The organism is Candidatus Palauibacter sp. (assembly GCF_965213655.1).
Classification (GTDB): domain Bacteria; phylum Gemmatimonadota; class Gemmatimonadetes; order Palauibacterales; family Palauibacteraceae; genus Palauibacter.
Genome location: NZ_CBDBZT010000003.1, coordinates 2,509,664 through 2,740,349 on the forward strand (window position 1 = coordinate 2,509,664; position 230,686 = coordinate 2,740,349).

Genomic DNA, 230,686 nt, shown 5'->3' on the forward strand with positions numbered 1-230,686 from the left:
TGCTCATCGCTCGTCGTCAGATACCCGGCCTCCGCGGGCGGGTCACGGTCGCCGGGGGCCTCTGCGGCCGCGGCCGCCGCCAGCCTGATCTCGGCCTCCGGTACGGGTTCGCTTCGCCGGAGATCGAAGATGCGGCCGGCGACGTGGCCGTGACGAGAGATGGGAACCACCAGATCCCGCGTCACGGGGGCCGTGTCGGCCGTCACGGGGGCTGTCTCGGGCGCCACGGGCGCCAGGTCGCCGCTGAGGCCGGCGAACCCGGCCCAGATGCTCACGTCCGTCCGCGGATCGAGGTCACAGAACCGGAACCGACCGTTGTCGTCGGCGGTCGTCTCCTTCTCGCGCCGCCGGCCGCCCGGTTCCGTGATCCAAGCCGTCACGGTCGCCCGGGGCAGGAGAATGCCGGTCAGCGCATCTGTAACCGTCCCCTCGACCACGAACGGAGCCCGTTCCGTTGCGGGGCCGGGCTCGCAGAGAACGATCCGCCGCTCTTCAAGCTCGGCCGCGGTCAGCCACTGTCGTGTCCAGACGAGGACCGTGGGACAGAACGGATCCTCGCCCCCCGCGCGTATCAGAGGCTCGAGGCCCGGCACCTTGTGCGGCTCGCCGTGGACTTCGACGCCTCCGATTCGGTGATAGGCGAGCCCGGTCATGAAGCCAACGCGGTCCCGGCGGCCATCGATGAGGATCTGTCGAGCGCACCCCAGGATGTTGGACCGCTTCGTGTTGAAAATGGCCTCGCTCATGTTTCGCCAGCCGACGATCAGGCCGTCGCCCCCGCGGCGGATGTCCTCGGGATCGTAGAATCTGCCGCTGCCGTGCGCCCGGCGCTCGTAGAAACCGACCTGCTCCAGGTACGACGGTCTCCATTCGATGTTGACCTCGAGCGGGGCGACTTCGACCGCGGCCGGTTCAATGCGGATCTCCAGCGAGAGTGTGCCGTCGGGCGCCTCGACCTCGGTCGTCCGCGTACCGTAGCCGATGTGCCGGATCTCGAACGTGTGGGAGCCGGCGGGGACGACCAGATGGAACGCTCCGTCCGTGCTGGTGAGCGTCGAGATGTCCAGCGCGAGGATGGAGACGAGCGCCGCCGAGATGGGTGCTCCGGTGCCGGCGTCGAGGAGGCGTCCCGCGATCTCTACCGGCTGCTGCGTCACGGCGCTCCGGGGGAGAGCCAATACCGCCAGCGCGAGCGCCGCGAGCACGCCAACGGCCGGGCGTCGGGAATCGGCCGGGCGTCGGGAATCGAGCGCATCGCCCGTCTCGGCGCCGACGCGGAGTCTCACCACGGGCTCCCTAGGGCATGAGCGTGCCGGTACGATCGAATACCACATCACCGTTGAAGACGGTCAGTTCGCACACCAGGTCACGGAGTTCGATCGTCGGGACGGTGAGCGGGTCGCGGTCCCACACCGCGAGGTCGGCGTACTTGCCGGCTTCGATCGTGCCCACCTTCTCCTCGAGGAACATCTGGTGGGCGACCCAGATCGTGAACGAGCGCAGCGCCGTCTCGACATCGACGGACTCGGCGGTACCGTACGGCTCGCTCCCGTACACGCCCAGCAGCGGCTGGCGGGCGACGGAGGCCCAGACACCGTAGCGCGCCGGGTAGGGCGTGACGAAGAAGTCGGAGCCGCTGGCCCAGATCATGCCCCGCTCCTGATAGGACCGGAACGGGTTCAAACGCAGGGTTCGCTCGGGTCCGAAGTTCCCGGCGTAGGTATCGCCGATCCACCACGTGAAGGTGGGCGAGGGTTCTGGGTACCCCGTCTCCCACTCGCGCTGGAGTTCGGCCATCGCGTCGAGGGCGCGGTCGGTGGGGATGTTGGAGTGGATGATCCCGTGCCGGAGCCCGCGTGTGGGCGTGGCCTCGAGCGCCTCCGTGAAGCTGTCGACGGTCCAGTCGATGGCGCGGTCCCCAATGGAATGGATGGAGACGTGGAGCCCCGCGTCGTGGTAGGCGCGGAAGCGCCGGCGCAGTTCGTCGGGGTCCATCGTGGGATAGCCGCGGTTGCCGGCATCGGTGCCGGTGTGGTCGCGGTTCCAGTCTTCGTACAGCCAGGCGGTGCGGGCGCCGCCGCTGCCATCGATGTAGAGCTTGACGCCGCCGGGGATGAGCCGGTCGTCCCCCGTGGATTCGTACGGACGGGTGAAGGTGGCGAGGCTGTCGGCGTAGGCGCGGACCTCGTCCAGCGTCCCGTTCCGGCTGTCCCAGAGAGCGAAGATCCGGACGGTGAGGTCGCCGTCGGCGAGCACGTCGCTGTAGGCCTCCCAGGTGCCGCGGCCGATCCCGGGGTCCTTGCCGCCCGTCATGCATTCGGCGTTGAAGGCGTCGGCGAGCGAGCGGATCCCTTCGCGTCGCTCGTCGGGGCCGAGCCGCGGGATGAGGCGCGTGACGAGCCCCATGGCGGATTCCTTGAGGACTCCGGTGGGCTGTCCCGCCGCGTCGCGGTCGATGGTGCCGCCCGGCGGGTCGGGCGTGTCCGCCGTGATGCCCGCCATGTCGAGGGCGAGCGAGTTGGCCACGCCGTAGTGGCCCATGGTGTGGGCGAGCCACACGGGCTGCCCCGCGGCCACGGCGTCGAGGTCCGAGGCCTGGATGTAGCGCAGTTCCTCGAGCTTCCCCTCGTCCCAGCCGCCGCCGCGGACCCACTCGCCCTCGGCCAGCCGCCCGGCCTGCTCCGCGACCATGCCCTGCACATCCGCGATGTTCTCCACGTTCGGATAGCTGAGGTCGAGGCGGTACAGCCGGTTCGCGCCCCCGTTCGCGAAGTGGACGTGCGCGTCCATGAGGCCCGGCGTCACGGCGCGGCCCGCGAGGTCGACGCGGCGGGTCTCCGGGCCCGCGAGCGCCTCGATCTCCGTGACCGAGCCGACCGCCACGACCCGCTCGCCCCGCACGGCCACCGCCTCGGCGACGCGGCTCTCGGCGTCCAGCGTGATCACGGGCCCGCCCGCGAGGATCAGGTCGGCCGGGTCGGCCGGCGGCGACCCTCCGCAGGCGGCCAGAACGGCGCCCGCCCACGCGGCGGCGCCCGGAACGGCACCGGCCCGGATGGCACGAAGCCGGGCGGCACGAAGCCGGGCGGCGCGAGTCGAAGTGGCGGGGAACGGGGCGGATTGGTTCGGTCGGTTCATCATCGGGCTCTGCAGTAGGGGCGAAGCGAAGGCTGCAACGCGAAGAGCGCGCCGAGCAACAGGAGCGGCATCGACCAGGCGGTCGCGACGACGGGCCCGAACGCGTCCGCGAACCCGCCGACGACCGGAATGATCAGCGTCCCCACGGCCCACGCGAGCCCCATCACGATGCCCGAACCCACCGCCGTCCCGGAGGGAAGGATCTCCTGCGCCATCACGACGATCGGTGGTAGCAGCGCCATGTTGAGGAAGCCCGCGCATACGGCCATCACGATCGCGGCCGGGCTCGCCGGCGCCAGCGTGACGGCGAGGACGTGCGTCGGCACCGCGAGCACGCTGATCACGGCCAGCAGGTGCTGTCGGTTGAACCGGTCCGTGAGGACACCGGAGGCGAGCGTCCCCAGCCCCTGGGCACCGAGATAGATGCTCAGCACCACGGCGCCCGCCGTCTCGCTCTCGCCCGCGCGGTGGGCGATGATCGGGATGAAGGTGAGGATCGCCTTCTGTGCGAAGGAGCCGACGACCGAGATCCCGAACACGAGACCGAGCGGCCCCTTCAGCTTCCGGATCACCTCCATCGGGGGCGGCGGCGGGGACCCCGACCCCACGCGGGTCCGGCCCTTCGCGCCGAACCAGAGCGCGATCCCGAGCAGGATGCCGGGGATCATCGCGATCCAAAGGCCGGGAAGGCCGAAGAGGCCGACGATCGCGACCGCGCTGATCGGCCCCAGCGCGAACCCGATCGCCCCCCCGAAGGAGAAGACGGACATGCGGACGCCACTTCCCCGACCCTCTCCGGCGCGAGCCACGAGCGACGCCCCCGGCGGGTGGAAGGCGGCCGACCCAAGGCCTCCCACCATGAGAAGCAGGAGCAGTACGGAATAACTGGGCGCGATCCCGAGGAGGGAGATGAACACGCCTCCCACGATCGGGCCCGCGGCGAGGAAAGCGCGTCGCCCGAACCGGTCGGCGAGGTAGCCGAAGGCCGGCTGCGGGAGCGCGGTCGAGATGGAGAGCACCGTCGAGAGCGTCGCGGCGAGCGTGATCGAGAGGCCGAGGTTGTCCATGATCCGCGGCAGGAGCGGCGGCAGGAAGGCGGTGTACGCGTCGATCGTCGTGTGCGAGGCGACGATCAGTGCCACGACCCCTGCGGGCCGCATCGAAGTGCGTCCCGAGACGCCGCCGGGGGGATTCACGAGCGCCGCGCTCGGTTCGTGCAGTGTCGAACTCCGATCCGGTTCGGATGGCAGCCGCTTGATGACGGCTCACAGTAACAGAATCGAGTCCGTCGTGGCGGATCCCACTCTCGTTTATGTTGGACTTCCCGGTGCCCGCGCGGTTCGGGCGAGCGGGACGGCACGCAAGGAGGGCGAGGGACAAATGATGGCTCCAAGACACCGGCTGCAGCGACGACGGATCCTCCTCATCCTCGGACTGGGCGGCTTGATTCCGATGGTGGCGGGGTGCGGAGACCTCGGGGACCTGCGCGACCTCGTCGAGGGCGAGGCGACCTACGTCGTCACCGGCGGACGCTGGCTCGATGTGCACACCGGGACCCTCGTGGAGAACGAAGGCATCACCATCCACGACGGGCGGATCATCTCCATCGGCCCGCCGCCGGATACGGCCGACTTCACGGTTACCATCAACGTCGAGCAGGAAGACACGATCCTGCCGGGGTTCTTCGACCTCCACGCCCATTACGCGGTCGACCTGTTCGGCGAGGGCCGCGTGGACGAGACGGCCGCCTATCCCGAACTCTTCCTCGCCAACGGCGTGACGACGACGTTCCCGGCGGGCGAGATGGATCCGGTCCGCATGCGGGAGCTGCGGCTCTCCATCGAGAGCGGCGATCGCAGAGGTCCGCGAATCCTCAACTCCGGTCCCTACTTCGGGTCGTGGCGGCGAGGCTGGGACGACGATGCGATGACCGCCGACTCGATCCGGCGCGAAGTGGACCACTGGGCGTCGCTCGGCGCGGCCGGCTTCAAGGCCAAGGGGGCCCGGCCGGAGCACCTCTCCCCTCTCATCGAACAGGCGCACGAGCACGGACTTACGGTCACCGCCCACCTCGACTCCGGCTTCGGGAATACGGTGAATCCCCGCGACGCGATCCTCATGGGCATCGACCGCGTCGAACACTTCCTGGGCGGCGATATGATGCCGGCCGACCGTACGGCCTACGCCTCGCTGCAGGAGTTCGACGATTTCGAAGGGGACGCCCTCCGCGACATCATCGACCTCTACGTGAGCCACGGGGTGAACTTCGACGCCACGCTTTCCATTTACGGATACTGGGGTCCGCACGACCCGGAGATGACGGAGTACTGGACGGATGAACTCCGATTCCTGACGCCCTACATGCGGGAGATCGTCGAGGCCCGTCCGCCCCGGCCCGTGAATGAGTCGTTCGCGAAGATGTCGCCGATCAAGCGTCGGACGCTGAAGGCGTTCTACGACAACGGGGGACGCGACCTGATCACGCTCGGCACGGATCACCCGAGTTGGGGGCAGTACTGGTCTCCGTTCGCCGTCCACCGCGAACTCCTCGCCATCGCCCGGGCCGGGGTACCGCCCGCGGACGTGTTCCGCATCGCGACGCTCAATTCGGCGCGAGCGATGGGTCTGGAGGACGAACTCGGCAGCATCGAGGAAGGAAAGATCGCCGATCTCGTGGTCGTGCGAGGGGATGCGCTGGAGGATGTCCGAACCGCCCGGGATGTCCGGTTCGTCTTCGCGCAGGGACACCCCCATTGGCCGGACGAACTGCTCGCGAGAGCAGAGGGAAAGATCGGGCCGGCGGATGCGTCGGAGGAATCCGCCTGGAGGCCCGGTCGTTGAGTGGGTCCGTTTCGGCGCACGCCTTGCTCCGACGCCCGATCAGACCCGAGCTTGCGCATGTACCCGCGTCCCCACGGAGGAGACACGCGTCGACCCGAGCCGAGGCCTGACATGATGAGCCAGCGAAACCCGATTCCCCGACGACAAGTGCTGATCCAGGGCGGCGCCGCGGCGGCCGGTCTTGCGATCCTGCCGACGGACATCTTCCGCGGCTGGCTCGCCGGCTTCGAGCAGGAGGCCGTCATCCCGTGGGTCGAGCGTCCGCATCCCGGCACGAGGGAGCGCGTCAACGTCCTGGACTGGGAGGAAGTGGACTCCTGGATCACGCCGACCGATCAGATGTTCCGCGTCGGGCATTACGGATCGCCGGTCATCGCCGAGAGCGACTGGAATCTCGAGATCGGCGGGCTCGTGGACCGGCCGGGGACGTTCAGTCTCTCCGAACTGAGGGCGCGACCCCGCCAGGAGGTCGTGTTCACGCTCGAGTGCTCCGGTAACCGTGGCCGCCCCTCCTTCATCGGCGCCGTTCACAACGCGCGCTGGGCGGGGGTCCGGCTTGCCGATGTGCTCACGGAGGCGGGCGTTCAGGAGGAAGGGATCGAGGTCGTCTTCTTCGGCGCCGACGAGGGCGAGGAGGAGATTCGGGGCAACACGGTGACACAGAACTTCGCGCGGAGCCTGTCGCTCGAGGACGCGATGGACCCCGGCGTCATCCTCGCGTGGGAGGTCAACGGCGAGCCGCTGCCGAACGCGCACGGCTTCCCGCTGCGCATCATCGCGCCCGGCTGGTACGGCATCGCGAACGTGAAGTGGCTGACGCGGATCGAACTCCGCGACCGGCGCTTCATGGGCAAGTTCATGGCCCGCGACTACGTCACGCTGCGGGCGGAGGAGCGCGACGGCGCGACCGTGTGGACGGAGACCTCGGTGGGGCGCGCGAACATCAACTCCGTCCCCGCGAAGGTGGTCAGGAACGGCGACGGCCATGCGATCCACGGAGCCGCGTGGGGCGCGGACATCGCCGCCGTCGAGGTCCGCGTGGACGAGGGGCCCTGGCGGGCGGCGACGCTCGGCGAAGGGCAGGGGGATCCCCACACGTGGGCGTTCTGGCACATCGACTGGGACGCCACACCCGGGAGACACAGGATCGTCTCGAGGGCGATCGACGCGGACGGGAACGTCCAGCCGGCAGCGGACGACCCGATGCTCGTGAACAAGCGGACCTACTGGGAGAGCAACGGACAGCTGACCCGGTCGATTCTGATCGACTGACCCCCAAAGCCCCCTCGCTCGCTCCCCCGCCTCGGGGGGCGGGCGAAGGTGGGTGTCAGCGACCGCTCCGGGCGCGCCGGCGCAGCCGTCGGACGAGCCACGCGTACGCCAGCACGTTCAGCGCGAGGACCGACACGCCGAGCCAGATCTGGATCTCCCGGGTCAACGCGCCGGGATAGATGACCGGGAGCAGGTAGCGCTCGATGAACCCTCCGGAGTAGCCCGCCTGGCCGCTCGCGATCCGGAGCCTGACCTCCAGGGGCGTGAGCGGGCAGATCCAGCCCGCGAACTCGATCAGCGCCCCCCACACGAAGCAGGGGACGTGCGCCCACGCGAGCTTCGGCCAGCGGAGCGCCGCGAACCCGCCGGCCACGACGAAGGCGATGAAGACGAAGTGGGTGACGAGGACGAGGTCCGCGAGCACCCGGTACAGCACGCGGGTCTACTCCACCTGCACGGGGTGCGGGAGCGGAACGTTCAGCAGGTAGCCCTTGTCGTTCATCAGAGGCTCATCCGGCTGTGTGTTCCCCGCCGCATCGGTGGCGCGCGTGACGAGCGTGTGCCCTCCCGGCGTCGCATCCCACTCGAACTCGAAGCGCTGCCAGGCCAGCGGCAGAACCGGGTCCACGATCTCGGCCTCGAGCCAGGTCGCTCCTCCGTCCGGACTCCACTCGACGGCAGACACGGGTCCCGCCGGGGCGTGTGCGAAGCCATGAAGGCGGTGTGATCCGGAGGCCACTTGCGCGGGCCTCGGCAGGGCGAGCGCGCTCTTCACCACGAGTTCGTTAATCGCCCCCCCCTGAGCGGGCGCGTAGTCCGCCTCCGGCCAATCGTCGCCGATGAGGACGTAGGACGACGTGTTGTTCCGGTTCCACACCTTCTCGGTGGAGATCTGGATGCTCCCCAGCCACTTGATGCTGTTGGACCCCGACCACCCCGGGACGACGGATCGTGCCGGGAATCCGTGATCGGCCGGGAGCGGCTCGCCGTTCATGCGCAGCGCGATGATGGTGTCGGGATCCCGCGCCTTCGCCAGCGGCATGGCGCGCTCGAATCCGGAGCCGTCCAGCCCCACGAGGTTCACGTCGACTGTTTCCGGCCGCACGCCGGCCAGATCGAGGATCGTGCCCAGCGACGGGCCCGACCACTCCGCGCACCCGACCGCCCCGGTGGTCCACTGCCCACCGCTCGCGCGTGTCCCCGTGAGTTCCGGATACAGACCCCGCCAGTTGCCGGCGCATTCGAGATAAGCGGTGATCGTGTGCTGGGGCAGAGACTCGAGGGTGGACAGATCGAGCCGCAACTCGGTCTCGGCGCCGTCCCCCTCGACTCGAAGCGAGTAGCTGGCCGGATCGATCATAGGCGTGGGGGAGTGGTTGCGGACGAAGAACAGCTCATTCGGCGTGATGAATCCGTCGAGAAGTTCGAGTCGGGTCTCCAGGTTCGTGACGCGCTGGATGAAGGGCGCGGGGTCCTTCGCCCACCTTGGCGGCTCAGCCTCCGTACCGGCGGCCACCGCCGCTCCCGCTTCGGCCGATGATCCGGCGTCTCCCGCGCGGTCGCAGGCGGCGAGCCAAGCGGCGGCGGGTCCCACACTTGCGGCCCGTACAAAGTCTCGACGAGTGAGGCGGGCGGTCTCGAGTCTCTTCTTCATGAGTGACACCTCTAGGGTCTCGACGCTTGGCATATTGCCCCAAGTCGACAAGTTTAGGTGCATGCGACCGAGGAGCAACGCACCCGGGACGCCCTTGCGTCCGCGGACAGCGGACGGCGTCCACCGGAAGCACCTCCCGATCCCGGCGTTACTGTCCGCTACGCTGGCGATGGGGTGGACCGCGTGCAATCCCGAACCCGATTCCGAGTCCGGCACGGCCTTCGAGGTCGTGGAGGCGACGATCGACGGGGTGCAGGCGGCGATCCGCGACGGGACAACGACCTGCCGCGAGGTCGTGGAGCGGCATCTCGCCCGCATCGCGGCCTACGAAGACGCGATCAACGCGATCACGGTGCTCAACCCGCGGGCGCTGGAGCGGGGGGACGAGCTCGACGCGTCGCTGGGCGCCGGCGAGGAGACGGGACCGCTGTTCTGCGTCCCGATGCTCGTCAAGGACAACTTCGACACGCACGACATGGTCACGACCGGGGGGTCGATCGCGCTCGCGGACAACCTCCCACCCGACGACGCCTTCATGGTGCGCAGGATCCGCGAGGCCGGCGCGATCGTCATCGCCAAGACCAACATGGCGGAATGGGCCTTCAGCCCGCGTCAGTCCGTCAGTTCCTCCTTCGACACCACGCGCAACGCCTACGCGCTGGACCGTGTCCCGGCCGGATCCAGCGGTGGAACGGCCTCGGGGGTCGCGGCGTCGTTCGGCCTCATCGGGCTGGGCAGCGACACCGGCAACTCGATCCGTGGACCCAGCTCCCACCTCGCCCTGGTCGGGATCCGCTCGACCATCGGTTTGACCAGCCGCGACGGCGTCATCCCCCTCTCCTTCGACCGCGATATCGCGGGGCCCATGGGGCGGACGGTTGAGGATGTCGCGCGGGTGTTCAACGTCGTCGCCGGCTACGATCCGGCGGATCCCTACACGGAAGCGGGACGTGGCCGCGCGGAAGACGATTACACGGCCTTCCTGGACGCCGATGGAGTGCGGGGCGCGAGGATCGGCGTGCTGCGCTCCCTCGTGGATCCGGAGGAGACCGACGGGGAGATTCTCGCGCTCTTCGAGGCGGCGATCGACGACCTGACAACGCTCGGGGCCGAGATCGTCGACCCCTTCGAGTTCGATGTCGAGGCGGAACTCCAGCGGGAGGGGATGTTCTGCCGCCGGTTCCGTTACGACATGTGGGTCTACCTGCGGTCGCTGGGCCCGGCGGCGCCGATGACCGACGTCCTGGAGGTGCTCGAGGACGGACGGTATTCGGACTACGCCCAGGGATCGTTGCGCCGGAACGAGGGCGCACCGCTCGACGTTCACCCCTCCGGCTGGGACGAACCCTGCCCGGACGGACTACGCGAAGAACGAAGGTCGTCAGGCCTACCTGGCCAACCTCGTGGCGGCGATGGACATCGAAGGGGTGGACGCGGTCATCTATCCCTCGTGGCTCTGCGTGCCCGCGCATATCGACAGGGGAGACGAGGAATACTGCGGCGACAACAGCCAGCGCGTGGCACCCGCAACCGGGATGCCGGCGATCACGATACCGATGGGGTTCACGTACGGGGCGCTCCCGGCAGGACTGCAGATTCTCGCGCGCCCCTACGACGAAGGGCTTCTCTTTCGACTCGCGTACGGATACGAGCGGGCGACCCAACACCGCCGTCCCCCGGACGGCTTTCCGGAGACCTCATGACCAACGGTGCGACCATGCTTAGAACATCAAGTGCGCGCTTCATCGCGCTGCTCGCCCTCGCGTGGCCGTCCGCGGCCCTCGCGCAGGATGGGGCAATCAGCGGCACCATCACCGGCGAGGCTGGCCTCGCCCTGCCGACGGTGAGCGTGACGGCGACGGGTCCGGCACTCGGCGATGAGTCACGTACGGCACTCAGTTCGCAGCAGGGCGTCTACTCGCTGACCGGACTGCCGGCGGGGACGTACTCGCTGCGGTTCGTTTACCCTGGCTTCGCGATCGAGACGCGGGCGGGTGTCGCGGTTACGGCCGGCGACCGGACCTTGCTCGACGTAGAACTCGTCTCCCTGCGGACGGTGACGCTCGAGGAGTTGACGGCGGTCGTGACGGGAACACACTTCGCGGCCCCGTCGATCAGTCTTCCCTACGCAGTGGACGTCTCGACCCGGGAGTCGCTTCAGGAGGAAGGGTCGCCGCTGGTGGTCGACTTCTTCAAGCGACTGGGGGCGAACCACGGGTCGCTGGGGGAACGGAGCAGCTGGTACAACCGCAGCGGGACGCTCGTCCCCGAGACGGTGGCCAGCGTCAACCTGCGGGGGCTGGGAGCTTCGCGAACGCTCGTGCTGCTCAACGGACGCCGACAGGTGTACACACCGTCCCGGCTCCCCGGCGGCCGCTTCGTGGACGTGAACGCGTTTCCGAGCATCGCACTCGACCGCATTGAGGTACTGAAGGAGGGGGCGTCGGCGATCTACGGATCCGACGCCGTGGCCGGCGTGGCGAACTTCGTTACCCGGCAGGACTTCGAGGGCTTCGAGGTCACCGCCGCGCACGATTACTTCAGCGGGGCCGGGGACTCGAACGCGGGCGCGATCTGGGGAGGGCGCCTGGGTTCCGCCAACGTGGTCCTCGCCGCAGAGTGGGCGGCGCGGCAGGAACTCATGCCCGAGGAGCGAGACTGGGGGCTGCGACCGTACCCGGGGCCCGGCGGCGGGGGCTGGTCATACTACGGGAACCCCGGGGCCTTCCTCATGCCGAGCCTGACCGGGAACGAGACGCCCGGTGAGTTCGTGAGCGCGCTCATCGGCTCGCAGTTCGGCGCCAACCCCAATCTGTTCGTGGATCCCGAGTGCGAGAACTTCGGCGGAGTGAACGAGGGCGTCACGTGCCGGTTCCGCTACCAGCCGTACGACAACCTGATCGACAAACAGAATCACGTTCGGGCCTTCGGCGAGATCAACGGCGAACTGGGCGCAAGCACGACGTTCCACCTCGAGGGCCTGTGGTCCGAGGCCACGATCCCGGACTGGCGGACCACGCCCTCGTTCCCCCCGATCTCCCTTTACGACGGTCTTCAGCTCGTCGTACCGGAAAACCCGGGCCGGCAGGCGTTTTGCGCGGCCAACGCGGGGCACGCCGGGTTCGCTTCCGCCGCCGACTGCCTGCAGGACGACTGGTACTTCTACGGACGGATGGTGGGCAACAGCGGGCCGGGGCGTACGCTGCACCGGTCGTCGCGCACCCAGAGGATCGCGGCATCGATCGACCGGCACTTCGAGGAGACGGAGGGCCACCTGGACATCTCCGTCAGCTACTCGCGTGCCTCCGGCAACGTGAACCAGCCGGCGGAGTACGCCTACCGCAAATACCTCGCCTACCGCGGCTTCGGAGGCCCGAACTGCGGCGTCGATGTGGTCGTTGACCCGACTTCGCCGGCAGGCATGTCGCTCGGTTCCACCGGCGGCGCCGTGGCCGGGCAGGGCGACTGCATGTTCTACAACCCGTTCAGCAACGCGATCCAGCGCGCCGAGCAGCCGGGGACGCAGTACACCAACGCCAACAACCCCGGATACGTGGCCGGTGCGGCCAACTCCCCCGAGTTGCTCGGCTGGATCAACGAGGAAGTCGATCTCTTCAACACCGCCGACCTGTTCGTGGCGGAGGCCACCTTCACGGGCCAGTTCACGGAGGCGCTCGGCTACGCGCTCGGGTATCAGTTCCGCCGCTTCGACGTGACGGGAACGCCCAACGACGCCGGCAACCAGGCGCTCAACCCTTGCCAGGTGCCGGGGGATCGCACCTGCCTCGAGCAGGCGGGGCCGTTCACGTTCACGACCGGGTACTTCCCGTACGAGGACGGGCAGACCGTGCATCGCTTCTACGGCGAGATCCCGCTCAATCTCGGGGACCGGCTCGATCTGCAGTTCGCCGCCAACTACGAGTTCCACGACGTGGCGAGCAGCTTCGACCCAAAGGTCTCACTTCGGCTGAACCTGACCGACTCGGACAATCACGAGCTTTCTCTTCGCGGCTCGCTCCAGTCGACGTTCCGCGTCCCGTCCGTGGATGACGTGAACACGGACCAGATCACGGCGCTCGAGTACGTGCAGGAAGTGGATGTCTACAAGGCGGTGGACACCTTCGGAAGCACCGATCTGGACCCGGAACGGGCGGTGACCGGCAACGTGGGGCTCATCTTCTTTCACTATCCGAGCCGCCTGCAGGCGACTTTCGATTACTGGAGCTACGACTTCAAGGACGTGATCAACGTGATCCCCCATTCGAGCATCACGCGGCTCTATCACGAGGGGGGCGCCAGCCGCGCCGCGGTTCAGGGGTTCGTGAAGTGCCCGGACGGATGGGGGACGGGGACCTGTGACGCGGCCCTCATTGAGCGCATCCGGATCGATCTGATCAACTGGCCGGGCATGCAGACGTCGGGCTTCGACTGGAGCCTGTCGACCCGGCGCACGCTCGGGAGCGGGGAGCTTGCACTCGGGATCGACGGCACCTACACACGCACCTACGACATCAAGGCGCTCGAGGTCGGCGGCGTGGAGCTGGTGGGCGCGACGGAGGGCGTCGGGACGCTGAATCGCAACAACCCGCTCGCCTGGCCCCTGCCACAGTGGAAGTGGTCCGCGTCGGCGGGATACCACGCGGATCGCTATTCGATCATCGGCAACGTCAACTACATCTCATCCTACGAGGACGACCTCAACGCGGGCGACCCGACGTATCCTCACCGCGTCATCGACGCCTTCGGCACCTTCGACGCCACGGTGATGATGAAGCTGACGGACAGCATCGACGCCTTCGTGACGGGCTTCAACCTGTTCGATACGGCGCCGCCGCTGGTCAATCAGGAAGGGTCCTACGACGGCCTCACGCACGACCCCAAGGGGCAGCGCCTCAAGGCCGGCATGACCTACACGATCAACTAGCCGCCACCCGCAGTCCGCCCGCGAGCTGCCGTGTCTACGGGCGCGGCGGCTCGACGGGGCGGGCGACCATGATGCCGTCCTGGGAGCCGATGGAGAGGATCCGCTCGGCAAGTGGGCGCTCCGAGATCTCCACGGAGCTGCCGACCAGGGGGGCGTGAAGGAGGTGCAGGGCGCCGTCCCGCCACACGGCGAGACCGGTGTGGGCGACATCCAGCCCTTCGACGGTCGAGGTGGCCGCGATGACGTCGCCGTCTCGGATCCCGCCGGCCACCTCCGCGATCCGGTCCTGCGGCACGTACTCCCGGCCGGTGTCTCCCCCGAGCCGCGCCTCCATGGCAACGATGGCTTCGCGCACGCCGGCGTCGGCCATCTGCCAGTACGCGTCAGGATGCTCGGACATGAAGCGCACCGGCTCCGGATCGACGGCGGGCTCCAGTTCGCCGGTCGTGATGCGAACCAGTCCCTTGGCTTCGTTGTCCGACAGCCACTCCGAGAAGTAGTGGAGCCGGCTCGCGTACCCGTCGAGCCGGCCTCCCCGATACCGGAGCGCCGTCAGGTGTGACTCGTAGGCGGCCCGCGCCGCAGGCGGATCGGCGAGCGACTCGACGCCCTGCTCGCGGACGAACCGCGTCAGGGCGAGGACCGTCTCGACCAGGGTCACGCAATCCAGTTCGCGGAAGTTGATCACCAGACGCTCGGGTCCCATGACTTCGAGCGTGGCGGGTTCGTACGTCGTGCCGACGAACGTCTCGGCGAGCTGCACGATGGCCTCGCCCAGTTCCACGTCGGCGAGTCCGCGCTCGGCCGCGAAGCGGACCTTCTCCTCGAAGAGCGTCCAGTCCTCCGGGGTCCAGTCGGCCCGGGCACCCGATGCCGTGCCGACGCCCTCCGCCTCGTCAATCACGGTCGAGGTCGATGGCTGGACCTGCCACCAGGCGAGGGCCGCAATGACCCCGACGGTCCCGAGGATGCAGACGACTACCTTCGCCAGCGTGACGACGCTGCGCCTTCTCATGTCGTGCTGAAGTTGAGCACCGGGGGTTCCTCCCCTTCCACAAGTTGTCCCGGATGTCAGGATCCATCGAGGCCGCCCCGTGGGCAAGTCGGAGTGCCCTGATCGCTCGCCGGCCTCCCGAGTGTCGGCTATCTTTCCCGCTTCCGCTGGATGCCGTCCCATCTGCCGAGAGTAACCGATGAAGACGTTCCGCCCGCCGAAACTCGCCCTCTTCCCCACGGCCGTCCTGTTTCTCTGCGCCACGGATGTGGCCGGGCAGGCCCCGAATCCGACGGATCCGATTCCTCCGGACCCGGCCGTGGTCACGGGGACGCTCGACAACGGCCTCCGCTACTTCGTACACGAAAACAGCGAGCCGGAGAATCGCGCGGAGTTGCGCCTCGTCGTCAATGCGGGCTCGATCCTCGAGGACGAGGACCAGCTCGGCCTGGCGCATTTCGTCGAGCACATGGCCTTCAACGGGACGGAAAACTTCGAGAAGCAGGCGCTCGTCGACTACCTGGAGTCGATCGGCATGCAGTTCGGCCCGGACATCAACGCGTACACGAGCTTTGACGAGACGGTGTACATGCTCCAGGTGCCGATGGATGACCCGGAGATGCTGGCCACCGCGTTCCAGATCCTCCAGGACTGGGCGCAGGGCGTGCTCTTCGATCCGGAAGAGGTGGACAAGGAGCGGGGCGTCGTGATCGAGGAGTGGCGCGGCCGGCGCGGGGCGCAGGCGCGCATACAGGATCAGCAGTTCCCGGTCATCTTCCAGGGATCGCTCTACGCCGAGCGCCTCCCGATCGGGAAGCCGGAGATCCTCGAGACGGCCCCCGCCGAGCTACTGCGCAGCTTCTACGAGGACTGGTACCGGCCGGATCTGATGGCGATCGTCGCGGTAGGGGATTTCGACGGCAGCGAGATCGAGGCGACGATCCGCGAGCAGTTCGGGGGGTTGGCCGGACCCGACGAGCCGCGAACCCGCTTCTCGGCGGAAATCCCCATCGACCACCCGCCGCTCGTTACGATCGCGACGGATCCCGAGGCGCAGGGAAGCCAGGTCGGCGTGTTGTACAAGCAGCCGCCCGCCCCGCGCGGCACCATCGCCGACTTCCGCCGCGGGCTCATCGAAGGACTCTACTCGGGCATGCTCAACGCCCGGCTCGACGAACTCCGGCTCCAGGCCGACCCGCCGTTCATGTTCGGATTTTCGGGCCAAGGCCAGTTCGCACGCGGAGTGGACGCGTACCAGCTCGTCGCTCTCGTCGCGGAGGACGGGATCGAGCGCGGGCTCGAGACTCTGCTCACCGAGGCCGAGCGCGTGGTGCAGAACGGGTTCACGGAGACCGAACTGGAGCGCGAAAAGACCAACACGAGACGGGGATACGAACGCCGTCTGGCCGAGCGGGAGAATCAGGAGTCGGCGGCGCTCGCGAACCGCTACATACAGGTATTTCTTCAGGGGAGCGCCTACCCGAGTCTCGAGACGCAGATGGAACTCGTGGACGCGTTTCTGCCCGGGATCACGCTCGAAGAAACAAACGGCATCGCCCAGGGCTGGCTCGCCGAGCAGGGACGCGTCGTCCTCGTCAGCGCGCCCGAGAAGGAGGGCCTCGAAACTCCGGCCGAGGAGGACCTGCTTGGCACGTTCGCGGCGGTCGGCGGGCGGGAGATCGAGGCCTACGAGGACGAGGCGGCCGACGCTCCGCTCCTGCCCATCGTCCCCGAGGGTTCCCCGGTCGCAACCGAGGAGGCGCTCGACGAAGTGGGCGTCGCGATCTGGACTCTGGAGAACGGCGTGCGGGTCGTCCTCAAGCCCACCGACTTCAAGGACGACGAGATCCTCTTCTCCGCTACCAGCCCCGGGGGCACGTCACTCGTGCCTGATGACCTGTACCGGAAGACCTCGTTCGCCCTGAGCGTGGTGAGCCAGTCCGGCGTCGGCGAGTTCGATCAGACCGCGCTGGGGAAGAAGCTGGCCGGCAAGGCGGTTCGCGTCGTTCCTTCGGTGGGTTCGCTTTCGGAGGGGATGAGCGGATCGGCGTCGCCGCAGGACGTGGAAACGGCGTTCCAGCTCATCTACCTCTATTTCTCCGCGCCGCGCCGGGACGAAACGATGTTCGAGGCGCTGAAGGCGCAGCAGATGGCGATGCTCGCGAACGTGGGGGCCAATCCGAACTTCGTGTTGTCCGACACGATCTCGACCACCATGTCGCAGGGACATCCGCGAGTTCTGCGGCTGTCGCAACTCGATAGCATGCTCGAGGAAGCCGACCTCGACGCGGCCTACGACCTCTACCGCGACCGGTTCGCGGACGCGAGCGACTTCACCTTCTACTTCACGGGTGCCTTCGATCTCGCGACGATCCGACCGCTCGTGGAACAGTATCTCGGCGCGCTGCCGAACCTCGGGCGCGTGGAGAACTGGCGGGATCTCGGAATCGATCCGCCGGCGGGAACGATCGAAACGACGGTCTACAAGGGTCTGGAGCCGCAGAGCAGGACGCAGATCATCTTCGCGGGCGACGCCGAGTACTCTCTCGAGGAAGCGAACGCGATCTCGGCCATGGCGGATGTCCTCGACATCGAGCTGCGGGAAGTGCTGCGGGAGGACCTCGGCGGGACCTACGGCGTGGGCGTGAGCGGGTCCCTGAGCTACCGGCCGGATGAGGAGTATCGCTTCACCATCTCCTTCGGATCCGATCCGGAACGGGCGGAGGAATTGTCCGCCGCCGTGTTCGGGGAGATCGAGCGCCTGAAGGCGGAGGGGCCGGACGCGGAGACCGTGGACAAGGTCCGCGAGACGCAGCGGCGCACGAAGGAGACGAACCTGCTGGAAAACCGGTACTGGCTGTCGCAGCTGGCTTCCTTCGAGCGCGCCGGACGGGACCTGAACGGGATCCCGAGCTACGAGTGGATCGAGGGCTGGACTGCGGAGCAGGTGCAGCAGGCCGCGATCCGCTACCTGCGCGTCGACCAGTATGCCCACTTCGTCCTCCTGCCCGAGCAGCCGGTTCCCTAGCAGCGAGATGAGCGAAGCGGCCCACGCGCGAAGGGAGCGACTCCCGGTCCGGATCATGCCGGACCACGACAGCATCGCGTCCGAGGTCGCCGAGCGCATCGCAAGCCTCCTCCGGGAGCGGGCCGGGAACGGGCGCCACGCGGTTCTCGGTCTCGCCACAGGGTCCACGCCCGTGGGCGTGTACCGCGAACTCATCCGGCTGCACCGGGATGAAGGGCTCGATTTTTCCAACGCGGTCACCTTCAACCTCGACGAGTACTTCCCGATGCGGCCCGGCAGCTTCCACAGCTACCACCGCTACATGCGCGAGCACCTGTTCGACCATGTGAACGTTCCGCCCGAACACCGGCACATTCCCCGCGGAGATATGCCCGAGGAAGAGGTCGAAGCGCACTGCGTCGACTTCGAGCGCCGCATCCGCGAGGCGGGGGGGATCGACTTCCAGATCCTGGGGATCGGACGCAGCGGCCACATCGGCTTCAACGAGCCGGGGTCCGAACGCGACTCACGCACCCGGCGGCTCTATCTCGACACCGTCACGCGGGGGGATGCCGCTTCCGATTTCTTCGGCGAGGAGAACGTGCCGCCCCAGGCCATCACTATGGGGGTGGCCACGATCCTCGAGGCGCGGGAGGTCGTCCTGCTCGCGACCGGAGAACACAAGGCCGGAATCGTACGCCGGGCTGTGGAGGGAGATGTCCACGCTGATGTCGCCGCCACCTTCCTCCAGCAGCACCCCGCCTCGACAGTCTACCTCGATCCGGCCGCGGCCTCCGATCTCACGCGCGTTCGCACACCCTGGCTGGTGGGCGATGTGGAATGGACCGCGGACCGGGAAACCGCGGCCGTCATCTGGCTCAGTGAGCGCACCGAGAAGTCGATCCTTCACCTTGCGACCGACGACTACCGGGCGAACCACCTCGCCCCGCTCACCTCTCGGCATGGCTCCGCGGAACCGCTCAACGGACAGGTGTTCAACGCGCTCATCTCCAAGATTCGGGGAAAGAGCCGACTGCCGCGCGGCCAGAACATCGTCGTCTTTTCGCCCCATCCGGATGACGACGTGATCTCGATGGGAGGGCTGCTGCGGAAGCTGGTCGAGAACGGAAACCATGTGACCGTCGCCTACCAGACGTCCGGGAACATCGCCGTCTTCGACCACGAAGTACGCCGGTATCTGGACTTCCTGCGGCGGGCGGCGAGAGTGGTCGATCTGGGTGCGGCCGACGCCCTCGAGGATGTGCTGCGCGGCGTCGAGGACGGACTGGCGCGCAAGGCGCCGGGGGACGTCGATCCGGACGTGGTCCAGCAACTGAAGCGGATCATCCGTGAGACCGAGGCCACGGCCGCGATCGAGACGCTCGGGATGTCCGCCGACAGTGCCCGCTTTCTGAACCAGCCGTTCTATCAGACGGGGAAGGTGAGGAAGAACCCGATTTCCGATGCGGACGTGGAGATCGTCACGCGACTGCTCGACGAGTTGCGGCCGACGATCGTGTTCGCCGCCGGCGACCTTTCCGATCCGCACGGCACGCACCGCATGTGCCTCGAGACGGTCGAAGCGGCCCTCTCCCGTTACGGGGGCGACCCGCCCTGGCTCTGGCTGTACCGCGGAGCGTGGCAGGAGTGGAGTCTGGACGAGGCCACGGTCCTCGTGCCGCTCTCCGAGGGTGAGGTGCGGGGCAAGGTACAGGCGATCTTCCGGCACGAGTCGCAGAAGGACTCCGCCCCCTTCCCCGGACCCGATCCGCGCGAATTCTGGCAGCGAGTCGTCGAACGAAACCGGGGTACCGCGGACCGGTTGGCCACACTGGGTCTCCCGGCCTACTACGGGATGGAGGCGTACGTCACGCTGCGGGAGGGACGGCGCGTCGAGGGACCGGAAATCCCCACCTCGTCGCTCGCGGACCCGGAGGCCTGAGCCGGTGCCGCACCCGGGTGATACGAAGCGGGTGACGGGCTGACATGGGCCCGTTCTTCGGGACGGAGCGGGTGCCGTTCGATCTCTTCGGCCCGATCCATCTTGCGACGATCGGCGTCGTGCTGGTGGCGGGCCTCTGTCTGATCCGCGCCGGCATGGCGGCCGATGAGCGGGGTCGCCGTCGCCTTCGCCTGGCGCTGGGCCTCGCGATTCTTCTCCTCCTCGTTTCGAGACACTTCTGGAAGGCGGCGACGGGGCTTTGGGCGGTGCAGAACGACCTGCCGTTGCACCTTTGCAGCGCCATGGCGTGGGTGACGATTTACGGGCTGTGGACCCGGCACCCCCGCGCTCTCCGCCTCATGTACTTCCTGGGGGTGGCGGGGGCGGTGCAGGCGCTCCTGACCCCGGATGCCGAGTTCGGCGTCGTGCACTTCACGTTCTTCGAGTCGGTGGGATCGCACGGGACGGTCGTCATCGCCGGCGTGTGGGCAGTGATGGTGGAAGGCTATCGGCCGACGGCGCGCGATCCGTGGATCGCCTTCGGACTCCTGAACCTTTACGCCGTCGTCATCTATCCGGTAAACCTGCTCCTTGCATCGAACTATCTGTACGTGATCGGGAAGCCGTTGGTGCCTACGATCCTCGATGTCTTTCCGGGATGGCCCTGGTATATCCTCCTCCTCGAACCCGTGGCGATCGCGCTCTTCCTGGCCCTGTGGCTTCCCTTCCGCAAGCGTCGGGCCGGTGGGAGCCGCGCCGGCTGAACCCGGCTGAGCGTCAGCGGTTCGGGGCGAGGCGGATGGTGGCTGCGGAGCGGCCGTCATCGTCGGCAAACTCGACCCGCAGACCGCCGTTTCCGCGATCCACCACCTGCGCGGTGCCTCGCGTGACGGATGGGGCCACCGGCGTCCCGAAGAGATCGATATCGTAGGTGCGACTCGCCGTCCCCTCGACGGAGAGGATCCACCCGTCCGCGTCGGCCGCAAAGTCCAGGATCCGCAGGCCGGAGCTTCGCTGGCCGGGTTGCAGGTCGATCCGCGGCGGCGCGACCGCGAGTCCGCCCTCCCACGTTACGACGATCTCCGCGTGGCTCCCCTCCGGCGCCCCCTCGCCGAGGGCTACCTCCAGACTCCCGTCCCCTTCAAGATTTGTCTGGACATCGTTCAGTAAAATGGACACACCTTCCGCGCCCGCCGGCACGTCGGGCACGAACTCGAACGTCAGCGACGGCCCCGTAGTCCTGAGCGTCGTCCGCCGCTCCCCGCCCTCGGCCGTCCAGCGCTGACGGATCTCTACATCCGTCGTCGTCGCACCCGCCCGCAGCCGTCGGACGGTCACCTCGGGCCAGTCCGGTGGAAGCTGGGGTGCGAGCCGGGCACGGCCGAGGGGCGCATCGGGCTCCCAGCCGATGACGCCGCGCAGGAGCGGGGTCACCAGCGCCGAGGTCGCGAAAAACTGGTGCGGGACCGTCTGGTCGAGGGGCTGGTAGAAGGTCCCCGACAGCAGTTCGGGGTGGCGTCCCAGGCTCCAGTCGAAGGTCATCCGCTTCACCGCGTCGATGAGGTGGAATCCGGCCCATGGGCGCCGATACCGGTATTGCCCCCACGAGACGTACGCCGTCACGAAGGGCCAGACGGTACCCATGTTGTACTGGAGCGGATGGTAGAGCGGGCTGTCCGTGGAGAGCATGTGGGCCCCCCAGTCCGACGAGATGCGGTCGCTCGCGAGTCGGGTCAGGGTCGATCGGGCCCGCGCATCGTCGAACAACCCGAAGGCGGCCGCGGTGGCGGGCCATACGGTCAGGTTGTCGTTCGTGCTGCCATCGGCGAGGATCCCGAACGCATGATGTCCCGCGTCTTCGAGCCAGTACGCGTTGTTCAATGTCGCCCGGGCGCGGGGAGCGATCTCCCGCGCCCGATCCGCCATCTCGGCATCCCCCACGCGCTCGGCCAGCGCCACGGTCCCCTCGAGCGCCGCGACCCAAATCCCTGCCAGGTAGATATCCTGGTGGAGCGCTGCCCCCAGGCCACCGACCTCGACCGCGGCCAGGCCGCCGACCGAGTTCTCCAGCAGACCATCGCCGTCCGTCTCGGCGGTGAGGCACCATTCCCACGCGCGCCGGTACGCCGGCCACAGCTCTCGCAGCAGTTCATCGTCGCCGCTCGCCCGCCAGTATTCGTAGAGCGCGACCATCCAGTAGGGCGTCGTGTCGGCATGGTAGTACGCGTACGGGTAGACGTCGAACCACGGGATCCGCCCGGCCGCCTGCGAGATCTCGTGCGTGATCTTGCCATCCTCACGCTGGTACCTCGCGAGGAAGGCGAGTTCTTCCGCGACCAGCTCCCACTGGCCGAGGGCCTCCATGGCGAACATGGTCTGCGCCGCGTCTCCGCCGAAGAACCAGCCAAAGCCGGGACGGGTGCCGTTGCGCGACAGGCCCCAACCCGCGACGAACCCGCAGCCCAGGTCCGGGTTGCAGACGCGCTGCTCTTCCAGGTTGACCTTCGCCCATTCGAGGGCCAGGTCGAGCCGCGGGTCCGGCGACTCGATGGAGACCGTGGACGCGAGCACCGAGTCGGCCCAGGCCCGCTTCTCCTCGTACAGCGAGCGCGCCTCGGAGATCAGCCGCTCGTAGCTCTCGAACACCTCCTCCCTCGGCGCGGTGCCGCCGGCCACGGCGATCGGGATGAACTCGCGCCGTGCGCGCTCCGGGTCGACCGGAATGACCATCGTGCGCGGCGCTTCGCCCAACTGGTGGGCCGGGTGTTCGACGGAATTCGCCGCCCACGGAGACCCCACCACGGCATTCTGCGCCTGCAGGCTCTCGGACAGCACGAAGACTCGTCGCTCGGCATCCCAGTAGGCGTACTGCCCCCCGATCGACCCCGGCCACATGTAGTTCAGCACGGGCTCGAACTCCGCGACGATCTCCAGCCGCTCCGGGCTGTCCACTTCGAGCAGGAGCAGGAGGCCGGGGACGTCGGCGGGAGCGAGGATGTGCTGGCGCACCTGAAAGGCCGCATGGCTGTAGGTGATAGTCGTGATCTCGGGCCGGACCCGCACGGTGCGCGCGACCGCGCTTCCCGGTATCGGCGCGCCGTAGGCCGGGGTCGAGAAGCCGAGCCGGAAGTGGTTCCCGACCTTGAGGGGATGGATCCACAGTTCCGCCTCGCCGGTCTCCACGCCGAGCCATGCGGACCGAGGCCCCGTCACGCCCAGATATTCGCCGGGACGCACGGGACCCGAGAGCTCGATCGGCGACGGTGCGATCTCGAAGCGGGGAACGGAGAGGGGGGCAGAGTCCGGCAGTTCGGGAGGCCCCGCCTGAGCCGAGAGCGCTCCCGCCCCTGTGGCCGAAGCCACGACGACCATCACGAGGAGCACGGTCCTTTGGCGGGCACGCCGAATCTTCATGACCTGGCTTCCTGTCCGAGTGGATATGCAGCGAGATCGAGTCGACTAATTCATGCCGCGAGGGCAAGGCGTTGGAAACCCCGGCGGAGAACGCGCTGGTCAGACCGCGGCCATTGGCGGCCCGGAGCGCTCCCGCTGCGTGGCGTCGTTCGGATTCAAGGTGCGGGTCTCACCTCGAGGAGCCGCTCGCTGTCTGGACGCGCATCCCTTCGGTGGCGAACTGAAGTCCGCCGGTGATCACGGCCTGGCCACCTCGAAGGGCGCCGGTGACGAATGCCTCGTCGTTGGCGCGTTGCAGCACCTGTACCGGGACGATGCTCACGACACCCTCGTTCTCCACCGTCCAGACTTCGTTGCCGGGCTGCAGCGCCGCTCGCGGGATCTGGAAGTAGTCCTGCGGTGACAGGCCCTCGATCTCCACGTCCACGAACTTGCCGACCAGCAGCGGAGGGGCACCCCCGACGGCACCGGACTGCGCTTCCTGGCTTGCTTCGAACGGACCCGGCACGCGCACGATCACATCGATGGTGCGCGTCTGCGCGTCGACGGAACTCTCGCCCCGATCCACGTAGCCATCCCAGGCGTACGTCGCCTCGCCGTACTGGGCGATCACGCGAGCCGTCACGTCCCGTGCCCCGTCACCCGCCTCGAGTCCCCACAAACCGGGGACCAGGGCGGCGTCGGCATCGGAGAGGGGAACGACGACTTCCACCGCCGCCGACGCGAAGAGGCGTCCGACGGGCTGCCCGGGGTTCACGATCTGACCTGGATCGACGGATTCCTCGCGCACGAAGCCATCGAAGGGCGCGGTTACCTGAGTCCTCGAGAGTGCAAGCTTCGCCTCCTCAAGCCGGGCCTCGTCACGGCTCAGTGCGGCGCTGGCCGCTTCCAGCTGGGGCTCCCTCAGCGTGAGCGGACTCGCCTCGGACGGCGGGTCCCCCGCCCCCCGCCGCTCTGCGTACAGTTCGTACTGGGCGCTGGCGATCGATGCCTGTTCCTGTTCCTGGAGGAAGACGACGCGGCTGGCGGCGACGTTGGCTTCCGCTTCCTGTGCGCGGTACAGGTAATCCGCTTCTTCGATGCGGAAGAGCGCCTGGCCGGCCTCCACGCGCCCTCCACTCTGGAACCGCGGACTCACCCAGACGACCTTGCCGCCCACCTGCGGCGCGACATCGATCTCTTCGCTTGGACGCACGGTGCCGGATCCGAAGACCGGTATCGCGCCCGACCCGGCCGTAACACGGGCGGTTTGCGCAAACGGGATCTGGGGAGGCGGTTCCTGGCTCTCCGGCTCGGGGGCCAGCGACAGCATGAGTGCCGCGACCGCAACCGTACCGACGATGATCACGGCGATGATCCTGAGACTGGATCCGAACAGCAATCTACGCAGCATGTGCTTGCTCCATGGAGGTCGATGGGCTCGACCGGACGGGTGCTGCCGTGGCTCGCCGGTTTGAGCATAGGAATCTACGCTTTGTCCGGTCAACGGACGGAATCTACCGCGGCTAACGCCTGTCGAGCACCCGCACGACGCGGCCGTCCGCATCGACGACCTCTACCGGGCCCGTGAGAATGTCGTCCCCCAGGTCGACCACGCGACCGGGTTTCTCGTCCGCGGCGCCGACGCCGGGGAGCGTGTACGGCTCCGCCAGGCTCACGTCGACCATGTACCCCAGATCGGCCAGCGACTGGATCGTGATCGCGCTGAACGTCTCCGGCGATCCGATCCGGTTGAGCGGCCTCATGAGTTCCCCGTCGAGGACGGATCCCCGCCAATGGAGGTTCGCCGATCCGCCGCCGCCGAGGTTCTCGACGGGGACCTTCGCCCCACCCGTGTAGTCCGCACCGCCCGCCGCGTCAAAGGCGGCGATGGCCAGGGGACCGACGAAATGGGCGTCGATCGCCCCCACCCCGAAGGCAGGATTCCGAAGGAGACCGAGAGGGCGCCACAGGAGGCCGAATCCCAACGCGTGCGCGATCTCGTGCGCGGCGAGCTCCGTCGCGTCGCCGGAATCGATCAGGTCGTCAAAGTCAGACACGTCGAAGAACGCCACGCTGGCGACCGGCAGCATCGAACCGTCACGCAGACGGCACGTGCCGGCCTGGGCGAGCGTACGTCCCGGCCCGTCGATGTCCCGGAACTCGACAAGAATCAACAGATCATCGATGGTACCCAACGGCTCGGTCGTGCGCGCGCCGTGACATTCGATGTGGTCGTCGACCGGAACGTCGGGCAGTTCCGTGTCGGCCAGCACCGACATCCAGAGCTCCGCCGCCTCGAGGACCGCGGCGCGCCGAGGCTCGGTGGCCATCGCGTCGAAGCGAATCTCGATGTCGAAGCTTCGGTCCGGCCGGACCTCCACGTCGAACGACAGTTCGGTACCGAGCCCGCCGGGGTCCCACGCCGTGACGGTCACCGTCGAAGTACCCGTCGCGAAGGCGGTTACCGTGACGGTGTCCGCCGAGATGTCGACGGTGGCCACGTCCGGATGCGAAGACGTTGCTTCATAGCGTAGCACGTCGCCATCGGGATCGGCGAAGAACTCCGACACGGCCAGCAAATCCGAACCGTCGACGGGCAGTTCGAGATCGGGGATCGCCCCGACGGTAACGGGTGCCTTGTTCGGGACGGTGACCTCGAACCGGAGGGCGGCGGCCCGGCCTTCGGGATCTCGCGCCGTGACGGTCACGGTAGCCGTGCCGCGCGCGACGGCGACAACCTGCACGGTGTGGCCCGACACCTCGACCGCGACCACGTCGGGGGCCGAAGACCTGACCTCGAAGGAGAGGACATCCCCGTCCGCATCGCTGAACAGGCCCGACACCTCCACCATCGCCGTCTCCCCGGCGGCAAGCTCGAAGTCGGGAATCGCCCCGATGACCCTCGGGGAATGCGTCTGCGTGGGTTCCGTGCCCCCATCGCCGCACCCCGCGGCCCAGGTGGCGGCGAGCACCACGAACGTCCGGAAGCCGGGCCTGCGCGCGATCCGTCCCGTTCTACGCATCTATTCGCCGAGGGCGTGCAGCACGACCGTCCGCCGGTGGGGGCGGCTCCGGTGCTCGAAGAGGAAGATCCCCTGCCAGGTCCCCAGAGCCGGCGCTCCGTCAAGCACCGGGATGGCCAGGTGCGTCTGGGTCAGCGCCGACCGGATGTGCGCAGGCATGTCATCCGGCCCTTCCATGGTGTGCCGGTAGCGGGGATCGTTCTCGGGGACCAGCCGGGCGAAGAACGTCTCCAGGTCGTGAAGGACGTCGGGGTCGGCGTTCTCCTGGATCGTGAGCGATGCCGAGGTGTGGCGGATGTAAACGGTGAGCATGCCCGTCTCGATCTCGAGGCCGGCCGCCCACTCGAGGACCGGGCGCGTGATCTCGTAAAGGCCCTTCCCCCGCGTCGCGACATCCAGTTGTCGGACGGACTGCCTCATTCCGGTGGGATGCACGAGGGGTTCAGGCCACGTCCTCGCGGCTCGCGGCGGCGGCGTGCGCGCGCAGGGCCCGCCACACGCGCTGGGGCGTGAAGGGGAGCGCGTCGATGCGCACGCCGACCGCGTCATGGATCGCGTTCGCGATCGCGGGAAGCGATGGGTGGAGCGGTCCCTCTCCCGCCTCCTTGGCGCCGTACGGGCCCTCCGGGTCGACCGACTCGACGATGAGCGCCTCGAACTCCGGACAGTCCATGGAAGTGGGGATCCGGTAGTCGAGGAGCGAGGGGGCCGTGTGCAGACCACCCTCCACCGGTCCCTCGCGGAAGAGCTGCTCCTCGAAGATCGCCTCCGCGAAGCCCATGTACGCGGAGCCCTCGATCTGGCCTTCAACGAGCGCCGGGTTGAGCGCCCGGCCGCAATCGTGCGCGACCCAGATTTTCTTCACGTCGACGACCCCGGTGTCCTGCTCCACATCGACTTCGGCCACGTGCGCGGTGAAGGAATACGCGGGGGAGGAGCCGATCGTCCCGCCCCGATACTCGCCGTGGACATCCTTTGGGGTGTCGTAGGAGCCGACGGCGCCGAGCAGGCCGAACTTCGCCTCGGCGATGTTGAAGGCCTCCGAGATCGGGAGGCGGCGGTCGGCGTCCTCCGGGGCCTCCACGTCGAAGGCCCAGCCGCGCGCCAGGCGCACCCGCGCGGCCGGCACGCCCCACTGTTCCGCGACCGCCTCCGCGACCTGTCGGCGGAGCGTGCGGCAGGCTTCGAGGCAGGCGTTCCCCACCATGACCGTCTCGCGCGACGAGTACGCGCCCAGGTCAACCGGCGTGAGGTCGGTGTCGGCGGAGAAGACGCGCACGTATTCGAGCGGGACGCCGAGTTCCTCGCACGCGATGTAGGCCATCGTGGAATCGGAACCCTGCCCGATCTCCGAGGCGCCGTGCAGGATCGCCACCCGGCCGGAGCGCTCGATCTGAACCTGCACCGCGGCCTGGGGCATCTCGTTCGGGTAGATCGGGTAGTTCGTGCCGGAGATGTAGGAGGACGCGGCCATCCCCAGCCCGCGTCCATTCGGCAGCCTCCGGTAGCGCTTCTTCCAGTCGCTGGCCCGCTCCACAGCCTCCAGACACTCGAGGAAGCCGTTCGACTGGACCTTGAACTCGTTCACCGTCCGTCCCGTGCCCATGAAGTTGCGGCGGCGGAGTTCGAACGGATCGATACCGAGCCTCTCGGCCATCTTGTCGAGCGAGATCTCGTAGGCGAAGCGGGGCTGTACCGAGCCGTGGCCGCGCTTGGGGCCGCATGGGGACACGTTCGTGTAGACCCGAGTCGAGTCGAAGCGGTAGGACTCGATATGGCAGGGCGAGGTGAGAAGCTGTCCCGAGTAGTACGTCGTCACGAGACCGAACGAAGCGTAAGCGCCGCCGTCGAGGATCGTGTGCGCGTCGAGCGCTCTCAGCTTCCCGTCGCGCGAGGCGCCGAGCCGGTACTTCATGTGCATCGGGTGGCGGCCACGGTGCGAGTAGAACAGTTCCTCGCGCGTGTAGAGGATCTTCACCGGCCGGCCGGTCCGCATCGCGAGGAGCGCCACGCAGAATTCGAGGTCGAAGGGCTCGGACTTGCCGCCGAAGGCCCCGCCCACGGCCGGCTGCACGACCCGCAGCTTCGCCACGTCGTGCTCGAGCACCCGTGCGAGTTCGCGCTGCAGGTAGTGCGGGACCTGCGTCGAGGACCACACCTCGAGAACGCCATCCGGGTTGAGTCGCGAGATCGCGCAGTGGGGCTCGATCGGCGTGTGCGTCGTCCCGTGGAAGAAGTACTCCCCCTCGACGGTGACGTCCGCTTCCGCCATCCGCGCGTCCACGTCCCCGAACTCGAGGTGGACGTGCTTCAGGATGTTGCCGTTCGCCCCCGGCTTGCGCGCCGCGTGGATGGGCTCGGCGGCGGCCTCGGGCGCCAGCGATTCCTCCGGTGCGAGGTAGACGGGGAGGGGCTCGTACTCGACGTGAATCCGCTCGAGCGCCGCGTTCGCCGTATCCTCGTCGACCGCCGCCACCGCCGCCACGGCATCGCCGATGAAGCGCACCTTGTCGACGCAGAGCGCGTGCTCGTCGCGGGTCCAGGGGATGATCCCGTACGGCAGGGGCATGTCCCGTCCGGTGATGACGCCGTGCACGCCTTCGAGAGCCTCGGCCTCGGAGGTGTCGATCGAGACGATGCGCGCGTGCGCTTCGGTGGAGCGGAGGATCTTCCCGTGCAGCATCCCCGGCAGGACGATGTCGTCCGTGTAGATCTCGCGTCCGGTCGACTTGCGCAGCCCCTCGACCCGGCGCGCGCGACGGCCCAGCGCCGTGAACTCGGCGTCGGCCAATTCGGGAAGCCTGTCCGGGACTTCCGCGGCCTCAAGCTGCCGGGGCGTCAATTCGTGCGGGTGCATGCGTCCAATCTACGTCCCGGCCCCGGGCGGAGCATCAAGTGCCCACGAGATCCGGGTTCATCGCCCTCGGCTTACCGTTCCCCCTCCGGGGCCCGTGCCATCGCGCGAAGGAGGTCGTAGTAGTCGATCCAGGCAACGGATCTCATGGACAGGGCGCTGAGCCGGGCGTTCCGGAAGGCGTTCGCCGCGTCGAGCAGTTCCAGGAGCGACATCTCGTCTTCCCCGTAGGCCGCCGTCGCGGAGGCGAGCAGCGCATCGCCATCGGCCAGGAGGCCGTCCGCCGCGGTCTCGAGACGGGCGCGACTGGAGGCGTACCGGTCCGAGGCCATCAGGAGATCGTTCTCCGCCAGCCGTCTCCGCAGGTTGAGGCGATGGGCGGCCGCGGCACTCCGGGCGTCGGCTTCCTGACGGGCGCCCCCTCCCCGGTCGAAGAAGGGCAGGGGGAGATCGACCCCCAGGCTGACCCCCTCGAATCCATCCAACTGACTTCGGTATCCGATACCGACGGTGGGGTTGGGTATCCAACGTGAGTTGGCAACGGAGAGCTCCGACTGCGCGGCATCCAGATCCCGTAGCGCAGCCTCCAGATCCGGCCGCTCGGGCAGGGCGCCGAGGGCGTCTTCCCGAGTCACCGGGGGCGGCACTCCTTCCAGCCCCGCCGACGGTCCGATTTCCGCGTGGTCGGCCCCGGGAAGGACCAGCGCGGCCAGGCGCCGGCGGGCGTCGCGCGCCCGGAGTTCCGCGTCGGCCACATCCTGCTCGGCCTGCACTCGTTCCAGTCGCAGGCGTCGGGCCTCGTAGGCGGAAATATCTCCCTCTTCCAGACGGATCTCCGCGTCCTCGGCCACCTCCCGGATCACCGACGCGGCCCGCCGAACCGTGACTTCCGCCGCCTCCGCAAACCACGCCAGCGCCCAGGCCTCGCGAACCTCGAACGCGAGCTGAATCGAGTCCGCGCGGAAACGGGCCGCGCTCGCACCGATCGTGTGAGCGGCCGCGCGGTAACGGGCGGCCGTCCGGCCGGGCCACTCCAGGGGTTGAGAGAGGACGAGGTTGTCTTCCCGGTACTCGTCCGCGCCGCGGTCGAGAGCGTCGCGCCGGACCGAGAGCGACGGGTTGAACCACGCACGAGACTGGCGCGCCGCTCCCGCGATCCCGGCAGCCTCGGAGCGCGCGATCCGGAGCGCCAGGCTGTTCTCGGCGAACGCCTCGATGGCCTCCGCCAGCGAGACCCGGCGTACGGCCTCCTGGCCGAGGGCTGCCTGCGGAAGCAGGAGGAGGGCGCCAAGCCCCAGGAGCGCGATGTGGCGGATATTCAGTTCCTCGTTCTGGAAGGCTCGGGTCCGGTTCAACCGAAGTTCGCCGCGGGCGAGCGGCGCTACGCGGATCTCACGGCTAACATCACCAACCTCCTCGCCGCGCAGCAAGTGCGCGCCCGCGGAACAAGTGAGGCCAAGCGGAGGAGTCGCGGTTCAAACACTTGGAATGACCTCCAGCACATCGGTTAGGAGCCACCAGGCGCCGACGGCGAGGATCGCGGCGGGGATGACGAAACGGAGCCAGTAGTAGAGCCAGATCGGCGGCACGCCCCGCTTCGCCCGTCGATCCTCGCCCGCCGCGAGCTGCCGCAGCACTTCGGAGCGGTCGACCGCCCACCCTACCGCGACGACGGAGAGCAGCGCTCCGAGCGTCTGGAATCCGGAACCGAAGGTCAGGTCCCAAGGCGTGAACACGCTCATGTTGATCATGGGCGGGAGCGCGAACACGAACACCACACCGATCGTGAGGGTCACGGCGCGCGAGCGGTCGAGGCGCGTGTTGTCGGTGACGCCGGCCACGAGCACCTCGAGCGCCGCCACGTCCGAAAGGTAGGCGCCGCCGAACAGCGCCATGAAGAAGAGCGTTCCGAACACGGCGCCTGCGGGGATCCGGCCGAACACCTCGGGCAGGGTGGCGAAAAGAAGGCCGGGACCGCTCGCCGGTTCGAGTCCGAAGGCGAACACGGCGGGGAAGATGACGAGGCCGGCGAGGAGTCCGGCGCACAGGTCGCCGCCCGCGGTGAAGACGGCGTTGCCGCGCAGGGGGTCGTCCCGGTTCAGGTAGGAGCCGTACACGACCATGAACGTGCCGCCCAGCGAGAGGCTGAAGATGGCCTGGCCCAGCGCCCCCAGCATGACCGGCGGCGTGAGCGCCACGGGGTCGAATGCGCCGAGGTACCACCGGAGTCCCTCCCCGGCGCCGGGGAGCGTCAGCGAGCGGACGATGAGGGTCACCAGCCCCGCGAGCAGCGCCGGGACGATGAAGCGGCTCGCCTTCTCGATCCCGCCCCGGAGGCCGCGGCGCAGCACGGCGGCGCAGGTGAGGAGGACCGCGCTGGTGCAGGCGCACTGCAGGAGGAAGGAGCGCAGCGAGAACCCCTCGTCCGGGGGCAGGATCGCGGCGGCGTCGATCTCGATGCCGACCCCGGCGAGCAGCCCGGCCAGGGCGTGGTAGAGCACCCAGCCGAGCGCGTTCGAGTAGTAGCCGGTGGCCGCGGTCACGCCGACGAAGAAGATCCAGCCGAGCGCGCGGCCGAAGGGGAGACCGGCCGACTCGAACGCGCCGACCGGGCCGCGGCGGGTGTGCCGGCCCAGCGTCCATTCGGCCATGAGCGCGGGAACGCCGATCAGCACCACGGCCAGGACGTAGAAGGCCACGAAGGGCGCCCCTCCGAACTCGCCGACCATGTACGGGAAGCGCCACACGTTCCCGAGCCCCACGGCGACTCCGATCATCGTGGCCACGAGCCCGAAGCGGGAGCCGAACGTCTCGCGTCTGTCTCGTTCCATCCCCGCTCTCTAGCTTTCCGTTCGCCTGTGGCAGCCGGACCCCGGCCCGGAACCCCGTGAACGCGCCGACGAGCGCAACCTTGCGGGGCGGGCAGGCCGAGAGAAAGGGACGTGCGTGTGAAAGCCCCCTGGTTCCGCCGCTATCTGCTCCCTGGTCTCGTCTTCCAGTCGGCGGTCATCGCCGGCGGATACGGCACGGGGCGGGAGAACGTCGAGTTCTTCCTCTCCATCGGTCCGACGCCGGGACTCGCGGCCATGGCGCTCTCGGTCGTCATCTGGAGCGCGGTGTGCGCGGTGACGTTCGAACTGGCGCGGCGGTTCCGAAGCTACGAGTACCGGAACTTCTTCAAGCGTCTCCTCGGTCCCGCCTGGGGGCTGTTCGAGCTGACGTACGTCCTGCTCACGCTCCTCGTGCTCGCCGTCATCGGGGCGGCGGCGGGCTCGATCGCGGACGAGACGTTCGGGATCCCGTACGCGGTCGGCGTCATCGTCGCCCTGGGGTCCGTCGCGCTCCTCCTCTTCTACGGCAGCACCACGATCGAGCGCTTCTTCGCCGGGTGGTCGGTCGCGCTCTATGCCGTCTACGCGGCGATGGTCGTGTGGTCGCTGACGCGCTTCGGGTCGAGTCTGGGAGAGAGTTTCGCCGCGAGTCCCCTCGAAGGAAGCTGGATCGTGAACGGGATCCAGTACGGAGGCTACAACCTCTCCGCCGCCGTGGTGGCGCTCTTCACCGTGAGGCACATCCAGACCCGGAAGGAGGCCGTGTCCGCCGGACTTCTCGCCGGCGTCATCGGGATGGTGCCCGCTTTTCTCTTCTACCTGGCGATGGTCCCGCACTATCCCCAGATCGTGGCCGAGACCGTCCCCTCGAATTTCATCCTCGAGGCGCTCGGGTCACGGACCTTCCAGATCGCCTTCCAGGTCATCCTCTTCGGCACCCTCATCGAGACGGGGACGGGAATGATCCACGCCGTGAACGAGCGCGCGGCCGCGACCTGGCGCGAGAAGGGCGTCGTCATGCCCAGCTGGGCCCGACCCGCGGTGGCCGCGGTATTCCTCGGCGTCGCGCTCTCCCTGACCCCGCTGGGTCTGATCGGACTCATCCGGCAGGGATACGGGACGATCACGTGGGGGTTCATCCTCTTCTACGTCCTGCCCGTCCTCACCTTCGGCGTCTGGCTCGCCTTCCGGAAACCGGGAGGCCCCGGACCATCGGGCGCGCCCCAACCGCCTGCAATGCCGGGAGGGGGTGACGGGTCGTGAACACGCGCGCCATTCTCATCGGCCTCGCCCTCGGACTGGGACTCGGGGTCGCCGCCTCCGTCACCGGATCTCCGGCGCTCCTGCAGGCGGCCGCAGCCGTGGAACCGCTCGGACAGGTCTTCCTGCGAGCGATCCAGATGGTCGTGATTCCGCTCGTGGCCGCGGTCGTGTTCGTAGGCGTGGGGCGGATCGGAAGCCTCCGCAAGCTGGGGCGGATCGGCGGCCTCTCCGTCGGCTTCTTCTGGATCACGACGCTGCCGGCGATCCTCATCGGGATGGGCGTGATGGGTTTCGCGCTCACCTTCACGGCGCCGGTGCCGCCTCCGACCCCGACGACGGAATTGAACACGGCGACACCGGGCGTGATCGACTTCCTCGTGAACCTCGTGCCGAGAAACCCGGTCCAGGCGGCGGCGGACGGATCGCTACTCTCGATCCTCATCTTCATCGTCCTCCTCGCCGCGGCCACGACGACGCTGCCGCGGCAGAAGCGGGAGTTGCTCACTTCCTTCGCGGAGACGGCGGGCGACGCGCTCATCAAGCTCATGACCTGGGTTCTGTGGACGGCTCCGGTGGGTGTGTTCGGTCTCGCCGCGCCGGTGACGGCGCGCACGGGGATGGCGATGCTGCAGAACCTCGCCGTCTTCATCCTCGCCGTGGTGGTGGGCCTCTTCATCCTGAAGGGTCTCGTCCTCCTGCCCATGGTCCGCTTCGTCGGCGGCATGCGGGCGGGGCGTTTCATCCGCGGCACCGTGGGTACGTACACGGTGGGCTTCAGCACGACCACCTCGGTGGGCACGCTGCCGATGATGCTGCAGGAGGCGGAGAAGCTGGGGCTGCGCAGGGACAGCTACACGCTGATTCTTCCGCTCGGCGCCTCGATCAACCGGCCGGGGAGCGCCCTCTTCCAGAGCGCTTCTCTGGTGTTCCTCGCCGCGATGTACGGGGTCCCGCTCGACGCGGGGCTGATCGCCGCGGCGGTCCTCGCGATCTTCCTCGCCGCGATGACGGTGGCGCCGGTGCCGAGCGCGAGCATCGTGTCGATGGTGCCCGCGCTCGATGTGGTGGGTGTGCCGCTGGCCGGACTCGGGATCCTGCTCGGGATCGACCGCGTGCCCGATGTCTTCCGCTCGGCGACGAACGTCATCGGCCACATGGCCGCCGCCACGACCGTCGATGCGATGACGCGAAACGATGATTGAGCGGAGGAAGAAGCGGATAGGGAGATGAACGAAGGGACGGAGGACGGATGACGAGACTCCCCGCGTCCGGTCCCCTGCCGCGGCCCCGGGACCCGGAGGAGGGACGCGCGACGCTGCGCGCGGAGGCGATCCCGGCGGCCGACGTCCAGCGCGTCCGCCTGCGGGCGCTGGAGTTCACCTCGCTGTGCCCGAAGACGGGACAGCCGGACTTCGGGCGGGTGACGATCGACTACGAGCCTGGCGACCGCTGCCTGGAGTCGAAGGCGCTCAAGTTCTACCTGTGGTCCTTCCGCGACGAGGGGGAGTTCTGCGAGACGCTCGCGGCCCGGATCGCGGATGACGTCGTTTACGCCGTGTCGCCCCGCTGGGTGCGCGTGCACGTCGAACAGAATGTCCGCGGCGGCATCGAGATCGTCGCGACCGCGGAGCGGGGAGAGTCCGGGGCGGACTGAAGCCCATTTCCTCCCCGCGAGCCTGACTGCGCGCCGAGTCGGACGGTCAGGTCAGGGCGCGTGCCGGATGCCGCGGCCGGGTCGGGCGCCGGTCGGCTGCCCGGCCGACCAGGTCTCAACGCCGCCGAGCCACACGCTCTCGATGCCCTCCGCCTGCCGGGTCCCGTTGTCGAAGGTCGACCGGTCCACCACGCGCTCCGGGTCGAAGATCACGAGGTCCGCCCGGGCCCCGGCCCGCAGCACCCCCCGGTCGTTCAGCCCGAGCCGCCGCGCCGGCATCGACGTCGCGCGCGCGACCGCCCTCTCCAGGGTCAGGATTCCGCGCTCTCGCACGTAGTGGCCCAGCACTCTCGGGAAGGTCCCGGCCCCGCGCGGATGCGCGCTCCGCACTCCGCCGTCGCTCGCCGTCATCACCCACTCCGAAGCCATGAAGGTGTCGACATCCTCCTCGTTCATCGTGTGGCCGATGAGGCCCGAGCCCCCGTTCTCCATGATCCACATGTACGCTTCGACCTCGCTCATCTCCTTGCGGCGGGCGATCTCATCCAGCCGCAGCCCGTTCAACTCCGGCTCGGGCTCGAAGGCGACGATCTGGAGCCGACTGCCACCCCCGGCCGCGTCGATCCCTTTCGCCACGGAGTCCGGGTTCGAGAACATCCGCGAGCGGACGACGATCGCGAGCCCCGACTGCCAGGCCGCGTACGGGTACTGGTCCGCCGTCACGTCCAGCCCCGCTTCATTGGCGACTCGAATCCGTTCGAGCACATCCGGCGCTCGCCCCCACACGGAGGCGTTGCCGGCCTTGATGTGTGAGATCTGCACGGGGAGATCCGCCTCGCGCCCGATGCGGATCGCCTCGTCCACGGCCTCGAGGAGCCCCTCCTCCTCGTCCCTCATGTGCGACATGTAGAAGCCGCGGTAACCGGAGGCGGCCCGCGCCACCGCGATCAATTCGCCGGTGGAGGAATAGAAGCCGGGGTCGTACTCGAGCCCGCTGGAGAGGCCGAAGGCGCCCTCCGTCATTCCCTGCTCGACGCGCACGGTCATGTCCGCGATCTCGGCGTCGGTCGCGGTCCGTCGGTAGTCGTCGCCCAACACGAGCCTGCGCACCGTTCCGTGTCCGACGAGCGTCGCCACGTCCACGGTCGGACGGAGTTCGTCGATACGCGCGAGGTAGTCGGAGATCGGCCACGGCGAGGATCCGTCGGCTCCCACCACGATCGTCGTGATGCCCTGCGCGAGCTGGGTCGTGGCCAGCGGCGAGTCGAACAGGCGGTTGGTGGAGTGGTTGTGGATGTCGATGAAGCCCGGGGCCAGGACGAGACCCGTCACGTCGCGCCGCTCGGCAGCGGGCGGAGCCTCCACCGTACCCGGCGCGCCGAGGGCCGTGATCCTGCCTCCCTCGATGAGCAGCTCGCCCACGTAGCCGGGCGCGCCCGTTCCGTCGACGAGCGTCGCGTTCTCGAACAGGACCGTGGCCGCCTGCGCCGCACCGCTCTCCGGAGCGCCGAGCCCGCCTGCGGCTCCCACGATCAGCGCCGGCAGGAGGCGGAGGCCTTGTCCGCGCTGGCGCGCGCGTTTCGTTCGATCGGACATATCGCGTTACCTTCGTGTTTCCGTGACGATGAAACCGGTTGGGTCCCCCCCAGGGTAGACCCGCCTCGGCAGGTCCAATAGAGGAGAACGATGGAAAGGTACGCACGCCTTCTGCTTTCGTCCGCCGCGCTGCTCCTGACGCTGGCGCCCGCGACGCTTGTTGGCCAGGCCGAGAGCCCGGCCGCTGAGGCGCCGCTCAAGATCGGCGTCATCGACCTGGACGCCGCCGCGTTCGGGTCGCCGGCTGGTCAGGAACTGGCGCAGCAACTGACGGACTTCCAGCAGGAGCTCGCAGCCCAGCTGGAGATCCGTCAGGAAGCAGTGCGCGTGATCGAGCAGCGGGTCGCCGAAGCGGACAGCCTGACGGTCGATGAGCGCCGGGTACTCGAGCGCGAGTATCAGGACGCGCTCACGGACTTCCAGCGCTACCAGCAGGACAAGCAGGAGGAAGCGACCGCGCTCCAGACCGAGGGAGTCGAGCGGATCCGGGCGGAACTCGGCCCCGTGATCGAAGCGATTCAGGTGGAACTCGGGTACGACCTGATCCTGAACGGGACGAGCCCCATCATCATCCTGTTCAGCGAGCGCGCCGACATCACCCAACTCGTCATCGACCGCCTGGCTGCGAGCGACTCCCCCGGCTCGTAAGAAGGCCTCCTCGAAGGCTACACCGCCCGTTCGAGGGAGGCGGGCTGAGCAGGCTCGCTCGTCAACGGTGAGGGCGCAGCAGGACCATCACATCGGCCCGCGCGGGCACGTCGTCGCTCTCCAGAAACGGGCGCGTGTCGGCTTCGACCTCCTTCCACTCCGCGCCCGTGATTCGCGCCGCGACCGTCTCGCGCCAGGTGTCATCCGTGAGCGTCGGCGCGGTCGGTTCCGTCTGGCGACGCGACGCGTTCAGGAACTCCAGATTCGGGGGCGGCCACGCGGGATCGCTCAGATACCAGGCGAGATCGTAGATGTCCCTCCCCTTCATCCAGGGCCGGTGGAGCACCGCATGCAGTTTGCCGGCCAACAGCGACGCCCGGTCGTGGTGGTGGATCCGCAGTGACACGTGCCGCCGCACGAGGCGCGTCTCGGTCACCGCACCTGCGGGCGGCCGGGTGTCCACCTCGAGCTTGATCCGGAGTGTCTCGTCGCGGTGGCTCGACAGACCGAACTCGTGGGGGAGTCCCCGGAAACGGAACCATCCGGCGTGGACGGCATCCGCATCGCGCAGCGAAGCCATCGCGTCGTAGCCCTCCCGCCGGAACTGCGCGGTGATGGACGCCAGCCAGCGCCGCGGATCGTAGCTCTCGCCGGGCCCTTCGAGGGCAAAGTCGAGATCCTCGGAATACCTCGGCAGCCTGTACAGGAAACGCAGTGCCGTGCCGCCCTGGAACGCCAGCGGCGACATGGCCCCGACCCTCTGCAGACCCTCCAGGATTCGCGCCTGCAGGTATTCTCGCATCACGTTGCGCCCGGCGTGGGGATCGAGATCCCGGACCAACTCCCGGAGATGGTCCTTCACATGACGGGCAGGGGTTCGTAGGCCGGCGTCGGATCGCTCGCACGGCGGATGACGTGGGCCGCGGCGCGGGCCAGCTTCGGACTCCCCGTGGCGGCCGCCATGGCTCGCAGGCGCCCCGGCGAGAGTTCCTCGAAATCGAGACGCAACGCGTCGATCCAGGCCGGGGCATCGCCGCCCGGCTGCAGGTGCGCCAAGTCGAGGAAAGCCTTCTCCGGGCGGGCGACGAACGCGCCCTGCCCGTCGATCAGACCCACGAGTCGATAGCCGGTACGCAGCGACGGCTTCACGTAGCGGAAGGAGAACCGCCCCAGCGGCGTCTCTCTCACATGGGGACGCGCGGGACCGCAACTGGTGACCTCCGGGACGTATTCCGGAATCGCGTTCGCGAAGGCGAGCGCCGACAGCCCGCTCACGTACGACCCGGGCGAGAGGCGGTTGGCGACGAGGAAGGGATGCGGAATCACCTTCCGATACGGCGGCGCCAGCGCGAACAACCCACGCCGTAGCCGCAGCACCTTGCCGGCTGCGCACCATCGGCTGAGTTGCGCCTCCAGACCCGGCTCCGAGGCTCTCCCGCTTCGGAGGAAGCCTGTCTCGAACACCGGCTCGTCCGCGACGATTTCAAGCAACTCTGCGAATGTCATGCGGAAAACGTGCCGTGTTCCGCAAGTAACCGCAATGAGTTTCTTGTGTGCAGCCTGTATGGGAGCGGAAAGGCGCCGAGTCCCTACCCGGGAAGCGGTTGCGTCAGCTTGATGAAGAGCAGGTTCCGGACCCGGCCTCCCCCCACGCGCATCGCCGAGACGGAGCCGCCCGGTGCGCGCTCGAAGCGCACCTCGCGCATGAACCAGCGGTCCGTGGCGAATTCGTCGGGGGCCCGCGGCTCGAGGGTGATCTCGCCGTGGCGAATGTGGCGCGCGACGAGCCCGTCCTCGGTCGCCTCGAGGTGGTAGAGGGCGTCGACTTCCTCGCTGTAGTAGCTGCCGACGTATCCGACCAGCGTGGCCCGGTCGGGCGCTGGGGGCGGCACTGAATCGGCCGCCGGAGACGGCGCATCTTCTTCCTCCTCCTGCGGCGCGGCCTCGGGGAATACCTCGGCGAGGACGATCTCCGCCACCTGCCGGGCCCGCCCGCCCGGATTGCCGTTCGCGACGTTCGTGAGGACCACGACACCGACGTTCGCCTCGGGATACCAGATCGCCTGCGTCCGGAACCCCGCGTCGGCGCCTCCGTGCCCGATCGTGCGCAACCCGCGGTGCTCGCCCATGCTCAGGCCGTGCGCGTAGGGGATCGTGTCACCGCCGTTCAGGACCCCGCGCGTCGTCATCATCTCCATCACGCGCGGGCCGCCGACCGTCTCGTGCCGGAAGTTGTCGAGCCAGCGGGCGAGGTCGTCGGCCGTCGTGAACAGGCTCGTCGCCCCCGCGTTCGCGTAGCTGAGGACCGCCTTCGTGAACTCCGCTCCGCTGTCGTCGTCCGCCGGGACCGGACGGTAGGAATAGGCGCGGTCGGGGACTATGTGCTCGTGGTCATCGTGGAAGTGCGTTCGGTCCATCCCGAGCGGCCCGAAGATCCTCGCGGCGGTGAACTCCGGGAAGGACATGCCGCCGACCGCCGCCGCCGTCTGCGCGAGGAGGGTGTAGCCCATGTTGGAGTAGAGGTACTCCGAGCCGGGCACAAAGTTGAGTTCCCGCTGGCGTGACATGAGGCCGAGGATCTGTTCGGTCGTGATCACGTCGTCGAGGCGCCAGCCGGAGATACCGAGAAGCTGCCACTGGTCCCGGATCCCGCTCGTGTGGTGGATCATCTGGCGGACGGTGACCGGATGCTCGAACCGGGGGACGAACTCGAGGTGCGCCTGCACGGGGTCGTCCAGCGAGAGCGCCCCCTCGGCCGCGAGCATGGTCACCGCCATGGCCGTGAACTGCTTCGACACCGAGGCAACGTGGAAGACGGTGCGCGGGGTGACGGGGACGCCATGCTCGATCTGGGCGTAGCCGTAGCCGCGCGAGTGAATGATCTCGCCGTCCCGGATCACCGACACGGCGGCGCCCGGCGAGCCCGGGCGGTCCAGGTCGGCGAATACGGCGTCGATCCCCCGCGCAAGATCGGAGGAGGGGGACGGACCTCCGGCGCCGCCGCACCCGCCGAGCACGGCGGCGGCGAGCGGTAGGAGGACGGCGACGGCTACGGGACGCATTGCGGGCGCGATCAGGGATCGTGGAGTTCGACCAGCATCTCGATCTCGACCGACTGGTCCCGCGGGAGCGACGCCATGCCCACGGCCGCCCGGGCGTGCTTCGAGATCGCGGGGCCGAACACCTGCTCCATGAGGTCGGAGCAGCCGTTGATGACCTGCGAGTGCTGCGTGAACTCGGGGGGCGTGTTGACCATCCCGAACACGCGCACGATCCGCTTCACGCGGGAAAGGTCGCCGATTTCGCGGGCGAGGGAGGCGAGCAGGCAGACGCCGACCCAGCGCGCGATCTCGTAGCCTTCCTCGACGGTGTGATCGAGGCCGACCTTCCCGGTGTTGCTCTCGTCGAGGCCGCCGCAGGGACCGTGGCCGGCGAGGAAGACGAGATTCCCCGTCGTCACCGCCTTCACGAAGTTTGCGGTCGGGGCGTCCGGGGTGGGCAGTTCGATCCCGAGTTCGGCGAGACGCTCTTCCGGAGTCTGGGCGGAGGCTCCGGGAGCTAGGGGCAGGAGGAGGAAGAATCCCGTGAGCGCGCCCGCGATCTTCATGCGGCCCCCTCCGGATTGCGCCGTCGGGAGGCGATATCCTCGGGGGTCTCGCCCGTGCGGATCGCTTCGGCCGCGATATCCACGGCCTCGAAGATCTTCGTGTAGCCCGTGCAGCGGCAGAGATTGCCGGAGAGCGCCCGCGCGATCTCCTCGCGCGCCGGGTCCGGATCGCGGGTCAGCAGTCCATGAGCCGAGCACAGGATGCCCGGTGTGCAGAAGCCGCATTGCGCCCCTCCCGTCAGATCGAAGGCGTCCTGGAGCGGGTGCGGTCCCGAGGCGTCCCCGAGACCCTCGACCGTCGTGATTTCGTGCCCCGTCGCCTCGTGCACCGGCATGATGCACGAGAGCACGGCCTCGCCATCGCGGAGGACCGTGCACGCCCCGCAGTCCCCCTTGTCGCATCCCTGCTTCGATCCCGTGAGGCCGAGTCCGTAGCGGAGGGTCTCGAGCAGGGTGTAGTGCGACGGCACCCCGACCCGGCGTCGGTCTCCGTTCACCCGCAGTTCCACCACCGTATGCATGATGATCAAGTTGTCCGGGGGCCTCGCGGGCGGCAACCGAACCGCGTTCCGGGTGCGGTGCGGCTGAGGGCCGCGTGCGTATTGTGTGACGAAAGCCCCATGTTCAGCCGTCTGGATGGAGTCCGCCTGTGGATGACGCCCATTTGAGGGAAGACACGATGCATCGCCTGGTTCGACGAACTTTGCTCTCGTTCCTGCTCTCCGCGGCGGGCGTGGGCGCGCTCGCCCCCGAAGCCGCGTGGGCCCAGGGGCAGCCGCTCGACCGCTGGCTGGTCACGAGCTTGGAGCATGCGGCGGGTGACCACCCGCTTCCCATGGCGGGGCCGGACCGATTCCCGGACCGGAACCTGGAGACGGACGCGGGCGCGTGGACCCTGTTTCGCCGCGACGGAGAGGCGGCCCTGGACTTCTCGGAGTTCGCGGAAGCAGGGCAGGCGACGCTCGCCCACGTGTACCTGAAGTCGGCCGCCGACGCGAGTGTGCGGCTCGAACTGGGCTCTGAGCCCTGCGTGCGGCTCGAGGCGTGGCTGAACGCGCAGTACATCGCGGACCCCGGAAGCGCACACGAAGTACGGCTGGCGGCGGGCTGGAACACACTGCTCGTCGTGCTCGACGGCGAACCCGCGTGTGAGCGGTCGCTCTCGGCGCGGCTCTCCCCGGACACGGGCCCTAATGTGCGCCCCGAGCGCGACGACCGCTCCGGCGACGGGTTGACCGTACAGGCCTCCCGCCCTCCGGGCGTGGGCCCCACTTGGCCCGAGGGTGTCGTGACGGTGTCGGCCCCCCGCGTCACGGGTCTCGTCTGGCACCCGGACGAGGACGACCTGCAGGCCACCCTCAGCTATGACCTCGCGAGTTGGGGTCGCGCGTTCGGGTCCGGCGCGGAAGGCGCCGATGCCCTGGGGATCCAGCGCCCCGAAGCCCCGTTCCGAAACCCGTTCGACCTTCCCCGCCGGAGCGGCGCTACTTCGGACGAGGCAGACGATGCGGAAGGGGACGAGGAGGAGACCGGGCCCACCGACCCGGACGGACTGCGTGCGCGGATGGTCGCGCAGTTGCTGGGCCGGCCGGAAGCCCGTGTCCCGGCGCCGCGAGGGGGCTCCGTCGAGTTGCGCCTCGCGGGCGAATCGCTCGTCGCCGCGTCCAACGAACTCGAGCCGGGCGTGCCCATCACCTTCGAGGGCGTCATCCCGTTCCGGAAGCTCCGTGAGGCGGCGCTGCGGAACGACGGGATGAAGGCCGAGTTCCGCTGGGACCGGGGAGACGGGGACGGGGAGGGACGCATGCCGGCGGCACCTGTACTGCGGGCGCTTCACGGAGCGCTGCAGTTGGCGCTCGCTGCCGGGACCGACGGTGTGTGGCGGGGCAGGTTGCGCGTTCCCGACGCCCTGGCCGGTTTCACGCTCCGGGGCGCGGAAGGGTCGTGGACCGTCGACGGAGCCGCAGTGGAAGACGGCGTCCTGTGCAGCCCCTGCGAGCGCGGCCGGCGGCTGGACGTCGAGTTCCGCGGAACCCCCGGGACCGACGGAGAGGGGCCGCGTGCGCGCATCGCGGACCGCGGTTTTCAGGATCTCCCCGAGACGGGCGCGCCGCCCGCGGTCGAGTTGCTGAGGGCGCTGGAAGGGGATAACCAGCGCTACCGTGCTCTGATCGGCGGCGGGTAGGGGATAGCTCCATCGCCGCCGGTTGCCCGGCGGCTCAGTCGTTCGCCGGATCCTCCTCTTCGGACGGCTCCGGCGGCGCAGGCGATGTCGTGGGCGGAGCGATCACGGGCTCCGCGGACGACTTCGGGCCGAACGTCGGACGCGAGGAGTCCGTCGACCAGGGATCGATGAACTCCTGCGCCGGATCCACCTCATCGCGCGGCGTGGGCGGCTCCTGTTCCTCCAGGACCGGCCCCGCGGCCTCTTCGGAGTCCCCCTCGTCCTCCGTCTCGTCGGCATCGTCGTCGGACGTCTCGGCTGCCGTCGCGGTCCCGGCTGCCGCGGCGGTCCCGGCGATCGTCGCGCTGCTCGCGGCCGCCGGCTTCGAGGGAGTGGACGGAGACTTCCACTGTGTCTCCCGACCCGCCGCCTCGAGTTCGCGCTGGATCTCGTTCATCCCTTTGCGGAACTCGCGGATCCCCTTGCCGACCGTACGCGTGATCTCCGGGAGGCGGCGGGGCCCGAACACGATGAGCACGAGCATCGCGATGAGGAGCATCTCGCCGATTCCGAATCCGGTATTCATGACGGGGCGCTCAGCCGGCCGGCGGGGGCGAAGTCAGGGCGTCAGCGCTCGCAGCACGTCCTCGCCGTAGAACATGCCGATGTACCGGGCCTGCACCGGGGTGACGCGGCGTACAGCCCAGATCAGTTCGACGTGGTTGGGTTCCCGCGGCTCCACCTGGAGCGAGAACCCGCACTCGCCCAGGAGGCGGTCCGCCTTCCTCAGGTTGCACTTGCTGCAGGCCGTGACCACGTTCGACCATCCGTTGTCTCCGCCACGCGAGATGGGAGTCACATGGTCCCGGGTCAGCGACTCGCGATACCCCAGCTCCCGCCGGTGACGGCCACAGTACTGGCAGCAATAGGCGTCCCGCGCGAACAGGAAGGTGTTCGTGACCTGGCGGCGGAAACGGCGGGGGATCTGGATGAACCGGGCGAGACGGATGACGACCGGCGTGTCCATCCGTACGCGCTCGGATCGGATGGGACGCTCGGAATCCACCTCCAGCGCGTCGGCCTTCCGGTCGATGATCAAGCGGACGGCGCGCCGGACCGGAATAATCGTCAACGGCTCGTATGAAGCGTTCAGGGCCAGACAGCCCATGAGCGACCCCCCATTGGTTCGGTGGCGGAAAACAAGCAACCCGGCCGCAACGTGTCAAGCGAAGAATCCGTGAGTTCCGGCGGCGTGTGCGAAGTGGCGGTGGCGCGGACCTTCCTCGGAACGCTCGCGTATTCGATCCCCGCTTCGCTCGTCGGCGCCGTGGAACCGGGCGTGCGTGTCCGCGTCCCGCTCGGCGGAGGGACGGTGGTCGGGGTCGTGGACCGCCTCGGGCTGAGGACGGACCGGGCACGCAAACCCCGGTTGCGGGAGCTGCGCGGCGTGCTCGACGAAGAGCCGGTGATCGACGGCGTTCTGCTCGATCTCTGCCGCTGGATTGCGGACTACTACGTGGCGCCTCTCGGCGTGGTGCTTAGAACTGCCCTCCCGCCGGGCGCCCTCGGGGCCCGGGCCGCCCGCGGGGGGAGCCCCGGACCCCGCACCGAGCGCGTCCTCCGGCTGGTGCGCGAGCTGCGAACGCTGAGCGAACGGGACCGCGCCTTCGGGCGGGCGAAGCGGCAGCGCGAGTTGTACGAGACGCTCGAGTCGGTCGGGGGACAGGCAGGCGTCGGACACCTGGTGAAGCAACTCGGCTTCAGCCGCGCCGTGCTCAATGGGCTCGTGGAGCGAAGCCTGGCGGAGATCGTGGAGCGGGAAGTGGAGCGGGATCCGTTCGCCGGCCCGGTCGAGGCGGAGGCCCGGTTCACGCTGACGCCGGACCAGCTGCGGGTCGTGGGCGACCTCGAGCGCCTCGACGCCCCGGGATGGGTCGCGCTCCTGCGCGGCGTGACGGGCTCGGGAAAGACCGCGGTCTACCTGGAGGTGCTGGAGCGTCAACTGAGGTTGGGCCGGTCGGGAATCGTGCTCGTGCCGGAGATCGCGCTCACGCCCCAGACCGTGCAGCGCTTCCGGGCGCGCTTCGGCAACGAGGTGACCGTGTTGCATTCGGGGCTCTCGGATGGGGAACGCTTCGATGCGTGGCGCAGCCTGCGCGAGGGAAGGAAGCGGATCGCGATCGGCCCGCGCTCGGCGGTGTTCGCGCCGGTTCGAAATCTGGGCGCGATCATCGTCGACGAAGAGCACGAGAGCAGCTACAAGCAGTCCGATGTGCCGCGCTACCACGCCCGCTCCGTCGCGATCATGCGCGCGCGGCTGGAAGGAGCTCTGTGTGTGCTGGGGTCGGCGACGCCCGCCCTCGAGAGCTGGGAGAACGCGCGCACGGGCCGTTACCACCTCCTCGAACTCGAAGAACGTGTGACGGGCCACGGACTCCCGTCGGTGGAACTCGTCGACCTGCGCGCCGACGTCGGCGAGGACGGGGGAAGAGACGCGGGGGACCCGCCCCGGGACGCGGGGCCGCGGGTCTTTTCGACGCGGCTGCGGAAGGCGATTTCCCGGCGGCTGGACCGGGGTGAACAGACGATCCTCTTTCTCAACCGCCGCGGTTACGCCTCCTTCGCGGAGTGCGCGGCCTGCGGTCACGTGTGGAGCTGTGGCGCCTGCTCCGTGACTCTCACGTATCACCGCCGGCGCAGCCAACTCGTGTGTCATCACTGCGGCTCGACGAGCCCGCCCCCCTCGGACTGCGGTGAGTGCGGGGGCCCCGCGCCGCGCTATACCGGGGTCGGCACCGAACAGGTCGAGCGCCGCGTGGGCGAGCTCTTCCCCCGGGCCGCTATCGCCCGCATGGACCTCGACACCACGGGCTCCAAGTGGGCGCACGTCGAGATCCTGGAGGCGTTCCGAAGACGGGAGGTGGACATCCTGCTCGGGACGCAGATGATCGCCAAGGGCCTCGACTTCCCGCAGGTCACGCTCGTAGGCGTGATCAACGCTGACGTGGGTCTCCATCTGCCGGACTTCCGCGCCAGCGAACGCACCTTCCAGCTCCTGGAGCAGGTCGCGGGCCGGGCCGGGCGGGGCGACGAACCGGGGGAGGTGCTGGTCCAGACCTCGCGGCCGGGGCACTACGCCCTCGCCGCCGCCGCCGGGCACGACTACGTCGGCTTCGCCGAGCGCGAACTCGGGGACCGGGAGGAACCCGGCTACCCGCCGCACCATCGGCTCGCGAACCTCGTCGTGTCCGGCAAGGCCGAGTCCCGGGTGATCGATGTCGCCGAGGAACTCTCCGAGTGGACGCGCCGGCTGATCGGCGACCGACGGCTCGCCGGCATCGAGGTTATCGGCCCGGCCCCATGCCCCATCGATCGGCTCCGGGAGCGCTGGAGGTGGCATTTCCTCGTCAAGGCGGATCGCGCCGCAACGCTCGGTGGCGTCCTCCGGTTCCTGGGCGAGCAGCGGGGACAGCCCGGGTCGGGCCTGCGGCTCGAGATCGATCGGGATCCCGAGGCACTCCTGTGAGCGGGGCGCGCGGGGCGACGGGTACCGCGTTTCGGTTGTTGGGAGGGCCAGGATCCTTCAAGTTGTGCGACCGGTTCTACCCCCTTTGAGTCCGTAGAAAATGAGGAGAGGGAATTGAGGGATATTCGGTATCTCGCGCTGGTCATGGCGATCGGGATCGCGTCGGCAACCTGCGGGGGACCGTCGCTCCCACCCGGGGCCTCGGCCGCCTCCGCGGCCGCGTACGAGGCCTGCGATGGGTTGGCGTGGGAGGAGAGGGGGGGATGCTATGAGACCCGCATCCTCGACGAACTCGACCAGGCCGGGATTGGCGCGGCGCTCGAGATGCTCGAGACGCTGGCTGCCGCCGACGTGACCGTGCGAGCGCAGTCCCATGTCTACACCCACGCGATCGGCATCAGTGCCTACTCGCCGGAGCGACCCTTCGCGGATGTGTTCTCGGAGTGCACGGAGCTCTTCCAGTCGGGATGCTACCACGGCGTCGTCCAGGCCTACTTCATTGCCACGGGTGAACCGAGCGCGGAAAGGGTTGTCGGGCTCTGCGAGCCATACGAAGCGGACCCCGGCGACCGCTGGCTGCTCTTCCAGTGTCTGCACGGCCTCGGACACGGGCTGACGATGTACTACGGCCACCATCTGCTCATGGCGCTCGAGGGCTGCGACCAGCTGACGACCAGATGGAACCGGGATTCCTGCTACGGCGGGGCGTTCATGGAGAACGTGGTCAACGCGATCGACCCCCATCATCCGGCGTCCGACCTCGTTTCCGACGGGACAGCCATGGGGGACGAGTCCGGGGAAACTGCGGAAGCGCCGGACCACGCGGAGAGCGCGCACAACCACGGGGCGATGGCGATGGCCGAAGGCATCGAGCCCTTCGAGCCGCTGCGTGCCGACGACCCGCACTATCCCTGTTCGATCCTGGACGAGAGGTACCTGACCTCCTGTTACCTGATGCAGACGTCCGCCATGCTCTGGCACAACGACGGGGACATCGCCGACGCGGCCTCGTCCTGTCTCGAGGCGCCCGACAGCTGGCGCGACGACTGTTTCGTGAGCCTGGGTCGTGACATCAGCGGTCGCACGCTGATGGATGAGCGTGCCGCCCGGAGTGAGTGCCAGAAATCGCCCGAGGATTACCGGGATTGGTGCTACGTGGGCATCGTCAAGAACTTCGTGGACGTCACCGCAAGAACCGAAGCCGGATTCGCCTTCTGCCGCGACGTGGAGGACTGGGCCAAGCCCCGGTGTCACCATGCCATGGGAGAGGAACTGTACTCGCTCTACGCGGATGAAGCCGGGCGGCGGGAGGCGTGCGAGGCGTCGGAGACGGAGGAACTCGCGGCCGAGTGCCGGCGGGGAGCCCTCGTGTCGTCGGACTAGCCGTACGACCTCAGCCGGCTGGCCCCTCTCCCCTGCCTCTCGCTTCACGCATAAAGCGTTGGAGGAGCGCTTCGTCGAGTAGCCCGTCCGTTCGCACCCCCGAGCAAACATCCACGCCGAAGGGACGGACCGCGTCCAGGGCCGCGGCCACGTTGGTCGGTCGGAGGCCGCCCGCCAGGTAGACCGGGCAGTCGGCCCGTTCGACGATAGTCCGGCTGTGATTCCAGTCGTGAACGCGCCCGGTACCCCCAAGCTGCCGCACGGGCAGGTCCGGGTTCCCCGAGTCGAGGAGGAGCGCGTCGACCAGCGGGGCCACCGCGACCGCCTCGTCGACCGAATGCTCTCCCCGGACGTTGAACGACCTGGACGAGCGAGACACCCGGCAGGCGGCGGCGCAGCCGGCGGAGGGCGCCGGGCGTCAGCCGATCCACCAGCTGCAGCGTGTCCGCCCCGGCGTGGCGTTCCTGGGCTGCGATTTCGGCGGGGTCCGTCCGCGACGTGAGCAGGAAGGTCGAGACGCCGCGCGGGCCCCCGGCCACAATGCGACGGATCGTCGCCTCGTCGATGATCCCCGGACCGCTCGGCATCGCCGAGACGAGCCCGATGGCGGTCGCCCCGTAGCGGGCGGCGAGCGCAGCCTCCTCGGGGCTCGCGATGCAGCAGATCTTGACCGCGGGCTCCCGGTGACTCAGGAGGGCGCCCCCGCGGCGGCGCGCTCGACACCGAGCCCCGGCCCGTCGGACAGGACGATCCGTCCCGCCTCGAGGTGCGGACCGCTGAACGGATCGGAGCGCAGGAGCGCGGCGCCATCCAGGTCCGCGTAGTCCACGAACGAGGCCAGGTGCGCCGCGGGTGCGATCCCGAGGCTCGTCTCCAGCATGCACCCGAGCATGACCGACAGGCCGCAGGCGCGGGCGGTGTGCACCATGCGCAGCGCTTCTCTGGGGCCGCCGCACTTGGCGAGCTTGATGTTGATGCCGTCGACCAGGCCGTCCAGCCGCGGGATGTCGCTCGCCACGATGCTCGATTCGTCCACGACGATGGGCAGAACCGCGCGCGAGCGGACGAAGGCCAACTCGTCGTTCTCCGTCGGCGGGAGGGGCTGCTCCACGAACTCAACGCCGTATTCGGCGCACATCGCAATCCCCTCCACGGCCTCTCGCGGCGTCCACGCCGCGTTTGCATCCACGCGCAGCACCTTGTCGGGGGCCGCGCCCCTGACCGCGCTCAGCCGCGCCTCGTCATCGGCACTCCCGAGCTTGATCTTGAGTATGGGCCAGACCTCCGCTTCGCGCGTCTTTCGGGCCATGACATCGGGTTCGTCCATGCCGATCGTGAACGAACTGAGCGGCGCATCGGCGGGCTCCAGACCCCAGAGCTTCCAGAGCGGAAGCCCGACGCGCTTTCCAACCCAGTCGTGCAGCGCCGCCGAGATCGCGGAGTGCGCCGACCCGTTGCGATGCAGGACGTGCACGAGGTCGCGCTCGATGTTCTCGAGCTGGAACGGGTCCTCCACCTCCTCGAGGCGAGGCGCCAGCTTGCGGAGCGCGGCCTCCACCGTCTCCGCCGTCTCCCCGTAGTACGCGGACGGAGGGGCCTCGCCCCAGCCTTCGATCCCCTCGTGCTCCAGTCGCACCCACACCAGATCGTCGCCCGTCTTCACGCCGCGGCTGATGCCGAACGGATGCGCCGTCTCAACGTGGAACTGCTCCCAGGAGATTTTCATCGGGTTATCATCGGCTGCTGTTCGGGTTTCCTTCGCAAGATCCTCAACCCTCGGTCGTCCGCCAGAGATTGTACTGGATGCGGGACGGGGTGACTTCGGGCCCATCCTCGCGCATGTAGACGTCGATCTCAGTCCGGTGGCCAAACCGTCCCTCCAGATAGACGCCGGGCTCGACGGAGAAACCGACGCCCGCCACGAGCCGCCGGTCGTCCCGCATCTCGATGCTGTCCAGCGTGGGGCCGACGCCGTGGAGTTCGCGGTCGATCCCGTGCCCCGTGCGATGGAAGATGGCGTCCTCGTAGCCGCGCGCGATGAGCGTGTCGCGGGCCGCCCGATCCGCGTCCGCGCCGGTGGCGCCCGGGTCCTCCCGGATGACTTCGACCGCCGCGTCGCGCGCCGCGACGACCGCCTGCCAGCTCGACACCACGTCCGGCGGCGGGGCCGGTCCGAGGAACCCCATCCATGTCTGGTCGGCGAAGACCGCGTCCGGTTCCCCCGCCACGCGCCCCCAAAGATCCACCATGAACACCTGGTTCGCCGTCAGAGTCGACGATCCCTCGGCCCGGGGTTCGTAGTGCGGCTTGGCGGCGTTGGGGCCCACGGCAACGATCGTGTCCGTTTCCGTCAGGCCCTCGGCGCGCAGGCGCGTCCGGATCCACTCGGCAAGGTCGTGCTCCGTGACGGGGACCGGCTCGCCGGACGTATCGAAGGCGGCGGCCGTCCCGGGATCCACCTCGGGCGTCAGCCCCACCGCCCGCACGGCAAGCTCGAATGCCGTTCGCGCGGTCCGCGCCAGGAGCTCGGCCGCCCCGTGGTGCAGTGCATGCCCGTGCGCGCCCCACTGGGCCGCGGTCCCGGAAATCAGGTCCACCGAACTGACCACCCGGGGCCCGAGCGACTCGACCAGTTCGACGACACCGGCGGGGACGTGGTCCACGTACGGGATCGAATCCCGGGGACTCACCTCCATCGCGACCGCTTCCGTGCCGTCGAGCATCCCGCGCAGCGCCGTCTCCATCTCGTCCCAGCCGACGTAGCTCGTAAGCCGGTGCGGCCATCCCTCCCAGCCGGACACCTCGATCTTCTGGACGAGCGCGTGCGGCGTCCGCCCCGGCTCGATGAGGACGAAGTACCGGCGCTTCTGGCCCTCGGGCAGCCCGACGAGGTGCGCCGCCAGCGGATTGAGGGCCCGGAAATCGTACAGCAGCCAGGCGTCGATCTTCTGTCGTTCGAGCTCGCGCGAAGCGGTCTCCAGGAAGGTGGCATCGAGGTCGGGCAAGGCCGGGCTCCTGTTGTGCGGAGCGCGTTGCGGGGGCGGTCAGCCCGTCGCGTCGCGCAGGGCCGTCAGGTGTGAGACGACGTTGCGTCCCAGTTCGTCGGGATTGTAACCGCCCTCGAGGAAGGAGACCACGCGGTTTCGGGCCGTGGCCCGCGTGCGCCCGACGACCTCGTGCGTCAGGGTGTCGAAGTCCGCCGGAGTGAGAGTGAAGCCGCCCAGAGGATCCTCCGCTCCCGCGTCGAACCCGGCGGAGATGAGCGTGATGTCGGGCTCGAAGCGGGCTATCGCCCGATCCACACCGTCGAGCAGCGTTTCCACGTAGCGCTCGGACACGAGGCCCGGGGGCATGGGCAGATTCAGCGTCGTCCCCTCCCCCGCCCCCCGTCCCCGTTCATCGGCGGACCCGGTACCGGGAAATAGCGGGTGCTGGTGCATCGAGAGGAAGAAGACGGAGGGATCCTCGTAGAAGATGTCCTGGGTCCCGTTCCCGTGGTGTACGTCCCAGTCCACGATCAGGACCCGCTCGACTTCCGGCCGGGCCAGCGCGTGACGGGCAGCCACGGCGATGTGGTTGAAGAGGCAGAAGCCCATGGCCCGCTCGCGCGTCGCGTGATGGCCCGGTGGCCGAACGGCGCAGAAGGCGGCGCGGCACGTTCCGTCGAGGACCGCGTCCACCGCTGCGACCCCGCACCCGGACGCGGCGACGGCGGCGTCCCAGCTTCCGGGGGAGACCGGCGTATCGGGATCGATCCGCACGAGCTGTCCGCTGTCGATGGACCGGTCGCAGATCGCTCGCACTCGTTCCACGTGTCCCGCCGTGTGGGCCCGCTCCAGGGCAGCGACCTCCGCCGGAGACGGCATGACGGGAAGGATATCCTCGTGAAGTTCGGGCAGCGCTCGCTCGAGCGCGCTCATCACGGCGCGCAGCCGACCCTGATGCTCGGGGTGGCCCCAGCCCGTGTCGTGCCGGCTGCAGTCGGGGTGCTGAAACAGGCCGACCGGCTTCAGCGCCGCCGCCTCGGGCCAGTGTTGTAGCTAGGTGGCAAAGGTCGCGAGGCTCTGCCCCTCGGAGCCTTCCCGCAACTCCCGCAGGGCCCGGTCACGGAGCTGCCGGACCCTTTCGCGCGTCACGCCCAGCAGGCGACCGATCTGCTCCAGCGTATGCGGGTCTTCGCCCTGCAATCCGTAGTACAGGCGGACTACGCGGGCGTCCCGCGGCCGCAGGCCCCGCAGGCCCTCGGCGATGTGCCGCTTCAGCAGGCGCCGTTCGACGATTTCCTCGACATCCGTCTCGTCCGCGAGGAACCGCTCCGCGAGGTCGCTGTCGTCGGCGGCCCCGATCCGCGCATCGAGCCGAACCTCCCGCGCGTTCAGTCTCCGCAGCAGCGCGACCGTAGGCACCCTCAACCCCGCCTCGTCCGCGATCTCCCGATCACTCGGTTCACGGTCGAGGGTCTGACGCAGTGCGCCCCGCACGCGGAGCATGCGCGCCAACTCGGTCGCCCGGTTGAGCGGCACCCGTACCGGCCTGCCCTGCTTCGCGATGGCGGACAGGATCGCCTGCCGGATCCACCACACCGCGTAGCTGATGAACTTCACGCCATGGTCCGGGTCGAACTTCCGCGCGGCGATGATCAGACCGACGTTCCCCTCCTGGATGAGATCCAGGAAGCTCAGTCCCTTGTTGCGGTAGCGTCGGGCAACGGAAATGACGAAGCGCAGATTCGCACGGACGAGGCGGTCGAGGGCGGACGCGTCGCCGCCACGAGCCGAGCGGGCGGTCTCACGCTCCTCGCCGGGGCTCAGGAGAGGATAACGACCCAGTTCCTCGAGGTAGCGGTCGAGGATGTTGGGCGACAAACCCTCGCGATCCATCGCAACTTCCTCTCTTTATTGGGCGTCGGCCCGGTCAGGCTGGTCAGGCCGATCTGCCGATTCGGGCTCCGTCGCGCACGGACCATCCGACGCTGCAACGAAAGCTAATGTGGTTCGGCCACCCCGCAAATCGGGTGCGGTAGAGCGCCGGGTGAGGTCAGAACCGGCCGCGAGCGCGTTCGCGAGCGGGGAGCACTTCGAGGCAGGTCGTCCACCAGCCTGTGAGGATCGTGTCTACGAACTCCTCCGGCAGCTCCTCGTCGCGCATCTCGCGTGCGAGCCGCTCATGGTCGTAGTCCACGGGGACGAACTCGAGGGCCGGCGGCGCCCCCGGAGCTGTCTCGAAGTCGAGAAGCGCGTACCAGACCTCCGTCCGCCCGTCGTTCGCGGGGCGGCCCAGCACCCCGACGTTCGCGAACAGCCGCCCGCCGGGGAGCGGGCGCTGCCACGGGATCCCCGTGTGGGTCGCGAGCACGATGTCCGCCTCGTACTCGCGGGAGAGCCAGGTCAGGAACTGCGTCGAGGTCGCGGATTCCCAGAGAAACTCGTTCATGCGCCGCGGGCTGCCGTGGCACATGAGCACGCGCGTGCCGTTCACGTCGAAGCGGATCTCGCCGGGCAGACGGCCCATCCAGCCGCGCCAGCGCTCGTGCGTGTTACGGAAAGTGTAGCGGTACGAGAGACGCGCGAAGTAGTTGTCGCGCGGATCGGTGTAGCCGCACTGGCAGTCGTCGAGGCCCCTCGCGACCGAGTCGTCGTAGTTCCCGCGCAGGACACGGACATCGTGGTCGATGAGGAGCGGAAAGATCCGGTCCGGATGGGGTCCGAACGCGCCCAGATCGCCGAGGCAGTAGAGGGCGTCCGCCCCGCGCGCGGTGGCATCTTCGATCGCGGCCGCAAGCGCCAGGTGATTGCTGTAGATCCCCCCGAAGACGGCGATCCGGCGTGGCTCAGGAGACATCCTGCCCGATGCCCCCGTAGTTGGAGCAGATCGCGCCGTGCAGCCAGCACGTGTGACACGCGGATTCGGCGAGCCGAACCGGCCCGGACGCCTCCTCCAGCGTCGAACCCATGCGCGCCGCCGGCGTCTCGATGAGGATGGGACAGGCGTAGATGCCGCGGTTCGTCACCACACGGCTCGAAGCGCACAGCAACTGGTTCGTCTCGTATCCCTCCATCATCGCCTCCGTCACCCGCTCCTCATCCCGGTAGGGGCGCACGCGCTCCGCCTCGCGTCCGATGCGAAGCGACGGGAGGATCTTCAACCGCGGGTTCTCGTATCCGAGCGCCCGCAGCCGGGCGACGAAGGCCTGCCGCACCTCTTCGTCCCGCTCCGGTTCCCACACCTGCGTGGCGGTGATGATCGGGAGGAAGCCCTCCTCGAGCAGCTTGCGGACGCCGTCCATGGCGCGGTCGAAGGTGCCCTCGCCCCGGATCGGGTCGTTTGTCTCGGGTGAAGGCCCATCGAGTGAGACGCGCATTTCGAGCGAGTAGCGGGCCGCGCGGGCGATCCGGGCGATGGGCTTCAGAGCCCGTGCCGGGAGCAGTGTCCCGTTCGTCAGCACGGAAGCGGGGCCGCGCTCCAGCGTCCGCTCGAGCATGGCCGGCAGATCGGGGTGCATGAAGGGCTCGCCGCCCGTGAAGTAGTACTCCTTGACGCCCCACGGCTCGGAGCGCTCCAGCCAGTCCTCGACCTCGGCCAAGGTGAGGTACTCGAAGCTGTGGTTGTCGGGGGCGCAGCTGATGAAGCAGTGGGTGCAGCGCAGGTTGCAGATCGTCCCGGTGACCTGGAACCACAGCGTATCCAGATGGTCTAGTTGCACGAGGGGCGCCTCGACGGCCGACCCGACAGCGGCCGACCCGGCACCGTTCGATGCGGCGCCGTTCGATGCGGCGCCGTTCGATGCGGCGCCGTTCGACGCGGGCGATGACGAGTGGATCCGGCGCGCTCGCGCGAGGTCTCGCTGTGTATCGATCGGCAGCGCCGATCCGGACATGGAATGCACCTTTTCGGGTGGTCTGGCGCGCTTGTCGCCCCTCTTATCGCCCACTGTTAAACCCCTCACCGCAGCCTGTTGATCCTACCGCGTGTGCGGCGGCGCGCGCGACCGGGCGGCGCGCTTGCTCCTTCAGGTCAGGAGCGCCGTTCCCGAGTCGAGCCGGGCCTCCACTTCTTCTTCCGAGGCCTCGATCAGCGCCAGCACGGGCTTCGGATCGCGGGGGGCGCAGGGCTCGAAGGAGAAGATGCGCAGCACGCGCGCGGAGTGGTGCAGGGAACGTCCGAGCCGCGGGATGTCGATGAGGCCCCGCTCGCCCAGCGTCGTCAGTCGGCGGACTTCGCCGTCGTTCCGCACGAGGAGCAGGTTGAGCTCGAGCATGCCCGGATAGCTCGGATAGTCGAGCATCACGGACCCCTCGGACAGACCCCACTCACGGGCCATGCGCCGCTCAAGCGCCGCCACGAGGTCCGCGCGACGTGACGGCCATGACGACAACGCGTTCGGGAGCTGGTCGCCGGTCAACTCCACCAGACGTTTCGGGAGACGCCGATCCACGAGCGTGCGGAGCAGTCGGGCGGCGCGACCGAGACTGGATGCGGGATCGAGGCCCGCGCCCGCCGACGAACGATCGATCCGCTGGTCGATGAGCGAGAGCAGTTCCTCGTCGCTGGGGCCCGCCAGGTCCTCCGGGGAGAGCAGGCCGCCATCGAGCGCCGTCTGTACGAGGCGCACGAACGTCAGCGTCGCGGCGCGGACGGCGTGGTGCCAGTAGACGTTGCGGAACATCTGATACTTCGAAAAGAGGAGCGTCTCCAGCGCGCTGAGTCCCTTCTCGCTGACCGCCAGTTCGAGCGGGTCCCCGGCCCCCTGGCGCGCCACTGTGAGGGCCGGGAGCAGCCGGTCCACATCCACGGCACCGTATGGCACGCCGCAGAAGAGGGAGTCGCGCCGCAGGTAGTCGATCTTGTCGAGGTCCAGCGATCCCGAGATCAGCCCCTGCAACGGGTGGCCCGACTGCCCGCGGATGAGGGCGCTGATTCGGCCCGCCGCGTCCGGGCCGTGCCGCTCGAGGACGCGCCGGATGGGGTCCGCCGCCATGAAGCGCGCCGCGATCTCCTCGTGGTCGCCCGGGATCGCCCGCGGGCCGAGTTCCTCCACCGCGTGCGAGAAAGCGTAGTGGCCGACGTCGTGCAGGAGCGCCCCGAGCCGAACGATCGGGAGTTCGGCGATATCCTCCGCGGTGAGCGCCTCGAGGTGTCCGTCCCGCTCGAGGAAGGAGATCGCCCGCGACACGAGATGGTAGACGCCGAGAGCGTGCAGGAAACGGTTGTGGACACCGCCGGGATACACGAGGTGCGCGAAGCCGAGTTGCTTGACCCGCCGCAGACGCTGGAACTGGGGCGCGTCGAGAATCTCCGCCGCGTCCTCGTCCACGCGGACGTTCCCCCACAGGGGATCACGGATCGTGCGAATTCTGGCCATGGGCGTCGCTGAACATGCTCCGGCGCGCGGTCAACGGGCAATCAAGGGACGCCGCCGTTATGCCGCCAGTTGGCGCGGGCGGCGGTGTTGCGGCACGGATGGGGCCCTTGCGAGCTTGCAGTCCTCAAGTGTCGCAAGCTGAACGGGAGGCGGCGTGGAGATCAAACGCGACCGGATGGTCCACCTCGGGTACGCGAAGTACTGGCGCTCCGACCAGATCGTCGGGCTGCTCCCCATCGAGGAAGATCGGGGACCCGGCAGGCGGACGGAGGTCTTCGTCGCCAGCAGGCCCGAGCCCGTCACGGCGTCTCGATCCGAGGCTTCGATCCTCCGGGACATGGCCTCGCTCCCGGACGAAGCCCGCGTCGCCGAGGCCGGCTCCATCGCCGAGGACCTCGTGGGAGCGCTGCGCGAACTGTCGCCGGTCCTCAAGCGTATGCTGAAGAATGAGCAGGGGTTCGACGTCGAGTACTGGGCCGGCAGACTCCGGCGGGTCATGGAGTCGGACGATGAGGGGCAGGAGGATCTCTTCGGCTGAGCCGCGGGCCGCAGCAGCGATTGCAGTGGCCTCCGCGGCGGCACTCTGGTTCGCCACCGCCGCCGGAGCTCAGCAACCCCCCGCGCCGGCGTCCTCGGATCCGCGGGTCGAGGCCGGTGATGGCTGGAACTCCGAGTCGGCCCTTCTCCTCATCGAGCGCGCGATCGATGCGCGGCGGCACGCCTGGGCCGACAGTGCGCTGGAGCGATTCCGCGCCGAGACCCGGAGTCACGTCTACTACCTCGGGGACTTTCTGGGGGAGCGGCACGTCATCCGGGCGGACCAGATCGCGCTCGATGTCCGCTGGCAGGCCCCGGACCGCACGATGCAGACGATCGTGGGGCGCCGTCACGAACGTCGGCTCCCGACGACCGTCGAGTACCACCTCGATCACCTCCTTCTCATCCTCGACAACTTCGGGGACCGGATCCGGCTGGGGGACGGCCACGAGATCGAGAACGTGCGGCATCCCGCCGGGGAGCGTGCTCTCGAACTCTACGAGTACCGGCTCGCCGACTCGCTCGAGATCCGGCTCCGCGACCGCACTGCCCGGGTTTTCGAACTGGAGGTCCGTCCCCGGGAGGCGACGGCGGCGGCCGCCGTCGGGTCGCTCTTCGTCGACCGTGAAACGGGAGCCATCGCGCGGATGCGGCTCACGTTCACACCCGCCGCCTATCGCGATCCCCAGATCGTCCGAGTCGTCCTGGACCTGCGCTCCGCCCTGTGGGAAGGCCGCTACTGGCTGCCCGACGAGCAGGATGTCGAGATCACGCGCTCGCTTCCCTGGTTCGACTTCCCTCTCCAGACGCTGGTCCGCACGCGCCTGCGTGTACTCGACTACCACTTCGACGAAGAACCCGCCTTCAGCCTCGCCCCCGGGCAGGTCGTGTACAGCTATCCCGAGGAGGACCTTGCCCGTTTCGACGCGTGGGAGACCTCGCTCTATGCGGGCCCACACGAGGCGGAAACGGCCGATGGCGACCTGGAAGAGGCCGTGGCCGACGCCCGCCGACTCCTGCTCCGTGAGCGGCTGTTCGGTGGAGGACGGTGGCAGCTCGCGCTCCCGAACGCGTCCGCGGGCCTCCGCGCGCGGCGCTCCGAGGGCCTGCTCGCGGGGGCTGGAGGCGCCTACCGGGCCGATGACCTCACCCGGGTGTCGTTCTGGGGCGGCTATCCGATGGGCGAGGCGCGACCCCAGGCGAGCCTTGGAGTCCGGCGGCGCCGGGGCCCGCTCGACGTGGAGGTGAACGGCTGGCTGCGGGTGAACCGGGACGCGGGTCCGGCGGCGGCGGCGGGCGTGCTGCGGACGGTCGCCCTGCTCGCGGAAGGAGAAGACTACGAGGACCCCTACTTCGCCACCGGCGGCCGGATGGGAATCGCCCGGACGACGGGCACGGTCCGCTGGCGCGTGGGTGCGTCTTTCGAGAGGCACGAGCGGGCGGAACTCGTCGTCGGGACCGAGCTGTTCGGAGACCAGCCGCTTCGCCCCGTACGGCCGGTCGACGAGGGGAAGCTGGCGCGTCTCGACGCGGGACTGACGGTGGAACTCGGGAGCGGTCCGGGCGCGCGCTGGGGACTGGAACTCGCCGGCGAAGCGGCGGCGAGCGGCGTCGGGGACTTCGGCTACACCCGGGCCACCGTCGCGTTGCGGGGAGCCCGGGGGAGCCCGGACGGTGCGTGGAACTGGGCGAGTGACGTGGAGTTCGGCCTTGCCGGCGGGGAGTTGCCGGTGCAGCGGCTCTTTCTGCTCGGCGGCCGCGGGTCGCTCCCCGGGTACGGATTCCGCGTCTGGGGCGGCGATCGCATGGCCCTGTGGCGGGCCGAGGTGTCCCGCGCCATGGCGTCGCCGTGGGTGCGGCTGCGCGCCATCGCGGCGGTCGGCTGGGCCGGCCTCGGGAGCGTCGGGGAGGATGCCGCGCGCCGCTTCGGAGTGAGCGGTAGCGAGGGCATGCGCGCCTCGGTCGGGCTGGGCCTCGGACTCTTCTGGGACATTCTTCGCGTCGATGTCGTACGCGGCCTCCGCGACGCTTCGTCGCCTGCGGAGCGCGCAGGAAACTGGATTCTCCTCCTTTCCGTGGACCCCCGGTTCCGCGGGATCCTCTGACGCCCCCGCCGGGAGGGTGGCCGGCAGTCTTGTTTCCCCGGGCGGGGGATGTAAGGATTTACCGTGGATTGTCGCGTCTCCCCGGTGGAGACGGGGCGCGCGCGACGCAAACGCGACGCGAAGCGTAATAAGGTCTCCCGTTTGAGGTTCGCCCATGAGTGACGTCGAGATCACGACCGAGACCCCGACCGGTCATTCCCGCAGGACGTTCATTAAGGGGGTCATCGCGACCGGCGCGGTGGTCTCCTCCTCCAGCCATCTCTTCCGGGCCCGGAGCCTGTCGGCCAGCGCGGCGGTGCGGGCGTCGATGCCCCGCATGATCTCGTTGAACGTGAACGGCGTGTCGCGTTCGGTGGACGTCATGCCGCAGGAGACGCTGGCGATGACGCTGCGCTACAAGCTCGGGCTCACCGGCACGAAGCTCGGGTGCGACCGCGCGGAGTGCGGCGCCTGCACGGTGCTCATCGACGGGGTCTCGCACTACGCGTGCTCGATGCTGACGAACGTGGTGCGCGACCGGTCGGTGACGACGATCGAGGGGCTCGAGGGCGCGGACGGGACGCTGCACCCGGTGCAGCAGGCCGTGATCGACGAGGGCGGATTCCAGTGCGCCTTCTGCGCGCCCGGCTTCATCATGAGCATGGTCGCGCTCACCAACGAGAATCCCGAGCCTACGCGCCAGGAGACGGCGGAGGCCCTCTCCGGCAATCTCTGCCGCTGCGGGGACTACAACAAAATCCTGAACTCCGCCATGCGTGCCGCCGAGTACGCGCGGCGCATGGTGTGAGGGGAGGACGATCATGGCACTAATCGGACAAGACATTTCGCCGCCGGATCTGCGCGCGAAAGTCACGGGACGAGCGAAGTACGCGGAGGACTTCCGGGCGGAGGGGATGGTGTTCGCCAAGCTCCTCTTGAGCCCCATGCCGCATGCCCGCGTGCGCAGCGTTGACGCGAGCCGCGCGCTGGCCATGCCCGGCGTACTCGGGATCCTGCGGGCGAGCGAGGTCAACCAGCCCGAGGCCCCCGGCGAGGCGTCGCTCACGGATGAGCCGAAGTACGTGGGCGAGCCGATCCTTGCGCTGGCGGCGGTCGACGAGACGACGGCGGCGGACGCGATCGAGGCGATCGACATCGACTTCGAGCCGCTCCCGTTCGCGATCGATCCGCTCGACAGCCTGCGGCCCGGCGGCCCGGACGCCCGTCTCGAAGGCAACGTCATGCGCTTCGGGGAGAACGGGCGCGAACTCGTGTCCCTGAAGTGGCCGCAGGCGGAGTTCGACGCGGCCGAGGCGGAGGGCCGGCTGCCGATGGGCGAGCCGACCGACGAGTGGGAACACGGCGACCTCGACGCGGCGTTCGCCGACGCGGACTACGTCCTCGAGGACACGATCGTACACCAGTCGCTGACCCACCATCCGATGGAGCCGCGAAGCTCCATGGCGTACTGGGAGGACGGCCGCTGCTACCTGTACGGGTCGACCCAGAGCACGCAGCGCGCTCACCAGGCGATCGCGGCCCAGCTCGATCTGGAGCCCGAGGAGCTCGTCTTCGTGGGCCAGTATTGCGGCGGTGGATTCGGCTCGAAGATCGCCGGCGTCCCCATCTACCAGGCCACGGCGCTCCTCGCGAGGAAGATCCAGCGGCCGGTGATGATGCGGATCAACCGCTACGAGGAGAACTACATCGGCCGGGCTCGCCCCGGTTTCCAGGCGTGGACGAAGATGGGCTTCCGGAACGACGGGAAGATCACCGGCATCGACCTCTACATCGTCCAGGACCACGGGCCGTACGGGCGGTCGGGGGACTACAACACCGCCGGCGCCGTCACGGACCTCATGTATCAGCCCGATGCGATGCGCTTCCGCGGCCTCACGCTCTACACGAACACCCCGCCCCGGGCGGCGCAGCGGGGGCCGGGCGGCGCGCAGATCGTCGCCATGCTCGAGCCGCTCGTCGACAAGGCGGCGCGCGAACTGGGGATCGACCGGGTGGAGATACGGAAGATCAACGCCCCCACGCACGACTCGGAGTTCGGGCCGCAGCGAGCGACGACGACGAGCGCCTTCGTGCGCGAGGCGATCGACGCGGGCGCCGAGCGGTTCGACTGGGCCGGCAAGCAGGCGCTCAGCGGACAGCGAAACGGCACGAAAGTCACGGGCGTCGGCGTCGGCCTGAGCCCGTACGTCGGCGGCTCGTCGGGTTTCGACGGGCTGCTCCTAATCCGCCCCGACGGGACGCTGTACATCCACCAGGGGATCGGAAACCTCGGGACGCATTCGATGGCGGACACAGCCCGGGCCGCGGCGGATGAACTCGGTCTCGAGTGGGACGACTGCGCGGTCATCTGGGGCGACAGCTCGCAGCACCATCCCTACAGCTCGGTGCAGGCGGGGAGCCAAACGATCCACGCGCACACGCGAGCCAACTACGCCGCCGCGCTCGACATGAAGCGGAAGCTGCAGGAGGTCGCGGCCGCCGCGCTGGGCGGCTCGGCAAGCGGCTACCGGGTCGGGGGCGCGCGCGTGACCGGGCCGGGGGGCTCCCTGAGCTTTGCGCAGGCCGCCGAGCGCGCCATCGCCATGGGCGGCGAGTACTCCGGCCAGGAGTTGCCGGAGGACATCAACGACTACACTCGGGCTTCAGCCACGCAACTCGCGGGCCAGGGCCTGATGGGCGTGGCCCGGGACAACTTCTCGCACGAGGGTTCGACCTGGTCGTGGGTCGTGGGCTTCGCGGTGGTCGAACTCGACACCGAGACGGGCGACGTGCGACTCGTCGACTACACCGGTTCGGCCGACTGCGGGGTCGTCGTGCACCCGCGCAGCCTCGCGGCGCAGATCCACGGCGGCAGCGTGCAGGGCTTCGGCCAGGCGCGCAGCCAGAAGTGGGTGTTCGATCCGAAGTGGGGCGTGCCCTTCGCCCACCGGCTCTATACGGCGAGACCGCCCGGCATCCTCGATGTGCCGCTCAGCATGGACTGGGCGGCGGCCGGCGAGCCGGACCCGCAGACGCCCATCGGCGCCAAGGGGATCGGAGAGCCCCCGGTCGGAGCCGGGTCGGCGGCGGTCACCTCCGCGATCGCGGACGCGCTCGGCGGGCGCTGCCTGTGCCGGATCCCGCTGACGACCGACGTGATCCTGGCCGAACTCGAGGGCCGGGCCCAGCCGCACGCACTCACCGAGATCCACAGCTAGGGGAGATAGAACGATGGCCGTGATTCGCGACATGATGCCCGCGTTCGAGCTCTTCCAGCCGACGAGCGTGGACGAGGCGCTGGACGTACTCGAGCGCCACGATAACACCTGGGTCCTGGCCGGCGGCCTAGACTCGATGGACTGGTTCAAGGACCGCATCAAGCGGCCCGACGTCATCGTCGAGCTGGGCTCCGTGAGCGAGCTGACAGGGATCCGCGCGAGCGGGGACGGGCTCGAGATCGGCGCCATGACCTCGCTCCGCGATGTGGCGGCGAGCGAGGAGGTGCGATCCCGGTTCGGAGTCCTCGCCGAGGCCGCGGCCGAGGTGGCGACGCCGCAGATCCGGAACCAGGGGACGCTGGGCGGCAACCTCATCCAGGACACGCGCTGCTGGTACTACCGCGGCGGGTGGCCGTGCTACCGCGCGGGCGGGAACATCTGCTACGCGGGGACGCCCCGGTCGATGAACCGTGAGCACGCCGTGACCGGGCAGAGCCGCTGCGTGGCCGTCAACGGGGCGGACACGGCCGGGGCGCTCGTCGCCCTCGGCGCGCAGATGATGGTGCGGAGCTCGAGCGGCGAGCGCGTCTACGAGGCCGAGGACTTCTTCGTCGGCCCGGAGATCGATATTCAGCGCATGACCGTGCTGGAGCCGGGAGATCTCCTGACGCACGTGCGCATCCCCGGCGACTGGGCGGGCGCGCGCTTCTACTGGGAGAAGGTCCGCGACCGGAAATCGTGGGACTGGGCGCTGGCCAGCGTCGCCGCCGCGATCGTGGAGTCGAACGGCACGATCGAGCGCGCCCGGATCGCGATCAACGGCGTGGCCCCGACGCCGGTCAGGCTGACCGACGTCGAGGATCTGATCCAGGGGATGGCGGCGAGCGACGCCACGGGCATGGCAGCCGGAGAACTCGCCACGCGCGGCTTCAAGCCGCTGCGCCACAACGACTACAAGGTACCGCTTGCGCGGAATCTCGTCCGGCGCGCGGTGCGAGGAGACATGGCCTAAATGGAGATCCTCAGAACGGCGCCGAATCCCTGGGGCCAGGAGGTACTCGTCGGCGTCGCCTGGGATCTGCTCTGGGCCGCTGCCATCGCCGGCTTCGTGTTTGTGGTCGGACACCATTTGTACGTCTGGATCATGGCGCCCAAGGCGCCCAAGAGCGCGCCGGAGGCGGCTCCCGAGGTGCCCGAGCGCGTGGAGCGCCACTCACAGGCGTCCCGGACGTTCCACTGGCTGATGGCGGCGACCATGCTCACGCTGCTGGTCACGGCCTTCTTCCCCGTGATCGGCGTCCAGTTCGCCTGGGTCACCATTCACTGGATCGCCGGCGTCGTCCTCACCCTCCTCATCATTTACCACATCATCCACGCGACGACGAAACAGGACTTCTGGTCCGTGTGGACCGGGACGAAAGAACTCGGGCAGGCGTTCCGGGCGGTCGGAAAGTTCCTGCGTCGCCAGCCCGCCAAGGAGGAGCGGTCCGGGAAGTATCCGCTCGACCAGCGCGCCTACCACAACGCTGTGACGCTCGTCTCGATCGGCGTGATCGTCACGGGGATCCTCATGATGGTGGGGGTCGACACGTGGTTCTGGGCGAGCAATCCGTACTTCCTCTCCGACTCCACATGGGGGCTCGTGTTCGTGATGCACGGGCTGTGCGGGGTCGGGCTCGTCACGATGGTCATCGCCCACGTCTACTTCGCCATCCGGCCCGAGAAGCGCTGGATGACCCGCTCCATGATCAAGGGCTGGATCACGCGCGAGGAGTACCTCGAGCACTACGATCCCGCCATGTGGGCGCTGGGGACGGAGGGCGCGGGGGCCGATGCCGGCGGAGAGGCGTCGTCTGCGGATCCCGACGGGGTCGTGCCCGCTTGAGCCGCGACGAGCTGAAGGCTCACATCGAGGTCCTCGAAAAGGCGTACGAGTTCTTCCTCTCCTACGCCGCGCTCGGCGCCGAGCAGGAGGAAGCCTCGAAGGTCGGCGGCCAGTTGCGGGAATACCTGGGCCGCGCGGATGCCGCGCTCCAGGCGTTGGCGAACCACCTCGGCGGCCTCGTCGCGGCGGAGGGACTCGAACCGGCCGGCGCCTACGAAGAGATGATCGGCGTCACGTCCGCGGACGCCGCCCGCGCCGGGGCGGCCGTGCGGATCGTCCTCGCCCAGGAGACGATCAGTTCACAGTTGATCGACAACCTCAACGCCTCGTCCCACCTGCGAGCGCTCCTCACCGACCTCTTCCTCCTCGACGACGTCGTCTGACCCGGGCCCGAGCGCCCCTCTACCCATCCGTGCGGGTGAAGGTAAAGGTGCCGATGGGTTCGTCGGAGAAGGGATTCACGCCCCGCAGGCTGTGGATCGGTTCCCTGGGCTGCGTATCGTCGTTGGCCGAATTGTAGGCAGTGCCGCTGTCCGTCCCCGCGTCGTAGGGGTAGAGGACGACCTCGAGTTCGCCGATCCAGTCTCCCGCAGCGTCCCGTAGCGACAGGCCCGACACACCCACGAACCAGTCCGGGCTCGGGGCGATCATCGTGACCACCGTGACGAGCGGGAAGTCCTCGCGAAGCGTGACCGCTTGAATCGTCGTGCTTCCGGGGCTGCGGATCCCGGACCCGTTAATGACCGCCAGCGCGTCCCCCGGGATTTCGGCGCGGATTTCCGCGGTGAGAGTGCTGGTGCCACCGGTCTCCGCCATGCTCTCGATCCCCGGCGTAGCAGTGCCGTCCGGTGCCCAGAAGGTCACGTCTTCGTCGTGCACTACGCCGATCAGCGGAGAGAAATGCGCCCCTCCCGGGAAGTTCGTCGGATGAGTGGAGGCGCTCCACGTCGCCTCGAAGACCACGCGGTACGTCGCAGTGGTCGCCGCGGCCGGGGGCGGCTCGGGCTCCGGGTCCGGCCTCGGCCCCGGGTCGGTCGCGGAACCGCCGCACGCGAGCGTGGCTGCGAGGACGGTCGCGAGCGCGGGCCGCCGGATCGGGGCGTTCAGGAGCTTCGAGATGGGTGTCATGAGGGCTCAGACCGCCGCAGTCCGAAAAAAGTTCCGAGCGGCGGCCAGCGCCCCGAGGGCTCGATTCCCGCGGTTCACGGCGTCTTCAGGCCCTGGCGTGCCAGGCGGCGAGGACCTCGGCTTCCAGCTCGGCGGGGAGGCCGGCCACGGGGGCGGCGCGGCGCGCCTCGGATAGCGAGTTCCACCATTCGACCGTGTCGCGGGCGGTGTCGGCGAGGGGACGGAAGGTGAGCCCGGCCTGCGTGGCGGCCGCCACCGAGACCTGGTTCATCCCGACCGTCTGCCCCTCGGGCGGCGTCCAGTTCGTCATGTGCATCCACGGCGCCACCTCGTGCTCGGCCATGAACGCGGTCGGCACCCAGGTGAAGGTGGCGTCGGAACCGAAAGCCCCGCGGATCTCCTCCAGCATGTCGCCGAACTGCTGCACCTCGCCCGTCGCGTTGTACGTCCCCCCGTGTCCGGGCGTCTCGACGAGGCGCACGATCCACTCGGAGAGGTCGCGGGCGTCGACGTTCTGCACCGGATCGGCGGGGGTATTGGGCGCCATGACCTCACCGCCGCGGGCGACGCGCACCGGCCAGTACGTCCAGCGGTCGGTGTTGTCCCCGGGCCCGATGATGAGACCGGGACGGACGATGATCGCGTTCTCCCCGAACGCCTCGCGCGCGTAGGCCTCGCAGCGCGCCTTCCTCGGTCCGTACTGGCCGTCGTCCTCCGCCTCGTCCGGCGACAGCTGCCCGACGTGGTAGTCCTCGTCGATCCCGACCTGTGCGAAGTCCGCTTAGGCGGAGATGGAGGAGACGAAGAGGTAGCGGTCGACCTGGTCGCGGAGGAGTGCAGCCGTCGACGCGACCCAGCTCGGGTAGGAGGCCGAGTTGTCGATCACCGCGTCCCACTCGCGGCCCTCGAGCGCGGACAGGTCGCTCGTCCGGTCGCCGATCAGGTGCTCGACGCGGTCGAAGTAGTCGTGGTAGAACGGGGGTTCGGTCTGCCCGCGCGTGAAGATCGAGATCTCGTGGCCGCGATCGAGCGCGTACTTCACCTGGTGGGGGCCTATGAAGCGCGTCCCGCCGAGGATGAGGATGCGGAGAGGATCCCCGCCTCCGCCGGCGCAGGCGGCCGAGCCGAAGGCGCCGAGTACGCCGAGCGCGCCACCGGCGCGGGCGGATGTCTGCACGAACTCTCGTCGGGTTTGCTTCCACGCCATCGTGATCTCCCCTTTTCCTGTCTTCCCTGCGTTGCTGGCTAGCGGCGGATGGCGACGATGCTGCCCACCCTGACCGTCATCTCGTCTCCGTCGAGGCTGAAGTGGGCCTCGCGCCCAGTATCGGGATCGAAGAAGGACGCGTCGCTCAACGGCCACAGCACGGCCCGGCTCGGGCCCTGGCGCAGCGTGAGCCCCCGTTCGTCCGGCTCGAAGCGGAACTCGGCGCCCAGTTCGGGCGCGACATAGGTGCCGAGGTACCGATCGCGCACTTCGGTCGGAACCTCCACCGCCACCTTCTCTTCGGAAAGGGGGCCGGACCAGCCGTACGCGTGGGCGACCGTGATCGCGATCTCGGATGCGAGTTGGCTCCCCGAGTCGGAGTTCGTCATCACGAAGATGCCGTCATCCCCGTCGATGTAGGCCGCGAACGTAGAGCGGAAGCCCTGGTTGGAGCCGCCGTGCTGAAAGCGTTCGCCGTCAGGGGAGATGGCCGGGCCCAGGCCCCAGTCGTCCGCGTCCGGCGTCAGCATCTCGCGGGCGAGCGCTTCGCCCAGCAGGAGGTCCGACTCGCCCCTCCGCGCGCGCTGCATCTCCCGGGCGTAGAGCGCGAGTTCGCTCGGCGTCGTCCACAGGCCGGCGGCCGCCTGTTCGGGATAGGTGTGCCACCCGCCGGGGACGCGCTCGCCGTTCGGCCGGTAGCCGGTCGCGATGTCGTCCTGGCGCTCAGGCGGGATCGGCTGCTCGTACGTCGAGCGTGACATGCCGATCGGACCGAGGACTCCCTCTCGCATGACGGTGGCGAACGGCTTGCCGTGGACGTCCGCCACGAGCTGCTGCATCACGGTGTATCCACCGCCCGAGTAGCGCCAGCTCTCGTCGGGCGCCTTGTACGGACGCACGGGGTCGGTGTTGCCGCGGCCGTCGAGGACACCCGGCCCGTCCGGCACCTCCTCGCCCGGGCCGTACCCGGGGAAGCCCCACACGGTGAGGCCGGCCCGGTGCGTGAGGAGCCCGCGCAGGGTGACGGGCGCCTGCTCCGTGAACTCGTTCCCCGGCACCTGCCAGCTCGTAAGGTGCGCGTTCACGTCCCCATCGAGTTCGACCTGGCCCGACTCGACGAGCCTGAGTGCGCCGAGCGCGGCCACGGGCTTCGAGATCGACGCGGCCTGGAACAGCGTGTTCGGCGTCACGGGCCGACCCGACTCGACGTCGGCGAGCCCGTAGCCCCGGGCCCAGGCGATCTCGCCGTCGACGAGGACGGCAACGCTGACGCCGGGCACGCCCAGTTCGGCCATGCGGTCGAGGAGCGAGGGCCGCGCGACGGGCTCGCCGCGGATCGTGAAGGTCGGCATCAACGCCGATTCGACGAGCGCCTCGGGGGACCCCTCCGCCGCCCCGTCCGGCGGCGACCCATCGGGCGAGGGGGCCTGCGCGCACGCGAGGGCGGACGAGGTCCAGGCGATGAGGGCGATACGGGCTGTGTTCACGGTCCCTTCCCGAACTTGCAGTCGTACCAGCTGCGGCCGATACCGAGATCTACGCGCAGGGGAACCGCCAGCTCGATGGCCCCCTCCATCTCTTCGCGCACGACCCGGCCGATGGCTTCAACGTCGGACTCCGGGGCTTCGATGAGCAACTCGTCGTGTACCTGCAGCAGCATGCGCGCGTCGGTCCCCGCGAGCCGCTCGTGCAGCCGGATCATCGACACCTTGATGAGGTCCGCCGCGGACCCCTGGATGGGGGAGTTCGTCGCGGTGCGTTCGCCGTAGCCGCGAATCCCGGGGTTCCTGGACCGGATTTCGGGGATGTACCGCCGACGTCCGAACAGCGTCTCGACGTAGTTCTGCTCCCGGGCCAGTTCCTTCATCTCCTCGAGGTAGGCCGCGACGCCCGCGAACCGTTCGAAGTATCCGGCGATGAATTCGCTCGCCTGCGTCCGTGAGATACCGAGCTGCCGGGCGAGCGCGAACGGGCCCTGTCCGTAGATGGTCGCGAAGTTGATCGTCTTCGCCTGCTCGCGCATGGTCGGCGTCACGCCATCCGGCTCGACCCCGAAGATCCGGGCCGCCGTCTCCCGGTGGATGTCGCGCTCCGCGCGGAACGCCGCCACGAAGGCGTCATCCTGCGAGAGGTGCGCCATCACGCGAAGCTCGATCTGGGAGTAGTCCGCCCCCACGAAGGCGTGGCCGGGCGCGGCGACGAACCCCTTCCGGATCTCGCGCCCCAGCGCGCGCCGGATCGGGATGTTCTGGAGGTTGGGGTCCGAGGAGGAGAGGCGACCCGTCGCGGCGACGGTCTGGTTGAAGCGGGTGTGGATACGCCCGCAGGCGTCGATGAGCCTCGGGAGTACGCTCACGTACGTGCCGTCGAGCTTGTCGAGTTCCCTGTGTTCGAGGATCAGACGCGGGAGTTCGTGGCCCATGGTGGCGAGTTGTTCGAGCACGGACTCGTCCGTCGAGGGGCCGGTCTTCGTCTTCTTGAGGATGGGCAACGCGAGCTGGTCGAAGAGAAGCGCTCGCATCTGCGGCACGGAGCGGAGGTTGACCTCGGTGCCGGCGATCTTGTGGATCTCCTCGCGCACGGCGTCGAGGTCGCGGCGCAGTCGGGCGCGCAGATCGCCGAAGAAGTCGAGGTCGATCGCGATGCCGGCCCGCTCCATGCCGGCGAGGACGGTGACGAGCGGCATCTCGACCTCGCGGAAGAGGCGGCCCATCCCGGTACGCACGAGATCGGCTTCGTCGACCTTCGCGAGGCGGTGAAGGAGGGCGGCGCGGGGGCCGGCCCATTCGGCGGCGCGCGCGGGCTCGACCGTTGCCAGAGGGAGACGGTTCCGTCCGGTGCCCGTGACGGCGTCGCGCGTCTCGAGCGCGACGCTCAGGCGGTCGGGACCGAGGGTGGAGAGGGCGCGGTCGCGGCGGGCCGGATCCAGGCAGTAGGAGGAGATCTGCGTGTCGAACGAACCGTCGTCGTCGAGCCCCCCCAACTCGACTCCGTGCCGACGCAGAAGCTGGGCGGCGTACTTCAGATCGTGCCCGAGCTTCGGCGTGTCCGAGGCGAGCAGTGCGCGCAGGCCTCGCATGCCGGACGACGTCAGCTCCGGCAGGCCGACGGTCTCGCCCGCGTCGAAGGCGAGGGTGGGATTCCCCGCCGCATCGTGCTGCACCTCCGGGGCCCGGTGCCCGAGAGGCAGGTAGAAGGCGCGGTCTTCGGCAGCGGCGAGGGCGAGACCGACGAGATCGGCGCCGAGCGGGTCATCGGAACTGCCGGTCACGAAAAGCCCGATCCGCGGCGCGCCGGCGAATTCGGCCAGCACGTCGCTCAGCCCGTCCGTATCGGTCACGACATCTACCCGCGGCGCGAAGCGCTCCGCCTCGGCGGCCGGAGCCTCCAGTTCCCTGAGCAGGTTGTGGAACTCGAGGTCGCGGAAGACGGTCGCCGCCTTCCCGGCATCGAGTGAACGTGACCGGAGGCCCTCGAGATCCAGGCTCACAGGCGCATCGGTGCGGATCGTCACCAGCTCCCTGGAGCGTCGGGCGTCGTCCGCATGCTTCAGGAGCGCGTTGCGGGCCCTCGCGGTCGTGATCTCTTCCGCCCGCGTCAGGATCGACTCGAGGTCTCCGAACTGCCGGATGAGAGCGGGCGCGGTCTTCTTCCCGATGCCCGGCACGCCGGGGACGTTGTCGGACGAGTCGCCGAGGAGCGCCAGGAAGTCGGTCACGCGCTCCGGGGGCACGCCGAACCGCTCCTCGGCGTTGTCCGTCGTTACCCACATCTGTTCCACGCCGGCAGGTCCGCCGCGGCCCGGATTGAGCAGCACGGTATGGTCGTCGACGAGTTGGTGGAAATCCTTGTCTCCGGAGACGATGACCGTGCGTAGCCCGTGGTCCGCGGCCTCCTGCGCAAGGGTCCCTATGACGTCGTCCGCCTCCCACCCTTCCGCTTCGATCACGGGCACGCGGAAGGCGTCGAACACTTCCCGGCACCTGGGGAGCGACGCCCGGAGTTCGTCGGGCATCTTCTCTCGCGTGGCCTTGTACTCCGGGTAGACCTCGGTGCGAAAGCTGTCACCGGCATCAAAGGCGACGCCGAGATAGTCGGGTGCCTGATCGGCGATCAGCCGCATGAGGAAGCGAGCGATTCCGTACGGGGCGGACGTGTTCTCGCCGCTCGATGTGGTCAGCGGCCGGTTGATCATGGCGAAGAACGCGCGGTAAATGAGCGCGTAGCCGTCGAGGAGGAAGAGCGACGGACGAGCCGCCCGGGAGGTCTTCACCGCGCCTGGCGCTGACACGCGGCGTTCACGGGCCGTCGGGGAGGATCAACATGGCACCCATGTATCGCGGCGGGGCTGCCGCGTGGAAAGCCCGGCGAGAAAAAAAGCGCCCCGCCGAGCGGGGCGGGGCGCGCAAAGTTCCGGCTGCGGTCTCCGGTCAGGCGCTGCGCACCACCCGGGTCGCGTGCAGGCCCTTGTCGCCCTGCGTGAACTCGTAGTCCACTTCCATCCCTTCGGCGAGCGTCTTGTACCCGTCCATATCGATGGACGAATAGTGGACGAAGACATCGTCGCCGCCGTCGGGCTGCTCGATGAAACCGTACCCCTTGGAGTCGTTGAACCACTTTACCGTACCTGATGGCATCCTGCCTCCTGCGAACATCGGTGATGGGTATTGCGGGCGCGTCGCGCGGCTGGCCGTGCATCGTTTTCGCTCCGCCGGACTCGAAGACGAACCTATGCTATTGGAGCGATTTCAACCCGTCAACACGCCGCCGGAGACCACCGTCTCAAGGCTGCGATGCGCCCAGATCCGGGTACAGGAAGCGGTAGATTTCGGCCAGTTCCGTGACCGCCCGAACGTACTCGCGCGTCTCCCTGTAGGGGATTCGCTCTACCAGTTGCTCCTCGTCCGAGAACTCGGGAAAGTCGCGCCAGCGTGTGTAGCGATGAGGGCCCGCGTTGTAGGAGATCATGCCCGCGATGTCGAAGCCGTCGAAGCGGCCCAGGACGTCCGACAGATACCGGGTTCCGAGCATCAGGTTGACCTGCGGGACCGTGAGCTGGTGTCGGCGATAGCCGGTGAGTCCGGCGCGAGAGGAAACGTCGCGGGCTGTCTCCGGGAGGAGTTGCATGAGGCCGATGGCGTTGGCTACGGAACGGATTTCGGGGTCGAACATGGACTCGCGACGTGAGAGGCCGGCCACGAAATGGGGCGGGAGTCCGTAGCGCCCGGCCGCCTCGATGAGCGCTTCGCGGAAGGGCAGCGGATAGATCGCCTCGAGGAGCGGCCGGGTCCAGCGGCCGCGGATGGCGTGCGCCCGCCACCCCTCGCGAATCCCCTCCCGCGTCCATTCCGCCGCATTCAGGGCGTGCGCGAACGCGAGGATCGCCCCGTAGGTCGACGGTCCGCGCTCTCTGGCCCGGCGGTATTCGCGGCGTGCCCGCTCAGGCCACCCGAGCTCCCGCAGTGTGTTCATGCGCCGGAGCGCGGTCGCATGGATGGGATCGAGGTCGGGCAACGGCTCCGCTTTCCCAAGCCCGACCGTGGCCAGACGGTCGGTGCCGGTGCGGGGCTCGGCGAGGATGGCGTAGTAGTCGAGCGGGTTGTACCGGAGGGCGCGGGCGTAGAACGCGCTCGCGGCCTGGGTATCGCCCAGCGCTTCCGCCACCTTGCCGCTCCAGTAAATGGCTCCCTGAGTCCACCCGTCCTCCGGGTAGCGCTCGCGGTATTCGGCGAGGAGCGTGCGCGCCTCCGGGTAACGACCCTCGTGATACGCGAGGAGAGCGAGCCGTTCCAGCGACCGCGATCCGTAGCTCGCTTCCGGGAACGCGCGGTAGGAGCGTTCGAAGCCCGCCGCCGCGATGTCGGGGCGGCCGGCATCGTGCTCCAGGTCCGCGATCAGGTAGGCGGCCCGCGCGGCGATGTCTCCGGTGCCGCGGGCAGCCGTCTCGTGGGCCTCCGCGGCATCGCCCTGGCGGCCGAGCGCCCGGTAGATGCTGGAGGCGAGCATCCACAGCGACGCCCGGGGTGCGGTGACGGAAGCGGGATCCCCTGTCCACGGGGCCAGCGCCTCCGCCGCCCGACCCGGCGAGCCCAGCGCCACGTACGTGGAAGCTAGCGACTCCGCGATGCCGGGGCGTTCGGCCGCCGGGGCGAGTTCGAGCGCCTCGGCGAGATAGCCCGCGCCGCGCGAGTGGCGGCCGGCGCGGGTGTCGGAGCGCCCGACATCCCGCAGCGTCCGCCAGGATCGCGAGAGCTCCAGCAGTGCCGGTCCCGTCTCAGGCGTCTGAAGGCCCCTCGCGATCGCCGCCTCGAACGCCGACGTGGCCGCCGCGGTATCTCCGGTCGCCAGGTAGTGCGGTCCGAGGTGCCGGGCGGCGAGAATGTTCCGGACGCCTCTGCCGGCTCGGTTCGCCAGCGCGGCCCCGCGTTCGGGGTCCCCGAGCTTGAAGGCCAGACGCGCGGCCGGGAGGAGCGCGGAATCCGCGGGTACGCGCGCCCCGCGCACGATGGAGTCGGCGAGGGCGAAAGCATCCCGATCCTCGGCTTCCGCCAGGGCGTAGAGGCGGGAGAGCCGCAGCCACGGCGCGAGCTCCGGGTGTTCGCGCTCGGCGAGGGCGAGCTGGTCCCGCGCCTCGAACCACTCGTACCGCCGGTAGGACACGCGGGCGAACTCCACTCGCGCGGCGAGCGGAGGCGTCCCGTCGACCGCAGCCAGATAGGCGCGGTAGTGCGCGGCCGACCGGGTCACGCTGTCGAGCCCGGCGTACGCCCGCGCCAGGAGGAGCGTGGCCCGGGCTCGCGCGACCGGGGTCGAGCTGTCGCGTTCGGCAAGGAGACCCCGCACGGAACCCCACGCCCGCTGAGCCGCGAAGGCCTCCGCGGCAAGCAGCACCACCTCATCGCCGTGTTCCTCGCCCGCGGCCAGTTCGCGCGCCAGCAGTGCCGATGCGGAGACCGGCATCTGTGCATCGAGGAACCGCCGCGCCCCCTCGAGCACCTCGGGGTTCACTGTCTGCGCGCCTAGGGCAGACGCCGGGACAAGCGTCAGAAGCAGCCCCAGCCAGGGACCGCGCGCCCAGTTGCGTCTTATGCGCCGGATGCGCCGCTCAACATGCACAGGAAGGCCTCCTTCCACGTCGTCCCCACCCCAATTCCGATCGGCCCCGGCCAGCGGCCCGACCCCAAACTTCGATCTTCCGGTGGTCTCCGTGCAAGCGGAGGCCCCCTCGGGGCCCTACGCAAAACGGCCCGCCGGGGTGGCGGGCCGTCTGTTCGAATCCCTCGGCGCGCCGGGACCCCCCGGCGACCGGCTTCGCTCCTTCTAGCCGGCCGCGCGCTCGTGCACGGCGTCGATCAGGCGCTGTGCGCTCTCTTCCATGTCGATGACGAGGCGGTCGACCTTCGTCACGAAGTAGTTGTGGAAGATGTTGATCGGGATCGCGATCGTGAGACCCGTGGCCGTCGTGATGAGCGCGACCTTGATCCCGCCGGCCACCAGCGTGGCCTCGACCTCGCCCGCGATCTCGATGGCGGCAAAGGCCTCGATCATCCCGATCACCGTCCCGAGGAAGCCGAGGAGCGGCGCAACGTTGGCCAGCGTCGCGAGCCAGACGAGTCCTTTTTCGAGGCCCGCCACTTGAATGGCGCCAGCGTTCTCCACGGCCTGCGTTACGCGGTCGGTGCCTTCGTGATACCTGGACAGCCCGGCGTGGAGGACGTTGCCCGCTGGAGCGTCGGACTCGGAGCAGACTTCGAGCGCCGCGTCAAGATCGCCTGCGGCAATTTGCTCATCGGCTTCTCCGAGAACGCTCTTGTTCTTGCTGCCCTTCAGCTGCAGGTCGACCAGCTTCCAGAGGATGATCAGGATACCGAACCCGAGAGCCGCACCGAGCGGCCACATCATAAAGCCTCCGGCTTCCCAGATCTCCCCGAGATTGAGTTGCTGGTCTGCACCCAGCTGCAGCGTCTGCTGAAACCAGAGTATCGACGCGATCAAGGTGGTCCTCCCGGCAAGGTTCATCGACTGGCCGAATTCGCGGCGTCCGGCACACGGGTGCGCTGGAGTGCGAGCGGAACCAAGCTAGATGGGGTCTGCGGGGCCGTCAAGCGTGCCGGGAGGGCCGTTCCCGGAGCCAGAGCCAGGCGCCGGAGCGGTGGACACTCTCGTAGCCGGTTGCAAGGTCGGTCAGGGCCGGCGTGGCCGCGTAACTCGCGGCGGCTGTGCGCGCTCCGAAGGCCCGGGCGACGGTGTCCGCGAGGCGCTCGACGATGAGGCGAGTGTCCGGCACCGGGTCGAGCAGATCGGTCAGACCGATCGCCGGCCCCTCATCGGCGACCGCCGCCGCGGAGCCCTCATCCGGCCTTGCCTTTCGGTCCAGATCACCCAGCGTCTGCCGATCCTCGAGCAGGATGGACCCGTGCTGGAGCACGCCCCCGTGGCGGCAGCACTGGGCGCTTCCCACGAGCTTGCGACCTCGCACCGTGAGTTCTCCCGGGGCGGGATCCCGAAAGCAACTCTCTCCGGAGATCCGTGAAACCTCCAGGGAGCCGGAGTCCGGCGGGTCGCCCTCCATCGCCTCGTCGAGGGGGACCCCCAGGGAACGCAGCCCTTCGCCCAGCGCGCGGTGCACCGTCTGCAGGACGACCCGCGGCCGGCCCCACGCACGGGCGGGACACGCGAAGGCATAGGTGATCTCGGGCCCGTGGAAAACGGAGCGCCCGCCGGTGGGCCGCCGAACGGCATCCACGCCGGGCCGAAGGTCCTCGGGCGAGCGGCCGAGCAGCCGGTCCGGAGGCTCCTGGTGCCGTCCAAGCGAGAGGCACCATGGCTCCCAGCCATAGAAGCGAAGGAGCGTCGCCCCCCCCGCGGCCAGCTCCAGCATGGCTTCGTCCATGGCCATGTTGCGGGCCCCGTCCGCCACTCCGTAGGGGAGGACGACGCACGGCGACCCCGCCGGCCGGGGCCGGGTGCGCCGCCCGGTCACAACTCCAGGGCCTCTCCGGGCTCGAGGATCACGACTTTCGCGACATCGCCAACCCCGTCCACGAAGCGTGCCGGATCGACATCGATCAGTTCCCAGGTGCCGTAGTGGTTGGGAACGGCAATGCGGGGTTCGATCATCCCGATCGCGCGCGCCGCGTCCTCCGGCCCCATCGTGAAGTTGTCGCCGATCGGCACCAGGGCCACATCCACTTCGCCGTTGAGGAGTTCCATGTCCCGCGTGAGCGCCGTGTCTCCGGCATGGTACACGCGCGTGCCGTCCACGGTGAGGAGGATCCCGGCGGGCGTCGTCGTATACGCCTCGGCGCCCGGAGCGTCGATCTTCCCGCCGTGGATGGCCACGGTGAGCTTCACGCGGCCGAAGGGGAACTCGTGGGCGCCGCCGATGTGCATCGGGTGCGCATTCGCGTGGCCCTGCACCTCCCCGGCGTACGACACGATCTCATAGGTGGCGATCAGCATCGCGTTCGTCGCCTCGAGGATGTCCCACGTGTCGGCGATGTGGTCGCCGTGCCCGTGCGTGAGGAGCAGATAGTCCAGGCGGTCGGTGAAGTGCTCCGGTCCGACATCCGCCACCGGGTTTCCGGTGAGGAAGGGATCGATGAGGATCCGCGTTCCGTCGGCGGTCTCGATTTCGTAGCAGCTCTGCCCGTGAAAGGTGAGGCGTGCCATCTGGTCTTCCTCCCGGTCCTACGCGTTCACGGTTTCGTAGCTGTCGATCGGCGGGCAGGCGCAGATGAGATTTCGGTCACCGTGCGCATTGTTCACGCGGCGCACGGGCGGCCAGAACTTCCACTCCCGGGTCGAAGGCGCCGGCCAGGCCGCTTCCCGCCGCGTGTAGGCGTGATCCCACTCATCGGCGGTAACCATCTCCGCCGTGTGAGGAGCGTTCTTCAGCGGGTTGTCTTTCGGATCCAGAATGCCCAGCCCGACGCGCCGGATCTCGTCGCGGATCGAGATCAGCGCGTCGACGAGCCGGTCCAGTTCCCGCCTGGACTCGCTCTCGGTGGGCTCGATCATGATCGTGCCCACCACCGGGAAGGACATCGTGGGCGCGTGGAATCCGTAGTCCATGAGCCGCTTCGCCACGTCCTCGTCCGTCACGCCCGTCCCGCGCCTGAGCGGCCGCAGGTCGAGGATGAACTCGTGCGCCACCCTTCCCTGCTCGCCCCGGTAGAGGACATCGAAGTGTTCGCTGAGGCGGCTGGCCATGTAGTTGGCGTTGAGGACGGCCGCCTCGGTCGCCGCGCGCACGCCGTCGCGGCCGAGCATGGCAATGTACGCCCACGAGATGAGCAGAATCGAAGCGCTCCCCCACGGCGCCGCGGAGACGGGCGGGATCGCCGACTCGCCGCCGACGTCGACGAGCGGGTGGCCCGGCAGGTAGGGCGCGAGCTCGTCGGTTACGCAGATGGGACCCATCCCCGGGCCCCCGCCTCCGTGCGGAATCGCGAACGTCTTGTGGAGGTTGATGTGGATGACGTCGGCGCCGTAGTCGCCCGGCCGGCAGAGGCCGACCTGGGCGTTGAGATTGGCGCCATCGAGGTATACGAGCCCTCCGTGCTCGTGGACGATGTCCGTGACTTCCCGGATCGCTGACTCGAATACGCCGTGCGTCGATGGATACGTGATCATCGTCGCGGCGAGCCGGTCGGAGTGTTTCTCCGCTTTCGCGCGTAGATCGTCGACGTCGATGTTTCCGTCTTCGTCACAGCGAACGACGACGACCTTCATCCCCGCCATCACCGCGCTCGCGGGGTTCGTCCCGTGGGCCGAGGACGGGATGAGGCATACGTCCCGGTGCCCTTCGCCCCGGCCCTCGTGGCGGGCCGCGATCACGAGCAATCCGGTGTACTCGCCCTGCGCCCCCGAGTTCGGCTGCAGCGAGCAGGCGGGAAGTCCGCTCATCTCGCAGAGCCACTTCTCCAGTTCGTCGAACAGGCGCCGATAGCCCTCGGCCTGGTCCACGGGGGCGAAGGGATGCAGGGACCCGAACTCCGGCCAGGTGACCGGGATCATCTCGGATGTCGCGTTGAGCTTCATCGTGCACGACCCGAGCGGAATCATGCTCGTGTTCAGCGACAGGTCACGGGTTTCGAGCCTGTGGATGTACCGCAGCATCTCGGTCTCGGAGTGGTACCGGTTGAAGACCGGGTGCTCGAGATAGCCCGATGTGCGCGAGAGCTCCGGCGGATACACTGGCTCCGGCGCGTCCGCGACGACGGCCTCGGCGTCTGCTTCCAGCCCGTCCTCGCCCTGGAAGACCGCGAGCAGGTCGTCGAGATCCTCACCCCGCACGGTTTCGTCGAGCGCGATCCCGACGGTCCCATCTTCGAAGTCCCTCAGGTTGATCCCGCGCTCGCGCGCTCTGGCGAGCACATCGGCGGAAGTGAAGCCCGAGGGGATGACCTGCAGGGTGTCGAAGAACTGCTCGTGAACGATCGTATGGCCGAGCCGCTCGAGTCCGCGGGCGAGGGCCCACGTCAGCTTGCGAACGCGGGTCGCGATGGCGCGGATCCCCTCTGGGCCGTGATACACGGCGTACATCCCGGCCATGATCGCCAGCAACACCTGCGCGGTGCAGATGTTGGAGGTCGCCTTCTCGCGCCGAATGTGCTGCTCGCGCGTCTGCAGCGCCATCCGGAGCGCCGGGTTCCCGTCCGCGTCGATCGAAACGCCGATGATCCGTCCCGGCAGCTTGCGCTTGAACGCGTCGGTGGCCGCGAGGTAGGCGGCGTGCGGGCCCCCGTAGCCCATGGGGACGCCGAACCGCTGAGAGTTTCCGACGGCGATGTCCGCCCCGAACTCGCCCGGCGGCACGAGCAGCGCGAGCGAGAGGAGATCGGCCGCGACCACGACCCCGGCCCCGTGCTCGTGAAGGGCGTCGCAAAGCCCGCGATAATCGAGGACCGCCCCTTCCGTGGTCGGGTACTGGAGGAGGGCGCCGAAGGCGTCGTCCGGATCATGGCCGGCGATGTCGCCGTGCTGGAAGAGCCGGACCTGGATGCCGAGCGGCCGGGCGCGGCCGCGTACCACGGCGACGGTCTGGGGGTGGCACGCCTCCGATACGAGGAAGACGTTGCGCTCGTCGCTCCCCTTGCTGCCCCAGAGCATGAGCATGGCTTCCGCCGCGGCGGTTCCCTCGTCGAGCAGCGAGGCGTTCGCGATCGGAAGCCCCGTGAGGTCGATGACCATCGTCTGGAAGTTGAGCAGCGCCTCGAGGCGCCCCTGCGCGATCTCGGCCTGGTAGGGTGTATACTGTGTATACCAGCCGGGGTTCTCAAGGATGTTCCGGAGGATGACGCCGGGTGTCAGCGTTCCGTGATACCCCAGGCCCAGATACGAGCGGAAGGGCCGGTTGAGACCGGCCAGCTCCGCCGCGCGATCGAGGAGTCTCCTCTCGGTGACCGCTTCGGGCAGGTCTAGGTCACGATCGAGGCGGATCGGCTCGGGAACGGTCTCGTCGACGAGTTCGCCGAGACTCGCCGCACCGACGACCTCCAGCATTTCCTCGATGTCCGAGGGCGCCACTCCTATGTGGCGCCCGGCGAACTCGTCGAAAGGCTCCATCTCCAACTTCATGGTCTGGAGCGGGCCGTCAGATCTCGTCCGCGTCGGCGACGAGGTCGGCGTACTGCTCGGCGGAGAGAAGGTCGTCGATGTCGTCGGCCGATTCCAGCTCGAGCCGGATCATCCATCCTTCACCGTAGGGATCGCTGTTGACGAGACCGGGGTCGGCCTCCAGCGCGTCGTTCACCGCCACGATCGCCCCGGCGGCGGGGCAGAAGAGTTCGGATACCGTCTTCACGGCTTCGACGGTCCCGAACGCTTCCATCTGCCCGAAGTCTTCGCCGGGCGCGGGAAGTTCGACGTAGACCACATCGCCCAGTTCACCCTGGGCGTAGTCCGTGATCCCGATCAAGACCTCACCTTCGACATCGGTTTCCCGCACGTACTCGTGTTCAGGTGTGTATCTGAGGTCTTCCGGTATGTCCGACATGCGTACCTTTACCTTGCTTCGGATCGAGCGTCTCTGGGCTGGCGGCGTGGGGACTATACCCGAGCCGCGAGCCGGGCGTCAAGCAATTGCGTGCCGGGGACGAGGACCGGCCCCGGCTGGTGCCGAGGCTAGTCGCCCGAAGCGAGTCGTCGCCGGGCTTTGCGGTCCCTTCTGACCCGCTTTCGCGCCTCCCTCGCGCTCTCCCCGGGAAGCCGCTCCACCACGTCGACGCCTCCCATGCAAACGAGCCCGCTGATGCGGATGACGGGGGCGTCCGGAGCCGGCGGCGTGTCAGGTTCCGGCATGCCCACGCCTCCCATGAGCGCAATGCCGCCCCACTCGACGCGGACCCCGGGGGGGACCACAATGTCGACGCCTCCCATCAGCGCGAACAGCTGCACCGACACCTCCCGCGTCGCGAACGTCGCCTGCCGAAAATCGAGATCCGTGCCGCCCATCACGGTCACGGCAGTCAGCTTTCGCGGCGGGACCCAGCTGCCTCTGCGCTCCGTCGCACCCCAGATGGAGACGAGGAAGTCGCTCTTCTGGGCGGGTCGGGACGGGTCTACCGGCAGGGACGGGGACGGCGGACGAGCGGGGACGGTGGCGCTGGCCTCGCTCCCGAGCGCGGGGAGATCCTGCTCCAGCGCAACGAGTTCGGCACGGGTGCGCGCGGCGTACGCGATGTCCAGGCGGCGTTCGAATTCCGTCGTGTCCATGGCGTCGCTCGCGAAGTGCGCGCAGAGACGATCCACCGTCGCCTGGCGCTCCTCCGGCGACAACGCCCTTGATTGGCTGTCTATCATCTCCCCCTCGCCGTCCGACCGGCCTGATTCTCACGCAGGGTGACAGGGTGGGCAAGGCGAAAAAACTTGCAGCGCGGGCGCGCGGGCGGCATCATGCGCACCAGCGGTACTGTTGGTGCCCTATCGGTAAACCCCTTGAAAGGAGGTGATCTAGTGTCTGCAGGATGTAGAACCGGGTCTGACTCGGCACGGGCAAGCGATCGCCTCGAGGCTGCGTAACCGGTCTTGAACCGGTGGCGCTCGAGACATGCGCCGACCTGAAAGCTGCGGTGCCTCGCCGGCGTCGCGTCGAGTCAGGTTGCGGTTGAGACAAGAGCCGGCCGCGGGCTTCACGCTCGCGGCCGGTTTCCTTTTCGCCCCACCTCCCCTCTGACATGTCGTTATTCAGCAAGTACACCGGAGCCGGCAACGACTTCGTGATCGTGCGCGGCGAGCCGCTCGGCCTCCGGGACGCGGGGGCCCTGGCCGCGACACTGTGCCCGCGCGCGACGGGTGTCGGCGTGGACGGGCTGATCACGGTGCGAAGCCTCAGCGAGGAAGTAGTGCGCCTGCGGTTCTTCAACCCCGACGGCGCGGAGTTCTCCACCTGCGGGAACGGTTCGCGCTGTGCGGCGCGTTATGCCGTGGACCGGGGGCTCGTGCCTCCCGATCACATCCTCGTGACGGACGACGGTGAGATCCTGGCCCGGGTGCGGGAGGACGACGTGGCGCTCGAATACGCGCTCGATGCCCGCGTGGAACGCGAGTTGCGCGCGCGGGTCGGACCCGTGGAGCGGGACGCCTGGCTGGTGCGGATGGGGACGGCGCACCTCGTGATCCCGGTGCCTTCGGTGGAAGTGGAGAACTTCGACGATCTCTGCCGGCCCCTGCGCTGGCGGGAGGACGTCGGTCCCGAAGGCGCGAACGTGCACCTGGTCGCCCGCGAGGGCGGGATGGTGTTCATCCGCTCATTCGAGCGGGGGGTGGAGGGGGAGACGCTCGCCTGCGGCAGCGGCTGCATGGCGGTGGCATTCGCGCTCCGCACCGCGGGTGAGGCCGGGGACCGGGTCGAGTTCGTGGCTCGGTCCGGCAGCCCGCTGATCGTGGAGTTTCTCGAAGCGGGGCGCATCCGCCTCGCCGGACCCGCCGTGTTCATCTTTGATGGCGTCTTTCCCGAAGCCACGCCCTGACGTGGACCCGTCCCCCGGGGCGGGGCCGCTGCTGTGCTGGTTCGACGCGCGGCAGCGGGACGACATCGCCTGGCGGGGAGAGCGGGACCCCTACGCGATTCTCGTAGCCGAGGTCATGGCGCAGCAGACGCGCGCAGGGACCGTCGCGCCGTACCATCGGCGATTCATGGCCCGCTTCCCCAACGTGCAGACCCTCGCGGAAGCGGAGGAAGACGAGGTCCTCGGTTACTGGGAGGGGCTGGGGTACTACGCGCGGGCTCGCAACCTGAGGCGGGCCGCGCGTCGAGTCGTGTCGGAGTACGGCGGCCGAATGCCGAGCGTGGTGTCGGAGTTGCGGACCCTCCCGGGGGTGGGCCCGTACACGGCGGGTGCCGTTGCCAGCCTGGCATTCGGCCTGCCGGAACCCGCGGTCGATGGGAACGCGCGGCGGGTTCTCTCGCGCCTGTACGATCTCGAGACGGCCTCTCCCTCCGCGCTCGAACGGGCGGCCCGGACTCTCCTCGACGAGGCCTCGGGGCGGCCGGGTGATGTGAACCAGGCGCTGATGGATCTCGGGAGCCGGGTCTGCACGCCGCGCCGCCCGCGGTGCGAAGAGTGCCCGCTCTCGAGTCGATGCGTGGCACTGCGACGGGGCACCATCGGGCAGCGCCCCCCGAGGAAAAGGCGGCCTCGATCCCCCGAGCGGGTCGAGGCGGCGGCCGTGGTCCGCCGCGACGACCGGCTGCTCGTGCTCCGGCGGCCCTCAGATGGCCTGCTGGGTGGTCTGTGGGATTTCCCCTCCGTGGCGCTCTCCGAGTCGGCTTCTGCCGGAGCGGCGCTCAGGGCCGCCCTCCGGGAGGGTCTTGGCCTCGATTGTCGGGTGGGTGAGGAGATGCGAGTACTACGTCATGCATTCAGCCACTTCCGCCTGCGGCTCGGCGTGCATGGGGCTTCGTGGCGATCCGGCGAGGTCACGGGGCAGCGGGTACACCGCTGGGCGCGCCTCGCGGAGCTCGGCGATCTCGCTTTCCCCGCCTATCTCCGGCGACTGATCGACGAGGAGCTGTCCCCCAGGAAGGCGAGGTAGGCGCGGATCGTCAGGTCGGCCGCCGCGCAGTGAGAGGCGGGGAGGTCGCCGTACACGGCAACCCGGATTTCTTCCGTGTTTCGGGCGCCCGACTCGAGGGCCCGCCGGACGGACGCCACCCGATCCAGCCGGTGGGTGCGGCTCTGTTCGAGACGTGCGAGCGCGTCCTCGACGGGCGGCCCGTGTCCGGGTAGCAGCCGCGACGGACGGAGGGCCGCGAGGCGCGCGAGACTCGCAAGGTAGGACTCCACGGAACCCTCCGGGTGGACGATCATCGTGCTCCCTTCGCCGAGCACAAGATCCCCCGTAAAGAGGATGCGCCGAGGCTCGAGCAGGTAGCAAAGGTGGTCCGCAGAATGGCCGGGCGTGGCGATTGCCCGCAGACGCAGCCCCTCTCCCGGTTCGATGACCTCGTCATCCCCGAGCGGACGTCCCGCTCCGACCACCCGGTCCAAAGTGGCTGCGGAAGCACGAAGTTCTCCCCAGCGGCCAGCGGCCTGCCCCGCCGACGCGGCGTGGTCGGGGTGCGCGTGCGTCAGACAGACTGCCGCCACGGGTCTTCCGGCGACCACCTCATGCACACGATCCAGGTGGGCTTCGTCGGCAGGTCCGGGATCCAGCACGACCAGCGGTCCGGTCCCGATGACGTAGGTCTGCGTTCCGGTCAACGTGAGGGGGCCCGGGTTGTCGGCGCGGACCGCCGTGATGGCGAATCCCTGCCGGACCACGCGCGACGGGGGCACGCCTCGCGTCACCGGCCCTCGTCGTATCCGGGGTCTCCCGGGGCGAGCGGCGTCACGCCACGGGCGCCGACTCCGAGTCTGACCAGCGCCGGCTCCACCGGCACGTCGCGGAGCGCCCTCAGGGCGGCGGCGAGGGACGGGAAACCCGCGAGGCGATCGAGCGTCCTTGCGGTCGGGAACATCATGGGCAACTCGCCGGCGCCTCGGCGCTCGAGCGCCGAGGCGGGCGTTGTCCAGAGGGCCGCATCGTGTTCCGGGGTCAGGCTCACGCCAGCCGGCCGGGTCTCCAGCGCCAGGAAGAAGAAGCGGGTATCGAACCGCAGCGCCGCACCGCGCGGAGTGATCCAGCGCGCGAAGTACACGACGCGTGTGGACGAGAAGTCGAGCTCCAGAAGCTCCGCGACGCGCGAGAAGGGCGTTCGTCCGGCGAGCAACCCTCTGCGTACCTCGGCGACCTTCTGCGGCTCGATACCGCACAGCGGCGCCGGCAGGATCCCCGTCTCCTCGAACAATTCCCGCAGCGCGGCCACGCAGGCCGCCGCCTCGCCCACTCCGGGCAGCCGGCCCGTCCAGGTACCATGAGCGTCGTCCGCATCGATAGCACCGCCCGGAAAAGCCCACGCGCCCGCTCCGAATCTCGCGTCGCGGGGGCGCTGCAGCAGGAGGACCTCAAGCCCGGAAGGCGCCGGCGTGGCGACAATGACCGTGGCGGCGGGTCGAGGCGTGACGGCGTCTGACCGGGGGTTCGCTCCGTCGGAACGGAGGTTCAAGCTCCGCTTGCCACGCCGACGATGAGGAGCACCACTCCAAGCATCAGGAATGCCAGCGGCAGGGCGACCGAGAGGAGCCATACCGCGAACGCTCTCCCTGTCGTCGTCCGGTGCGCTTCACGCAAACCGATCACCGTCAGCACAACTCCCCAGATTCCTGCCACCAAGCCTCCCACGAAGGGGATGATGGCGAACAGTCCCGGTCCGGATGCATAGCAGATGGTGCGAACCGTGGCCGTGAGACTTCGCCGCCGGGGGACCAGCACCAGCACGAACACATGGAGGAGCAGGCTTGCGACGATGAGGTACAGCACCGCCCAGAAGGGCGTGAGGAAGAAGTCCGCCAGTCTGCTCGTGGTGCCGGTGGCGGCCGCCGCATCAGGAAGCGGGGCGTTCATGAACTCGGTCAGAGTCTCCATGAGGCCCGGCTGCGTCGTCGGCAACACGGCGCCCCAGGTCAGCGAGAGTACCGCTCCGAGGACCGTTATCAGCAGATAGTAGAGGATCGGGCGTACCGCAGGGCGATCAAAGGGTCCGTTCGCGAAGAAGGCGCCAGGCTCCAACACGCTCCGGCGCCATGTCTCGACCAGATTCATCGGGAAGGGGGTAGCAGGATCCTCCCATGCGGGGAGGTTGATATCCCCTTCACCCTCTGCCTCGCCTGCGGATGCTCCCCCGGGCATGGAGGGCTCCCCACAGAACGGGCAGCGGTCGAACACCGCGCTCTCATGCCCGCACTTCGGGCACACGACCATGCGTTCGGGCCTCAGTCCAGGATGCGTAGCGGCATGACGAGGCAGAGGTAGTCCGGTTCGCCGGTTGCGGGAGAGAAGGTTGCCGCCCGTTCTGGCGCCTTGAACGTCATTCGGACATCCTCGTCGGGCATGTGCCGCAAGACCTCGAGGAGGTACGTCGCATTGAATCCGATCTCGATGTCTTCACCCTCGTAGTCCAACGACACCGCGTCCTCCGCCTCGCCGAGATCCGGCGTCTGAACCTTGAAGCCGAGGTCACCGGCCTGGAAGGACAGCCGGACGCGGCGCGTGGAGTCATCGGCCATCACAGCAACCCGCCGTACAGCAGTCTCGAGGGCGACCCGGTTCACCGTTGCAGTCTTATCGTTGTCTTTCGGAATTACCTGTTCGTAGTTCGGGTACGGACCCTCGATCAGCGAGGTGAAGACCTCCCGGTCCTTGGAACGGAACGCCAGATGGTTCTCCGAACGCGCGATCTGAAGCACTGTCTCGGCCGGATACAGCTTCTGCACCTGGTTCAGAGCCTTCGGCGGGATGATGAGATCCGTCTCGGCCGGCGATCCGGTGCCGTCCAGTTCGCGCGAGATCTTCGCGAGTCGGTGGCCGTTCGTCGCGACCATGACAGTTTCCGCACCGCGCAACTGCCACAGAATCCCGTTCAGGATCGGTCGGCTGTCCTCCGTCGAGACGGCGAAACTCGTGCGCTCGATCAGCGTCTGCAGCTCGCCGGCAGCCATCTCCCAACCGCTCGAAGAATCGATCTCCGGGAAGTCCGGGAACTCGTCGGGGGCCTGGCCATACAGGCGGAACCTGCTCCGGCCGCACTCGATGTCCACCCGGCTTCCATCCGCCTCGAGACCCCCGTCCGCCGCGGCGAACTTCACAGGCGCATCGTCGAGCACACGCGATATCTCGAGCAGCTGCCTCGCCGGAAGCGCGACGACACCCGCCTCGGACACTTCGGCCGGCACGGACAACGAAACAAAGATGGACATGTCCGTGCCGCTCAGACGCACGGAATCGTCCTGCGCCTGGATCAGGATGTTCGAGAGTACCGGGAGGGCGGCTCGGGTCGGGACGGCGGCGGCAGTCGCCCCCAGACCCTTCTGGAGTGCTTCCCGGGTGATCGAGAATCTCATTTCAACTCCGGCGGTGTCGGTTCGGGTTTTCCACCGTGGGTTCTACGGTTGCGTATGATATATCTCTCAACGGAGTAGTAGTAGAGCCTGTTGGAGTGTTCAAAACTCCGGGTTCCCTGTGAGCCTCAACGCCTCCGGCGCTTCCCCTCGATGTTGACAGCCGGACACGGTTGTGGAAGCTGCGCCGAAACCTCGGTACCGGTTGCGAAGACCCGGCCGCCGACGGTACGCGACGGTGTGGATGAAACGCGGTGCTGCCCTGTTTTTCGACACTCCGGTGGACAGCTTTCCGCATCAGGTTCGGAATAGCTCCTGCTGCAGCTGGCCAACGCGACCGCGCAGGGCAGGGTCGGACGCCATGTCCGCCTCGACCTTGTTGACGGAGTGGATGACTGTGGAGTGATTCCTGCCGCCGAAGAGGTGACCGATATCAGAGTAGGGCAGGTCGAGATGGGTCTTGATGAGGTACATCGCGACCTGTCGCGGAACCGTCACGGTCCGATTCCGACGTTTCGAAATGAGAGCTTCGACCGAGACGCCCCAGGAAGCGGCGATGCGGGCGCGGACTTCCTCCGCCGACACCTCGATCACCTGCTCGTCGGCGTCGTTGCCCTCGGGCCCCAGCGCGTCCCGCGCCATGTCGAGTGAAATCTCGCGTCGCGTGAGTGAGCTGAAAGCGAGCAGCTTGATCAGGGCTCCCTCGAGTTGCCGGACGGACGTCCGCCGGCTCCGAGCCACATACTCGATGACGTCATCGTCGATTTCGATTCCATCCTCGTCGGCCTTCTTGCGCAGGATCGCGGAGCGCGTCTCGAGGTCGGGAGGCTGGATGTCGGTGACCAGACCCCACTCGAACCGGGAAACGAGGCGCTCCTGAAGCCCCGGGATGTCCTGGGGGGGCCGGTCGCTTGTGATGACGATCTGCTTCTTGGCGTCGTAGAGCGCGTTGAACGTGTGGAAGAACTCTTCCTGCGTCCCTTCCTTGTTGGCGATGAAGTGGACGTCGTCGATGAGCAGCACATCGATACGGCGGTAGCGTTCGCGGAAGAGCGCCGTCTGCCCGGTCCTGATCGCGTCGATCATCTCGTTCGTGAACTGCTCCGAGGGGACGTAGGCGACCTGGCAATCGGGGAGTCGGCCGAGAATCGTGTTGCCGATCGCATGCATGAGGTGTGTCTTGCCGAGACCGGTGCCGCCCCAGATGAAGAGCGGGTTGTACGTCGTGGCCGGAGCCGCGGCCACGCGGTCGGACGCTGCCGCAGCGAGTTCGTTGCTGCCGCCGATAACGAAGCGGGCAAAGGTATAGCGTTCGTTCAGCGCCGCCGCCGCCGGCAGGCCTCCGCGATTCGGTGTTCGCGAAGCCAGAGCGTGTCCCGGATCGCCGGGGTACGGCTCCGTGATATCCGGGAAGTCGAGACGCTCCTCGGCGCCCTTGTGCTCGAACCGGAGTCGAAGTCTCGCGCCCAGTTCTCTCTCGGAGATATCCCGCAGGAGAGTCCCGTACTTATCCTCGACCCATTCGACCGCGAAGCGGGTGGGGGCGGAGACGACAAGCGTGTGGTCGGAAAGCGAGACCGCTTCGGTCGATCCCAGCCAGGTGCGATAGGTCTGCTCCGGGAGCACGAGCTTCGCGGATGCGCGAATCCTGGTCCAGGCCTCGTGTGCAGTCAGCTCCATCCGTGACGCGCCGGCATGAGAAAGATGGTGGGATAGGGGCCCTGATCTTAGGCGAAACTGCGGCCGAGTGTCAACGAAGGGAAACGGCCCGCGAGAGAGCGTGCGGATGGAGGGCGAGGGTGGGGGCTCGACCCGTCTCCGAGGGCACGAATTGACACTATCCCGCGTCACGTCTAGACTTCCGGGCTCAGCAAAAAAAGAACCGACAGATGACCGGACAACCTCGGGTGATGTGAGATGGGGAAGCCCACATACAGCAAGCCGACCAACAGGAAGCGCGTTCGCGACCACGGATTCCGGGCCCGCATGAAGACGAAAGCGGGCCGCCGCACGCTGTCGCGCCGCAGAAGGAAGGGTCGACGTAAACTCACCGTCAGTGACGCGTTCCGTCGCAAGCGACGAAGCCGCTAGCGGGTCTCCGCGCCGGGGTCGTCGTCGGCCTCGCGCGGCGCGGCTGCGGACAGCACGGCAGATTCGCCGAACCATGCGTTCGGGCCGACGGCGCCGGGGTCGTCTGGTGGACGTGTTCATCGCTCCGTCGCCCTCCGGGCGCTCGAGAATCTGTGTTGTGACGCCTCGCCACGGGCACAGCGCAGTCGCGCGAAACCGGGTGCGGCGCCGCCTCGCGGAGATCGCTCGAATTCAGGTGTTGCCCGCGCTTGAAGCCCGACGGCTCGATCTCGATCTGATCGTGAGAGCGAAACCGGCGGCCTACGACGCCTCGTACCAGAGGCTTCGAGCCAGAGTGATGGATTCGCTGGAGACCCTATGCGCAGACTGATCATCGGAGCGATTCGCGCCTACCAGCTCGTGGTATCGCCCTGGTTGCCGGCCGCCTGCAGGTACGAGCCCAGCTGCTCGGCATACGCCATGGCCGCGGTACGGCGATTCGGTGCCGTGCGAGGGTCCTGGCTGGGCGTCCGCCGCCTGCTTCGCTGCCAGCCTCTCGGATCGCACGGCTACGACCCTGTGCCCACGCGGGAGCACTGATGGAACGCCGCCTCCTTCTGGCCATAGCGCTGATGGTCGGCGTGCTGATCCTCTCCAACGTGTTCTTTCCACCGATCGAGAGGCCGCTGGAACCGGTGTCGTCGGATAGCGTGGAGGCGCTTGGGACCACGGACGCGGCGGACGAACCGAGCGGTCTTTCCGCGGAGGAAAGAGCGGCGCAGGAGGTCGCGGAGGTCCTGGCCGAGGCCGAGGAGTTGCCGGCGGTCGTGGAGGAGGCGGAGGACATCCCTCCCGTCGCCGGCGAGAGCTCGATCGTCACCGTTCGCTCGGAGATGTACGAGTACCGGTTCGACACGCGGGGCGCGCGCCTCGTGGGCGCGACCATGCTCGCGTACGAGAACTTCGCCGAGGGTGGACATGGCGGCGTGAACGTCGAGTTGGTGCGTCCCGACGATTCGATCCTGACGTATGCCCTGACGCTTCGTGGCGACACCGTGCCCCTCGCCTCGATTCCCTTCACGCCGTCGGCGCCCATGCTCGAGGTGAGAGATGGGCCGGCGGAACTACGTTTCGAGGCCGCGCTCGGCGAGGCCACGCGCGGCGAGGTCACGTTCGATGTGACATATCGCTTCCACCCGGACGATTACGGGATCGATGTGAGCGGCGGGCTCCGCGGGTTGGGGGACGTGGGACACGTCGTTCTCGTGGGTCTCGGCCGGGGCATCGAGCGCAACGAGGCCGTGCCCAGGGAGGACAGGACGGCGATGGCGCTCGTCACGCGGAGCCGCTCCGGTCAGATCTCGGCCGAGCGACTGGAGCGTGTGGACGACGGCGAAACGACTCCGGTCGCCGGCGCCCCCTTCAGCTGGGTTGCCTCGAAGTCGAAGTATTGGCTCACCGCCGTCGTGACGCCGCCGGAAGGCCCGGGGATCGGGGGCGTCGTGCTGCGGGGCGTGCCCGAGGAGGAAGCAGCGGAAATGCAAGCGGCGCTGCCGGTTCCCGCGGGCACCGCCGGCTTCGAGTACACGGCGTACATCGGGCCACAGGACTTCGCGCGGCTGCAGGCCGTGGGGCAGGAACTTCACAACGTGAACCCCTACGGCTGGAGCTGGCTCCGCTGGTTCATCCGGCCGTTCGGGAACCTGATCGTCGCCGTCCTGATCTGGATGCACGAGTCGTTCGCGATGGCGTACGGCTGGGTACTGATCCTGTTCGGCGTCGCATCGCGGATCATCCTGGCGCCGTTGTTCCAGATCTCGGGACGCGCGCAGATGAAACAGATGGCGCTGCAGCCGGAGATCAAGAAGCTGCAGGAACGCTACAAGGGCGACCAGCAGCGCCTGCAGCAGGAGCAGATGAAGCTGTTCCGCGAACACGGGGTCAACCCGCTGGGCGGGTGTCTGCCCATGTTCCTGCCTCTCCCGATCCTGATCACGCTCTTCTTCGTGTTCCAGAACACGATCGAGTTCCGCGGGGTGCCCTTCATGTGGTTGCCGGACCTGTCGCTGAGGGATCCGTTCTTCATCGTCCCGGTCCTGATGGGCGGCTCGATGCTCGGGCTGAACTGGATCACGCAACGGGGCATTCAGTCGAACGCGCAGATGAAGATGTTCTCCTACGCGCTGCCTGTCGTCTTCACCTTCTTCTTCGCGAACTTTGCGGCCGGGCTGAACCTGTACTACACGGCTTCGAATATCATGTCCCTGCCGCAGCAGCTGTACCTCTCGCGCGAGCGCAGGAAGGCCCGGCCGCCACCCTCCCGGAAGAAGGAGTAGCGTCGGGAAGACGCGCAAACAGGCCTCGGGCCCGCCGCGTCACCGCACGTGGGAGACGGAGACCCCGATCAGGCGCTCGGACTGGCGCAGGAACTGCTCCGCCCGCGAAGGACCGAACCCCAGGAGCAGCCCCAGCCGCGTCCCACGGCCCAGCCCGGCCCCGAATTCCGCCGCAATGGCGGGCTCCCACTCGAGTTCCGCCCAGCTGAAGACGTCGACCGAGGCATGGAGGCGCGCGGACGAGCCCGGCGACGATTCCCAGCCCGCTCCCGCGCGCAGCGAGAGAGGCTCGAAGTCGCGGGTCGCGCGCAGCAGGGCCCCCGGTCCTCCGTAGACGGTTAGGCCCGGTATCGGAGACCCCTGGAGCATGAGTTCGAGCCCCTCGCGACTCGTGCTGATGGGTCGGGTGCCGCTGTCGAGGAAGAATTCATCGCCGAGATGCGAACTGACATGATAGAGTTCGGCGCGCGCGGCGAACTCCCCGAACCGCGCGCGCAGGAGAACGCCGACCCGGTAGTGTACCTCGATGAGGGCCTGGTCCGGACCTCCGAGGTCGAAGCGCGAGAACGCGCCGCCGTGAAGGGCTCCTGCGTATTCCACCTCCCCGTCCGGGTCGTGCCGGATCCAGAACCCGAGGCGGTCGCCGACGTGGGCGAGAGCGATGCTGTCCCGGAGGGAGTCCCGCGTCGCGCTCACGAGCGCGAGACGGTGGACGGGCTCGAGCGGAGAGCCGACGGGGGTGCGGAAGGGGTAGCCATTCCGGTCCCGGATTTCGACGGCGACGCCGTCGCTCTGGGCGGCGAGGGGGCGCACCGGACCGACCGCCACTACCAGGAGGAGGGCGCAAGCCGGGAGGGCGTACGCGTGAACGATCCGGACGCAAAGGGTCCAGACGCAGCTGACGACGCGCTGAACCTTCAGGCGGCGCGCTGACACCTCGGGCAGAGCACGGTTTTCCGGCCTGTCACGCGGAGGGACGTCAACTCATGTCGGCACCGCGGACAGAATCCGCCCGACGCGCGTGAGTTGATCAGCCACCCCGGATCGGAATGGGCGGCGCTCCAATGAAGCGTGGCCCGCCTCAGGACCCGCCTGAGGTAGCGGTGAAGCCGGTCGAGCTGCTCGGGCTCCAGCAGACCGACCCGGTGGTCGGGGCGTACGCCGGCCTGGAAGCAGATCTCGTCGGCGTAGTCGTTGCCGATTCCGGCGATCGCCTTCTGGTTCAGGAGAAAGCCCTTGATGGTGGAGCGGGCGTTCCCCTCCGCAAGCGCCTCGAAACGCTCAAGAGTCAGATCGTCGCTCAGCGGGTCTACGCCGAGGCGGTCCAGCGATCCGTTCTCGTTGAACTCGCTTCCCGCGACGGCCTGGACCGTGCCCTGGGAGCCGGACGAAGAGAAACGGAGCTCTCTGCCCGCGGCAAACTGGAACCGCATCCGCGTCCGGTCGGTCGGTGGCGCGGTCTGGGACTCGAGGCGCAAGAGACCGTCATCCCCCATGTCGAACATGAGGCTGTAGTCGGAACGGAAACGGAGGACGACGTAGCGGCCGTGGCGTTCGACGGAATCTATCGCGTGGTGCTCAAGATGATCCTCGACGATACCGTTCTCGATCGACACGACATCCGGATCGTCAATCCGGATCAGTGAGATCGTCTTGCCGGTGGCGTATCCGGCAATCCGCTCGATCATTCGCTCAACGTCGGGCAGCTCTATCATGGAATCACAGCTCCGGTGGGCAAGACTGTGTGCGAGTAATGCATACCCCCATACGAAGAAAAGGTGCCCGGTGCTTCATGGAAGGCCGAGCGACGGTGCGGCGGCTGGCGAGACACCTGCCGACACGCACGGCTTCACCTCCGGCCAATCGAAGGTCGCGCCCGGCTCTCAACGAAACATCAAGAGCCCGACAGGATGTTCGAAGGCGGAGTATCTCGAAATCTTCACAACCCTATGTCACCCAATAGGTTATGGCACTATTCTCTTTGGTCACGGCTAGCTTGCGCGTCGAAACCAAGCGGCTATTCTCGCTTGAATGTCCGCCGCCGCCGCCGCGGGATCCGGGGCGTTTCGGAGGGGTCGACCCATGACGATGTAGTCGGCTCCGGCCCCGAACGCGGTCTCGACATCGACCGTCCGCTTCTGGTCATCGGTGCCGGCCTCCACGGCCGCACGGATGCCGGGGACGACGATCCGAAAGCGGCGAGACACCTCGGAGCGAACCCGAGCGGCCTCGTGCCCGGAACTGATGACGCCAGCACACCCGATCCTCTCCGCCCGGCGGGCCCGCGAGAGGACCACGGCCCCGATGTCGGTCCGGAAACCGAGATCCTCCATGTCGGCCCGGTCGAGGCTCGTGAGGACGGTCACCGCCAGGATCCCGAGACTGCCCTCGGCGGCGTCACACGCCGCACGGAGGATCGCATCGTTGCCGTGTACGGTGACGAAATCCACGTCCCGGGTTCGTAGTTGTCGGACAGCCGAACGGACGGTCTGCGGGACATCAAAAAGCTTCAGGTCGGCGAACACCCTCTTGTCCCTGGCGCGAAGCCAGTCGGCAAGCTCGAAGTACCCCCCGGAAAGGAAGAGCTCCAAGCCGATCTTGTAAAAGGAAACGGTGTCCCCCAGCGTCTCCACGATATCCCGTGCCTGGGGGGCGGAGGGAACGTCCAGAGCCAGGATCAGACGGTCGGTCGTGGGGATTGTGTTGGAGATGTCGGCCTCCGGAAGCAGTTGGTTAGGAGCCGGCTCGCGGCAGGTGCGGCACGAAGCTCTTCGCCGTGGAGCCTGACTGCAAGGGGCGAAGGGGGATATTGGGACACAGTTTCACGTGAAACATCTGTTTCGTTCGCTGCCCTCTCGAACGCCCTGAGATGTGTTTCACGTGAAACAACCGATGCGCATCCGATGCCGGTCGCCCGGGTCCCCATGGCACCGTATATTCGTGGTGTTTCGTGGGAGGAGACGTTCCGTAGCGCGATGGACCGAGTTGTCGCGCCCGGGAGTTGTAACAATAAGCCCTTATGAGGTATACGCTTACAGTGCGTGTAGGTTCATCTCGCCGGTTGCGGCGATCAGCGAGGGGCGGGTCGATTTGGGGCGGGTGATCGCGATTGCCAATCAGAAGGGTGGAGTCGGCAAAACCACCACGGCGATCAACCTGGGCGCCTCGCTGGCGATCGCCGAGCGCAGTACGCTCGTCATTGATTGCGACCCCCAGGGCAACGCGACATCAGGGTTCGGACTGCGCAAGGATGGGGATATCCCCAGCGTGTACGACTGCCTCGTAAACGGACAACCGCTCCAGGCCGCGGTGCGGCCGGAGGTCCACTTCCCATGCCTGTCCGTCGTGTCCGCGAGCCGTGACCTGACCGGTGCGGAAGTGGAACTGATTGATCGGTCGGATCGTCAGCGAATCCTCGGCCGAAAGATTGAAGCACTGCGGGATGACTTCGAGTACATCCTGATCGACTCACCGCCGTCCCTCGGGATCCTCACACTGAATGCGCTGGCCGCCGCAGACGCCGTGCTTATTCCGATTCAGTGCGAATTCTATGCGCTGGAAGGGCTTAGCCAACTCCTGAACACGGTCCGACTGGTGCAGCGCAGCATCAACCCGGGGCTCGAGATCGAAGGGGTGTTGCTGACCATGTACGATTCACGCCTCAACCTGGCAAAACAGGTGGCCGCCGAGGCGCGTGAGTACTTCGGGGGCAAGGTCTTCGACACCATGATCCCGAGGAACATACGGCTCGCCGAAGCCCCGAGCTTTGGAGAACCCATCGCTCTGTACGACGTCTTGTCGAGCGGGGCCCGCGGGTACCTCAGCCTGGCCCGCGAGCTGATCGACCGGCACAGGGACTCGTAGGTTGCCGCGGAACGACCGCCGTCTCGGGAAAGGGCTCGCGGCCCTGCTGGGAGAGAACCTCGGAACGGAGGGGGCAGCGGGCGAAGCGGAGATTCCGGTCGAAGCCATCCAGGCCAATCCGTTTCAGCCTCGCGTAGAATTCGATCCGGTCCGCCTCGCGGAACTCGCGGACTCCATCCGGGAGAACGGGCTGCTGCAACCCATCGTCGTCAGGCCGGTTGGTGAGGCGTTCGAAGTCGTCGTGGGTGAACGACGATTCCGGGCGATTCAGAATCTCGGCTGGTCATCTGTTCCGGCGCTGATTCGGACGCTGAATGATGAACAGATGCTTGTGGTCGCGCTTGTCGAAAACCTGCAACGCCATGACCTGTCAGCACTTGAAGAGGCTCGGGGCTACCGCCGACTGATGGACGACTTCGGTCTGACACAGGAACAGGTCGGCCGACATGTGGGCCGGGACAGGTCAACCGTGGCAAACGCCCTTCGACTGCTCGGCCTGCCGGAGGCGGTGCTGAGGCTGCTCGCGAAGGGGGAACTGTCCGCCGGTCACGGCCGGGCTCTCCTGACGTTGTCTGCGCCGGAAGAGCAGTCCCGCGTCGCTTTGAAGGCGGTGAAGCAGGGGTGGTCCGTGCGGGAGACGGAACGTCGCGTCCGCCCGGGCAGACGCGGCGGGCAGACGACCAGGCCAACGAAGCCGCGCAGTGCAGACGATCCCTTCGTGCGGCGCGCGGAACTGGGGCTCGAGCGGGGGTTTGGGACCCAGGTGCGGGTCCGGAGGCGACGGAATGGAGCAGGCGAGGTCGTCGTGCACTTCCACGATGCGGATGACTTTCTGCGGCTCGTGGCCCTGATGGGTGGGGACGAACTTGCTGCGGAGCTTCGCGAATGACCGCCCTCAGGCGTTGGACCCTGCAAGTGGTCAGACGCGATGGCCGCCGGCTACGCTCCCTGCGAATCAGCCGTGGGCGCCTGCTCGTCGGGGCGGTGGGGACGATCGTCGTCCTGTTCGGGTTGGGGTTTCTGGGAGGTCTTTTGGCCGCCTCGCGGACCGAATCCAACCGCGTGGTTCAGTTGGAGACGGAACTCGCCCAACTCCGGAGCGAGACTGCGAGGATGAACGAGTTGGCCGGGCGCTTGAACGAAATCGAGACGGAGTTCGGCCTCCTGCAGGGCGCGGTAACCGCCGGACGGCCTGCCGAATCCCCAGCGGTGAACGTCGTCCTCCGGGGAAGGGGCGAGATCAGGTCCCGACCGGCGGCGGAGACGGCGACACCGGCCTGGCCTCTCACGCAGCGCGGCTTCATTACCCGTCACTTCGGCTCACGACCTGCCGATTCACGTGAAGGGCACACGGGATTGGACATCGCCGTACCGACGGGATCGTACGTACGGGCAATTCAAGCGGGGCAGGTCGAGGAGGCGGGCGAGGACCCGATATACGGAAAATTCGTGCGGATTGCGCACGCAGATGGGCTAACGTCATTGTATGGCCACAACGCCTGGCTGTTCGCCACGACCGGCGATGCGGTGGAGCGCCTGGAGGTGATCGCCCTTACCGGGAACACGGGAAGATCCTCGGCCCCCCATCTGCATTTGGAGCTGGCGCGGAACGGCTCACTAATGGACCCACTCTCGCTGGTGGCGGACCACAGCGGTCCGGGCAACACCGGAGCCCCGGCGGAGAGGCAACCGGAGTAAGGATTGGAGCAAAATGGCTAGAGATTCTCGACATGGCGGGCAGACCCGCGAGTTGAGCGACGTCGTTTCCGTCGTCGCGCCAGGAATGACGATCCTCGGGGACGTAATGTGCGACGGAACGGTCCGGGTGGAGGGCAAGATCGAAGGCTCGATCAAGGCGACGAAATCCGTCGTTGTGGGAAAGGATGGACGTATTACGGGGGATATTGAGACGCAGGACGTGGTCGTGGCCGGCACCGTGGTGGGGACCGTAGTGGGCGCCAGCCGTGTGGAATTGCAGGAAACCTGCAGGATCGAGGGCGACATCCGCAGCCGCTGCGTGAAGCTCGACGAGGGCGGCCAGATTGAGGGTCGTCTCCATATGACGGCGAAGGCCACGGGAGAAAAGACGGCCGCGGCGCCCCAGAAGGGTGCATCCCCATCGCTCCAGCCGCCGAAACCCCAACGCGCGGCCGGACGCAGCTGAAGCGAGGCTCCCGCCCACTCGTCCTCCAGAACACAGGTTCGCGGCGCGCCGGGCGGGCGATCCGTTGACGGAGTCCCCTGACCCCGGATGAGGGACACGCTCCTCTTCGCCTTTGCGCTGGTGCCCCTCACGCTTGGCGCGGACTGGCTGGTTCGCGGTGCCGCCGGTCTGGCGCAGAGATTCGGCGTCAGCCCACTCGTCGTCGGACTGACGGTCGTCGCCTTTGGCACCTCGGCACCGGAACTGGTCGTAAGCGCACTTGCGGCGCTGGACGGCCAACCGGACGTGGCCGTCGGCAACATCATGGGCTCCACCGCCGCCAACGTCGGTTTGATTGTGGGCATCGGCGCCCTCATTCGGCCCATTGCGGTCCACCGCCGGGTCATCGTGCGCGAGACGCCGCTCGTGATCATCGTCCTCTCGCTCGTGATGGTGCTCTCGCTCAACGACGCCCTCGGGCGTCTCGACGGGTTCGTACTCGTAGCCGGCTGGGCACTCTACCTGATTTTCCTCCTGAGGTGGGAGCGAGTGGGCCTGTTCGGGAAGAACACCCCCGCGCCGGATCCTGACGCGCCGCTCCCGGGCTCCGCGACGGAGGCGGGACAGACCGATACCGGGGCACCCGGGCTCTGGTGGTCCCTCGTACGGGTCGGCATCGGTCTGCCCTGCCTCACGTACGGGGCGACTTGGCTCCTGGACGGTGCGGAGGGGATTGCCACAGCGCTGGCCGTACCGGAAGCGGTGATCGCCGCCACCATGATGGCGGTCGGCACTTCATTGCCGGAACTGGCCTCCACGCTGGTCGCCGCGTTCCGGCGAATGGGAGATATTGCGATCGGCAACGTGATCGGCTCGAACGTGTTCAATCTCGGCCTCGTCCTCGGGACGTCCGCGCTCGTCCGGCCGCTGGTTCTCGATCCGACGATCGTCGTCGGTTACGTCCTTCCGGCCCTGGCCTTCTCCGTCATCCTCATCCCCCTCGCGCTGCACCGGGGTACCGTGCAGCGCTGGGAGGGGGGAGTCCTTCTGCTCCTCTATCTTGCCTACATCGTGATGGTCTGGATGTTCAACTGACCTGAGCCTCGGGGCTTCCCACCCCCACATCCGCTTTGGCCCCCCTCCGCCACCGCAATTGCCAAGCGTCGCCGTAAAGTAGTATGGTCGCTTGTATGGTCGTCTCGGCAAAGATGAGCAGCAAGAACCAGATCGTGGTTCCGAAGGCCGCACGGGAGGCGCTGGGTCTCAAGCCCGGTGACCGGCTCGCGGTGTCCGTGGAGGGCGACACCGTGACAATGGAGAAACTGCCCCCGGATCTGAACGACCGTCTCCGCGGTACGCTTCGTGATTTGGTGGACTCCGGGGATCTTTGGCCCGAACTCGAGGACGTGTAGTGGCGGAAGCCGCCATCCGTACCGGTCTCAGGGAGCGTCTGGAGACGGCCGGGCTCGTGCACATCGACGCACGCGTCTTCGCACTTCACCTGACCGGTACGGGACCGATGGCGCAAACGGATCTCGTCCTGTCGGGCATCGCGAGCGGCCGGATCAAAGCCCAGACGTCGAGCGTGACGTTGTACCAGGTTCTCGCGGAAGTGTATCGGCAGGGGAAGCCGGCATTGGCGCGCGATGTGGGGCGGACCATGCGCCTTTACCCTCGACTGAGGATGGTGTCGGCCAGCCCCGAGATCGCCATGCAGGCCGCGGAGGCTCGAGCGCGGCTCGGCGGCCGACCGGAACGGGCGCTGCAGATCGCAACCGCACTCGTTTCGGGCGCCGAGGTCTATCTGACGTCAGGGTCGGGACTGCGCCGGATCGCGGGAATGCACGTGCTGAACGTCGAGGACTTCGGCTAGCCGTCTCTCCCCTGCCTTCTCCGTACGAGCCGCACGAGCGCCTTGACCGGGTCGTAGAAGCGGTCGACCACGCGCTCCTTGAGGGGGATGATCGCGTTGTCCGTGATCGTGATGTGCTCCGGGCAGACCTCCGTGCAGCACTTCGTGATGTTGCAGAGTCCGATGCCCCCCGACTCCTTGAGGAATACGCTCCGGTCCTCCACGTCGATGGGGTTCAGGCTGTATCCGGCCGTCCTCACGAGGTAGGTGGGACCGATGAACTCCTCGTGCTTTCGGTGTGACCGGAGGACGTGGCAGACATCCTGGCAGAGGAAACACTCGATGCACTTCCTCATTTCCTGGGCCCGGTCGATCTCGAACTGCTGCATGCGCCAGCCGTCGTCCGCATCGGGTGGGCGCGGTCTGAAGCGCGGGATGGAGGCGTTGTTGCGGTAGGCCTGGGAGACGTCGGTGACAAGATCCTTGATCACCGGAAAGGCCTTCATCGGCGTGACCGTGATCGATTCATCGTCCTCGTAGTCCGAGAGACGCGTCATGCACGTCAGGCGGGGCCGCCCGTTGACCTCGCAGCTGCAGGATCCACACTTGCCGGCCTTGCAGTTCCAGCGCACGGCGAGATCCGGCGCGTGCTCCGCCTGGATGCGGTGAATCGCGTCCAGCACGACCATGCCCTGATCGACCTCGACCCTGTAGGACTCGAGCCGACCGTCGTCGTCCGACCCGCGGTAGACCTGAAAAGTTCGTTCCGCCACCTTGCTACACCCCTTCCTCGATGAGCTGCGTCAGATCGGCCGGCGGTTCGGATACCGGTTCCGTGTCGGTCGCCATACGCCCGTCGGACGCCCGGACGACGAAATTGGCCCGCCCTAGCGAGGCGTCCGACTCGGGATGATCGATCCGCGTGTGCGCTCCGCGGCTCTCCCTGCGCTCGAGCGCCGAGAGCACGACAGCCTCGGCCACGGTGAGCATGGCGTGGAGGTCGATCCAGGTGTGCCACCCGGGGTTGAAGGCGCGTCCTCCGTCGACCGAGCAGGTGTCCAGCGCCCCCCGCAGTCGGTGGATGTCCTCAAGAGCCTCGCGCAGCGCCCCCTCGGTACGGGCGATGCCCACCTTGTCCTGCATGATCTGCTGCAGCTCTTCCTGCACGCCGAACGGATTGCGGCCACCCTCGCGCGCAAACGGAGCCGTCGCGGTTTCGGCGGCGGTGGACAGCTCCGGGGCCGGGATGTCGGCAAGTTCCACTGCCTTCGCCTCTTCCGCGGCCGCCGCGCCGGCGCGCTGACCGAAAACGATGAGGTCCGAGAGCGAGTTCCCGCCCAGCCGATTGCCCCCGTGGAGGCCCGCGGCGACTTCACCAGCCGCGTACAGGCCGGGAACTCGGGTCGCGGCAGTCTCCGGGTGGACCTTCACGCCGCCCATCGCGTAGTGGGTCGTCGGCCCCACCTCCATCGCATCGGTGGTAATGTCGACGCCGGCGAGTTCCTTGAACTGGTGATACATGCTCGGGAGCTTGGTCTTGATGTACTCGGGACTCCGCTTCTCCGAGATATTCAGAAACACGCCGCCGTGCGGGCTCCCGCGCCCGGCCTCGACCTCCGCGACGATCGCCTTTGCCACGACGTCACGGGTGAGCAATTCAGGCGGCCGGCGGTTGGCCACGCGGTCGCCCTCCACCCACCGGTCGGCCTCTTCCTCGCTCTCCGCGTAGTCCCCCTCGAACATCTCGGGAACGTACCGAAACATGAAGCGCTCGCCGTCCCGGTTCGTGAGCACGCCCCCCTCGCCGCGAACGCCTTCGGTAACGAGCGTGCCGCGCACGCTGGGCGGCCACACCATGCCCGTGGGGTGGAACTGAACGAACTCCATCCCCATGAGTTCGGCTCCCGCGTCGTAGGCGAGCGCCACCCCGTCGCCGGTGCACTCCCACGAATTGGACGTCACCTTCCAGGCCTTCCCCAGCCCCCCCGTGGCGAGAATGACCGTCCGCGCCCGGAAGAGCACGAACTCGCCGGTGGGACGCCAGTATGCGAGTGCGCCGGCCACGCGGCCATCCACCACGATGAGCCGGAAGACCGTGCACTCCATGAATACGTCGGCGCCTTCGTGGACGGCGTGGTCCTGGAGCGTCCGGATCATTTCCAGCCCGGTCCGGTCGCCGACATGCGCCAGCCGTCCGTAGGTGTGGCCCCCGAACGGACGCTGGTTCATGCGTCCGTCTGCCGCCCGATCGAAGAGAGCGCCCCAGGCCTCGAGTTCTCTCACGCGATCCGGAGCCTCCCTGGCGTGTGCCTGGGCCATGCGCCAGTCGCACAGACCCTTCCCGCCCCGCATCGTGTCGCGGAAGTGTACCTGCCAGTTGTCCTCGGGACGGTTGTTGCCGAGCGCGGCCGCCATCCCGCCCTCGGCCATGACCGTATGCGCCTTGCCGAGCAGCGACTTGCCGACCAGCCCTACGGACGCGCCCTCTTCGATGGCCGCGATTGCGGCGCGAAGCCCGGCGCCTCCGGCTCCGATCACGAGGACGTCATGTTCGTGACGTTCTGAAATCTCCATGCGGAATCCGCTGTATCTCAGCTGGTCAGAGGAATCGGGGGTCTTCGAACACGCCCATGGCGACCAACCGGATGTACAGGTCCGTAACGCAGACGAAGACGAGGCTCAACCAGGCCCAGCTCATGTGACGCCGGTTGAACCAGCTCACGCCCTTCCACGCCTTGTAACGAGCCTTGCCACCGAGCGCGCACGAGTAGCAATCGACGTTCCCGCCGATCAGATGACGGAGCGAATGGCAGCCGAACCAGTAGCCCGACAGCAGGACGAGGTTGACGACAAGGACGACCGACCCGAGCCCGATGCCGAAGCCGTCCTCGAAGAAGAAGCCGTGGATCGTGTCGTACGTCAGGAAGAGCCAGATGATGATCGAGGCGTACAGGAAGTACCGGTGCAGGTTCTGAAGAACCCACGGAAGCCGGTTCTCGCCCGCATACCTGTCACCGCGGAACTCGCCCACCGCACAGGCCGGCGGGTCGAGGAAGTAGGCGCGGTAGTACGCCTTCCGGTAGTAGTAGCAGGTCCCCCGAAACCCGAGGATCACGCCCATCATCAATATGGCCGGCGAGAACGGCCACCACTCGATGCCGAGCAGGCGGATCTGCTCCGGACAGGTTGCGGCGATGCACGGCGAGTAGAGGGGAGACAGGTAGGGGTCGGCGAAATAGTTGCCGCCCTGCAGGACCGACCAGGTGGCGTAGCCTCCGAAGAGGCCGAGCCCCAGGGCTACGCTCAGGGGTGGTACCCACCAGCGATCCCTGCGGAGGGTCTTGCCGAAACCGCGATCTCGAACCGCGACCGAGCTTTCCATGGTTTCCCGTCGACTCTTCGTGAGGGTGGGGCCGGGTACCGGAAGACGCGGCCAGCCTACCGGGCGTTCAGGACATCGTCAAGCGCCGCTGCCTGGCCACGGACTGCTCAGCCGGACTGCTCCGGGAAGCTCTCCAGGTACTCCTGAACCCGGTTCAGGAAGAACGCCGCCATGGCGCCATCGACGACGCGATGATCGTAGGAGAGGCCGAAATAGGCTCGATTGCGAATCGCGATCACGTCATTGCCCAGTCCATCCTGAACGACGACCGGACGCTTCTCGATCACTCCGGTGCCGAGGATGGCCACCTGTGGCTGGTTGATGATCGGGGTCCCGAACAGGTTCCCGAAAACCCCGACGTTCGTGATCGTGAAGGTCCCGCCCTGGATGTCGTCGAAATCCAGCGCCTTGTTGCGCGCCTTCTCGGCGAGTTCGTTCGAGCGCTGCGCGAGACCGAGCAGGCTGAGTTGATCCGCATCCTTGAGCACGGGCACGATGAGCTCGCGGCCGCTGTTTATCGCCACCGCAATCCCAAGATTGATGTTGCCGTGATACACGATCCGGGATCCGTCGACCGATGAGTTGAGAATCGGGTATTCGCCCAGCGCCTCGATCACGGCACGATAGATGAACGGGCCGTATGTGAGCTTCACGCCCTGATCGGCGAAACGGGGCTTGAGCGAACGCCGGAGTTGAACGATCCGCTCGAAGTCGACCTCGGTCACCGAGGTCACATGCGCGGAGACCCGCTTCGACATGAGCATGTGTTCCATCGTCCGCAGGCGGACTCTGCTCATCTCCTCGACGCGGTCCCGCTCGCGAATCGGCACCGAACCAAGACGGACGTCGAGGGTGGCCCCATGGATCGGAATCCGAAGCGTGCCGGGCGCCGCCGGAGCGGGCGTGGAGGCCGCAGGCAGTGCCGGTTCGGACGCTGTCTCTTCGGGAGCCGGGACGGACGACGGGACGACCGCGGGCGCCGCGGTGGAAGCGGGCGTCGTCGCGGGAGTGGGCGCCGTCTCGGGTCCGCCGGCCGCAATGAACGCCAGAATGTCATCGCGCGTTACACGCCCGGAGGTGCCAGTGCCGGGGACCTGACGAATGTCGACACCGTGCTCGGCGGCGATCTTCCGCACGAGCGGCGTCGATCGAGTCCGTAGCCGTTCGTCGCGACCGGCGGGTGGTTCGTCGCTCGCCCGGGGCGGGGAGACGGACTCCGCCGCCGTTGCTGCCGCTGGGGGCTGGGTCGAGGGTTCGACCGCCGGCGCCACGACCACCGGCGCCACGACCGCCGCGGGTTCCGCCGCCGTCTCGGGTGTCGCAGGTGCCGTGGAAGCGGCTACCGCGGCATCGGTCTCGATGCGGGCAACTACCGTGTTGACCTCAACCGTCTCCCCGCTCTGCACAAGGACTTCGGCGAGCACGCCCGCCGTCGGAGACGGAATGTCCGCGTCCACCTTGTCCGTGGAGATCTCGAACAGGTCCTCGTCACGCTCCACCGCATCACCGACACTCTTGAGCCAGCGGGTCAACGTCCCCTCCGCGATGGACTCTCCCATCTGCGGCATGATGACATCCACTTTGGACATGGTGTTCTTCCCCGGCGTAACGCCGCGTGTGTTCAGTAACTCAGTTGGAGGCGGGCCATCGAGACGACGTCCGCCACCTGGGGTAGATGCGCCTCCTCCAGCTCCGCCGCGTACGGCACCGGTGTGTCGACTGCGGCTACGCGCCGGATCGGGGCGTCAAGCCACTCGAAGGCGCCCTCGCAAACTATCGCCGCCACCTCGCCGCCGAAGCCGCCGAAGCGCGGCGCTTCGTGCAAAAGAAGGAGTCTCCCCGTCTTCTTCACGCTCTCAAGGATTGCCTCCCCATCGAGCGGTTGCAGCGTCCTCAAGTCGATGATCTCGACTTCCACGCCATCCTCCCCCGCCAACTGCTCCGCAGCCTCCTGCGCCGTATGTACCATGGCGCCATACGTGACGAGGGTCAGGTCCGTCCCGGGGCGGTGCGTCCGGGCCTTCCCCAGCGGAGTCAGAAACTCCTCGCCCTCCTCGAGCTCTTCACGGAGTCTCCGGTACAGATACTTGTGCTCGAAGAAAAGAACCGGATCGGGGTCGCGAATCGCGGCCTTCAGCAGCCCTTTCGCATCCCTGACCGTAGCCGGGGCCACCAGCTTGAGGCCCGGCACATTGGCGAAGTACGACTCGACATTCTGCGAGTGAAAGGGCCCTGCGCGCACCCCGGCGCCGCAGGGCCCCCGAATCACCAGCCCGGCCCCGACCCCGGTCCGGTAGCGGACCTTGGCGGCGAAGTTGACGATCACGTTGAACGCCGAGGCGATGAAGTCGATGAACTGCATCTCGCACACCGGCTTCAGGCCCATCTGGGCCGCACCGATCGCCGCGCCGACGATCGCCGCCTCGCTGATCGGCGTGTCGATGACGCGATCCTCTCCGAACTCGGCCAGCAGCCCCTCCGTGATCTTGAAGGCGCCGCCATAGGCCCCGATGTCCTCGCCCATGACAAAGACATCGGCGTCCGCCCGCATCTCCTCGCGGATAGCCTGTCGAATCGCCTCGAGATAGGTAATCATGAGGGGAAGCATAACGGCGCGTAGTCTGCGCCAGCAACGCTCGAGGTTGGCCCTTTACGGGTGCGTAAAGGGCACATCCGTAACGCGGAGGGCGACTCCGGGGTGGTCGATCGAGTCCAGCACCGTGCCGGGGTCGATTTCCCGCCGGACGTACCCCAGGCCGATGGGCCCGAACCGTGGGGAGTGAACCGCGGACGTGACGAGACCGACCGGTCTGGCATTGAGCTTTCCGGAGGGCGCTCGGAGCTCGGCGCCCACCATGTCGGTGGCTTGATCGAGGGCGTCCGGGGTCCAGCGAAGTCCGCGCAGATGACGGTTCACGTGGCCGCGGTAGTGGATACGGGCGACGACCTCCTGGCCGGTGAAGCACCCCTTGGCAAAGCTGATCGCCCGATCATCCTGGCCTGCCTCCTGGGCCAGCCGCTCCGGGCCCAACTCGGATCCAAAGACCGGCAATCCCTGCTCCAGCCGAAGAATCTCCCAATCCGCGTGAGCGGCTACCGCTCCCCCTGCCTGTGTGACGGCGGCCGCCAGTTGTCCGGATAGCTGTTCCGGATCGTGCGCGTCGCCGGCGTGATGCACATACAAGTCGAACCCGGCTACCTCAATGTCCTCCCGGCGAACCACGAGGGCGGGCTGATCCTCAAGCCGCACGGGTGTCGCTTCGAGAGGGGTCAGTTCGCCGGGGCGCCGAAGAAAGACGGCTCCCGTCGCCGATCCCCAGCGCTCGAGCGCGGTGACCGCGAGCGGCCCAATGAGCGCATGCACCGAAACACTGGTCACGTGGTGCTTCGCGAGAATCGGAGGGACGTACTTCCGAAGGTGCTTCGTCAGAGCCGGCAGGGCAGCGCCCGGCGTGTCCAGCCACAGGGTTTCTGTTCCCGCGTCGCGCACGTCCCGTTCAAGATCCGGCGCGGGCAGAATCCGCAGATCGACGACCACCCGCCCCCGGCGATCCAGCAAGAAAGAATAGACCCCCGGCCCCCCCGGAACATCCCTCACATCGTTCGAGGCAAGGCCGTTGATGACCTGCAGCGCTCCGGACCCGGATACGGCGACGACGCGACGGCGCAGGTCGGAGAAGAGTCCGGCGCGGTCGACAGCCGCGCGATACCCCTCAGACACGAAGCTCACCGTCATCGGATGGACGCCTCTCGCCGGGCAGTGTCGTACGGAAAAAAAAGCTCCCGGGCCGAAACCCGGGAGCTCTTACCCAACCTGGCCATCAAGCGGAAATCAAAACATCGCCGATTCTAGTTCGAGCCCGATCCGGCCCATTCGACAATGAACGTCGCGCGTCGGTTCTCGATCCCGCTCTGGCGATCCTCGGCCCCGGTGTCCTGGGTTACGAGGCGGGACTCACCCAGGGCCGCAACGCTGATGTTGTCGGCGTTCATTCCCGCAGTCTGCACGAGATAGTCTCTCACACTCTCGGCCCGCGCCTGAGACAGCCTCATGTTGTACCCATCGGATCCGGCTCTGTCGGCAGAGCCTTCCACCGTGATTCGAGCCTGCGGGAAGGACCCTTGAATCGCCTCCGCGAACGCATCGAGAATCGGACGATCGACGGTCCGCACGTCGGAGCTGTTGAAGTCGAAGTGCACCGGAAGGGAAACAGCGAGCCCCGCCCCGTGCATGTCGTCGTCGCTGACGTGTCCCCCAAACTCCTGCTGGAGACGATCCAGCCGATTCCGAAGCTCCTCAATGTCGCCCTGAAGGGCCTCAACCGCGGCCGCATTCGCGGCGATCTGATTCTCATGATCGGCGAGTTGCCCGTGAACGGGCTCCATGACGCGATCGAGTTCCCACTGGCGTACGAGCTGCATGCAACCCGTAGACAGGAAGGCTAGAGCCACCACAACCATCGGCACCCATACCCTGTTCTGGCGCATCCTGACTTGCTCCTTGCTTTTCTTCAGCTCAAGGGAAGTTGACCCGCAGGCCAACCGAGAACGGGATCTCCATTATGGAGCTGAACCCGTGCACGTTGTTGAGTTCGCCGTACACATGCGTCTCCTCCTCGTCCGTCATGACGTAGCGGAGGTCAGCCTGTGCGAAGAGCGTGACCATCGGGACTCCGCTCTCGGCGTGCCGGGCGAAGTTGAACCCGGCCTTGATGCCGGCGTTACCGGAGAAATACGATCCATTCACCAGCCCGACGGTATGGCGCCCGGGAGCCGGATGGTCCCGCAGCAGGAACGCGTCCGAATTGAGCGTCGACGCGCCCAAGCCGAAATCGACCGCCACCGTGGCGCTCCCCATCGGATCGGTGAGGTGATACTCGATCCCGCCCGTCAGGTGAAAGATCTGAAGGTTCGGGTCGACGGCGCCCTTGGTGCCGAGCATGTCGAGCGCTCCCTCGGCCCGCAGCGCCAGGCGCGGACGCAGGAAGTAGGATGCGGCGCCCGAAAAGGAGGGACCCGACTCGGCGGCATCGGCAATCTCGCCCATGGGGATGGCCATCCCGACGCCGGCCTCGAACGACCAGAACATCGGAGAGTATGGACTCTGGGCCTCGGCCCGGCCCGGCAGAAAAGCGAACGCAGCCATCGCGCCGACTAGCAACACCAGCTTCTTGAACACATCCTTCATATCGACCTCCTGCGTGTTATGAGGCCGCCGAGGAACGCGCGGGCTGTCTGATTCACCACGCAAACCAATGACGAACACCCGGACTGAAACCAACGGCACCCGGCCTCCGATGTCGCTGGATGTATCAAGGCAAGCTAAGCCCGATGTCGAATGGCATGCAAGAGATACAGCGCGCATTCCGGAGCGCCCTGAAGCGTCATCGGGCACGTCGCGTTCCGGCTCCCGAACACGCGAAAGTCCGCGGTTCAGGTACGGGAGAGGTATTCCGCCAGTCCCGCCCCGAAACTGCGGGGACGAAACGCGGGAAAACGGCTGCGGGCGAGGTCCGAGTCGGCGACCCCATCCTGGATCACGAAGTCGACGGCATCGCGTGACAGGATCTGACCGGGGACAAGCTCCGCGACCACGGCCGCGAGCTTTGCGAGCCCCGCGGGGACGTGAAGAATCGCCTTGCGCCGCCCGAGCACCGTCATGGCCGTCCGCACGACATCGTCCAGCGACATGACGTCCGGGCCGCCCGCCTCCAGGGTGAGCCCGTCGCCCGCCGCGCCCAGCGTCGCTTCGCATACGAGATCCGCCAGGTCATCGACGTGAAGCGGCGTGATCCGCCCCGAGCCATCCCCCAGTTGCGGAAAAACGAAGGGAATCGCGCGCAGGAGCGCGATGAAGCGATTGAGGCTCCGATCCTCGGGTCCGTACACCCATGAAGGTCGGACGATGACGTAGTCCAGGCCTGAGTCCCGCACGGACGCCTCCGCCAGCCCCTTCGCGCGATACCAGCTACGCGCGGCGTGGGGATCGGCTCCGACGCCGGATACGTAAACCAGCTTGCGCACACCCGCTCGAACGGCGGCCTCCACGAGAGCGGCGGTGCCGCGGGCGTCGACCTCGATGAAGGTCCGGCCGCGGGCTGGCGCTTCTACCGGATATCCGGGGAACTGCACGGACAGGATGGCCGTGTCCACGGCGTGCAGCGCAGGCGCTAGCGTGCCCGGCCGGCGCACGTCCGCCTCCACGAATTCCGCCGGGAGCGCCAGGCGCGAGGCTCTGCCGGGATTCCGCGTCAGCACGGCAACCCGCGACCCGCGATGGTGCAGCCCACGGACAAAGGCACGTCCGAGGAAGCCGGTCCCGCCCGCGACGAGTACCCGGGTCATCGGATCCTCGCCTGACTGGCGCCGCGGCGGACAAGACCTGAACATCTGCGCATGACGTTCGACATCGTTTTCGTGTTCGGTCTCACCTTGGCGGCGCTCGTCCTGTTCGCCCTCGACCGGGTTCGGGTGGACCAGGTCGCTTTGGCGATCCCGGTCGTCCTCCTCCTAGGCGGCATCCTCACGCCGACTGAAGCTGTATCGGGTCTGTCCAGCCGCGCGACCGTGACGGTCGGCTCGATGCTCGTGCTCGGCCTGGGGCTCCGCAAGACCGGTCTCGTGTCCGCCATCGGGGCTTGGGCGCGAACCGCTCCCCTGGGCGGAAAATACGCGCGCATGTTCGCGCTCTGCCTCATCTGTGCGTTCCTCTCCCCGTTTCTCATGACCACCGCCGTGGTGCTGGTCTTCCTGCCCGTCTTCGTCGCGCTCGCCGAGCAGGCCGAGGAGCCGGCCTCGAGGTATCTCATGCCGCTCTCCTTCGTCTCGATTCTCGGGGGCACGGTCACCCTGATGGGGACCACCACCAACCTGGTCGTGCACGGGGAGGCGATGAAGCGAGGGTTCGACGACCTCGGCATGTTCTCGATCACCCCGCTGGGCCTGATCTGTCTCGCCGTGGGCCTGCTGTATCTCTTCACCGCCGGCCGGGTATTGCTGCCGCGGCGCTTTCGACCGCCGGACCTGTCCGCCAAGTACGATGTCCGCCGCTTCGTGACGGAACTGCACGTCCCCGAAGACTCGCCGGCGAACGGCCGCTCGCTGGCCCAACTGGGGTGGGGCGAACGCTACGGCGTCACCGTGCTCGACATCGAACGGGGCGACCAGGAGATCACCGCGCCACACGGAGATCGGCATATACGGCCGGGGGACATCCTCTACGTGCAGGGATCCGCCGAGCGTCTCCTGGAACTTGCGCGCCGACAGCGACTAAAGACCCCGAGGGAACGCAAGGAGCACAAGCTCGACGTGGCGGGCGGGCGCGGCCGGCTGGTCGAGGTCCTCGTGGCGCCGGGCTCGCATCTCGTAGGCCGAACTCTTCGCGCTCTGAACTTCGGGCAACGCTACGATGCGACGGTGATCGCCATACAGCAGCACGGTGTCACCGTACAGGAAAGGCTGGCGGAACTCTCGTTCCGGGTTGGCGATCTGCTCCTTGTACGCGGGACCACGAGCGCACTTCAGCGCCTCGCCGACGATCCAGGGTTCGTCCCCATGGCCGAAGTGAAGGCGGAGACCGGGAAGAGGCCACGGGCCCGCGTTGCAGCAGCGATCATGGCCGGCGTCGTGCTCAGCGCCAGCTTCGGGGTGCTCGACATAATGACGGCCGCACTCACCGGCGTGATCCTGATGGTCTTCACGCGCTGCGTGCACGTCGAGGAGATCTACGGTGAGGTGGAATGGCTGGTCATCTTCGTGTTGGCCGGACTGATTCCGCTCGGCGTGGCGCTCGAGACCACCGGGGCGGCGGAGTTGCTCGCGTCCTGGGTGGTGACCCTCACGTCGCCGCTGGGGGAGATCGGGCTGATCGCGGCCTTCTATCTGATGACAGCGGTCATGACCGCCGTCGTATCCAACGCGGCCACCGCCGTGATGCTCACCCCGGTCGCGATCATTGCGGCCACGCAGGGCGGCCTGAACCCCTACGCGCTGCTCGTCGCCGTCATGTTCGGGGCGTCGGCCTCCTTCGTCACGCCCTTCGGTTACCAAACCAACGTCATGATCTACGGGCCGGGCGGATATCGCTTCATGGACTTTGTGAAGGTGGGCGGCCCGCTCAACCTCCTGCTGCTCGTCACTGCGACGATCTTCATCCCGATCTTCTGGCCCAGCTGACACCAGGGGCGGAGTTACCGATATGCTTGAACATCTGCTTGAGACCGAGGTGGCCCGGCGGTCGCCGACCGTGCGCCTCCAGGGCCGGGTTCTCTTCCTCACCGAAGACCCGCACCTCATCCGCCGGCAGCTCGCGGGTGAGGACCTCGACTGGGACCCGTCCATCCCCCTGCGCGACGATATATCGACCGACGAAATCACACCGGGCTGGGTCTGCTACCACTTCGACGAGAAGCTGGGCGAATACCCGTACGTGGGCCTCCTCTGCGGCGACGAGCACCCGGTCGGCCGCAACGATATCCGGAACGGCGGCTTCGTGTGTTCCGTGTCCGGGAAACGGCGCGGGAAAGGGTCGAGCCGGGAGGCTTCGCCGTATGCCGAGCGCGCTGCAGGCCTCCGGGTCGTGATCGGGGAGAACATCGAGCGCATCTACGGAGAGAACTGCGCCAACATCGGCCTCCTCGCCTCGACGGATTTCTCTTTGATCGAGAAGATCCGGAGGGGGGAGGAAATCCCGCTCGACGCGTTCATCGGAGACGCGGGCCGCATCCAGCGCGACATTATCGAGTACGGGGGGTTACTCGATTACGCCGTGGCTCGATTGAAGGGACTCGTCGCCCTTCCGGACATCACGACGGCAGCCGACCGGCCGCAGACGATCGCGGAGAAGATCATGGCCCGACACTGGGTCGCGGACGCGGCTTCCGGCGCGCTGGGCGTTCCGGCCGTGCGACCCGGGGACACAGGATTCGTCCGCGCCGATCTTCGCTTCTCGCACGAGTACGTGACCCCCATGGCCTCGACCTTCTGGGAGGAGTTCGCGGGCGATGCGGGTCTGAACCACACCGAGTCCATCGTCTTCTTCCGTGATCACCTCGCGTTTCTCGATGAGGTGATCACGGAGGAGAGGAAGGCGGCCGGCCTGCTCGATGCGGCCCATGCGCTGCACGACCGCCAGCGGGAGTTCGCCGCCGCGAAGGGCGTGCGCCTGCACGGCGAGCTGCCGGACCGTACGGGGAGCGAGGGGATCTGCCACATCATGGTGCAGGACCGCTACGCGCTCCCGGGCCAGATCATCATCGGTAGCGACTCGCATACTCCGCACTCCGGTGCCCTGGGATGCGTGGCGTTTGGTGTGGGGACCTCGGCGGTCGTGAACGCCTGGGCGACGCGCGATGTCCGGCTCGAAGTGCCCGAGTCGATCCGGGTCGACATCTCGGGCGCGCCGCCGGCCGGCGTCGTGGCGAAGGATCTGATTCTCGAATTACTCCGGCACCCGACCGTCAAGAGCGGCGAGGCCATCGGGCGCATCATCGAGTTCAGCGGGGAGGCGATCAAGGCCCTGTCGATCGACGAACGGGCGACGCTTACGAACATGGCCGCGGAAGTGGGGGGGTTCACGGGCATCATCGCGCCGGACGAGAAGGCCGTGGAGTGGATCGCGGGACGGCGCGGCATGCCGGAGGCGGAGCTTCGGGCCATGTGTGAGGGGCTGTACAGCGACCCGGAAGCGGACTACGCGGCGACGATCGAGATGGACGCGGGCGCGATCGAACCGATGGTCGCGACCCCCGGCGATCCCGGGAACGGCGTGCCGGTCTCGACCCTGGGCGGAAACGTGAGCGTGGATACGGTCTTCGTCGGCTCGTGCACGGGGGCGAAGCGCGCGGACTTCGAGATGTATGCGGCGGTGGCACGGGAAGCTGTGGCGGCGGGGAAGCATGTGCCCGCATCCGTCCGCGCGTATGCCCAGTACGGCTCCATCGATGTAGAGGCGTGGAGCCGCGAACGGGGCCACGACCAGGCCCTCCGCGATGCGGGCTTCGACGTGCTCGCTCCCGGCTGCGGAGCCTGCATCAACGCGGGGCCCGGCGTCTCGACGACGGCGGAGCAGGTCACGATCAGCTCGATCAATCGGAACTTCCCGGGCCGCAGCGGTCCTGGTCAGGTCTATCTGGCGAGTCCGTTGACGTGCGTGGCCTCGGCGATCGAGGGAAGGATCGTGGCGTACGGGGACCAGGCCTGGAGCGGCCTGAATTAGACGGGTTCGACCCTCACGGGGCAGACCTTCAACTCCGCCGTATGCGTGATGGGATCGTAGCCGCCCCCGGTCAGGAAGTTGACCGGTACGTCGTTGAAGCTGAACGAAGCGAACACCGTGCCCGGAGGAGAGCGGTCGTTCGATTCGATCTTGATCCTCACCTCGCCGCGGGGGCTTGAGAGCCTCGCCCAGCCGCCATCCCGCAGACCCCACTTCGATACGTCCACCGGGTTCATCTCGAGGCGCTCCTCCGACGCCAGGTAATCGATCCCGGCAGAGCGACCCGTCTGCGTACGGGTGTGGTAGGAGGGCAACCGGCGTCCGGTCGTGAGCCAGACGGGGTACTCGTCGGAGATCGTCTCGGCCGGGTCGCGGTATCGGATCAGCTGGAAGATCCCGCGCCCGTTCTCGAACTCGCCCTCATGGAGGATGGGCGTGCCCGGGTGCCCCTCCTCTGGCACCGGCCAGTGATATTCGCCGTGCTCGATGCGATCCCAATCGATGCCGGCGTAGATCGGCGAGAGCGAGCAGAGTTCATTGAACACTTCCTTCGCAGACTCGAACTCGAACCCCTCAAGCCCCATGCGCTGCGCGATCCGCGACACGCACCACCAGTCCGGCTTTGCTTCGCCGGGCGGGTCGACGGCCTTCCGGAGGCGCTGCACGCGCCGCTCCGTGTTCGAGCACACGCCGTCGGTCTCCGCCCAGGCCGTGGCCGGGAGCACGACATCGGCCAATTCCGCCGTCTCGGTGAGGAAGATGTCGATGACCACGAGGTGGTCGAGGCTTTTGAGCGCGTGTTCGCAGTGCTCCCGGTCGGGATCCGTCACGACCGTGTTCTCGCCGTTGATGATCATGGCGCGGATGCGGTCGCCGCACATGTCGAGCGCCGTGACCTTCGTGGGCCCGAGTTCGAGGTCCACCTCCCGGCCGTAGGCGGCGGCGAACTTCGCCTGATAGGCCGGGTCGAGTACGTCCTGGAAGCCGGGATAGTTGTTCGGCAGCGCCCCGCAGTCTCCCGCGCCCTGGATGTTGTTCTGGCCGCGCATCGGGTTGATCCCCGTGCCCTCGCGCCCGACGTGGCCGGTCATGAGGGCGAGATTGCAGAGGCTCTGCACGTTGTCCACACCGCAGATGTGCTCCGTGATCCCGAGCGTGTAGTAGATCGCTCCGCGTTCGGCTTTCGCATACCAGCGCGCCGCCTCCGCGATCAATTTCGCGTCCACCCCGCTGATGGATTCGGCCCATTCCGGCGGGTACTCCAAAACGTGCTCCATGAAGTCCCGGCCTTCCGTCGTGCGGTCGGCCACGAACCCCTCGTCCATCAGCCCCTCGCGCACGATCACGTGGGCCATGCCGAGCAGGAGCGCGACGTCCGACCCGACACGGAGCGGCAGGTAGATGTCGGCCATCTCGGCCAGCGGAATCCGCCTCGGATCGGCGACGATGAGCTTGGCACCCCGGGCCACCGCGCGCTTGATGCGGGTGGCCGCGACGGGGTGGCACTCGGTCATGTTGGTCCCGATGCAGAAGATCACATCGGGCTTGTCCATGTCCCGGAGTGGATTCGACATCGCCCCTCGTCCGATAGAGGCCGCCAGACCGGCGACCGTGGGGGCGTGTCAAGCACGGCTACAGTTGTCGATCTGATTCGTGCCAAAGGCGCCCCGGATGAAGCGCTGCATCATGTACGCCGCTTCGTGCGGCGCACGTCCGGAGGCGACGCCGTACACGGAGTGTCTGCCGTGATCCTCCACGGCCGCCGTGAAACCCGCCGCTGCGCGGTCGAGGGCCGTATCCCAGTCCGTCTCGTGAAGTTCGCCGTCCTCGCCCCGCACCAGCGGGTGGGCGAGCCGGTCGGGATGCTGCACGAAGTCGAACGCGAACTGTCCCTTCACGCAGAGCGCGCCTTCGTTGGCGGGTCCATCCATCGCCGGCTGGACGCCGATCAGCTTGTCCCCGCGCGACATGAGGTCGACGGAACAACCGACCCCGCAGTACGGGCACACGGTTCGCGTCTTCTCGGTCTCCCCGGGGACCTCCGCGTTCGCGAGCGCCTTGATGTCCGCGAGCGCGCCGGTCGGGCACGTCTGGATGCACTGACCGCAGAACGTACACGCGGAATCATTGAGCAGTCCCTCGAACTCCGTCGTGATCTGCGTCTCGAAGCCGCGATTCATGACCGAGATCGCGTAGTCGCCCTCCTGCTCCGCGCAGACCCGCACGCACCGGTAGCAGGAGATGCAGTTCTCGTAGTCGCGAAGGATGAACGGGTTGTCGTCGTCCGGCCGGCTGCGGCCCGAGATCGCTCCGGCGAAGCGGCCCGTGCGGGCTCCATAGCGGTCCAGGAGGACGGCCATCTCCTGCGAAGCGTACCCGGAGAGGGCGTCGACATCCGTGTCCCGATTCTCGGACGCGACCATTTCCATCAGGATACGGCGGTGCATGTCTAGCCGCGCAGAGCGCGTCGTGATCCGCATGCCGGGCGCTGCCTTCGTGGTGCAGGAAGCCACGGGGTTGCGGGCGCCCTCGAGTTCGACGATGCAAAGCCGGCACCCGCCGAAGGCTTCCAGACGCGGATCGTAACAGAGCGTCGGGATCTCCTTGCGGTGGCGCTCCGAAACCTCGTATACGCTCTCGCCACGACGCACGCCCACCTTCGCGCCGTCGAGGGCGATCTCGAAATCGAAGCCGGTGCCGTTGCCCGAACTGTCGCTCATCCAACCTCCAGGGGCCCAAAGACCCCGCACCGCTGGAAAATACCGGGCCGATTAAAATGACCCGCCAGGCCCGTTACGACAAATCGCCGGTGCCGGGGGTCCCGCGGACCCTCGCTCTCAGGCGGAGCCGGCGACGTGATTCGAAACGCGATCGGGAAAGTAGCGGAGAAGGCTTTCGGTGATGAGGGGGGCCGCCTGTCCCAGCCCGCAGGCGCTCGTCTGCATCATCGTGTCGCCGAGATCGTGGACCTCGTCGATCCACGCCCCGACGTCCGCCGGGCCGTCGCCGTGCAGGCGCTCGGTGAGACGCTGGGTACCGATGCGGCACGGGAAGCACTTGCCGCAGGATTCCTCGGCGAAGAACTCCATCGCGGAATGCGAGACTTCGATCATGTCCCGCGAGTCGTCGAAGACCATGATGCCGCCCGCGCCAAGGAATGACCCCTTCGAGCGGATGTCGGGCTCGTACAGCGTGACTTCGAGATCCTCGCCCGCGAGGAAGCCGCCCGAGAGCCCCGCCATCGTGACCGCCTGGATCTTCCGCCCGCCCGGAACCCCGCCGGCCCAGTCATCGATCAACGTCAACAGGGGGAAACCCATCGGTACTTCGTAGTTGCCGGGGCGTGCTACGTCCCCGGAGAGCGAGATTACCTTCGTGCCCGCGTGATCGCCGATCCCGAGTCCGCGATACCAGTCGGCGCCGTGCACGAGGATGTGGGGTACGGAAGCCAGCGTCTCGACGTTGTTCACGACCGTGGGAAGGTCCTCGTAGCCGTGCGTCACCGGGAAGGGCGGCCGGTTGCGGGGGAAGGGGTGCTTGCCTTCGAGACTGTTGAGAAGCGAGGTCTCCTCCCCGCAGATGTACGCCCCGGCGCCGCGCCGCACCCAGAGGTCGAACGGTCGGCCGGGCCCGAAGGCTTCCGGCCCCAGCAGCCCGTCGCCGCGGGCTTCGTCCAGAGCCGTCTCCAGAATGCGCAGCGTGTCCGGATACTCGTAGCGGAGGTAGATGAACCCGCGCGTTGCGCCGGTCGCGAAGCCGGCGGTGATCATCCCCTCGATGACCGCGTGCGGATCGTAGTCCATCAGGGCGCGGTCCTTGAAGCAGCCCGGCTCCCCCTCGTCGGCGTTGCAGACGATGGTCTTCGGCTCTCCGGCAGCCTCCGCCACGGCCCGCCATTTCCGTCCGGTGGGGAAGCCTGCGCCGCCCCGCCCGGCCAGGCCGCTCGCGTCGATCATGTCGAGCAGGGCCTCGGGCTCCCGCTCGAGCGCGTCCGCCAGGCCCGCGTAGCCTCCGGTCGCCCGATAACCCTCAAGCATCGCGCGTCCGGGGGATCGAATGTGCGCGAAGACGCACTCTTCAATGCCGTCAGGCGCCGCGGGCGGAAGAGGAGAAGGTCGAGAAGAGAGTTCGGCGGCCGTCGCTCCGCAGAGAACCCGGTCCCGGTCCAGGACCGGAATCGGCTCGTCGCACCGGCCCGGGCACGGCATCGCCTTCGAATTCGGCAGCCCCGCCAGAAGCTCGTTTGCTCCGAGCAGCGCGCAGATCGGTCCCGTGCAGACGCGGGCGCGGGAGTAACCCTCCGGGTCGCGGGAAAAGTGGTGGTAGAACGTCACGGTCCCGAACAGGTCCGCGATCGGGATCCGCAGATCGTCGGAGATGGCTCGCAGCGCTTCCTCGGAGAGGAACCCATCCCTCTCGTGGAATTCGTGCAGCAGGGGAAGCAGGGGCGCCGGCTCGTCCCGCCATTTCGCGAGGAGCTCCGCGTCCGAAGGCGTGTTCATGCCGTCATAGTTACCCGACAAGCCGCAAGGCGGCAAACGACTTGGATCCCCGCGCCGTGACCATGCCGGGAACGGTTGCGTCGACGCCGTCAGCGTTGACACCGTAGCTTCGCCCTATGATCACACCGCGCAGGAACACGGCCCGCGTCGAGATCGATCGCGTCTCCGAGGCATCGAGCCGAAGACGGCGTGACGCCGTGGCCGTCGAGGAGCCGCTCGAAATCCGGATCGCGACCGTTGCGGGCGAGGAACACCAGGTGGCCGTGACGATGCGCACGCCGGGGGATGATTTCGACCTCACGGCCGGGTTCCTCTTCTCGGAGGGGCTGCTGTCACACCGCTCGGATGTGGCCGACCTGCGGTACTGCGTCGATGTCGAGACGCAGGAATACAACATCATGACGGTATACCTGAGCGAAGCGGCCCGCTTCGACCCGGCGGAGCTGACCCGGAACTTCTACACCACTTCCAGCTGCGGCGTTTGCGGAAAAGCTTCGCTCGAGGCGATCGAGATTCAGGGTTGCGCCCCCATCCCGGCCGAGGGCCCGATCGTGCCCGCCGAGATGGTGCGGTCCCTGCCGGAGGCGCTTCGCAGCCGACAGCCCGTATTCGAGCGCACGGGCGGCCTGCACGCGGCGGGTGTGTTCGACCTCGGCGGTCAGCTGCAACTGCTCCGCGAGGATGTCGGACGCCACAACGCGCTGGACAAGGTGATCGGCGAGCGATTTCTGGGCGGGGAACTCCCTCTGGGCGAGTCCGTGCTCGCGGTGAGCGGGCGCGCTTCGTTCGAGATCATGCAGAAGGCGCTCGCCGCCGGCATTCCGATCGTGGTCGCCGTCGGCGCGCCGTCCAGCCTCGCGGTGGACGTGGCGAGGGAGTTCGGGATGACGCTCATCGGCTTCGCGAAGCCGGTGGGCTTCAACATCTACACGGGCCGCCACCGCATCGGCTGAAGCGACGAACGCCGGCATGGCGCCGGCGAGGGTCAGCGTCTCCAGGCCTCCCGCCCGGGAAGGCCGCGACTCACCAGCACTTCGACGTCCGGATCGGAGAGCAGTGCGACGGCGGACGCCGACGCGAGGCTGCCCGTGAGTGCGCCACGCAGGATTCCCCGCACCCGGCCGCTGGACCGGTCACGGACGATGGCCATGGAGGCACCCGTTTCCGGGTCCAGCGTGGCCGTGCCGCCGGGCCCCGAGAGCGTCACCTTCACGAGGCCGTCGCCCCACTGCGGCTCGACCGGGAGAGTGAACGCGAACCGCGATCCGCCCTCGCCGTGGGCCACCTCCGGCATCTCGAAGCTCGTCGAGAACAGCACCCGACCGTCCCCCGCCGTGCCCGTGAGTTCGTAGTCGCCATCCGAGCGGGGCCCGGAAGCAGCCGCATCGACGACGAACGATGGTTCGAGGAACGGCGCTCCGTCCGACCCGATCCCTCCCCACAGCAGCAGCGTTCGGGTCCGGGCCCCCGCCGCCCCTGCCGAGGCGCGTTCGTAGTAACGTCGGAACTGCGCCGCGTGCGTGAAGAAGTAATCGCTGATCCAGTTCGGGTTGCAGTATCCCATCAGGTCCGGGACAGTCGGGTCGACCAGCTCCCGCCGCTCGAAGTCGTACCCCCAGGCGCCGCTCGCTCCCCCCGCGTGCGGGAACGTGGGATCGGGGCCGCCGGCGCCCCCGCAGGGCGCGTGCCGGAGGCTCATGTTGTGGCCCAGTTCATGCGCGAAGGTCTTCGGGTTCGGCGCGGAGAAGCTGACGGGGAAGCCATTGTACGCCACGCCCACCGAGACGGATGGCTCCGCCATCGTGCCCTTGTAATAGCCGGTCGCTCCCTCCAGGCGCCGGATCACAGCTGTTTCTACCACCAGGTCGAGGGTACTCCGGCTGTCCGTTACGACGGGATCGTGCAGCGTGATCTTGAGCTCCCCGACCGGCAGCAGCGACCCCACCAGCGCAAGGAGCTCGTGGTCCGGCGAGAGCCCCTCGGTAATGTCGAGGATCGACGAGTCCGGCACCACACTCCACAGCATCGGAACCACCGTTAGATCGAGCCGAGGCATCATGAGTACGTCGATCCGGGAACGCCCCTCGGCTGGGAGGCGCTTCGGCACGCCGAGCCCGGGATCCAGCGCTCCCTCCGGGTCGATCTCGACGACCATCTCCAGTCCCGGCTGGATGACCCAACCGGGCACTTCCTGGTTCGAGGACAGGTCGAGCGAGCTCTCATCCACCGCAGATGGAATCTCCGCCGTCCCGGCTTCGATGTCCAACCGATGCACTTCCTCGCCGCCGTGGTAGAATCGCGCGCGAACCGGCGGAATCGTTGCGCCACCGGCACCAGGTACGGCCACGAAGACCCGCAGGAGGGCGGCTTCATCGGCGATCAACGGGACCGGGTGCTCAAGGGACTGAATTGCCTGAACCAGGTACGCCGCCGACTCGGTCCCTCCACCCTCCACGCACCGTGCCACGCGACGCTGCGGGATGCGCTCGAGCCACCCGATCAAATCGGGGTCCGGCGGAGCGCACAGGTCTGTGCCGCCAGCATGGAAGACGCCGAACGGATCAAGGCGCGCCAGAGACACGGGAATCGGACCGGCAAGCGACGGGTTGTCGGTCAGGTCCACCGTGCCGAGGTGCCGACAGACCCGCGAATTCGCCGGGGAGCGGACCGGACAACCGATTTGCAGACAGGTCCAGCCTGGTGAGGGAAGCGAGCGAGCCCAGTTGGGGCGGGATCGGACCCGTCAACGCATTGGACCCGAGATAGAGGGTCTCGAGTTCGGGGAGATCGCCCAGTTCGGGCGGGATCGGGCCGGACAGGTCGTTGTATGAGAGTACCAAGTCGGAGAGGCTGCCGAGACTGGCGAGTTCGGACGGGATCGGGCCGGAGAGCTCATTGCTGTTTAGCCGAAGGCGGGCAAGGCTTGTCAGATCACTCAGTTCGGAGGGAATCGGGCCGGAGAGGTCGTTAGATGAGAGTTCCAGGTCGGAGAGGTTGCCGAGACTGGCGAGGGCGGTGGGGATGGGGCCGGACAGGTCGTTACCGGCAAGCGACAGCACCCGGAGACTTGCGAGGCGGCCCAATTCGGCGGGGATGGGACCCGTGAGATCGTTGTACCCGATCCCGAGCCAGCTCAGGGATGAGAGGTCGCCGAGAGCCGCCGGAATCGAACCCGTCAACCGGTTCGAGATGAGGTTGAGCGTTCTGAGGTCTCCGAGATTCCCGATTTCGGACGGTATGGGGCCCTCCAGCAGATTCTGGTCCAGCGCCAGCTGTTGTAGCAGGGCGAGGTTGCCGAGTTCCGGGGGGATCTCTCCTTCCAGCCCGTTACCGGCGAGGCGCAGGCCGCGAAGACCGGTGAGACCACCGAGTGTAGCGGGGATGGAGCCGCGCAGCTCGTTGTCCGGCAGGTCCAGAAAAAAGAGCGCGGAGAAGCTGCCGAGCTCCTCGGGGATTCTCCCGGCCAGGCCGTTGTTGCGGAGGTTCAGCTGCAGCACCACGCCGGTTGACGCCATGCCAAGTGCTCAGCGGCTCGTTCGTCAGCCAGCGCGATCACCTTCTTGCATCCGCGTTGACGCCATGCCAAGTGCTCAGCGGCTCGTTTTTCGCTTCGCTTCCAATTCGGGCCATCCGTGGCGTAGTAGAGCGTCTCCAGAATCTCCCGGTCCGTGAGGGAGCACTGCAGGCCCGAGCCGGCGTGGGATGCAAGGCCCGACAACCAGTCGCGGAAGCGTTCTTCGTCGAGCGCACACAGTTCGGTGTCGGCGTAATGGAACTCGCGTAACGGGAGCTTCGCGAGCGCGAGGGGAAGCGGCCCCCTCAGCGCGTTGCTGCCGATCCGCAGTTCCGTGAGCCGGGTCAGCTGCTCCAGGGAGCCCGGGAGGCGCCCCACGAGGCCGTTGCCGGCCAGGTCGAGGGCGACCGCGCGACCCAGGGAGTCGGCACGGACACCCTAGCCAGGTCTCGAGCGCGACACCCGTCCCCCAGCCGCTGGAACGAATCCAATTCTCGCCGCCGGTGGCCCGATACAGCCCGGTCAGCACCGCCACGTCCGTCCGGTTGCAGGACCCCTCGAATTCGGCGATTCGGATGTTCTCCAGCCAGCGCGCGAAGGCCGCCGTGCCGGGGACGCAGACGGGCGTCCGCAACGCGGCGATTTCCTTCAGGCGTTCGAGGCGCAGAAAAGTCTGGGGGATGGGGCCCGCGATGTCGGTCCAATAGACGACGAACTTCTCCAGGCGGTCGAGATTCGCCAGTTCCCCCGGGATACCGCCGCTCAGCGGATTCCTGTAGATGTGGAGTTCCCTGAGCCTGGAGAGCTTCCCGAGTTCCGAGGGCAGGGGGCCGGTCAACCGGTTGATGCCGAGGCCCAGAACCTCGAGGCGCGCCAGCGTGCCGAGTTCGGACGGGATCGTACCGTTCAGGCTGTTGCGGATCAGGTTCAACTCCGTGAGCCGCGTGAGGTGGCTCAGTGCGGCGGGTATCGGACCCACGAGGTTGTTGGCCTCGAGGTCCAGTTCGGTGACGCGCCCTTCATCGTTGACGCCGACGCCATACCAGTCCGCGAGCGGGAGGTCCGCCAACCAGTTGTCGTCGTGGATCCAGCCCGCTCCGTCCGTGACCTCGTATAGCGTCGTGAGGACGAGTCGGTCCGCATCCGCGCCTGACAGCACCTCCACGCCCGCATCAGCCGAGGCCGGGCCGGACGTGGCGTGGACCGTCGCCGTCCCAACGCCGACGCCGATGAGGAGCCCCGTCGCGTCCACGGTCGCGATCGCTTCATCCGTAGAACGCCAGGCCAGACGGGGGTCGGTCACCGGGTGACCGTTGGCATCCGAGGCTTCCACCGCCAAGCGGAGCGAGTCGTCGAGCGCCAGGCGAATGGAGGAAGGCGACACTGCCAGATCGACCACGACCTGATCCACCGTCACGGTAGCGGCGCCTGAGGCCGCTTCCGCCGTGGCAATGATGGTGACCCTGCCGTTAGCGACCGCCGTCGCGAGGCCCGCGGCGTCGACGGTTGCCACGGAGGGGTCGCCGCTCTCCAACGTCACCGCGGCGCCGCTCACGACCTGACCGTTCTGGTCTCGCACCTCAGTGACGAAGCGAGCCGTATCTCCGAGCGCCTCGAAGCGCAGGTCGGACGGGCTGATTGAAAGCGACGCAGGTCGGACCGGCTCCAGAGGTGGCGGGGGTGGAGGAGGAGCGGTCGTAGCCTCCCCGCACGACAGCAGCGCGATCGCCGAAACAAGGACTGCGACGGTCCGGGGCCGGCGGCACGGCCGCTGCCCAGCCGTCGTGCCTGACGATACGCGGCTCCTCGAATAATGCATATTCGACCCCGCGTTCCAGTTCGTCACGACACACGCAACCTTAATCCATACAGGGGGTTGCGATCACTCCATACGTTGCATGGAATCGTATTGGCCCGGGGTACGCGGGAGCGCCCCTCAAACGAAGGGGCACGCGTCGGCGAGATGCAGGGAGCCGCTCAGGGGGGCAGCGTTCTCCCGACCTTCAGCGCGAGATCGACAGCCGACTTCCTCCAGCCCGTCAGCGTCGATCTGCGGTAGGCGTCGGCCGTGCGCTTCACCCCCTCACTCATCGTCGGATAGGGATGGACCAGCGACGCGAGCGTCCCGAGCTTCACTCCCGCCTTCATGGCGAGCGAGATCTCCGCGATCATCGTCCCCGCGCCCGACGCGAGGATGTGTCCTCCGAGGATCGCACCGCCCTTTCCGACGACGATCTTCACGCGGCCCACGGCGGCGCGCTCCGCGATCGCGCGGTCCAGGTTCCCGATGTCGTAGACGTGCGCGGAGACTGCGGATCCGTGGCGATCCACGGCCTCGGCTTCGGTGAGGCCTACGTGCGCGAGTTCGGGCTCGGTGTAGGTGCACCACGGGATCACGCCGTAGTCGATGTTCGCGCGCACGGGGAAGAGCGCGTTCTGTACGACGGTGCGCGCTTCGTGGTCGGCGACGTGCGTGAACAGGAAGCCGCCGATCACGTCGCCGGCGGCGAAGATGTGCTTCCGGGACGTCCGCAACTTCGAGTCGACCGTGACCCAGCCCTTCGAGGTCTCCACGCCCGCCGCGTCCAGCCCCATGGCCTCCGTGTTCGGCGCCCGCCCGGCGGCGACGAGAACCTCATCCACCTCGAACGTCTCGGCCGCGTCCGCCTCGCCGTTCCCCGCCCCCTCGCGGGCGGGCGCGATGGTGACGCGCCGCCGGTCTCCCACCCGGGCGACGCGCGTCACGACGTGGCCGGTCCGGATCTCGATGCCCTCGCCGCGAAGCCTGCTCGTCAGCAACTCCGCGAGCTCGGGCTCTTCACGCAACATGAGCCGATCGAGCATTTCGACGACCGTGACCTCGGCCCCCAGCCGCCGGAACGCCTGTGCAAGCTCGACGCCGATCGGGCCGCCTCCCACGACGGCCAGCGAGCCTGGAATCGTGTCGCGGTCGAAGGCCTCCGCGTGGGTGAAGTAGCCCGCCTCCTCCAGCCCCGGAATCGGGGGCACGGCGGCGCGCGAACCGGTGGCGACGACGAAACGTCGCGCGCGGAGGCTGCGACCGTTCACCTCCACCTCGTGCGGCGATACGAAGCGGGCCGCTCCCTCGACCACGTCCACGCCCATGGCGCGAAAACGCTCCGGGTCATCATGCGGCTCGATCTCCGCCCGAGCGTCACGGACGCTGGCGAGCACCTCCGCGCCCTCGATCTGCGGCTGGACGGACGGCAGCCCGTGCGCGCCCGCGTCACGAAAATGATGGGCGACTCTCGCCGAGCTGATCAGGGCCTTGGAGGGCACGCATCCGGTCCACAGACAGTCACCCCCCAGGCGGTCGCGCTCGATCAGGGCCACGCGCGCACCCAGCCCCGCGCTCCCCGCAGCGGTTACGAGACCGGCGGTGCCTCCGCCGATGGCGACGATGTCGAACATCTGGTCTCGAGCCACGTTGCTGCTCCCTGTAGAGGTTTCTCCGCGAACTCTCCTCCACTGTACACCCGCCGCGGGGAAACCGTGCCGATCATGGCCGATTTTCCTTGCCGGGTGTCCCGATTCAGGCTTAGCTTCGCTTCGTGCAGAATCCTACATCCCAAGCTGCGGTGTCCCGGTCGGGCTCAACGAAAAGCCGCGTCCAGCCGCCTCCGATCCTTGACAAGTGTCGTGAACTAGCGACCGTGAACGGCCTCCGCGAGGCCGGCCTCTATCCGTACTTCATGCCCATAGAGGCCTCGCACGACACTTGGGTCGTCATCGAGGGCGCCCGCAAGATCATGGTGGGCTCCAACAATTACATGGGGCTCACGCACGATCCGCGCGTCCTCGAGGCGGCCCGCGAGGCCCTCAACAAGTTCGGCAGCGGCAATACGGGCAGCCGCTTCCTCAACGGCAACCTCACCCTTCATGAGCAACTCGAGGCCGAGCTGGCCGACTTCACCGGCATGGAGGCCGCGCTCGTCTTCTCGACCGGCTACCAGACCAATCTGGGCACGCTGGGCGCGTTGATCGGCCGCGCCGACACCGTTTACATCGACAAGCTGGACCATGCCAGCCTCCAGGACGGCGTACGCATGGGGCTCGGCCGCACGCGGCGCTTCAACCACAACGACTTCGCGACTCTGCGCCGCATGCTCGAGGCCGAGAACCCCTCCCGCGGCAAGCTCATCGCGGTGGACGGTGTGTACAGCATGGAAGGCGACATTGCCGATCTGCCCACCCTGGTCGAACTGAGGCGAGAGTACGGCGCGGCCATCCTGGTGGATGACGCGCACGCCGTGGGCGTGCTGGGCGAAACCGGAGCCGGCACCGCCGAGCACTGGGGACTCACCGACGAAGTAGACCTCATCCTCGGCACCTTCTCCAAGTCCTTCGCCTCGATCGGAGGCTTCGTGGCGGGCCGCGCCGGCGTAATCGACTACCTCCAGCACAACGCCCGCGCCCTCATCTTCAGCGCGAGCATGCCTCCCGCCTCCGCCGCCACCGTGCTGAAGGCGCTGGAGATCATCCGCGATGAGCCCGAGCGCCGGGAACAGCTCTGGAAGAACACGCACAGGATGATGGAGGGCTTCAAGTCGATCGGGTTCGACATCGGGCCGACCGAGACCCCGATCGTCCCCATCCTGATCGGGCCCATGGAGAAGACCTTCGTGTTCTGGCGCGCGCTGTTCGAAGCGGGTGTCTTCACGAACCCGGTCGTTCCGCCCGCCGTCCCCGAGGGCAGTTGCCGTCTGCGGACGAGCTACATGGCCACACACTCGGACGACGACCTCGATTTCGTGCTCGAGCAGGTGGAGCGTGTGGGGAAGAAGCTCGGCGTCGTCTGAGCCCGGTGCCCCCACCATGACGAGTCCCGCTTCCTCCGTGCGCGTCGCTCCCGTCGAGAGCCGCGCCGACCTCAAGCGCTTCATCGACCTGCCGTGGTCGATCTACCGTGGCGATCCCGACTGGGTGCCCCCGCTCAAGAGAGACGTGCGGGCGGCGTTCGACCCGGCCAAACACCCGTTTCACCAGCACTCAGAGGCGCAGCCCTACCTCGCGCTGCGCGATGGCCGTCCGGTGGGCCGCATCTGTGCGATCCGGAACCGGAATCATGAAGAGATCCACGAGGAACCCGTCGGCTTCTTCGGCTGGTTCGAGTGCGTCGACGACCCGGAAGTCTCCGGGGCACTGTTCGAGGCCGTTCGGGTCTGGCTTCGCGAGCGGGGCCTCACCGCGATGCGAGGACCCGCGAGCTTCTCCCTCAACGACACGTGCGGCCTTCTGGTCGACGGGGATCCGGGACCGCCCGTGGTTCTCATGGCCTACAACCCCCCGTACTATCCCGGCCTCCTGGAAGCGGCGGGGCTGCGGAAGGTCAAGGATCTCTACGCCTGGCTCATGAAGAAAGGCGACTGGCCGCCGCACCTCTTCCGTGCCGAGAAGCTCGTGACCCGCCGGTACGGAGTCCGGATCAAGACGCTGGATATGTCGCGCTTCGAGGAAGAACTGGGGCGCGTCCAGCGGCTGTATAACGCGGCCTGGGAGAAGAACTGGGGGTTCGTCCCCATGACCGAGGCCGAAATGGAGCACATGGCGGCCGAGCTCAAACCCATTCTCGACCCCGAACTCGCGCTGTTCGCGGAGACGCCGGAGGGCGAAACCGCCGGCTTCGCGCTCGCTCTGCCGGATTTCAACCAGGTCCTCCGGCGGATGAACGGAAAGCTGTTCCCCTTCGGGATCCTCAAGGCCCTCATCCACAAGCGGAAGATCAAGCGCATGCGCGTCATCGTTCTGGGGCTGACGGAGGAATGGCGCGGCAAGGCCGTCGATGTGCTCCTCTACCTCGCGCTGTTCCGCAACGGAATCGCCGCCGGGATGACCTCCGCCGAGCAATCGTGGATCCTCGAGGACAACCAGAAGATGAACCAGGCCATCGAGCGGCTCGGTGGCAGGGTCTACCGCACCTACCGGCTGTACGAAGCGCCTCTCTAGACGCTTTACTCTATCCCTTTACTCATGGCATCGATCTTTCTGACGGGGGGAAGCGGGTTCCTCGGGAGCCATCTCGCGGACGCCCTGGTCGACGCCGGACACCACGTCACCGGGAGCGTGCGGCGCACGAGCGACACGCGGCGTCTGGACCGACTGGAGCTGAGGCAGGTCGAACTCGACCTGGGGACGGAAGACGGCAGGGAAGCCGGCGCCGCCTTCGCGGGCTGCGACGCGGTCGTCCATTGCGGCGCTCTCACGCGGGCGCGGAACGAGCCGGAGTTCATGGCCGTGAACGCGACCGGCACCCTGAGACTCGCGAAGGCGGCAGCGCGCGCGGGGGTCCGCCGGTTCGTCTTCATCAGCAGCCTGGCGGCGCGCGGTCCGGATGGCGCGGCCGGCCCCGCGAGCCCGTACGGCCGGTCGAAAGCGGAAGCCGAGGCGGCGCTCGCCTCCCTTCGCGGGCCCATGAAGGTCATCGTGCTCAGGCCGGGGGGCGTCTACGGCCCGCGCGATACCGATCTGCTTCCCCTCTTTCGGATGGCGGCGCGAGGCTGGACCGCGATTCCGCGCAGCGACGCACCCCTGCAGCCGGTGTATGTCTCGGATGTCGTCGCGGCCGTTCTGGCGGCCCTTGAGGCCGCGCCGCCCAGTCACCCGCTGCCCATCGCCGCGGCGGAACGCCATTCGTGGCGCGCGACGGCGCAAGCGCTGATGGCCGCCGTGGGCCGCTCCGGCCGCGTCGTGCGATTGCCGCCCCCGCTCTTTCTCACCGTCGGGGCGCTCGCCGAACTCGCGGGCCGCCTCACGCAAAGCACGCCCCCGTTCGACCGGAGACGCGCCCGGGACCTGTCCACGCACGCGTGGACCTGCGACATCTCCGTCAGCCGACAATGTCTCGACCCTTGGAGTCCCGAGGTCGGCCTCGAAGAGGGGCTTGCGCTCACCGCCGAGTGGTATCGCCGCATGGGGCGGCTGTGAGCGGCAGAGAAGGGCTGTTGCCGGTCGACCGAGTCACCATCGGCTACTTCGCCTGCACGGGCGTCATTTCCCTGGTGTTCGGCGGCCTGCCCGGCGCGGGAATCGCCGCGGCGCACGCCCTGGTGGTGTTCGGGATCACGCGACTCGGGCGGTGGCACCCGCGGGCCGGCCTCGCCGCGATCGCACGGGCGGCGTACGCCGTGCTCCTCACGCCCCTCCTGTATGCGGAACTCGCGGTCCTCAACCGCTTTCTCACGCAGCGTTACTTCGACACCACGGTACAGGCGTGGGATGCCGCCCTGTTCGGCGGACAGCCGAGCATGGACCTCAGCGCGTGGCTCCCATGGCTCTCCTTCTCCGAGGTACTGCACCTGGGCTACTTCGCCTACTACGCCATCGTCCCCATCGCCGTCCTGGGCGTCTACGCCACCCGAGGGGTCGAGGCCCTGCAGCGCACCGCACTCGCCGTCGCCGCCGCCTTCTTCGTCTCCTACCTCATCTTCATGTTCTTCCCGGTCGCGGGCCCCCGCTACGAGTTCACGCAGATCGGCGGCAGGATCAGCGACGGTACGCTGTTCGGGATCGTGCACGGAATCCTCGAGGCCGGGTCGTCGAAGGGCACCGCCTTCCCCAGCTCCCACATCGCCGCCTCCCTGGCCGCCGTCGTGGCTGCCGGACGGGAGGATCGGCGGTGGTTCTGGCTGCTCATCGTCCCGGAACTCGCGTTGACTGTGGGCACGGTTTACGGTCGCTTCCACTACGCGACCGACGCCCTGGCGGGCATCCTGCTCGGACTGCTGGTCTGCGCCGTACTGCATGGGTCCGGATCCGGGCCCCGGGGCGCCCGAGAGGCCGAGGGCGGGCAACCCACGGCCTGAGCCGAGCATCAAAGCGGTGGATTCGGAAGGTGACCTTCAGAGGGATGACGTGGACGAACGCGAGCTGATCGCCCGCGCCAAAGCGGGAGAGCGATTTGCGATGGGGGAGTTGTACGAACTCCACGCGCGGCGCGTCTACACCGTGATCCGCCGCCTCGTGGGCGACGATCACCTCGCCGAGGATCTCTCTCAGGAAGCCTGGATCCGTGCGTTCGAGAAGCTCCACCTCTTCCGCGGGGACGCGGCGTTCGGCACGTGGCTCTACCGGTTGGCGACGAACGTGGCGCTCAACCGGCTTCGCAGGTCGTCGAAGCGACGGCCGGCGGAGTCCGCCGCCGAGCTTCCCCGCGTGGCGAGGGCGCACGACGACGTGATCGTGACGCGGCGGGTCCTGACCCAGGCGCTGGACCAGCTGCCGCCGGGGTACCGGAAGGTCCTCGTGCTGCACGATGTGGAGGGATGGACGCACAACGACATCGCCAAGGCTCTGGGTTGTGCGCCCGGCACGTCGAAATCGCAGTTGCACAAGGCGCGAGCGCGCATGCGGAAGCTCATCGCTCCGGAAGATTCCGGGAACGGCGGTGCGCGGGGCGAAGCGCGCCTGTGAGAGGGATAGAAGAGGGATAGAAATGGCGAACCACATGGATGCCGAACGCATCTCGGCACTGCTCGACGAGCCGTGGGCCGACCGGGACTGCCGGGCCCACCTCGAGGCGTGCGGGGATTGCCAGGCGGAGTTCGAGAGATTGAGTCGGCTGCGCATGGCGTTGTCCGCACTCCCGGATGAGAAGGCGCCGGGCGGGCAGTGGGCTGCGATCGAGGCCGCGCTCGATGCCGGCGAGGCGCGTGCCGGCACGCGTTGGATCGGCAGGGGCTTCGCGGGCCGTCTCTTCGTCCCGGGGCCGCTCCAGGCCGCCGCGGCCCTCGTGTTGTTTGCCGGCGGCGTGATCGCCGGCCTGCAGTTCACAGGCGGGCGGGGCGCGAACTTGCCGGATCCGGCCTCGGCTCTTCCGACCGTCGTCTCGACTGATGATGGTCGCGCCCTCATGGACGGGCTCACCCGGATGGAATCGTTGCGGTCGCCGCTCAGGCAGGTGGGTGAGGGCGGGGCGGACCCCGCATCGGAAGCCGGGTTGGGGGAGACGGATCCCCTGGAGACGGCACAGAGGCTGGCGAGGCTGGAGGGGTTGATCCGGGCACTGCGTGACGGTCTCGAGACGAATCCCGACGATCCCCTCGCCAGCGCCTACCTACTGGAACTCGTGGAGGCGCGCGATCGGCTCACGGAGGATCTCGGCCGCGCGAGCGGGACGCGAACCTGGTGACCGTGCTTCTCTCGCAGTCCCTGCGCCCGCTCGCCGCGGCTCTCGCCTTCGGCGCCCTGTTGCTCGCGCCCCTGCCCGGTGCGGCACAGGAGACCCCGGCGGCCGAAAGCCCCGGCTGGATCGGGGTGCGGGTCGACGAGCGCTACAACTGCGGCTGGGAAACACCGGAAGACTGGAAGAACTGCACGCTCGTCATGCAGGTTCGCGAAATGCAGGAAGACGGGCCGGCGGCGCGTGCGGGGCTCCTCGTCGGCGATCGACTGGCGGCGATGAACGGCGTGAGGATGACCCTCGCCAATCTGCCCGACCTGCTCGCATCGATCCGCCCGAGCGTCCCGGTACGCTTGCAGGTCACGCGGGACGGAGCAGACCGCACCCTGGAAGTCATTCCCGACACCCGGCCGCCGGATGCGGACGACGTACCGATGGTGGGCCGCCGGACGATCGTGACCACGACCAGGAACCCGGGGCGCGGCACGTTCGTTCTGTGGCTGACGGCCGCCACCGAGCCCGACTCCGCCGAGCGCGGCCGCGCGGGCGTCGCCCTCGCCTTCCGCGATACGGACGAAACCGGCGTGGCCGTCGAGCCCTCCGCCGTGCGGGTCGTGGACGGTCGACTCAACGTGCTCCCCGCGCGTGGCCGACCGGTCTCGGAGTTGCCGGCGATCCGTGCGGAAATACTCCGTGATCTTCAGCGCGAGACGGAATCGGCCTACCGGGACTTCACGCTGGCACTCCAGCATGTGGGCGCCGTGCGGGCGCGCCTCTCGGCGACGGAGTTCCGTCGCCGCATCGCGCGTGCCGCCCAGGTGGCGCTGCCGGAGCCCGGTCTCGCCACCCGCATCCACCGCACGTTCGCCGGGGCGGAGTTCGAGCCTGTACGCGACTTCTCGGACCAGGCCGGTCTCGAGGGTCTCCTCGTGCTCAGGGTCGCGCGGGGGACGGTCACCGCCCGGCTCGGGCTCAGGCCGGGAGACCTCCTCATGAGAGCCGCCGACCGACCGATACGGGACCTTGAGGAGCTCGTCACCGCGCTCGATTCGGAACCCGGATCGGGCCCGAGCGTGGTGTGGGTCCGGGGAGGTCGCGAGATGAGCGCAGTCTGGCCCCGACGCTGACAGCGTTGGCGTTCTGGACATTGGCGCCGGACCACGGATAGCTTTTTTTATGGCTCGAACGCGTTCGCGACAGTCGACAGGGATTATGCGAAAAGGGCCAGTGCGCCTCCGACTCGACGCGCTGTCCGTCATCGGGGCCTTCCTCATCGGAATCGGGCCGGGGACGGCCGTTCAGCCCTGTCCGAAGCATCGTGCGGCGCACGGCGACGAGCTGGAGCCCCGGACCGCCACACTCCTAGAGACGCATGCGGAGGCCGCCCCCGCACACAGCCGCGCGGGGCACGCCCACGCCGATGGCGCCGGCGCCAGCAAGAATTCGCATCCCCACTCGGGCGGACCGTGTGACTGTCTCGGCACCTGCCTGACCTGCTGTGGTCCGGCGCTCGTGGCCTCCTCCCCGCGCGCCGCCCAGATCACCTCTGCAGACTACGCATCGCGCGGGACGCGGCCCTACCTCCGGCTCGCCCCGGACCCGGCTGCCTACCTCAGACCGTTCGGCCAACCACCCCCCGCCTGACTCCTCGACAACAAACCGCACCGTTGCCCGGGAGCGCGACTCCCGCCGGCCAGAGGGTCGGCGTGCGTACGCGTGCCGGTCGCCGAGCCGATGCCCGCGCTCACCAGCGGCGGACATCGGTCGGCGCGCATCCCCAGTCGAACGAGGAGTCGAAAATTGAAGAAGTGCATGACGTTCAGCGCGTTCGCGCTGCTGGTCCTTGCCGCACCCGTCGCCGCGCAGTGGAACGCCTCGCGCGCTGACAGCCATGCCCCCATCGGCGTGATGGCGGACCACCGCCACGAGGCGGGCGAGGTGATGCTCTCGTACCGCTACATGACGATGACCATGGAGGGGAGCCGCATCGGCACGGATCCCGTCGCCGAAGCGGACATCGTGTCTCCGGGCGGGGGTTTCATGGTCACGCCGACCCGCATGCCCATGACGATGCACATGTTCGGGGCCATGTTCGCGCCGTCCGACCGCATCACCTTCATGGCGATGCTCCCCTTCACTTCCAGTTCGATGGACCACATCACGCGCGCGGGCGGGTCGTTCACGACCGAGTCAGCCGGCATGGGTGACATCAAGGTAGGCGCCATGATCGGCCTGGCCGACTGGGCGAACCAGTCGCTTCATCTGAACGCCATGGTCGGCCTGCCGACCGGATCGATCGACGAGATGGATGTGCTCCCCAACAGCCAGGGGATGGACGTCCAACTCCCCTACCCCATGCAGATCGGCTCGGGCACCCTTGATCTCCGCCCCGGCCTTACCTGGCTGGGCCAGGCCCGTGACTGGTCCTGGGGAGCCCAGGGCAACGCCGTGCTGCGCATGGGCACGAACGACCGCGACTGGTCACTGGGCAACAAGGTGCAGGGCACCGCCTGGTGGGCGCGGTTGTTGGGGCGCCACCTTTCGGCCGGGGTTCGGCTCGTCGCCACCCGGACCGGGAACATCGACGGGAGAGACGCCGCGCCGAGCGTGAACCCGCAACTGGTGCCCACGGCCCGCACCGACCTCCGTGCCGGCACCGTGGTCGAAGGAGGGCTGAGCCTCAGCCTCTACATCCCCCGAGCCAAGGCCTTCAGGGTCGCCGGCGAGGTGCTCCTGCCCCTCGTCCGCGACCTCGACGGTCCCCAACTCGAGACCGATCTGACCTTCTTGCTCGGCCTGCAGATCGTACCCGTAAGCCATTAAATGGCAACGCGTTATGTACGGGGGTCGCTCCGTCGCGGCCCCCGTAGGTGCCCTGCCTTGAGAATCTACTTGAACTCCCGCCACGAGCGATTCGTATACGTAACATGTCATCGTATACACCGTATATGGTTTGTCAGCGGCGAGGGCCGGTCGTACTCTCCCCACCCGCCGCCACCGATCCCGGTGAGCGAAGAAGGATCCCCGGAACCAATTCGAGAGAACCCCCATGTCCGACGCGCCTCCCGCATACGACACCCTGTCCACTCCAGCGGGCGGGGAAAACATCCGCATGGCGGGCAGCCGCCTCGACGTGCCCGACCGTCCGATCATTCCCTTCATCGAAGGCGACGGGATCGGTCCCGACATCTGGCACGCCGCGAGCGCGGTCTTCGAGGCGGCCGTCGAGAAGGCATACGGCGGCGCCCGCAGGATCGTGTGGTTCGAGGTGCTCGCCGGCCAGAAGGCGTTCGACCGCACCGGGGACTGGCTCCCCACGGACACGCTGCGTGCGATTCGGCATCACCTCGTCGCGATCAAGGGACCCCTGACGACGCCCGTGGGTGGAGGGATCCGATCGCTCAACGTGGCACTGCGCCAGAAACTCGACCTGTTCGCGTGCGTCCGCCCCGTGCGCTGGTTCGAGGGTGTGCCGTCTCCGGTCCGGCAGCCGGACCTCGTCGACATGACGATCTTCCGCGAGAACACCGAGGACATCTACGCCGGCATCGAGTGGGAGGCCGGGAGCGATGAGGCCCGCCGTCTGCGTGCCTTCCTGTGCGACGAGATGGGCGTCTCGACGATCCGTTTCCCCGAGACCAGTTCCTTCGGTGTGAAGCCGATCTCGAGGGAAGGGACGCGGCGGCTCGTCCGCGCCGCGATCCGGTACGCCCGCGCCCGGGGATCCGGCAGCGTCACGCTGGTCCACAAGGGGAACATCATGAAGTTCACCGAGGGCGGCTTCCGCGACTGGGGCTACGAACTCGCCAAGGACGAATTCGGGGCGGAGGAGTTCGGCGGCGGCCCCTGGTGCCGGACCCCGGACGGGATCGTCGTCAAGGACGTGATCGCGGACGCCTTCCTGCAGCAGATCCTCACGCGGCCCGCGGAGTATGACGTGATCGCGACCATGAACCTGAACGGCGATTACATCTCGGACGCGCTGGCCGCGCAGGTGGGCGGGATCGGCATCGCGCCCGGCGCCAACATCAACTACGAGAGCGGCCACGCGATCTTCGAGGCGACGCACGGCACCGCGCCGAAGTACGCGGGACAGGACAAGGTGAACCCCGGTTCCGTCATCCTTTCCGGCGAGATGATGTTGAGGCACCTTGGCTGGAACGAGGCCGCCGACCTCATTGTATCTTCTTTGGGCGCAACGATAAGCGAGAAGCGCGTGACGTACGACTTCGAGCGCTTGATGGACGGGGCGACACTCCTCAAGTGCAGCGAGTTCGGCCAGGCCATGATCGACAACATGTGATGAGTCCGGCTCAGAGCCGGAACCCCCGCGGTGGAACCTCCGTATGACGAGCTTTCGGAGGCCCGTTGTCGCCGGGCGGGAGGGGATCGGGAGGTCCGGTCTCCGCAATCGTTGTATCCGATGGAGAGAGAGATGAAGAAGAAAGGCAGGTTCGCGGCGGTCGCAGGGTTCGTGTCCGCGCTGGTGGCGCCGGGCGCGGTTCAGGCCCAGCTCCCCACGGGCATCACCGAGGTCGCAAGCGTTGAAGGCATCACGGAGTACCAGCTTGAGAACGGACTCCGCTTTCTGCTCTTCCCCGACCAGAGCAAGCAGCAGATCACGGTGAACATCACCTATCTCGTGGGTTCGAGGCACGAGGGCTACGGCGAGACGGGCATGGCCCACCTCCTCGAACACCTCGTGTTCAAGGGCACGCCGGACCACCCGGACATTCCGAAGGAACTCGACGAGCACGGCGCCTTCCCCAACGGCACCACCTGGTTCGACCGCACGAACTACTTCGAGACGTTCCCGGCTACGGACGAGAACCTCGACTGGGCGCTCGATCTCGAGGCGGACCGGATGGTGAACTCGTTCATCGCGGCGGAGGATCTGGAATCCGAGATGACGGTGGTCCGCAATGAATGGGAAGCGGGGGAGAACAGCCCCCAGGGCGTGCTCCAGAAGCGGGTGATGTCAGCCGCGTACGACTGGCACAACTACGGCAACTCCACCATCGGGGCCCGCGCGGACCTCGAGAATGTGCCCATCGACCGGCTGCAGGCCTTCTACCGGAAGTACTACCAGCCGGACAACGCGATCCTCGTCGTGGCCGGACGCTTCGAACCTGCGCGCGCGCTGGAGCTGGTCGCCGAGAAGTTCGGCCGCATCCCGCGGCCGGACCGCACTGGAGCCAATCAACTCTTCCACACCTACACGGCCGAACCCGCGCAGGACGGCGAGCGGACGGTGACGCTGCGGCGCGTCGGCGACGTGCAACTCGTGATGGCGGCGTACCACATGCCGCCGGGATCGCACGAGCAGTTCGCGGCCGTCGACGTGATGACGCACGTGCTGGCCGCCCGTCCGGCCGGACGCCTCTACCAGGCCCTCGTCGAACCGGGACTCGCGGCCGGCGCCTTCGCCTTCAACTACCAGCTTAACGAGCCCGGCATGCTCCTCACCGCCGCCGAGGTGCGCGAGGAGGATTCCCTCGAGACCGCCGCCGAGACGTTGCTGGAGACGGTCCAGGCGCTGGTCGACGAACCCCCGACCGAGGAGGAGGTCGAGCGCGCCAAGACCGACTATCTCTCCGGCATCGAACTCGCGTTCAACAACCCGCAGGGGATTGCGCTGCAGCTGAGCGAGTGGGCCTCGATGGGAGACTGGCGCCTCTTCTTCCTGCACCGGGATCGCCTCGAGCGCGTGACCCCGGAGGCGGTACACCAGGTCGCGCAGGCCTACCTGAAGCCCTCCAATCGGACCATCGGTTACTTCTATCCGGCCGAAGAGACGCCGGCCCGGGCCGAGATCCCGCCGCCGCCGGACGTCGGGGCGCTGGTTGCCTCGTACACCGGACGCGAAGCGGTGGCGGAGGGAGAGGCGTTCGATCCGACGATCGAGAACATCGAGGCCCGGACGGAGCGGTTCGAGCTGCCCAGCGGCCTCAAGGTTGCGTTTCTCCAGAAGGAAAACCGAGGTGAAGCCGTGAGCGTGAGCTTTTCGCTTCGGCACGGAACGGAACGTGCCCTCATGGGGAAGGCCACCGCAGCCTCGATGGCCGGCTCCATGCTGATGCGCGGCACGGCGAACCGCACGCGTCAGGAGATCTCCGACGAGCTCGACCGTTTGAAGGCGCAGGGCGGCATCAACGGAAGCATTCTCTCGGCGAGCGGTTCGTTCAGCACCGTGCGCGAGAACCTCCCGGCCGTCCTGCGGCTCGGCGCCGAGATTCTTCAGCAGCCATCCTTCGACGCGGACGAGTTCGAGTTGCTGCGCGAGGAACGCCTGGCCGGTATCGAGTCACAGATGTCGGAGCCGCAGGCCCTCGTCAGCCAGGCCTTCGGGCGTCACTTTTCGGACTACGCTGCGGATCATCCCCGCTACGCGCCGACCTATGAGGAGCAGATCGAGCGCTTCGAGGCCGCGACAGTGGAAGACGCCAGCGCCTTTTGGGAGAGCTTCTACGGCGCGCAGGGCGGTACCATGTCCGTCGTCGGCGATTTCAACGCCACGGAGATCCGCTCACTCATCGAGGACTTGTTCGGTGACTGGACTGCGAGTGAAGCCTACGCCCGTGTGCCGATCCAGTACCGCGAGGTCGACGCGCTGAGCCTCGACATTGAGACCCCCGACAAAGCGAACGCCCTCATGCTTGCCGGGATCTCGATTCAGATGCGAGACGATCACCCCGACTACCCGGCGCTGGTGCTCGGCAACCACATGCTTGGTGGCGGTATGAACTCCCGCCTGTTCAGTCGCATACGGGGTGAGGAAGGGCTGTCGTACGGTGTGGGTTCCCAATACAGCGCCCCTCCGATCGATGACAACGCCCAGTTCTTCGCGTTCGCCATCTTTGCACCCGAGAACGCGGACAAGGTGGCCGAATCGTTCCGGGACGAACTTGAGCGCACGCTTGCAGACGGCTTTGGGCAGGAAGAATTCGAGGGTGCCAAGCGGGGTTACCTGGACCAGGCGCAGAACAGCCGCTCCAACGACGGGGTCATCGCGAACATGCTGTCGAACTACATGTTCCTGGACCGTCCGCTCTCGTTCACGAGTGAGCAGGAGGCCGCAATCGAGGCGCTGACGGCCGAGAAAGTCGTGGGTGCGATGCGGAGGCACATCGACCCGGCGAAGCTGACGATCATCCGGGGCGGTGACTTCGCCAACAAGCTCGTGCCCTAGCAGCCAGCCCCCAGGAGCCGGCGGCCCCCCCCCGCGCGGGCCCGGCACAGGGGGGGACGGCGGGCGGCCGGATCAGCGGCCGCCCGTCTGCTCCTGCTCCACGTTCAACTGCGTGATGTCCACGGTCCAGCGCGTGTCGCCGAGCAGGTGCTTCACGAAGTATTCCGCGCGCAGCCAGAACCAGTAGTCGCTCATGTCCCCGTAGCCGTGCCGCTGGCCGGGGAAGACGAAGTAGTCGAAGCGCTTGTTGGCCCGGATCAGCGCCTCCGCCATGCGGTGCGTCCCCGCGTGGTGGACGTTGTTGTCGATGTCCCCCGTCGTCAGCAGCAGGTGCCCCTTGAGGTTCGCGGCCAGGTCCGAGTTCCGTTCGATCTCGTACTCGAAGGTCACGTTCCCGCTGTCGTCGACGACCTCACGCACGCCGTGGTGCTTCTCCGACCAGTTCTGATTGTAGACGTCGTTGTTGTGGTTCCCCGAGGATGAGACGGCGACTCTGAAGAAGTCCGGGTACACGAGCATGGCCGCCGTCGACATGAAACCGCCCCCGGAGTGGCCGTAGATCCCGACCCGGTCGATATCGATGAAGTCGTGCCGGTCGCCGAGCTGCTCGATCGCGGTCTTCTTGTCCGCCAGCCCGTAGTCGCGGAGGTTCCCGTACCCGTAGTTGTGGTACCACTTCGAGCGCGCCGGGTGGCCGCCGCGGTTCCCCACCGTGATCACGATGATCCCGAACTGGGCCAGCGCTGTCTCGTAGCGCGCCGTCGAGAACGACTTCGCGACCGCCTCCGTCTGCGGCCCCGGGTAGACGTAGGCCACGACCGGGTACGTCTTCGACGGATCGAAGTCGAACGGCTTGTACATGACGCCGTACAGGTCGGTCACCCCGTCGGCCGCCTTCACCGTGTACGGTTCGGGGAAGCCGTACCCCGCCTCCTCCAGCTTCGAGAAGTCGGCGGTTTCGAGGTCGATGATCCGTCGTCCGTTCGCCGCATGGAGCGCCGCCGCCGGGGTCGTGTTGACCCGGGAGTAGTTGCTGACGAAAAAGCGGTTCGACTCCCCCATTGCGACCCGATGATCGAAGTCGCCGGGGTTCAGCAGCGTCAGCCCGGAGCCGTCCAGATTCACCCGGTACAGGTGCTGGTAATACGGATCCTCGCCCGCCTCGCGCGCGTTGGCCTGGAAGTAGACGACGCCGGCCGACTCGTCGAGCCCGACCACCTGGCGCACCGACCACGGACCCTCCGTGAGGCGGTTGCGCAGCGTGCCGTCCGGCCCGAAGCGGTACAGGTGGGCCCAGCCGTCCCGCTCCGACCACCACAGCATGTCGCCCGACTCGAGGAGTTCGAGCCGCTGGAACTCCACGTACGTGTTGAGCCGCTCCTCGAACAGCACGCGCGCCTCGCCCGTCGCGGCGTCCGCCACCATCACGTCCACGCGGTGCTGGTCGCGGCTCTGCCTCACGAAGTGGAGTTCGTCCGAGTTCGGCGCGAGCCACAGCGAGCGGAACGGCTCCTCGCTGTCCGGATAGCGGAACTGGCGCGCAGAGGTCGTGAACAGTCGGTGGTCCTTCCACTCCTCGGGCATCGCGACTTCGACCATGCCGCGTTCCTGCAGGTCGTAGATCAGGAGTTCGGGCTGACTCACGGTCTCCTCGCCCGGCATGTCGTATTTGTAGGACTCGAGTTCGGGCCGCTCGTTGCCGACCATGTGGATGACCCAGAGATCTCCCGTCTCCCGCCGGTCGCGGCGTATCAGGGAGAAGCGGCGTGAGTCATGCGACCAGGAGAGCGACACCCGCTTGCGCTCGTCCGCGTTCTCCTCCCGCTCGATGTCCGTGTCCCCGCGGTCGAACACGGCGTAGCTGTAGTGCTCCTCGCCGTCCGTCGTGAGCTGCGTCTCCTCGACCTCGATCCCCTCCTCCGCTTCGTCGGCCTCGTCCCCGCTCTTGCCTCGCCGCGCCTCGAGAAACTGCTGGTAGTCATCCCCGCTCATCATGTACAGGTTGTGGTGGCGGGCGAAGATCACGGTCTGCCCATCGGGGGACACGCTGGCCCATGAGGGGTGGTTGTCCGGCGCCTCCCAGTCCTCGAGTTCGCGTAGCACGCGGGTGTTCACGTCGTACTCGAAGTGGAACACCTTCTTCCGGGCGCGCTGGCGCTGCTGTTCTCCCTCTTCCTCCTCCTCGTCCAGCTCCTCCATCTCCGTTTCCGTCTCCTCCTCCTCTTCGTCCTGAGAGGACTCGACCTCGAACTGGAGCGTGTTCGCATCGATGAACTTGATCGAGCGGATCGGGAGGTGCTGGCCGTCCCAGGGATCGCGCGTGATGCGGGTGAGTTCGGCCGCGATCCGGTCGTTGTCGAAGATCTGTCGCTTCGTCCCGGCCACCGGATCCACGATGTAGTAGAAGGAGCCGTCCGAACTCTCCCATTCATACCAGAAGGACTCCGACCCCTCGATCCAGCGCGGATTGACGGACGTGGAGTAGACGAGGTCCTGGATCTTGTACGGCGCGAAGCGCGCCGCGAGGCGGTAGTTCGCCGGGCCTTCGGCGGCCTCCTGCGCGGCGAGGGAGGGCGTCAGCAGGATCACGGCGGCGAGCCAACCGAAGGAGCGGAGGCTGAAACGCGCTGCGCGGTTCATGGCAACCTCTGTCTTTGTGCGGAAGAAGGACGAAAGGACGTCGGAGAACGTGGAGGCGGCCACATCGGCCTGTCCAGATGGCCGCGCCAGGAGGGCGCCTTGCCGCGGGTGCTGCACGCACCCCGTCAGCGGGAGCCGGTCCGGGCGACCGGCCCCCCGCCGACAGGGGTTGAAGGAATTCGCCGGTCGCTAGTCGCCGCGTCCGAGCATGATGCCGACCACAGCGCCCGCCGCGCCCCACAGGACTGCGGCGACGACGACATCGACGACGGCCCAGGTGAGCGTCGAGATGTTCATCGTGCCCAGCATCACGAACCCGAAGGCGACAGCGAGAAGTGCGCCGATCTTGGCGCCCGCCTTGGCGCCGCCTGCGGCGTCCGTCGCGCCCGCCCAGCCGAGGACCGTGGCGAGCACGCCACCCGAGGCGAGCTGGCCTACCGCGATCCAGAGGAAATTGGGGGTTTCCTTCATGACACCGGTGGCGGAGCCCATGTTCGCTTCCATGAATCCGCCGAGCACAAGCTCGTAGAGTACGTAGCCCCCCACGAAAAGGACGACGGCACCGGCGAGTGATGCGACGAGGCACTTCGTGTTCATGGCGTTACCTCCGCCTGAGGCTGGGTGGCCTCCCCTGACACGTCCCGTCCCCGATTTGGCGCAGGCTTGAGACCGAGCCTGCCGACTCTGAACATGGGAATCCGTAAAGGCAGCCGGCAAGAGAGGTTAGGTGGAGAGCCCGCCGGGACGGCTCGTACAGCCGCTAGTACAGCCGCGGCACGATCCTCCAGGGGACCCGCTCGCGGTAGCGTTCCCACAGCTCACCATACTTTGCCGCGCAACGCCGATCGTCGTCGCGCTCTCGCGGGACGAGGAGCAGCAGGTAGTAGAGCGGATACAACCAGGGGCCAAGTTCCGATGGCCGCCCCAGCGAGAGCGCGAGACCCGTCGCCATCAGGATTTCGCCCAGGTAGTTGACGTGTCGGGAAACGCCCCAGAAACCGCCGCACAGAAGGCGCCGCCGGCCGTCGGAGATCGACGTCTGCGGGAACCGCTCCAGGAAGGGACGGCCGGGATCCCGCTTGAAGGCGTACTTCTGCATGTTCGCGCCCCGCGCCAGAGTCCAGCCCGCGAAGAACGTCAGGGACGCGAGGACAAGGAGCCACGCGGGCGCCCCCGCATTCGGAAGCGCCGCGACGGCCCACAGCCCCACGCAGTAGAACCAGGGGTACCAGGCCAGGCAGCCCCAGATGAGCTTGAAGCCGACCCGCTCCGCGAAGAGGTCGTACGTGTAGAGGTGGACTCGTTCGAACACCAGGTAGTCGACCACGAACCAGGTCAAAAGGGCGGCATACAGGATGACGCCGGGGGAGGGATCGCCGGGGTACGCCAGCACATGGTGGGCGACGAAGGAGAGCAGGTTGAGTTCGAGCAGGATGGCCCCGACGAGATAGAGGACCATCTTGGCATCCGCGCGCCCGCCGAAAAGGCGCGGGTTCTCCGCCCGCCCGAAAAAGTACTGGGCGACGAACGAGCGGCCGGTCGACGGCGCCCACGCCATCGCCGCCAGCGATAGCAGCACGCCGAGCACGCAGGCCCCCGCCGCGCCCCACCAACGGTGCTGCCACAGCCAGTCCCAGGGCAGGACGCCGCTGTATCCGGCGATGGCCCAGATCACGAGGCTGACCGCGAAGGTCAGGAGCCCGTTGATTCGATAGCGGAGGCGCTCCCCGCGCCCATCGATCGCGTAGCCCTCGATGCTGCGGGCCGGGAGCACCACATGGAGCCCGAGAATCCCCGTGTATACGAGCCAGGGCGCGAAGAAGCCGAGGACGGGATTCGTCACGCGGTCACGGGATCGGGGGTTTCTGGTCCCTCGGGATCGGGGATTGCCACGGCCGGCCCGCCGTGGATCGACCGTGCGCCCCCTTCGCCGCGGCGAGCAGGTCGGGGTCGGTCAGGAGATCCACGCCCGTCATCGCCATGACCCGCGCGGCCACATCGGCCGCGGCCGCCGCCCACTCGGTCCCGTGCGAAGCGCTCGTCGCCCAGGAATGCCACGGGACGCCCTTCGGGGCGGACGTCACTTCGAGCTGGACCGTCGGCGTGAGCCAGCTCACTTCCGCCACATCGGTGGATCCGCCCTGCGCCGGGGTCGGGCGGGCCGCGAGCGGTTGTACGTCGATGTCGAGTCCCACCTGCTCGATGTCGAGGCCGGCCTGCATCTCACGGCCCCAGGCCTGGAAGGCATCCGGGAATCGCGGCCCTCCGACCGCCTCCAGGTTGGCCTGCATCGCCTCCTGCAGGGGACGGTTGAGCAGCAGGGCATGGACGCCCGTGATGAGCGAGACCTCGTGCTCGGTGCGGGTCGCCTGGGCGGCGGCGTCGGCGATGTCGAGCAGCCACTCGTAGTACTCATCGACGTTCGCCCGCAGCGTGTCGCGAACGTAGTACCACACCTTCGCGTACTCGGGCACGACGTTCGGCGCCTCACCGGCGTTCGGCATCACATAGTGGATGCGGGTCGAGGGATAAACGTGCTCGCGCATCAGGTTCGCGCCGTAGTTCATCATCTCCGCGGCATCGAGCGCGCTGCGCCCGTTCCACGGATCCGCCGCGGAGTGCGCGGCCTGACCCCGGAACTCCACCGTGAAGTTGTTCATGGCCTGCGTCGAGGCGTTCGTGACCCGCGTCTCCGTCATGGGGTGCCACACCAGCGTCGCGTCCACCCCGTCGAACACCCCCGCGTTGGCCATGTACACCTTGCCGACGACCGTCTCCTCCGCCGGCGTGCCGAACAGGCGCACCTCGCCGGCGATATCCCGATCCACCATCGCACGCTTGATCGCGATCGCGGCGCCGACCGACCCCGCCCCGAACAGGTTGTGCCCACAGCCCTGCCCGCTCGTGACACCGTCCGCCCGCGACTGCCGATGCGGCACCGGTTCGTTCCCGACGCCCGGCAGCGCGTCGTACTCCGCCAGGACTCCGAGCACGGGGCCCCCGCTGCCGTGGCTGAAGGTCGCCGTGAAAGCGGTGGGCATGCCGGCGACACCGGTTTCGACCTCGAACCCTTCGGCCGCCAGCAGGCCGGCGAGATACTCCGCCGAGCGATGCTCGAGCAGCGCGATCTCCGAGTACTCCCACAGCGTCATCGACATCTCCCGGATCTCGTCCGCCAGGTCGTCGAGCGCTTCCAACGCGGCGATCTTCTCGGCCGACACGCCCCGCATGAGGGCGGTGGGCGTCTGCGACGCCAGAGGCACGGGGGCGGTGAAGAACACAAACGCCGCGACAACTGCCGGGAATGCGGCGGTCCTCGTAAGTGATGTCCGGTGCATTTGAAGATCCTCGCGTAGCTGGGTACGTCTCGCCCGGGCCGACCCGAGGCCTGTTAGAACCGGTCCAGCCGCGGGTTCACGACGTTGGAATAGATCGATCCGAACGTGTAGGAGAAGCCCACCGACACGCCATACTCGAAGCCGCTCTGGAGGATCCGCTGGCGAAGGAGGACCTCCTCCGTCGTGGCATCGCCGGCCGGTACGTTGAGCTGATCGCGGATGCGGGAGTAATTCGCGTCCAGCCGCAGCGACAGTCCCCGGAAGATCCGGAAATCAGCCCCGGCGAAAGCCGTGAAGCGGTTCTTGGACGGATCGTGGAGGAACTGGGAGAACGTCAGAAAACCGTACGATTCGCCCCACGGCTGGCGGACGCTGAGGCGGACGCTGAACCGGTGGTGGGGGAGGGTCTCCTCGTCCTTGAGGAAGACGGTCTGCTCGATGTAGTCGTGGTACCGGAGGCCGATCGTGTAGAGGAAATTGAACTGCCTGCGGGTCGACTCGGAGTAGGGGAAGATATTGTACTCCAGCGCCGGCCCCACCTGGAGTTGCAGGTCTTCGTTCGCGAAGCTGGAGTGCCCCAACTCGAACGCGGTCCCCGCCGACCAGTGGTCCGACAGGCTCCACACGGTGAGACCCTCCGCATCGTAGCTCTCGCGGATGCTGGTCACCGAGGTGGTGTCGGAAGTCTCGAAGAGACTCCGGTCGTAGCTCCCATCGATGGAAAACTCGAGCTTCAGAGCGTCCGTGACCCGGTCGGCCGAGAACCCGCTTTCGAGTTCGTACGATTCGGTGCGCTCGTCGACGTCGAGTTCAACGTGGGCGCGCAGCCGGAAGGTCCAGAAGTTCCAGGGGTCGTCCTCGGGCCGGGCGGGGATCTCGCCGTGTTCCGCTCCGTCGTAGTGGATATCGATGCTGGGAGCCTGACCGGTGCGGGCAATGTAGCGAAGGAGCCCCAGTTCGAGGGTGTGCGCCACCTCGGTCAGTCGCTGTTCCACCGCGAGATTCGCGCGGGTCACGACTTCGAGCCGGTCCGTGACCTCGATGAACTCCTCCCGGCCTATGAAGTCCAGCGTGAAGCGCTGGCCTCCGCTGCCCGTGCCCTCCGAGGTCATCAGGACATGGACCTGCGCGTCCTCGCGGTCGCGCGTGTAGTTCACGTACGGGATCTCGCGCCGGTAAAAGTCGAAGTCGCACATCCCTCGGCCGCCCTCGCAATCGAAGAAGACGCGAAGGGCGCCGTTGCCGTTGGCGACGGGCGTCACCTCCTGCGCGGTCAGGGGGACGGCGACCAGGCAGGCCGCGGCGACGAGGCCGGCTGCGATGCTCGAAGAGGGTTTCACGCGAGGATTCCTTGAGGGACGGCTACGCTAGAAGAACTGGTCGATGAGGATCGGGTTCCCGTCGGGATCCTCGAGAACGATGTGCGCGGGTCCGGAATCGCCCGCCTCCCCGGTGTCGTGCGAGACCTCCACCCCCTGTTCACGGAGCGTCAGCTCGATCTCACGGACATCCGTGAAGGACTCCATCGGCTTGCCCTCAAGCGTGAGACCCGGGTTGAAGGTGAGGATGTTCTTCTCGAACATGCCGTGGAAAAGGCCGACCACCGTCCCTCCGTTCATCATGATCAGGTAGTTTGCCTCGGGGTCGCCACCCGTCTGCACGAAACCGAGCTTCTCATAGAACGCCTTCGAGGCGGTGAGGTCCTTTACCGTGAGACTGATCGAGAACAGGCCGAGTTCCAAGGGTTTGCTCCGGGTTGAGGACGTTGCGGCGACGGTTGCCGGGAAACCGATACCCGAGAGCCGCGCGACCAACACCAGCCGACGAGACCGCCCGGCCCTCAAGTTCCGCCCCCCCGGACGATGAGCGTGCTCCGTCTTTCGCTCCGCTCGCCGCAGTTGCGGCGCGCGGTCCCGGAAGGGGTCCTCGACCCGGCCGCGGCTGCGGCGGCTCGGGACGTGATCCGAAGCTGGCACAAGTACGGCCCGACGCCGATGGTAACACTGCCGGGCCTCGCCGCGTTGCTCGGCGTCGAAACCGTCTGGGTGAAGGACGAGTCGCCGCGCTTCGGGCTCGGCTCGTTCAAGGCGCTCGGCGGGGCGTTCGCGGTCCTGCGAGCGCTGCAGGACGAGATCGAGCGCCGCAGCGGTAGCCGGCCGACGACGGCGGAACTACGGGCCGGGCATCCGCTGGCGGCCGAGATCACGGTCACGACCGCCTCGGCGGGGAACCACGGCCGGTCCGTGGCGTGGGGAAGTGCCGAGTTCGGCTGCCGCTGCGTGACCTTCCTCCCGGAAGACGCGATACCGGCGCGCGCCCTTGCGATCGAGGGACACGGAGCGAAGGTGGTCCGCGTACCCGGCGAGTACGACGGTGTCGTCGGGCACACCGACCGGGAGGCCGCGCGGAATGGCTGGCTCGTCGTTTCCGACACGGCATACCGGGGCTACGAGGAGACGCCGCGCCGCATCATGGCGGGTTACACGCTCCTCGCCGCGGAGATGCTCGACGACCTCGCGGAGGCCGGCTCGCCGCCGCTCACGCATCTGTTCGTGCAGGCGGGCGTCGGCGGCCTTGCGACCGGGGTGTGCGGGCATTTCGCACAGGTGTGCGGCGAGGGGCGGCCGCGCTTCATCGCGGTCGAGCCGTGGCGGGCCGACTGCTTCGGCCGGAGCCTGCGACTCGGCCGGCTGAGCGTCGCCGAACCGCCGTTCCACACCGCGATGGGCGGTCTCGCCGCCGGCGTCGCGTCGACGATCGCCTGGGACTATCTGGCTCCACTGCTCGACGCGGCAATCGCGCTCCCGGAACCCGTATGGACCGCCGGCGCCGAGGCGCTCGCGTCCGGTCGACTGGGCGCCCGCATCATCGCGGGCCCGTCCGGCGCCGCCGGCGCAGGAGCGCTCGTCGCCCTGGCCGGCCTCCCCGGCCTGCGCCGGCTCCTCGGCCTCGATGCGTCGGCGCGCGTCGGCGCGATCGTCACCGAGCAGCGCTTCGACTGACCTCGGCGGACTGCCGGGAGGCGCGGGCCGCGTACCGCTTGCCGCGGGCCGCCGCCTCCGTATAGTCGATCACGCCGATCCTCGGGACACACGCGCGGACCGGCCCCGGCACCTTGAACTCCCGCAACCCGGCCAGGAGCTCCATGTCCGCTTTCGCCGCCTACATCGACCGCGAACTCACCCGATTTCACGACGAGCTGGCGACCTTCCTCCGAATCCCCAGCATCAGCACAGACGCCGAGCACGCGGGCGACGTCCGCGCCTGCGCCGACTGGGTCGCCGGACACCTCAGGGCGGCGGGCGTCCCCGAGGCCGAGGTCATCCAGACCGGAGGGCACCCCATCGTTGTGGGCGAACGGATCCACTCCGAAGACGCCCCCACCGTGCTCGTATACGGGCACTACGACGTGCAGCCCTCGGAGCCGGACGAACTGTGGACGAGCCCGCCGTTCGAGCCGGAGGTTCGCGACGGCCGCCTCTACGCGCGCGGATCGATCGACGACAAGGGACAGGTCCACATGCACATCAAGGCGCTCGAGACGCGGCTGGCGTCCGGGGCGGATGTGCCCGTGAATCTCAAGCTCGTCATCGAGGGCGAGGAGGAGGTGGGAAGCCGCCACCTGGCGGCGTTCCTCCACGAGCACGCCGAGCGGCTCGCCTGCGATGCGATCCTCGTCAGCGACACCGGGATGTTTTCTCCCGAGTTGCCGTGCATCACGACCGGCCTGCGCGGGATCGTCTATACCGAGATCAACGTCTTCGGTCCCGCGTCGGACCTGCACTCCGGCACGTACGGTGGCGCGGTCGTGAACCCCGCCAACGCCCTGGCCGCCATCCTCGCCGGGCTCCGCGACGAGCACGGCCGGGCGACCGTGCCGGGGTACTACGACGCCGTCCGGCCCATCAGCGCCCGCGAACGGGCGGACCTCGAACGCCTGCCCATGGACGAAGAGACGCTGCGGACGGGCGTCGGAGCGCCGGCCCTCGGAGGAGAAGCCGGGTTCTCGGCGCTGGAGCGCCTGTGGTATCGTCCCACGCTCGACGTCAACGGACTCCTCAGCGGATTCACCGGCGAAGGCTCGAAGACCGTCCTCCCCTCGCAGGCGATGGCGAAGGTGTCGATGCGGCTGGTTCCGGATCAGGACCCGGCACAGGTGATCGAGGCCTTCGAGGCCCGCGTGCGCGAGCTGGCGCCGGAGGGCGTGACCGTCGAGATCAAGCGCTCACACGGCGGCGCGCCGTGGGTGGCCGACACCGGGCATCCCATCTTCGACGCCGCCTCCGCAGCGCTGGAGTCGGGTTTCGGCGCCCGGCCCGCCTACGTTCGAGAGGGCGGCTCGATCCCCATCGTCCAGGAATTCGAGGAGACCTTCGACGCGCCCGCGCTCCTCATCGGCTTCGCGCTCCCGGGATGCAACATGCACGCGCCGGACGAGTGGATCGATCTCGGCGTCTACCGCAAGGGAATCGCGGCGCTCGCCGACCTGTACGGCCGGCTCGGCGACCATCTGCCCTGAGCCGCCGCCGCGAGGTCAGGCGATAGGTACGATGTCGAGCTCCGTTGTGATGTCGATGCAGCCGGAAAGCGTACGGTAGACCGGACACTTCGGCGGATGGGCTTCGAACGCGCGCCGGATCGCATCGGCGTGTTCCTCGTCCGCCTGGAGACGATACCGGGCCCGGATCCGTCGGATCACGAGCACTCCGTCCTCCGTCTCGACCTCGCCCTCCACGTTCGCCACCAGCCGTCCCTCGTCTGCCTTTACGCCGCGCGCTTCCAGCGCGCCCCCGAAGGTTCCGGCCAGTCAGCCGCCGGTCGCGGCGATCACGTAGTCGAGTGTGGTGGCGATGTCCCGCTGATTGCGGACCCCGTAGTACGCGGCGATCGCGGAGTGGACACCGAAGTCGACCGGCGCGTCCGTGGCCGGGATCTCCGCCGTGCGGTACGGCCCCTTCTGCCGCACGATCTTCACATGCGAACGGTAGACGACGTCACTCATTGGCTGGTTCTCTCCATGAAGATGTCGAGGAAGTTCATGACGACCCGGTGCGTGAGCCCCCATATGGTGTCGCCCTCGTACAAGATGGAAGGCCAGATGTGCTCTCGGCCACCATCGGGGTAACGGACCTCGGAACGCCGGGCGGGGTCGCGCAGCGCCCCGAGCGGGGCCCAGATGTGGTACTGCACCTCGGCGTTCGTCGAAACCCTCACGTCCGCCTCGTGCCACGCAACGAAGGGCGAGATGAGGATCGACGGGATCCGGCGCGTCACGGGGTGCAGGTCGTTGAGCCGCCCCAGGAACGCGCTGCGCGGGAGATCGAGCCCCACTTCCTCGCGCGTCTCGCGGCGCGCCGTCTCCAGGAGATCCGCATCGGCGGCGTCACGGTGTCCCCCGGGGAGCGCCATGTGGCCCGACCACGGGTCGCCCGGAACGTCCGCCCGCCGGACGAACAGGACCTCCAGTTCACCGCCGCGCGGACGGACAACGAGAGTTACGGCCGCGTGTCGCTCCGCCGCTCCCGGCTCGACGACGGTGTGGCCCGCCGCCGCCAGTCGGCGCGCGACCCAGCCGGCGCTCCAGTCCCCGTTCAGCGGGCCTTCTCCGCTTCGTCGAGCAGCCGCAAATAGCTCTCCAGCCGACGCCGTTCGATCGTCCCGCCCTCCACCGCTGCGACCACCGCGCAATCCGGCTCCACTCGATGGCGGCAATCCGCGAACCGACAGCCTTCGCCCGCCACGGCGATCTCGACGAAGCCCTCCGGAAGTTCGGCCGGATCGAGCCCCCACAGCGCCAGGTACTGGAGGCCCGGCGTGTCCGCGACGTAGCCGCCCGCCGGGTATCGATAGAGCGCCGACGCCACCGTCGTGTGCCGCCCGCGTCCGCGCCGCTCGCTGATCTCGCCCACGCGCAAGTCGAGTTCCGGCACGAGCGCGTTCAACAGGCTCGACTTCCCCACGCCCGACTGGCCGCTGAGCACCGAAATCCGGCCCGCGAGGCGTTCGGCGAGCGCCTCCAGCCCTTCCCCCGACTCGATGCTCGTCCTCAGCGTCTCCACGCCGAGCGTCGCGTAGTGTTCGAGATCGCTCCCGGCCGGCGCGGGGTCCGCGAGGTCCGTCTTGTTCACGACGAGGAAAGCGTCGATCCCGCTCAGCGCCGCCAGCGCGAGGAGGCGGTCCACCATGAGGAAATCGGGATCGGGCGCCGTCACCGAGACGACGACGGCGACCTGGTCCACATTCGCGACGATGACCTGCTCCCGCCGCTTGGAGACGCCGTGCCGGGACAGCGCGCCGCTTCGCGAACGGAGACGGACGATCCGCATCTCGTCGCCGACCCGTTCGAGTTCGACGAGATCGCCGACCGAGACGATGCGTGAGTCCGTTCGCTTCAGGCGTCCACGCAGCGACGCCTGCACGACAGTCGTGGAATCGTCCACGTGATAGACCCCACCCGCGATCCGCAACACGCGGCCGACGGTAGCGGAGGGACCGCCGGAGGTCACGCCGAGCCGCGGCTTCCGTCCGCAGTCGCCGGGCTCACGCGGAGGCGCCGTCGGCGTCCGTCCCGTCGCCCAGCTCCTCGAGGCAGTTCCACGCCAGCAGCGCGCACTTGATGCGGACCGGGAACTTCGAAACCCCCGCAAGCGTGCGCAGGTCGCCGAGGGTGTCGTCCGACAACAGCGCGCCATCGCCGTGCAGGAGGTGCGTGAACTTTACGGAGAGTTCCAGCGCCTCATCGAATGACTTCCCGAGCACGCGTCCCGTGAGCATCGACGCCGACGCCTGGCTGATCGAGCACCCCCGGCCCAGGAAGCGCACCTCGGCGATGCTCCCTCCCTCCACGCGCAACATGAGTTCGATCACGTCGCCGCAGAGGGGGTTGTTCATCGTGATCACGTGCGTGGCCTCGTCCAGGCGCCCCTTGTTCCGCGGCTTCCGGTAGTGATCGAGGATGACCTCCTGGTACAGCTGATTGAGCGAAGAAGGGATCTCCCGGTCGATGGTCCCGGGCGTCCCCGGACGAGATTCGGTCATGGGCTCAGGCTATGCCGCCGAAGACTTCGGCGGCCATGGCAAGGCCATCGCACAGCGCGTCGATCTCCTCCGGCGAATTGTAGAAGTAGAAGCTCGCGCGGGCCGTGGCGCTGATCCCGTAGTGGTCCATCAGCGGCTGATTGCAGTGGTGCCCCGCCCGAATCGCGATGCCCCGCTGGTCGAGGATCGTGGAAAGGTCATGCGGATGTATGTCGCCGTACGTGAAGGAGAAGACCGCGGTCCGCCCCTCGCGCGGGCCGTACAGGTGAAGCCCCTCGATCTCCCCGAGTCGGTTGAGGGCGGCGCTCTTCAGGGTGTTCTCATGCGACGCGATCGCCTCGGGCCCCAGGTCCGCGAGGAAGCGGGCGGCCTCGCCGAAGCCGACGACGCCCGAGATGTTGGGGGTCCCGGCCTCGAACTTGTGCGGCACCTGCGCCCAGGAAGACCCCTCGAGCCTCACCTCCGAGATCATCTCGCCCCCGCCCTGGTACGGAGGCATCTCCGCCAGCAGCTCGCGTCTGGCCCACAATGCCCCGACCCCGGTCGGACCACACATCTTGTGGCTGCTGAACGCGTAGAAGTCGCACCCGATCCCGGCCACGTCGGTCAGCATGTGGGGCGCGGCCTGCGCTCCGTCGATGAGCGTCAACGCGCCGGCGGCGTGCGCCCGGTCCACGATCTCCCGGACCGGATTGAGGGTCCCGAGGCTGTTGGAGACGTGGGTGCACGCGACCAGCCGGGGTCGCTTCTCGAGGAGCCGGTCGAAGTCGTCCAGATCGAGGGTGCCCCCGGGGGTCACGTCGACGAAGTGGAGGTCGCACCCGGTGCGGTCTGCGAGCAGTTGCCACGGCACGAGGTTCGAGTGGTGCTCCATCTTCGTGAGCACGATTCCGTCGCCCGCGCCGACGAACGCATCCCCCCAACTCGACGCGACGAGGTTCACCGCCTCCGTCGTGCCGCGCGTGAACACGATCTCTGCCGGGTCCGCCGTACCGGCATGCGCGGCCACGGAGCGCCGCGCGTCCTCGTAGGCCTCCGTCGCCTCCGCGCTGAGCTGATGCACGCCGCGGTGCACGTTGGCGTGCTGCTCGCGCAGATAGCGCTCGACCCGGTTCAGAACCCGTAGCGGCTGCTGCGAGCTTGCGGCGTTGTCGAGATAGGCCAGAGGGTGGCCGTTGACCTCCCGCGAGAGGATGGGGAACTGGGCCCGGATCGCCTCGAGATCCCAGCGGCCCGCCTCCGCACCGTCGCCCGCTCCGGTATCGGCGTCGCCTCCGGAGGGACGGTTGGACGCGAGCACACCCGTCGCGCGCGTCGCCTCCGTCATCTCCGTCATCTCCGCCATCGGGCTCCGGTCCTCGGCTGGGTCCGGCTCAGTCGAGGTCGACCTGGATGTCGTCCCCGTCGATCCGTACGTCGAAGCGCCGGACGGGCATGACCGCGGGTAGCGCCCGCGGCGCGCCGGTCGCGAGATCGAAGCGCGCCCCGTGCAGGAGACAGGTGACTTCCCCCGCCTCGACCTCGCCATCGGAGAGCGGGAACTCCTCGTGCGAGCAGCAGTCCTCGAGCGCGTAGATCTCCCCTCCGCTCCGGATGAGTGCGATCGCCAGATCTCCGGCCATCACGCCGCACGTCCCGTTCTCCGGTACGTCGTCGACTCTGGCCACCGTGACGAATCGGCTCATAGCCCGATCTTCTCCTCGATCGCTTCGCGTACGCGTGCCCGCACGCCCTCCATGGGGAGGCGTCCCAGCACCTCATCGAAGAACCCGAACACGAGCAGGCGCTCGGCCTGCCGCCGCGTGAGGCCGCGGCTCATCAGATAGAAGAGTTGTCCGTCCTCCACCTGTCCGATCGTCGCTCCGTGCGAGCAGCGCACATCGTCGGCCTCGATCTCCAGATTGGGAAGCGCCGAGGCGTGGGAGCCCGCGCTCAGGAGCAGGTTGCGGTTCGTCTGATAGGCGTCGGTGAGCTGGGCTCCCTTGTCGACCCGGATCAGCCCTCGGAAGACGCTCGAACCCGCGTCCGTCAACGCGCCCTTGAACAGAAGGTCGCTGTGCGCGTGCGGGGCCGCGTGATGCTGCAGCGTGTGGTGGTCGAAGTGCTGGTTGGAATCGCCGAACCACAGCGCGAGCATCTCGCTGTCGCTCCCCGGGCCGTCGAGACGGCTCGTGACGTCCGCCCGCGAAAGGTCACCCCCCAGCGCGACGTTGAAGGTCACGACGCGCGAGTCACGGCCCGCAGTCACGTGCTGCGTCGAGAACCGCTTCACGCCCCGGCCGAAGCGCTGCAGCGCGACGTACTCGATGCCGGCGCCGCCCTCGCCCGTGATCGTCGCGCCGTGAAGCGAGACCGTCTCCGCATCGAGGTCGTCGGAGAGGAACTCGTCGATGACCGCCGCCCGCGCCCCCGACTCGCCGTACACGAACGAGTGCGCCGAGGACAGCGTCCCCGCCCGCTCGACGATGTGAAACGCATGGATGGGCGCCGGCATCTGCACCCCGCGCGGCACGTGCAGGAAATAGCCCCCGCCCAGGATGGCGAGGTGCAGCGCCCACAGCTTCTCCTCGGCCGGTCCCGGCTGCGCCTCGAACAGCGCGCTCCGCAGCAACTCCGGATGCCGGGCCGCGGCGTCCCGGATCGAGCACAGGACGACGCCGGTCCGCGCCACCTCGGGTTCGAGTTCGAGGTGCGCGATCCGTCCGTCCCGCAGCACGACGACGCCGGCGCGTTCCCCGGAATGGCCGAGCACCTCGCGTACGTCCGCCGGCAGCGCTTCCACCGCGGCGGGCGTCGGGACCACCGGCGTGAGCGCCTCGAAGCCGATCTTCGTGAGGTCGGTGTAACGCCACTCTTCCGACTTCTTCGTCGGCCAGGGAAGGGCTGTGAACCGTTCCCATGCGGCGGCGCGAGCGCCCGCGAGCGTTTCCGGCTCCGTCAGCTCGCCGGAAAGCGTATCAAAATCCGTCGCGGCCAGCGTCGACTCCGCCGGCCCGGCCGTCAGCGTACTCATATCAGGAAGATTCCTCGTGGTCTGTGGCTGGGACTGCGGTTGGCTATCCGACCGACCCTTCCATCTCCAGTTCGATCAGCCGGTTCAGCTCGATCGCGTACTCGAGCGGCAACTCCTTGGCCACCGGCTCGATGAAGCCGCGCACGATCATCGCCATCGCCTCCGCCTCGTCGAGGCCGCGGCTCATCAGATAGAAGAGCTGTTCGTCGCCGACCTTGGAGACGGTGGCCTCGTGCCCGATCGACGCCGTGTTCTCATCGATCTCGATGTAGGGGTAGGTATCCGTGCGGGACTGCTCGTCGAGCAGCAGGGCGTCGCACTCGACGTTGGACTTCGCGCCCACGGCGCCGTCGTACACCTTGCACAGCCCACGGTACGATGAGCGCCCGAGCCCCCTCGAGATCGACTTCGACGTGATCTGCGACGTCGTGTTGGGGGCGGCGTGGATCACCTTCCCGCCCGTGTCCTGGTGCTGTCCGTCACCAGCGTACGCGATGGAGAGGATCTCGCCGTGCGCCCGCTCTCCGACGAGGTAGCACGACGGATACTTCATCGTGAGCTTCGAGCCCAGATTCCCGTCGAGCCATTCCATCTTGGCCTCCTCGTGCACGAGCGCCCGCTGCGTGACGAGGTTGTACATGTTGTTCGACCAGTTCTGGATCGTCGTGTACCGGAAGCGCGCGCCCTTCTTGACCACGATCTCGATCACACCGGAGTGGAAGGAGTCGGTCGAGTAGACCGGCGCCGTACAGCCCTCGATGTAGTGGGCTTCGGCCCCCTCTTCGCAGATGATGAGGGTGCGCTCGAACTGGCCCATCTTCTCGGCGTTCACCCGGAAGTAGGCCTGGAGCGGAATTTCTACTTTCACCCCTTTCGGGATGTAGACGAACGATCCGCCGGACCAGACCGCGGAGTTCAGCGCCGCGAACTTGTTGTCGTGCGTGGGGACGATGGTCGAGAAGTACTGCCGGAACAGTTCGGGGTGCTTTGCGAGCCCGTCCTCGATCGACTCGAAGATCACGCCCTGCTCCTCCCACTGCTCCTTCAGCGAGTGGTAAACCATCTCGGACTCGTACTGCGCCCCGACCCCGGCGAGCGCCTTACGCTCCGCTTCGGGAATCCCGAGCTTCTCGAACGTGTCCTTGATCTCCTGCGGGACGTCGTCCCAGGACCGCTCCATCTGATCCTGCGGCTTGAGATAGAAATAGATCTCGTCGAGCGTGTCCTCGAGCCTCGACAGATCCCCGCCCCACTTCGGCATGGGCTTGGAGTAATAGACGTCGAGCGCCTTGAGTCGGAACTCGAGCATCCACTCCGGCTCTTCCTTGTGATGCGAGATCTGTCGGACGATGTCGCTGGAGAGGCCGGGGACGGCCTTGAAGACGGGCTTGTCCTCCGTGACGAATCCGTACTTGTATTCGTCGAGTCCGAGTCCGGTGATCGTCTCGTTCTGGGGCATGTCTCTTCCTTCCTTTACCGTCTCGGATACAGCCGAGGCTAAAGCGTCAGACCGCCGCCACCGCCCGGTGGAGCCAGTCGTAGCCCTCGGCCTCCAGCTTGTCGGCGAGCGAGGCGCCGCCGCTCTCGGCGATGCGGCCCGCCATCATCACGTGTACTCGATCCGGCTGGATATAGTTCAGGATCCGCTTGTAGTGCGTGATGAGCAGGACCCCGAGCGCCTCGTCGGCTTCGGCGAGGCGGTTCACGCCGTTGGCCACGACCTTGAGCGCGTCGATATCGAGTCCGCTGTCCGTCTCGTCCAGGACCCCGAGCGCCGGCCGAAGCACGGCCATCTGCAGGATCTCGTTCCGCTTCTTCTCGCCGCCGGAGAAGCCGTCGTTCACATACCGGGTGGCGAAGCCCGGATCCATCTTCAGCATCTCCATCTTCTCCATGAGCGTGCGCTGGAACCCGAACACGTCCATTTCCTCGCCCTCACCCAGCCGCGCGTTCACGGCGGTGCGCAGGAAATTGGCGATCGACACGCCCGGGATCTCGGCCGGATACTGGAAGGCGAGAAAGATCCCCGCGCGGCTCCGCTCATCCGGCTCGAGTTCGAGGACATCCTCCCCCTCGAACAGGATCTCGCCGGCCGTCACCTCGTAGGCGGGGTGGCCGGCGATGACCTTGGCGAGCGTGCTCTTTCCCGAGCCGTTGGGTCCCATCAGCGCATGCACCTCGCCGCGCTCGACATCCAGATCGACGCCGCGGAGGATCTCCCCGTCCTCGCCTTCGACCCTCGCCCGGAGTCCGCGTATCGACAGAAGCGGTTCTGACATTCGTGTCCTCTTGCGTTGCAAAAGGCCGGTCACCCAGGGGCGCCGGCCTGGAAATACAGCGATCAATTCAAGCTGAACCGACAACAGTTATCGGCGGGACAACGTACGCGGCGCAGGACCCCTTATCAAGCCTCGTTGAGACCCGTTCTCAACTTTCCCGCCCGGCCGGGATGGGGCCGGCGGCTCCTGCACGCACCGCGGCACGCCCATAGGTTTGGCGCCCTATGAAAGCGGCTTACTTCGAACGACACGGCGGCCCCGACGTCATCCGGGTCGGCGACCTGCCCGAGCCGACGGCGGGTCCGGGCGAAGTGCTGATCCGCGTGCACGCGGCGGGACTCAACCACCTCGACCTGTGGACGCGGCGCGGACTGCCCGGGCTCACGCTGAAGATGCCGCACATCGGAGGGTCCGATGTGGCGGGCGAAATCACGGTGCTGGGGGATGAGGTGGAGGACTGGGCGCCGGGCGACCGGGTCACGGTGAACCCGGGCCTGTGGTGCGCCCACGACGGCTGCGAGTGGTGTGCCCGTGGCGAGCACCCCCTCTGCACCTCCTACCGCATCCTCGGCGAACACGTACCGGGCGGTTTCGCGGAGAAGGTCGCGGTCCCGGCGCGCAACCTGGTGCGGCTCCCGGACGGGTTCCCGTTCGCGACCGCGGCCGTCGCGCCGCTCGTATACCAGACGGCGTGGCGCGGCCTTCTCTCGCGGGGGCGTCTGGCGCCGGGAGAGACGGTCCTCGTCACGGGGGCATCGGGCGGCGTCTCCACCGCCGCGATCCAGATCGCGAAACACCACGGCGCGCGTGTGTTCGCGGTCACAAGCGGACCCGGGAACGCGCGGCGCGTCGAGGCGCTGGGGGCGGACCTCGTCATCGACCGTCTCGAGGAGGATTTCTCGCGCCGCGTGTGGGCGGAGACGGGGAAGCGCGGCGTCGATCTCGTGCTCGACAGCGTGGGGGCGGCGACGTGGGAGGGCTGCGTTCGCGCTTTGGCGCGCGGGGGACGAATGGTCGTGTACGGGGCGACGACCGGGCCGCAGGGCGCGCTCAACATCGCGCGCCTGTTCTGGAGCCAGACATCGATCATGGGGACCACGATGGGGACGCGCACCGAGTTCGAGGCCGTAATGGGACTCGTGCTGGACGGCACCCTCACCCCGATCGTCGATGACGTGTGGCCGCTGGGCCGGGCTCGTGCGGCCCATGAGCAGTTGGAGGCGGGCGGAGTCTTCGGAAAACTCGTCCTCGAGCCGTGACGCACCACGGGCTGCCAGGCCCGTGACGGCTCCGCGGCGCGGCGAGCAGTTCCGGAGCCTCGCGGAGACCGCCTTCGACATCCTCGTCATCGGGGGTGGTATCTCGGGCGCGGCCGTCGCGCGCGACGCGGCCCGCCGCGGCTTTCGCACCGCTCTCGTCGAGGCCGCGGATTTTTCGTCGGGTACGAGCAGCCGTTCCTCCCGCCTCGTCCATGGCGGCCTGCGCTACCTGGAACACTTCGAGTTCGACCTCGTGTTCGAGGCGAGCCGGGAGCGGCGGACCCTGCTCCGGATCGCGACCCACCTCGTGCGCCCGCTGGAGTTCCACTTTCCCATCTTCCGGGACGGCCGCATCGGCCGGAGGAAGCTGGACGCGGGGATGTGGCTCTACGACGCGCTCTCGCTGTTCCGGAACATCGAACGCCACCAGATGCTCGATACCGAGGCCATGCTCGCCCGTGAACCGGGGCTGCGCGCCGACGGGCTCCTCGGCGGCGCACGCTACTTCGACGCCCAGGTCGACGACGCGCGGCTCGTCGTCACGACCATCGTGGCGGCGCTCGAGGCGGATGCGACGGTGGTCAACCGTGCCGAGGTCGTCCGCATCGACGCTTCGGACTGGCCGGGCCACCGCACGCTAGTGAGAGATGTGGAGAGTGGCCGGGAAGTGAGCGTCGACGCCCTCGCGATCGTCAACGCCACCGGCGCATGGGCCGAACAGTTGCTCGACCGCGTCGCCGCGGGCCCCGGCGCGCCCGGCTTGGAAGAGGGGGCGGCCTCCGCCGTGCGCCTCCGGCCCTCGCGGGGGACACATATCCACGTGGCGCGAGGGCGAGTGGGCCACTCCGGCGCTCTGATATTCGAGGCGCCGCAGGACGGCCGCGTGATGTTCATCCTGCCATGGCGGGAGGACCTGACCCTCATCGGGACCACGGACGAGTTCTTCGACGGCCGGCCGCACGAGGTCGCCGCCACGCCCGGGGACATCACCTACCTGCTCGAAGCCACTAATCGCCTGCTCCCCGCGTCGAAGCTGGGCCCGGAAGATGTGATCAGCGCCTGGGCCGGGTTGCGGCCCCTCGTCGCGCCACCCGCGGATGGTGCGGACGAGGGCGCCGTCTCGCGGGAGTTCGAGGTGCATCAGAATCCCCCCGGCGTCTTCACCCTCAGCGGCGGAAAACTGACCTCTCACCGGCGCATGGCCGAGGAAACGGTGGATCGTGTGCAGGCGTTCCTCGCGCCGGCCGGCGTGAAGGCGCTTCGGAAGGTGGACACGGACAAGGTCCCGCTCCCCGGTGCCCGGTTCCGGGATCTCGATGGACTCCGCCGCCGCATCCGGGCGCGGGCCCGCGGCCACGGGCTCGACCCCGCCTCGGCCGATCGCCTCACGCGCGCCTACGGGACGAGGGCGAGCCGGGTGCTCGACCTCATCGAGCGCAACCCGCAGCTCGGTGAGAGAGTCGTCGAGGAGAGGCCGCACCTTCTGGCCGAAGCGGTGTATTCGGCACGGAGCGAGATGGCCCTTCACGTCGAGGACGTTCTCTTCCGGCGGATGCGGGTGGGTCTCGAGACGCGCTCCGGAACGCCGGATGCGGCGCGGCGCGTCGCCGAAGTCATGGCCCCGGAGCTGGAGTGGACAGCCGCACAGCAGGCGGAGGAGGTAAGACGGGCGCTGACCTGCAGGGCGTTGGACGACGGTGCGATCCACGAGGTTGCGGAGTGGGGGAGGGTGGCCCGCTGAGGGGACGACCTCTCCGACCGGGTCGCACGCTGTGCGCGCTTGTGTGGCTGACGGCGTCGTGCGCCCCGCCCGACGACACCTCCGAGTCGTCCGGGGTTCTGTCGGATTCCCTGCCGCAGGACGACGCCGTGCCGGTCGCTCCGCTCCCCGGCGACGGTCCGCCCCGCCAATACCGGTTGCTCATCGTAAACGCGCTCGACATCGACGCTTACGTCTTCGCCGCAGCCGGAGCCGCGAGCGTCGTGCTCGACACCGTACCCCGCCGGGACTCCGTGCGGGTGGATATTCGGCTGCGCGCCGACATCGTAAGCCTCGAGGCACATGATGCGCAGGGCGGGCTCCTGCGGACGATCGACCTCGCGCTGACCCGTGACACCCTCAACCGGTGGCTCATCGCGGCCAACACCCCCGCCGCGGGTGTCACCCAGGGGCCCGCGCGCGTCACCAATGGGTCCGAGAGTTCGTTAATTAGTTGGGAAGCCTTATACTGTGGGAGCGGTCTGTGTCGGAATCGGGCGTTAGGTGCGGCGTTAGGTGCGGGGACGATGGAGGAGGGGGGACGCCATGAAGAAGCTGAGGATCGCGCTGGCGCTCGTCGCGAGCATCGCGATGATCGTCGTCGGGCAGCGTCAGGTGGGCCAGAAGGACGTGCGGACGCAGAAGGCCGACATCCAGGGGGTCGATTCCGAGAACGAGGCCTTGTTCATCTAGCGGCTTCGCCGGCTCTTCCGTCTGAAGAACCGTCGGGCACTCTCGCGTCGGACGGTGACGGAGGATCACAGGTGCGAGGCGCCGGATGAGTCCAGTCAGGTGCGACATCTCTCGGCCGGTCGGCTCGCTGACTCGCGCGGCCCGAATCGGCCTGGTGCTGCAAGCGGTGGGTCTCGCCGCATGCACCGGAGAGAGCTTTGGCCCGCCGCCCCCGTTCTCGGATTGCTCGCTGCCGCTCAGGAACTTCACGGATGCCGGCTCCGAGCGTTCGAGCATCCCTGCGCTCACGAATCCGGATGTCGCCACGCGGCTCATCGCCCCCCAGGTCGGTTACGTCAATCGTGGCGATCTCGTGATCGGGCTCCAGTTCAACGACCAGCCCCTCGCCATACCTCTGAAGCTCCTCTGGTACCACGAGGTTCTGAACCTGCAGGCCGACACCGACCTCGCCGACCCGGATACGCCGGGAGAACGGCTCACCATCACCTACTCGCCGCTCACCGGGTCCGTCCGCGTCTTCGATCCCGCAGCGACGGAGACGCCCGACTTCGAGGTGTCCAACTACGTCCTCGACAACAACCTCGTGATGGACGATGGTTCCGGGACGCTCTACCCGCAGTTGACGCGCTCGGCCACCTGTGGCCCCAATGACGGCAGCAGGCTGAAGCGCGTACCGTACGAGTTGTTGTTGTACGGGGCCTGGCTCCAGATCTTCCAGGACACCTGGATCGCGACCCGCGCAACGGGGCACGACTTTCTCTACACGCTCTACCCGTACGGGAACTACCGGGACCCGGACAACGCTTCGCTCTTCTATCCGACGTCGACCCCGATCGACCTGCGCCGACGGCCCAAGGAACGCATGGTCGGAGTCCCGTCGGGCACCGGCGGCGTCGCGTTCGCCATCTCGGATTTGAGGGAAGTTGCCGCGCGGGACCAGGAAGGGCAGAACTTCACCGTGTGGGCTGCGAGTGCCCGTGCCGGTGGAGAACCTGTGGTCGCGTTCTGGAACTCCATCGCTCAGAGTGCGCGGATCTACCACGCGCGAGTCAACGGCCGGCCGCTCACGTTCGAGGTCGTCGACGGTCGCCGGCAGGACGTGGAGACGGGGAGCGTGTGGAACTTCGGGGGCGAGGCGGTGGCCGGACCGCTCGACGGCGAACAGCTCGAGGCTCACGCCGAGGCGTACCACGCCTTCTGGTTCGCGTGGGCCGCCTTCCAGCCGGACACCGAGGTATGGGTGGCACCGATTCCTCTCACCGGCTCCGCGGACTTCGTTCCGACGGACGAAGCGACGCTGCTACCGCCGGACCCGGACCTGATCAGACGCCGTCCGCGCTGAGTCGCGGCACCATTGCGGGCGTTCGGGGTCAGCGCGCCCCGGGCAGCGCCGGCATCGAATACCGCTCGAGCCAGGCGAAATCGAATTCGTCGCTCCGGACCAGGTAGGCGCTCTCAGCTCCGAAGGCGACGAGACGCCGGTCCTCCGGCAGCTCCACTTGGGCGATCCGCTGTCCGCGTGCATCGAACACATCGTACAGGTGCACCTCCCCGGCTCGGACATGACGCCGGACCCACGCCCGGCCTTCCGCATCGATCTCGACCGCCGCGGCCGGGATGACCGGCTTCACGTCGGGCCACTCGAAGTCGGAGGGGTCCGCATCGCCCGCACCCGAAGACGCACGGCTCATGGACATCCGCATCCCGCCCCCGTCGTCCGTCATCTCGACGCGCAATCCTCCGCCGAGGCCTTCGAGCCACTCATCCTGGTCGGCGCGGCCCACCCGCACCGGTTCGTACGGGATCTCGGGCCCGCGCGTGACGCTGCCGGCCGGGCCCATCCACTCAAGCCGGTAGTCATCCGCGCGGGCGATCGCCACCCGCCCGTCCCAGGCCACGTTCCACGAGTCCTGGTCGGAGAACGGCACGGGCCGGATGCTCACGCTGCGGTTGTTCGCGTCCCCTGATTCCGTCCGCTTCTGCGCCGCGAGCCGGACCCGGCCGGCTTCGGAAATCTCGCCGGTGGCCGGATCGAAGCGCGCCACGGCCGCCGAATCCGAAGTCCCCGCCATCCCGTCGAGTCGCTGCTGGAAGTAGATGCCGCCTTCGCGGTCTGTCCCGACCGGAATCATCATCGTCATCCCGGTATTCGGCGCGCCCTGGGCGATGGGCCACGTCTCGCTGAAGCCGAGGTCCGCTTCGATGCGCGTGAGCCGCGCGTTGCCGAGATCGACGAGAAGCGTCCCGCCGTCCGGAAGCGGGAAAAGACCGTCCGGCGTCCGATACTCCTCCGGTCCCTGGCCCGTGTTCGTCAGTGTGTCCGCGCCGGCCGCGGGCGTCCACACGATGACCGCGGCGCCGAAGCCGTCCGCTATGAGCACGCGCCCATCCTCGAGTTCGCGTACACCGCGCATGGAGCCCAGACCGTCCTCGAAGGCCGCAACCGCCGGCCCGAACGAAACCCGCGGCACGTCCTGCGCCGCCGCCACGCGGACCCCAGCCGGCGACAGCACCATCGCCGCCGCCAGCCCAAAGGGGATCACGCCGGAGCCCAGCGCCGTGTTCGTCTTCGTCATCGAATGCCTGCCAGTCCTCTTACCAGTCCTCTTCGGGCTTGTCCCACGTCTGGGCCCAGAATTCGTCCTCCTCGGCCCTCGCCAGTTCGAGATCCACCGGTTCCACGTCCTCCGCGTCCACGCGGCCCACCGTCTCGATGCGTTGGACGATCTCGTCCGTCACGCCGCTACGGGTCTGACGGCGCAGCCGGTGCCGCGCTCTCCAGCCGGCCACCGCCACGATCACCGCCAACGCCAGAAAGATGGAACTGGTCACCGCTTCTCACCGCTCTCCGTGCGACGCGGGGTCTCGCCACGAGCCGGGCTAGAGCCCGAGCCAGTGCTCGAACTTTATGAGGAAGATATTGGTGGAGGGAATCCGCGCGATGTCCGTCAGGTCTTCGCCCAGGCGGAACGAGCCATCGTTACGAAACGATTGCTGGTCGCGGCTCCAGACGAGGAACACGGTCGACCCGGGCCGATACTGCCAGCGCAGGACCAGGTTGGACCGGAACGACTTCACGTTGAAGTCGGGGTCGCCGAAGCCGAAGTCCGCGGTCCCGTCTCGATTGGCGTCGACCTGGTAGAGTCCGAAGCCGTTCGCCTCGAGACGCCTGATCTCGTTCTCCCCGTACCTCCGGAACCGGTCCGCGAAGGCTGAAGCTCGCGGGGCGTCGACCTCCATGAAGCGGTCGTAGCTACCGGCGCTTACGAAGGGCTGCCCGTAAAATTGCAGGGAAAGGTCCGGACTGAACGTGTAGTTCAGCCGGGTCGTGATGGAGATCGTCTGCTGGCTCAGGCGTGCAAACACATAGTGCGTTCCCGTGGAGGACCGGGGCTGTGAGACGTACTGCCAGGCCCGTTCGTTCCACTGCAGGCTCGGGCCGATGTTGAACTGGAGACGGCTCGACGCCTGAAGCATGACGTTGGGCGAGACTCCCAAGCGGAGCGTCGAGGTGCTGTACTCCCCGCCGGCGTTGAAGATGGCTCCCAGCCGCACGGGCTTCCGGGAGTCCGTGAACACGCCGCCGAAGCTGTTCCACTGGCTCGGCTGATGGAGGGCCGGGCCTCCGCGCAGGGCCGTCGTGGCGAGGCCCGCCCACTCCTGGTTGAATCCGGCGAAGCCGTTCCAGAAGTTCTTGAACTGGAAGTTCCCGTTCACGTTACCGCCCGTGAACTGCCGTTCGCCGCCGAACGTCCAGCCGGACCACGTCGCCGCGTTCACCCCCCAGTTCCGAAACGGCCCCTGGGGCCGGAACTGCTGGTAGCTCACCCAGGCCGCGCCCACGCGGTAGTCCGCGTTCTGCTGGAAGCCGAGATCGTTGGACTCGAAGCCGGGTGACCGGTTCTCGCCGAACAGTCCGAAGCGCCAGTTCCCGCCTCCGATCTTGGAGAAGCTGATGGTCGAGGTGCTGCCCGAGAGCCGCGTGCGGGTCGGGTCCAGGCCGACGTGCTCGGAGTCCGGGCGCTGCAGGTAGCGTACCGACGAGCGCTGGATGCGCTCGATCGCCTCCGCGCTCCCGCTCACCGTGCTCCCGATCACGTGGCCGTTGATCTCGTAGTTGCCGTTCCCGAAACGGTGGCGGAAGTCGATCCCTCCCGTGTACGCCTCGTCCGCCAGGAAGGCGAGCGCTCCCCCGGCGTCCAGGCGCCGGTTCGTGGCGGTGGCGATGAGTCCGACCGCGCTCTCCCCGTCGCGAAAGTCCCGGATTACCCGCCCGACGGCGTAGTTCGTGACCGGCTCCACCAGTTGCTCGCTCAGCGCCCCGCCCGGGGTAGAGAAGCGCGCCATCTCGCTCGAAGTGAGCGCGTTGAGGAGACCGACCGACCACCCGCCCGCCGTCTTCCCCGACAGCTTCGCCGCGCCGAGGATCCGCGTCGCTTCAGGCACCTGCTGATAGTCCGACGGGTCCGTGACGAATCCCTGTGGCGCACGTCCGACCCGCCGGCTGTAGAAGAGCGACTCGTTGTTCTCATCGTCCGGCGCGCCGATCGCGAAGTCGAAGATGTCGGCGCCCTCCTGGAAGAAGGGGCGTTTCTCGGGAAAGAACGTCTCGAACGCCGTGAGGTTCACGACCGACGGGTCCGCCTCGACCTGCCCGAAGTCGGGGTTCACCGTGAGGTTCAGCGTCAGGTTGTCCGTGATCCCGTACTTCAGGTCGCCGCCCACCGTCTGCCGCAGGGCGGTCGCGGAATAGAAGGGATCGTCCGCCGTTCCGGGTGCGCGCGCGGCGGACGAAAGGACGTAGGGACGGATCTCGAGGTTACGGCGCGGTCTGATGTCTTCGAGGTTCCGCAGCGTCCCGAATGCGGACACGACGCGCGAACCGTCCTCCGGCAGGGGCGACCACACGCTCGACTCTTCGAGGCGGGCGATCTCCCGCCGGAAGTTGATGCCCCATGTGCTCGAGCCGCCATCCCGCGCGGATGCCGTGAACCTGAGTTGAGAGAACGGGATCCGCAGTTCCGCGGTCCAGCCCGACGCGTCCGTTCGGGTGGCGCTCTCCCACACCGCATCCCATTCCGAGTCTTCCTCGGTGTCGGAGAAGAGAAGCCCATCGCTTTGGACCCCTGCCACGCTGACCGAAAAACGGAAAGCCGTGCGGTGGTCGAAATAGCTGTCGATCGCGACGTGGAAGGCGTCCGTCGTCACTTCCTCGTCGCGTCTGGCGAGCCTGCGGATGATCCCGCCGGGGTCGTCGTCGAACATGCGAGCGCCGATGTAGACCGCGTCGTCGGTGTAGAGGACGCGCACTTCGGTGCGCTCGCTCGCGGGCCGCCCCGGGTCCGGCCGGAACTGGACGAAATCGCGCGCGACCGGCGCTTCGCTCCAGGCATCGTCGTCGAGGCGCCCGTCGATCCGGGGCAACTCGGCCGCCCGAACGGCCGGAAGCGCCGGCGCCGCCGCGGAGCGCGCGTGGGTTTCCCCGCCGATCAGCGCATCCTGGGCCGCCAAGGGACCCGCGGGCGCCATGAACAGAAGGAGCGTCGGCCACCGTCGCGGCGGCACGGCGCAATCTATGGAAAACACGGAAGATCTCACGGTTACGTTCCTGAATTCACAGCCCCGAACCCGCGGGCCCACCCACGAGGGTTCGCCTGGGCCCCACCCCCCCAGTCAGGGGATGGGACGCGTCGCCCCACCGAAACGTTGGAATCCGGGAGAAAGTTTCCCCGGCGGCCCGCGTCCGCTACGCGCCGCCCTCGAGGCGGGCGATGTCGGCTTCGGACGCGATATAACCGAAGCCCGCCCAGCCCGAACCTTCGAGAATGCGTCGGTACATCTCCGCCGCCTGCGCCTCGCGGCCGTTGTAGAGGTGCCAGGTCGCGACCCCGTACGCGACCGCCACGCCCGCCGGGTCCCCGCTCTCGGGGTCCCACAGTTCGTCGGCCGTGAGCTCCCCCTTGTACATGAGGAGAAGCCGGTGATAGCTGGTGTTCTCGATCACATCGAGATCGGCCGTCACCGGTTCGAGGACCGTTGCCGCCTCGGCGTCGCGGCCGAGCCGACGGAGCGCCATGTACCACCAGTGCGAGATCGCCACGAGCTGGTCGGGGTTCGTCGTCACCGCCAGGTACGCCTCGTAGGACGGCAGCGCGCCCTCAAAGTCGCCCTTCAGGTAGCGGGCCAGCGCGAGGTGGTAGTGGATGTTCGACTGAAGCGTGCTCGTGGGGATCCCCCGCTCGTTGGGCTGGCCGTCCGGCTCCACCTCATCCTCCTCGCCCCGGACCAGGTCGGCCGCGTGCGAAAGGTCCTCGATCGCCCGGTCGAACTCGCGCACGCTGATCCACCGGTGCCCCCGGTGGCGGTACATGCGGGCATCGCCCGGGTGCTTCTCGATCCCCTCCGAGAAGATCTCGATCGCGTGACGGAAGGCCCCCGTGTACCCGACGCGCCGGCCGAGCCAGATGATCGCGTCGGCGTCATCCGGGTCTGCGTCGTAGTCCGCCCGGGCGACCTCGATGTCGCGCGCCTGCTGCGCCGCCACCTCCGCCGGGGCGGGAGACGGATAGAGAGGTTCGCCGAGAAGGGAGATCGCCTCCGCCCCCTCCGGGAGCGTCTCCGCCCCTCCGGAAGTTCCCGCCTCGTCCGCCGCCTCCCCGCAGGCCGCGAGGCCGAGGGCGAGCAGGAGAGCGCCGAGTTTCATTCGATTGCGTTTCATGACGTTCCTCGGGAAAGGGGTTTCCGCGCGCCGCAAAACCCGCGCAGGATTCCGAGCGTACGGTCTGGACAGCTCGCGGCAATAGCCCTGCCGGATTCGAGCGGAGATCCAACATCAAGCAAACTCGCGCGTTCGCCGCAAGGGAGATGACATGGCCGAAGAACACAGAGTGCCGGGCGAGAACCTCGTCCGGAAGATCAAGGAGATCATCCGCGAGGGGAATGTTCGCCGTCTCACGATCCGGAACGAGGACGGCAAGGAACTCATCGAGGTGCCGCTCTCCATCGGTGTCGTGGGCACGCTGATGCTGCCCGCCTGGGCGGCGATCGGCGCCATCGCAGCGCTCGTCACGAACTGCTCCATCGTCGTGGAGCGCGACGGCGCCGAGGGGGAAGGGGACCGGCACCCGGTACCCACAGACAGCGAAGACAGCGAATAGAGCGGAGGGGCCGCCGCCGGAGACGCGGCGTCTGGCGTCCCCGGCACGCAACGCGTCGATTTGACGGCCTACTCGAATAGAGGCATCGCTCATGTCCAATCCCCGTCAGATCCGCCGCTTCCGGTTCGTCGCCCTCGGCTTCGCCACGGTCCTCGCCGCCTGCTCCACCGGTGGCGGCGGCTTTACGATCGACTACGAGAAGTACGAACTGCCCAACGGGCTCGACGTGGTCCTGCACGTGGATCGCTCCGATCCGATCGCCGCCGTCGCGATGACCTTCCACGTCGGCTCGTCACGTGAGGTCCCCGGCAAGACCGGCTTCGCGCATCTCTTCGAGCACCTCTTCTTCCTCGATTCCGAGAACCTCGGCCCCGGCGGCCTCGACCGTCTCATGACGCGCGTGGGAAGCTCGACGAACGGATCCACGAGCCGCGACCGAACGAACTACTTCGAGGTCGTGCCGAGCGACGCGCTCGAGAAGGCGCTGTGGGCGGAGGCGGACAAGCTCGGCTTCTTCATCAACACCGTGACCGAGGACGTCGTCGCGAAGGAAAAGCAGGTCGTCAAGAACGAGAAGCGCCAGTCGGTCGACAACCGCCCCTACGGCCACTCGAGCTTCGTCCTCGACCAAGCAATGTATCCCGAGGGACACCCGTACCGGTGGCAGGTCATCGGCTCGCTGGAGGATCTCGACGGCGCGACGCTCGCCGACACGAAGGACTTCCACTCGAAGTGGTACGGGCCGAACAACGCCACCCTCGTCGTCGCCGGCGACATCGATGTAGCGCGGACGAAGGAATGGATCGAGCGCTACTTCGGCGAGATCCCGTCGCGACCCATGCCGGACCGCGCGCCGCTCCCCGACGTCACGCTGGAGGATGCGGAGCGGTTCGTGCACGAAGACAACTTCGCGCAGCTTCCGCAGCTCACGCTCGCGTGGCCCACCGTCCCTCTCTATCACCCGGACGCCTACCCGCTCTCGCTGCTCGCCACGCTCCTGACGGACGGGAAGACCGCGCCCTTCTACGAGGTGATCGTGGAAGAGGAGAAGCTCGCGCCCTCGGCGAACATGTTCGCCTTCCATCAGGAACTCGCCGGCCAGATGCGGCTCACGATCCGCGCCTTCCGCGATACCGACCTCGATGCGGTGCACGCGGGGGTGGACCAGGCCTTCGCGCGCTTCGAGGAGGAGGGCGTGCCGGCCGCGGATCTGGAGCGCGTGAAGGCGGGGTACGAGACCTCCTTCTACGGCGGGCTCTCCAGCGTGCTGGGCAAGGCGTTCCAGCTCGCCCAGTACAACATCTTCGCGGGCGATCCCGGATATGTCGCGGAGGATATCGAACGCATTCTCGCGGTGACGGAGGCTGATGTCCTGCGCGTGTACGAGACGTATCTCGCGGGTCGGCCTTCCATCGCGAGCAGCTTCGTCCCGCGCGGACGGCCGGAGCTGGCGCTCGAGGGCTCGGTCCGAGCCACGGTGGTGGAGGAACCCATCGTTCTCGGCGCCGAGGCGCCGGTCGCGATCGACGACCGGAGCGATATTCCGCGCACCCCATCGGAGATCGACCGCTCGGTGGAGCCCGGGTTCGGGCCGCCCCCCAGCCTCTCGGCACCGACCGTGTTCACGGAGTCACTGACCAACGGGGTCTCCGTGAAGGGGATCGAAGACCGGGAGACCCCGCTGGTCCAGTTCGAACTGCGGCTGGCCGGCGGGCTCCTGCTCGAAGATCCGGCCCGCGTCGGCGCGGCGAACCTCCTCGCGCAGATCATGACAGAGGGGACCGCGAGCCGCACGCCGGAGGAACTGGAGTAGGCGATCGACGCCCTCGGCGCTTCGATCTCCGTCTCATCGGGCCGTGAGAGCTTCGTCATCCGGGGGTCGAGTCTGAACCGCAACTTTCCGGAGATGATGGCGCTCGTCGAGGAGATCCTCCTCGAGCCCCGCTTCGACCCCGAGGAGTTCGATCTCGCCCGCGACCGCGTTCGGAACCAGCTGCGTCAGGCCTCGTCGTCTCCCGTCTCGATCGCGGGTGACGTCATGACTCGGCTCCTCTATGGAGACCACATCCTGGGCAGCAACGCCCGCGGTAGCGTGGAGGGGGTCGAAGCCCTGACGCTCGATGACGCGCGGGAGTACTACGAGCGCGTGCTGACGCCGGGCCGGGCGTCCGTGCACGTCGCCGGTGCGGTGGCCCCGGGGGAAGTTCTGGCGGCGCTGGAAGGGATCGGCGCCCGCTGGGGCGGCGAGGCGCCCGCGTTGCCGGACGCCCCGGAGGCCCAGGCCGCGGCGCCGGGACTCTATTTCGTCGATGTACCGAACGCGAGCCAGTCCGTCCTTCAGGTGGGGTACCTCGCGCTCGCCGAGACGGACCCGGAGTTCTGGCCGGCCCAGATTGCGAACTTCCGGCTCGGAGGAGGCGGCTTCGCGTCGGACCTCACGCAGATCCTGCGTGAGGGGAAGGGCTACACCTACGGGGCCGGCTCCGGGTTCCGGGGCACGAATCTGCGGGGTCCCTTCCTCATCTCATCCTCCGTGCGCTCCAACGTGACGTACGAATCGCTCGAGATCATCCGCGATCTGCTGGACAGCTACGGGCCCGAGTTCGACGAAGAGGACCTTGCGGCCACGAAGAGCTTCCTCCTCAAGACCAACGCGCGGGCGTTCGAGACGCTCGGGAACAAGCTCGGCATCCTGGCCGACATGAGCGCGTACGGCTTCCCGCCGGACTACCTGCTGCGGCGCGAGGGCGTGGTTCAGGAGATGACGGTCGAACGGATCCGCGAAATCGCGGACGCTCACCTGGACCGCGGGCGTTTCATCTGGCTCGTGGTCGGCGACGCCGCCACGCAACTGGACCGGCTGTCCGCGCTCGGCATCGGCGAGCCCGTTCTCCTCGATCGCTCCGCCGCTCCCGCCGCAGCGCCGGGAGCGGGAGGCGGAGATGGGCAATGAGCGCGGTACGTGGCGGGGAGTGCCCGTTCGTGAGGCCGTCTGCGGGGGTCTGCTGATGCTCTCCGGGGCGTGCGCGCCGGACGCCGCGCCCCCCGCGGAGGCGGTGCGGGGGATCGAGGACGCCGGGCTGCGGGAGCACATCGCGGTCCTCGCCTCGGACGAGTTCGAGGGGCGTGCCCCCGTCTCCCGCGGCGAGGAACTGACGATCGCGTATATCTCCGAGGCGTTCGAGGCTGCGGGGCTCGAGCCCGGGAACGCCGGGGCCTGGCTGCAGGAGGTTCCCCTGGTGTCGATCACCGCCGACCCCGGGATGCGGCTCGCCATCGCCGGAGAAGGGCGCGACACGCCGCACGAGTACGGCACGGAGATGATGGCTTGGACGAAGCGCGTCATCGACCGCAGCGGGCTGCAGAGTTCCGAGCTGGTCTTTGTCGGGTACGGCGTCGTGGCGCCCGAGTACGGTTGGGACGACTACGCCGGGATCGACGTGACCGGGAAGACGGTCGTCATGCTGGTGAACGATCCGGGCTACGCGACGGGCGACCCCGCGCGCTTCAACGGCCGGGCGATGACGTACTACGGCCGGTGGACGTACAAGTTCGAGGAGGCCGGTCGGCAGGGGGCGGCCGGAGCTTTCATCATCCACGAGACGGAGGCGGCGGGCTACCCGTGGGAGGTCGTCACCAGCAGTTGGTCCGGCCCGCAGTTCACCCTCGTCGCCGAGGACGCGAACCTGTCGCGGCCCGCCGTCGAGGGCTGGCTGACGCACGATGCCGCGGCGGTGCTGTTCGAGCGCGCGGGGCTTGACCTCGCAGCCCTGCGTTCCGACGCGGCAAGAGAAGATTTCCGGGCGGTATCCCTGGGGCTGACCGCGAGTCTGGAGATCCGCAACACCATCGAGCGCTCGACATCGCACAACGTCGTCGGCCGGCTCGCGGGATCGCACCGCGCGGATGAAGCGGTCGTCTACATGGCGCACTGGGACCATCTCGGGAAGGACGAGACGCTGGACGGCGACCGCATCTACAACGGGGCACTCGACAACGCGACCGGCGTCGCGGGCCTCATCGAGATCGCCGCGGCCTTCGGCGGCCTCGAGCGCCCGCCCGCCCGCACCATCCTGTTCCTCGCCGTCACCGCCGAGGAACAGGGCCTCCTCGGTTCGGACCACTACGGCGAACGGCCGGTCCATCCGCTCGACCGGACGATTGCGGCCATCAACATGGACGGCCTGAACACGGCGGGGCCGATGAACGACATCACGGTGGTCGGTCTCCGCAACTCCGATCTGGACGTGTACCTTGAAGCGGTCGTCTCGGCGGCAGATCGCGTGATACGCGCGGACCCGGAGCCCGAAAAGGGCTTTTTCTATCGCTCCGATCACTTCAACTTTGCGAAGCGGGGCGTGCCGGCCCTGTACACCGACGCCGGAATCGACCATGTAACTGAAGGGGAGACGTACGGTCGCCGGATGCGCGAGGAGTACACGGCGGAACGGTATCACAAGCCGACGGACGAGTACGATCCGTCCTGGGACCTGAACGGCGCCGTGGACGACTTGAGGCTGTTGTTCGAGATGGGCTACCGGCTGGCCCAGGGTGCCGAGTGGCCCAACTGGCGCGAGGGGAACGAGTTTCGTGCCGCACGTGAGCGAATGATGGAAGGAGCGGGTGGGGGCGACTGACCCCGGCCGCGGCATTCAACGAACCGGAGGATCCATGAAGAAGCGTCTGTTCATGTTGTTTGTGCCGATGGTCGTCGCCACGCTTGTCGCGGGCTGCGGCGGTGACGACACGATGGAACCGGAGCCGCCCGCCGAGGGGCCGCCCAACCTGACCGGGACGTATACGCTCGTCTCCCTCTCGTCTCCGCTCACGGGCGGACTCACGGTGACGCCACCGCTCGTCAACGGGATGTTCACGTTGACCCAGACATCCACCAGCGGCGATGAGGCGAGCGGCACCCTGAGCCTCAACCTCATGTATCCGGATGGAGCCGGCGGCTTGGCGACCCTGATGGATGAGGGCACCTTCGTGATTCGGACCGACGGATCATGGGAGCAGACCGGGGCCCTTCAGCAGGCCGTGGGTACCTATTCGGTCGCGGGCACCGCGCTCACCGTGGTGGTCTCGCAGCCCCCCACCGCCGCGGGGACAACCGTTTGGCAGCGGCAGTAGCGGTCGGTATCCGCCGACGTCTCACGGCAGGCGCCGCGCTCGTCTTCTTCTACACGCGCGCGGTGTTCGCCTCCTTCTACGCGCGGGCGGCGCTCGCCTCCTTCTACGCGAGCGCCCCGCTCGCCGCCCAGGCTCAGGACGAATTCGTGCGAGGCCGCGTCCTGGACGCGGAGACGGGCGCCCCGCTCGCGGGGGCCACCGTCTTCATCCGAAACACCCCGTTGACGGCGACGACGAGGGCCGACGGCGGCTTCGCGATCGTCTCACCGTCCGATGGCCCGTACACGCTCGTCGTGGTCGCGGACGGCTTTCGGGTTGCTGAACGGGAACTGCAGGCCGATCCCTCGGGCGAAATCCGTTTCGTGCTGGACCGCCGGATGTTCGACGTTCCAGAGTTGACCGTGACCGCGAACCGCTCCGCGGCCCGCCCGGGGGAGGCTCCGGTGAGCGTCGCGGTCATGAGCGGCGACGAACTCGACACGCGCAACATCGTGACCCTTGACGAAGCGCTCCCCTTCGCGCAGGGGGTGATCTTCAACTCCGGCCAGATGGACATCCGCGGCGCCACCGGACTGGCGCGAGGGGTCGGAAGCCGCGTCCTCATGCTCCTCGACGGCCACCGCGTCCTCTCGGGCGTCGGCGCCTCGATCGATTTCAGCGGTCTCCCCGTCCTGGACGTGGACCAGATCGAGATCGTGAAGGGCCCGCATTCCACGCTGTGGGGGACGAACGCCCTGGGCGGCGTCGTGAACGTGATCACGAAACGTCCACCGGCCGAGCCCCAGACCATCGTGCGCGGGTACTTCGGCCTCTACGACACTCCGGCCCGACATTCGTTCACGGAGGAGAGGCTGAGCAGGGAAGGGATCGCGCTCCAGCATTCCCGCCGCCTCGGCGATGTCGGCACCACGCTGTACCTGGCGCGTGAGGAATCGGACGGGTTCCGGCAGAACGGCGCGCTCGAGCGCTGGCGGCTGCGGTTCAAGACCGTATTCCCGGCGGAGTCCTCCAATCCCTGGGAGATCTTCGTCAACTGGACGCGCAGGGATGAGGAGGAATTCTTCACGTGGCTGTCGGCGGACCGACCGCTGGAGGTCGATCCGGCCGAACTCGGCGACTGGATCCAGACGGACGACGTCGTCCTCGGCGTGACGGCCAATCCGATCGTCACGCCGAAGCACCGCGTGCAGGTGCGGCCGCACGTCTATCACGCGCGGGGCCAGAACTATTTCCACGACAACGAGGATTTCCACCGCTCAACGAGGGTCGGTACCGATATTCAGTGGTCCCTCTTCCCGAACCGGTCGCATTCGCTGACGATCGGTGGAGAAGGCGCCCTGACTGGCGTGAGCTCCAATTTCCTCGACCCGACGCCCGAGGTGACGGACCTCGCGGTGTTCGCACAGGACGAGATCACTTTCTCGGACCGGGTTCGCGGCTCGGTGGGCGTGAGGCTGGACTACCACGAGGCCACGGCGGCGATGAAGGATGTCGTGCTCAACCCGAAGCTCGGCGTCGTCTACCAGGCGAGCGAACGGGTGAGCCTCCGAGGATCCTTCAGCCGAGGCTACAGGTCGCCCAGCGTGTCCGAGCAGTTCACGTCGACGACGCAGTTCGGCTTCCGCGTCGTCCCGAATCTCGAGTTGAGGGGAGAGTCCGCCTGGGCGCGCGAGATCGGGACGACGGTGAACCTCAGCGACCGGGTCTGGTTCGACGCGGGGTTGTTCTGGAGCGACTACACCGATCTCATCGAGCCCACTGCGGCCCCGGACCAGTTCTTCACCTTCCAGTTCCGCAACGTCTCGGAAGCGATGGTGCGGGGAGTGGACGCGGGCCTGCGGGTCGGCGTGATACCGAATCGGCTGGACCTCAACACGAGCTACACGTTCCTCGACACCGAGGACCATGTGACCGGACGCGAGCTCCCCTACCGGTCGCGGCACAATTTCACCGCGACGGCCTCCGGCTGGAGGGGCGCGGTCGCCGTCGACTTCCGCTACCGGAGCCGGGTGGAGCAGGTGCTCGCCTTCCCGCTCGACGAGCGTAACGGGATCACCCTCGTCGACCTTCGCGTGGGCGGCCGGATTCTGGGGACCCGCGTACAGGCGAAGATCGAGAATCTGCTCCAGACGACGTACGTGGATGTCCAGGAGCGGAGTCCGGGACAGAGCCGAAGCTTCCGCCTCACCGTAACCCCCCGCTTCTAGAACGCCCTTGATTCGCCGCAAGCCGGGTGCCCGGCTGCCGGCCGGCGCACTGCTCGCCGTCTGCGCGGTGGCGGCCTGCGAGACTTCGCCGCCGGGACACGCCGCCGGAGCTGTCGACCGTGACCGGCTGCTTGCGACGGATACGGTCCCCGCCGAGTGGCTCACTTCCGGCCGCGACTTCGGGGAAACCCGCTATTCCCCGCTCGGGCGCATTCACGTCATGAACGCGGCCGCTGTGGGTCTCGCCTGGGAGTACGAGTGGCGGTCGCACGTCGGCTCCGTGCATTGGGGGCTGGAGGCCACGCCCGTCGTTGTCGACGGCGTCATGTACTCGCCCGGACCGTGGGGCAGCGTCGCGGCGCTCGACGCGGCGACGGGAGAACTCGTGTGGCGCTACGATCCGCAGGTAGACCCAAGCTATACCAGAAAGGGTTGCTGCGGTCCCATCAATCGCGGCCTGGAGGTGTGGGAGGGGCGCGTCTACATCGGCACCTTCGACGGCTGGCTGGTCGCGCTCGACGCGACAACGGGCGAGGAGATCTGGCGCGCCGACACCTTCATCGACCGGTCGCTCTCCTACACGAGCACCGGCTCGCCGCAGATCGCCGGCGATGTCGTCGTCCTGGGCAACGCCGGCGGGGACTTCGGCGTGCGCGGGTACATCACCGCCTACGACCTCGAGACGGGCGAGGAGGCGTGGCGCTTCTTCACGGTGCCCGCCGATCCTGCGCACGGCTTCGAACACCCGGAGATGGAGGTGGCCGCGGCGACATGGGACCCGGACGCGGCCTGGGAGGGAGGCCTCGGGGGCACCGTCTGGGGGGAGATGGCCTACGACCCCGTGCTCGATCTGCTGTACGTGGGCACGGGAAACTCCTACCCCTATCCGATCTGGCACCGGAGCCCGGCGGGGGGCGACAACCTCTACCTCGTCTCCATCCTCGCGATCGATCCGAAGACCGGACGCCTCGTCTGGCACTACCAGACCGTGCCGGGGGAGATCTGGGACTACACCGCGACGCAGAACATCATCCTGAGCACGCTCATGATCGGCGGTGAGCCGCGCGAGGTCCTGCTCCAGGCCCCCAAGAACGGCTTCTTCTACGTGCTCGACCGCGCCACGGGCGAACTGTTGCAGGCGGAGAACTTCGTGACGGTCACCTGGGCGCACGGGATCGATCTCGAGACGGGTCGACCGATCCCGAACTCCGCCGCGGACTACCGCGACGAGCCGCGAGTCGTCTTCCCCTCCTCCGCGGGCGGACACAATTGGCAGCCGATGTCGTTCAATCCCGAGACGGGCATCGCCTACATCCCCGCCCGCGAACAGGCCATGCTGTGGCGTTCGCTGGACGAGTTCGACCATCGCCCCCAGGTCGCATACGAAGGCTTCACGGCCTCCTGGCCTCCGTTCCCGGAGGAGTTCGCGCACCTCGCCGAGGGGCTCCCGGACATCGGACCGAACGAGTTTCTCCTCGCGTGGGACGCCGCCGCGGGCCGCGAGTTGTGGCGTGTTCCGCGGGGCAGCATGTGGAACGGCGGCACGCTCGTGACGGGCGGCAACCTCGTCATCCAGGGCACGGCCACGGGTACGCTCGACTTCCAGCAGGCCGACACCGGCGACCGCATCCACAGCATCCATCTCGGCAGCGGCGTAATGGCGGGGCCCATGACGTACGAGGTCGACGGCGTGCAGTACATCGCGGTCATGGCCGGCTACGGCGGGCCGCGGGGGTCGGCCTATCCGCTCGGCTCGGCGCCGTACGACTACGAGAGCACGGGACGCCTGCTCGTGTTCCGGCTCGACGGTGGGGAGGTGCCGCTACCTCCCGCGCAGATCACGCCCGCGACGCCGGAACCGCCGGATCTCGCGCTCGACGCGGCTCGCGTCCAACTGGGAGCGGAACTCTTCGGCGTCCACTGCAGCATCTGCCACCGGGCCTCGGACGAGCACCTCTCCGCCTATCCCGATCTCCGCAGGATGGATGGCGGCGCGTGGGAGAGCTTCGACGCCGTGGTCCTGGGTGGCGCGCTGGCCGCCAACGGCATGGCCGCTTTCGGCGACCTCCTCTCGATGGAGGACGCGACCGCGATCCGGCACTTCCTCACGAGCGAGCAGCGGCGCCTGTGGGAGTCGGAGTCGGCCGCCGGCGCGGCCCCGGAAGGCCGCTGACGCTCAACTCCCGGGCGGCGGCACTCGCTGTTCGGCCGGCGAGACCTCCAGTTCCACCGTTCGCTTCAGATCCCGGTTGATGAAGATCGGAAACGTGTACCCGCCGAACTTCTGAAACGTCAGGTTGTTGATGCCCACGACGTGATTGAAGGTGGCCGCCTTCCCCGGCGGGGCCTGGACGGAGAACCCGCCCGTCACCTTGAACAGTTCCTGTCCATCCTCGTCCATGCACCGGATTTCCAGTTCGTGCTGCCGGTCGGTTTCGGACGGCTCCGCCCGGATCCTGAGGACCAGTTGCATGGACGGATGGGCCACCGGCATGGCTCCGGCGTAGAGCGTGTCGAACAGGCCCATGAGGTTGAGCTTGCCGTCGCTCGACGTATTGGCGGCGTCGGCCAGTGTGGCCAGCACGATTTCCATTCGGCGGTTCTCCAGGGGGAGTACAGGTGCAAGTGGTCTGAGTAGGCTCGAAGTGTAACGGTTGGGGCGTCGTGGCGAATCCGGAAAGGGCGTCAGCCGAAGATGCCGCCCACGATCTCGAGGATCGCCTCGAACACGCTTGCGGCGGCATCGCCGACGGCGTCGAGTGCGGCCGGCGCCACTTCCGCCGCGGCCGCCACGGCGTGACCCGCCACGTGCGCGCCCACGAAGACGAGTTCCGGCGCCCAGAAGAGCGTCTCGAACAGGACATCGGCTCCGGTCCCCGCCGTGCGCGCGACGGCTCCGTCGCGTCCCCGCCTCGCGACGAGCCGGTCCCTCTCCATCTCCCAGATCGCCTCGAGTTCGTGGTGGTCGAACCACACGCCCTTGCACCGTTTGCACACATCGAGCGTGAGCGTGGACTGGCTCACCTGCAGCATCCGCGTGTCGCAGGCCGGGCAGTTCAGCTTCGTCTTCGCCCCACACGCGCCGCATTTCGGCGCGTCGCGGTCCACGAACGCGCGGCACGTATGGCACTGGGCCCGGTGCCGCTCCTCCCGCGCCGGAATCTGTGCCCACAGCGACTCCGGCCGTTCGGAACGAAGGCGCTGCACCTCGCCCAACTCGAACCACATCCCGCCGCAGCGGGCGCAGTGGTCGAGCGTCAGCGCGCCCGAGGCGTCTCCGGCCCGGCCCCCCAGAGACGTCTTCTCCATCTTGACCCCGAGACAGACGGGGCACGGCCAGCGCGTCTCGCTCACGACAACGGCCCTCTCCTCACGGCTCCAGCAGCCCGCGCGCGGTTTCCTTCTCCGAGAGATGCCGCACGTCGTGGAAGGTGTACACGAGCAGGCCCGAATCGGTGATCTCGATGTCGGCCATTTCCCGCGCCATCAGTTCGTTCAGAAGCTCCTCGGCCAGCGTCGTCGGCACCGCCAGTTCCCCCGCGACCTCGACCGACGTCAGCCGCCCGCCGTGGCGCCCCGCCATCTTCAGGATCTCGGCCTCGAAGGTGTCGCGGCGGAGTTCTTCCCGCCGGCCTTCGATGCGGCGTCCGACCCCGAAGTGGCGCGCAAGGAGAAAGCCGCCGCCCGCAGCTGGCAGTCCGGCCGCGATGAAGAGCGCGAACAGCGTCCTCAGGGCGAACGGATCGCTCGTGCGAAGGAACCCCCAGAAAACGAACAATGCGAGCGCGAGGAGAGCGACGCCTCCCACGAGTTTGCCCACAGCGTCAGCCCCGGGTCGCGCTCACGCGGGGTCGCCCTCGTACACGAAGCGTTCGACCGCGCCATGGATCCGCGACACGGTCACGTCGCTGGGCGGGAGCGTGAACCGACTCACGACCCACGTCACGAGGAAGTTCACCAGCAGTCCCCACACCCCGCCGTGCAGGCCCAGAGGGTGGGGCACGAGGATGAGCGTGAGGCACAGCGTGACGAGCCCGGCCCCGATGCCCGCGATCACCCCGGTCTTCGTCGTCAGGCGCCGGCTCGGGAAGCAGACGCCGAGGATCGCCGGCATCAGTTGCAGCGCCCCCGAACCCGAGAGAGCCACGAGTTGCACGAGCAGATCGAACGTGCTCACGGAGAGGAAGTAGCCGACCGCCAGAAGGGCCACGACGATGAGCCGGCCGATGAAGATGTAGTGATTCTGGCTCGCGCCCGTTCGAATGTAGCGCTGGTACACATCGCGCGTCAGCACCGTCATGTTCGCGTGCAGCATCGAGTCGAGCGTGGACATCGCCGCCGCCGTCGCGCCGGCCAGGATCGCACCCGTAAGCCAGGGCGGGGCGTACGCGAAGAGCATCTCCGGGAAGATCCGGTCCGGGATCGCGATGTCCGGCATCACGAGCGCGCCGCCCAGCCCGACGAGCGCCGCCGGGATGTAGAGCGTCATGAGATAGATCGGCGTCGTGGCGCCCAGCAGCTTGATCGTGCGGGCCGAGACCGCCGTGTAGTAGCGGATGAGGAGGTGCGGCTGGAAGATGATCCCGAACGAGAGCACGACGATCATCCCGAACCACATCCCCGGCGTGAAGAAGCCCTCCGGCCCCGGAAGCGTGAGGAGATCGGGGCGCTGCACCCCGACCTGCCGCCACAACTCGAACGGCCCGCCGAAGAGCTTGAAGGCGAGCACGAGGGCGCCGGCCCACACGGCGATGTACATCCACACGCCCTGGATCACGTCCGTCCAGTAGACCGCCCGCAGACCCCCCGCGATGAGGTAGCCCGCGGCGACCACGAGCAGGATCAGCGTCCCCAGTTCGAACGAGATCCGGTCGCCGGACGCGACCGAGAGGATGTAGCCCAGCCCCACCGCCTGGACCTGGATGTAGAGGATGGTGAACAGGACCGACACGATGGCGGTCACGATTCGCACCGCATCCGACTCGTAGAAGTCCGCCAGCAGGTCGGCCGGCGTGATGTAGCCGAACGTCTTCCCCAGCGCCCAGATCCGGCTCCCGAGCACGTAGGTGATCGCCCCGACGAGCACCGTCCACGCGCCCGCCGCCCAGAACCCGATTCCGTGCGTGTAGAAGAAACCGCCCGAACCGAGGAATGCGAACGCGGAATGGTAGGTGGCGACGACCGTGAGATAGAGGACGATGAACCCGGCCTTGCGTCCGTAGAGGAGGAAGTCCTCCAGGTCCACGGACATGCGCCGGTTCGCGATCGCCCCCAGCACGATGGTGGCCACGAGATAGACGAAGATGAGACCGGTCGCGACGACCCAGGCCTCCATCAGAGCCCCCGCCTCTGCACCCGGATCAGAACGCCGATGAGGAGGACGTAGAAGACGAGCAGGTACACGTAGAGGAAGGGCATGCCCCCGATCCACGGCTCGACGCGGTTGCCGAGCCAGTACACGAGCGGTGGCTGCGTGAACGCGAACAGAACAAGGAAGAGGACGACGAGCCGGCGGCCCGTCGGCGTTCGCGGCAGGAAGTGGGAACGAAAGCGTGTCATGCCGTCAAGCTAGTCGGACCTCAGCGCCAGCGGCCAGCCGTCCCACCCGGCTCCGGCCGCGCCGGGCTCGGCGGTCGGGCCCAGCGGTCGAGCCCAGCGGTCGAGCCCAGCGGTCGAGCTCAGCGGCCGGCGTCCTCGCCCACGATCGTCACGTCGAAGCGGTCGAGCACGAGGTCGATCGGGTTCGCGATCGTGAGCCGCCCGTCGCCGGCGAAGAGCAGGGCGACCGGCCGGCGGTCGTCCGGGCCCGCGTTTCCGTCACGGTCCTGATCGCGCGCCACGATCAGAGAACCCGAGTCGCCGCCCGCGCTGAAGCTGCAGCACACCATGATCTGACCGACAAAGCGGCCCACCTGCGACCCGGCCGACCCGTAGTTCACGTTGATCGACGCGTTGACCGCCTCCACCTCCCCGACCGTGAGGCGCGTCGTCCGACCGTACTTCTGGACCTGCAGCCCCGGCCTCGCCGCCATCGTCGTGCTGCGCGGCGACCCATAGCCCCCCACCGGCGTCTCCGGCAGCACCTCGTCCGTGCGCGCGATCGCCGCATCGATCCGGTTGGATGCGAACGGCGACAAGGCCACCGGTTCGAACGCGGCCAGCGTGGCGATCGCATCCCCCGGGTCCGAGCCGCCGTCCACGGGGCCCGGCTGCAGGAGATTGTCGCCCACCTGTCCCTCGCCGCCCGGCACGAACACGTGCCAGTTGCTGAGCGCGTAGCGGCGCTCGCCATCGGTCACGACGGCGCCGATCGTGCCCGCCGTCGAGCGTGTGTGCCCCGTGGACACGCCCATGGGCACCGGTCGGTCGAAGCGCCCCGTCGGCACCGGGCCTTCGTCCGTCGATACCGGATCGACGCTCTCGGGCGGCAGGATGCGGAACGGGCCGGCCGGCTCGATGGTGACCGGGAAAAGACCGAGCACCTCCGGGATGCCCGGGAGTCCACGGGGCCCCGGCGACACGGCCGGATCGACGAAGACCTTGATCGTCGGCATCCCCGCGTCGGTGAAACCGATCCCCACGCCGACCACGCTCGGAACGGCGAAGAGCGTCGATTCGTTGTCGCTCTGAATCTGCATGGCGGCCGCCAGCAACTCCTGGGCGGAGGCACCCGGGGGCCGCAACGGCGGACGCGCAGGAAGCCGTGGCGGAGGCAGCGTCGGGGGCCGCGCCGGCCAGGACGTAAGCGTCCAGTGGATGCCGACCCCGACGCAGGTGGTCGCCGCGATCGCGATCGCCAGGATGAGATTCCGGCGCGGCGTCATCATCCGTCCTCTTCCATTATTCGCTGCCGGCCGATGGTCCCGCCGGCCCGTTCGCCTGCGTCCGGAAAGGACCCCCGCCGACCACCCGCACGGGGTGTCCGTCGTACCGGTCCGGGATCGATTTCCGGGACGAGGACTCCGAAAGGTAGACCTTCAGGCACGGGTCCCCGTTGTCGGCTCCGATGCCCACGGCGGACACATCCCTGCGCGAGAGCAGCTTCTCGGCGAGTCGCTGCTGCGCCTCTTCGATCGAGCGTTTCATGCGCCTCCTTACGGGAGCCCCGCTCCCAGGGTGTCGCCGTGGCGGCACGCCGCCGGGCCGCCGATGGGGGGATCGCCGCTTCACGGAGTCACCGCGAGCGGCCGGTGACGGTAGACCACTCCGCCACGCATGACGAGCACGACATGCTCGAGGGCTCCGATGTCGGACGTCGGATCGCCCGCCACCGCGATCACATCGGCCTCGAACCCCGGCACGAGGGCGCCCACCGTCTCCTCAAGCTCGAGCGAGGCCGCCGCCAGGCTCGTGGCCGAGACAATGGCCTCCATCGGATCCTGCCCGCCTTCACGCACCCTGTACACCAGTTCCGTCCAATTGCGCCCGTGCGCTCCGGCTACGGCGTCGGTCCCGAACACGATGTCGAGCCCTTCGACGTCGAGGGCCTCGCGGAAGGCGCCGAGCGCGGTCGGCACCGCTTGGCGCATCTGACGGAATCCGTCCTCCGTGTAGTTCCCGATGCCGAGGTAACGGTCCTGGTTCGCGAAGTAGTTCTCGAAGATCAGGTGAGTGTGCGGGTCGTAATAGAGACCGCGTTCGGCCAGGAGTTCGAGCGTCTCGCGATCGAGGAGGGCGCCGTGCTCGATCTGCCGGCATCCCGCGAGGGCCGAGCGCTGCGCGCTCTCGGGGCCGTGGGCGTGGACCACGGCGCGCAGGCCATGCTCACTCGCCCGGCCACAGGCGGCGTCGAGCTGCTCCTGGCTCAGCGTCGGCGCGCCGCCGACCCTGATGCTGGCGGACCCGAAGATCTTGATCACGTCCGCGCCCGCCTCCACCAGCGCGTCCACGCGGGCCCGGATCTCCTCCGGCCCGCCGCTCCCCGCCGTGATGGGCTCGATCGACGTCAGCACGCGCGGTCCCGGCAGCGATCCCCGCGCAATGGCGTCGCGGACCGGCACATCCTCGGGGCCGCCCAGGCTCTGCACTGTCGTGACACCGCTCGCGAGCATGTTCCAGGCGTTCTCCGCCGCGTAGAGCACGCGGTCCTCCGCCGTGTCCGTCGACTCCGCGCTGTGCAGCCGCCCCGTTTCCGCGTCGAAGTGCCAACCGAGGTGGACGTGGGTGTCGATGAGCCCCGGCAGCACGGTCGCCCCCGGCAGTTCGTATACCACGGCGCCCGCCGTGGCCCCCTCCTCGGCGATGGCTTCGATCCGTCCGTCTCGTACCACGAGTTCGCGACCCGTGAGCACGGCGCCGCGTCCGTCGAGGATCCGGTCCGCCCGGATGACGACGGCGGCGTCCGGACCGGCGGGGTGCAGATCCGAGGCGTCCTGCCCGGCGTCCGTCGAGCACCCGCTCACGACCGGGATCGCGAAAACGGAGATGGCGGCCGCCCGGGCCATCAGGGCCCTGTGGCCTCGCGTCGCATCAGTGGCGCCTGAGGGCATGGCATCCTCCGGAGCGTGAACAGGATCCAGATTCGGAGTCCCGGAGCGGGAACTTCAGAACACTAGTTGCTCGCGGGCGGCTCAGGTAGGATCACGCGACAGCCGCAGCCCCAGCCGCCAGACCCCGAGGAACCCATGATGAACGTGATGAACAACGCCGGCCGTCGGTCGCGTCGTTTCCTGGCTCTCGTTGCCGTCCTCGCTTTCACTATCGCGTCGGCGCTCCCGGCCGCTCCCCTCGCCGGACAGGATGACGCCCGGGCCGCAGTCTCCGGGGTCCTCGATGCGCTCCACGAGGCGGCCTCGGAGGCCGATTTCGACCGCTACTTCGGCCTCTACGCCGGCGAGTCCGTCTTCCTCGGCACCGACGCGACCGAGCGCTGGACGCGCGAGGAGTTCATGGACTACACGAAAGCCCGCTTCGACACGGGCACGGGCTGGACCTACCACATGCTCGAGCGCCACATCGCCATCGCCCCCGGCGGACGCACCGCCTGGTTCGACGAGCGCCTCGAGAACGCGAACCTCGGCGAAACGCGCGGCAGCGGCGTACTGGTAATGGAAGACGGGACCTGGAAGATCGCCCAATACAACCTCACGATCCCGATTCCCAACGAGATGGCGCGCGAAGTGGCCCAGCGGATCCGCGCACTGACGGGCGGCTGAGGCGCCTGCTCGAACGGGACGGTTTCCGCCCGCGGGCTTCTACCGGCGAGCGACCAGTGCACCGCCCGCGTCGATCGTGACCTCCAGCGGCGTCGGCGCATCGAGCGGGGTGACCGTTTCCGAGCCGTCCGGCCAGCGCACCCACACGGCCGTCGGACCGGAGGCCGGATCCCCGGCGAGCCCCATGACCTGCACCAGGTCATCCTGCGACCAGTAGCCTCCGCCCGCGCGGACCTCGCGCAGCGGGCCCCGCGTCCCGCCGTACTCCAGCCGGATCGCGGCGCCGATGGCGGCCGGATTCTCCTCGCTCCCCAGGAGTCGGACGCGCAAGCCGGGCTTCGCGCCCGCGTTCCGGTACAGCCTCGTCCCGGCCCCGTTCTGGCTGACGAGCACGTCCACGCGCCCATCGCCGTCGTAGTCCGCGAACGCCGCGCCGCGCTGCTCGCCGTACACCGTGATGCCCGACCGCTGTCCCGGGACCGGCGTCAGCGCCCCCGTCCCGTCGCCCCGCAGCCACAGGCCGCGGCCCGCGTCGTTACGCTCCGCCTCGCCGCGCAGCGCGAACAGGTTCTGGCTCAGGAAGACATCCTCGTGCCCGTCCCCGTCCATGTCGGCCACGCCCACATGAAACGCCGGCGCCAACTGCGCTTCGCGCGGTAGGTCGAACGCCTCGAACGACCCCCCGCGGTTGATGAACACCGTGTGCGCCAGCGTCGTCGCCTCGACCGTGGGCAGGAGGTCCGCCGGCTGCTCCAGGATCTCGTTCACGCCCAACTGCCCGTAGTGCTCGAACCCCTGGATGCGGTTGCGGAGGAAGGGGAGGCCGCCCGCAAGCGTGAGGAGTCCCCGCACCGGAACCATCGAGCGCGTGAACTCGTCGTAGCGCGCCTCGATCACGTCGCGGAAGCCGTCGTTGTCCAGATCCGTGTGATAGGCGGTGGCCGGGTGCTCCGGGCTGGCCCGGAACTGTGAGTTGAGCCCCCGGTTGGACGCGATGAGGTCGGGTAGCCCGTCCCCGTTCAGGTCGCCCGTCGTCACGCCGTTCCACCACCCGGTGCGGGCCTCGAGTCCGAAGCCGGCCGTCGCGTCCTCGAATCGCCCCTCGCGATTGAGGAAGAGCCGAACGGGTCCCCACTCGACGGCGAGCATGAGATCCGCGTCTCCGTCCGCGTCCACGTCGCTGAAGACGGCGCCGGACACGAGACCCACGTCGGTCAGCGCCGTCGCGTTCGACTCGTCGAGCACGTAGCGGCCGCTCTCGTTGAGGAAGAGGCGGGAGCTCGCCGCGGCCGGATACTGGCCGGGGATCACGCGTCCCCCCACGAAGAGGTCGACGTCGCCGTCCCCGTCGTAGTCGGCGGCTGCGAGGGGGCCGGTGCTCGACTCGGCCCCCGGAAGACTCTGCGCCGGGGTGAGCGTCGTGCCCGAGGCCGACAGCACCGCGGCCGAGGGTGCTGCCCGGTCGGTGCCGTCGTACGTCGCGGTGCCGACGACCACCGTGGCGCCGGCCCGGCCGGGGACGATGAGGAGGCCCGTCTGATCGCCCGGGGACGGCGCCGGCCCGGCCGCCCCGCCCCGCGCCCCCCGGTCCGGCGAGAACCCACCCTCGCCGTCGTTGTGGAAGACCGAGAGGCCGGCCCCGCCGCCGCCGCCGACCAGGGCGTCCGTGTCCCCGTCACCGTCGATATCGCCCCACGCGACGCCGGGGCCGCCCTGTCCAAGGCGCCACGTGATAAGCGGTTGCTGCGCGAAGTCGTCGAACGCGTTCTCCCGGTGACGGTGCCCGAGCAGCGCAGACACATCGTCGAACAGGGGCGCTTCCGATTCCGCCTCCCCCGCGGTGGCTCCCGCGGCGGCCCCGGCGGCGGCTCCCGCGGCGGCCTCCGGTTCGCGGATCTCGTAGATGCGGTTCGCGCGGACACCCTCCACCCGGCTCGTTGCCCCGTCCCGCCACACGACCTCGATCGTCGCCTCCCCGTCGTCCACGGCGAAGCTGGCCATCGGCTCCGAACCGGAGAGGTACAGGCCTCCCGCGACGACCTCCTTCGTCTGCGCCGGCAACTCGCCCCCCGACAGACGGACCCGCGCGCCGACGCCCGCCGTGTTGGGTCCCCGGCCGACGAGCCGCACGGCCACCCGCGGCGCCCGTCCCACGTTCCGGTAGACTCCCGCCGGCGCCAGCAGCCGGTTCGTGACAATGTCCAGATCCCCGTCCCCGTCGAGATCCGCCACGGCCATCCCGTGCGTGATGTCCTCGTCCCCCGCGAACCCCCACGCCTCTCCCACCTCCTCGAAGGTCAGGTCGCCGCGGTTGCGGAAGGCGATGTTGGAGAGCCGGAGCGGAGGGAAGCCGAGGATGCGCTGCCGCCAGTCCATCGACCCCACCCTCTGCACCGCATCCTTGTCCATCGCGTCGTAGAAGTGCCCCGTCCCCACGAGCAGGTCCTCATACCCGTCGAGATCGACGTCCACGAACGTGCTCCCCCACGACCAGCCGGACGCGTCGAGGCCCGCGAACTGCGCGGTCTCCGCGAAGGTTCCGTCCCCCCGGCTCAGGTAGAGCGTGTTGCGTGGCTTCTGCGGCCGGTTATCGAGCCGCCCCGCGAACTGCGGATCGGCCTCGCCCCCCACCATCTGCTTCATGCGCAGCCGCTGCTCCCGGCTCAGCATCTCCACGACGAAGAAGTCCGTGAACCCGTCCCGGTCCACATCTGAAAAATCCACGCCCATGGAGGCGAAGCTCGTGCTCCGCATGGCCAGCGGCGCGAGCATCCGGAAATGCCCGGCCCCGTCGTTGATCCAGATGTGGTCGGGGCTGTGGAAGTCGTTGCAGACGTAGAGGTCGGGATCCCCGTCCCCGTCCATGTCCTGGAAACGGGCTGCGAGTCCCCACTCCAACGGCTCGGATTCCAGCGGCCGGCCCTCCTCGTCGAGGAACGCGCCCTCGGTCCACGGCACCGGCGTGAACCGTCCCCCTCCGTCGTTCAGGTAGAGCCGGTCGGGCTCCGCGAGTTCGAGCCGGGGGACCATCCCCTCCTGGACCTCGCCGAGCGTGTAGTGTTCCCGCCACTCGGGGAGAAGCTCGAACCCGTCCTCCGTCTGCCGGTAGATATTGCTCGGCTGGAGGACTTCGGGCGGGAAGAGATCCTGCACCGTCGCGACCTTGTTGTTCACCACGTACAGGTCGAGGTCCCCGTCCCCGTCGACGTCGGCGAGCGTCATCGACATGCTCCCGAGCGTCGAGGTGAGCCCGGCCGCCTCCGTCCCGTCCGTGAAGTGGCCCGTCCCGTCGTTCAGGTAGAGCGCGTTCGGTCCCCCGAGCGCGTTGACGAGCAGGTCCAGGTCTCCGTCACCGTCCACATCCGCGAACACGGCGCCCGTCGAGAAGCGGCCCGCCGCCGCGACCCCCGCCTCCTCGGCGATGTCCTCGAAGCGCCAGCCGCCCAGGTTCCGGTAGAGTCGATTCGGCCCGTCCATCCCCGCGAGGTAGAGATCGACGCGACCGTCGCCGTCCACGTCCCCCGCCGCGACGCCGGACCCGTTCAGGTAGTGGCTGTTGTCGATGTACTGCTCTTCGGTGACCACGTTCTCGAACGAGATGCCGGTCTCCGAGGGGTCGAGGCGCTCGAACCCCGGCTCGTCCTCGCCCGAGACGCGAAGCTCGGCCCAGCGATACCCGTCCTCCTCGACCCAATCGAGCGCCCCCGACCCACACCCGCCCGAGACCGCCGCCGCCACGAGCAGCGTGACGCGAACGAGCGGTCCGGCGTCTTGATGAATGTCGGGCATGCGCCTCGCGAAGGTTCGGGATGGGCTCGCTCCGGGTTCACGAGACACAACGAGCGAGTGGGCAGTATCATATCACCTGCCTGTGTCGCGGGAATGCGCGGCGCGCGCCGCCAACCGAAGGAGGATGTCCATGAAACCGACCTTCATCGCCTCTCTCATCGTCGCCGGGGCCCTGGCCCCCGCGAGCCTGTTCGCGCAGATCCCTATCGACAACCCTCCCGTCATCGGTGAACTGACGCTGGCCCCCGTCTACACGGATCCGACCACCATCCGGGACGAGATCCTCGGCCACTTCCAGGGGTCGAGCTACAAGATCTCCGAACTCGCACGCGTCATGCCCGCGGAGAAGTTTTCGTGGGCGCCCGGTGAGGGAGTGATGCAGGTGGGCGAGGTCTACATGCACATCGCGCGCTACAACTTCATGTACCTCGACCAGAACCTGGGCATCGCGCCCCCGAACGGATTCGACTACGCGGACATCGAGTCGATCCGCGACAAGGACAGGGTGCGCGAGATCCATGAGATGTCGGTCCGCCATGTCATGGAGCAGGTGGGCGCGCTGACCGCGGCTGAACTCGACGGCGAGACGGAACTGTACGGCCGAACCGTGCAGGGCTGGGCCGTGCTCCTGCAACTCGTCTCGCACATGAACGAACACGTGGGCCAGTCCGTCTCCTACGCCCGCATGAACGGCATCGTCCCTCCCTGGTCCCGCTGATGGTTTCGGCGGGGTCTCACGGGGGGACTGCATGGAGTAGCGGGGAGCCATGATCGACGCGATCCGCCGAGGCGCGAGGGCGACCGTACTGATCGCCCTGTGGGCTGCGCTCGCCGATTGCGGCTACACGACGGACCCGGCCGAGATGCCCCTCGCGGGGAACTGGCTCGGCCATATCAGTCTCATCGATGGTGGCCTGGCCTGGCAGTTCCGGCTGCAGGAAGACGGGCAGGGCAACGTCTCTGGCACGGTCAGCCGAACGGATTTCCGCCTCATCCCGCAACCGGTCGAGACCATATCTCCCGGAACCGTGACCGGGGTGCACGCCTTCTCGGAGATATCGTTGACTCTCGACTTCGGGGAATCCTCCGAGATCTATGAAGGCCGCTTCAGGTCCGAGGACCACATCCGGGGTCTCATACACCGGGGCACGGAAGTACGGAACATCGCCGCCCTGGAGATCAGGCGGATTGCGCTGGGCTCGGATGTCGAAGCCCAGGGCGCCACAATCCCGGCCGCGACGGGTATCAGGGCGGGTAACTGAACCGCGACCCACACGGATCGGGTTGCCCAAGATGGACCGATCTCGACGTTCCAATCAGCTGATCCTCGTCACCGGGGCGAGCGGCTATGTCGGCGGCCGTCTCGTCCCGGCGCTCGAAGATCGTGGCGCGAGGATCCGTTGTCTCGCCCGTAACCCGAGCTTTCTCGCCAACCGGTTCTCGAACCGGACGGAGGTCGTCGCGGGCGATGTGCTGGATCCGGATTCCCTTACCGCGGCTCTCGCAGGGGTAGACACCGCCTACTACCTCGTCCACTCGATGGGATCGAGGGCCGACTTCGAGGAGCAGGACCGCCTCGGCGCCCGCAATTTCGCCCGCGCTGCGCGAGAGCGGGGCGTGCGTCGGATGATCTATCTCGGCGGGCTGATCGGCGACGGCGAGTTGTCGCCCCACCTCGCAAGCCGCCTCGAGGTCGGCCGCATCCTGGCGTCCGAAGGGCCGCCCACGCTGGAGTTCCGCGCCTCCATCATCATCGGATCGGGGTCGCTCTCCTTCGAACTGCTGCGGAGTCTCGTCAACAAGCTGCCGGCCATGGTCACGCCGCGCTGGGTGCGGACGCCGGCCCAACCCATCGCGATCGATGATGTCGTGGCCTACCTGACCCACGGACTCGATCTCGACGAGGAGGGCAGCGCCGTGTTCGAGATCGGCGGGCCCCGGCAAGTCACCTACGGCGAGTTGATGCGCGAGTACGCCCGCCAGATCGGTGTCCGGCGCGTTATGATTCCGGTCCCCCTCCTCAGCCCCCGGCTCTCGAGTCTGTGGCTCGGCCTGGTGACGCCCGTGTACGCGCGCGTGGGCCGGAAGCTGGTGACCAGCCTCCGCAACGAAACGGTCGTCCGCGACGCGGGGGCTCTGAAGCGCTTCCCGGTCCGTCCCCTTGGGGTGGGCGAGGCGATCGCCCGCGCGCTGCGCGAGGAAGACCGGGAGATGTCCCGGACGCGCTGGAGCGACGCCGTGTCCTCGAGCGGCAGGGGACCGCTCTGGGGAGGAAAACGCTTCGGTTCCCGCATCGTCGACCGGCAACAGGCCGTGGTCCGGGCCGAACCGGCCCGCGCGTTTGCTCCGATCCAGCGGATCGGCGGGTCCCGCGGCTGGTACTTCGCGAACTGGCTGTGGGCACTGCGGGGCGCCGCGGACCTGCTCGTGGGCGGCGTCGGAATGCGGCGCGGCCGACGGCATCCGGTCGACGTGCGGCCGGGAGACCCACTCGACTTCTGGCGCGTCGAAGCGTTCGAGCCCGGCCGCCTCCTGCGCCTGCAGGCCGAAATGAAGGTGCCCGGCCGCGCCTGGCTCCAGTTCGAGGTGGAGCCCGCGGAGGAGGGAAGCCGAGTCACGCAAACAGCGGTCTTCGACCCCCTCGGGCTGGGCGGACTGCTCTACTGGTACGGCCTCTACCCCGTCCACTGGCTCATCTTCCGCGGCATGCTCCGTGGCATCAGCCGGCGGGCCGATTCGCGGCGCCCTTAGGTCCTTATCTTGCAATCAGCCGACGCTGAAACTTGCAATCAGCCGCTACCGGAGTCTCCTGCGAGGTCACTTCATGTCCGAGTCCGAACAGCAGAAGCTGGACATCATGGCGCTGATCGCCCGCGCACCGTGGCGAGAAGCGGTGACGTTTCGCGACACGTGGCCTCACGAGTACGTCGTCAGCAAGAAGCACGGGCAGCAGGAACTCCTCGCTGCCTTCTGCGAACGGATCGGGCGGGGCGAGGGCGTTACGTGTCATTTCTTCCATCAGACACGCCAGTACCTGTTCCTCGGCGAATACAAGTACTGGACGATGACGGAGTGCGCGGACATCGATCCGGACGGTGACTACGTCCTGAACCGCGCTCTTCTCTACCGGGACCGCCGCGATTTCGCGATCCGGCACGGCGATACGGGCAAGCGGGATGACTGAGGCGGCTGCTACGGGAGCCGGGTAACCCCCCAGCCGTCGGTCACCGACGCTTCGGGTCGAGCGTGGTTCCCACCGTGGAGCGGACCTTGCAGGTTACTCTCCCCATCGGGCATTAACGCCCGCAGGCGGATTACACACTCACCCGGAGTCTCCTCATGATTGCTCAACAGACCGTCATGCAGTTCGACCATATCGTTGCGGGTTGTCGTGCCATGCTGGAAGCCGTGCCCGACGGCCGCCTCGACTGGCGTCCGCACGACAAGTCGTGGACCTTGGGCGAGCTGGCGACCCACGTGGCGATGATTCCGAACTGGACCACGCCGACGCTGACGATGTCCGAGTTCGACATCGACCCCGAGGGCGGCGGCCCGCCACAGAACCCCGTGCTCAAGTCTTCCGCCGAACTCGTCGCCGCCCTCGAGGAGAGCGCGGCGGGAGCCCGCGAGACAATTGAAGCGACCTCGGACGAGACCTTCGCGAGTTCGTGGACGATGAAGGTCGGTGGCGAGGATCGCTTCTCGATGCCCAAGGCGGTCGTGATGCGGAGCTTCATCCTCGACCACCTGATCCACCACCGGGCACAACTGGGCGTCTATCTGCGGCTCTTGGATGTGCCGGTGCCGCAGATGTTCGGGCCCACCGCGGACTATCCGGATATGTGACGGAGGAAGCGAAGGGGGGAGCGCGTCGCGAAGGGGCGGCGCCGCGTCAGTCCAGGAGCTTCAGCCAACCCTGCAGTTCACTGGCCTTGTAGGCCTGGCGGCTGATCGATTCGCGGTTGACGTCGTTGAGTTCGGTGGGCCCCCGGTCGCGGATCGCCCCCGCCTCGTCGGCGGTGGTGTAGGCCTCTTCGGCTCTCTTCACGGCTTCAACGAAGTCCCCGGCCGCGCGGTGCACGAGGGCGGCGGCATCCGCCTTCGCCTCCCGGACCGTGTCCAGCCGCTCCTCGGCCCTCTTCACCGCGAGGGTGGCGTGCGCCAGCGCCCGGTACGCCGCGTCGTACACCTCTTCCTTCGACATCGCCTTCTTGTAGGCGTCGAGAGCCCTCTTCGCCGGATCCTTCATCTCGCGTCCCTCATGGACTGGGTCCGCGTGCCACCGCACGCCCATGGGAAGATAGCGCGCAGGCTCGGCCGGCGAACACCTCACGCGGGGAAGTTTGCTAGGGGAAGCGGCTGCGATCGATGCCGGGGATGATCCGGAGTGCGTTTTCGAAGTACACCTTGCGCAGGACCTCCTCGGGGAGGTCGAGGCCGTACATGCGCCAAAACGCGTGGTACTTCCGGTAGTAGGGGAAGTACTCGTCCGCGGTCTCGAGCACGCGAAAATAGGTCGGATACTCGTCCGGCGCCCAGGAATCCTTCCCCATCAGGATCCGGTCCTGGTACTCGATGAAGAACTCGCGGGCGAAGCGCGGCTGTCGGCCCGGCTCGTAGATCACCGCCCCCAGCCCGACGTTCATGTTGGGGATCTCGTCCAGGATGCGGCCGAGGCGGCCGAGATCATGGCCGAGCCACGCGAGGTGCGCGGCGATGAACGTCGTCTCCGGGTGCCGACGGAACATGGTCAACTGTTCGCCCAGCACCTGCTCGAACGAGGGCGGGCCGACCTGCCGGCGCCGGGGCCGCAGGCGAAGCTCGAGCCAGCGCTCGTTGCGCTCGTCCATTGGTTCCCAGAACGGCGACGGGTCCCCCGAGTGGATGAGGACGGGGATCCCGAGTTCGCCCGCCTTGGCCCAGATCGGGTCGAGACGGGGGTCGTCCACCGGGACGCGCTGGCCGGCCGCGTCGGTGATCCACAGCCCGAGGCTCTTGAAGATCTTGAGGCCGCGGGCGCCGGCTGCGACATCGGCCTCGAGGCGGGCCGCCGCGAGCGAGCCGAACTCGGGGTCTTCGATGTCACCGAAATCGACGTTCGCGAACACGGCGAAACGTCCGGGATACGCCGCCTCGAAGGCTTCGATCTGTCGCGCGAGCTGCGTTCCGGTCCCCCCGCTCAGGTTCACGCCGACCGCGAGATTGAGCGCGTCCATGTCGCGGACGAGCTGGTCCATTTGCGCCCGCGGCATCAGCCCATTGAGGTGCAGGTGGACATCCACGAAGGGGAAGGCGGCACTCGATACCGGATGCTCGGGGACGACGAGGGTCGAACGGGGGTCGTACGCCTCGACGGTCATCGGGGCGGACGTGTCGGGCGGTACGGACGGTGGCCCGCGCCGCACCTGCGCATCGAGAGGCCAAACGCTCCCGAGCATGATCACCATGGCCGCCGCTGTCTGCGTTCGCGTCATCCCCTGGCCTCCCTCACCCCCTGAAGTGCGCGGCGATCCGGTCCGCCAGCGCGGTGATCATCTTCTCTCCCAACTCCGCCGTAGCCCCCCGCGCATCGCCAAGGATACCGTTCGGCGTGACGCTTCTGAAGCCCTCGCTGAGCACGCGGCGGATGAGTTCCGGCTCCTCGCTCGGTGTCGTCAGCTGGCCGCACGCGGCGAGTTCCTCGCGCACAAGACCGTCGTGCATCGCCATCATGATCGAGGTCTCCGCGATGTCGGCGTGCCCGCCCACGCGGTAGCCCAGACCGGCCTCCGCCTCGGCGATCTCGCGCCACGTCCCGATTACCTCGATCAGGTCCGCGTAGACATCAACTGAACAGTCGGGCCCCGCCGCTTCGTTGAAGGCGTCCCGCGCCTCGGCGAGCGGGGCGAAGTTGCCGCCGTGCGAGGGGACGAAGCAGACCCGCCGGAAGCCGTGGTGCGCGAGGCTCAGGCAGTAGTCGCGGCAGACGGCGAGGAAGGTGTCCTTACCGAGGGAGACGGTGCCGGGGAACGCCAGGTGATGGTCCGACCAGCCGATGCGGATCGTGGGGGCGACGAGCGCGTCCCCGAGCCGCCTGGCGATCTCGACCGCCAGCCGGTCGCCGTGCTCGGAGTCCATGAACAGAGGCAGGTGAGGTCCGTGTTGCTCCACCGCGCCCGCCGCGACGACGACGGTGGTGACCCCGGCCTCGATCGCCGCTCCGATCTCGGGCGAGGTCATCCGTTCCATCCGTATTTCGACCGACATGGGTGTCGCTCCGGCTCGCTGGGCTGGAAGGCGGGGGGGCAGGTCCCGCAACCTGTCGCGAGCCGAAGATCCGCCTACCGGAGCGAGGGCGCTACCCTGAAGACGAGGCTCGTGCGGCGGGCCTTACGTGCGGCTACTCAAACGCGACTCACGCCCGCCCGGTCGTGGAGTTCGACAGAACACTCGTCGGGTCCACCCATGTGCAGCCAGGCCCCCATCGCGAGTCCCCGGACGTACACGGTGTGCCCACCGAGCGCGGCCCTCTCGGTCACAAACATCTCTCTGGGGTCCACGCCGTTCGCCAGAGCGAGGGCCTCTTGCAGGCCGATGATGTTCCCCATCGCAGCCTTGGAGCGCCGGTCGTGATCCCTTCCCGAGATCCGGATGCGGATGTCGAACTCCCGGGGCACATGTCCATCGAGATCGCGAGGTCACCCGAGGCCCCCGTTTCAGATTCCGGTGGGTTCATCTATTGTATCTGGGCTGTATGGTCGGGTGGGGTGGCCGGTGCCGGTTCCTTTGCCCGTGCCCTCCCACCCGCAGGACCCCCAGTCGAACGAGGTAAGGAACATGCGTACGCGCTCAGGGCTCCCGGTCGCAGTATCTCTCCTCGCGGTGCTCGCCCTCACCGCTGTCCCTCTTCCCGCAGTGGCCCAGGACGCCGATCTGCAGGCGGCCGTCCAGGCGCTCGAATGGCGCGAGATCGGCCCCACGATCATGGGCGGGCGGATCGCTGACATCGCGGTCGACGAGGCCGATCCGTCCACCTTCTACGTCGGCGTCGCGACGGGCGGCGTGTGGAAGACGATCAACGGCGGGTCGACCTTCGAGTCGATGTTCGACGACCAGCCAATGCTGTCCGTCGGGGACATCACCCTCGCCCCCTCGAACCCGAACGTCGTGTGGGTCGGGTCGGGAGAGCCGCAGAACCGGCAGTCCTCCCCCTGGGGGATGGGCGTGTTCCGGTCGACGGACGCCGGCCGGACCTGGACCCATCTCGGACTCGAGGAGACGCACCATATCTCCCGCATCCAGGTGCACCCGCGGAATCCGGACGTGGCCTACGTGGCGGCTATGGGTCGCCTGTGGGGCCCGAACCCCGAGCGCGGCGTGTACCGGACGATGGACGGAGGCGAGACGTGGGAACTCGTCCTCCATGTCGACGAGCACACGGGTGCGATCGATCTCGCCATGGATCCGGGCGATCCGATGACGCTGTTCGCGGCGATGTACCAGCGGCAGCGGACGCTGTGGGGGTTCAACGGCGGCGGACCGGGTGGCGGCATCTACCGGACGATGGACGGCGGCGACAACTGGACGAAGCTCGCCGGCGGCCTGCCGGAGGGTGACGTCGGCCGCATCGGGCTCGACATCTACCGCGGCGACGGAAACCTCGTGATGGCGATCGTCGAAGCCGACGCGCGCGCCCCGGGTGGGGGTGGCGGTCCGCAGGGACCCGGTGATCCCGAGCGCAAGACGGGGACCTACAAGTCGACCGACCGCGGCGAGACGTGGGTGCAGACCAGCACGACCAACAACCGTCCCATGTACTACAGCCAGATCCGCATCGACCCGAACGATCCCGAACGGATCTATCTGGGCGGATCGAGCCTGTACCGCTCCTCGGACGGCGGGAACAACTTCACGCCCGACGCGGCCTCCGAGGTCCACTCCGACCACCACGCGCTGTGGATCAACCCGGCGAACTCCGAACACCTGATCCTCGGCGGCGACGGCGGCGTCTCGATCAGCTGGGACCGCTCCGACAATTGGCGTCAGCTGACGAACCTTCCGCTGGCGCAGTTCTACGAGATCGGCGTCGACAACCGCGATCCCTACCACGTGTGCGGCGGTCTGCAGGACAACGGCTCGTGGTGCGGTCCCTCGGACACCTGGTCCAACCAGGGGATCCGGCCCCGCGACTGGTACAACATCGGGAGCGGTGACGGCTACTTCACCGTCCTCCACCCCAACGGCGAGACCATGCTCGCGGAGTCCCAGAACGGGAACCTGATGCGGACGAACCTGAAGACGGGCGAGCGCCTGCGCATGCGCCCGCTGGGACGCCCCGGGGAAGATGAGGAGGATCCGCCGGACTACCGCTGGAACTGGGACACGCCGGTCGAGGTGTCGCCGAGCGACCCGAACACGGTCTACTACGGCGGCAACGTGGTGTTCAAGTCGACGGACTACGGGCAGACGTGGGAGCAGATCTCCCCCGAACTGACGAAGGCCATCGACCGCCAAACGCTCGAGATCATGGGCGTGCTCGGCTCCGAGCCGATGATGTCGGCCAACGACGGGACGTCGACCTTCGGCAACATGATCTCGATCGAGGAATCGCCGCTCGACCCGATGGTCGTCTACGCGGGCACCGACGACGGGAACCTGCAGGTCACGCGCGACGGCGGCGCCAACTGGACGAACGTGGCGCCCAACATGCCGGGCGTGCCGGACCAGTTGTACATGACCCGCATCGTGGCCTCGCACGCCGACGCCGGCACCGTGTGGGTGGCGGGGGACAACCACCGCAACGACGACATGGCCCCGTACCTGTACGTGTCGAACGACTTCGGCGAGACATGGCGCGCGGTAAGGGACGGGATCCCGGACGGCTGGTCGCTGAACGCGCTGGCGCAGCACCCGCGCGCGGCGAACCTCCTCTTCGCCGGCAACGAGATCGGCACCTACTTCTCGATCGACGCCGGGAACTCGTGGCATCCGCTGCTGCGGAACATGCCGCCCGCGCCGGTGGACGACATCAAGATCCAGGAACGCGAGAACGACCTCGTCATCGGCACGCACGGGCGCGGGATCTGGATCATGGAGGACATCACGCCGCTCGAGGAGTTGAGCCAGGAGGTGCTGGCCTCCGAGGTGCACCTCTTCTCGACGCAGTCGGCGGTCGCCTACAACCCGTACACGCCGCAGGGCTGGACGCCGGGCGTATGGGAGGCGGACAACCCGCCGCCGGGCGCCCGCATCCGCTACTGGCTGGGCAGCGACCTGCCGGACGCCGCGATGGCGGACGAGGAAGGCGGCGAGACTGGTGAGCGGATCGTCACCGGCGGTCCGTCGGCGAACGGCGATGCCATGGCCGCCGCAGCCGCGGTGGCCGGCAACGCGACGATCACGATTCTCGACGCGGACGGCTCCGTGATTCGTGAACTCGAGGGTGGCGGCGACCGCGGCCTCAACGAGGTCATGTGGGATCTGCGCTACGAACCCCCGCCGGCCGCGCCGGGCGGTGGCGGATTCTTCCGCGCCGGCGCCACGGCGCCCAGGGTTCTCCCGGGGACGTACACGGCCCGGCTGGAGGCGGCGGGGCAGAGTCAGGAGACGTCGGTCACCGTGCGGCTCGATCCGCGCGTGAACATCAGCAACGGCGACCTCATGGCGCGGCAGGAAGCGCTCATGAGCGCCTACGCGCTGGCGAAGCCGACGAACGAGGGGTTGCAGGCGCTGAGCCGGATGCGCGAACACCTGTCCTCCATCGAGGATCAGCTCGAGGACCACGAGGTGTCCGAGTCGCTGACGGCGGAAGTCGAAGCCGTGGGCGAGGAGCTGGACGAGATCGGAGACGAGCTCGACAGGGCGCGAAGCGGCGCCGGCGTGTCCGGCGGCCTCTCCGGCTATCACACGGCGCCAACGGCCGACATGCTTTATCAGCTCGAGCGCGGCTGGGATACACTGCCCGGCGCCATCGACCGGCTCAACGCCGTGATCGAAACCCGCATGCCGGCGCTCTACTCGGCGCTGCAGGCGGCGGGGATCCGTCCGGACCTCGGCGACCCGGTACAGGTACCGATGCCGCCGATGCGCTGACGGCACCCGTCGGACCGTCACGGCCGGGAGTTGACCCGCTCCTGCCGAAGCCGCCCGCCGCGAACCCGGAAACTCGGGCTCGCCGGCGGGCGGCGGCGCTTCCTACAGGGGCGGCTTTTGGCTTCACGGGTACGTCGTCGCCATAATGGGCCCCGAAACTCTGCACCTTGATTGCATAAGGAGAGTCCGCAAATGTCGTTCTTCGCCCCCCATCGGACCGTACCCCGCGGCGCCCTGCCGGCCGTCGCGATCGCCCTCGGAATCCTGGTCGCCCGGCCCGGGCTCGCCCAGGAGCTGACGACGCCCGAGGCGTTCTTCGGCCACCAGATCGGCGCCGACTACGAACTCCCGGACTACGGCGACTTCACCCGCTACTGGGAGACGCTGGCGGCCGAGTCGCCGCGCATGACGCTGCAGTCGATCGGGACGACGGCCGAGGGCCGCGATCAGCTGATGGCGATCGTGACCTCCCCGGAGAACCACGCGAACCTGGACGAGTACCGGGAGATCTCCGCCCGTCTCGCGCTCGCGAGGGGGGTCTCGGAGGATGAGGCCCGCGCCCTCGCCCGGCGCGGCAAGGCGATCGTGTGGATCGACGGCGGCCTCCACGCGACCGAGGTGCTGGGTGCGCAGCAGCTGATGGAGACGCTGTGGCAGTTCGTGAGCGGGACGGATGACGAGACGATGCGGATCCTCGACGACGTCATCATCCTCTTCGTCCACGCGAACCCCGACGGGATGGACCTCGTCTCGAACTGGTACACGCGGATCGAGGAGAAGACGGAGCGCAGCACGCGCGGCATCCCCGTCCTCTACCAGAAGTACGTGGGGCATGACAACAACCGCGACTTCTATTCGTCCTTCCAGGCGGAATCGGAGAACATGAACCGGCAGATGTACCGGACGTGGTATCCGCAGATCGTCTACAACCACCACCAGACGGGGCCGACGGGGACCGTCCTCTTCGCGCCTCCCTTCCGCGATCCCTTCAACTACAACATCGACCCCATGGTCATCACGGGGATCGACCTGGTGGGGTCGGCCATGCACTCGCGCTTCACCGAGGAGGGGAAGCCGGGAGCGACGCGGCGGCGCGGCGCGAACTACTCCACGTGGTGGAACGGCGGCCTGCGCACGACGCCCTACTTCAAGAACATGATCGGGCTCCTCACGGAGACGATCGGGAACCCGACCCCGATGGAGATCCCGCTCATCCTCGAGCGGGTGCTGCCCAACGACAATCTGCCCGCCCCGATCGAGCCGCAGCCGTGGCACTTCCGGCAGTCGGTCGATTACTCGGTGACCGCGAACAAGGCGGTGCTCGACGTCGCCTCGCGCTATCGGGAGACGTTCCTGTACCGCATCTGGCGCATGGGGATGAACTCGATCGAGCGGGGAAGCGAGGACAGCTGGACGATCCACCCGAGGCGCGTGGACTGGCTGCGCCAGGAGATGCGGGCCGGGGCGGGCGAGACGGACTTCGCCCGCAACGTCGGCGGCTTCGGCGGCAGCCGGGGGACACGAGCGGACTATGAGAAGCTGTTCGATCCCGACCTGCGCGACCCGCGCGGGTACATCCTCCCCTCGGACCAGGCCGACTTCCCCACCGCAACGAAGTTCGTCAACGCGCTGCTCGAGAACGGCGTCATCGTGGAGCGGGCGACCTCGGACTTCACGGCAGGCGGGGAGCAGTATCCGGAGGGCTCGTACGTGGTGCGGGCCGCGCAGGCGTTCCGGCCGCACGTGCTCGACATGTTCGAGCCGCAGGACCACCCGGACGACTTCCTTTATCCGGGGGCCTCCCCGACGCCGCCCTACGACAACGCGGGGTGGACGCTCGCGATCCAGATGGGCGTCGAGTTCGACCGCATCCTGGAGGGCTTCGACGGGCCCTTCGAGGAGATCACCGACTGGAACGCGAACCCGATGCCGGGCGTCGTCGCGGACGCGGACGGGGCGGACGGCTTCCTGTTCAGCCACGAGGCGAACGACGCGTTCACGGCGATCAACCGGCTCCAGGCCTCGGGGCACGAGGTCTACTGGCTCACCGCGGCGCTGCGCGAGGGCGGACGGACGCACCCGGCCGGGACCTTCTACGTCAAGAACCGGCGCGGCACGGGCGACGCGGTCGCGGAGCTGGCCGCCGAACTCGGAATCAGTTTTAGGGGTCTGGCGAACGACCCGGACGTGGACGCCCTGCGCTTGCGGGCGCCCCGGATCGCGCTCTGGGACACGTACGGCGGCTCCATGCCGTCGGGCTGGATTCGCTGGATTCTCGAGCAGTACGGGTTCACGGAGTACGAACTCGTGTTCCCGCAGCGGCTGAACGCCGGCGGGCTGAGCGACGACTACGACGTCATCATCTTCCCGCAGGGCGCCATCGGCTCGCAGTTCGAGGAGGTCTTTGCGGGCGTGCCCGACTCCGTCCGGCAGGCGATGATGCGCCAGTTCGGGTTCGGCGCCCCGGACCCGGAGACGATTCCCGAGGAGTACCGGGACCGGCTGGGCCGCGTGACCCCCGCGACGACGATGCCGGCGCTGGTCGAATTCCTCGAGGACGGCGGCTCGATCGTCACGATCGGCGGCTCGACCTCACTCGGGCAGGGGCTCGGGCTCCCGCTCGAGGACCACCTCGTGAAGGACGGGCAGCCACTGGGCCGCGACGAGTACTACGTGCCCGGATCGATCCTGGAGGTCACGGTGGACAACTCGCGGCTCGTCACGACGGGGGTGCCGTCGACGCTTCCGGTATCGTTCAACAACAGCCCGGTGTTCAGCGTCACGGCGCTGGCGGCGGGAGACAACGGCGCGAACGGCGTGACGCCGCTCGCCTGGTTCGACACCGACCAACCGCTCATCAGCGGCTGGGCCTGGGGCCAGGAGTACCTTCAGGGCGGCGTGACGATGGCCGAGGCCGAGGTGGGCGACGGGCACCTGTACCTGTTCGGTCCGCTCATCACCCGGCGCGCCCAGCCGCACGGCACCTTCAAGCTCCTCTTCAACGCGATCGCCCTCTCGACCGCCGAGCCCGAGCGCCCGTAGCCGGAGAGCGGCCCGAGCGCCTGCGACGGAACGATCCCGGGGATCCGGTCGGCGGTCGCCGACCGGATCTGTCGCGTTGACAGCGAGTTGACGTACGCGAGCACGTTGGGGTTGTTCGCTCGCCGCATCCCCGCGGCGTACCTTGTACCTGTCGACCCCGGAGGTATCGTTGCGAAGAAGGAGCGCCGCATGAGCGGCGAGATGATCGCGATCATTGCAGCCGCCATCGCGCTGGCCGGTGTCATGGTTCCGGGCATGCGCGGGATGCGGCGCGATATGCGTCAGCTGGAAGTGCGGCTCACCGAGCGGATGTCTGCGCAGGAGACCCGGTTCACGGAGCGGATGGCGACCCTGGAGACCCGTCTTACGGAACGGATGTCCGGCTTGGAGACCAAGCTCACCACGCGGATGTCGGACTTGGAGACCAAGCTCACCACGCGGATGTCGGACTTGGAGACGGGCTTGACGAAGCGGATGACGCGGCTGGAGACGACACTCACCGAACGCGTGGCTCGCCTCGAGGGACTCTTCGAGGGGTCCATGCGCGCCCGGGAGCCGCGCAAGACGCGGCAATAGACGTAGTCCGAGGTGGCCGACCGCTCCCCCCCCACGCCGTCCTTTCTCTCCATCATCCTCAGCACGTACAACGCGACGGACGAACTGGAACGCACGCTCTGGGGCTACTCGGCGCAGAAGTACACCGATTTCGAAGTGGTCGTCGCCGATGACGGCTCGGGACCGGAGACGCGCGACCGAATCGAGCAACTGCGGGCGTCGACCGGTCTGACGATCTCCCACGTCTGGCAGGAGGACGACGGGTTCAGGAAATGTCGCATCCTGAACCGGGCCATCGTGGAGGCCCGTGGAGAATACCTCATCCTCAGCGACGGTGACTGCATCCCGCGCGACGATTTCGTAAGTACTCACGCCCGGCTCGCCCGACGCGGGTTCTTCCTTTCGGGCGGGAGGGTTCGCCTCTCCAGCGCGGCTGCGGCGCGCATCGAGAGGGACGATGTGCTCGACGGCTCGCTGTTCGAGGCGTCGTGGCTCCGTGACCGTGAGGCGCTCTTGCGCGGGCGCGATCGGAGCAAACTGATCCGCTCACCGCGCCGCGCCGCGTGGCTTGATCGCCTTACGACGACGCGGGCGACGTGGAACGGACACAACGCGTCGGCCTGGAAGGCCGATCTCCTGCGCGTGAACGGCTTCGACGAGCGCATGACCTACCCGGTCGAAGACCGCGAACTCGGCGAGCGTCTCCGTAACGCCGGGGTTCGTCCGCTCCAGGCTCGGCATCGGGCGGTAAGCGCTCACGTCGAGCACGACCGTCCGTGGCTCGATCCCGCAGCACAGGCAACGAACGAACGGCTGCGCGCCGAGACCCGGGGCATGCCCCGTCCGCTCCGGATCTTTCAGGGCTTCACGCGCGGTCGCGACTGGACCGAGCACGGGATTCACAAGGGCCCGCGACCCGCGGCTCACAAGTAGCGGTCAAGGCCCGGTTCGGCGCGGATCCCGTCGGATCGAAGCCGGCGCTCGAAGCGCTCGCGGCTGGCGGGATCGGGCGGGCGGGACTCGTGCCAGAGGTGGAGGACGGGGACGGCGTAGCGGCCTTCCTTGCGGCGTACTCCGTTCCGGATAAGGCGTACGACGAGATCGTTGTCCTCGAAGCCCCAGCCCCGGAAGCCCTCGTCGAACCCGTTCACCGCCAGGAAGTCCGAGCGCCACAGGGCGACATTGCATCCCTTGACGCCACGCCACTGTCGCGGTGATACCTGGCGCAGAGGTCCGAGCGGCAACCGTAGAAGCGGGGTGAACCGGTCCACACGCCCCCGGAGCCATTCGCCGAGCCAGCGGGCGGCACTCCAGCGCCCGATTGCGGGCCCCTGCTCGATCGCGATCCGCGAGAGTCCGGGCTCGAGCCTCACCCGGCTGCCGTGGACGAAGCGCCCCGCCTCGGCGAGCCGTGCATGATTTTCCACGTAGTCCGGCCGCACGAGACAGTCGCCGTCGAGGAAGATCAGGTACGGCTGTTCGGTCGCGGCGGCGGCCCGGTTTCGGATCGCGGCCAGGCGATACCCGCGGTCCTCCTGCCGGACGTGCCGCACGCGCGGGCCGGGTTCTTCGGCCCGACGCGCAACGAGTTTGCGCGTGTCCGGGCCGGAGCCGTCGTCCGCCACAACAATCTCGAACCGGCCGTACGTCTGTTCGGCGAGACTCCGCAGGACCGCGTCGAGAGCGTCGGGCCGGTCGTAGGTCGAGACGATGACCGCGATGCCGGGGCCCTCTGACGCCTTCACTCCAGGTATCCCGCGCGCTTCATGACGGGGCCGAAGGCGGCTTCGATCCGGGCCGCGTCCGCCGGATCCATCTCATCCTTCCAACCCTCCGTCTTCCCCCGGCGAATGAACCGCCCTTCGCCGCGAGCGCGCCCGGCGTAGGCCTCCGCGCCGTGGCGTCCCTCCACCTCGCGCATGGCCTCGAACGATCCGCGCGCCACCGCCCGGGAGAGCCTCGCTTCGAACCCCGGTGACGTTGCCGCGGGAACGTCCTCCACGAACCCCGCGACCCGCCGGAGGGCCGCCTCCCGATCGTGCACCAGATCCTCGTAGCGCACGACGCAGATTCGCTCACCGCGTTCCGCGCGCCGGAGCGCGGCCCCGACCTGCCGGTCCCAGCGCCCCAGATGCCGGTGCCAGGAGTCGAACGGGGCGGTGCCCGAGAGGTATCCGTCGACGAACCTCGAGAGCGTCAGGTCACGGTCGTCGAACATGGTCGCGAACATGTGCCGGAAGGACACCAGGACCGCCCGAGGGTCGCGCACAAGATAGAGAGTTCCGGGATAGAGGCACGGATAGCGGGGGTACTCGTTCCGGAAGACCCTCGGATCCGGGAGGTGGCTGTACGCGGCGATCGCGTGGTCGTGACCGTGCACGAAGGGGACGTAGTCGCCGACGTTGTAGAGGTTCACCTCGTCATCGCGGTCGTCGGACAGAAACACGGCCAGCATGTAGGCGAGCCACGTGTTCCCCGATTTCGGGTGTCCCACGAGGAACACATCCGTGGGTCGCAGGGAACGGAGGAATCGAGGCTCCCGCAGCCGGTTCCGCAGCCCGTCGCGCAGCCGGTAATACCCGATCCGGCGCTTGCCGCGACCGAACCAGCGCTTGAAGGCCGGGACCGGGCGGTGCCGAACCCGGGGTGGGTCGAGCTTCGGCGGCCGGTTCACCGGGACCACGGAACCTGCCGTCCGATGAGTTCCGAGACTTCGTCCGCGTCGAACGCGTACGCCCGTTCGAGGTAGTCGCGCACCCAGTCCGGCATGGGGACCGGGGCCGAAGCGTTCACCGGCTGCTCCAGCGACTCCGCGTCCCCCGCGACGACCTTCGCCTCGAGGAATCCAAGGAGATCGCGTATCAAGGCCCCGGGCTCCTCGCGAACCTCGTCCAGGAAGCCGAAGAAGAAGTGGTCGCGCGGGAAGTACTCGAGCCAGGCGCGCAGGCAGGTCGCGTAGTCGCTGCGCCGGCGGACCGGGTCGCTGTCGAAGAACGAGACGAGTTCGTTGCGGCCCACGGACTCCAGGGGCTTGCCGCGCCAGCGCGGAAAGCCGTTTCGCGCCTGCGACCAGGCGCGCTCGATCGGGTCACGCATCATGAAGATCAGCCTGACATCGGGCATCCACTCGGCGACGCGTCGGACCACCTCCGGTTCGAGCACGGCATACGCGGGTGTGATCTCCCCCCGGATCCCGCCGCCGCCCCGCGCCCGGACGAAGCGGGCGAGATACCTGAGCTGGTTCACTCGATCCCGCGCGGAGCCGCTCGTGCCTGGCGCACCGAGTTTCCGGTCGAAGAAGTGGATTTCCTTGCGGCCCATGCGGATCTGCGGGTGCGCGGCGAGCTGCGCCGCCACCCAGCTCGTTCCCGCTCGCGTGGCGCCGATCCCGAGAAACCGAGGCATCAAGCGCGACACCGCACGCTTGCGCGCCGGAGGCCCGCTCGGTCTCTGCCCGCCCGACTCGCTCGGCCCGGTCGCATCGATCTGGTCGTCGAGGAAGGTCGCAGGCAGGCTGCGAACCGCGCCGTCCGCCGGACCCTCGCGCAGCCGCTCAAACGAGGCCCATTCCCGCCGCTTGCGGGGCGACGGAAACTCCGTCGTCGACCAGTGATCGAACTCCCCCTCGTCCAGAAACTTCAGTTCGTAGAAGCAAACGGGCGCGAAGTGGTGCGTGCGGAGCCAGCGGGGACGGATCAACTCCTCCCAGTGTTCCCGCTTCTGAAACCTGACGGGGTAGCCGCAGGGGGCGATCCGCACCTCCCGGTTGACCTCCCCGCGCGGCGCCATGAAAGACCCGCCAGCCGTCCGATACACCGTCTGCCCGGCGAGAGACCAGGCGGCGGCCCATCCGCGCCCGAGTTGGGCGAGGAGGCCGGCGAACGCGCCCCGCTGCTCACGGGCGAGCACCATGTCCGCGTCCCACTTGCAGGCGTAGCGCCGGGTGCAGCGCGACAGCGCCCAGTTCGTAAAGTAGACCAGGGAGTGCACCGAATCTTCCGGAGTCCGGTCGTGCTCGGGTCCGAACCGCCCCAGCGCGAAGGGATAGGAGTGAAGACGGATCTTCGCCCCCCCGGCGGCGGACGCCTGCACGCTCCGCACGATCTCGGCTGTGTCGTCGCGGCTGCCGTTGTCGATCACATGGATCTCATCGAACACCGGGAGGATCGAGCGCAGGCAGTATTCGATCTTTGTCCCCTCGTCCCTCGCTCTCACGAAGGCGCTTGTCCCCGGCGCATGATTCCTCCGCGGGAGGGAGAACGCGTACTCCTCGTTCCCTTCCCGGTTTCGGAACTCCATCCGGCTGGGGCGCGGCAACAGTGGCATGAACCAGGGCTTGCATGAGGGTGACGGGCCAGGCCGGGTCTCAACGAGCGTTGCTGGGACACAACACTATCATGCAGGATCACTCAGGGACTTTGAAACCGGACAGCCGCGGAGATACAGGAGAAGAACGGATGAACATGCACGGGTCTCGAAGGCCTGGTCCCACGGCCGCCGGCTTGGCGGCCGCGATCCTCATGGGAGTGCTCGCGACGGTGATCCCGCCGAGCGCCGGCGCGCAGGCGAATCCCGACATCCTCGTGAGCGGCGATTGGCTCGTCGAGCATCGGGACGACCCCGGCGTCGTCGTCCTGCATGTCGGAATGGCAAGCATGGGGCGACCCCTGGAAGAATACGTTCAGGGGGCCCATTACATCGACTACCACGATATCGCACTCGACCGGAACGATCTCATCACCGAACTCGCACCGGTCGAGGATCTGGTGGAAGTCTTCCGCGCCGCCGGCGTCTCCGACGACAGCCACGTCGTCGTCGTGGGGGACCCCGGCCTCCACGCGGCCCGCGTCTTCATGACGCTGGATTACCTCGGGCACGGCGACCGCACCTCGGTGCTCGATGGCGGACTGGCGGCGTGGAAGGCGGTGGGGGGCGGAATCGCCGCGGAGCCGGCCACGCCCACCCGCGGCGACTTCGAGGCGGATGTCCGGGAGGACATGCTCGTCACGGCGGAGTGGATCCAGGACCGCCTCGAGGACCCGAATGTCACGCTCATCGACGCGCGACCGGAGAACGAATACACGGGTGAACGTCCGGGCAGGGACTTCCTGCGGGGCGGCCACATTCCGGGCGCCTACAACCTCTACTGGCAGGACCTCACGGGTGAGGATGTTCCCAGGCTGATCGACCTCGACGAGGTCAAGGCGCGTTTCGACGAGGCCGGAGCGTCCACGGACGGCGTCGTCGTCAGCTACTGCCTTATCGGCATGCGGGCGAGCTACACCTACATGATTTCCAGATATCTCGGGTACGAGACGAAGTTCTACGACGCCTCGTGGAACGACTGGGGCCGGCGGGAGGACCTGCCGCTCGTCACCGGGCGTGACCGCCGGTAGCTTGCAGGGCCCATGCCCGCGTCTCGTCGAACGCGTTCGCTTGATGCTGTTGGAGGTTGTGACATGAAGACCCTCTCAGGAGTACTTGGCGCCCTCCTCATCACCGCGGTGGCGGTGCTCATCTTCGTCGGCTCGAACCGCGGCGAAGCGGCCGAGATGGCGGTCCCGACGCCTGCCGCCGTGGTCTCTTCCGCGACGGCGCCCGTATCGCTGGTGTCGCCGGCCCCGAACTCGATCGAAGCGACCCCGGAGTCCCCCGTCGAACTCGTGCTGAGCGAGGCGCTGGATCCGAAGGGGTTCGATCCCGGCGCGCTCTCCGTGTTCGGTCGCTGGAGCGGCGTGATGAGCGGCTCGGTGGAGTTGTCCAGCGATGGCCGCCGCATCCGCTTTGAGCCGCGAGAGCCCTTCCACGCCGGCGAGTCGGTCACGGCCTCGCTCCGCGCGGGAGAGAAGCTGGTGACCGGAGGCGCGATGGAGACGGGGTTCGCGTGGAGTTTCTGGGTCCGGCCCCAGGCGGGTTCGCTCGACATGGTCGACCGCGGCGCGCGGACCGTCCTCGACGACGGCGAGAAGCACGTGCAGCCGTACGGCGCCTACGCCGGCGACTTCAACGGTGACGGGTACCCGGACATCGCGATCCCCAACGAGGTGTCAGCGGACGTCCGTGTGATGTTCAACGACGGGAAGGGCGACTACAGCGAGTTCCGCGTGCTCGACATCCCGGGCGGGAGCTGGCCGAGCCCGAACGAGGGAGCGGACTTCAACGGCGACGGCCTCACCGACTTCGTCGTCGGCAACGCCGGCAACGATCTCGTGTCGGTGTTCCTGGCCGACGGCGAGGGCTGGTTCGAGCTGGGCAGCAACATCGAGTCCGGCCGGAACGTGCGCGGCGTGTGCATCGGTGACTTCGACCAGGACGGGTGGCCCGACGTGGCGGCCGTGAACATGTCCGTCGGACCCGAGGAGTCGCGCGGAAACGTGGCCATGCTGCTCAACAACGCGGACGGGACGGGCAGCCTGAGGCGCGCCTCCGAGATCGCTTCGCCGGGCCAGGGCGAGAAGACGTGCGCGACCGCGGATGTCGACAACGACGGACGGCCCGACCTACTCGTGGGCGCCTACTTCACGGACGAAGTTCTCGTCTTCATGGGCGACGGACGCGGCAATCTCGAACTCGGCTCGCGCGTGCGTGCGGGCGGCAAGCCGTGGATGATCGTGTCGGGCGACGTGGACGGCGACGGCAACGTGGACGTGATGTCCGCCAACCGTGAGGGCAACAACGTGGCGGTCCTCCTCGGCGACGGCGCGGGCGGCTTCGCGGATCCCGTCGAGTACGAGACCGGCGCCGCCCCGCTGGCCGTCGACGTGGGCGACATCGACGGCGACGGCGATCTCGACGTCGTCACCAGCGACTTCGAGGGTAACAGCTTCACCGTGCACGAGAACGCCGGAAACGGAACTCTCGTGAATCCGAGGACGTATCCCGCAAGCAGCAACGGTTCGTGCGTCGTCATCCACGACCGCGATCTGGACGGGGATCTGGATCTCACCGGTGTGGATGAGACGGATGACAAGATTTTCATCCTGGAGAACCCCGGACGGTGACGATGAAGTCGAAGACGAAGAAGTCGAAGTCCGCGAAGTCGAAGAAGGAGTGGCGGGAGGCGCTTCCGGAGCCGGCCTACAAGGTGCTGTTCGAGGAGGCGACCGAGCGCGCGGGCACGAGCCCGCTGAACGATGAGAAGCGTGCCGGCACGTTCGCGTGCGCGGCCTGCGGGCAGGCGCTGTTCACGACCGACATGAAATACGAGAGTGGCACGGGGTGGCCGAGCTTCTTCGAGACGCTGCCCGAGGCCTTCGAGACGAAACGCGACTTCAAGCTCATCCTCCCGCGCACGGAGTACCACTGCGCCGGCTGCGGGGGGCACCACGGCCACGTGTTCAACGACGGACCCGAGCCCACGGGCAAGCGTTTCTGCAACAACGGCGTCGCGCTCCGGTTCATCCCGGACGAGGACTGAGGGGCCGCACGCTGCGGTCCCTGGCGGCGGGAGCCGTGGCCTTCTTTGCGATGGTCCCGGCCGCCGAGGGCCAGTTGCCGGGCTCCACCGGCTCATGCGAGACGCGGGCCGCTGAAGCACGCGGCGCCGGCGGGGGCACTGCGCTGGCGGGGACGCCGACCGGCCGCCCCGCTACCGACCTCCACTGCATCAGCCTCTTCTCGACCGCGCGGGCCGGCGACGCAAGCGGCCTCGTTGAACTAGGGCGGGTCCCGTCGCCGTTCGGAGTCACGGTCACGCCGTCCGGGCACCATGTCCGCGCGTTGACCGCGCACATCGAGGGCCTTCCGCCGCCCGGGAGCCTCGGGCCGTACACGGTCTACATGGCGTGGGCGACGCCGCTCGAACTGGCTCCCGTGGTGCCGCTGGGCCCGGTCGACAACGGCGAGCACCAGCTGGGGCGCGTCGCGTTCAACAAGTTCCTCGTGATGGTCAGCGCCGAGGCGTCGGCCGGCGTCACGACGCGCGAGGGACCGCTCGTGCTGCGCGGCCGTTCGCCGTCCGCGCTCATGGAGGCGCACGACCTCCTGGCCCTGGCGCCGTCGGCGACGCGGCGCGCGGCCGACCGGGCCCCGACGCGCTGGGACGCGCCGCCCGCGTCCCCCGGCATCGCGATGCTGCCCGGCGTGATGGACCTCGAACCGACGGCCCGCCCCGCGAGCCTCGGTGGCGCGGCCGACCTGCCACCGTGGGAAACGCTCCCCGAGGCAACGGAGCGTCAACTGGTCGACCTTCCCGACGGGGGCACGCTCGACCTCGAGGCGACGATCATCCGGCGCGAGATTGAGGGCCGCCGCCTCGCCATGCTCGCCTTCAACGGCCAGCACCCGGGGCCCCTCATCCGTGTCCCCGAGCAATCCACCATCTTCGTCAACTTTACGAACCGGACCCCGTATCCGACCGCGGTGCACTGGCACGGCATCCGGCTCGACAACGACTTCGACGGCGTCCCCGGCCTCACCCAGGACCCGGTCGAACCCGGCGCCTCGTTCCAGTACCGGATCTTCTTCCGGGACGCGGGCATCTACTGGTACCACCCGCACCACCGCGAGGATGTCCAGCAGGAACTCGGCCTGTACGGGAACCTCCTCGTCGATCCCGCGAGCGCGGACTACTACGGTCCCGCGAACCGGGACGAGGTCATCATGCTCGACGACATCCTCCTCGACGAGAACGGACTCGTGGACTTCGGGGAGGAGTCGGCGAACTACATGCTCATGGGCCGGTTCGGAAATCAGGCCCTCGTCAACGGGGAACCGAGCTACGAACTGGAGGTCGACAGAGGCGAGGTCGTCCGCTTCCACCTCACGAACGCCTCCAACACGCGCACCTTCAACCTCTCCTTCGTCGACATAGGAGGCGGCGGGATCCCCGATCCCGACCAGCGCGTCGCGGACCCCGACGTCGAGGATCCCCATCGGCTTCCGATGAAGGTCGTCGCCTCCGACGTGGGCCGCTTCGAGCGTGAGGAATGGGCGCGAAGCGTCGTCCTCGCGCCGGCGGAGCGCTACGTGGTCGACGTGCGTTTCGACGGCCCCGGTACGCACGCGCTCGTCAATCACGTACAGGGCATCAACCACCGGCAGGGCGTCTTCCGCGCCGAATTCCGGACGCTCGGCACCGTGAGCGTCGGGTCACAGGCCGCGGCTCATGACCACGGGCCCGCGTTCGAGACGCTGCGCGAGCATGCGGACGTGATCGCGGACATCGACCCCTACCGGCCGCGCTTCGACGACGAGCCCGACCACGAGCTCGTGATGACGCTGGAGACGGACGATCTCCCGCTCGCCATCGAACGCTCGATGGCCTACGACTGGGTCTACTTCAACCCTGTCGAATGGACCGGGACGATGCCGCGCATGAACTGGGCCACGACGGGAAGCGAGATCCGCTGGATCCTGCGCGAGACGGCGACCGGACGTGAGAACGACGACATCGAGTGGGATTTCACCGTCGGGGACGTGGTGAAGATCCGCGTCGTCAACGACCGGGGCGCCTTCCACGCCATGCAGCACCCGCTGCACATCCACGGGCAGCGTTTCCTCGTCCTGTCTCAGAACGGGGTGCCGAACAACAACCTGGCGTGGAAGGACACCGTCCTGTTGCCCGCCGCATCGACGACGGACATCCTGCTGGAACTGTCGAACCCCGGCCGCTGGATGATCCACTGCCACATCGCCGAACACCTCGAGTCGGGCATGAAGATGGTGATGAACGTCGCCGACGCCCCGCCGTGAGAAAGGAAGTTCTCATGATCACCGCCCGCAGTTCCTTCTTCGCCCTCGTCCTGGCGCTCGCCGCGGGAAGCCTTGCCCTCAACGGCGTGCAGGCCCAGCAGGAGCCGATCGAGAGCTTCATTGCGGTGCAGGGGCCGACCGTCGCGCTCACCAACGTGAAGGTGATCGATGGCACCGGCGGCCCTGCCCGGGAGGGGCAGACGATCGTCATCCGGGACGGCCGCATCGCCGACATCGGGCCCACAGAAGAGGTCGCGGGCCGAATCCGGAACGCGCAGGTCATGGATCTCGAGGGCCATACCGTCATTCCGGGTCTCATCGGGCTGCACAACCACAGCTACTACACGGGCGGGAACGGCCGGGCTGCGCAGCTCTCCTTCTCGGGTTCGAGGCTCTACCTCGCCTCCGGGGTGACGACGATCCGGACGACCGGGGCGCGCGCGCCGTACGAGGAAATCAACCTCAAGCGCGCGATCGACGAGGGGCGCACCATCGGCCCCAACATGTTCACGACCGGGCCCTACCTGACGGGGCAGGAGGGCGCGCAGTCGATGGCCCAGCTCGAGGGCGCGGAGCAGGCGCGCCGACTCGTGCGTTACTGGGCCGAGGAAGGAGTGCCCTGGTTCAAGGCGTACACCTGGATCAGCCGCGAGGAACTGGGCGCGGCGATCGACGAGGCGCACCGGCATGGTGTGAAGGTGACGGCGCACCTGTGTTCGGTCGGATACCAGGAGGCGGTGGCCCTCGGGATCGACAACCTCGAGCACGGCCTGCTCGCGAACAGCGAGTACTTCGCGGGCAAGGAGCCGGATGACTGCCCGTCCGGCTTCCGGAACGGCTACGCCGACCTCGACGTGAACTCCGAGGATGTGCAGGAAACGTTCCGCATGATGATCGAGAACGATGTCGCGATGACCTCGACGCTCGCGGTGTATGAGATATCCGTCCCAGGGCGGGGTCCGATCGACGAGCGGATCTACGACATCCTCGCCCCTGAAATCGCGGCGGAGGTGCGCGAAATCGCCCAGGTGCGCCGGAACGCGACGCTCGACTCGGGGATCGGAATCCACCCCGACGTCTACCAGAAGGCGCTCGAGTACGAGTACGCCTTCGTGCAGGCGGGCGGGACGCTCGCGGCGGGCGTCGATCCGACCGGGTACGGGGCCGCACCGCCCGGATACGGCGACCAGAAGAACTACGAACTGCTGCTCGAAGCCGGCTTCACGCCCGCCGAGGTCGTGCAGATCATGAGCGCGAACGGCGCCAGGGTGCTCGGCATCGACGACGAGACGGGGACGATCGAGGTCGGCAAGGTTGCGGATCTCGTCGTCCTCGAGGGCGATCCGGAGGCGGACGGACACATCCGTGAGACGCGAATCGTGTTCAAGGGCGGCGTGGGCTGGGATGCGCCGAAGCTGATCGACTCGATCCGCGGGATCGTAGGCATCCGTTGACGACGGTCCGGGAGCCGCCGCTCGACCCTCGCGGGCGGCCAAGCTTCCCGAGCCCGGGGCGGTGCGGGTTGTTTCCCGGCGTCGGCGGGTGCCGCGGCTTTCGCGGGCTGATTCTGCGTCTCGCGGCGGCATGCATGACTCTGGGAGCTGTCACGGTTCCGTCCGCATCGGCCCAGGTCAGCCAGGTGGATTCGGCCGCCGTGCTGGTCGCAACCGCTGCCGACTTCGAAGTACGGGGCGCGCTGGAGGTCGCGCGGGCGCTGTACCAGGAGGTCGTGCGCCGATACCCGAATACTCCGGGGGCGGAGAGGGCCCGTGCCCGGCTGGAGGCGTTGGAGGCGTCGGCGGACCTGGCGTCGGCCGCCGCTCCGCTCGACCGACGCGGCGACACGGAGTTCCGCGTGTGGGCGACGATGTACGGGCTGTGGCTGGGCGTCGCCGTGCCGAGCCTCGCCGACGCGCAAGGCTCCGAACCGTACGGCGTGGGGCTTCTGCTGGGGGGGCCGGCCGGCTACCTGGCGGGCCGCTCCTGGTCCCGGTTGCGCTCGTTCTCCGTGGGACAGGCGCGCACGGTGAGCTGGGCCGGCACCTGGGGCACGTGGCAGGGCGCGGGCTGGGCCGAGGCGCTCGACCTGGGCCGCGATGCCGACTGCGACTACTGCGGGCCGGACGAGCAATCTGTCGTGGCCGCCGCGGTCTCCGGCGGGCTGGCCGGCCTCCTGGCGGGTGGCCTGATCTCCCGCGCCGAGATCACCGAGGGCACTGCCGCTTCGATCTATCTGGGCAGCCTGTGGGGGACCTGGGTCGGTCTCGCCGGCGCCACCGCCCTGGACTTCGACGACGACGCGATGTGGCGGAGCACGCTGCTCGTCGGCAACGTGGGTCTGGTCGCGGGCGCCCTGGCCGGGCGCGGGTTCGGCTTCTCCTCGAGGAGGGCGCACCTGATCAGCCTGGGCGGTCTCATCGGCGGTTTCGGCGGAATCGGCATCATGCTCATCGCGGAGCCGAGCAGCAGCAGCGAGGACTTCGCGATCCCGCTCGCGGGGAGTCTCGTGGGCCTCGGCCTCGGGGCCCTGTTCACGCGTGGGCTCGACGAGGCTCCGGCTGGTGCATCCTCCGGCTTGAGGGCGGCAGCATTGCTCAACTGGTCCGAGGGGGAGTTCTCGTCCGGCCTGCCGCTGCCCTTCCCCGCGACCGTGCCCGACCCGCGCCGGGAGGCGGGTCGTCATGCGGCGTGGCATGTCCCGCTCCTGAACATCCGTTTCTGAACGTTCCGAGACGTTCCTGCGGGAACGTCCCCGGTCACTGACTCAGGGAGGCTGCGTGCCGGACCGTTCGCTTCGAGACCGGGTGGCCGTCGTCGCCGGCGCGACGCGCGGCGCCGGGCGCGGGATCGCCCGCATGCTCGGCGCCGCGGGCGCCACCGTGTACTGCCCCGGCCGGAGCGTCCGCGGCCGCCCCGCCACGCCGGGCCGACCCGAGACCGTGGAGGAGACGGCGGAGCTGGTTGGTGCAGAGGGAGGCCAGGGCATCGCGGTCCGTACCGACCACACGGTCGAGTCCGAGGTCGAGCGACTCTTCGCGCGCGTCCGCGCCGAAGCCGGCCGGCTCGACATCCTGGTGAACGACATCTGGGGCGGCGACGCGCTGACCGAGTGGGGGAAGCCCTTCTGGGAGCTCTCCATCACCAAGGGCCAGCAGATGCTGGAACGCGCCGTCCACACCCACATCATCACGAGCCGGCACGGCACCCCGCTCATGGTCGAACGCAACGCCGGACTCATCGTCGAGGTCACGGACGGGGACACGTTCGGCTACCGCGGGAACCTCTTCTACGACCTGGCGAAGAACGCCGTCATCCGTCTCGCCTACGCCATGGCCTCCGACCTGCACGCGCACAACGTGACGGCGCTCGCGGTCACCCCCGGATTCCTGCGGTCGGAGGCGGTACTCGACCACTTCGGCGTTACCGAGGCCAACTGGCGCGACGCGGTCGAGGCGGACGAGTACTTCGCCGAGTCCGAGACCCCGTGCTACGTCGGCCGCGCCATCGCCGCGCTCGCTGCGGACCCGAACGTGGCCGAGAAGAGCGGAGGACTGTTCTCAAGCTGGAGTTTGGCGAAGGAGTATGGCTTCACCGACGTCGACGGCCGCCAGCCGGACTGGGGCACGTTCTTCCTGCGCAAGGTGCGGGAAATCCTCGAGCGGGACGCCCCGCCGGACGAGATGGACGTCTTCGTCGTTCGCAGCCGGCTCTACCAGGCGGAACTCGATCCATCCGGCGGCGAGGAAGCCGAGCGCCTCCGCGCCTGGCTGGAGCGCCACGAGTAGCGAATCAGAAGCCGATCGACTTCGACACCTTCGCGGCGAAGACGCGCTCGACCGTCATGCCGGCGTCCAGATCGCGGCGCTCGGTGTAGACGAGGAAGATGTCGCTGAGCGGCGAATACAGGTAGTTGAAGCGCACATTCGTCACGAACTGGTCCTCGGCCGCATTGTACTGGACGAAGGCGCTCGCGAAGAGCTTCGTCGAGAAGCCGTAGTCGACCCGTCCCCCGAACACATCCGCCGTGAAGTCCCCCTCCGGGAGCGAGATGTCGTTGTGGTTCGCCGAGAGATCAACGGAGACGTGATGGTTCGGCCGCCACATCAATCCTCCCGACAGCGACGTGAGCGTCCCGTCGAAGAACCCGCCGCGCTCGACCCGAACAAATCCCGCTAAAACCCGGCCCGGCGCCGACCGATACTGGACCGAACCCGAACCGAACCCGAAACGACCCACCGGGATCGTCGCGTCCTTCGAGACGCGGAACGGCTCCCGCAGGAGTTCGAACCGGTCCGTGTAGTTCAGCGTGAGCGCGCTCCCGTTCAGGAAGGACACCCCGAACCCGGTCGTCCGCGTCCGCGTCACGAGGACGGACTCGAGATCCTGGACGTAGTCGATCTCGACCCAGGGATTCACCTCCTGCACGCCGGGCAGCGGGGGACGCGGGTGGAGACCCACCGTGGCGTAGCTCTGCCGGATGTCGCGCCGGCGCACGAAGCCCACCGTCGGGTTGAAGTCTTCCCCCACGTGCCGCCACAGCGCCGAAACGTCCCACAGCTCGTCCCGCCACCCCGCCCACATGCGGCCCGCGAAGGAGTCCCCGTCCCGGTCCGGCGTGCGGGTCCAGGCGAGGAACGGCGCGAAGAGCAGCGACGGGAGCGGCCTCAGGTTCGCATCGAAGCCCACGCTGCGGTTGAAGCCGGGGTATCCATCGACGTCGGCGCCGGTCGCTTCCCGGTTGACGAAGATCGCCCCCACGTCCGACGTCCCGAACACGCTCCGCCGCGCCCGCATGACCGAGAAGTTCTCGGCCGGGAGCCCGCGGCCGGAGCGCGTCTGGAGGTTCATGAGGCCGACCTCAAACCCTGCCGCACGCCCCGTGAGCCGCGCGCCGCCGAGGATGGGGATCGGTTCCCCCGTTCCCCGGAGCCCGATGCGCCGCGAGTGGAAGAGTGTGAAGTCGCGCAGCGACACGCCGGTCCGGTAGCTGCGCTCCGACTGGTCGCCGAATGCGAACGTGCCGGAGTTCTCGACGAAGAAGTCCCGCTTCTCTGGGAAGAAGAGGGGGAAGCGGGTCAGGTTGACCTGCTCCTGGTCCACTTCGACCTGTGCGAAGTCGGTGTTGTACGTGAGGTCGAGCGTCAGCCCCGGCGTGACCCCGTACTTGACGTCGAAGCCGATGTCGGCCTGCGTGCCGGCGCGCCCCTCGTCGACCAGCGTTCCCGTCTGATCCTGGCCGAGCACATAGGGCTTTACCCGCAGGTTGAGCCCCGGCCCCACGCCGCTGAATCCGGTGATGGTGCCCGCTTTCGACATCTTGTGGATCTGGTCGCGCCGGTCGAGCGGCGCCCAGAAGGTGTCCTCGGACTTGCGCCGGATGCGGCGGAGGATCTGGAGACCCCAGGTCTGATCCTCCTCCGAGGGGTTGAAGCGGAGTGTGGAGAAGGGGATCTCGACCTCGACTGTCCAGCCTTCGTCGTTCCTGGTGGTCTCGACCCGAATCGGGCCCTCCCACGCCTGGTTCTCGGAGCGGCTGTCGTCGAAGATCTGCACGTCCTTGAGCGCCCCCTCCGGGTTGACGAGAAACATGAACCCGTTCCGGCGGTCGAGGTACGTGTCCAGCGTCACGCCGAAGACGTCGGATGATCCGCTGTTGAAGTCCTGTTTCAGGCTGGAGACGAAGTAGCGGTCGGGCTCCGAGTCGTAGCAGATCGCGCCGATGTAGAGCGCCCGCTCGTCATGCAGGAAGTAGACGACGGTGTTCTCGGTGGCGGGAGCGCCGGTGTCGGGGCGGGACTGGATGAATCCGGTCAGAGGCTGGGCCTGCTGCCAGACGGACTCGTCGAGGCGGCCGTCCACCGAGGGCGGCGTGTCGGTGCGCAGGGCCGCGGCCGTCGGGCGCGGCGCCGATTCGACGGCGATTCGGGCCGGTCCCTCCTGGCCGGGCTCCTGTGCCACGACGACCGATGGGATCAGGAGGATCAGGAGCGCCGACACCCTGCTCGCGTGGAACACTCAGTTCCAGCTCAGTCCACGAAGCTGCTCGACGTCGAGGTTCCCGCCGCTCAGGACACACGCCACCTTCGTCCCCGCCGGGGCGTCGATGAGGCCGTGGAGGACGGCGGCAACCGAAGCGGCGGCCGCGCCCTCGGTCACGAGTTTGGCCCGCGTCATCAGCCACAGCATGGCGTCGAAGATGTCTTCGTCGGGAAGCGTGACGACGCGTTCCACGAAGCGGCTCACGACGGACGCCGTGTTGTCGCCGACCCGCATCACCTTGAGCCCGTCGATCGCGCAATCCACGGTCTCCAGGGTGATCATCTCGCCGGATTCGACCGTCCGCTTCATTGCGGGCGCCCCGGATGATTCCACCCCGATCACGCGGATATCGGGGTTCACGCTCTTCAGCGCCATCGAATTGCCGGAGATGAGGCCGCCCCCGCCGATCGGGATGACGACGACTTCGACCTCCGGCCAGTCCTCCAGAATCTCGAGACCGAGCGTCCCCTGGCCTGCGATCAAACGCGGGTTGTCGAAGGGGTGCACATAGGTGAGTCCGCGCTCCTCGACGAGTTCCAGCGCGCGCTCGTTCGCCTCGTCCCAGATCGATCCCTGAAGGACGACCTCGGCGCCGTAGCCCTCCGTGGCCGCGACCTTGGCCGGAGTCGCGTTCTCCGCCATGACCACGACGGCCGGGATCCCGTACAGGCGGGCCGCCAGCGCCACTCCCTGCGCATGGTTCCCGGCGGAGGAGCAGATGATGCCGCGTGCCTTCTCCTCCTCGCTCATGTGCGCCATCACGTTCAGCGGACCCCGCACCTTGTAGGAGCCCCCGCGCTGGAAGAGTTCGGCCTTGAGCCGGATGTCGAAGCCGGAAGCGTCGCTCAGCGAGCGCGAGGTGAGGAGGGGGGTGTGGTAGACGTGCGGCGCGACGTGCTTCCGCGCGCGCTCGAAGTCCTCGCGCGTCAGCGTGAGTCCGGGGATCTCGACGTGTGGCGTCACTGGGGCCGTCTCTCTCGGCAGGGCGGTCGGCTGGCGGCCGGATCCACGTCCAGGTCCGCAGAAGCGTGGTCGATAATCCCCGGAACGGAGAGGCCACGCAACGGGAAGCGGCGGTCACCTTGCGGCGGAAGGCGTCGGTCGGCGACACTCAAGCCTCCTCCCCGCACGGACATCCGGCCGAGGATCCGCGACTTGAACCAGCCTCAAGATCCACCGAAATCCGCACGCGAGCGCTTCGGCACCCGTGCCGGGTTCGTGCTTGCGGCCGTGGGGTCCGCCGTCGGGCTGGGCAACATGTGGCGCTTCCCGTATCAGACGGCGGAGGGCGGGGGCGCCGCCTTCCTCGTCGCCTACGTCTGCATGGCGTTCCTCATCGGCGTGCCAATGATGCTGGCGGAGTTCGCGGTGGGGCGGCGCGCCCGCCAGTCGGCGATCGGGGCGCTGCGGTCGGTCGGAGGCCGACGCTGGGCCGCGATGGGTCTCCTCTTCCTGGTCACCTCGACCGTGATCATGGCCTACCTGTCGGTGATCACGGGCTGGGCGCTGCGATACGCGCTCGATGGTCTGGCGACCGGTTTCCACGCCGACGCGGCGGGACGTTACGAATCCATCGCCTCCGGACCCTCGGCGGTCGTCTTCCACGTCGTGTCGATCGCCGCGACGGTGGGAATCGTCGTGTTCGGCGTCCGCAAGGGGATCGAGCGGGCGAGCATGCTGCTCATGCCGGTCCTCTTTCTCCTCCTCATCGGCCTCGCGATCTGGGCCGCGACGCTGCCGGGCGCCGCGGAGGGGTACCGTTTCTATCTCTCGCCGTCGCTGAACGAGTTGTTTGATCCGGTCGTGCTGCAAGGCGCGGCCGCCCACGCCTTCTACTCGCTGAGCGTGGGGATGGGGATCATGGTCACCTATTCCTCCTACCTCTCGAGAAGCGCCAACCTCGGTCGAGAAAGTGCCGTGATCGCGCTCTCGGACTTCTTTGTGGCCTTCGTGGCGGGGCTGGTCGTGTTTCCCATCGTCTTCGGACTCGGGCTCTCGGAGGATGTGGGGGAGAGCACGCTGGGCGTCCTCTTCATCTCGCTCCCGAGCGCCTTCGCGCAGATGGAGACGCTGGGCCGGATCGTGGGGACGGCGTTCTTCATCGCCGTGATCGTGGCGGCCATCACCTCCGCGGTGTCGCTGCTCGAGGTGGCGGCTTCGATCCTCATCGACGAGTGGGGCTGGACGCGCCGGCGGGCGACGCTCACTTCGGGCCTCCTCATCGCGGCGATCGGGATCGCGCCGGCCCTCTCCCTCGGCGCACTGGGCATCATGGACCAGGTGGCGGCGGAACTCCTCACGGTGCTGGGCGTACTCGCCATCGCCGTGCTCGTGGGCTGGGTGATGAAGCACCCGGAGGAGGAACTCCGGATCGGGGCCTCACCGGGCTTCGCGCGCCTGATCCCGACGGCGCACTTCCTGATCCGCTATGTGGCGCCGCCTCTCCTGGCGTACGTGAGTTGGATCGCGCTGCGCCAGACGATCCGCGTGATCGCCGGCGGCTGAGAGTCCGGAGCGATTCATGTCGAACCTTGACGATCTTCGAGACGAACTCGCGCGCATCGACCACGAGTTGCTCGAACTCGTGGCCCGGCGGCAGGAAGTGTCCGCCAGGGTTGGGGACCGGAAGCGCGCCGCGCGGAAGCCCACGCGGGATTACCAGCAGGAAAAGATGGTCATCGAGCGCGCCCGCGCCGTCGCGAACGAACTCGGGCTCTCCCCCCGGCTGGCCGAAGACATCGTTCTCTCCTTGATTCGTTCTTCCCTCGCCGTGCAGGAGCGGGGCAGCGTGGTAGCGGCGGCGCGGGGCGGTGGACAACGGGCGCTCGTCATCGGCGGATGCGGGAAGATGGGTGGGTGGTTCGTCCGCTTCCTCGCCTCCCAGGGGTTCGAGGTGGAGACCGCCGACCCCGCCGGCGGAGATCACGCGGATTGGGCCGCGACGTCGCTCGATCACGACCTCATCGTGGTGGCGACGCCCATGGTCGTCGCCAACGAGGTCCTCGAGCGGCTGGCGGAGATCCGACCGCCGGGCCTGGTGTTCGACATCGGTTCGCTCAAGAGTCCGGTGCGCTCCGGCCTCGCGGCGATGGCGGAGGCCGGGGTCCGGGTCACGTCGCTCCATCCCATGTTCGGTCCCGATGTCGAGCTCCTCTCCGGGGAGCACCTGATTTTCGTGGACGTCGGTTGTCCCGACGCCACGGAAGAGGCGGAGGCGCTCTTCGCCTCGACGATGGCGACGCGGGTTCGCATGGACCTGGAGGGTCACGACCGGGTGATGGGATTCGTGCTCGGGCTCTCGCACGCCCTCAATATCACCTTCTTCACGGCGCTGGCGCGCTCCGGCGAAACGACGCCGCGCCTGGCGGATGTGTCGAGCACCACCTTCGAGGCCCAGCTTGATGTGGCGCGCGCGCTGGCCGGCGAGAACCCGCACATGTACTTCGAGATCCAGTCGCTGAACGAGTACGGAGACGCCGCGCTGAAGGAACTCGTGGCGGCGGCGGAGAGGGTCCGCGACGTGGTCGAGGCGGGGGATGAGGCCGCCTTCGTCGCCCTCATGTCTGCCGGCCGCGACTACCTGGAGTCCCGGAGCGCGCCGGACTGAGTTCCCCGGGGACGCACGGCGACCGGCTTTTGGCTGGCGTATCGCGGCAAGGAATCCCTATCTTGCATAGGCTGGATGCGGGGAGGGGATGTTGCGTCCAAACGCCGCGGCAGGTCGCGGTGTTTGCCCAGCAGGATACGGGCGACAGCCGGTGAGGTCTACATGAAGAAGTTCGCGATCGCGGCGCTGGGGACGGCGGCGCTGTATCTCGTCGTCACAGGCGAAGATGCGCCACTGGGCGGGCCCACGCACGCCCTTGCGGTCGCCCCCGCGCCGGATACCGTGGCGAACTCCGTCATCCACACCGTGTGCGTCCGCTGCCACAACGACACTCGCCGGGCCGGCAGCCTCTCCTTCCTCGAATTCGATGCCGCCGAGGCCGCGGTCAACGCCGAGACCGCCGAGAGGATGATCCGGAAGCTGCGTGCCGGCATGATGCCGCCGCCCGGCATCCGGCGGCCCGAAGAGGCCACGATGACGGCGATGGTGGAGGAGCTCGAGGCGCACATGGATGCGGCCGCGGGCTCGAACCCAAACCCGGGGACGCGCACCTTCCAGCGGCTCAACCGGGCGGAGTACCGTCGCGCGGTGCAGGACCTCCTCGATCTGGACGTCGACATGGAGGCGTTCCTGCCGACGGAGACGATGAGCGACAATTTCGACAACATCGCCGACGTCCAGATGATGTCCGCCACGCTGATGGAGGGTTATCTGCGGTCGGCGAGCGAGATCAGCCGCATGGCGGTCGGCGATCCGGACGCGGGCCCGCGCCAGGTCACCTACAAGGTGCCGAAGACGGCGTCGCAGGCGGTTCGGGCCGAGGGCGCGCCCTTCGGTACGCGGGGCGGGATCTCCGTCATCCACGTCTTCCCGGCCGACGGGGAGTACGTGTTCAAGATGGACATGCACCCGGGCCCGACGGGGTTCCTGTACGGGATGACCGCTCCCGATGAGAAGATCGAGGTTTCGATCGACGGGGCGCGCGTCGCGCTGCTCGAGATCGACCCCTTCATGTCGGAGTCCGACCCGCAGGGGATGGTGATCGAGACGGAGCCGATCCACGTGCGGGGGGGTCCGCAGCGGGTCACGGCGGCCTTCCTCCTCAACGCCGAGGGGCCGGACAACGACCTCATCAAGCCGATCGACTACAAACTGGCCGACTCGAACATCGGCAGCGCCTACGGCGTGACGACGCTCCCGCACCTGCGCGACTTCCTCGTCACGGGGCCGTTCTCGGTCACCGGCATCTCGGAAACGGCGAGCCGCAAGCGGATTTTCTCATGCCGGCCGACGGCGCCTGACGAGGAGAAGCCGTGTGCCCGGCAGATCATCAGGACGCTGGCGGCCACGGCCTACCGCCGGCCTCTGGAGACCGACGACGTTGAAGACCTGATGGTGTTCTTCGACCTCGGCGTCGAAGAGGGCGGCTTCGAGGTCGGCATCCGCACGGCGCTCCAGGCGATCCTCGCGAGCCCCCACTTCGTCTTCCGTCTCGAGGAGATGCCGGAGGACGTGGCGCCGGGGGAGATCTATCGTCTGAGCGACATCGATCTCGCGACCCGGCTCTCCTACTTCCTGTGGGGCACGCACCCGGACGACGAACTCGTGACGCTGGCCGATGCGGGCCGCCTCTCGGATCCGGCGGTGCTGGAGGCTCAGGCCCGGCGTATGCTCGGCGACCCCCGGGCGGAAGCCATGGCGACGCGCTTCGCCTATCAGTGGTTCCGCCTGCAGGATCTGGAGAAGATTCACCCCGACGCGCTGCTCTACCCGTACTGGGATCACCGGCTCGTCGAGGCGATGCTGGAGGAGACGCAACTTTTCTTCGAGCACCTGTTGCGCTCGGATGCGCCCTTCTTCGAAATGCTGACCGCGGACTACACCTTCGTGAACGAGCGGCTTGCGCGGCACTACGGGATCCCGGGCGTGACCGGGGAGGAGTTCCGCCGGGTCGCGATCCCGGACGAGGCGCGCCGCGGGCTGCTGGGCCACGGGAGTATCCTCACGCTGACCTCGCACGCGGACCGAACCTCACCCGTCCTGCGCGGGAAGTGGGTGATGGAGGTCCTGCTCGGAACGCCCCCGCCCCCGCCCCCGCCGGACGTGGCCGACCTCGAGGCGACGGACGAGGCGGAGGATGGACGCTTCCTCACGGTGCGCGAGCGGCTCGAGATGCACCGCTCCAATCCGGCCTGCCGGTCGTGTCACCGGGTGATCGACCCGATCGGCCTCGCCCTCGAGAACTTCGACGTCACCGGGGCGTGGCGGATCAAGGATCAGGGCCGGACGGTGGATACGTCGGGCGAGCTCTACGACGGGACGCCGATTCTGAGCGCCCCGGACCTGCGTGCCGCGCTGCTCGAGCGCGAGGACTCGATGGTCCGGACCTTCATCGAGAACCTCATGGCCTATGCCCTGGGCCGGCGGATCGAGTACTACGACATGCCCACGGTGCGGGAGATCGCGCGCGTGGCCAAGGGCGAGGACTATCGGATGACGTCGTTCATCATGGAGGTCGTGAAGAGCGCGCCCTTCCAGATGAGCGCCGCGGAGATGGTGGCTGAAGACGATATCGACGCGGGCGGCGGGCACTGACGCGCCGCCTGCAGTCGCAGGATTGCTGGGCAGAACAGATCAGGAGGAGTCAGCATGGAACTCATCACGGGTAAGCACATCTCTCGCCGCATGGCCCTGAAGGGTGTAGGGGCGACGGTAGCGCTGCCGTTCCTGGATGCGATGCTGCCGGCCGGCCGGCTGTGGGCCTCCACGAAATCGCTCACGGACGTGAAGCGCTTCGTGGGCATCGAGATGGTGCACGGCGCCGCCGGCTGTAACGAATGGGGTGCGTCGCAGTTCATGTGGTCGCCCGAGAAAGTGGGGCGCGACTTCGACCTCTCGCCGAGCAGCCTGAGCCCGCTCGAGCCGTGGCGCGATTACCTGACGATCATCTCGAACACGGACGTCGAGAACGCGGAGGCGAAGACGCCGAAGGAGATCGGCGGCGACCACTTCCGTTCCAGCGCCACCTTCCTCACACAGGCGCACGCGAAGCAGACCGAGGGCTCCGACGTGTTCGTCGGCACTTCGATGGACCAGTACTACGCGCAGCGCTTCGGGCAGGACACGCCGATCCCCTCCATGCAGCTCTGCATCGAGAACGTGGACCAGGCGGGTGGGTGCGCATACGGCTATGCCTGTGTGTACACGGACACGATCAGCTGGGCATCGCCGACGGAGCCGCTGCCCATGATCCGCGACCCGCGGGCTGCGTTCGACCAGTTGTTCGGGGCCGGAGGCACGGCGGAGGATCGGGCCGCGCGCCGGCGCACGGACCGGAGCATCCTCGACTGGATCATGGGCGAGGTCAGCGGTCTCAAGCGCTCTCTGGGGGCCACGGACCAGCGGCGGCTGGACCAGTATGTCGACAACATCCGCGAGATTGAGCGCCGCATTCAGCGCATTGAGGCGTACAACACGAGCGGTGAGACGCGCGAGATCCCCGAGGCGCCGCCGGGCGTTCCGGATGACTTCGCCGAGCATGTGAGGCTCATGTTCGACCTGCAGGCCCTGGCCTTCCAGTCGGACCTGACGCGCGTGTTCTCGTTCAAGCTGGGCCGCGACGGGTCGGGCCGCGTGTATCCGGGCAGCGGCGTAGACGCCGGCTTCCACCCGGCCTCGCACCACGGCGGCCGCGAGGAGCGTGTGCGGGACTACGAGAAGATCAACCGCTACCACGTGAGCATGATGCCGTATCTGCTCGAGAAGCTGGCCAGCATCGAGGAGCCGGACGGGAACCTGCTCGACAAGACCATGATCCTGTACGGCTCGCCGATGGGCGATTCGAACCTGCACAACCACAAGCGTTGCCCGCTGTTCGTGGTCGGCAAGGCCGGCGGCGAGCTGGAAGGCAACATGCACATCAAGGCGCCGGACGGGACGCCGATGGCGAACGTGATGCTCAGCCTGATGCACAAGCTCGGTCTGGAAGACGTGGACAGCTTCGGCGACAGCACGGGCGACTTCTCGTTCTCGGCGGTCGCGCAGGACTAGGCCACGAGACTGGTCGGAGGGTCGGAGGCAAGATCGATGTTGAAGAGAATCGGCAAGGCCGGCCTTCGGGCCGGGGCCCTCGTCGCGCTCTGCGCGACCACGCTGTGGGCAGCCACGGCGATGGACGCGCCGGTCGCGGAGGCGGCGGCACAGGGAGATCTGGAGTCTGTGCGGACGCTCCTGCGGGAAGGCGCGGATGTGAACGCGGCTCAGGGCGATGGCATGACCGCGCTCCACTGGGCGGCGCTCAGGGGCGACGCGGAGATGGTGTCGGTGCTCGTCTACGCCGGGGCCAACGTCGCCTCGACCACACGGTTGGGCGCCTACACCCCGCTGCACCTCGCGAGCCGGGACGGTCGTGCCGAAGCGGTGGCCCTCCTGATCGAGGCGGCCAGCGACCCGAACGCGGCAACCACGACCGGCGTCACGCCCCTGCACTTCGCGGCGGCGGGCGGGGATGTGCCGACCCTCACGAGCCTGCTCGAGGCCGGGGCGGAGATCGAGGCGCAGGAGGGGGCCCACGGCCAGACGCCGCTCATCTTCGCGGCTGCCGCCGGACGTCTGGAGGCGGTGCACGCGCTGATCGCGCACGGGGCGGACGTGTCGGTTCCGTCGCGCGTGCTGGATTTCGTCGAGAAGGCACGCACCGACAGCGAGGCCCGGGGCCGGCGGCGGGAAGTTCTCACGGCCATCCAAAAGGCCGAAGCCGAGGCTCGCGGCGAAACCGCCGAGGTCGGAGTCACTCGCACAGACACGCCATCCGGCCAGGAGCCCACCCGGCGCGAGGCAGCCGACCGGGCGAACCGCGACGGAACAGCCACGGCCCCGGTGACCCAGGGTGCGGGCACGACGCCCGGCGAGGAGCCCGAGGCCGCCGCGCCCGACGAGACGCCGGTCGAGGAAGCCGCAAACGCCCAGGGCGAGGATCCTCCCGAGGGCGAGGATCCTCCCGAGGGCGAGGATTTTCCCGAGGCTGAGGAGGCTGAGGAAGCCGAAGAGGCTCGCGAGGACGACGAAGCGGAAGAAGCCGAGGCCGAAGCGGAGTCGGAGGAAGACGCGGCCGTCGACGAGGAACCGGCGAACCCCGCGCCTCGGCCGCTGAGCTACTCCGACATCGTCGGCAAGCAGGGCGGCATGACCGCCCTCCACTACGCGGTCCGCGAAGGCCACTTCGAGACGGTCAAGGCCCTCCTCGCGGCGGGCGCCGACATCGACGGGAGGACGGGGGGCGACGAGAGCACGCCGCTCGTCGTCGCCACCGTGAACGGGCACTACGACCTGGCGGCCTGGCTGCTCGAACAGGGAGCGGACCCGAACCTCGCCAGCGAGGACGGCGTGGCGCCGCTCTACGCGACGATCGCCAACCGCTGGGCGCCCAAGGCGCTCTATCCGCAGCCCACCGCGTTCCGCCAGCAGGAACTTGACTACATGGAGCTGATGGAGATGCTCCTCGCCGCCGGGGCGGACCCGAACGCGCGCGTGAGCACGCACATCTGGTATTCGGCGTACAACTTCGACCTGCTGGGCGTGAACTTCAGCGGCGCGACGCCGTTCTGGCGGGCTGCGAAGGCGCTCGACATCCCGGCCATGGAGATGCTCGTGGCCGCCGGGGCCGACCCGCATATGCCGACCCGCAAGCCGCCGGAGCGTCGCCGTCGCCGACCCGCCGACGATGACGAAGAAGAGGAAGAGGATCCCAGCGGACTGCCGCCCGTCGAGGTCGGGGGTCCTGGCATCCCGCCGCTGGTCGCGGCTGCGGGTTACGGCTACGGGCGGTCACGCACGGGCAACCAGCACCGGCACCGGCCGGACAGCTGGATGGCCACGGCGAAGTACCTCGTCGAGGAGATGGGCGCGGACGTGAACGGTCGCGACTCGGATGGGTTCGGTGCGCTCCACTACGCAGCCGCGCGAGGCCACAACGAGCTGATCGAGTACCTCGTCGGCAAGGGCGCCGACCCGCTGATCGTGGCTCGCAGCGGCCAGACGACGGTCGACATGGCGAACGGCCCGATCCAGCGCGTACAGCCGTTCTTCGAGACGATCGCCCTCCTCGAGGGCATGGGCGCGAAGAACAACAACAACTGCCTCAGCTGCTAAGCCCGAACGGCTCCGTCAGTCGTCGTTGGTCTGATACGGAGCGTTCGTCCGCTCGCGCACGGCGTCGACGATCCAGGAGTTGATGCTCGTCCGCCGCGCCGCCGCCGCTGCGGCGACCGCCGCGTGAAGCTCCGAGCCGAGGCGCAGGTTCAGCTTGCCGGAGAAAGGCCGCTTCGGCTCGACCCCGTCTTCCTCGCACCAGGCGAGATACTCATCGATGGAGCGGTGAAACTCCCGGCGTAGCTGCCTCGTGTCCGTCGCTTCGAACGTCGCGATCGGATACGGGCCGCTGTTGATGACCCGCCCATGGAGCACGTTGACCGAGTCATCGAACTCCACGGCCGCCAGATATCCCTTGTATTCCATCATGACTCCACTCCCGCTGCTCGCAGGAAGGCCGCAATGTCTCGAACAGTCTCCCGACCCACGACGGGCCTGGGATGCGGTCGGTGGATTACGATCCTCTCGTTGCCTTTGCTGAGGCTGACCCGCGATCCCGACCGCTCCTGAACCTCGACGCCGCAGGCCTCCAGCATGGCCTTGAGCTGATCCCACCGGATATCCGACGGCGTCGGCTTCCCGTGGACACGCGCTAGAGTCTTGCGGTGCTTGGTTCGCATGGATCACCAGAATAACCTGATGCTGGTACCATGTACAGTACCACATAATATGTCACGCATTTGGAGAAGTGGGCGAGCCTTGGACTACGATTCGCTGCCGGTAGTGCGCTGGGAAACGGAGATCGGGTAGCCGTCGGGGTCCCGGAGGGTGAACTCGATCGAGCGGGCGTTCGGGTTCTCGTGCGGTTCGTCCAGACAGTCGGCTCCCATGGCGCGGGCGCGCTCGAACACCGCCTGCGCATCCTCGGTGTAGAAGTAGAGGAGGACGCCGCGACCGGGCGTCCCCTCCGCCGGATCCGTCATCCCCGGGTGAGCCTTGAACTCGCGGTGGTGCAGCATCAGTTCGACGCTGCCGTCCTGCCCCAGGAGCCGCTCGAAGTGATGGCCGCCGCGTCCGCTCACGAACCCGAAGAGTTCGACGTACCAAGCTGAACTCGCCGCCACGTCGCGGACGACGAGCATCGGCGTGAGCCCTTGACCGGTTGCGGCCATCGGTCTGGACCTGCGGGGCCGGCGCCCGGTTCCGGCTGTCGGCTAGTGGTTCGAGTTGCTCGTCTGGGCCTCGGCGGCGCGCCTCGCCTCTTCACGGGCCGCCACGAGCGCCTCGAACTCCGCGGGATCGAGGTAGGTCACGTCCACCCAGAGGTGGGCCATCTCGTCCACGGTCCGGTCCCCGTAGTCGACCCATTGCTCATGGTCGGGATTGTTCGGGTTCTCGGGCGTGTTGTCGTGCCAGGCGGTGATGACGAGCGTGGTCCCCGCGGGAAGGAGCGGGGCGGCGACGTCCTCGTAGATGTAGTTGATGTGCCAGTTCCACTGGAAGTTGTCGACCTGGTTGATCAACTCCTTGCGGCCGTCCGGATAGATCGCCTCCAGCGACATCGCCTTGCCGCGCATGTGCATGTGCGGCTGGAAGTTCTCGAGGCGGGCGGGCCAGCGCAGCGTGTGGAAGTCCTGCGTCACGGCCATCTCGCCAGGCGGGATGTCCAGACCTGTCCGGCCACTGGCGCCGAAGAATGCGAGCCGCGTGCGGTTCCGGGGCTCCTCCCCCTTCGGATAGAACCAGACGCCGAGTTCCACGTAGCTGTCCTCGACGAGCTTGCCCATGGCGTGGAGGTGGACCTCCCAGCGGATCTGCGAGCCCGGGAGCATGACCTTGCCCGCACCCTCGGGGAAGATCTCGCCCTCCTTGCCCACGGCCCACTCCATGAACAGGCCCGGGCCGCCCATCGCGCCCCCTCGCGTGCTCGCCTCGACGATGCCGGTGCTCATGGGGCTCTCCTCCTCGTCCTGCTGGAGGAAGGCGAGCACGTGGTGCGTGATCGTACGCGCGTCGTTGCCGACCGGCCTGATCTCGATGGCCTTCACCCAGCGCGGCTCCGTGACTCCGGTCGGCGTCACGGGCCGCCACCACTTGTCCATCGTCTCGGCTTCGAGAGTATAGGGCTCGGATGCGACGACGAGGTCGGGCTCGCCGAACTCAGCGAGAAGGCGCCATTCGTTCGGATCGGGGAACTCGGCGGGCGGCGGCAGGTCGGCGGGATCGCCTTCTGCGCGGCCGCCATCGATCCACGCGAGGATCGTCCCGATTTCCTCGCTCGACAAGCTGCGGTCGTTCTTGAACTCCTGGATGCCGACAGTCGGGTCGAGGTGCCACGGCGGCATGACGCGGTTGGAGACCTTCTCCCGGATCCCGGACGCCCAGCGATAGGCGTCCCGGTAGGTGAGGAGCGACATGGGGGCGATGGAGCCCTCCTGGTGGCACTCCTGGCAATTCGCCTGGAGGATCGGCGCCACGTCCCGGTTGAAGGTCACCTCCCCGGGCCCGTTCTCCTGCGCCTGCACCGGCCCTGCGGCGCTCAAAACGCCGAGTGCCGCGCCGAACGCGATGGCGGCGAGCCTATGGAAGATCGGTGTCTGTCTCATGGTCGTGCTCCTCCAGCCTGACTCGGAAGGCGTCTCGTCACGGGTTTACGATGACCCGAACGAATCCGTTCGTCCAGCAGCATTGTGCGTGACCGGCGGCGGAGACGCCCGATCCGTCGTTCGCGCGCACGCGCAGGATGTACTCGCCCGGTTCACTGAACGTGACCGGCGTCGAGACCTCGGCTCCGCCGTGTGGAACGCGGGCGGTCCGCTCGCCGAACTTCACGTCGCCCGGACCCTGGTGCTTGAACCAGGTGAGGTTCACGGGCGAGCCGTCCCGGCTTCCCGCGACGAAGTGGCTGCGTCCGACGCCGTCGTCCCGCACGTGTACGCTCACGTCGAGCGGTTCACCCACCCGGGCCGTGAGGGGTCCTCCCCACGCGCCAGCCGGTCCCGCCCCTTCCTCGCCGGCTCCAAGGCGGAGGACGGGAGGCGTGTTCCCGTCGCCGGCTTCGCCCTTGAGGGCGTCGATCTGCCAGTCACGGTGCAGGTGGCCGGGGATGCGGAACGTCTGTCCGCGCATCTTCAGCGTCCAGTAGACGTTCCCCTCGCCGAAATCCGCCGGGACACGGACGACGAAAACGCCGTAATGGCGCCGCGGCGCAAAGGACGTGGGCTGGGCGCCCTGAAACTCCGTCGGCTCGATCATGTTGTCCGGCCCCAACGGCACCTCGATAGTCTCCTCGAAATTGCGGTTGAAGTAGCCGAACGAGAGGGACAGCGTGCCGTTCGCGTTCGTGTACCAGCCCTCGAAGGCGGGGGTGACGGTCTGGCCCCGGCCGCTCGGGTTCCCGAGAGGGATCTGACCCGCGAGCGGCAGCGTCTCGGCGCCCAGCGTCACGATGACCGCGGCGGACGCCAGGATGCGGACAGGTCTCATCGGCCCGCTTCCGCCATGCTCGCCTCGATCGAGGCCCGGATCGCCTTCACCGTCTCCTCCACGCGGAAGCGGAGCAGCTTCTTGCCCGTGGCGACCGCTTCCTCCTTCGGGGCGATGGAGACGCCGTTGATGCTGGCCCGACCCGCCGCCACGCGCTCGTCGTAGCGCACCATCGCCGGGTCCTCCACCATCATGATCGCGGTGATCACGAAGTCGTCGTGGATCCCTTCCGGATCCGTCTCGAAGATGCCGAGCTCGTCATTCATCCACTGGTGGACGTCGCGGTAGCGGTAGAACTCGGGGATGAAGTGCGCCTGCCCGTCGTACCAGCGCCCGTTCAACCGCGCGGCGACCGCCTCCATGCCCGACTGGTTCCCGCCGCTGTCGCCGAACAGGATGATGTGTTCGAAGCCGTGCGCCCTGAGGCTCGACGCCACGTCATCCAGCACCGCCTCGAACGTCTCCTGCCGCAGGCTGATCGTCCCCGGATACCGCATGTGGCCTGACGGCTCGTCGATATCCCCCTCGGGGACAAGCTTGATGATCGGCGCGCAGAGCGCGTTTCCAAGTTCGCGGGCCACGCCCTCACAGGCACCCTGCAGTACGTAGTTGTGCTTGCCGGTGGCGAGGTACGGCCCGTTCTGCTCGATACCGCCGGTCGTGATGATCGCGGTGGTTTTCCCGGCCGCCATCGCGTCCCGGACCTCCATCCACGTCATCTCCTCGATCCACACCGTGTCGAACGCCTCGATGGGCCGCTCCGACACGAGTTCCTCCTGTGTGCGGCGCTCGCGCTCCGCCGCCATCCGGGCCCGCTCTTCGGGCGTCATGTTTCGCTGCTGGCCCGCCAGCGCCGAGGCCGAAACGGCGAACAGCGCGAGCAAGGGGAGGATCAATCGGGACTCTCTCATGGCACACCTCGTTTTCAGCGAGCGGGGGACCGACTCCAACCCCCAACGCTAGCATATCGCGGCGCTTCCCGACCAGTCTCAACGGTGCGGCATCGCAGGCAGGGCTGGCGGGCGCTCGCTCCGATGGGAGAAGATTCGGGTCGACGCAGTTCCACAACTGGAGAGTTCAGAATGGTGCGATGCATCCCTCGGCGGAGCTTGTGGCCAGCCCTCGTTCTCGTTGTCGCCTGCGGTGCGCCCGGCGACAACTCCTCGGAGCAGGCGTCGGACCCAGCGGCGACCGAGGTGGCGGGGCCGGCGACGTCGGATCCGTACGAGCATGGGTTCACGGACGCCGACTATCCGCGGGTGATCGAGGTCGCCGAGAACGTCTACGCGTACGAGCAGATCCACCCAACGGGGGGCGAGATCATCACGACGGTGAGCCTCATCGTCATCACGCCGGAGGGGGTGCTCGTCGCGGATGGGCAGGAGAACCCCGAGGAGACGCAGCGGCTCGTCGACACGATCGCGGACATGACGGAGCAGCCGATTACGCACGTCGTCGTCGCTTCGGATCACGGGGATCACACGGGCGGGAACTCTGCCTTCCCGGCAGAGGCTCGGTTCCTCGCGCACCCCACCTCCGCTGCGATCCTGGAGGCGAGCGCGGCCAACCCGAACCGGCCCGAGGACGCGCCCCCGGTCATCGTCCCGACCGAGATCGTGGGGGACGAAACCGTGCTCGAACTCGGCGGTCGCGAAATTCAGCTCCTGCACCTCGGTCGTGCGCACACGGGTGGGGACCTCGTCGTGTACGTGCCAGAGGGGAAGGTGCTGTTCATGAGCGAGACGTACCTGAAGCACATCTTCCCGGCCATGCGCTCGGCCTACCCGTCCGAGTGGGTGGCCATGCTGGACCGTTCGCTGGAGATGGACGTGGATGTCTACGTGCCGGGGCACGGCGTGATGGAGTCGCCGGAGATCCTCGAGGCGGGGCTGGTGTCGTTTCGTGATGCGGTGCAGCGGGTCGTGGAGGAGGCGACGCGGCTCCACGGCGAGGGCCTGAGCGCCGAGGAGGCGGCCGCGGCCGTCATGTTCGGCGACATCGAGGACTGGTCGCTGCGGGACAGCCAGAAGCCGCGCGCCATTCAGCGCGTGTACATGGAACTCAACGGAGAGCTGCCGGGATGAGCCAGATCAGCTCGTCGTCGAGGTGGAGGCTCGGGCTCGCCGCGGCGGTGGCGGCTTTCGCGGTCGTGACGGGTCCCGCGGCCGGAGTCGGGGCGCTTCAGGCGCAGTCGTATGTGACGGTGGACATCGGGGCCCGGGATCCCGCGTTCTCGCCGGACGGGTCGACGATTGCCGTCTCCATCCTGGGCAAGATCTGGACGCTTCCCGCCGAGGGCGGCACCGCCCGCCAGCTCACGGACGGGGCTTCGTGGGACACGCGGCCCGCCTGGTCGCCGGACGGCCGCTTCCTGACCTACGCGGCGAGATCTCGCCAAGGGGCCGACATCCTCGTGCGCAACATGGCCACGGGGGGCGTCCGCTTCCTGCACAGCGTCCCGGGGTCGGTCGGGCACATGCAGTTCCATCCGGACGGAAGCCAACTTTTCTTCGTGGACGACCGCTCACAGTACGAGGCGCACGTGTGGCGGATCCCGCTGGCGGGCGGCGAGGCCGAACAGATCACGCACACGCAGAACTGGCACGAGTGGTCGTTCGCCCTCTCGCCGGACGGGAACCGCATCCTCTTCGAGACCGGGCGCTTCGACGGCACGGACCTGTACGAACTCGATCTGGAAGAGATGTCGCTCGAGCGGGTCACGGATACACCGGAACGGGAGATGGCCGTGGCGTGGAGTCCGGATGGAACCCGCCGGGCGCACGTCCGGACGCAGGACGGCTACGATGAGATCGTGGTGTCGGTGCCTGGACAACGGCAGCTTTTCATGAGCCCCTT

General features: G+C 68.2%; 195 protein-coding genes (2 of these 195 cut by a window edge). 85 read left to right on the top strand and 110 right to left on the bottom strand.

The window, feature by feature from the left end; translation table 11 throughout:
* The 3 genes in view from ACOOGH_RS13290 to ACOOGH_RS13300 are tightly spaced (at most 10 nt apart) and all read right to left on the bottom strand, a layout consistent with a single transcriptional unit that may run on beyond the window.
* On the bottom strand, positions 1-1,286 hold the 5' portion of the coding sequence (locus ACOOGH_RS13290; protein WP_420449367.1) for a carboxypeptidase regulatory-like domain-containing protein. 601 nt of this gene lie to the left of the window's left edge; the window shows 1,286 of its 1,887 coding nt (coding positions 1-1,286); it begins with the start codon at positions 1,284-1,286; its stop codon lies off the left edge, out of view.
* A 10-nt stretch (positions 1,287-1,296) separates the two neighbouring features.
* Entirely contained in the window at positions 1,297-3,141 is a 1,845-nt protein-coding gene (locus tag ACOOGH_RS13295) for an amidohydrolase (RefSeq protein WP_420449368.1), read from the bottom strand.
* Positions 3,138-4,334 (bottom strand): MFS transporter, encoded by a 1,197-nt coding sequence (locus ACOOGH_RS13300; protein ID WP_420449369.1) that lies wholly within the window; start codon positions 4,332-4,334, stop codon positions 3,138-3,140. The genes ACOOGH_RS13295 and ACOOGH_RS13300 overlap by 4 nt, the downstream gene beginning before the upstream one ends.
* A 184-nt stretch (positions 4,335-4,518) precedes the next feature.
* Here ACOOGH_RS13300 and ACOOGH_RS13305 point away from each other — a divergent pair, with 184 nt between their 5' ends.
* Positions 4,519-5,979 (top strand): amidohydrolase family protein, encoded by a 1,461-nt coding sequence (locus ACOOGH_RS13305; RefSeq protein ID WP_420449370.1) that lies wholly within the window; start codon positions 4,519-4,521, stop codon positions 5,977-5,979.
* A gap of 111 nt (positions 5,980-6,090) precedes the next feature.
* Positions 6,091-7,251 (top strand): sulfite oxidase, encoded by a 1,161-nt coding sequence (locus ACOOGH_RS13310; protein ID WP_420449371.1) that lies wholly within the window; start codon positions 6,091-6,093, stop codon positions 7,249-7,251.
* A 55-nt stretch (positions 7,252-7,306) separates the two neighbouring features.
* Here ACOOGH_RS13310 and ACOOGH_RS13315 read toward each other — a convergent pair whose 3' ends face one another.
* A complete protein-coding gene (locus ACOOGH_RS13315) occupies positions 7,307-7,684 on the bottom strand; it encodes a DUF2784 domain-containing protein (RefSeq protein WP_420450129.1) in 378 nt (125 codons plus the stop codon).
* A 9-nt stretch (positions 7,685-7,693) separates the two neighbouring features.
* Positions 7,694-8,905 (bottom strand): sulfite oxidase, encoded by a 1,212-nt coding sequence (locus ACOOGH_RS13320; protein WP_420449372.1) that lies wholly within the window; start codon positions 8,903-8,905, stop codon positions 7,694-7,696.
* Positions 8,906-8,999: 94 nt separating this feature from the next.
* On the opposite strand from ACOOGH_RS13320, the gene ACOOGH_RS13325 reads away from it, so the two are divergent.
* On the top strand, positions 9,000-13,829 hold the full coding sequence (locus tag ACOOGH_RS13325; RefSeq protein ID WP_420449373.1) for an amidase family protein: 4,830 nt from the start codon (positions 9,000-9,002) through the stop codon (positions 13,827-13,829).
* 34 nt (positions 13,830-13,863) lie between these two features.
* Here the strand turns inward: ACOOGH_RS13325 and ACOOGH_RS13330 are convergent, their stop codons facing one another.
* On the bottom strand, positions 13,864-14,844 hold the full coding sequence (locus ACOOGH_RS13330; RefSeq protein ID WP_420449374.1) for an N-acetylmuramoyl-L-alanine amidase-like domain-containing protein: 981 nt from the start codon (positions 14,842-14,844) through the stop codon (positions 13,864-13,866).
* Positions 14,845-15,022: 178 nt separating this feature from the next.
* Between ACOOGH_RS13330 and ACOOGH_RS13335 the strand changes: the two genes are divergently transcribed.
* Genes ACOOGH_RS13335 through ACOOGH_RS13345 form a run of 3 tightly spaced genes read left to right on the top strand, consistent with a single transcriptional unit; the run spans position 15,023 to position 20,536 of the window.
* Positions 15,023-17,851, top strand: a complete 2,829-nt coding sequence (locus ACOOGH_RS13335; RefSeq protein WP_420449375.1) for a M16 family metallopeptidase — start codon at positions 15,023-15,025, stop codon at positions 17,849-17,851.
* A gap of 7 nt (positions 17,852-17,858) precedes the next feature.
* Complete coding sequence (gene nagB, locus ACOOGH_RS13340) at positions 17,859-19,772, top strand: glucosamine-6-phosphate deaminase (protein WP_420449376.1); 1,914 nt, start codon at positions 17,859-17,861, stop codon at positions 19,770-19,772.
* A gap of 44 nt (positions 19,773-19,816) precedes the next feature.
* Entirely contained in the window at positions 19,817-20,536 is a 720-nt protein-coding gene (locus ACOOGH_RS13345) for a TIGR02206 family membrane protein (RefSeq protein ID WP_420449377.1), read from the top strand.
* Between the two features lie 13 nt (positions 20,537-20,549).
* Here ACOOGH_RS13345 and ACOOGH_RS13350 read toward each other — a convergent pair whose 3' ends face one another.
* The 7 genes from ACOOGH_RS13350 to ACOOGH_RS13380 all read right to left on the bottom strand — a co-directional run bounded on the left by ACOOGH_RS13350 (position 20,550) and on the right by ACOOGH_RS13380 (position 31,876).
* On the bottom strand, positions 20,550-23,186 hold the full coding sequence (locus ACOOGH_RS13350; RefSeq protein ID WP_420449378.1) for an amylo-alpha-1,6-glucosidase: 2,637 nt from the start codon (positions 23,184-23,186) through the stop codon (positions 20,550-20,552).
* Positions 23,187-23,355: 169 nt separating this feature from the next.
* Positions 23,356-24,579 carry an efflux RND transporter periplasmic adaptor subunit gene (locus ACOOGH_RS13355; RefSeq protein ID WP_420449379.1) on the bottom strand — a complete coding sequence of 408 codons (1,224 nt, stop codon included), beginning with the start codon at positions 24,577-24,579 and terminating at the stop codon, positions 23,356-23,358.
* A gap of 112 nt (positions 24,580-24,691) precedes the next feature.
* Positions 24,692-26,191, bottom strand: coding sequence for an Ig-like domain-containing protein (locus ACOOGH_RS13360; RefSeq protein ID WP_420449380.1), 1,500 nt, complete (start codon positions 26,189-26,191; stop codon positions 24,692-24,694).
* Positions 26,192-26,611, bottom strand: a complete 420-nt coding sequence (locus tag ACOOGH_RS13365) for a secondary thiamine-phosphate synthase enzyme YjbQ (protein WP_420449381.1) — start codon at positions 26,609-26,611, stop codon at positions 26,192-26,194.
* Positions 26,612-26,633: 22 nt separating this feature from the next.
* Positions 26,634-29,048 carry a xanthine dehydrogenase family protein molybdopterin-binding subunit gene (locus ACOOGH_RS13370; protein ID WP_420449382.1) on the bottom strand — a complete coding sequence of 805 codons (2,415 nt, stop codon included), beginning with the start codon at positions 29,046-29,048 and terminating at the stop codon, positions 26,634-26,636.
* Between the two features lie 71 nt (positions 29,049-29,119).
* On the bottom strand, positions 29,120-30,400 hold the full coding sequence (locus ACOOGH_RS13375; RefSeq protein WP_420449383.1) for a TolC family protein: 1,281 nt from the start codon (positions 30,398-30,400) through the stop codon (positions 29,120-29,122).
* A gap of 120 nt (positions 30,401-30,520) precedes the next feature.
* Positions 30,521-31,876, bottom strand: coding sequence for a sodium-dependent transporter (locus tag ACOOGH_RS13380; RefSeq protein ID WP_420449384.1), 1,356 nt, complete (start codon positions 31,874-31,876; stop codon positions 30,521-30,523).
* Between the two features lie 111 nt (positions 31,877-31,987).
* Between ACOOGH_RS13380 and ACOOGH_RS13385 the strand changes: the two genes are divergently transcribed.
* The 3 genes from ACOOGH_RS13385 to queF are packed head-to-tail and all read left to right on the top strand — an operon-like array spanning position 31,988 to position 34,793.
* Positions 31,988-33,139: a hypothetical protein gene (locus ACOOGH_RS13385; protein ID WP_420449385.1), complete on the top strand. Its 1,152-nt coding sequence runs from the start codon at positions 31,988-31,990 to the stop codon at positions 33,137-33,139.
* A complete protein-coding gene (locus ACOOGH_RS13390) occupies positions 33,136-34,341 on the top strand; it encodes a dicarboxylate/amino acid:cation symporter (protein ID WP_420449386.1) in 1,206 nt (401 codons plus the stop codon). The genes ACOOGH_RS13385 and ACOOGH_RS13390 overlap by 4 nt, the downstream gene beginning before the upstream one ends.
* 47 nt (positions 34,342-34,388) lie before the next feature.
* Positions 34,389-34,793: a preQ(1) synthase gene (gene queF, locus ACOOGH_RS13395; RefSeq protein WP_420449387.1), complete on the top strand. Its 405-nt coding sequence runs from the start codon at positions 34,389-34,391 to the stop codon at positions 34,791-34,793.
* 51 nt (positions 34,794-34,844) lie between these two features.
* On the opposite strand, the gene ACOOGH_RS13400 is transcribed toward queF, so the two are convergent.
* A complete protein-coding gene (locus tag ACOOGH_RS13400) occupies positions 34,845-36,389 on the bottom strand; it encodes an N-acyl-D-amino-acid deacylase family protein (RefSeq protein ID WP_420449388.1) in 1,545 nt (514 codons plus the stop codon).
* A gap of 90 nt (positions 36,390-36,479) precedes the next feature.
* Here ACOOGH_RS13400 and ACOOGH_RS13405 point away from each other — a divergent pair, with 90 nt between their 5' ends.
* Positions 36,480-37,037, top strand: a complete 558-nt coding sequence (locus ACOOGH_RS13405; protein ID WP_420449389.1) for an OmpH family outer membrane protein — start codon at positions 36,480-36,482, stop codon at positions 37,035-37,037.
* Between the two features lie 61 nt (positions 37,038-37,098).
* Here ACOOGH_RS13405 and ACOOGH_RS13410 read toward each other — a convergent pair whose 3' ends face one another.
* The 5 genes from ACOOGH_RS13410 to ACOOGH_RS13430 all read right to left on the bottom strand — a co-directional run bounded on the left by ACOOGH_RS13410 (position 37,099) and on the right by ACOOGH_RS13430 (position 41,165).
* Positions 37,099-37,899 carry a nucleotidyl transferase AbiEii/AbiGii toxin family protein gene (locus ACOOGH_RS13410; RefSeq protein ID WP_420449390.1) on the bottom strand — a complete coding sequence of 267 codons (801 nt, stop codon included), beginning with the start codon at positions 37,897-37,899 and terminating at the stop codon, positions 37,099-37,101.
* Positions 37,896-38,543, bottom strand: a complete 648-nt coding sequence (locus ACOOGH_RS13415) for a type IV toxin-antitoxin system AbiEi family antitoxin domain-containing protein (RefSeq protein WP_420449391.1) — start codon at positions 38,541-38,543, stop codon at positions 37,896-37,898. Before ACOOGH_RS13415 ends, ACOOGH_RS13410 begins: the two co-directional genes overlap by 4 nt.
* Before the next feature lie 83 nt (positions 38,544-38,626).
* A complete protein-coding gene (locus tag ACOOGH_RS13420; RefSeq protein ID WP_420449392.1) occupies positions 38,627-40,099 on the bottom strand; it encodes a serine hydrolase domain-containing protein in 1,473 nt (490 codons plus the stop codon).
* 11 nt (positions 40,100-40,110) lie between these two features.
* A complete protein-coding gene (locus ACOOGH_RS13425) occupies positions 40,111-40,644 on the bottom strand; it encodes a RidA family protein (protein ID WP_420449393.1) in 534 nt (177 codons plus the stop codon).
* The gene (locus ACOOGH_RS13430) at positions 40,641-41,165 is read right to left on the bottom strand and encodes a (2Fe-2S)-binding protein (RefSeq protein WP_420450130.1); all 525 of its coding nucleotides are present in this window, start codon (positions 41,163-41,165) and stop codon (positions 40,641-40,643) included. The genes ACOOGH_RS13425 and ACOOGH_RS13430 overlap by 4 nt, the downstream gene beginning before the upstream one ends.
* Before the next feature lie 158 nt (positions 41,166-41,323).
* On the opposite strand from ACOOGH_RS13430, the gene ACOOGH_RS13435 reads away from it, so the two are divergent.
* A complete protein-coding gene (locus tag ACOOGH_RS13435) occupies positions 41,324-42,829 on the top strand; it encodes a hypothetical protein (protein ID WP_420449394.1) in 1,506 nt (501 codons plus the stop codon).
* Between the two features lie 34 nt (positions 42,830-42,863).
* On the opposite strand, the gene ACOOGH_RS13440 is transcribed toward ACOOGH_RS13435, so the two are convergent.
* Both ACOOGH_RS13440 and ACOOGH_RS13445 read right to left on the bottom strand, forming a co-directional pair.
* On the bottom strand, positions 42,864-43,394 hold the full coding sequence (locus ACOOGH_RS13440) for a Sec-independent protein translocase subunit TatA/TatB (protein WP_420449395.1): 531 nt from the start codon (positions 43,392-43,394) through the stop codon (positions 42,864-42,866).
* A 33-nt stretch (positions 43,395-43,427) separates the two neighbouring features.
* Complete coding sequence (locus ACOOGH_RS13445) at positions 43,428-43,940, bottom strand: HNH endonuclease (RefSeq protein WP_420449396.1); 513 nt, start codon at positions 43,938-43,940, stop codon at positions 43,428-43,430.
* Positions 43,941-44,045: 105 nt separating this feature from the next.
* On the opposite strand from ACOOGH_RS13445, the gene priA reads away from it, so the two are divergent.
* Positions 44,046-46,334 (top strand): replication restart helicase PriA, encoded by a 2,289-nt coding sequence (priA, locus tag ACOOGH_RS13450; RefSeq protein ID WP_420449397.1) that lies wholly within the window; start codon positions 44,046-44,048, stop codon positions 46,332-46,334.
* A 114-nt stretch (positions 46,335-46,448) separates the two neighbouring features.
* Positions 46,449-47,717: a hypothetical protein gene (locus ACOOGH_RS13455; RefSeq protein WP_420449398.1), complete on the top strand. Its 1,269-nt coding sequence runs from the start codon at positions 46,449-46,451 to the stop codon at positions 47,715-47,717.
* Between the two features lie 10 nt (positions 47,718-47,727).
* Here ACOOGH_RS13455 and ACOOGH_RS13460 read toward each other — a convergent pair whose 3' ends face one another.
* Positions 47,728-48,033 (bottom strand): phosphoribosylanthranilate isomerase, encoded by a 306-nt coding sequence (locus ACOOGH_RS13460; protein WP_420449399.1) that lies wholly within the window; start codon positions 48,031-48,033, stop codon positions 47,728-47,730.
* A 182-nt stretch (positions 48,034-48,215) separates the two neighbouring features.
* Here ACOOGH_RS13460 and ACOOGH_RS13465 point away from each other — a divergent pair, with 182 nt between their 5' ends.
* Positions 48,216-48,338: a hypothetical protein gene (locus ACOOGH_RS13465; RefSeq protein WP_420449400.1), complete on the top strand. Its 123-nt coding sequence runs from the start codon at positions 48,216-48,218 to the stop codon at positions 48,336-48,338.
* A 67-nt stretch (positions 48,339-48,405) separates the two neighbouring features.
* Here the strand turns inward: ACOOGH_RS13465 and ACOOGH_RS13470 are convergent, their stop codons facing one another.
* From ACOOGH_RS13470 to ACOOGH_RS13500, 7 genes are all read right to left on the bottom strand, one after another.
* The gene (locus tag ACOOGH_RS13470) at positions 48,406-49,443 is read right to left on the bottom strand and encodes a dipeptide epimerase (protein ID WP_420449401.1); all 1,038 of its coding nucleotides are present in this window, start codon (positions 49,441-49,443) and stop codon (positions 48,406-48,408) included.
* Positions 49,444-49,486: 43 nt separating this feature from the next.
* Positions 49,487-50,722 (bottom strand): M24 family metallopeptidase, encoded by a 1,236-nt coding sequence (locus ACOOGH_RS13475; RefSeq protein WP_420449402.1) that lies wholly within the window; start codon positions 50,720-50,722, stop codon positions 49,487-49,489.
* A gap of 39 nt (positions 50,723-50,761) precedes the next feature.
* Positions 50,762-51,730, bottom strand: coding sequence for a histone deacetylase (locus ACOOGH_RS13480; protein WP_420450131.1), 969 nt, complete (start codon positions 51,728-51,730; stop codon positions 50,762-50,764).
* Positions 51,731-51,757: 27 nt separating this feature from the next.
* Positions 51,758-52,597 carry a sigma-70 family RNA polymerase sigma factor gene (locus ACOOGH_RS13485; protein WP_420449403.1) on the bottom strand — a complete coding sequence of 280 codons (840 nt, stop codon included), beginning with the start codon at positions 52,595-52,597 and terminating at the stop codon, positions 51,758-51,760.
* Between the two features lie 157 nt (positions 52,598-52,754).
* Entirely contained in the window at positions 52,755-53,558 is an 804-nt protein-coding gene (locus ACOOGH_RS13490) for a metallophosphoesterase family protein (RefSeq protein WP_420449404.1), read from the bottom strand.
* Positions 53,548-54,594 carry a radical SAM protein gene (locus ACOOGH_RS13495; RefSeq protein ID WP_420449405.1) on the bottom strand — a complete coding sequence of 349 codons (1,047 nt, stop codon included), beginning with the start codon at positions 54,592-54,594 and terminating at the stop codon, positions 53,548-53,550. The genes ACOOGH_RS13490 and ACOOGH_RS13495 overlap by 11 nt, the downstream gene beginning before the upstream one ends.
* A gap of 132 nt (positions 54,595-54,726) precedes the next feature.
* Entirely contained in the window at positions 54,727-56,079 is a 1,353-nt protein-coding gene (locus tag ACOOGH_RS13500; RefSeq protein ID WP_420449406.1) for an HD domain-containing protein, read from the bottom strand.
* Between the two features lie 154 nt (positions 56,080-56,233).
* On the opposite strand from ACOOGH_RS13500, the gene ACOOGH_RS13505 reads away from it, so the two are divergent.
* The 7 genes from ACOOGH_RS13505 (at position 56,234) to ACOOGH_RS13535 (ending at position 64,186) form a co-directional block, all read left to right on the top strand.
* A complete protein-coding gene (locus ACOOGH_RS13505; RefSeq protein WP_420449407.1) occupies positions 56,234-56,617 on the top strand; it encodes a hypothetical protein in 384 nt (127 codons plus the stop codon).
* Positions 56,589-58,721 (top strand): hypothetical protein, encoded by a 2,133-nt coding sequence (locus ACOOGH_RS13510; protein WP_420449408.1) that lies wholly within the window; start codon positions 56,589-56,591, stop codon positions 58,719-58,721. The genes ACOOGH_RS13505 and ACOOGH_RS13510 overlap by 29 nt, the downstream gene beginning before the upstream one ends.
* A gap of 154 nt (positions 58,722-58,875) precedes the next feature.
* Entirely contained in the window at positions 58,876-59,508 is a 633-nt protein-coding gene (locus ACOOGH_RS13515) for a (2Fe-2S)-binding protein (protein WP_420449409.1), read from the top strand.
* Between the two features lie 13 nt (positions 59,509-59,521).
* On the top strand, positions 59,522-61,918 hold the full coding sequence (locus tag ACOOGH_RS13520; RefSeq protein WP_420449410.1) for a xanthine dehydrogenase family protein molybdopterin-binding subunit: 2,397 nt from the start codon (positions 59,522-59,524) through the stop codon (positions 61,916-61,918).
* A gap of 13 nt (positions 61,919-61,931) precedes the next feature.
* Positions 61,932-62,930, top strand: a complete 999-nt coding sequence (locus ACOOGH_RS13525; protein ID WP_420449411.1) for an FAD binding domain-containing protein — start codon at positions 61,932-61,934, stop codon at positions 62,928-62,930.
* Positions 62,931-63,803, top strand: a complete 873-nt coding sequence (locus ACOOGH_RS13530) for a cytochrome b/b6 domain-containing protein (RefSeq protein WP_420449412.1) — start codon at positions 62,931-62,933, stop codon at positions 63,801-63,803.
* Positions 63,800-64,186 (top strand): hypothetical protein, encoded by a 387-nt coding sequence (locus ACOOGH_RS13535; protein WP_420449413.1) that lies wholly within the window; start codon positions 63,800-63,802, stop codon positions 64,184-64,186. Before ACOOGH_RS13530 ends, ACOOGH_RS13535 begins: the two co-directional genes overlap by 4 nt.
* A 19-nt stretch (positions 64,187-64,205) precedes the next feature.
* On the opposite strand, the gene ACOOGH_RS13540 is transcribed toward ACOOGH_RS13535, so the two are convergent.
* The 13 genes from ACOOGH_RS13540 to ACOOGH_RS13600 form a co-directional block, all read right to left on the bottom strand.
* Positions 64,206-64,931 carry a spondin domain-containing protein gene (locus ACOOGH_RS13540; protein WP_420449414.1) on the bottom strand — a complete coding sequence of 242 codons (726 nt, stop codon included), beginning with the start codon at positions 64,929-64,931 and terminating at the stop codon, positions 64,206-64,208.
* A gap of 85 nt (positions 64,932-65,016) precedes the next feature.
* Positions 65,017-65,505 (bottom strand): hypothetical protein, encoded by a 489-nt coding sequence (locus ACOOGH_RS13545; protein WP_420449415.1) that lies wholly within the window; start codon positions 65,503-65,505, stop codon positions 65,017-65,019.
* 207 nt (positions 65,506-65,712) lie between these two features.
* A complete protein-coding gene (locus tag ACOOGH_RS13550; protein ID WP_420449416.1) occupies positions 65,713-66,138 on the bottom strand; it encodes an NAD-dependent epimerase/dehydratase family protein in 426 nt (141 codons plus the stop codon).
* Positions 66,139-66,176: 38 nt separating this feature from the next.
* Complete coding sequence (locus ACOOGH_RS13555; protein ID WP_420449417.1) at positions 66,177-67,625, bottom strand: serine hydrolase domain-containing protein; 1,449 nt, start codon at positions 67,623-67,625, stop codon at positions 66,177-66,179.
* On the bottom strand, positions 67,622-70,411 hold the full coding sequence (polA, locus tag ACOOGH_RS13560; protein WP_420449418.1) for a DNA polymerase I: 2,790 nt from the start codon (positions 70,409-70,411) through the stop codon (positions 67,622-67,624). Before polA ends, ACOOGH_RS13555 begins: the two co-directional genes overlap by 4 nt.
* A gap of 157 nt (positions 70,412-70,568) precedes the next feature.
* Positions 70,569-70,775 carry a cold-shock protein gene (locus ACOOGH_RS13565; RefSeq protein ID WP_420449419.1) on the bottom strand — a complete coding sequence of 69 codons (207 nt, stop codon included), beginning with the start codon at positions 70,773-70,775 and terminating at the stop codon, positions 70,569-70,571.
* A gap of 145 nt (positions 70,776-70,920) precedes the next feature.
* A complete protein-coding gene (locus ACOOGH_RS13570) occupies positions 70,921-73,254 on the bottom strand; it encodes a transglycosylase SLT domain-containing protein (RefSeq protein ID WP_420449420.1) in 2,334 nt (777 codons plus the stop codon).
* Between the two features lie 204 nt (positions 73,255-73,458).
* Positions 73,459-74,133: a MotA/TolQ/ExbB proton channel family protein gene (locus ACOOGH_RS13575; protein ID WP_420449421.1), complete on the bottom strand. Its 675-nt coding sequence runs from the start codon at positions 74,131-74,133 to the stop codon at positions 73,459-73,461.
* A gap of 106 nt (positions 74,134-74,239) precedes the next feature.
* Positions 74,240-75,121, bottom strand: a complete 882-nt coding sequence (locus ACOOGH_RS13580) for a lipoyl protein ligase domain-containing protein (protein ID WP_420449422.1) — start codon at positions 75,119-75,121, stop codon at positions 74,240-74,242.
* Positions 75,118-75,810, bottom strand: a complete 693-nt coding sequence (locus tag ACOOGH_RS13585) for a metal-dependent hydrolase (protein ID WP_420449423.1) — start codon at positions 75,808-75,810, stop codon at positions 75,118-75,120. The genes ACOOGH_RS13580 and ACOOGH_RS13585 overlap by 4 nt, the downstream gene beginning before the upstream one ends.
* Before the next feature lie 18 nt (positions 75,811-75,828).
* A complete protein-coding gene (gene gcvP, locus ACOOGH_RS13590; protein ID WP_420449424.1) occupies positions 75,829-78,720 on the bottom strand; it encodes an aminomethyl-transferring glycine dehydrogenase in 2,892 nt (963 codons plus the stop codon).
* Between the two features lie 16 nt (positions 78,721-78,736).
* A complete protein-coding gene (gcvH, locus tag ACOOGH_RS13595; protein ID WP_420449425.1) occupies positions 78,737-79,138 on the bottom strand; it encodes a glycine cleavage system protein GcvH in 402 nt (133 codons plus the stop codon).
* 128 nt (positions 79,139-79,266) lie between these two features.
* A complete protein-coding gene (locus tag ACOOGH_RS13600; RefSeq protein WP_420449426.1) occupies positions 79,267-79,944 on the bottom strand; it encodes a DUF1707 SHOCT-like domain-containing protein in 678 nt (225 codons plus the stop codon).
* A gap of 374 nt (positions 79,945-80,318) precedes the next feature.
* On the opposite strand from ACOOGH_RS13600, the gene dapF reads away from it, so the two are divergent.
* Both dapF and mutY read left to right on the top strand, forming a co-directional pair.
* Entirely contained in the window at positions 80,319-81,113 is a 795-nt protein-coding gene (dapF, locus tag ACOOGH_RS13605) for a diaminopimelate epimerase (protein WP_420449427.1), read from the top strand.
* Position 81,114: 1 nt separating this feature from the next.
* Positions 81,115-82,179, top strand: a complete 1,065-nt coding sequence (mutY, locus tag ACOOGH_RS13610) for an A/G-specific adenine glycosylase (RefSeq protein ID WP_420449428.1) — start codon at positions 81,115-81,117, stop codon at positions 82,177-82,179.
* On the opposite strand, the gene ACOOGH_RS13615 is transcribed toward mutY, so the two are convergent.
* The 5 genes from ACOOGH_RS13615 to dnaA form a co-directional block, all read right to left on the bottom strand.
* The gene (locus ACOOGH_RS13615; RefSeq protein WP_420449429.1) at positions 82,128-82,934 is read right to left on the bottom strand and encodes an MBL fold metallo-hydrolase; all 807 of its coding nucleotides are present in this window, start codon (positions 82,932-82,934) and stop codon (positions 82,128-82,130) included. The two genes, mutY and ACOOGH_RS13615, sit on opposite strands and share 52 nt — an antisense overlap.
* Positions 82,931-83,692, bottom strand: a complete 762-nt coding sequence (locus ACOOGH_RS13620) for an NUDIX hydrolase (protein ID WP_420449430.1) — start codon at positions 83,690-83,692, stop codon at positions 82,931-82,933. The genes ACOOGH_RS13615 and ACOOGH_RS13620 overlap by 4 nt, the downstream gene beginning before the upstream one ends.
* On the bottom strand, positions 83,689-84,375 hold the full coding sequence (locus tag ACOOGH_RS13625; RefSeq protein ID WP_420449431.1) for a YIP1 family protein: 687 nt from the start codon (positions 84,373-84,375) through the stop codon (positions 83,689-83,691). Before ACOOGH_RS13625 ends, ACOOGH_RS13620 begins: the two co-directional genes overlap by 4 nt.
* Before the next feature lie 83 nt (positions 84,376-84,458).
* Entirely contained in the window at positions 84,459-85,586 is a 1,128-nt protein-coding gene (gene dnaN, locus ACOOGH_RS13630; protein ID WP_420449432.1) for a DNA polymerase III subunit beta, read from the bottom strand.
* Between the two features lie 294 nt (positions 85,587-85,880).
* Positions 85,881-87,263, bottom strand: coding sequence for a chromosomal replication initiator protein DnaA (gene dnaA / locus ACOOGH_RS13635; protein ID WP_420449433.1), 1,383 nt, complete (start codon positions 87,261-87,263; stop codon positions 85,881-85,883).
* Positions 87,264-87,500: 237 nt separating this feature from the next.
* Here dnaA and rpmH point away from each other — a divergent pair, with 237 nt between their 5' ends.
* The 4 genes from rpmH to yidC all read left to right on the top strand — a co-directional run bounded on the left by rpmH (position 87,501) and on the right by yidC (position 89,989).
* Positions 87,501-87,674: a 50S ribosomal protein L34 gene (rpmH, locus tag ACOOGH_RS13640; RefSeq protein ID WP_420449434.1), complete on the top strand. Its 174-nt coding sequence runs from the start codon at positions 87,501-87,503 to the stop codon at positions 87,672-87,674.
* A gap of 73 nt (positions 87,675-87,747) precedes the next feature.
* Positions 87,748-88,044, top strand: coding sequence for a ribonuclease P protein component (locus ACOOGH_RS13645; protein ID WP_420449435.1), 297 nt, complete (start codon positions 87,748-87,750; stop codon positions 88,042-88,044).
* Positions 88,032-88,253, top strand: coding sequence for a membrane protein insertion efficiency factor YidD (yidD, locus tag ACOOGH_RS13650; RefSeq protein WP_420449436.1), 222 nt, complete (start codon positions 88,032-88,034; stop codon positions 88,251-88,253). The genes ACOOGH_RS13645 and yidD overlap by 13 nt, the downstream gene beginning before the upstream one ends.
* Complete coding sequence (yidC, locus tag ACOOGH_RS13655; protein WP_420449437.1) at positions 88,253-89,989, top strand: membrane protein insertase YidC; 1,737 nt, start codon at positions 88,253-88,255, stop codon at positions 89,987-89,989. The genes yidD and yidC overlap by 1 nt, the downstream gene beginning before the upstream one ends.
* A gap of 39 nt (positions 89,990-90,028) precedes the next feature.
* On the opposite strand, the gene ACOOGH_RS13660 is transcribed toward yidC, so the two are convergent.
* Positions 90,029-90,589 (bottom strand): DUF1207 domain-containing protein, encoded by a 561-nt coding sequence (locus ACOOGH_RS13660; RefSeq protein ID WP_420449438.1) that lies wholly within the window; start codon positions 90,587-90,589, stop codon positions 90,029-90,031.
* Here ACOOGH_RS13660 and ACOOGH_RS13665 point away from each other — a divergent pair.
* Complete coding sequence (locus ACOOGH_RS13665) at positions 90,566-90,922, top strand: hypothetical protein (RefSeq protein WP_420449439.1); 357 nt, start codon at positions 90,566-90,568, stop codon at positions 90,920-90,922. The two genes, ACOOGH_RS13660 and ACOOGH_RS13665, sit on opposite strands and share 24 nt — an antisense overlap.
* Here ACOOGH_RS13665 and ACOOGH_RS13670 read toward each other — a convergent pair.
* Positions 90,907-91,704, bottom strand: a complete 798-nt coding sequence (locus tag ACOOGH_RS13670) for an Fpg/Nei family DNA glycosylase (RefSeq protein ID WP_420449440.1) — start codon at positions 91,702-91,704, stop codon at positions 90,907-90,909. The genes ACOOGH_RS13665 and ACOOGH_RS13670 overlap by 16 nt on opposite strands.
* 276 nt (positions 91,705-91,980) lie before the next feature.
* The gene (pyrF, locus tag ACOOGH_RS13675; protein ID WP_420450132.1) at positions 91,981-92,718 is read right to left on the bottom strand and encodes an orotidine-5'-phosphate decarboxylase; all 738 of its coding nucleotides are present in this window, start codon (positions 92,716-92,718) and stop codon (positions 91,981-91,983) included.
* A 361-nt stretch (positions 92,719-93,079) separates the two neighbouring features.
* On the opposite strand from pyrF, the gene ACOOGH_RS13680 reads away from it, so the two are divergent.
* The 7 genes from ACOOGH_RS13680 to ACOOGH_RS13710 all read left to right on the top strand — a co-directional run bounded on the left by ACOOGH_RS13680 (position 93,080) and on the right by ACOOGH_RS13710 (position 97,869).
* Positions 93,080-93,853: a ParA family protein gene (locus ACOOGH_RS13680; RefSeq protein ID WP_420449441.1), complete on the top strand. Its 774-nt coding sequence runs from the start codon at positions 93,080-93,082 to the stop codon at positions 93,851-93,853.
* 1 nt (position 93,854) lies between these two features.
* Entirely contained in the window at positions 93,855-94,742 is an 888-nt protein-coding gene (locus ACOOGH_RS13685) for a ParB/RepB/Spo0J family partition protein (RefSeq protein ID WP_420449442.1), read from the top strand.
* A complete protein-coding gene (locus ACOOGH_RS13690; RefSeq protein ID WP_420449443.1) occupies positions 94,739-95,551 on the top strand; it encodes a M23 family metallopeptidase in 813 nt (270 codons plus the stop codon). Before ACOOGH_RS13685 ends, ACOOGH_RS13690 begins: the two co-directional genes overlap by 4 nt.
* Before the next feature lie 13 nt (positions 95,552-95,564).
* Complete coding sequence (locus ACOOGH_RS13695) at positions 95,565-96,017, top strand: bactofilin family protein (RefSeq protein ID WP_420449444.1); 453 nt, start codon at positions 95,565-95,567, stop codon at positions 96,015-96,017.
* A gap of 87 nt (positions 96,018-96,104) precedes the next feature.
* A complete protein-coding gene (locus ACOOGH_RS13700; RefSeq protein ID WP_420449445.1) occupies positions 96,105-97,091 on the top strand; it encodes a calcium/sodium antiporter in 987 nt (328 codons plus the stop codon).
* Between the two features lie 113 nt (positions 97,092-97,204).
* Entirely contained in the window at positions 97,205-97,408 is a 204-nt protein-coding gene (locus ACOOGH_RS13705; protein WP_420449446.1) for an AbrB/MazE/SpoVT family DNA-binding domain-containing protein, read from the top strand.
* Complete coding sequence (locus ACOOGH_RS13710) at positions 97,408-97,869, top strand: type II toxin-antitoxin system VapC family toxin (RefSeq protein WP_420449447.1); 462 nt, start codon at positions 97,408-97,410, stop codon at positions 97,867-97,869. Before ACOOGH_RS13705 ends, ACOOGH_RS13710 begins: the two co-directional genes overlap by 1 nt.
* Here ACOOGH_RS13710 and ACOOGH_RS13715 read toward each other — a convergent pair.
* The 9 genes from ACOOGH_RS13715 to ACOOGH_RS13755 form a co-directional block, all read right to left on the bottom strand.
* Positions 97,866-98,621 carry a succinate dehydrogenase/fumarate reductase iron-sulfur subunit gene (locus ACOOGH_RS13715; RefSeq protein ID WP_420449448.1) on the bottom strand — a complete coding sequence of 252 codons (756 nt, stop codon included), beginning with the start codon at positions 98,619-98,621 and terminating at the stop codon, positions 97,866-97,868. The genes ACOOGH_RS13710 and ACOOGH_RS13715 overlap by 4 nt on opposite strands.
* 4 nt (positions 98,622-98,625) lie before the next feature.
* A complete protein-coding gene (locus ACOOGH_RS13720; RefSeq protein WP_420449449.1) occupies positions 98,626-100,422 on the bottom strand; it encodes a fumarate reductase/succinate dehydrogenase flavoprotein subunit in 1,797 nt (598 codons plus the stop codon).
* Positions 100,423-100,447: 25 nt separating this feature from the next.
* Positions 100,448-101,230 carry a succinate dehydrogenase gene (locus tag ACOOGH_RS13725; protein WP_420449450.1) on the bottom strand — a complete coding sequence of 261 codons (783 nt, stop codon included), beginning with the start codon at positions 101,228-101,230 and terminating at the stop codon, positions 100,448-100,450.
* A gap of 107 nt (positions 101,231-101,337) precedes the next feature.
* On the bottom strand, positions 101,338-102,819 hold the full coding sequence (locus ACOOGH_RS13730; RefSeq protein ID WP_420449451.1) for a dihydrolipoamide acetyltransferase family protein: 1,482 nt from the start codon (positions 102,817-102,819) through the stop codon (positions 101,338-101,340).
* 32 nt (positions 102,820-102,851) lie between these two features.
* Entirely contained in the window at positions 102,852-103,826 is a 975-nt protein-coding gene (locus ACOOGH_RS13735; RefSeq protein WP_420449452.1) for an alpha-ketoacid dehydrogenase subunit beta, read from the bottom strand.
* 54 nt (positions 103,827-103,880) lie between these two features.
* A complete protein-coding gene (locus ACOOGH_RS13740) occupies positions 103,881-104,960 on the bottom strand; it encodes a YgfZ/GcvT domain-containing protein (RefSeq protein WP_420449453.1) in 1,080 nt (359 codons plus the stop codon).
* Between the two features lie 119 nt (positions 104,961-105,079).
* Positions 105,080-105,718 carry an OmpA family protein gene (locus ACOOGH_RS13745; protein WP_420449454.1) on the bottom strand — a complete coding sequence of 213 codons (639 nt, stop codon included), beginning with the start codon at positions 105,716-105,718 and terminating at the stop codon, positions 105,080-105,082.
* A gap of 28 nt (positions 105,719-105,746) precedes the next feature.
* A complete protein-coding gene (locus ACOOGH_RS13750) occupies positions 105,747-106,418 on the bottom strand; it encodes a hypothetical protein (protein WP_420449455.1) in 672 nt (223 codons plus the stop codon).
* Positions 106,419-106,663: 245 nt separating this feature from the next.
* Positions 106,664-107,575, bottom strand: a complete 912-nt coding sequence (locus ACOOGH_RS13755) for an NAD(P)H-binding protein (RefSeq protein ID WP_420449456.1) — start codon at positions 107,573-107,575, stop codon at positions 106,664-106,666.
* Between the two features lie 51 nt (positions 107,576-107,626).
* On the opposite strand from ACOOGH_RS13755, the gene ACOOGH_RS13760 reads away from it, so the two are divergent.
* Positions 107,627-109,405 (top strand): SLC13 family permease, encoded by a 1,779-nt coding sequence (locus ACOOGH_RS13760; protein WP_420449457.1) that lies wholly within the window; start codon positions 107,627-107,629, stop codon positions 109,403-109,405.
* A gap of 22 nt (positions 109,406-109,427) precedes the next feature.
* Positions 109,428-111,446 carry an aconitase family protein gene (locus ACOOGH_RS13765; protein ID WP_420449458.1) on the top strand — a complete coding sequence of 673 codons (2,019 nt, stop codon included), beginning with the start codon at positions 109,428-109,430 and terminating at the stop codon, positions 111,444-111,446.
* Here ACOOGH_RS13765 and fdhF read toward each other — a convergent pair.
* Complete coding sequence (fdhF, locus tag ACOOGH_RS13770; RefSeq protein WP_420449459.1) at positions 111,443-114,166, bottom strand: formate dehydrogenase subunit alpha; 2,724 nt, start codon at positions 114,164-114,166, stop codon at positions 111,443-111,445. The genes ACOOGH_RS13765 and fdhF overlap by 4 nt on opposite strands.
* A 117-nt stretch (positions 114,167-114,283) precedes the next feature.
* The gene (locus ACOOGH_RS13775) at positions 114,284-115,948 is read right to left on the bottom strand and encodes an NADH-ubiquinone oxidoreductase-F iron-sulfur binding region domain-containing protein (protein ID WP_420449460.1); all 1,665 of its coding nucleotides are present in this window, start codon (positions 115,946-115,948) and stop codon (positions 114,284-114,286) included.
* Between the two features lie 116 nt (positions 115,949-116,064).
* Here ACOOGH_RS13775 and fdhD point away from each other — a divergent pair, with 116 nt between their 5' ends.
* The gene (fdhD, locus tag ACOOGH_RS13780) at positions 116,065-116,901 is read left to right on the top strand and encodes a formate dehydrogenase accessory sulfurtransferase FdhD (RefSeq protein WP_420449461.1); all 837 of its coding nucleotides are present in this window, start codon (positions 116,065-116,067) and stop codon (positions 116,899-116,901) included.
* Between the two features lie 32 nt (positions 116,902-116,933).
* Here fdhD and ACOOGH_RS13785 read toward each other — a convergent pair whose 3' ends face one another.
* The 4 genes from ACOOGH_RS13785 to ACOOGH_RS13800 all read right to left on the bottom strand — a co-directional run bounded on the left by ACOOGH_RS13785 (position 116,934) and on the right by ACOOGH_RS13800 (position 122,909).
* The gene (locus tag ACOOGH_RS13785; protein ID WP_420449462.1) at positions 116,934-118,451 is read right to left on the bottom strand and encodes a M66 family metalloprotease; all 1,518 of its coding nucleotides are present in this window, start codon (positions 118,449-118,451) and stop codon (positions 116,934-116,936) included.
* A 58-nt stretch (positions 118,452-118,509) separates the two neighbouring features.
* Positions 118,510-119,463, bottom strand: coding sequence for a leucine-rich repeat domain-containing protein (locus ACOOGH_RS13790; protein WP_420449463.1), 954 nt, complete (start codon positions 119,461-119,463; stop codon positions 118,510-118,512).
* A gap of 75 nt (positions 119,464-119,538) precedes the next feature.
* Positions 119,539-121,281, bottom strand: a complete 1,743-nt coding sequence (locus ACOOGH_RS13795) for an Ig-like domain-containing protein (protein WP_420450133.1) — start codon at positions 121,279-121,281, stop codon at positions 119,539-119,541.
* Between the two features lie 158 nt (positions 121,282-121,439).
* Positions 121,440-122,909 (bottom strand): dihydrolipoyl dehydrogenase family protein, encoded by a 1,470-nt coding sequence (locus ACOOGH_RS13800; protein ID WP_420449464.1) that lies wholly within the window; start codon positions 122,907-122,909, stop codon positions 121,440-121,442.
* Between the two features lie 227 nt (positions 122,910-123,136).
* Here ACOOGH_RS13800 and ACOOGH_RS13805 point away from each other — a divergent pair, with 227 nt between their 5' ends.
* The 10 genes from ACOOGH_RS13805 (at position 123,137) to ACOOGH_RS13850 (ending at position 135,790) form a co-directional block, all read left to right on the top strand.
* Positions 123,137-124,282, top strand: a complete 1,146-nt coding sequence (locus ACOOGH_RS13805; RefSeq protein WP_420449465.1) for an aminotransferase class I/II-fold pyridoxal phosphate-dependent enzyme — start codon at positions 123,137-123,139, stop codon at positions 124,280-124,282.
* A 16-nt stretch (positions 124,283-124,298) separates the two neighbouring features.
* Positions 124,299-125,429 carry an N-acetyltransferase gene (locus tag ACOOGH_RS13810; protein ID WP_420449466.1) on the top strand — a complete coding sequence of 377 codons (1,131 nt, stop codon included), beginning with the start codon at positions 124,299-124,301 and terminating at the stop codon, positions 125,427-125,429.
* A gap of 24 nt (positions 125,430-125,453) precedes the next feature.
* Complete coding sequence (locus tag ACOOGH_RS13815) at positions 125,454-126,407, top strand: NAD-dependent epimerase/dehydratase family protein (protein WP_420449467.1); 954 nt, start codon at positions 125,454-125,456, stop codon at positions 126,405-126,407.
* The gene (locus tag ACOOGH_RS13820; RefSeq protein WP_420449468.1) at positions 126,404-127,285 is read left to right on the top strand and encodes a phosphatase PAP2 family protein; all 882 of its coding nucleotides are present in this window, start codon (positions 126,404-126,406) and stop codon (positions 127,283-127,285) included. Before ACOOGH_RS13815 ends, ACOOGH_RS13820 begins: the two co-directional genes overlap by 4 nt.
* 49 nt (positions 127,286-127,334) lie before the next feature.
* A complete protein-coding gene (locus tag ACOOGH_RS13825) occupies positions 127,335-127,892 on the top strand; it encodes an RNA polymerase sigma factor (protein WP_420449469.1) in 558 nt (185 codons plus the stop codon).
* Between the two features lie 22 nt (positions 127,893-127,914).
* Entirely contained in the window at positions 127,915-128,610 is a 696-nt protein-coding gene (locus ACOOGH_RS13830) for an anti-sigma factor family protein (RefSeq protein ID WP_420449470.1), read from the top strand.
* On the top strand, positions 128,607-129,728 hold the full coding sequence (locus tag ACOOGH_RS13835; RefSeq protein WP_420449471.1) for a PDZ domain-containing protein: 1,122 nt from the start codon (positions 128,607-128,609) through the stop codon (positions 129,726-129,728). The genes ACOOGH_RS13830 and ACOOGH_RS13835 overlap by 4 nt, the downstream gene beginning before the upstream one ends.
* Positions 129,729-130,401: 673 nt before the next feature.
* Complete coding sequence (locus tag ACOOGH_RS13840) at positions 130,402-131,424, top strand: transporter (protein ID WP_420449472.1); 1,023 nt, start codon at positions 130,402-130,404, stop codon at positions 131,422-131,424.
* 226 nt (positions 131,425-131,650) lie between these two features.
* Complete coding sequence (gene icd, locus ACOOGH_RS13845; RefSeq protein WP_420449473.1) at positions 131,651-132,904, top strand: NADP-dependent isocitrate dehydrogenase; 1,254 nt, start codon at positions 131,651-131,653, stop codon at positions 132,902-132,904.
* Positions 132,905-133,036: 132 nt separating this feature from the next.
* Positions 133,037-135,790, top strand: coding sequence for a M16 family metallopeptidase (locus ACOOGH_RS13850; RefSeq protein ID WP_420449474.1), 2,754 nt, complete (start codon positions 133,037-133,039; stop codon positions 135,788-135,790).
* Positions 135,791-135,862: 72 nt separating this feature from the next.
* Here the strand turns inward: ACOOGH_RS13850 and ACOOGH_RS13855 are convergent, their stop codons facing one another.
* The 6 genes from ACOOGH_RS13855 to ACOOGH_RS13880 form a co-directional block, all read right to left on the bottom strand.
* Positions 135,863-138,430: a DPP IV N-terminal domain-containing protein gene (locus ACOOGH_RS13855; RefSeq protein ID WP_420449475.1), complete on the bottom strand. Its 2,568-nt coding sequence runs from the start codon at positions 138,428-138,430 to the stop codon at positions 135,863-135,865.
* 189 nt (positions 138,431-138,619) lie between these two features.
* Positions 138,620-139,027 carry a hypothetical protein gene (locus tag ACOOGH_RS13860; protein ID WP_420449476.1) on the bottom strand — a complete coding sequence of 136 codons (408 nt, stop codon included), beginning with the start codon at positions 139,025-139,027 and terminating at the stop codon, positions 138,620-138,622.
* Positions 139,028-139,190: 163 nt separating this feature from the next.
* Positions 139,191-140,273, bottom strand: coding sequence for a DUF1295 domain-containing protein (locus ACOOGH_RS13865; protein ID WP_420449477.1), 1,083 nt, complete (start codon positions 140,271-140,273; stop codon positions 139,191-139,193).
* A 4-nt stretch (positions 140,274-140,277) separates the two neighbouring features.
* Entirely contained in the window at positions 140,278-141,768 is a 1,491-nt protein-coding gene (locus ACOOGH_RS13870; protein WP_420449478.1) for an amidohydrolase, read from the bottom strand.
* A gap of 53 nt (positions 141,769-141,821) precedes the next feature.
* Positions 141,822-143,108: a hypothetical protein gene (locus ACOOGH_RS13875; RefSeq protein WP_420449479.1), complete on the bottom strand. Its 1,287-nt coding sequence runs from the start codon at positions 143,106-143,108 to the stop codon at positions 141,822-141,824.
* Between the two features lie 27 nt (positions 143,109-143,135).
* Entirely contained in the window at positions 143,136-143,510 is a 375-nt protein-coding gene (locus ACOOGH_RS13880) for a VOC family protein (protein ID WP_420449480.1), read from the bottom strand.
* A gap of 126 nt (positions 143,511-143,636) precedes the next feature.
* Here ACOOGH_RS13880 and ACOOGH_RS13885 point away from each other — a divergent pair, with 126 nt between their 5' ends.
* Positions 143,637-144,770: a diaminopropionate ammonia-lyase gene (locus ACOOGH_RS13885; RefSeq protein WP_420449481.1), complete on the top strand. Its 1,134-nt coding sequence runs from the start codon at positions 143,637-143,639 to the stop codon at positions 144,768-144,770.
* Here ACOOGH_RS13885 and ACOOGH_RS13890 read toward each other — a convergent pair.
* On the bottom strand, positions 144,748-144,915 hold the full coding sequence (locus tag ACOOGH_RS13890; protein WP_420449482.1) for a hypothetical protein: 168 nt from the start codon (positions 144,913-144,915) through the stop codon (positions 144,748-144,750). The two genes, ACOOGH_RS13885 and ACOOGH_RS13890, sit on opposite strands and share 23 nt — an antisense overlap.
* On the opposite strand from ACOOGH_RS13890, the gene ACOOGH_RS13895 reads away from it, so the two are divergent.
* Positions 144,914-146,287: a dipeptidase gene (locus tag ACOOGH_RS13895; protein ID WP_420449483.1), complete on the top strand. Its 1,374-nt coding sequence runs from the start codon at positions 144,914-144,916 to the stop codon at positions 146,285-146,287. The two genes, ACOOGH_RS13890 and ACOOGH_RS13895, sit on opposite strands and share 2 nt — an antisense overlap.
* A gap of 15 nt (positions 146,288-146,302) precedes the next feature.
* Here ACOOGH_RS13895 and ACOOGH_RS13900 read toward each other — a convergent pair whose 3' ends face one another.
* The 10 genes from ACOOGH_RS13900 to sufC are packed head-to-tail and all read right to left on the bottom strand — an operon-like array spanning position 146,303 to position 154,098.
* Positions 146,303-146,575 carry an OsmC family protein gene (locus ACOOGH_RS13900; protein WP_420450134.1) on the bottom strand — a complete coding sequence of 91 codons (273 nt, stop codon included), beginning with the start codon at positions 146,573-146,575 and terminating at the stop codon, positions 146,303-146,305.
* Complete coding sequence (locus tag ACOOGH_RS13905; RefSeq protein ID WP_420449484.1) at positions 146,576-146,770, bottom strand: hypothetical protein; 195 nt, start codon at positions 146,768-146,770, stop codon at positions 146,576-146,578.
* A complete protein-coding gene (locus tag ACOOGH_RS13910; protein WP_420449485.1) occupies positions 146,767-147,456 on the bottom strand; it encodes an NUDIX hydrolase in 690 nt (229 codons plus the stop codon). The genes ACOOGH_RS13905 and ACOOGH_RS13910 overlap by 4 nt, the downstream gene beginning before the upstream one ends.
* Positions 147,360-148,274, bottom strand: a complete 915-nt coding sequence (gene rsgA / locus ACOOGH_RS13915) for a ribosome small subunit-dependent GTPase A (protein WP_420449486.1) — start codon at positions 148,272-148,274, stop codon at positions 147,360-147,362. The genes ACOOGH_RS13910 and rsgA overlap by 97 nt, the downstream gene beginning before the upstream one ends.
* A gap of 34 nt (positions 148,275-148,308) precedes the next feature.
* A complete protein-coding gene (gene sufU / locus ACOOGH_RS13920; RefSeq protein WP_420449487.1) occupies positions 148,309-148,806 on the bottom strand; it encodes a Fe-S cluster assembly sulfur transfer protein SufU in 498 nt (165 codons plus the stop codon).
* Positions 148,807-148,810: 4 nt separating this feature from the next.
* Entirely contained in the window at positions 148,811-150,142 is a 1,332-nt protein-coding gene (locus ACOOGH_RS13925; protein ID WP_420450135.1) for a SufS family cysteine desulfurase, read from the bottom strand.
* Positions 150,143-150,179: 37 nt separating this feature from the next.
* On the bottom strand, positions 150,180-150,491 hold the full coding sequence (locus ACOOGH_RS13930; protein ID WP_420449488.1) for a Rieske (2Fe-2S) protein: 312 nt from the start codon (positions 150,489-150,491) through the stop codon (positions 150,180-150,182).
* Positions 150,488-151,819 (bottom strand): Fe-S cluster assembly protein SufD, encoded by a 1,332-nt coding sequence (sufD, locus tag ACOOGH_RS13935; protein WP_420449489.1) that lies wholly within the window; start codon positions 151,817-151,819, stop codon positions 150,488-150,490. Before sufD ends, ACOOGH_RS13930 begins: the two co-directional genes overlap by 4 nt.
* A gap of 43 nt (positions 151,820-151,862) precedes the next feature.
* A complete protein-coding gene (gene sufB / locus ACOOGH_RS13940) occupies positions 151,863-153,278 on the bottom strand; it encodes a Fe-S cluster assembly protein SufB (protein ID WP_420449490.1) in 1,416 nt (471 codons plus the stop codon).
* 46 nt (positions 153,279-153,324) lie between these two features.
* Positions 153,325-154,098, bottom strand: a complete 774-nt coding sequence (gene sufC, locus ACOOGH_RS13945) for a Fe-S cluster assembly ATPase SufC (protein ID WP_420449491.1) — start codon at positions 154,096-154,098, stop codon at positions 153,325-153,327.
* Between the two features lie 224 nt (positions 154,099-154,322).
* On the opposite strand from sufC, the gene ACOOGH_RS13950 reads away from it, so the two are divergent.
* The 4 genes from ACOOGH_RS13950 (at position 154,323) to ACOOGH_RS13965 (ending at position 159,151) form a co-directional block, all read left to right on the top strand.
* The gene (locus ACOOGH_RS13950) at positions 154,323-155,357 is read left to right on the top strand and encodes a zinc-binding dehydrogenase (protein WP_420449492.1); all 1,035 of its coding nucleotides are present in this window, start codon (positions 154,323-154,325) and stop codon (positions 155,355-155,357) included.
* 22 nt (positions 155,358-155,379) lie between these two features.
* Positions 155,380-157,098, top strand: a complete 1,719-nt coding sequence (glpD, locus tag ACOOGH_RS13955) for a glycerol-3-phosphate dehydrogenase (RefSeq protein ID WP_420449493.1) — start codon at positions 155,380-155,382, stop codon at positions 157,096-157,098.
* 564 nt (positions 157,099-157,662) lie between these two features.
* On the top strand, positions 157,663-157,809 hold the full coding sequence (locus ACOOGH_RS13960; protein ID WP_420449494.1) for a hypothetical protein: 147 nt from the start codon (positions 157,663-157,665) through the stop codon (positions 157,807-157,809).
* A gap of 85 nt (positions 157,810-157,894) precedes the next feature.
* On the top strand, positions 157,895-159,151 hold the full coding sequence (locus tag ACOOGH_RS13965; protein ID WP_420449495.1) for a DUF3179 domain-containing (seleno)protein: 1,257 nt from the start codon (positions 157,895-157,897) through the stop codon (positions 159,149-159,151).
* 28 nt (positions 159,152-159,179) lie between these two features.
* Here the strand turns inward: ACOOGH_RS13965 and ACOOGH_RS13970 are convergent, their stop codons facing one another.
* The 4 genes from ACOOGH_RS13970 to ACOOGH_RS13985 all read right to left on the bottom strand — a co-directional run bounded on the left by ACOOGH_RS13970 (position 159,180) and on the right by ACOOGH_RS13985 (position 164,527).
* Positions 159,180-160,385 carry a hypothetical protein gene (locus ACOOGH_RS13970; RefSeq protein ID WP_420449496.1) on the bottom strand — a complete coding sequence of 402 codons (1,206 nt, stop codon included), beginning with the start codon at positions 160,383-160,385 and terminating at the stop codon, positions 159,180-159,182.
* 19 nt (positions 160,386-160,404) lie between these two features.
* Entirely contained in the window at positions 160,405-160,641 is a 237-nt protein-coding gene (locus tag ACOOGH_RS13975) for a hypothetical protein (RefSeq protein ID WP_420449497.1), read from the bottom strand.
* Positions 160,642-160,689: 48 nt separating this feature from the next.
* Positions 160,690-163,395, bottom strand: coding sequence for a DUF5916 domain-containing protein (locus ACOOGH_RS13980; protein ID WP_420449498.1), 2,706 nt, complete (start codon positions 163,393-163,395; stop codon positions 160,690-160,692).
* 160 nt (positions 163,396-163,555) lie between these two features.
* Positions 163,556-164,527, bottom strand: a complete 972-nt coding sequence (locus ACOOGH_RS13985; protein ID WP_420449499.1) for a hypothetical protein — start codon at positions 164,525-164,527, stop codon at positions 163,556-163,558.
* 151 nt (positions 164,528-164,678) lie between these two features.
* Here ACOOGH_RS13985 and ACOOGH_RS13990 point away from each other — a divergent pair, with 151 nt between their 5' ends.
* The 7 genes from ACOOGH_RS13990 (at position 164,679) to ACOOGH_RS14020 (ending at position 174,476) form a co-directional block, all read left to right on the top strand.
* Positions 164,679-164,966: a DUF4342 domain-containing protein gene (locus ACOOGH_RS13990; protein ID WP_420449500.1), complete on the top strand. Its 288-nt coding sequence runs from the start codon at positions 164,679-164,681 to the stop codon at positions 164,964-164,966.
* 91 nt (positions 164,967-165,057) lie between these two features.
* Entirely contained in the window at positions 165,058-166,779 is a 1,722-nt protein-coding gene (locus tag ACOOGH_RS13995; protein WP_420449501.1) for an insulinase family protein, read from the top strand.
* 3 nt (positions 166,780-166,782) lie between these two features.
* Complete coding sequence (locus ACOOGH_RS14000; RefSeq protein ID WP_420450136.1) at positions 166,783-167,919, top strand: M16 family metallopeptidase; 1,137 nt, start codon at positions 166,783-166,785, stop codon at positions 167,917-167,919.
* Between the two features lie 55 nt (positions 167,920-167,974).
* Positions 167,975-169,603 (top strand): M28 family metallopeptidase, encoded by a 1,629-nt coding sequence (locus ACOOGH_RS14005; protein ID WP_420450137.1) that lies wholly within the window; start codon positions 167,975-167,977, stop codon positions 169,601-169,603.
* Positions 169,604-169,637: 34 nt separating this feature from the next.
* Complete coding sequence (locus ACOOGH_RS14010) at positions 169,638-170,096, top strand: hypothetical protein (RefSeq protein ID WP_420449502.1); 459 nt, start codon at positions 169,638-169,640, stop codon at positions 170,094-170,096.
* Positions 170,081-172,303 carry a TonB-dependent receptor gene (locus ACOOGH_RS14015; protein WP_420449503.1) on the top strand — a complete coding sequence of 741 codons (2,223 nt, stop codon included), beginning with the start codon at positions 170,081-170,083 and terminating at the stop codon, positions 172,301-172,303. Before ACOOGH_RS14010 ends, ACOOGH_RS14015 begins: the two co-directional genes overlap by 16 nt.
* A 7-nt stretch (positions 172,304-172,310) precedes the next feature.
* Positions 172,311-174,476 (top strand): PQQ-dependent dehydrogenase, methanol/ethanol family, encoded by a 2,166-nt coding sequence (locus tag ACOOGH_RS14020; protein WP_420449504.1) that lies wholly within the window; start codon positions 172,311-172,313, stop codon positions 174,474-174,476.
* 3 nt (positions 174,477-174,479) lie between these two features.
* Here ACOOGH_RS14020 and ACOOGH_RS14025 read toward each other — a convergent pair whose 3' ends face one another.
* The 8 genes from ACOOGH_RS14025 to ACOOGH_RS14060 form a co-directional block, all read right to left on the bottom strand.
* Complete coding sequence (locus ACOOGH_RS14025) at positions 174,480-174,896, bottom strand: DUF6941 family protein (protein ID WP_420449505.1); 417 nt, start codon at positions 174,894-174,896, stop codon at positions 174,480-174,482.
* 92 nt (positions 174,897-174,988) lie between these two features.
* Complete coding sequence (locus ACOOGH_RS14030; RefSeq protein WP_420449506.1) at positions 174,989-175,657, bottom strand: zf-TFIIB domain-containing protein; 669 nt, start codon at positions 175,655-175,657, stop codon at positions 174,989-174,991.
* A 16-nt stretch (positions 175,658-175,673) separates the two neighbouring features.
* Positions 175,674-176,123, bottom strand: coding sequence for a hypothetical protein (locus ACOOGH_RS14035; protein ID WP_420449507.1), 450 nt, complete (start codon positions 176,121-176,123; stop codon positions 175,674-175,676).
* Positions 176,124-176,144: 21 nt separating this feature from the next.
* Positions 176,145-177,638, bottom strand: a complete 1,494-nt coding sequence (locus tag ACOOGH_RS14040; RefSeq protein ID WP_420449508.1) for a sodium:solute symporter family protein — start codon at positions 177,636-177,638, stop codon at positions 176,145-176,147.
* Positions 177,638-177,862, bottom strand: coding sequence for a hypothetical protein (locus ACOOGH_RS14045; protein ID WP_419939146.1), 225 nt, complete (start codon positions 177,860-177,862; stop codon positions 177,638-177,640). The genes ACOOGH_RS14040 and ACOOGH_RS14045 overlap by 1 nt, the downstream gene beginning before the upstream one ends.
* Before the next feature lie 119 nt (positions 177,863-177,981).
* Positions 177,982-179,130, bottom strand: a complete 1,149-nt coding sequence (locus tag ACOOGH_RS14050) for a hypothetical protein (RefSeq protein ID WP_420449509.1) — start codon at positions 179,128-179,130, stop codon at positions 177,982-177,984.
* A 13-nt stretch (positions 179,131-179,143) separates the two neighbouring features.
* Positions 179,144-179,389, bottom strand: a complete 246-nt coding sequence (locus ACOOGH_RS14055) for a hypothetical protein (RefSeq protein WP_420449510.1) — start codon at positions 179,387-179,389, stop codon at positions 179,144-179,146.
* 80 nt (positions 179,390-179,469) lie between these two features.
* Positions 179,470-180,792 carry an amidohydrolase family protein gene (locus tag ACOOGH_RS14060; RefSeq protein ID WP_420449511.1) on the bottom strand — a complete coding sequence of 441 codons (1,323 nt, stop codon included), beginning with the start codon at positions 180,790-180,792 and terminating at the stop codon, positions 179,470-179,472.
* Positions 180,793-180,927: 135 nt separating this feature from the next.
* Here ACOOGH_RS14060 and ACOOGH_RS14065 point away from each other — a divergent pair, with 135 nt between their 5' ends.
* A complete protein-coding gene (locus ACOOGH_RS14065) occupies positions 180,928-181,458 on the top strand; it encodes a nuclear transport factor 2 family protein (protein ID WP_420449512.1) in 531 nt (176 codons plus the stop codon).
* A 39-nt stretch (positions 181,459-181,497) separates the two neighbouring features.
* Here ACOOGH_RS14065 and ACOOGH_RS14070 read toward each other — a convergent pair whose 3' ends face one another.
* Positions 181,498-185,247 carry an FG-GAP-like repeat-containing protein gene (locus tag ACOOGH_RS14070; protein ID WP_420449513.1) on the bottom strand — a complete coding sequence of 1,250 codons (3,750 nt, stop codon included), beginning with the start codon at positions 185,245-185,247 and terminating at the stop codon, positions 181,498-181,500.
* A gap of 130 nt (positions 185,248-185,377) precedes the next feature.
* On the opposite strand from ACOOGH_RS14070, the gene ACOOGH_RS14075 reads away from it, so the two are divergent.
* The 5 genes from ACOOGH_RS14075 to ACOOGH_RS14095 all read left to right on the top strand — a co-directional run bounded on the left by ACOOGH_RS14075 (position 185,378) and on the right by ACOOGH_RS14095 (position 189,093).
* The gene (locus ACOOGH_RS14075) at positions 185,378-185,965 is read left to right on the top strand and encodes a DinB family protein (protein WP_420449514.1); all 588 of its coding nucleotides are present in this window, start codon (positions 185,378-185,380) and stop codon (positions 185,963-185,965) included.
* Positions 185,966-186,014: 49 nt separating this feature from the next.
* On the top strand, positions 186,015-186,509 hold the full coding sequence (locus tag ACOOGH_RS14080; RefSeq protein ID WP_420449515.1) for a hypothetical protein: 495 nt from the start codon (positions 186,015-186,017) through the stop codon (positions 186,507-186,509).
* A 31-nt stretch (positions 186,510-186,540) separates the two neighbouring features.
* Positions 186,541-187,998: an SDR family oxidoreductase gene (locus ACOOGH_RS14085; protein ID WP_420449516.1), complete on the top strand. Its 1,458-nt coding sequence runs from the start codon at positions 186,541-186,543 to the stop codon at positions 187,996-187,998.
* A gap of 73 nt (positions 187,999-188,071) precedes the next feature.
* Positions 188,072-188,431: a hypothetical protein gene (locus ACOOGH_RS14090; protein WP_420449517.1), complete on the top strand. Its 360-nt coding sequence runs from the start codon at positions 188,072-188,074 to the stop codon at positions 188,429-188,431.
* 155 nt (positions 188,432-188,586) lie between these two features.
* Positions 188,587-189,093, top strand: coding sequence for a DinB family protein (locus ACOOGH_RS14095; RefSeq protein WP_420449518.1), 507 nt, complete (start codon positions 188,587-188,589; stop codon positions 189,091-189,093).
* A 46-nt stretch (positions 189,094-189,139) separates the two neighbouring features.
* Here the strand turns inward: ACOOGH_RS14095 and ACOOGH_RS14100 are convergent, their stop codons facing one another.
* The 4 genes from ACOOGH_RS14100 to ACOOGH_RS14115 form a co-directional block, all read right to left on the bottom strand.
* Positions 189,140-189,496, bottom strand: a complete 357-nt coding sequence (locus ACOOGH_RS14100) for a hypothetical protein (protein ID WP_420449519.1) — start codon at positions 189,494-189,496, stop codon at positions 189,140-189,142.
* A 97-nt stretch (positions 189,497-189,593) separates the two neighbouring features.
* Entirely contained in the window at positions 189,594-190,721 is a 1,128-nt protein-coding gene (locus ACOOGH_RS14105) for an amidohydrolase family protein (protein WP_420449520.1), read from the bottom strand.
* Positions 190,722-190,734: 13 nt separating this feature from the next.
* Positions 190,735-191,466 carry a creatininase family protein gene (locus ACOOGH_RS14110; RefSeq protein ID WP_420449521.1) on the bottom strand — a complete coding sequence of 244 codons (732 nt, stop codon included), beginning with the start codon at positions 191,464-191,466 and terminating at the stop codon, positions 190,735-190,737.
* Positions 191,467-191,630: 164 nt separating this feature from the next.
* The gene (locus ACOOGH_RS14115; RefSeq protein ID WP_420449522.1) at positions 191,631-191,903 is read right to left on the bottom strand and encodes a hypothetical protein; all 273 of its coding nucleotides are present in this window, start codon (positions 191,901-191,903) and stop codon (positions 191,631-191,633) included.
* Between the two features lie 160 nt (positions 191,904-192,063).
* Here ACOOGH_RS14115 and ACOOGH_RS14120 point away from each other — a divergent pair, with 160 nt between their 5' ends.
* The 4 genes from ACOOGH_RS14120 to ACOOGH_RS14135 all read left to right on the top strand — a co-directional run bounded on the left by ACOOGH_RS14120 (position 192,064) and on the right by ACOOGH_RS14135 (position 199,848).
* Positions 192,064-195,318 carry a VPS10 domain-containing protein gene (locus tag ACOOGH_RS14120; protein ID WP_420449523.1) on the top strand — a complete coding sequence of 1,085 codons (3,255 nt, stop codon included), beginning with the start codon at positions 192,064-192,066 and terminating at the stop codon, positions 195,316-195,318.
* 192 nt (positions 195,319-195,510) lie between these two features.
* Positions 195,511-198,360: a M14 family metallopeptidase gene (locus tag ACOOGH_RS14125; RefSeq protein WP_420449524.1), complete on the top strand. Its 2,850-nt coding sequence runs from the start codon at positions 195,511-195,513 to the stop codon at positions 198,358-198,360.
* Between the two features lie 189 nt (positions 198,361-198,549).
* Positions 198,550-198,936 carry a hypothetical protein gene (locus tag ACOOGH_RS14130; RefSeq protein WP_420449525.1) on the top strand — a complete coding sequence of 129 codons (387 nt, stop codon included), beginning with the start codon at positions 198,550-198,552 and terminating at the stop codon, positions 198,934-198,936.
* A gap of 12 nt (positions 198,937-198,948) precedes the next feature.
* Positions 198,949-199,848, top strand: a complete 900-nt coding sequence (locus tag ACOOGH_RS14135) for a glycosyltransferase (RefSeq protein ID WP_420449526.1) — start codon at positions 198,949-198,951, stop codon at positions 199,846-199,848.
* On the opposite strand, the gene ACOOGH_RS14140 is transcribed toward ACOOGH_RS14135, so the two are convergent.
* From ACOOGH_RS14140 to ACOOGH_RS14150, 3 genes are read right to left on the bottom strand one after another with little or no spacing between them, the layout of a single operon-like run.
* Complete coding sequence (locus ACOOGH_RS14140; RefSeq protein WP_420449527.1) at positions 199,839-200,660, bottom strand: glycosyltransferase; 822 nt, start codon at positions 200,658-200,660, stop codon at positions 199,839-199,841. The two genes, ACOOGH_RS14135 and ACOOGH_RS14140, sit on opposite strands and share 10 nt — an antisense overlap.
* Positions 200,657-201,589 (bottom strand): sulfotransferase domain-containing protein, encoded by a 933-nt coding sequence (locus ACOOGH_RS14145; protein WP_420449528.1) that lies wholly within the window; start codon positions 201,587-201,589, stop codon positions 200,657-200,659. The genes ACOOGH_RS14140 and ACOOGH_RS14145 overlap by 4 nt, the downstream gene beginning before the upstream one ends.
* Complete coding sequence (locus ACOOGH_RS14150; RefSeq protein WP_420449529.1) at positions 201,586-203,130, bottom strand: sulfotransferase domain-containing protein; 1,545 nt, start codon at positions 203,128-203,130, stop codon at positions 201,586-201,588. The genes ACOOGH_RS14145 and ACOOGH_RS14150 overlap by 4 nt, the downstream gene beginning before the upstream one ends.
* A gap of 242 nt (positions 203,131-203,372) precedes the next feature.
* Between ACOOGH_RS14150 and ACOOGH_RS14155 the strand changes: the two genes are divergently transcribed.
* The 7 genes from ACOOGH_RS14155 to ACOOGH_RS14185 all read left to right on the top strand — a co-directional run bounded on the left by ACOOGH_RS14155 (position 203,373) and on the right by ACOOGH_RS14185 (position 212,393).
* Positions 203,373-204,311: a sulfurtransferase gene (locus ACOOGH_RS14155; protein WP_420449530.1), complete on the top strand. Its 939-nt coding sequence runs from the start codon at positions 203,373-203,375 to the stop codon at positions 204,309-204,311.
* 63 nt (positions 204,312-204,374) lie between these two features.
* Entirely contained in the window at positions 204,375-205,916 is a 1,542-nt protein-coding gene (locus tag ACOOGH_RS14160; protein ID WP_420449531.1) for an FG-GAP-like repeat-containing protein, read from the top strand.
* Positions 205,917-205,918: 2 nt separating this feature from the next.
* Complete coding sequence (msrB, locus tag ACOOGH_RS14165; RefSeq protein ID WP_420449532.1) at positions 205,919-206,332, top strand: peptide-methionine (R)-S-oxide reductase MsrB; 414 nt, start codon at positions 205,919-205,921, stop codon at positions 206,330-206,332.
* Between the two features lie 35 nt (positions 206,333-206,367).
* Positions 206,368-208,608 carry a multicopper oxidase domain-containing protein gene (locus tag ACOOGH_RS14170; protein WP_420449533.1) on the top strand — a complete coding sequence of 747 codons (2,241 nt, stop codon included), beginning with the start codon at positions 206,368-206,370 and terminating at the stop codon, positions 208,606-208,608.
* Between the two features lie 14 nt (positions 208,609-208,622).
* Positions 208,623-210,062 (top strand): amidohydrolase family protein, encoded by a 1,440-nt coding sequence (locus ACOOGH_RS14175; protein WP_420449534.1) that lies wholly within the window; start codon positions 208,623-208,625, stop codon positions 210,060-210,062.
* A 134-nt stretch (positions 210,063-210,196) separates the two neighbouring features.
* Positions 210,197-211,330, top strand: a complete 1,134-nt coding sequence (locus ACOOGH_RS14180; RefSeq protein ID WP_420449535.1) for a tetratricopeptide repeat protein — start codon at positions 210,197-210,199, stop codon at positions 211,328-211,330.
* A 55-nt stretch (positions 211,331-211,385) separates the two neighbouring features.
* On the top strand, positions 211,386-212,393 hold the full coding sequence (locus tag ACOOGH_RS14185) for an SDR family oxidoreductase (RefSeq protein ID WP_420449536.1): 1,008 nt from the start codon (positions 211,386-211,388) through the stop codon (positions 212,391-212,393).
* Between the two features lie 4 nt (positions 212,394-212,397).
* Here ACOOGH_RS14185 and ACOOGH_RS14190 read toward each other — a convergent pair whose 3' ends face one another.
* Both ACOOGH_RS14190 and ACOOGH_RS14195 read right to left on the bottom strand, forming a co-directional pair.
* On the bottom strand, positions 212,398-214,623 hold the full coding sequence (locus tag ACOOGH_RS14190) for a DUF5916 domain-containing protein (RefSeq protein WP_420449537.1): 2,226 nt from the start codon (positions 214,621-214,623) through the stop codon (positions 212,398-212,400).
* Positions 214,624-215,610, bottom strand: coding sequence for a threonine ammonia-lyase (locus ACOOGH_RS14195; RefSeq protein WP_420449538.1), 987 nt, complete (start codon positions 215,608-215,610; stop codon positions 214,624-214,626).
* A 192-nt stretch (positions 215,611-215,802) separates the two neighbouring features.
* On the opposite strand from ACOOGH_RS14195, the gene ACOOGH_RS14200 reads away from it, so the two are divergent.
* The 5 genes from ACOOGH_RS14200 (at position 215,803) to ACOOGH_RS14220 (ending at position 224,404) form a co-directional block, all read left to right on the top strand.
* Positions 215,803-217,152: a sodium-dependent transporter gene (locus ACOOGH_RS14200; protein WP_420449539.1), complete on the top strand. Its 1,350-nt coding sequence runs from the start codon at positions 215,803-215,805 to the stop codon at positions 217,150-217,152.
* A 16-nt stretch (positions 217,153-217,168) separates the two neighbouring features.
* Positions 217,169-218,254 carry a prephenate dehydrogenase/arogenate dehydrogenase family protein gene (locus tag ACOOGH_RS14205; RefSeq protein ID WP_420449540.1) on the top strand — a complete coding sequence of 362 codons (1,086 nt, stop codon included), beginning with the start codon at positions 217,169-217,171 and terminating at the stop codon, positions 218,252-218,254.
* A gap of 162 nt (positions 218,255-218,416) precedes the next feature.
* On the top strand, positions 218,417-220,849 hold the full coding sequence (locus ACOOGH_RS14210) for a DUF1592 domain-containing protein (protein ID WP_420449541.1): 2,433 nt from the start codon (positions 218,417-218,419) through the stop codon (positions 220,847-220,849).
* Positions 220,850-220,903: 54 nt separating this feature from the next.
* Positions 220,904-222,304: a DUF1552 domain-containing protein gene (locus ACOOGH_RS14215; protein ID WP_420449542.1), complete on the top strand. Its 1,401-nt coding sequence runs from the start codon at positions 220,904-220,906 to the stop codon at positions 222,302-222,304.
* Between the two features lie 36 nt (positions 222,305-222,340).
* On the top strand, positions 222,341-224,404 hold the full coding sequence (locus tag ACOOGH_RS14220) for an ankyrin repeat domain-containing protein (protein ID WP_420449543.1): 2,064 nt from the start codon (positions 222,341-222,343) through the stop codon (positions 224,402-224,404).
* Positions 224,405-224,419: 15 nt separating this feature from the next.
* Here the strand turns inward: ACOOGH_RS14220 and ACOOGH_RS14225 are convergent, their stop codons facing one another.
* The 6 genes from ACOOGH_RS14225 to ACOOGH_RS14250 all read right to left on the bottom strand — a co-directional run bounded on the left by ACOOGH_RS14225 (position 224,420) and on the right by ACOOGH_RS14250 (position 228,741).
* On the bottom strand, positions 224,420-224,773 hold the full coding sequence (locus ACOOGH_RS14225; protein ID WP_420449544.1) for a type II toxin-antitoxin system HicB family antitoxin: 354 nt from the start codon (positions 224,771-224,773) through the stop codon (positions 224,420-224,422).
* Positions 224,770-225,024 carry a type II toxin-antitoxin system HicA family toxin gene (locus tag ACOOGH_RS14230; RefSeq protein ID WP_420449545.1) on the bottom strand — a complete coding sequence of 85 codons (255 nt, stop codon included), beginning with the start codon at positions 225,022-225,024 and terminating at the stop codon, positions 224,770-224,772. The genes ACOOGH_RS14225 and ACOOGH_RS14230 overlap by 4 nt, the downstream gene beginning before the upstream one ends.
* 84 nt (positions 225,025-225,108) lie before the next feature.
* The gene (locus tag ACOOGH_RS14235) at positions 225,109-225,516 is read right to left on the bottom strand and encodes a VOC family protein (protein WP_420449546.1); all 408 of its coding nucleotides are present in this window, start codon (positions 225,514-225,516) and stop codon (positions 225,109-225,111) included.
* A gap of 42 nt (positions 225,517-225,558) precedes the next feature.
* On the bottom strand, positions 225,559-226,950 hold the full coding sequence (locus ACOOGH_RS14240) for a c-type cytochrome (protein ID WP_420449547.1): 1,392 nt from the start codon (positions 226,948-226,950) through the stop codon (positions 225,559-225,561).
* A gap of 37 nt (positions 226,951-226,987) precedes the next feature.
* Positions 226,988-227,830: a hypothetical protein gene (locus tag ACOOGH_RS14245; protein ID WP_420449548.1), complete on the bottom strand. Its 843-nt coding sequence runs from the start codon at positions 227,828-227,830 to the stop codon at positions 226,988-226,990.
* On the bottom strand, positions 227,827-228,741 hold the full coding sequence (locus ACOOGH_RS14250; RefSeq protein ID WP_420449549.1) for a creatininase family protein: 915 nt from the start codon (positions 228,739-228,741) through the stop codon (positions 227,827-227,829). Before ACOOGH_RS14250 ends, ACOOGH_RS14245 begins: the two co-directional genes overlap by 4 nt.
* A gap of 285 nt (positions 228,742-229,026) precedes the next feature.
* Between ACOOGH_RS14250 and ACOOGH_RS14255 the strand changes: the two genes are divergently transcribed.
* Together ACOOGH_RS14255 and ACOOGH_RS14260 are read left to right on the top strand one after the other, a co-directional pair.
* Positions 229,027-229,914 carry an MBL fold metallo-hydrolase gene (locus tag ACOOGH_RS14255; protein WP_420449550.1) on the top strand — a complete coding sequence of 296 codons (888 nt, stop codon included), beginning with the start codon at positions 229,027-229,029 and terminating at the stop codon, positions 229,912-229,914.
* On the top strand, positions 229,911-230,686 hold the 5' portion of the coding sequence (locus ACOOGH_RS14260) for an amidohydrolase family protein (protein WP_420449551.1). 1,354 nt of this gene lie beyond the right edge of the window; only the first 776 of its 2,130 coding nucleotides appear in the window; it begins with the start codon at positions 229,911-229,913; its stop codon lies off the right edge, out of view. The genes ACOOGH_RS14255 and ACOOGH_RS14260 overlap by 4 nt, the downstream gene beginning before the upstream one ends.

Coding starts and splice junctions, on each gene's coding strand:
- ACOOGH_RS13995 (WP_420449501.1), top strand. CDS start 165,058: ATGTCCAATCCCCGTCAGATCCGCCGCTTCCGGTTCGTCGCCCTCGGC.
- ACOOGH_RS13895 (WP_420449483.1), top strand. CDS start 144,914: ATGTCCGCTTTCGCCGCCTACATCGACCGCGAACTCACCCGATTTCAC.
- ACOOGH_RS14155 (WP_420449530.1), top strand. CDS start 203,373: ATGAACATGCACGGGTCTCGAAGGCCTGGTCCCACGGCCGCCGGCTTG.
- ACOOGH_RS14245 (WP_420449548.1), bottom strand. CDS start 227,830: ATGAGACCTGTCCGCATCCTGGCGTCCGCCGCGGTCATCGTGACGCTG.
- ACOOGH_RS14225 (WP_420449544.1), bottom strand. CDS start 224,773: ATGATGGAATACAAGGGATATCTGGCGGCCGTGGAGTTCGATGACTCG.
- ACOOGH_RS13850 (WP_420449474.1), top strand. CDS start 133,037: ATGAAGAAGAAAGGCAGGTTCGCGGCGGTCGCAGGGTTCGTGTCCGCG.
- ACOOGH_RS13490 (WP_420449404.1), bottom strand. CDS start 53,558: ATGTCTCCTGAGCCACGCCGGATCGCCGTCTTCGGGGGGATCTACAGC.
- ACOOGH_RS14110 (WP_420449521.1), bottom strand. CDS start 191,466: ATGACCTCGCCCGAGATCGGAGCGGCGATCGAGGCCGGGGTCACCACC.
- ACOOGH_RS14025 (WP_420449505.1), bottom strand. CDS start 174,896: ATGGAAATCGTGCTGGCCACACTGGCCGACGCCGCCAATACGTCGAGC.
- ACOOGH_RS13435 (WP_420449394.1), top strand. CDS start 41,324: ATGCATCGCCTGGTTCGACGAACTTTGCTCTCGTTCCTGCTCTCCGCG.
- ACOOGH_RS14005 (WP_420450137.1), top strand. CDS start 167,975: ATGCTCTCCGGGGCGTGCGCGCCGGACGCCGCGCCCCCCGCGGAGGCG.
- ACOOGH_RS14250 (WP_420449549.1), bottom strand. CDS start 228,741: ATGAGAGAGTCCCGATTGATCCTCCCCTTGCTCGCGCTGTTCGCCGTT.
- ACOOGH_RS13345 (WP_420449377.1), top strand. CDS start 19,817: ATGGGCCCGTTCTTCGGGACGGAGCGGGTGCCGTTCGATCTCTTCGGC.
- ACOOGH_RS13670 (WP_420449440.1), bottom strand. CDS start 91,704: ATGATAGAGCTGCCCGACGTTGAGCGAATGATCGAGCGGATTGCCGGA.
- ACOOGH_RS14125 (WP_420449524.1), top strand. CDS start 195,511: ATGTCGTTCTTCGCCCCCCATCGGACCGTACCCCGCGGCGCCCTGCCG.
- ACOOGH_RS13305 (WP_420449370.1), top strand. CDS start 4,519: ATGATGGCTCCAAGACACCGGCTGCAGCGACGACGGATCCTCCTCATC.
- ACOOGH_RS13700 (WP_420449445.1), top strand. CDS start 96,105: ATGAGGGACACGCTCCTCTTCGCCTTTGCGCTGGTGCCCCTCACGCTT.
- ACOOGH_RS13745 (WP_420449454.1), bottom strand. CDS start 105,718: ATGCGCCAGAACAGGGTATGGGTGCCGATGGTTGTGGTGGCTCTAGCC.
- ACOOGH_RS13960 (WP_420449494.1), top strand. CDS start 157,663: ATGAAGAAGCTGAGGATCGCGCTGGCGCTCGTCGCGAGCATCGCGATG.
- ACOOGH_RS13810 (WP_420449466.1), top strand. CDS start 124,299: ATGACGAGTCCCGCTTCCTCCGTGCGCGTCGCTCCCGTCGAGAGCCGC.
- ACOOGH_RS13930 (WP_420449488.1), bottom strand. CDS start 150,491: ATGAGCCGATTCGTCACGGTGGCCAGAGTCGACGACGTACCGGAGAAC.
- ACOOGH_RS13815 (WP_420449467.1), top strand. CDS start 125,454: ATGGCATCGATCTTTCTGACGGGGGGAAGCGGGTTCCTCGGGAGCCAT.
- ACOOGH_RS13550 (WP_420449416.1), bottom strand. CDS start 66,138: ATGGCGTGGAAGCAAACCCGACGAGAGTTCGTGCAGACATCCGCCCGC.
- ACOOGH_RS13380 (WP_420449384.1), bottom strand. CDS start 31,876: ATGGAACGAGACAGACGCGAGACGTTCGGCTCCCGCTTCGGGCTCGTG.
- ACOOGH_RS14120 (WP_420449523.1), top strand. CDS start 192,064: ATGCGTACGCGCTCAGGGCTCCCGGTCGCAGTATCTCTCCTCGCGGTG.
- gcvH (WP_420449425.1), bottom strand. CDS start 79,138: ATGTCGGACATACCGGAAGACCTCAGATACACACCTGAACACGAGTAC.
- ACOOGH_RS14175 (WP_420449534.1), top strand. CDS start 208,623: ATGATCACCGCCCGCAGTTCCTTCTTCGCCCTCGTCCTGGCGCTCGCC.
- ACOOGH_RS13370 (WP_420449382.1), bottom strand. CDS start 29,048: ATGCACCCGCACGAATTGACGCCCCGGCAGCTTGAGGCCGCGGAAGTC.
- ACOOGH_RS13470 (WP_420449401.1), bottom strand. CDS start 49,443: ATGAAAATCTCCTGGGAGCAGTTCCACGTTGAGACGGCGCATCCGTTC.
- ACOOGH_RS13905 (WP_420449484.1), bottom strand. CDS start 146,770: ATGAGTGACGTCGTCTACCGTTCGCATGTGAAGATCGTGCGGCAGAAG.
- ACOOGH_RS14055 (WP_420449510.1), bottom strand. CDS start 179,389: ATGAAACGCTCGATCGAAGAGGCGCAGCAGCGACTCGCCGAGAAGCTG.
- ACOOGH_RS13405 (WP_420449389.1), top strand. CDS start 36,480: ATGGAAAGGTACGCACGCCTTCTGCTTTCGTCCGCCGCGCTGCTCCTG.
- ACOOGH_RS13705 (WP_420449446.1), top strand. CDS start 97,205: ATGAGCAGCAAGAACCAGATCGTGGTTCCGAAGGCCGCACGGGAGGCG.
- ACOOGH_RS13870 (WP_420449478.1), bottom strand. CDS start 141,768: ATGCACCGGACATCACTTACGAGGACCGCCGCATTCCCGGCAGTTGTC.
- fdhD (WP_420449461.1), top strand. CDS start 116,065: ATGATCACACCGCGCAGGAACACGGCCCGCGTCGAGATCGATCGCGTC.
- ACOOGH_RS13520 (WP_420449410.1), top strand. CDS start 59,522: ATGGCACTAATCGGACAAGACATTTCGCCGCCGGATCTGCGCGCGAAA.
- ACOOGH_RS14180 (WP_420449535.1), top strand. CDS start 210,197: ATGACTCTGGGAGCTGTCACGGTTCCGTCCGCATCGGCCCAGGTCAGC.
- ACOOGH_RS13400 (WP_420449388.1), bottom strand. CDS start 36,389: ATGTCCGATCGAACGAAACGCGCGCGCCAGCGCGGACAAGGCCTCCGC.
- ACOOGH_RS13760 (WP_420449457.1), top strand. CDS start 107,627: ATGACGTTCGACATCGTTTTCGTGTTCGGTCTCACCTTGGCGGCGCTC.
- ACOOGH_RS14205 (WP_420449540.1), top strand. CDS start 217,169: ATGTCGAACCTTGACGATCTTCGAGACGAACTCGCGCGCATCGACCAC.
- ACOOGH_RS14130 (WP_420449525.1), top strand. CDS start 198,550: ATGAGCGGCGAGATGATCGCGATCATTGCAGCCGCCATCGCGCTGGCC.
- ACOOGH_RS13695 (WP_420449444.1), top strand. CDS start 95,565: ATGGCTAGAGATTCTCGACATGGCGGGCAGACCCGCGAGTTGAGCGAC.
- ACOOGH_RS13540 (WP_420449414.1), bottom strand. CDS start 64,931: ATGACACCCATCTCGAAGCTCCTGAACGCCCCGATCCGGCGGCCCGCG.
- ACOOGH_RS14105 (WP_420449520.1), bottom strand. CDS start 190,721: ATGACGCGAACGCAGACAGCGGCGGCCATGGTGATCATGCTCGGGAGC.
- ACOOGH_RS13790 (WP_420449463.1), bottom strand. CDS start 119,463: ATGGCGTCAACCGGCGTGGTGCTGCAGCTGAACCTCCGCAACAACGGC.
- ACOOGH_RS13860 (WP_420449476.1), bottom strand. CDS start 139,027: ATGAACACGAAGTGCCTCGTCGCATCACTCGCCGGTGCCGTCGTCCTT.
- ACOOGH_RS13420 (WP_420449392.1), bottom strand. CDS start 40,099: ATGCGTCCCGTAGCCGTCGCCGTCCTCCTACCGCTCGCCGCCGCCGTG.
- ACOOGH_RS13985 (WP_420449499.1), bottom strand. CDS start 164,527: ATGAAACGCAATCGAATGAAACTCGGCGCTCTCCTGCTCGCCCTCGGC.
- ACOOGH_RS13365 (WP_420449381.1), bottom strand. CDS start 26,611: ATGAGGCAGTCCGTCCGACAACTGGATGTCGCGACGCGGGGGAAGGGC.
- ACOOGH_RS13335 (WP_420449375.1), top strand. CDS start 15,023: ATGAAGACGTTCCGCCCGCCGAAACTCGCCCTCTTCCCCACGGCCGTC.
- ACOOGH_RS13625 (WP_420449431.1), bottom strand. CDS start 84,375: ATGCCCGGGGGAGCATCCGCAGGCGAGGCAGAGGGTGAAGGGGATATC.
- ACOOGH_RS14090 (WP_420449517.1), top strand. CDS start 188,072: ATGTCCGAGTCCGAACAGCAGAAGCTGGACATCATGGCGCTGATCGCC.
- ACOOGH_RS14070 (WP_420449513.1), bottom strand. CDS start 185,247: ATGCCCGACATTCATCAAGACGCCGGACCGCTCGTTCGCGTCACGCTG.
- ACOOGH_RS13735 (WP_420449452.1), bottom strand. CDS start 103,826: ATGATTACCTATCTCGAGGCGATTCGACAGGCTATCCGCGAGGAGATG.
- gcvP (WP_420449424.1), bottom strand. CDS start 78,720: ATGAAGTTGGAGATGGAGCCTTTCGACGAGTTCGCCGGGCGCCACATA.
- ACOOGH_RS14230 (WP_420449545.1), bottom strand. CDS start 225,024: ATGCGAACCAAGCACCGCAAGACTCTAGCGCGTGTCCACGGGAAGCCG.
- ACOOGH_RS13310 (WP_420449371.1), top strand. CDS start 6,091: ATGATGAGCCAGCGAAACCCGATTCCCCGACGACAAGTGCTGATCCAG.
- ACOOGH_RS13990 (WP_420449500.1), top strand. CDS start 164,679: ATGGCCGAAGAACACAGAGTGCCGGGCGAGAACCTCGTCCGGAAGATC.
- ACOOGH_RS14220 (WP_420449543.1), top strand. CDS start 222,341: ATGTTGAAGAGAATCGGCAAGGCCGGCCTTCGGGCCGGGGCCCTCGTC.
- ACOOGH_RS13495 (WP_420449405.1), bottom strand. CDS start 54,594: ATGTCCGGATCGGCGCTGCCGATCGATACACAGCGAGACCTCGCGCGA.
- ACOOGH_RS13965 (WP_420449495.1), top strand. CDS start 157,895: ATGAGTCCAGTCAGGTGCGACATCTCTCGGCCGGTCGGCTCGCTGACT.
- ACOOGH_RS13750 (WP_420449455.1), bottom strand. CDS start 106,418: ATGAAGGATGTGTTCAAGAAGCTGGTGTTGCTAGTCGGCGCGATGGCT.
- ACOOGH_RS13720 (WP_420449449.1), bottom strand. CDS start 100,422: ATGGAGATTTCAGAACGTCACGAACATGACGTCCTCGTGATCGGAGCC.
- ACOOGH_RS14065 (WP_420449512.1), top strand. CDS start 180,928: ATGATGAACGTGATGAACAACGCCGGCCGTCGGTCGCGTCGTTTCCTG.
- queF (WP_420449387.1), top strand. CDS start 34,389: ATGACGAGACTCCCCGCGTCCGGTCCCCTGCCGCGGCCCCGGGACCCG.
- ACOOGH_RS13320 (WP_420449372.1), bottom strand. CDS start 8,905: ATGAAGAAGAGACTCGAGACCGCCCGCCTCACTCGTCGAGACTTTGTA.
- yidD (WP_420449436.1), top strand. CDS start 88,032: ATGCGCAGACTGATCATCGGAGCGATTCGCGCCTACCAGCTCGTGGTA.
- ACOOGH_RS13350 (WP_420449378.1), bottom strand. CDS start 23,186: ATGAAGATTCGGCGTGCCCGCCAAAGGACCGTGCTCCTCGTGATGGTC.
- ACOOGH_RS14080 (WP_420449515.1), top strand. CDS start 186,015: ATGATCGACGCGATCCGCCGAGGCGCGAGGGCGACCGTACTGATCGCC.
- ACOOGH_RS13775 (WP_420449460.1), bottom strand. CDS start 115,948: ATGAACACGCCTTCGGACGCGGAGCTCCTCGCGAAATGGCGGGACGAG.
- ACOOGH_RS13440 (WP_420449395.1), bottom strand. CDS start 43,394: ATGAATACCGGATTCGGAATCGGCGAGATGCTCCTCATCGCGATGCTC.
- dnaN (WP_420449432.1), bottom strand. CDS start 85,586: ATGAGATTCTCGATCACCCGGGAAGCACTCCAGAAGGGTCTGGGGGCG.
- ACOOGH_RS13425 (WP_420449393.1), bottom strand. CDS start 40,644: ATGAAGATCGCGGGCGCGCTCACGGGATTCTTCCTCCTCCTGCCCCTA.
- ACOOGH_RS13525 (WP_420449411.1), top strand. CDS start 61,932: ATGGCCGTGATTCGCGACATGATGCCCGCGTTCGAGCTCTTCCAGCCG.
- ACOOGH_RS13485 (WP_420449403.1), bottom strand. CDS start 52,597: ATGGATCGCGAGGGTTTGTCGCCCAACATCCTCGACCGCTACCTCGAG.
- ACOOGH_RS13510 (WP_420449408.1), top strand. CDS start 56,589: ATGAGGGGCAGGAGGATCTCTTCGGCTGAGCCGCGGGCCGCAGCAGCG.
- ACOOGH_RS14210 (WP_420449541.1), top strand. CDS start 218,417: ATGAAGAAGTTCGCGATCGCGGCGCTGGGGACGGCGGCGCTGTATCTC.
- ACOOGH_RS13295 (WP_420449368.1), bottom strand. CDS start 3,141: ATGATGAACCGACCGAACCAATCCGCCCCGTTCCCCGCCACTTCGACT.
- nagB (WP_420449376.1), top strand. CDS start 17,859: ATGAGCGAAGCGGCCCACGCGCGAAGGGAGCGACTCCCGGTCCGGATC.
- ACOOGH_RS13430 (WP_420450130.1), bottom strand. CDS start 41,165: ATGCATACGGTGGTGGAACTGCGGGTGAACGGAGACCGACGCCGGGTC.
- ACOOGH_RS13355 (WP_420449379.1), bottom strand. CDS start 24,579: ATGCTGCGTAGATTGCTGTTCGGATCCAGTCTCAGGATCATCGCCGTG.
- ACOOGH_RS13950 (WP_420449492.1), top strand. CDS start 154,323: ATGAAAGCGGCTTACTTCGAACGACACGGCGGCCCCGACGTCATCCGG.
- ACOOGH_RS13795 (WP_420450133.1), bottom strand. CDS start 121,281: ATGCATTATTCGAGGAGCCGCGTATCGTCAGGCACGACGGCTGGGCAG.
- sufB (WP_420449490.1), bottom strand. CDS start 153,278: ATGCCCCAGAACGAGACGATCACCGGACTCGGACTCGACGAATACAAG.
- sufC (WP_420449491.1), bottom strand. CDS start 154,098: ATGTCAGAACCGCTTCTGTCGATACGCGGACTCCGGGCGAGGGTCGAA.
- ACOOGH_RS14040 (WP_420449508.1), bottom strand. CDS start 177,638: ATGGAGGCCTGGGTCGTCGCGACCGGTCTCATCTTCGTCTATCTCGTG.
- ACOOGH_RS14240 (WP_420449547.1), bottom strand. CDS start 226,950: ATGAGACAGACACCGATCTTCCATAGGCTCGCCGCCATCGCGTTCGGC.
- ACOOGH_RS13855 (WP_420449475.1), bottom strand. CDS start 138,430: ATGAACCGCGCAGCGCGTTTCAGCCTCCGCTCCTTCGGTTGGCTCGCC.
- dapF (WP_420449427.1), top strand. CDS start 80,319: ATGTCGTTATTCAGCAAGTACACCGGAGCCGGCAACGACTTCGTGATC.
- ACOOGH_RS13645 (WP_420449435.1), top strand. CDS start 87,748: ATGCGTTCGGGCCGACGGCGCCGGGGTCGTCTGGTGGACGTGTTCATC.
- ACOOGH_RS13565 (WP_420449419.1), bottom strand. CDS start 70,775: ATGCCATCAGGTACGGTAAAGTGGTTCAACGACTCCAAGGGGTACGGT.
- ACOOGH_RS13500 (WP_420449406.1), bottom strand. CDS start 56,079: ATGGCCAGAATTCGCACGATCCGTGATCCCCTGTGGGGGAACGTCCGC.
- ACOOGH_RS14050 (WP_420449509.1), bottom strand. CDS start 179,130: ATGATGACGCCGCGCCGGAATCTCATCCTGGCGATCGCGATCGCGGCG.
- ACOOGH_RS13530 (WP_420449412.1), top strand. CDS start 62,931: ATGGAGATCCTCAGAACGGCGCCGAATCCCTGGGGCCAGGAGGTACTC.
- sufD (WP_420449489.1), bottom strand. CDS start 151,819: ATGAGTACGCTGACGGCCGGGCCGGCGGAGTCGACGCTGGCCGCGACG.
- ACOOGH_RS14060 (WP_420449511.1), bottom strand. CDS start 180,792: ATGCCCTCAGGCGCCACTGATGCGACGCGAGGCCACAGGGCCCTGATG.
- ACOOGH_RS14095 (WP_420449518.1), top strand. CDS start 188,587: ATGATTGCTCAACAGACCGTCATGCAGTTCGACCATATCGTTGCGGGT.
- ACOOGH_RS14100 (WP_420449519.1), bottom strand. CDS start 189,496: ATGAAGGATCCGGCGAAGAGGGCTCTCGACGCCTACAAGAAGGCGATG.
- ACOOGH_RS14010 (WP_420449502.1), top strand. CDS start 169,638: ATGAAGAAGCGTCTGTTCATGTTGTTTGTGCCGATGGTCGTCGCCACG.
- rpmH (WP_420449434.1), top strand. CDS start 87,501: ATGGGGAAGCCCACATACAGCAAGCCGACCAACAGGAAGCGCGTTCGC.
- ACOOGH_RS13970 (WP_420449496.1), bottom strand. CDS start 160,385: ATGACGAAGACGAACACGGCGCTGGGCTCCGGCGTGATCCCCTTTGGG.
- ACOOGH_RS13725 (WP_420449450.1), bottom strand. CDS start 101,230: ATGGAAAGCTCGGTCGCGGTTCGAGATCGCGGTTTCGGCAAGACCCTC.
- ACOOGH_RS14045 (WP_419939146.1), bottom strand. CDS start 177,862: ATGACACGCTTTCGTTCCCACTTCCTGCCGCGAACGCCGACGGGCCGC.
- yidC (WP_420449437.1), top strand. CDS start 88,253: ATGGAACGCCGCCTCCTTCTGGCCATAGCGCTGATGGTCGGCGTGCTG.
- ACOOGH_RS14160 (WP_420449531.1), top strand. CDS start 204,375: ATGAAGACCCTCTCAGGAGTACTTGGCGCCCTCCTCATCACCGCGGTG.
- ACOOGH_RS13925 (WP_420450135.1), bottom strand. CDS start 150,142: ATGACGGAGATGACGGAGGCGACGCGCGCGACGGGTGTGCTCGCGTCC.
- ACOOGH_RS13515 (WP_420449409.1), top strand. CDS start 58,876: ATGAGTGACGTCGAGATCACGACCGAGACCCCGACCGGTCATTCCCGC.
- ACOOGH_RS13600 (WP_420449426.1), bottom strand. CDS start 79,944: ATGATAGACAGCCAATCAAGGGCGTTGTCGCCGGAGGAGCGCCAGGCG.
- ACOOGH_RS13360 (WP_420449380.1), bottom strand. CDS start 26,191: ATGCGTAGAACGGGACGGATCGCGCGCAGGCCCGGCTTCCGGACGTTC.
- ACOOGH_RS13730 (WP_420449451.1), bottom strand. CDS start 102,819: ATGTCCAAAGTGGATGTCATCATGCCGCAGATGGGAGAGTCCATCGCG.
- sufU (WP_420449487.1), bottom strand. CDS start 148,806: ATGACCGAATCTCGTCCGGGGACGCCCGGGACCATCGACCGGGAGATC.
- ACOOGH_RS13690 (WP_420449443.1), top strand. CDS start 94,739: ATGACCGCCCTCAGGCGTTGGACCCTGCAAGTGGTCAGACGCGATGGC.
- ACOOGH_RS13765 (WP_420449458.1), top strand. CDS start 109,428: ATGCTTGAACATCTGCTTGAGACCGAGGTGGCCCGGCGGTCGCCGACC.
- ACOOGH_RS13415 (WP_420449391.1), bottom strand. CDS start 38,543: ATGACATTCGCAGAGTTGCTTGAAATCGTCGCGGACGAGCCGGTGTTC.
- ACOOGH_RS13830 (WP_420449470.1), top strand. CDS start 127,915: ATGGCGAACCACATGGATGCCGAACGCATCTCGGCACTGCTCGACGAG.
- ACOOGH_RS13755 (WP_420449456.1), bottom strand. CDS start 107,575: ATGACCCGGGTACTCGTCGCGGGCGGGACCGGCTTCCTCGGACGTGCC.
- ACOOGH_RS14085 (WP_420449516.1), top strand. CDS start 186,541: ATGGACCGATCTCGACGTTCCAATCAGCTGATCCTCGTCACCGGGGCG.
- dnaA (WP_420449433.1), bottom strand. CDS start 87,263: ATGGAGCTGACTGCACACGAGGCCTGGACCAGGATTCGCGCATCCGCG.
- ACOOGH_RS13585 (WP_420449423.1), bottom strand. CDS start 75,810: ATGGCACGCCTCACCTTTCACGGGCAGAGCTGCTACGAAATCGAGACC.
- ACOOGH_RS14075 (WP_420449514.1), top strand. CDS start 185,378: ATGAAACCGACCTTCATCGCCTCTCTCATCGTCGCCGGGGCCCTGGCC.
- ACOOGH_RS13330 (WP_420449374.1), bottom strand. CDS start 14,844: ATGAGAAGGCGCAGCGTCGTCACGCTGGCGAAGGTAGTCGTCTGCATC.
- ACOOGH_RS13890 (WP_420449482.1), bottom strand. CDS start 144,915: ATGGAGCTCCTGGCCGGGTTGCGGGAGTTCAAGGTGCCGGGGCCGGTC.
- ACOOGH_RS14235 (WP_420449546.1), bottom strand. CDS start 225,516: ATGGCCGCAACCGGTCAAGGGCTCACGCCGATGCTCGTCGTCCGCGAC.
- icd (WP_420449473.1), top strand. CDS start 131,651: ATGTCCGACGCGCCTCCCGCATACGACACCCTGTCCACTCCAGCGGGC.
- ACOOGH_RS14215 (WP_420449542.1), top strand. CDS start 220,904: ATGGAACTCATCACGGGTAAGCACATCTCTCGCCGCATGGCCCTGAAG.
- msrB (WP_420449532.1), top strand. CDS start 205,919: ATGAAGTCGAAGACGAAGAAGTCGAAGTCCGCGAAGTCGAAGAAGGAG.